This is a genomic window from Ruegeria sp. CDSA236, assembly GCF_059611285.1.
Genome location: NZ_JBXWPG010000008.1, coordinates 1 through 189,228 on the forward strand (window position 1 = coordinate 1; position 189,228 = coordinate 189,228).

Genomic DNA, 189,228 nt, shown 5'->3' on the forward strand with positions numbered 1-189,228 from the left:
ACAATCGCATGCCTGCTGGCCAACACCCTGACCGCCGCATGCCGCGCAAACAAACTCCCCGAACCAGAAGGCCTGACGGCTTAAAACGAGGCCGCCGCTGTTCAAACTGCGGCTGTTCTTTTTTCCGTTCTGATTTAGGTAGGTATTGGCGACCTTTTAGGTCGTAACTTGTGCATGGTGATCGTATCCATTGGCGTGTCGCCTCCCAATTCCCTCCGATCCCCCTACTACGAGCGTTGTGTGAATCCGGACCGCCACGCTCAGGCGAGATTGAGTGCCTGCGAAACAGCCCGGCTGCAGCCCATCAGGCACGTCAATTCGCAAGGCCGTCCTCAGAGCGCGAGATAGCCGATTCCGGCAAACGCGACGACACAACCAAGCCACTGGCTTGGTGACATACGCTCTTTCAAGATTGCCCAGGCAAGGACAACGGTCAGTAGTCCAAAAACCGAAGCCGCGACGGATGCATATTGGGCATTGGGCAACCTACCAGCCGCGACCACACTGAGAATTGCGACGGCGTCCAGTAAACCCATTAAGCACAATAGGGGCAGAGCTTTTGTGCCGGGCCAAATCGACTTGCGAGACGCAAAAGCTATCGCTGCCAGAACCAGAATTGCCGTGAGTCGACCGATTAGAGACACGGTGTATTCGTTGCTGATCTCTGCCGCGTATTGCCCCAGGGCAAATGCTGCGGCGAACCCGGTTGCGGCGAGCAAAGACAAGACAATGGTTAGGCCACGGGCAGGGTAGGTTGTCTCGGTTTTGTCTGAGCGGGCTGCGACGATGGATACTCCGAGGCCGATCGCAATTACGGCCAACCAGTGCCATGCACTGACAGTCGAGCCGCGCCAAATTGCGACGGTGACGGACAAGACTGGATAGCTGGCAACTAGCGGCGCAACCAATCGCACGGGCCCTCGATGAAAAGCCTCGTACATGCTGAGCCCGGCCAAGAGGTAAAAAAAACCTGCTGCAATCGCATAAGCCATCGCGTTGCCCGATATGGAGTTGATGTCGCCCCAGGCTGCAACCATCCCGATCTGCAGGATGGCACCAAAGAGCAAAACAAACATAAGCGAGGCGACCACGCTGACGGACTGGCTGATATAGCGGACCGAGAGATCATGAATGCCCCAGCACAACGCAGCTAGCAACCCGAGTGCAAGGGCGCTCATGTAAGGGAAGATTGTTGTAGTGTCGACCATATTGGCATGTGTTCGGTCCCAGATATCAACAGCGCCAAGATGTCACTGTTGATAAACTAATATTCCTGTTATGCAATAAATTAGGCAATGGAGGCCCGGAGAATCCACTATGTCCTCGGCTTTGGATCAACTTGGAGGCGAAGAGAGCCTGCGCGCGCTTGTCGAACAATTTTATGATCGAATGGAGGCCGATCCGGCTGTGTATTCCTTGCACCGGCTGCATTTTCGGGGTCACGGATTGAACCATACAAGACAAGCGCAGTTCGAGTTCCTCAGCGGTTTTTTGGGCGGGCGAGCTTATTACCGGGAACGATTTGGCCACATGGATTTACGGGAAATACATGCCCATGTGCCTATTCGCGAGGCCGATGCAGAGCTTTGGCTGGAAACCTTTGATGCCGCTTTGGAAGATTGTAAACTGCGTGGCCCGACGGTGGAAAAGATGCGAACCTCCCTGCGACGTGCGGCATTGATGCTTGTTAACGACGTTCCCGACTGGCGCATCGAGGTGGATAGGGAAAAAGAACAAGAAGTCCCAGAATAGGCTATTTGCAGGGTCTCGAAATCAGTCGTCAAACAACCGACCGTTCAGATTAGATGAAGCTGGTCTAAAGTGTTGAACGTCATAAAGATTTGCTCGATCGCGATATCGTCGATTAGGTGTCATCTTTTGCACAGCACCCTTAGCCCATGCCCTGATTGACTGCTTTTCGGCCGCAAGCCAGGGATGGTTCCGATTTCCCAGACAACCAAGGGGCTGCCCAAAGCAGCTGTGCAATGCGGGGATTGGGTTCCCGCCTTAAAGGCGCACAATTTCAACGGAATCCCCGTTTGACGATATGTGTGCAAAAGACGCGCCTCGATCTTCGCCCGGCGCGTGTTGACTGAAAAGAACATCCCGGCGTGATCGTTGTTGGTGAATGAACAACAAGGCCGCGGCACAGGCCGCAACCTCGATGTCTTCCAGTTTTACCGGATCAGATATCCAGCGTGTTTTCCTTTTCCCAGCGCGAGAAATGCGACACGAAGGAATTCCACTCCTGATGCTTCATCTTCAGGAAAGCAGACGAGAATTCGGCGCCCATCATGCCCTTCAGGTCTTTGTCTTTGTCGTATTCGCGCAGTGCATCAAGCATGTTCAACGGCAGCTTTGGTGCTCCGCGCACTTTATGGCCTTCGGCATACATATCGATATCCCAGCGCTTGCCAGGGTCTGCTTTGGATCGGATACCTGACAGTCCAGCCGCAATGATCACGGCCTGAAGCAGGTAGGGGTTGGTTGCTCCGTCCGGCAGACGCAATTCAAACCGCCCGGGGCCGGGCACACGCACCATGTGAGTCCGGTTGTTCCCCGTCCATGTCACGGTGTTGGGAGCCCATGTTGCACCCGACATCGTCCGCGGCGCGTTGATGCGTTTGTAGCTGTTCACTGTGGGGTTGGTGATCGCGGCCAGTGCTGACGCGTGCTTCATGATGCCACCGAGGAAGTGCTTGCCACGCTCTCCCAGACCAACCTCACCGGTCGGGCCGTCGCCCTCGCCTGCAAACACGTTGGTCTTGGCCGCATCGCCTGGCGCATCCCAGACCGAGATATGCGCATGACAGCCATTACCGGTCAGGCCTTCCACCGGTTTCGGCATGAATGTCGCACGCAGCCCATGTTTTTCAGCAACCGATTTGGTCATGAACTTGAAGAAAGAGTGTTTGTCAGCAGTGCGCAGAACGTCGTCAAATTCCCAATTCATCTCGAACTGGCCGTTGGCGTCCTCGTGGTCGTTCTGATAAGGTCCCCAGCCCAGTTCCAGCATGTAGTCACAGATTTCGCGCACGACATCATACCGGCGCATCACGGCCTGTTGGTCATAGCAAGGCTTTTCAGCTGTATCGAAAGGATCGCTAATCTGTTCTCCGTCCGGCGTCATCAGGAAGAACTCGGCTTCGATACCGGTTTTGACATGCATGCCTTCGTTTGCAGCTTCGTCGATCAGGCGGCGCAATACGTTACGAGGGGCTTGCGCGACATCGCTGCCTTCCATAACGCAGTTGCCAGCAACCCAAGCCACTTCGGGCTTCCAGGGCAGCTGAATGACCGATGAAGGGTCTGGAACTGCCAGCATGTCAGGATGAGCCGGTGTCATATCCAGCCAGGTGGCGAACCCGGCAAAGCCCGCACCATCTTGCTGCATGTCGGCAATCGCCTGCGCCGGCACAAGCTTGGCCCGTTGTCCACCGAACAGGTCGGTGAACGAGATCATGAAGTATTTGACGCCTTTTTCTTTTGCGAAAGCTGCGAGATCTGTCGTCACGATTGCTTTCCTTTCCCTGTTGAATTCTAGTTTTTCAAAGCAAAAACGCGGCCCCCATCAGGGAGCCGCGCAGCATCGGTTCAGAACCCTTCCTTGCCCGGGTACCAACTGGTGCCCGCCAAGGGGACTCGCGCCATGGCGGCCGCCTCCATTGTCAGGGCACACAGGTCTTCAGGTTCCAGATTGTGCAGGTGATTGTGGCCACATGCACGCGCGATGGTTTGGGCCTCAAGCGCCATCACCTTCAAATAGTTGCGCAGCCTGCGACCCGCAGCAACCGGGTCAAGACGCGAAGCCAGGTCGGGGTCTTGCGTGGTGATCCCTGCCGGGTCCTGACCTTCGTGCCAATCGTCATAAGCGCCAGTGGTTGTGCCCAGCTTCTGGTATTCGGATTCCCATTTGGGATCGTTGTCCCCAAGGGCCACCAGAGCAGCCGTGCCAATGGCAACTGCATCTGCACCCAGTGCCAATGCCTTGGCCACATCGGCCCCGGTGCGAATGCCGCCCGAGATGACCAACTGAACCTCACGATGTACGCCCAGATCCTGCAATGCCTGAACGGCAGGGCGGATGCATGACAGTGTTGGCAACCCGACATGCTCAATGAATACGTCCTGCGTCGCAGCGGTGCCGCCCTGCATGCCATCCATGACGACAACGTCCGCCCCGGCTTTCACTGCCAATGCAGTGTCGTAGTAGGGGCGCGTGGCGCCAACTTTCACATAGATAGGCACTTGCCAATCAGTGATTTCCCGAAGTTCGAGGATCTTGATCTCAAGGTCGTCCGGCCCTGTCCAGTCTGGATGGCGGCAAGCGGACCGTTGGTCAATGCCTTTGGGCAGGGTCCGCATCTCGGCCACACGGTCACTGATCTTTTGACCCAACAACATACCGCCCCCGCCGGGTTTGGCGCCTTGGCCAACCACAATCTCAATCGCATCAGCCTTACGCAGATCGTTGGGATTCATGCCATAGCGTGAGGGCAGGTATTGATACACCAGCTTGGTTGAGTGGCCACGTTCCTCGGGCGTCATGCCACCATCACCGGTGGTGGTTGACGTGCCCGCTGCGGATGCGCCGCGGCCCAAAGCTTCTTTCGCTGGCCCGGACAGAGCCCCAAAGCTCATACCCGCAATGGTGATCGGAATGTCCAGTTCGATCGGTTTCTTGGCAAAGCGTGTGCCCAGCGTAACTGAGGTATCACAGCGTTCCCGATAGCCTTCCAACGGATAGCGCGACACCGACGCACCCAGAAAGAGTAGATCGTCGAAATGAGGAACTTTCCGTTTGGCGCCACCGCCACGAATGTCATAGATACCTGTCGCAGCGGCGCGACGGATCTCAGCATTGATCGGATTGGTAAATGTCGCCGACTGAATCGGCAGGGTGCGGGGGATCTGATCGTCCATATCTTTCATACCCTTCTTCCTCAGTAAGCTGCGGAATTGTCGATGTCGAAATTGTAAAGCTGACGAGCCGAACCATAGCGTTTGAACTCTTCCGGCTTGGCGTCGCTGCCAGCGCGGTCCAGCAGATCCCTCAGAATATCCAGATGCTCAGGGCGCATTTCTTTCTCGATGCAATCAGCACCGAGGCTTTTGACCGAACCACGCACGAACAGCCGTGCCTCGTAGAGTGAATCCCCCAGCGCATCGCCCGCATCTCCGCAGACGACCAGATTTCCTGCCTGTGCCATGAAGGCGGACATGTGGCCGATATTGCCATGCACCACGATGTCGATACCTTTCATCGAAATACCGCAGCGCGAGCTTGCGTTGCCCTTGATGACCAGCAACCCACCATGGCCTGTGGCCCCGGCATACTGGCTGGCGTCGCCATCGACGATGACCTGGCCGGACATCATATTCTCAGCCACACCCGGACCAACTGAGCCTTGAACCTTGATGGTCGCCTGTTGGTTCATGCCGGCACAATAGTACCCGGTAGACCCCTTGACCGTCACTTCGATCGGCGCGTCCAGTCCGACAGCAATCGCATGGCTGCCTTTTGGATTTACAATTTCCCAGCTGGTTTGGTTGGTCTCGGCGTTTTGCGCCTGCAGGGACGAGTTCAATCCACGCAGTCCGTCTGCCTCTAAATCATAGGTCTGCATTTCAGGCGGCCTTTTCGTGGGTTGTGGGACTGTCGTTGTGCGACCAGAAATATACGGTGGCCGGTTCAGGTTCCCAAACTCGGGCGTCTTCGATTCCTGGCAGGTTCACCAAGGCGCGGTATTCGCTGCCAAAGGCAACATATTGATCCGTTTCTGCCATCACTGCAGGCTTGCAAGCGATTGGGTCACGTACGACGCCAAACCCGTCTTTGGTCCCTACTACAAAGGTGAAAAACCCGTCCAGATCATCAATGCTGGATTCCAGAGCTTCACCTAAAGTGGCGCCATTCATCATTTTCCAGGTCAGGTATGCGGCACCAACTTCGGTGTCGTTCTCTGTCTGGATGGTAACGCCTTCGCGGCGCAACTTGCGGCGCAACGAGTTGTGGTTGGACAGCGACCCGTTGTGAACCAGACATTGATCGGACCCCGTGTTGAACGGATGTGCGCCCATTGTTGTCACGGCGGATTCCGTCGCCATGCGTGTGTGTCCAATGCCATGAGTGCCGCTCATGCCGCTGAGGCTGAAGCGGTCTGCAACATCCTTGGGCAGGCCAACTTCCTTGTAGATTTCGAGGCTTTCGCCACGACTCATGATACGAACCGTCGGCCGGATTTCAGCCAGCGCGGCGCGCGCGGCTTCGAACTGACGGGCGGGAATTTCCAAGACGGCATGTGTATCATTGTCTGCCTGACCAACCGTCACGCCAAGACTTTTGCCTAGCTCATCAGCCAAGTCGACAAAGTCCGTTTCGGGGTTGGGGGACTGAACTGTAATCTTGGTTTTGCCATCGGACTCAGAGCCGTAGATTGCAATACCGGCACTATCGGGGCCACGATCTGTCATCGTGATCAGCATGTCTGTCAGCATATTGCCCAGTTGGGGCGCAAGAGACTGGTCTTTGAGGAATAATCCAACAATTCCGCACATGGCTGGCAGATCTCCTTATGTGTTTCATTATGATTCGACGGTACCAACAAATCAGTGGGACATCAATAATCATAGGAAAGTTTTTTTCCTAAGAGGCAATGGGCGCGACCTGTGTTTTTCGCGCCCATTGCAAGCATTCAAGGCTGGATCAATATCGCTCCAACTGTGCTTTCACCTTTTCTTCGTCACCGGTGTGGCGCGCCTTTTCCAGGTGCTCAGCTTCGCGGACGAATTGGATGCGATGCCAGCCAACCCAGAAGACGACACCAATGATGACCATTAGAACTTCGTAACCTTGGAAGGGATAGACCGGCCCGACTTCGGCCAGATCCACGGCCCAGTTTGTATAACCATTCGTAGACATATCTTACTCCCTCATTTCGCTGCTACGCCACGGGCGGCCAGTTCTTCTTTATCGGCTTCGATAATGGCAGCTTTGGCGTCCTCATAGGCATGGTGTTCAGCGTAATCGAGACCCTGAAGTTCAACTTCTTCCGGGATGCGCAGTACGCCGGCAGCGGATTGCATTTTCGCCAGAGCCCAGCCTGGCAGGAACCCAAGGACAAAGAACATGATGACGGCACCCGTGATCTGACCGATTGGGTTGATGGTTGCATAACCTTCATATGGTGACGAAGGCACGCCCCACAGGACAAAGCCCGCGATGACCAGCCCGACGACACCTGCATAGCCATGCACGGCTACAGCACCGACAGCATCATCCAGCTTGAACCGACGCTCTACCCAGTAGTGCAGATTATAGACGATCACGACGCCGATTGCGGCAATGATCATCGCTTGGATCGGGTGATACAAATCGTTTCCAGCAGACGCGGTGATGATACCGGCCAGACCGCCCGAGAAGGTCCAGAAGGCATCTCCCTTCGAGACGACATAGGCTGCCATCAACCCACCCGACAGCGACATCAGGAAGTTAAAGGTAATCGCCGACAGCGTGGTCGGGGCCAGATAGATGTTGGTTGCAGTCCAGGTGGCGCCAACGATCTGACCGTCGATAACCTCGGGCGAGATTACAGGCACGTTGCATGCCGCATAGAAACCCCAGAACCCGGTATAGATCAGGAAAATACCGATGGTCAGCAACCATGGATTATGCGGAGGAATATCCCGCGGCGTTCCATCCTTGGCAAACTTGCCAAGTCGCGGACCCAGCACCATGATCACACCAAGTGCGTAACCACCTGCGATTGCATGGATAACGCCTGATGCATAAGCATCGTGATACCCCAAGATGCGCACCATCCAGCCACCATAGTGCCAGCCCCAAGCAGCGTCGATGATCCACCAGACGGACCCGATCATGACTGCATGGACCCACAAAGCCGATGACCTGATCCGTTCGATCACTGAACCAGAAACAATCGAGGCAGCTGTCCACGAGAACAGAAGGAACGCGGCCCAGAAGACCCCTGTGATTCTGTCGTCCAAATTGGTTGCCATTGTGTTCGCCCACGGTAGATTTGCGGCACCTGCTTCGGTGTCGAGACCGCCCCAGAACGGAAAGTTCGGGAACGCCCAGTAGATCCACCATCCAAAGAAGAAGAACGTGACCGTCACCAGCGGGATGATCATGATGTTTTTCATCAATGTGTGCATATGGTTACGGGCCCGGCTGGCGCCGACTTCGTACATGCAAAAGCCCACATGGATGAGGAACATGAAGACGACCGTTACCCAGTAATAAAACTCGGTAAAGACCGTCGTAAGTGCATTTAGATTGCCATCCACTTCGTAGTCTCCCTGTTGTTGCAGCAGGAGGTCTTTCTGCGAAGCATTTCCTGCTGGGAATAATTGTATACTAAGGGGACAATCTCATTGGCGACCTGTCAATAGATATGTGGGGCAAACATCTTTAAGGTCTGTGCTTGAGGTATGTCCTCTCACGTCCAAAAACGCACTAAGCCACAGATAAAGAAAAGAAATATCAATACTCCCGGATGTTTTTAGGGTGCAAAAATTGCAGGCAAATATTCCCAACAGGAAAAAATTCTGCACACAAGTGTTGATTTTCAACCCAACATCGGCCTCAATATGGGCAACAAAAACGATCAACGGGAGAACCGAACCATGGCCATTCTTTGGAGGACGTCGGCCCTTGCGCAGCGCCACGCCGAGATCGGCGGCGAGCTTGAAGACTGGAACGGGATGGGGACTGCTTGGTTCTATGACCAAAGCCCTGAACGCGCCAAAGCTGACTACGAAGCAATTCGGACCAAAGCTGGTCTTATGGATGTTTCCGGTTTGAAAAAGGTTCACGTGGTTGGTGAGGATGCCGCCTATGTCATTGATCGTGTCACCACGCGGAACGTCGAAAAGATCATGCCGGGGCGGTCGACCTATGCCTCGATCCTGAATGCCGAAGGCAAGTTTGTTGATGATTGCATCATCTATCGCCTGTCGGTGAACACGTGGCTGGTGGTGCATGGCACAGGCACCGGAATGGAGCAGCTGACATCCGTGGCGGCGGGTAAGAATTGTTCGGTCATCTTTGATGATGACATGCATGACATGTCGCTGCAGGGTCCGGTGGCTGTAGACTTCCTGGCTAAGCACATCCCCGGAATTCGCGATCTGGCCTATTTCGGCATCATGCAGACCAAGCTATATGGCTGCCCGGTGATGATTTCGCGGACCGGCTATACCGGTGAGCGCGGGTATGAGATCTTCTGTCAGGCCAAGCACGCCGTTCACTTGTGGGACAGCATTCTGGTTGATGGCAAGGATATGGGCATCGTCCCGGTCCAGTTTTCGACGCTCGACCTGTTGCGCACCGAAAGCTACCTGCTGTTTTACCCCGGCGACAATTCCGAAACCTATCCGTTCGATGGCGATACCTGTGGTGATACACTGTGGGAACTGGGCCTGGATTTCACTGTCTCACCTGGAAAAACCGGCTTTATCGGCGCCGAGAACCACTATGCATCGCAAGGCAAAGAGCGGTTTAAGATCTATGGCGTCAAACTGAACGGCACGACGCCGGCGGATGAAGGCGCGGATCTGCTGCAAAACGGCGAGAAAGTCGGCGTTGTCACCTTCGGCATGTATTCTGATATCAATGGTCACAATGTGGGTATCGCGCGGATGCCGGTCGCATGTGCATCACCCGGCACCAAGCTGACGGTGCGCAACGGCGATGGGACAGAAATAACGGCAACTGCGGAAGAGATGCCGTTCTACGATCAGGACAAATCGATCAGAACCGCAAAGGGCTGAATTTCAGGGGGCGCGACGGACACACCGTGGCGCCCTTTTCCTATTGAGGGCACAATGTCAAAGTTCGAATTTCCCAAGTCAATCGCAAGCCGCCCGGTCTGGGGCGCGCTAGAGGTTCGCCAGGGCGAACATCATCTCATGATAGCCGAGGCCGAAGGGGCCGAAGCCATTCTCGATATCGCAACACCTGACCTGATGGCCAAAACCCATCTGATCTATATCCCGAAAGGCACGGATTTCGCAGAAAAGCTAAGGGCATTGAACCCTGCTCAGTTCTATGAAGGCCCGTCTTTCGAGGCGTCTCTGACGCGCATTCGCCGGGTTCTGGAGGACGCGCATATGGGATTGCAGGTCTACCTGACCGGCACCGAAGGCATGATGGGGCAGGCCATGAATGAAGTGATGGCTGTGGGTCTGCCACACACGGCGATTCAGACCGAACATCGCGGATCGGTCGCCCGTCGGATGCAATGCGTGCATTGCAAGGGCATCACCGAAGACGTCGAGATTGACCCGTTTGTCTGTTCACATTGCGGCCTAAACCTGTTTGTGCGCGATCACTACTCACGCCGTCTTGCCGCCTATCAGGGCGTCCGTATCGACGCCGAGGATCATGGTAATGTGCCCGAGTCGAAGGGGATTTACGAATGAGCGGTGCTGAGAAAATTCAGGTCAAGGTGACCGAGATCACTCCGCTGAACGAATTGGTGACGCGGTTCAGGTTCGAACGTATCGACGGCGCGCCATTACCAACCTTTTCGGGCGGGGCACATACTGTGGTCGAAATGCAGGATGGTGCCATTACACGGCTTAACCCCTATTCGTTGATGTCGGATCCGTTTGATCAGTCATCTTATACAATTTCGGTTCGACGCGATGATGAGGGCAGGGGGGGGTCGCTGTTCATGCACCGCCAGGTCAAGCTGGGCGACGAGATGACCATCAGCTATCCGGTCAACTTGTTTTCACTGGACTTGCGCGCCCGCAAGCATCTGTTTCTGGCCGGTGGCATCGGGATCACCCCGTTTCTGGCGCAGATCAAACAGTTGGAATTGCTGCACGGGCATTGGGAGTTGCATTACGCGTGCCGAAACACTGCCTTGGCATCTTATGCTGAGCAACTGACAGACAGGCATCCGAACGAAACCCATCTGTACTATGACGATCAGAGCCAGGCGATCGATCTGAAAAATCTGCTCAGCGGGCAACCCTTGGGAACGCATGTGTATGTGTGTGGTCCAAAGGGCATGATCGACTGGGTCCGAAACACGGCTGCCGCCGAAGGCTGGCCCGAAGATTGCGTGCACTACGAAGAGTTCCTGGCGCCTCAGCCCGGCAAACCGTTCGAGGTGCGCTTGGCGGCATCGGATAAGGTCATTCATGTGGGTGAAAACGAAAGCCTGTTGGAGGCCATCGAACGTGAAGGCGTGGACGCACCGTATCTGTGCCGCGGTGGGGCCTGCGGTCAGTGCGAAACCGTTGTGCTCGACCATGAAGGTAATTTCGTTCACCGCGATCACTGGCTGACCGGCGAAGAAAAGTCCGCGGGCAAGAAAATCATGCCCTGTGTATCGCGCTTCGAGGGCAAGTCCCTCGTGCTGGACCGTTGAGAGGAGGCCCAACATGACCATTCAATTCAACGACGAATCCTTCCGCGATGACTATACGTTTCACAACTCGGACTGGGCGATCAAACGCTTTCCGTTTCCGTTTCACGAAGACAGCTATATGTATTCGGTCAACATGGAACAGCATCGCGGCGGGCCCAAAGGATCGGTCTACGAGATGCGATTCGACGTCGACGAACACTATGTGTCCGAGATGAAAGACCGCGCCATGGTATTGGATCAGGATCCGCTGCGCTGCCAGTCACTGCCGCATATGACTTTGGCCGGTTGGGACTTGCTGGAGCTGATCATGGTCAGCAAATCCGAAGACTATCCCGATCTGTTCGAACTGCATCGCAATGGCAACCAGTGGCGCTGGGTCAACAAACCGATGGGCATTGATCACAGCTTTACCTTCATGGACGAAACCACGCTTCCGTACGGACCGATGGAATACATCACCCGTCAGGCACAGGGTGATTTCGCCGTGCTGGATCAGCGTGATGAGATGCTGTGGATGGACGCGGGAATGGTGACGACCCAAGCGGATTGGAGTCTGGATTTTGACATCGGAATGAACTTTTTCGAATGGCACGCGCCGGTTCCCAAAGCCCATGAAATGGGCATTTTCCAACGCGCCCTGAAATTCCTGCTGAACATTCAACAGGGTGCCCCGGCACGGCGTCTGAATTGGACTATGACAGTGAATCCGCTGCTGGATACCAGCCCGGAGAACTATCACAAATGGGGTATCCAGAAGACGACGCTGACACCTGAAAACATAGCGCACAAACAGTATCTGCGGGTCGAGTTGCAAACCTTTTTCCGCCTGCCGCGATCCAACGCCCTGGTATTCCCGATCCGCTGCTACCTGTGTAGTTTTCAGGACCTGATGACCGTTCCCAAATGGGGCCGCCGTCTGCATCGGGTCATCCGGGACCTGCCGGTCGAGCTGGCAACCTATAAAGGGTTCATCGATAACCGCCCCATGATGTTGGACTATCTCAGCCAGTTTGACGACGGGTTGCCCACGTCTCCGGGGATCTGGCCGGATTTGGAAACGGAACCACCTTTGTCTAAGTAAGCGAGACTTGCGAAATTTCTCAACTCATATGATTGATCCGGGCGAAGCGCCTTGGCTCATCTCGAGTAACGATTTTGCATTGTATGACGTGCTTGCGCTGCTTCGCGGGTCATTTCAGTACATGGATGCCCGGATCGACCCTCCGTCTTCTATCCATAGTCTGAACGTGGAAGGAATGCAGGTGCATTGTCAGGGTGGCGGCGAAATCTGGGCTGTTGGGCGACCACTTTTCGCGTGTATGTTTCTGACGCCCAAGCCCGACAGTTTGTACCTTGGAAAGCTTGCGGTGAAGGATGGATTGCGGGGTCAGGGTATCGGCCGCAGGTTGGTGGATCATGCTGCACGCCGTGCAGTAGAGCTTGGCTTACCTGCGCTGGAACTGGAAACACGCGTGGAACTTACTGAAAACCATCGCGTATTTTCGAGGCTGGGGTTCACGATCGTAAGCACGGGCAGTCGCGAAGGTTATGACAGACCCACAGATTTCTTATTGCGCAAACCGATCAGTTTGTCTGCGGATAGCTGATCACTGATATATACCGCGCCGGCAGGCTGACAAGCCGTTCGGGCCCATGCGGAGCATCTGCATCAAAGAACAGGGTATCGCCGGGTTTTAGCGGGTAAATCTGGTCCCCGTGGCGGTAATCCACCTCACCGTCCAGCATGTAAATCGTCTCGATCCCGCCATGTTGGAAAGTTGGGAACACATCTGATTCAGCGGTCAGGGTAATCAGATACGGTTCGACGATCACGCCGGATCCGTTGGCACCAATATGTCCCAACAGGTTATACTGATGGTTCGCACGTGTTCCTTCACGCTCCAGTTCGACGCCTTCTCCTGCTTTTGTATGAACCGCCTCGCGGCGTTCTTCAAACTGTCGAAAAAAGCTTGTCAAAGGAACCGAAAGCGCATCCGCCAGCGATTGCAGAGTCGTCAAGGACGGTGACGTATTTCCGTTTTCGATCTTGGACAGCATGCCAATCGAGAGGCCGGTCAACTGGGCCAGCTCTGCGACCGTTATGTTCTGCTGTTTGCGAAAGGCACGAACCTCGCGGCCGATGGCAACTTCAAGAACTTTCTCTCTGTCACCCGAACGAACGGAATGTGGGTCCTGCGTCAGGTTTGTTGCCATTTCTTTGTCGCGTTTTTTCAATTTCATTCTTTCAACGTCTTGCTACACGTGTCCAAACCGGTTCTGCAAGCAGGCGCGGCGCAATACCCAATTCAATTCGGATTACCATAGCATCAGTTTTTCCTGATAGTAATATAATCATGCTGGCAGAAAACAGAATAGAGATCGGATTCTCACTGTTTGACGGCTTTCACGGCTCTGACGCCGATGTCCTAAATCAAGGTTCGGCAGCTGTGGCAAGGATGCTTGGTACACCAGAACGTCTTAGGTTTTGACCCTTTCATCGGGCACTTCCACAAGAGACCTCAACCAGCGACGCGGATTGACGCCGATCACCCTTAAGAACTCGCGGTTGAAGTTCGACTTGGTGTTAAACCCGCTGGCCAGCATCGCCTCGGTCACCGATTTTCCAGTCTTCATTACGGCGCAAGCGTGAGATATCCGATGCCTATTGATGTAGCGAGACACATTCTCGCTTTTGCCTTTGTTGATTGCGCTTGAAAGCTGCTTTTCTGGAACCTGCAACTTTCGGGCCAACCGGGCCAGTGTGAGATCGGGATCGAGATATGGCTTATGTGTTTCCATATAAGCGTCGAGCTTTTCGACAATAGCGGTGTCACGGGTTTTATCTTGCTTGGAATACGCATCGCGCGTGTCAGAACCAATGCTCTGGCTTTCGATTGCATGCGATAGGCTGAGCGCCCCTAATATGAGCAATGTGATTGCGGAAAACAGGCTTGGCAGCCAGAGCAAGACCTCGGTGTCTCCTGATGCAAGGCGGGCTGCAATGAATATGTCGCTGCCTGCTGAGGCGATCAAAGCGATTGCCAGAACACGCCAAACCCAAACAATCATGCGCCCGTTTTCTAAGCGGCTATGGGGCAAACTATCTTCGCCGCGCAAGAGCATAAACGCGATGGCGATACCGTATGCCGCAAAGAGAAAGGGGATCAACACGTCCAGCGCTTCGGGTTGGGTTGCCAGAAAACTTATCGCAAGGGTCGGACCTACCGCATGCAAATACAAGTCCTGTCTGCGCAGATAACCCACCGAGGCCTGACGAAAGGACAGCCACGCGGATGCGGCAATTACAGTCGCAAGAATGGGCTGAACGACCCTGAGACCCGTAAAGCCATAATATTGCACAAGTGCGATAACCGCACTTTGTGCTGCGCAGCATCCGATGAGGACCAAAAGCGTGGGATGGGTTTTGCGGGTCAGAAAGCGATGTAAAAGAAAGCCCGAAAGCAGCAGGGCAGTAATCATTGGTATCGGTAGAACTGGCATCAGGGGGGTCCGTTTTCGTCTGTCATAGGACCTAAATCCTGATCTGCGCGACCTTAAACCGGATTCAGGTCGTATGAAATCCCGACAGCGTCTGAATGTAGGCCGACACTGATGCCACCCTACAAAAAAGGCGCGCCATGAAACTTCCTCTTCTTACCCTCGTCATGACCTTTTCGGCGGGCACGGAAATTGCTGCACAAGATGTCGGCCTCGTCGAATTGACGATTGCCGCACCTCATCATGATCAGGACATGCAAATGGCTGTCATGTTCCCTGCGGCAGGTCAGCGCCAGACTATGTTTGCAGAAAATGCAGTGTTCTATGGAACAGCAGTAGTTGAAAACGCCAAGCCGGTGCCAGGGCAATATCCGGTTGTTCTTCTCTCACACGGATGGGGCGGCAATTATGCACGAATGGTGTGGCTTAGTGCGGGGTTGGTCTCGCAAGGTGCAATCGTAGTGGCAGTAAACCATCCAGGCAGCACGACCTTAGATTTGGATTTCGATACCGCATTTAAACATTGGATCCGCGCCCAGGATATGTCCACCGCGTTGGATCACGCGCTGCAAGACCCGGTTTTCGCCCCCCTCATCGACACTTCACGGATCTACGCCACGGGTTTCTCTTATGGTGGCTGGACAGCCCTTTCGCTTGCGGGCGTCCAGGGCAATCGTGACGGATTTTTCGATTATTGCGAGGCCGCAGGGGCAGGGTCACAATTTTGCGCAAAGTTGACGGCAGAGGGCGTCGATGTAACCGCAATCGACCAGGAAAAATATGAGGCATCTTACAAGGATCCACGGGTCAGTGCCGTCGCAGCCATTGATCCGGGACTAACTTGGGATCTTGCGCATAAGGATGTGCGGGACGTGACAGCCTCGCTTTTTCTGATTGGATTGGGTGACGGGGCCGACAGGCTGAATGCAACAGACACGAGCGCCCTGGGAAGCAATTTTGAGGCGCTGGTTCCTCAGGCCGCGGTGATGACGATCGCGCCCGCAACGCATTTCACCGCGCTTGGATTATGTAAGCCCGCCGGTGAAGCGATTTTGATCGAAGAGCAGGACGATCCTGTTTGCACTGATCCCGTGGGAACGGACCGCGCCCAAGTTCTTGACATGATAATTGACAGTTTGGCCGCTCACTTCGATCTGAATTAGTGTATTTCGGACACTTACATATCGGCATTGCATCCAATGGTGCGGGCCGACCATACCCCTCAGCGGTATACCAAAAATTCGTAGTTGGCTTGCCGCTACCTGCCACTGGCTTTCTTCGTGCCCCGGTGATGGGCGAGATCGATGAGCCGCCTGAATGTTGGGCATTCCAAATGCGATGGCGCCGGGCAATCCGCCACATGTCGCAGGGTATCGCGCAGCGCCGTCAGCTCGCGGATTTGCCGATCCAGCGCATCCGCACGAATGTGAAACTCTTGCCGGGGGATATTCGGAGTTCCATCAAGGCCGAACATCCCCGAGATTTCCTCAAGTGAAAACCCCGCAGATTTGCCCATCGTGATCAGGGCTAGTTGCAATAAGACATCCGGCGTGAACTGCCGACGCAGCCCGTGCCGCGCAACAGACGAGATCAGGCCAAGCTCATCATAGTAACGCAGCGTTGAAGTTGGGGTGCCGGTCTTTTTCGACACCTCGCCTATATCCAAAAGTTTCATGCTTGACCTCAAGTCGACTTGAATTCGTAACGTCGCCTTCTGTAGCGATTCCGACAAGAGGAAAATAGTGGTGCACATCAAATCAAATGCATTGAAGACAACGAGACCCGGCGCTTTGTTGTGTTTCTCCCTGTCCATGCTGCTGGCCTCATTGGGCACCAGCATTGCCAATATCGCCTTGCCTGCAATCGCCCAGGACCTGAAGGCGCCGGTACATCAAGTGCAATGGGTGGTGATCGCATATCTCGCGACACTGACGCTGTTCTCTGTGCTGGCTGGACGACTTGGGGACCGCTTTGGACGACAGCAGATGCTGATCTTCGGGCTTATACTTTTCGCGCTGGCCTCTGCGTTTTGCGGCTTGGCGCCCAATCTCAAGGTGTTGAGTGCCGCGCGGTCTCTTCAGGGAATTGGTGCTGCATTCCTCATGGTGCTGACCGTCGCACTCGTTCGCGATATTTTTGAAACAGAGCGTGTCGGGCAAGCCATGGGCCTGTTGGGCACGATGTCGGCGGTCGGAACTGCACTGGGACCTTCGTTGGGTGGGGTGCTGATTGGAAAACTCGGGTGGCAAGGAGTGTTCTTTGTCCTGGTGCCGATGAGCCTGACTACGGCCGTTTTGGCCGTTCGGCTTTTGCCCGCAAGTGTTGCCTCTGGGATAACACCTCTGGTCGGACTAACTGCACTGCGAAAGAGCGGCGCAATCCCCGGCCTTGCGGCAAATTTTCTGGTGGCAAATGTGATGTTGACCACTTTGCTGATAGGCCCCTTCTTTCTGGGGCAGTCTCTTGGGCTGAGCGCGGCGAAAGTGGGGCTTGTCATGTCGGTCGGACCAATCATATCGATCTTCCTCGGCGTCCCATCGGGTCGGCTTGTGGATGCATGGGGGGCGGCGCGTGTTCTGTCGCTTGGGCTCATTGCTCTGACCACCGGGACCTTTGCGCTTGCGGTCCTGCCAGTCGCATTCGGTGTCATTGGTTACATTGGCGCAATCAGCATCCTGACACCGGGATACCAGTTGTTTCAGGCGGCCAACAACACCATGATCATGGTAGGGGTTCGGGCAGATCAGCGGGGGACAGTTTCAGGGCTGCTTGGCTTGTCGCGCAATTTGGGCCTTATTTTCGGCGCCTCTGTCATGGGGACGGTCTTTTCCTTTGGGATCGGCGCCCGCACCGTCGAGGCAGCATCTGCTGAAGCGATTGCCAACGGGATGCAGCTCACCTTTGTAATCTGCGGGGTATTGGCCATCGCGGCGTATTGGCTTTCGCGTCGAACTTCGTTGAAGAGCATCACCAGTAAGACAGTCGCGAGATAATGATAAAGGAGGTCGCAGCCCTACCGATGAACACTTTTAAACCTGTCCCAATAGACGGCTTGAATGTACAGATTTGGGGGTATGGCGATACGCCCGCGCTCATTTTCCATGGGGGGCCAGGGTCGGGTCTCAACCCGCAGCACACAGCCTATTTCGACGCCGACCGTCATCGGGTGGTTCTTTTTGACCAACGCGGAACGGGGTTGTCGGGCAGAGCTGGTCGGGTCACAGCAAACACGACCCAGCACACCCTACGCGATGCCGAGGCCATCCGGATGGCCCTGGGATATGAAGATTGGATTGTGTTGGGTGGTTCATGGGGTGGCGCACTGGCATTGGCCTACGCATCCGCTCATCCTGATCGGGTACGCGCATTGATCGTGCGCAGCACGCATATCTGCCGTCCTTCAATGGACCAGTGGATGTTGCGCGATAGGGCAAAGCGTTTCGAAGCCGGGCAGCGTGCGCGCGGCCTGTTTCTCGATCCTCTCGACGCGACTGAACAGCTCCATCCTGCCATAGCATGGTTTGCCCGTATGGAAGACAATGACGCGCAAGCACGTGAGGCAGCCCGCCGTGTGATGGCCCTTGAAGATGCGTTTCATGGACCGCAACCCGGCACTGTGCGGCTTCCGGCAGCCGTCACCCAAAGCGACATAAATCGCACCCGCGTGTACCTTTGGTACTGGCTTAATAATTTCTTCCTACCTGCTACGGGCCCCGGAGATCCAAATACAATCGCCGTACTCCCACATCGTTTGATCCATGGAGAGGATGACCTAATATGCCCGATTGAACCTGCCCGTGCCTTTGCCCAAGCTGGAAAGCTTCAATTTGAGGAGATTGAGAGACTGGGTCACAACGGTTTGGCGCCGCAGATGATCGCTGCTGTGCGCCAAGCCGTCGAAGACTTGAGCGGTTGAGTATCGAGCAGAAGCGCGTTCTCAAATCGGACAATCGCGGCAATTCCGAGTGCGCGGAATTTGGGTTCAGGGCATCGTCATTTTTTTGGTTGTGTGAGTTGGCTGAGCAAAGCGCGATGCCTGACCGCCTTCGATTCCGTATGCGAGAGACGGGGGACAATTCTGGCTGGTCATTTCGCTTCGCGCGTCGATGTTGCTCAACAGTTTATATCGTTTGCCCGGTAATCTTTTAGTCGATTTTTGTGCCAAGGCGACCCATCTCACCCGATTTAAAAAGCTGTTTGTTCTTGCTCGGCATTCACGTTGGCTGTGGCACCTAACAGCCCAATGGCAGGAATAGTTAAGCTATCTATGAGGCGCATGTTTAACCTCGCCCGGTGCCAGCTTCGTATGAGGCAGATGATTACAAATCGAAATATTTTTCGAAGCTATTTTTCTGCATATGTGCAATCGAAATAGAAAACTCCGACCACGGGCAATACTGCATCGTACCATCGAGGCAGGATCACTTTAGTCAGCCACAACTTCAAAGGTGACAACGATGGCGGTGTTTTCGCTGCCTTTGGTGTATACGCGCCCCTGATATTGGCCGGGTTCTGCCAGATCATGAATGGTGAGGCTTACGGCAACGTCGACGGCCTGTCCCGGGGGAATACGGACTGCGGAAGGTTGGATGCTCATCTTGTCGGTTGGCAACACGTTGCCGTCGCGGCTGATCATGTCGCCCGGTTCGAACTGCAAGTCGACAACGTCTGCTCCGGCAGGTGCAGCAAAGGACAACAGAATGGTTCCTGTCTCACCGGGCCTGCAGGGCTTGCGGCAGTGAAAGGGTCCGTCCAGCTGTTGTGTGGTGCTATTTTCCGCATTCAGAATGCCCCGTGCGATCTGAGATATCGGAAGTGTATCCTGCTCCGGAACGGCCTTGGTGGCCGTGCGGAGAGCGCTGACAAATGGTTTTCGCTCGAAATAAGGCATAGCTTAATGTGCACAGCCTACAGCGTTTAGTAAATGACAAACTTGAAAGGAATGCGTATTGGATTCGGTGGTGGATTCACGGAATTTCGAAATTTAAGATATTGAATGTCTACAAAAAAATAGGGCGAGTGTTAGACTTGGCGCGCCACCAGATAATCCATGAACTGACCAAGAAACGCGCGCGGCGCCGCGTTGGTATTTGCAAATACAACATCGAATTCTCGACGAGCCGCCGCAAGCAGGTCATTTGCTGCGGCCTGAGCATATTCAATGCAAGAATAGTGGTTCATCCGCGCCAATACCCATTCGACCTCTTGCTCCGAACGGGCCGTTCTTGGCTTTTCTAGAAACTCTGACAGTCGTGACTGTTCCTGCCGATCCGCCTGCGCCCCAAGACGTCCCAGCATCAGCGTGCGTTTGCCTTCGTAGATATCCCCACCGATCTCTTTGCCGTATTTACCCTGGCTTCCCACAAGATTCAGAACGTCATCCTGGATCTGAAAGGCGGCCCCCAGAAAAAAGCCGAATGCGTTGAAGTCATCCAGATTCAGCGCTCCGGAGGCGACATCGTCCGGGCGCGCGATCAGGGCACCTATACGCATCGGGTGAATGAAGCTGTACCAGCAGGTTTTCTTCAGACACATGGTCAGGTAGTCGGACGGGCTAAGGTCAAGGCGATTGTCTTTTATCCATCCCAATTCAAGAGCTTGGCCCTCGATCGACTCTTTCAGCAGGTGATCAAACTCGTCCACCACGCGCGCGCCGGTCATCGGGCCCAGAGGGCCGAGGTTCTGGCGCAGCAGGCTCAGCGCCAGAGATTGCATGCCGTCGCCGATATTGATCGCCAAAGGCACACCAAGACGTTTGTGCATACATTCCCGACCCCTTCGGAAATCGCTGAGGTCTTCGATATCGTCATGAACCAGAAATGCATTGTGCAGCAATTCGATGACCGCAGCAGCAATTTCGGCATCCTCGGCCTTTCCGCCGAATGCTTCACACGTGGCCAGAAGAAGGGCAGGTCTAAGCCCTTTGCCCGAGGTTTCGATATAGTCTCGCATAGGCCCATAGAGATAGGCTTGCGGCTCACCCGTTGGCATTTTGTCCAACAGTACCTTGCGCGCCTGATCGCCATAACGCGTCAGTTGCTCAAGGAAACCTTGCGTGGCCGCGGATGCCGGCTGCGCCTCGGGAACAGTCACCTGTCAGCCCTTCTGTGTAATGATGACTTTGCGACCGGACGTGTCGGTTGGCGGTGAGGTCGCCTCAACAATGCCGATCGCCAGATCTTCGGCAAAGTCCGCGCCGGGGATCGGTGTGTCCCGGCCCGGCAGATGCGCGGCCATCAGATTATAGAGCTCTGGAGGTGCCGCGACCATGCGCAACGCGTCCGAGATCGCAGGGTCTTCGACAATTCCGCCGGGCTTGGAGTATTCGGCCGTCAGCGGACCAATCGCGGCCAGCGGTCCTTGCCCACCACGTTTGGTGCCGGTGGCGTCTTGTCCCATGCGCAAAGCGGCCTCGACAGCGATGGCAAAGCGTTCATCCCAGGGCTCACCCGCCTGATATCGGGCATAGTCATAGGCCCGCAGGGGTTGCAGGATGTCGGGCTCATGCAGATCCCAGATTTCACAGGGCTGCGCCTCAGAACCACTGCGCCGTAGGATGGCATTGACGGCTCTTCGGGCAGCCTCATTTGCGCCTTCCATGGTGGCCAGGTCGGTGTTGGTCCGGACGTAGTCGGACGCAAGCATAAAGTTCGGAATCAGCGTCGCCGCTTCGGGCCGCAGCCGCCAGCTGTTAATGCGGTTTACCAACAGCGGTTCGACATTGCTTTCTCGGGCAGGATGATCTGGGTCCTCGACGATGTCGGGATCCAGGAACCAATAGTGCAGTTCTTCATCCCTGAGGACGATGTTGCCATCAACGTTCAGGCTGCGTTTGAGCTGTTCCCAGACTTCTTTGGCGATTTCTTCACGAGAGCTGTCGCGCGCGGTTTTTCCGTTTGTGCCCGGCTTGTCCCATTCGGAAATATCGACCGAGAGCAATCCCTTGGTCTTACCGTCGGCCCAGTTTTCAAAATCTATCTGGGACCAGAATTGTTTTTGCGAAACAGCCGTCAGCGCCCAAGGGCTGTCGATAAAGATCACATGGCCATGGGCCAGTTCAACATCCTTGGTCAGGTAAAACTGTATGCCATTCATCCATTGCACGTCTTCGGCAAGCAATGGCAGCTTGGCCAGACCCGGATCTACCTTTGTCATGGCCGGCGTCACCAAAGGTGCAATGCGTTCAATGGGCAAGGCGCTGATGAACCAATCACCGGTGACCTGCTTTTGCGTGCCGTCCTGTTCAACCGTGGCGCTGGCAATTCGGCCGTTTCGGCATTCAATCCCGGTCACCTTGGAATCGAAATGGTACACTACACCCCGGCTTTTCAGATATTCCAGCCAAGGCTGAATCCAGACCAGATTGGTCGGCCCGTTCAGCAGCCTGTTGCTGGTCGCCTCGGGTGTTGCGATCCCAAGCTGCAGTTGAATGGCGACATCGCCAACGGTCTTGGTGCTTGCGGTTGTCGCTTTGGCCGCCACCAGTGACCGGGTCAGGCCGATTGCCAGAAACTTCTGATAGGCTTCGGACCGCTCCGCGGCGCCGATGAATTCCCACCAGCCGATACGTTCATACTCATCGAACCGGCGCTCTTTGCACGAGGTCGCAATGCGCCACATGCAACCAAGGAAATGTTCGATATCCTCAAAGTCGATTTCGTTGCGCGGCGAGATTGTATAGGCAAAGGTCTTGAGCGCATTGGCGACCTCTTTTAGCGATTGTGGAAACCGCTCGGGTACGATGATACCGGGGTGGTCGAACTGGCTGACCAATACCTGGGTTGTCGGAACCAGATTGTCGTAGCAGGTGCCCTTGTCATAATAGGGCGTGCGCGACATCGTATTGGTGATGTGCCGGTAGAAGTTAGGGAAGAACCGGAACCCATGTTCACCGGGCAACCAGGGGCGTTTGACACCGGGTGGCAGGTCATAGCCGTGCATCCCGATCCAGTCTTTCAGCGCTCTGATATGTTCCTCTTTCGAACCGTGATCGTCTTCACCTTCAAGCACGGGAATGCTGCGTGCCTTGCCGCCAGCGATAAGCTGACGCTCATACACTTCGACTTCGAAACCCCGTTCGATCAGCTCATGCGCGGCGCTCATCCCGCCGACGCCTCCGCCTAATATGACCACCTTTTCAGCCATCGGATGTTCCTTTCGCGGAATAGACGTCAAATCGCAGGGTGATGTCGGACAGGCTGGCCTCTCCGATTCCGAAACCCTGCAGACGGTTGATCCACATATAACGCGGATTCGAGGTCAGATACCGGGGTGCCAGCCGAACCGGGGCACTGGGTGGCAGCTTGCCCTTGGCAAGGGCGGCATAGCCATCCGTACCGAAATCGCAGATCCCGGTATCGTCGAACATGACCGGGGCACCGCCGGTTGTCGGATTGATCAGCGCCTTGGCATGCAGAATACCCACGCCATCAGGGCGCACGCGCATCCAGTCTCCGCCCACGGGCTCGATCGTTCCGTTCAGGTTCGGGCCGGTCACGGTACCGCCTTCTTTGATCGCAAAATGCAGCCATATGCCATCGGGAGTTTCACCCGATGGGTTGAAGTTGCCCGAAAACGGCACCTCAAAATGGGCGATATGATCCAGCACCGGACTGGATGTCTCGTGTTTTGGCGCGCGATCTTCTGGTTTCGGCGCGACCGCGTTTCCGGGGTCATAATCGCGCCCGCCCGAGGTCAGAACCGGCCGCCAGGTCATCTGTTTTCCCACAGCGGGAACGGGCAGGGCCGCTGCAAATTGTTGCAACCCCGTTTGTGGATCCTGACCCAGTGGCCACCCACGGACAGCCCGTTCAGGTCCGCCGCCTTCGCGATAGAACAGGCGCAGCGTGTCATGCGGAGATATCGCAGGCCCGGCCTCAACCAGAACCCGCTGTACCCCGGTGGCTGCTTGAAAGGCGGCCTCGGACCAGCGCAGGGTGACCCCGCCGTCGCTGAATTCCCGCATACCCATCGCGCCGGTCAGCACGTGATGGTCGAGATAGCCTGAGCTTCTTTGATCCTAAGGCGGAATTTCTGCTGAACGCGGAAGATATGATCGCCATCTGCCGAGGTCTGCAGATATTTGACAGCAATGTCAGAAGGCACAACAATCTCAACCGGTGCGCCCTGCAAAGACACCAGCACGGCCTTGTTCACCGGAAATGCGCCAGACCGCAGCAGCGGCCCGTCCAGAAATGGCAGAATGCTGTCGCGGGGCAGGACCATCGAGTTTTCCATCGGTGTCGTGACCGCCTGGAACAGGCCGTTACCCATCACACAGGCATAGGGTCCAAGATGACCCAGGGATTCCAGTTGACTGATACCCGCAACCACGGCCTCGAATACCTCGGGGCCGGTAGGCTTTTTCTTGGAACCGCTGGAAATGGGTTGTGCCTCCCCCGCTTCCAGCAGGCCTTCGTATTTTCCACCACCGCTTACGGTATAAACTGGGGGCAGCGTGACGGGTGCGCCGGGCGCGGGTTGGGGGCCTTCACCGGTGCCGGCCTGACCGTTAAAAATGATCTCATCCTCGACCCGTGCGACAATGGCAGCCGCCCGGCGGAACATGATCAGCGCGGCGGCCAGTTCGGGATCTGCAAGCTGTGCGCCTTTGACATGGACGTTCACGGACACTGTCGACAGCCGCGTCGTATCAAAATCATTCACGCCAAAGCGCATCTTTGGACCGGTCGCTTCGGGAACCAGTTCAAGCTTGTTCAGAGGAACCGATTGGGTATCAGCCGGTAGCGGGCCGTAGAGCGGCAGAAAACTGGCAGCAATACGCGCGCGCAACGCTTCATCGTGGACGGCCTTGTTCACAGCGTCCCACTGCTGCTGGTCCAATTCAAGTGCTTCGGTCATCGTCTCCCCCTTCTGGATGGCACTGCGCGGTTAAATCTGGCAGCTATCTAATTTCATAACGTTTTAGCAAATTTGTTCAGGCAATCCAGAGCGCGTTTCTCTTGAACAACTGCCCCGATGTCATGTGCAAGCTGCAGGGCTTGATTTGCCTCGGTGACAGCTTGGTCAAGGTCGCCACGGGCGGCCAATGCTTTAGCGCGCACACGGTGATATTCCGGCTTGTTCAACATCTCTCCACGCTCCCACCCGGGCGTGCAAACATGTTCAAGCCGGTTCAGGGCATCCTCGATATGACCCTGATCGATCAACAGCTCCGACAGGACAATCTGGTTTTGCGGGAAGGTAAAGTTGCCGCCAGCCTGGGACACAAGGTCCATATAGGTCCCGACACGAGCAGCCCCCCCGATCACGTCACCTTTGCCCGCCTGAGCCAGACCCAGATAGATATCCTGCATTGCGTGAAGATACAGGAACCCTTCTTCGTCCGCGATCCGACGCGCTTCGTTCATCGTATCGTCCAGCAAGTCCCATTCGCCCGCATACGGAAGGAACATCGACGACGCGCCCATAATGTAGACAAGGTTGGGGGCGTGTTCGAACGGCTTGCTGATTTCGATCGACTTCAGGCGGGCCTCTTCGGCCTCGTCGAATTTGCCAAGCTGCCACAGAAGACAGCCCTGAATGGCAAAGAACGACGCGCTGGTCGAGGACTGGGTCATCGGCATCATGGCCATGTCAAGCTCGGGCGTGATCAGGGCAAGGCCCCGTTCAAGCTGTCTTTCGCAATCGGCAAACTCACCGCGGAAATAATGAGTATAGCTGAGCGCCCGAGCAGCAAGGACGTTTGTAACCGGATCCGGTGCAAGGCTGGCCATGCCGTCAAGGGCCTGCGCCATCTCAAGTGCGCGGTTCATCTGGCCCGACACAAAGAAATGCGTCCATCGGCAGAAGGTTGCGGCAAACAGGGTTTCGCCCGCACCCAGCGCCTGTGCAAGATGCATCGCACGGGCTGCGGTCTGCCCAACCTGTGTGGATGACCAACCGTGTATCGCCATGAACGCAGGCAATACATTCATCTGAACGCCAAGCTCTACCCCATCTCGTTCGGGACCGCCGGGCATCGTTTCGATATTGCGCAATGCGGCCTGAAAAGCGGCAATCGCCGGTAGGTTCGCAAGGCGGCTGAGGGCCTGTTCACCCGCCAGAACCCAGTGGGTAACAGCCTCGCCCTTAAGACCGCCTAGATCGCAGTGATGCGCCACGGTATCCGGTGTAGGGTTACCAAAAGCCTTGTGACCGGTCAGCAATTCTTTGGCGATTTTCAGGTGAATCTGTTCCCGGTCTTCAAGTAAAAGCGACTGGTACGCTGTGTCCTGCACCAGCGCATGGTGGAACGTGTAAGTCGGCGCCCCGGCTTCGCTGGTGATGGATACCAGACCTGCACCGATCAGTTGGATCAATGCTGATTCCACATCCGTGTCCTTGGGTGCTACCGCATGGATCATCGCCGACGTGAAGCTGCGGCCAATCACGGATCCCAACTGCGCTACAGGTCGCGCATTTTCCATCCGGTCCAGCCGCGACATCAGCGAGTCATGAAGAGTTGCGGGGATACTGAGGGTTCCCATTACCCCGGCGTCGATGGGCACGTCCTGCGGCAGCTGATCCAGAACCGCCTTGGTCATTTCCTCGATATAAAGCGGCACACCATCGGCTTTTTCGACAATCTGTCTGACCAAAGTGACCGGCAGGCTGCGCGGTACGGCAACACGGCGCACCAGTTCAGACGCTTCGAGAACCGAAAGAGGTGTCAATTCGACGATTGACGTGCGGCCTTCAAAATGTTCCGGAGGCTCGTATTCAGGGCGGTGCGTCAGAACCACAAGGATGGGCAATTGGTCCAAGGCGTCGATCAGCGCGTCCAAGGCATCCAGCGTGGTTGCGTCCGCCCAGTGCACATCTTCGAATACCAACAGCAATGACCCGCGTTCATCGCAGATGCTCCCGGCACAGCGGATCAGCAAATCCAAAGATTTTCGTGCTTTCTTGATCGGATCGGGTTCGACCGGAGCGTCAGTTTCAAACCCGGCCAAATCCAATAGCAGCGCAGCATCTTCTTCGGTCAAACGAGAGGCGTTTTTCGCGTATTCCCTGATCGACTCGGTTACCTTGTCGGTATCAGTCTCATCCCCTGCAAACCGCCGAAGCTCGGCACGCAGCGGGTGCAGGGGCAAACTGGCAAGATGCGGGACACATTGCAGGGTCATAGGCCTTTGTCCCAGCGTTTTGCTGAGGGAATTGATCAGGCGCGATTTCCCGATACCGGCCGGGCCACCAACCAGCGCAACCTGACCCGATCCGCGCAGCACATGATCCCAAAGCCCTGTCAGGCCGGTCAGGTCGTCTTCGCGGGCAACCAATTTGACCGTGGACTTGCCGGTGCGCGCGTCGAACCGGCTGGCGGCGATCTTTTCGTCAATAACGCGGAAGACCGAGCGCTCACCATCAAATCCCTTCAATTCGTGATTGCCGCGCGGTTCAAAGTTAAAGGCCCCTTTTGTCAGGCGCCATGTCTCGGACGAGACGACAACTTCACCGGGATTGGCCAACCCCTGAAGGCGCGAGGCAAGGTTGGCCGTTTCGCCAACAATGAAATCCTGTGTTCCCAGGCTGGCAGAGGAAACAACCCCGACAACGACAACTCCGGTTGCGATTCCCGCGCGCAGGTCCAGGTTTTCACCGAACTTGTTTTCCAGATTCTGAACCGCTTCGATGGTTTCCAAAACCGCACGCACCGCGCGCTCGGTATCATCTTCAGTGGCTTTCGGATATCCGAAATACATCATGATGCCATCGCCCTGCTTATAAGCCAGGTGGCATCCGTGTTGTTTCATCGTGCCGATGGCGGTGTCCAGATACAGATTCATGATCTGCATCAGCTCTTCCGGATCATGCCGCTGTGCTAATTGCGTGGACCCGACCAGATCGCAGAATACAAGCGTCAGCTGTCGCCGTTCGGCCACGCGGGACATTGCGGGTCTGTCGGACGCTTCCTGAAGCTTCAGTTGTGCCTGTGTTTGCCGAAAACGTTTCCTTTGACCGACAGTCAAACCCAGATCTCGAAGTTCCGGGTCTGTCAATTCGTCCAATATTACGTCGTCTATCCCTTCTTCGAGAAACCGCGCGCTGAAGTCATGTAGATCGGCGTTTTGCAGAATAGTTGAAAGGCGTGTGGATTTCCCGATGACAGTCGTCATTGATCAGCGCTTGCCCCCTGGTACTTCTTCGGCACATCGTTGCATGCCTCTTTCGCGTCAATATCGCGCCGAATCCAAAAGATTGACGTGGTATCAGACCAATTTGGTAACAAGTGTGGCAGATGTCAGGCCGAATTGCTATGATATTGCGGTCAAGCCTCCCAAATGAATGGTTTTGTTGTCAAATCGGAACCAGCCCGGTGTGGTCACACCACTCAGACGCAATTTCGGTCGGTCCGAGGTTAATTGGCACCAGGTACAAGGCCTCAGGGGTTCAGCTTAATCCGGCCGGAAACCAGTGGCCTGACCGGATGGCCGTAAATATGCCGGTTGGTCACAAATGCGTCGCGAGCCCTTTCGCGGGCCATAGCTCTTGGATAAAAGAATAACGCGCCAGCACCGAAACGCCGGCCTTCGATGTCTTCATTGAATTACCGGGAGAATACCTGTGACGTCTTTCCGCCTGGCGAAACTCGCGATCCTTTGTCTTGGCATTCCAACCATGTCCCCTGCGCAATCCGCCGAGGACCCAAGCGCTGGGCTGTTGATGGAACTGAACAATCTGCAACAGGTCGAAGGCAACTGCCGACTGTCATTTCTGTTGCAAAATCAGACCGGTGCCGAGATTGAGGCCGCCAATTTTGAAACCGTTATCTTTAACGCGGAGGGCAATGTTGTCAGCCTGTCGCTGTATAATTTCCGCGATATTCCTGCGGGACGTCTGCGGGTGCGGCAGTTCAGCATCGCGGACATGATCTGCGGCGATGTTGGCCGGATTCTGATCAACGGATCCAATACATGTACGGTCGAAGGCGCCGAAAGCGATCTTTGCGACGAAGCCCTTACGCTAAACAACCGAACAGATGTGGAGTTTCTCAGATGAGCCCGCTTGATGCTTTGCGTGAAATTGTTGCCCTTGGCGGGCCGGTGGTTGCGGTCCTGATCGCCATGTCGATCGTGACGCTGGCCGTCACGCTGTACAAGCTTTGGCAATTCACGGTTTCCGGTGTCGGTCGGCACAAGATCCTGTCCCAGGCGCTTGCGGCCTGGGATGCCGGTGACACGCAGGCCGCAAGGGCCAAGCTGGCGGAAAGCCGCAGCTATCTTGCGCCGCTGGTCAACTCTGCCATGGATGCGCCCATCGTGCCGGGGCTGGACCAAAGGCTGGATGCCGAGGCCGGGTTGGCCCTGGCGGGCCTTGAGCGCGGCTTTCGTCTGTTGGACACCGTGGCACAGCTGGCACCGCTGCTGGGCCTGTTCGGCACCGTACTTGGCATGATCGAAGCGTTCCAGAGCCTGCAGACTGCCGGATCATCCGTTGATCCCTCGCTGCTTGCGGGCGGTATCTGGGTAGCGCTGGTCACCACAGCGGTTGGTCTGGCCGTGGCGATGCCGACCTCGATGGTTCTGTCCTGGTTCGAAAGTCGCACTGCGCGCGAACGGGTTTTTGCCGACAAGGCCTTGAGGACCGTTCTTGTTCCGGGGCGGGGATCGTCAGACTCTGCCCAGGTGGCCGCTGTCCCAACGACAGCAGATCATGCGTAATTCTGCACCATTTGTGCGACGGCCAATGTCGATGACGCCGCTCATCGACATCATATTTCTCTTGTTGCTCTTTTTCATGCTAACCTCGACATTCTCGAAATATGCCGAGATCGAATTAAGCAGCGCCACCGATGGCGCCTCTGTCGACGAAGTTACGGGTCAGCGGGTGTTTCTGCAGCTGGGATCAGAGCGCCTGATCCTGAACGGCGTTCCGGTCACATTGGACGAGGTGGTCGAGCAGGTGAACACAGGGCAGGTCCTGGTCAGCCTTGACCCCGATACAACCTCACAAAGGCTGGTCAATCTGCTGGTGCGGCTGCGTGGCCGTGACGGGTTGAGCGTTCTGGTGCTGGAGTGAGGCGATGATCCGCAATATTCGACCCCGCCGCAAACGCGATTCGACCATTGCTTTGATCAATGTCGTGTTTCTGATGCTGATCTTCTTTTTGATCACCGGAACCATCGCGCCGCCGCTGGATCCGGATCTGCAACTTGTGGATACGTCGGAACTGGAGGGCAGTGAGCCCCCCGACGCATTGGTTCTGCACAAGAACGGATTGCTCAGCTTTCGGGGCCAGCCGATGACACCCGAAGCCTATATGACCGGCCGTGACCCCGCGCCGGTGCGGATCGTGCCCGACCGGGATGCACCCGGCCACCGGCTGATCGAGGTGACAGGTACTCTGCGGCGGTTGGGGGCGACGTCGGTCTTTGTCGTGACCGAAAAGGCGCTGGAATGATCAGACGCTCGGTTGTCATTGCGACTATTGCGGTGCTGGTGTCGCTGTTGATTCACTTAGGCGGGTTGAGCGTGACAGCGCCCCATCTGACGGAAACCGCAGAACCCGCAGGCCCGGCCGATGCCATCGCGCTGGGCAATGAGTTCGAAGAGATTGCCGATGTCGTTGCGGACCCGGTTGAGCCCGAGCCCGCCCCCGAATCCGAACCGGAACCGGAAGAGCCGCTGGAGCCCGAACCGGCACCCGAACCCGAAGAAGTGCCGGTTAGCGAAGCATTGGTCGCCTCTGATAACCCTCAGCAGGTCCCTTCACCCGATCTGGGCAAGTCCGAAATCGTGCGCCCGGTTGTGACGGAAACGGTTGAGCCGTCGGAAACCACGTCTGAGACACCTTCGGACGCAAATGAAGCCGCCAGCCAGGACGAAGATTCCACGCCTCAGGCCGAACCCAGTGAGCAGGCCGAAACACCCGAAGGAGTGCCCGAGGCCAGCCCGGTGCAAGCCGAAGAACAGGCAGCGGTTGACCCGGCCCCGGCTGAAGTTCCCACGCCCGAGCCATCGCCGGTTCCCGACATACCGCTGATAGCTGACATTCCCGACGTCGACATCCCACTTGTCGAGCCCGAACCCGAACCTGAGGCGGAGGAAGAGACAGAGACGGCACTGACCTCTTCGGTGCGTCCGAAGCTACCGGATCAACGGCCTAGTTCCAAACCGCAGGGCGTCTTGCCGGGCTCCAACGATTTCAGTGATCTGCGGTTCCCTGAGAAAGAGGTCGAATCCCCGCTGTCGCAGTACAAACGCGCGGGAATTGACCCGTTCACACGCGGCAACACCAGTGCCGGTTCAGGGGGAAGGGGGCCAGGCAATTCCACCAAAACCAATTATGCTGGCCGTGTGCTCATGCATCTGAACCGGGCGCCTTTGGTCTATGTTTCGGCGCGCGGTTTCGCTCAGGTCTTTTTTCAGATCAACCCGGATGGAACCTTGGCCTTTGTCGATGTGGTCGACAGCTCTGGATCCCCCGAAGTCGACCGTGCTGCCAAGGCGCAGGTTCGCGCGGCGTCGCCTTTCCCGTTGCCCCCTGGCGGTGTCAGCCGCAGCCTGTCATTTTTCTATAGCAGCAACTAGCATATGGTGCCGTAGCAGGATCGCATCCGACCCGAGGCGCGGCTGGGCATTATGCCGTCTGAATGGGCGTGGTCTTGGACGAGGCAATACTCGGAACGCGGAATCTCAGATTGCGACTCACCTGAAATTGGGCTGCAGTCACAACAGGGCTAGGGACCGAGAATCCCTGAATCATGCGACCTGTCAATAATTCCCGGTTTAAAGAGGTGGTCTGGCTTTTTTGCGTTCAAATTTTTGTAACGTTTCCAATGGGCGAACAAAGTGCTCGAAAAGCTTGAATATCTGCGCCCTGCGGCCTTTTTGCCCGGTGCAAAGTGGCAACACCGTTGCAGGCAGAGGGCGTGGAAAATCCCGTCTCGCTATTGTGCCCATGTTGAAATTATTCGACGAATTTAGCCGCCGCTTCGGTGGCACTACTCCTCTCAAAACTTATGGATTAACCATGAAAAACGTACTCATCGCATCGACCGCGCTGATTGCAACCGCCAGTGTTGCTGCCGCGGAAGTCAAATTCAGCGGCTATGGCCGCTTTGGTCTGGGCTATGAAGAAGACCGTTCAGCAACCACCACCACAACGACCGCGTCTGGTGCGGTCAATTCAAACAACGCCTCGACCGACGATACCATTTTGGTGTCGCGTTTTCGTCTGAACATCGACGCCAGTGCCGAAACAGATGGCGGCGTTGAATTCCAGGGCCGTGTTCGTCTGCAGGCGGATGACGATTCAAGCACCGGCGAGCAGAACGAAGCTGGCCTGAATGGCGCCCGTTTCTCGGTTATCTATGGCGGCCTGCGTGTTGACGCCGGTAACGTTTCGGGTTCGTTCGACAACCTGGATGACTACTTCGGTACCGAGCCGGGCCTGGAAGAATTCCTGGGTCAGTATTCGGGCGTGAACTATTCCTTCCTGGAATACAGCTCAACCGGCACGGGCGCGAATGCTGTGTTCTTCCGCTACACCGTTGGCGATCTGGCATTCTCGGCATCCTATGACCAGGACACGAAATTCCTGGGCGCAGGCATCACTGACGACCGTGATCGCTGGGACGTAAGCGCATCTTACACCTTCAACAACTTCACAGCCTCGCTGGCATATGGTGAAACTGATGAAGGCGCAGGCGTTGACAAGGAAAGCCTGACTGTTCTGACCCTTGGTGCAGAACTGGGCGATTTCTACGGCACCCTGTTCGTGGCTGACGATGACGTCAACAACGACGCCGAAGATGGCACCGCTTATGGTTTCTCGGTCGCCTATGATCTGGGTGCGGCAACCACGCTGCAGCTGGTTTACGGTGACGGTTCGGCTGACGACGACACCCGCAATATCGGTGTTGGCGCCATCTATGACCTGGGCGGCGGTGTATCGCTGCGTGGTGCAGTTGGCGAGATCAAAGACGGCGACGACGACGGCAAGATCCGTGCCGACTTTGGTGCTCAGTTCAACTTCTAAGCTGATCTGAACCAGATTGATCTAAGGGCGGGCCTTCGGGTTCGCCCTTTTTCTGTCTGACTATTTCTTTTCAAAGAACAAAATGACCTCACCCAGCCGGATGCCATAGCGCGAGACATAGGCCCGGTTTAGCAGCCGGTCATCGCTCAGCAGCCACATCCAGTCATCGAAATCGACCCGCATGGTCCCATCCTTGACGGGCAGGTCGATCTTGTAGGTCCAGTTGAACGTGTCACCACGCTCGATCCCGCTGGCGGTGCCCAGCACGCCGGGGGCTGTGCCGGTCCAGGTATCCTCGCCGGTTTTGGTCAGGGTCCAGGCGCGCTGCTCGGTTGCGCCGTCGTCATAGACGAAATCCTCGATCAGGGTCAGCGTCTCGCCATCCCATGTACCATTGATATCAACAGTGAACCGGCGTGGCACATTGCCCAGAACATCCTGAAATTGACCATAGGCCACAGTCTGACCCTCAAAGAACTCTTCCAGGTTCAACTGCCGATCGGACAAAAAGGTCTTGGGGGTTCGGGGTTTCGCGGAGCAGGCAGCCAGAACGGTCAGCCCCAGAACAGCAAGGCCAGCGATGACAAGACGACGTGGTTTCATTGCAGCACCCGTGTTTCAGCGGCGGTGTCATGGCCATTCGCCCGGTCCAGATAGGCCGATTTGGTGGAGGGCGCCGGGCGCATGGTGGCTATCAGCTCGGCGACTTTGATGCCGAACTTTCGCATCTCGGATCGGTTCATGATCACGCCACTTTCCGTCAGGTACATCCAGTCGGTCACGTCCAGCGTGTGCCCCCCTGCGTCCTCGGGCAGGATGATCTTGTAGGTCAGCTTTACGGTCGAGCCCGAGACCGTGCCGCGCCCTTCGCCCACGATGTCATCTGCTGTCGCAATGAATGTGTTTCCTGTGCCCAGAGTCAGATACCATTTGCGGGCCATCTTCTTGCCGTTGGAATAGGTGAAATTCTCAGTCAGGGTGCCTGTGTTGCCGTCCCATTCCCCGACCATACGGGCGACAAAGCTGTTCGACATCTTGCCGTCGGGGCCATAGATCAGCCCTTCGGACAGGATCTCCCCGTTCAGGTTTTCCTTCATTTCAAAGGCGGGGCCGGTACCGCTGTAATCCTCAGGCGATTGGGCCCGAAAGCTAAGATAGCGCCCCTTTGCAATGGACAGGGCGAAGATGATGAGCAGGGCTATAGCAAGTAGTTTCATTTGGCTGAGACCTCAGTTGGCAGCGTCAGGACCATTCCAAACGCGCCGAGTTTCAGGATGCAGGGCAAAATGGCATAGGCGAGGTTGAGCGTTTGCAGCGCCTCGGCTGAATTTGCCTGTCCCGGGGTGAATCCGCTGCGTTCCAGCAATGGAAGGGTGAAAAAGGCCGCCAGAGCCAGCCCCAGCTTGCCCGCGAATGACCAGATGCCGAATGCGGCGGATGCGTTCAGACCTGCGCGTGTCAGAGCGACCGAGAACATGGCCGGCAGCACCACCATATCCGCCCCAAGTGCGGCGCCCGATGCAATACAGATCAGGGCGAACCCGGCAAGGCTGCCGGTTGACAGCGTCGCGGCGCTGACAAAGGCCGCAATCGACAGCGGCATGGCGATCATTAGGGTCTGTTTCGGGCCAATCCGATTGCTGAGCCGTGCCCAAAGGGGCACGCTTGCCCCCGCGCTGAGGAAGAACAAGATCAACAGCGGTCCTGCCATGCCTGGCAGTTGCAGCCGGTCTTCGACAAAAAACAGAAACAGGGTAGAGGTGATGGCGACCGGCAAGCTGTTGATCAGCGCAAGAACCAGCAGGCGCAACGCACCGGCATCGCCGAGCCCGGAAAAGGTCAGGGCTTGTCCGGTTATCGGCGCGCGTCGCCAGATCGGGGCCGTCAGGACAAATGTCAGAATGGCGATGAGGCCCAAAAACAGCCCGAACGCAGGATAGCCCTGCGCCTGCGCGCCAAAGGCGACAAACAGCGCGGGGGCACTTGCGGCAAGTATCACGCCGGTTAGCTGCCCGCCCTCGCGATAGGCGGCGAGTGTCATCAGCTCGGACGGGGTGGGCGTTTTGGCCAACGTGGCGCTGCGGCCATAGAGCAGGATGGTTCCCAGGCTGTAGGCTGAAAACAGCAGGATAAGGATGGCCACCAAACTGGCAACGGACGCGCCCTCAGACAGAGTGAACAGCAGCGGGAAGCCAACGGCCAGCCCAAGTGCGGCGAGGGCAGCAAACAAGAGCTGGCCACCAGGCCACCGGTCAATCGCCCAGCCAATCAGGGGATCCTGCACAAGGTCAACCAAACGGATCAGCAACAGGACGGCGCCGATCACCCCAAGGCCAATGCCCAGATTGACCGCCGCAAAACGCGGCAGGTGAATGTAAAGCGGGATGCCTGCGGCGGCGAGCATCAACGCATAGAGACTGACCCGGGGATACAGCATCACTGACCCTTCAACTGCCGGGTAAAGTTGGCCGATCTAGTGTTGCTGCCAAGAAAGATCGACATGAATGCGCGCGTGATGCCCGGCCTCGACAAGGTGCAGGTTCTGCTGCCATTGCGCCAGAACCCGATCTTGTCCGGCCCCTCCGGGATTGCTAGATAGCTGTCGCCTTTGCTGACGGCCTGAAAACAGGCCTGCAACTGATCGGCGGTTGGAGTCGGGTTGCCCTGTCGCACCATTTCGTCAAGCGTCGACTTGATCAGAGCCTTCTGCGCGATGGATTTGCGGTATGTCAGTTTCAGTCCGAACTCTTGATTCCAGTTAAACGGTGCGCCGCCGGGCGTATAAAGCCTGGCATCGTAAACCGGCAAACCCAGGAACCGGAACGTAGAGCTGCCAAGAACCTGTGGATCGCCCAGCCGGTCAGCCAAAGGCGACGCCGCCAAGCCGCAGGGCAGCATCATCGCCAGCGCCAGAATGGCCGGGCACATCAGCTTAGAGAGCGGCCGCAACAGGGATGGCCGCGATCTGTTCGGGGGTGCCATTGTCTGCTCCGATGGTTTGCGGGGTGCCGGTGATCCGCTCGACGACATGCATCGCGCTGGCAATCCCGTCTTCGTGAAACCCGTGCCGGTTATAGGCGCCCGCAAACCAGGTGCGGTTCTGTCCTTGCATCTCGCGGATTTGCCCCTGTGCCCAAAGTGCGGCCTTGTCAAAAACCGGATGGGCGAATTCGACCTTATCATAGATCTTGTCGGCGGCGATCTCGGATGAGGCGTTCAGCGTCACAAACAGCGGGTCACTGTCGGGAATCTTCTGCAGCCTGTTCATCCAATAGGTCACCCCGACATTCCCGGCCTGCGAGCGATAGGTCCAGCTGGACCAGCAGGCCCGGCGTTTGGGCATCTGCGACGGATCGCAATGCAGGATGGCCGTGTTGGGCTGATACTGGATCGCGCCAAGCGCGGCTGCTTCGGCTGGGGTGGCATCCTGGCCCAGAATGGCAAGGGATTGATCCGAGTGGGTGGCCAGAATGATCTCATCATACTGATCCGACTGGCCTTGGCTGTGAACGGTCACGCCTATCTCATTGCGCTGAACCCTCTGAACGGGGCTGGCCAGACGTATTTCGGCCCCGCGGGCACGCAGGGTGGCGTCAATCCGGCGGACATATTCAATGCTGCCACCCTTTACCGTGTACCATTGGTGCTGATTGGCGCGGCCATTGGCCAGCAGAGCGTGATTGCGAAAGAACTGCACGAGCGACCGCGCTGGGAATTGATCCACAAATTCAACTGGGGTCGACCAGATCGCACCGCACATGGGCATCAGATAATTGTGCCGAAACCAGTGCCCCAACCGCAGCTGATCAACCAGCTCTCCGATCGTTGTGTCATCGTCCTTGGCTGCGTCCGGGGCCTCTCTGCCAAAACGCAGGATGTCGGCGATCATCTTGTAATAGGCCGGCCGCGCAAGGTTGCGTTTCTGCGCCGTAAGAGTGCGCAGGTTGTTCAGCCCGTATTCGATGCGCCCGTTGTCGATGGTCGCACCAAAGCTCATCTCGGATTTTTCGACAGGCACGTTCAGCGTATCGAACAACCGTGTCAGGTAAGGGTAGGTGGCATAGTTGAAGACGATAAAACCGGTATCGACGGGTTGATCGCCATTTTTGCCCGCCGTGACCGTGCGGGCATGCCCGCCAAGCCTGGGTTCAGCCTCAAAGAGTGTCACGTCATTGTTTTCGGAAAGATAATAAGCCGCTGAAAGGCCTGAAATGCCTGCGCCAACTATGGCGATTTTTTTCCTGCCCCTTTGGGTTTCGTCGAACATGATAGCCTCGTTACGTGACATTTTGATAATGAATACGCAGTAGGAGCAGGATTGGATCATTCAAGACAGGGGTTTTTCAGGTGCGGCTGCAATTTAGCGGCCTCACCGCGAGCAACCGAAGGTGATCCAAACTGGCCGTGTAACCGTATTGAAATAACACAATTCAGAAATGGTCGGCATGAACAGCTTTGACGGGAAAACTTATTGGATAGTTGGCGCAAGCGAAGGTCTGGGTCGTGCATTGGCGCAAGCTCTGAGCAATCGCGGCGCCCGGGTGATCCTGTCGGCGCGAAACGCGAAACGCCTGGATGAAATCTGCAGCATTCTGCCAAATTCAAAAGCCATTCGTTGCGATGTCGCTGATTTAGACTCTGTTCGACGTGCCGCTTCCGCTGCCGGAAAAGTGGATGGCCTTATCTATAATGCCGGGGCTTATGACCCGATGCGCAGCACTGAGTGGAACACCGAGGCCGCTCTTCGGATGTCCGATGTGAATTTTCAGGGCGCTTTGCGGGTTCTGGGCGAAATACTTCCTGGGTTTGTTAAGGCCGGGCAGGGGGAGATAACGCTGATCGGGTCGCTGTCCGGCTATCATGGCCTGCCATCTGCAGTCGGGTATGGTGCCAGCAAGGCGGCTTTGATTTCACTGGCAGAAACCATGCGGCATGATCTGGCGGGTTCGGGCGTCACGGTTCGGATCGTAAATCCCGGCTTCATCAAGACTCGCCTGACCGAAAAGAACAGTTTCAGGATGCCGATGCTGATGACGCCTCAGGGCGCGGCCCAGCATGTGGTTCGGGCAATGTCCCGCCACAGATTCCGCACAGACTTCCCAGCGCCGTTTTCATGGCTGATCCGCCTTGTGGGCTATTTGCCGGATTGGGTGATATATCGCGGAAGATAGGCCCTAACATTGGGGTTTTGAGCTTCTGCCAGGCTTAACCGCAGGTCAGGCTCTGTATGATCCCCGAGCCGTCCACAAAGACGTTCAGCCGGTCGATGCGATAATCCTGTGTGGCGATGTCATCGGGGCCTAAAACGCGCGACCGTTCGGGTAATTGCGACTGAATGGTCGATACAGGCTTGCCAATCGCATCGGCAACTGGCTCTCCTTTGCAAAAAGCCAAATCCACCGGGGCGGGTTCAAGTGGCGGTGGCGCGTCCTCAGGAGCGGGCGACTCCGTACATGCGACCAGCAAAATCAAAACAGGGGTCAAACGGCGCATTGGCGCTCCTCTTTCTGGCAATGTCGTTTCTGTAATATCAAATATTTAGCATTGCTGCCATCAAAGCGCAGTTGAAAAAACCCTGCATTTAACGCAGGGTCAGGCCAAATTTGACTGGGAGAAGTACATCATGCGCACCCGTGCCGCCGTTGCCGTTCAGGCCGGCAAACCTTTGGAAGTGATGGATGTGAACCTCGAAGGCCCCAAGGCGGGCGAGGTTCTGGTCGAGATCAAGGCGACCGGCATTTGCCACACCGACGAATTCACCCTGTCGGGTGCAGACCCCGAAGGCCTGTTCCCCGCCATTCTGGGCCATGAAGGCGCAGGTGTGGTGGTCGATGTCGGCCCGGGCGTGACCAGCCTGAAGCCGGGCGATCACGTGATCCCGCTTTACACCCCCGAGTGTCGCGAATGTGAATACTGCCTGCATCCCAAAACCAACCTGTGTCAGGCGATCCGTTCGACGCAGGGCCAAGGGTTGATGCCCGATGGCACCTCTCGGTTCTCGACGCTGGATGGTGATCCGATCCTGCATTACATGGGCTGCTCGACCTTTGCCAACCACACGGTCCTGCCGGAAATCGCGCTTGCCAAAGTGCGCCCGGACGCGCCTTTCGACAAGATCTGCTATATCGGTTGCGGCGTGACCACCGGCATCGGCGCGGTGATCAACACCGCCAAGGTCGAGATCGGCAGCCGCGCCATTGTCTTTGGTCTGGGTGGCATCGGCCTGAACGTCATTCAAGGTCTACGATTGGCAGGCGCCGACCAGATCGTCGGCGTCGACCTGAACCCCTCCAAGGTGGAAATGGCCACCCGGTTCGGTATGACCGACTTCGTCAACCCGGCTGAGGTTGAAGGCGATCTGGTGCCTTATCTGGTCAATCTGACCAAGGGCGGCGCAGATTACACCTTTGACGCAACGGGCAATGTCGGCGTGATGCGCACGGCGCTGGAATCGGCGCATAAGGGCTGGGGCGAGTCGATCATAATCGGCGTGGCACCTGCAGGGGCCGAGATCTCGACCCGCCCGTTCCAGTTGGTCACCGGTCGGTCCTGGCGCGGTACGGCCTTTGGCGGCGCCCGTGGCCGCACGGATGTGCCCAAGATCGTCGATTGGTACATGGAAGGTAAGATCGAGATCGACCCGATGATCACCCACACCATGGGCCTGGACGACATCAACCATGGGTTCGACCTGATGCATAAGGGCGAAAGCATCCGCTCGGTTGTGGTATACTGAGAAAACCGAAATAGTTTCCGAGGGCGGGCTTTTGCTCGCCCTTTTTGGGTCTTACATTCCTCACTATGAATTAAATTTAAGGTTGAGGATTTCAGGTGACGACAGGAAAGACAGACCGTCTGGCGGTTCTGATCGATGCGGACAATGTCTCTGCAAAACATGCAGCAGAGATTTTCGAAGAAATTGCCACGCTCGGTGAGGCTGGTTTAAGGCGGATATACGGGGATTTCTCGAACGGATCACCGCAGGGATGGGAGGCCAAATCTCTGGCCGAATACGCCATCGTTCCGCATCAGCAATTCGCCAACACATCCGGCAAGAACTCCAGCGACATTGCCTTGGTCATTGATGCCATGGATATTCTACATTCGGGTCGGTTCAGCGGCTTTGTGTTGGTCTCGTCAGACAGCGACTTCACGCGCCTTGCCAGTCGGATACGCGAGCAGGGGTTGGATGTGTTCGGAATAGGAGAACGCAAAGCCCCCAAGGCCTTTGTGGCAGCGTGCAATCGGTTCATCTATATTGATAATATTGAGAAGCCAGCGGCACATAACCCACAGGCCAAAAAGTCCGAAAGCCCAAAGCCAAAGCAAGAGCTGAACCATGCCTATCAGCTTATTCGCAATGTCGTTCAGAATACCAATGAGCCGGACGGCTGGACCAGCCTTGGGATTGTCGGAAGTCAGCTGGGTAAGATGTATCCGGATTTTGATTCCCGCTCTTATGGCCACAAAAGGCTGAGCGATCTGGTGCGTGCCATAGACCGGTTTGAAAAGAGCGGCGAAAATGGTGGTCTCAGGATCAGATGCAAAGAGCCGTAAAGGCAGGGGTCATTCTCCTGGTCGCGTCGCCCCTGTATCCGAACGCGGTGAGCGAACCCGCAGAACCGGGGTGTTGGCTGAGGTGGTGTTCGACCGGCTCTCGCGCCAGACGACGAAGACACCAGATGCGATGATGATGCTGGCGCCGACGGCAACCCAGCCGTCTGGCTTTTCGCCGAAAAACGCCATGCCAAAGATCGTGGCCCAGATGATCTGGCTGTATTGGCTGGGGGCGATGACCCCCGCTGGCGCGGCACGATAAGCCAGAATAATCAGGTGTTGGGCAATGACAGAAAATACTCCGACCAGTGCCATCATGGCCAGATGCAACAAGGACGGAGGCTGATAAACGGCCGGTTGCGCGATGCTCATGACCACTATGGCCAGCAGCATCGGATAAAGGATCAGAACGGCCGAGCGTTCCTCATTGCCGATCTTACGGACCAAAACTGACGCGAAAGCGCTGCAGAACGCGGCCGTCAGCGCCGCCAGATGGCCTAGCGTGATGTCCGTGGTACCCGGGCGCAGAACGATCAACACGCCGATCAGGCCCACGCCAACCGCGGCCCAACGCTGGGCGCGGACCACCTCGCCCAATATGGGGATCGACAGGACCGTGACGATCAGCGGGAAAGAGAACAGGAGTGAATATACCTCGGCCAAAGGCAGGACCGAAAAGGAATAAAATGCGCAGGACATGCCTGTGACCATCAACCCCGACCGCAGCAGGACCAGCCAGGGATGGTGCGGAAGGAAGTTGCCGGTAGAGCGGTCTGTCAGGATTGTCACGGCCATCGGCACAAAGGAAAACAGCGTGGCGAAAAAGATGATTTGCATCACCGAATAGGTTCCGCCCAGCACCTTGATCAGCGCATCGTGGCTGGCAAAGACAGCAAAGCCCAGAAACGCATAGCCAAGGCCCCTGAGGGTGGTGTTTTGAGTGCTCATCGGTCTGGCCTTGGGCAGCGGAATGGTGGGTTCATCCGTTGCATAAACCCATTTTTCAGAGTCTGATAGCCCTTATTTTACCGCTAACATGGCAACCGGCCATGATCTGAGATCATCGCAGGATCGGTGGCGCGTCCTTTGGCTGGCGCGCGGATTGTACACCCACTTTCATCCCTACGCCGATGCGCCGGGCCAGCGCCACCCAGGGCAGCGCGGTTTCTGCGGGCAGGGTGCTATGGGCCACCTCCTCGAACAGGTCCAGCCAATGATCGAACAATTCGGGCCTGATATCAGGCCTTTCGATGTGAATACGCTGCGGATTTCCGTCATAACAACGCTCATGCAGAATGGCGTTGCGCCAGAACGCGGCGATCTTGTTCTCGTGCGGGGGCCAGTCGCTGACATGGTTTGCAAAGACCGGCGCCAGTGCCTCGTCCTGCCGGACGCGGGCGTAGAATGCGCTCACCTGCGACATGATCTGTTCAGCGGTGGCGGGAAACCTCGGAGGAATTCCTGGGCGGGCAGGAGAGGTAGGTTTGGACATGGGCGTTCCGAAACTGAATTGCGTCCCGTTCAGATCGGATTGTAGCCCGTGCTGTCAAGCCACGGCGCGTATATGTCGCGCTGTCTCAAAGAAGCGTTTGCGCAGGAAACGGGTCGGTTCCCCTCGCCGGGTCAGGCATCTTTTGTACAAAGAAGGAGACCTAACATGCACAAAATATCTGCCCTCCCCACCGCGCAGGTTCAGGCCTATCGCCAAGGTGCGCCTGATGGTTATGGTAACCCGCCCGAACGGGCGATATCGAACGGGGAAGGAAACCCCTGCCGTCATTGCCTGACCTATATTCCCAAGGGAAAGGAAATGCTGGTGCTGGCCCACCGGCCCTTTCCAGCGACACAACCTTTTGCTGAAACCGGGCCGATTTACCTTTGTGTAGAGCATTGTCAGCGCTATGAGGATCTCACCAACCTGCCCGAGGCGCTGACCGCCTCACCCAATTATCTGATTAAAGGGTACGGATCGGACGACAGGATTGTTTACGGCACCGGGATCATTACGCCGCAGGCGGAATTGCAAAACGCTGCCGGGGATATCTTTGCCCGCGCGGATGTCGCCTATATCCACATCAGATCCGCGTCGAATAACTGCTATCACGCGCGGATCGACCGCGCCTAAAGCTTAACCCGGTGCAATCCCCGGCGCGGCTGATCAAGATCAGCTGCCGGGACTTCGCCCGCCCGGGTCGAGGTCAGGGCCAGGAACACATCCTCAAGATCTGCTTCTTCGGTGCGAACGTCCCGGATACGCATGCCCACGGCCCTGACGGATTCCAGAACCTGTTCGGCACTGGTCTGGGCACTGCGATAGCGCAGCACCAGGCTGCCATCGTCGCGCAGTGTGGCCTCGACTCCCTCGGTCGCAGGCAGTTCAGTGACGGGGCCATCCGGAATAATTACCATCGTCCGACCATCCATGCGGCCCAGCAGGTCTGCCGTGCTGTCCTGTGCGATCTTTTCGCCATGATTGATGATGGCGATCTGGTCGCACATCTCCTGTGCTTCTTCCAGGTAATGCGTCGTCAGGATGATGGTCATGCCCTGCTGGTTCAGCTTGCGCACGTTGGCCCAGAGCATTTGGCGCAGCTCGATATCCACGCCCGCTGTGGGTTCGTCCAGAACCAGCACTTTGGGGTTATGCACCAAAGCCTTGGCCAACAGCAACCGGCGCCGCATACCGCCGGACAGGGTGCGGGCATAGGCCTCGGCCTTGTCGCTGAGGCCAACCAGTTCGAGGATTTCATCACTGCGCCGCTGCGCCTTTGGTACACCATATAGGCCAGCCTGAACCTCCAAAGCACCGCGCGGAGTAAAGAAAGGGTCCAGGTTCAGCTCTTGCGGCATAACGCCGATGGCAGCGCGAGATTGGCGCGGGTTGCGGTCTTGGTCATGACCCCAGATCGACACATGGCCTGCAGATTTAACCACCAGCCCGGCCAGAATGTTGATCAGGGTCGATTTCCCGGCCCCGTTCGGCCCGAGCAATCCAAAGACTGAACCACGCGGGATTGTCAGGTCGATACCCTTCAGCGCCTGCTTTTCAGGCTGGCCCTTGCTGCCGCGATAGGTCTTGCGCAGCCCTTCGATCCTGATTGCCGCATTGTCCATGTGGCTCTTGCCCCCGGTTTGCTCATCGCTCATAAACGCACCTAATGCATGCCCGCGAGGCCGACAACCAGTGAAGGATCGCCAGCCGTGACAATCGAAGCGCCGGAAACCAAGATCGTCGAAACCTCTCGTGTCGCCTGTGATGGCGGCGAAGGTGCATTGGGCCACCCACGTGTTTGGTTACAGATCCCCGAAGACACCGGCTGGGTCGAGTGCCCCTATTGCGACTGCAAATTTGTCTTAAAAGGGCACGAGGCCAGCGCCTGAATGTGCAAAGCCGCGGGCAGGTTTTACCTCTGCCTAATCATTGGAGCTGTTGGCTATTTTCTGGCCGCCGCTATCGGAATGCTTCTAACCGGATCGGGAAATCGGGCGCAGGGCGATGATACGATCGAAATCGCCTGGTCAGCGGGCCGATCTACAGGCCTCCTGGCTGCCGGGTTTTTCCAACCACAATCAGTTTTAAGGCCAGAGGGCGTTTCAACGCGCTGCGAACCTGCCATGTCTGGGCCGGTGAGGTGCTGTGGGCTGCGAATGAAGACTTCGGCACTTGGGTTCCATTGCCTTACTCGATCACTTTGTCCCGCTTGATAAACCAATCAGGCAAGGTCTAACCTGCCCAACTAATGTCGTGTTCTGACGATAGCTTTGCGCCGGCTCAATGGAGGAAGTGTGTTGATGGACGCCAGTATCCAAAATACCAACCAACCGGTCTTCGGATGGATTGGTTTTAGTGTTTCCGCGATGGCCCTGTTGGGCGCCCTGTTCCTGTTCTGGGCCGGGCCATTCGCACCGCAACAATCGACTGGCGTGTCTTTGGGAGAGCTTGCAGCCGAGCTTGGAAAATCCACCCTGCGCTCGGCCGCCGGGCTGGACCAACCCGAGCCGGTGGCCCGGGTCCGTGATCTGGACGACTTTCTGCAGATCGGCGTAGCCCTTTTGGGAGGATTGGCCGTCATCCTGTCGGCCATAGGCATTCTGCGCCACGAAAAACTGCGCCCGGCCATTGCGGGTATCGCAATCGGCATCGGCGCAATCCTGTTTCAGTTCTTTGCTTTTGCGTTTTTCGCTTTCCTCGGTGTGCTGGTCATCATGGCGCTGCTCAACAGCTTTTCGGATGTATTTGGCGGCCTGTTCGGCGGATAGTTCACCTTCTGTACTGGTCACCCGTGCGCCCCTGTGGCAGAACCATCCCTGACCGACAGGGAGCGCGCGCATGAGCAATTTCGGAAAAGGGTGTCACCTTCATCTTATTGACGGATCGGCCTTTATCTTCAGGGCCTATCACGCGCTGCCGCCGCTGACGCGGAAGTCCGATGGGTTGCCGATTGGGGCCGTGTCTGGGTTCTGTAACATGCTGCAGAAATATGTCGAGGGGAACACTGGGCCAGACGCGCCGACCCATGTGGCGGTGATCTTTGACAAGGGCTCTCATACGTTCCGCAACGATATGTATGACCTTTACAAGGCCAATCGCGAGGCCATGCCCGAGGATCTGCGCCCTCAGATGCCGCTGACCCGCGAGGCGACCCGCGCCTTCAATATCGCCTGCAAAGAGCTTGAGGGCTATGAGGCCGACGACATCATTGCCACCCTTGCCATACAGGCGCGTGAGGCCGGTGGTCGCGTCACGATCGTCAGTTCCGACAAGGACCTGATGCAGCTGGTCGGCGATGGGGTCGAAATGCTGGATGCGATGAAGAACAAGCGCATCGACCGCGATGGTGTGTTCGAGAAATTCGGCGTCGGGCCGGAACGTGTGGTGGACGTGCAGGCGCTGGCCGGGGACAGCGTGGACAATGTGCCGGGGGCCCCGGGCATTGGGATCAAGACGGCGGCGCTTTTGATCAATGAATTTGGTGATCTGGAAACCCTGCTGGACCGCGCCGAAGAGATCAAACAACCCAAACGCCGCCAAACCCTGATCGACAAACGCGACCAGATTGAGCTGTCGAAAAGACTGGTGCAGTTGGATGAGAACACGCCGCTGGATTTCACCTTAGACGATCTTGAGGTGCAAGACCCTGAACCGGACACTCTGCTGGGCTTTCTGGCTGAGATGGAGTTCCGCACCCTCACCAAGCGCATAGCGGACAAGCTGGGGGCCGAGGCACCGGTGATTGCAGACGCGCCTGCGCCCGTTGCAGATGTGGCCGATGCTGAAGACATTCCATTCGACGCGTCGAAGTATGAATGCGTCCGCGACGCGGGGGCTTTGCAGAAATGGATAGACCAGGCCTACGAGCGTGGGTGGGTTGCAGTGGACACCGAGACCACCGGGCTGAACGAGATGATCGCAGATCTGGTTGGCATTTCGCTCTGCATCGAGGCGGGCGAGGCCTGCTATATCCCATTGATCCATCGTCAAAGCGCCACCGACGATCTGTTCGGCTCGGACGCGCTGGCCGAGGGGCAAATGCCGATTGAACAGGCTCTAACACTGATAAAACCGATGTTAGAGGACCCGTCGATCCTCAAGATCGGGCAAAACATGAAATACGATGCCAAGATTTTTGCCCGCTATGGCGTGGATGTGGCGCCGATTGATGACACGATGTTGATGTCCTATGCGATGCATGGCGGCGAGCATGGGCATGGCATGGACACCCTGTCCGAGCGTTATCTGAACCACACGCCGATTCCGATCAAACCGCTGCTGGGATCCGGCAAATCCGCGATCACCTTCGACAAGGTTCCGATTGACGAGGCCACGGCATATGCCGCCGAGGACGCCGATATCACCCAGCGGCTGTGGAAACTGTTCAAACCTCAGCTGCATCAGGTTCAGGTAACGACCGTCTATGAAACGCTGGAGCGCCCTCTGGTGCCGGTTCTGGCCGAAATGGAGATGCATGGTATCAAGGTTGACCGCGATGTCCTCAGCCGCATGTCCAACGCGTTTGCCCAGAAAATGGCCGGGTTAGAGGCTGAAATCCACGAGTTGGCTGGTGAAAGCTTCAATGTCGGCTCCCCCGCTCAGCTGGGCGAGATTCTGTTCGACAAGATGAGTCTGGAAGGCGGCAAAAAGGGCAAAACGGGTAAGTACTCGACCGGGGCCGATATCCTTGAAGATCTGGCAACCGAGCATGAATTGCCGCGTCGGGTGCTGGATTGGCGGCAGCTATCAAAACTGAAATCGACCTATACGGACGCGCTGCAGACCCATATCAACCCCGATACGGGCCGGGTGCATACATCCTATTCGATCACCGGGGCGAACACGGGTCGTTTGGCCTCGACCGATCCGAACCTGCAGAACATCCCCGTGCGCACCGAGGAAGGTCGTCGCATCCGCGAGGCGTTCATTGCCGAACCGGGAAATGTGTTGGTCAGCCTGGATTATAGCCAGATCGAGCTGCGGATTCTGGCGCATATTGCCGATATTCCGGCCTTGAAGCAGGCGTTTACCGATGGGCTGGACATTCACGCCATGACTGCGTCGGAAATGTTCGACGTGCCGCTGGATGAGATGACGCCGGATATTCGCCGTCAGGCCAAGGCGATCAACTTCGGTGTGATCTATGGCATCTCGGGTTTTGGTCTGGCGCGCAACCTGCGCATTCCACGGGCCGAGGCGCAGGGCTTCATCGACCGCTATTTCGAACGCTTCCCCGGCATTCGGACCTATATGGACGACACCGTCGCCTTTGCCAAAGAGAATGGCTATGTGCAGACCCTATTCGGGCGCAAAATCCATACGCCCGAAATCAATGCCAAGGGGCCGCATGCGGGATTTTCGCGTCGGGCGGCGATCAACGCTCCGATTCAAGGCACCGCGGCCGACGTGATCCGACGCGCCATGGTGCGGATGCCGGATGCGATCCATGGGTTGCCCGCGAAAATGTTGCTGCAAGTGCATGACGAATTGCTGTTCGAAGTATCCGAGGACGCCGTTGACCCGCTGATCGACGCGGCGCGCGACGTGATGGAGGGGGCCTCGGACCCAGCGGTGAAACTGGATGTGAAACTCAGCGTTGATGCGGGACAGGGCGCGAATTGGGCCGAGGCGCACTAGCGCCGCCGTTCATCAAGCCCTGCGGGCCCTCTTCGCGGCGGGTCAGCCCTGTGGTCTGACCATGCGGTTGACCATCCGTTGCACGCTGGGGCCCAGCAGTAGGATAACTGTGAACGCGATGGGCCAGGAGAAAACCCATGAGCCCATCCAGTCGCCCAGCGTCGCGGGACCGAAGCCGACGGCCTTGGCCGTGGCGATACCGGTGACGATGCAGGACATCATGCCTGACATGATCAGGCTGAACAGGGCGCGGGCATAGCGGGCAGGGATCATCCGGACATCCTTGGTCTGTGGTTGCCCTGATCTGCGCCATTTTACCGGGTAATACCAGTGTCAGTGGACAATCAAAGGTGCATCCAGCCGAGCGTCTCGGCGGTACGTTGGATCGAGGGTTGATATTCGGCACTGACCCAGCCGGTGTAGCCGCTGTCATCAATCGCTCGGAACAACTCCGCAAAATTTATCTTACCTCGACCGGGCTCTGAGCGATCCGGTGCCGCTCCGATCTGAGCATGCACGATGCGGGTTTGGAACTGCTGCCAGACCTGCAACGCGTTGCCATGGATCATCTGGGCGTGAAAACTGTCATATTGCAGGCCAACATTGGGCCGGTTCACGCTATCCAAAACCTCGGCGGCCAGATCGTAAGAGTTCAGGAAATATTCAGGCTGTGACACCGGGTTGAGCGGTTCGATCGTGAACGGCTGTTGGGGAGCGTGGTCTGCTGCCCATTGCAGGTTTTGAACAAAGCAATCCATCGCATCCGCGCCCGTGGAATATCCCGACATGATGTGGATTTTCTCGGGCCGTAACACCCCGGCATAGCGCAGGACGCGGCGGATGTCGGACTGAAACCGCGCCTCACCGCCGGGAATGGCGGCATATCCGGGGGTGCCACCGGTATAGTTGGGCGGTGGGGCGTTGATCAGCACCAACTCGAGCCCATTGGCCAACAGGGCGCGGCGGGTTTCCTTGGCGGCCAGATCATAGGGAAACAGAATCTCAACCGCTTTGAACCCGGCCTGCGCGGCGGCCTGAAACCGGTCGAGATAGGGCAATTCGGCAAAGAGCAGTGAGATATTTGCAGCGAATTTGGGCATGGATGGCCTTTGCGTGTCTGTTCGCCGGACCATATCGGTCGGGAGATTTCAGCGAAAGGGACTGAAAACGACAGATTGTCGAAAATCGGCCAGATCACCCGGTTTAATTCAGTGACGTTCGGGACAATGCGGCGAATCATTTCTGGCGCCGCTTTGACCAGAGGTATGACCCATGGCAATGAGCCCTGACCCCGTGCGCGGGACCGCTATTTCTATGTCTGCCGACCGCAACTCCGCGTTGTCTGGCAACGGGTTGGCGGTTGCCTCGATGCTTGCATGGGCCGCAGGCTTTCCGGCGGCGGAGGTCTTGTTGCAAAGCTGGTCGCCAGTGGGCTTGCTGGCGGCACGTCTGGGTCTGGCGGTTTTGGTGCTGCTGCCGATCTGGCTGATGCTGGACGGTCCCAGTCGTATTCTAAGGGCCAGATGGGGATGGGCCATGATCGTCGGAGCTTTTGGCTTTGGCTGCCCGATGTTCCTGCTGATCCTGGCGCAAAAGCTGACCGATCCGGTAACCGTCGTCATCATCGCCTCTTGCGCGCCACTAATCGCAACCCTGCTGGAGCTTAAGGCGGGCACACGTCGGCTGAGCTGGAATTTTGGCCTGGGCGTTCTGGTTTCAATTATCGGCGGGCTGATCGCCACCAGCGCCGTCGCCCCGGCGCAGCTGGGCCTTGGGGCCTTATGCGCGGTCGTGTCGGTCGTCTTTTTCAGCTGGGGCAGCATGACCACAGCGCGCGATTTCCCCGAACTCAGCCAGACCGGGCGCGCGACGATCACGTTGATCGGGGGCTTTGCCATGGCCGTGATCTTGTGCTTTGCCGCTGGGTTGCTGGGCATGGAGGTGATGCCTGAGGTTGCCATCGACGCGCAGCAGATCGGGATGCTGGGGATTTACGCGCTGATTTCGCTGGGGCTGAGCCAGATCCTGTTCGTTGCTTCGGTTGGAAAGCTGGGCGTGGCGCTGGCCTCGTTCCATATGAACATCGCGCCATTTTACGTGATGCTGATCATGATTGTGCTGGGGGATGAGTGGAATTCAACCCGCGCGCTGGGCGCGGGCATCGTGGCGGTCGCCGTTATTCTGGCGCAGGATCGCAGGCCGCGCTCAGCCCAGATCGGCTGAGCGGATCAGCGGAAAGAACTGACCGCCCGACCACACCCCGAACCAGTCTTCATGATCGGTGCCGATCTCGACCAGTCGGTAAAAGCTTTTGCGGTCAATGCGCGCCTCTAGATTTGCGCGGATCAGGATATAGGGCGAGGGTTCCTGGGTCTTCGGATCAAACTCAACACGGATCGGGTGATCCGGACCGGCCTTGGCCGTGTCACCCACATGGGTGCTGAAAGTCAAAATCTGCGCCGCGCCTGAGCCTGCGGCATCAAAGTCGACAGCGACGAACGGGACATCCTCAACCGTGATTCCCACCTTTTCGACCGGGGTCACCAGGTAATATTTGCCTTCTTCTTTCTTAAGAATTGAGGAAAAAAGCTTCACAAGCTCGAACCTGTTGATGGGCGAGCCTAAATAACTCCAAGAACCATCTTTTGCGATCCTGATGTCCAGATCGCCACAAAACGGGGGATTCCACAGGTGAACAGGGGGTAAATCCCGTGTTTTCGCGGCTTTGACTGATGCCGCAATGCCATCAGGAGAAGGTGTCACAGGGATTTGTCCGTTCATTACTTTTGCCATTTCCTTTTCGCGCGATACACTTCAACCATACTCGTCCACGGAAGGGAAAGTCATGAGCGAACCTGCCGACCTCGTATCCGAGATCGAAGCGCTGGAAACTAAACTGCAAGAGGCCAAGGCCTCGATCACCCGACGCTTTATCGGGCAAGAGCGGGTCGTGGATCTGACGCTGGCCGCGCTGTTATGCGGCGGGCACGCATTGCTGATCGGATTGCCAGGGCTGGGCAAGACCCGGCTGGTTGAGACTTTGTCGACCGTGATGGGCCTGCATGGCAACCGTATCCAGTTCACGCCGGATCTGATGCCGGCTGATATTCTGGGGTCCGAGGTTCTGGATACGGCCGAGGATGGCAGTCGCCACTTCCGGTTCATTCCCGGACCGATCTTCTGCGAATTGCTGATGGCGGATGAGATCAACCGCGCCAGCCCGCGCACACAGTCGGCCTTGCTGCAAGCGATGCAGGAACGCACCGTCACCGTTGCGGGCGAGGATCGTGCGCTGGATGAGCCGTTTCACGTGCTGGCCACGCAGAACCCGATTGAACAAGAAGGCACCTATCCGCTGCCCGAGGCGCAGTTGGACCGCTTTTTGGTGCAGATTGACGTCGAATACCCGGATCGTCAGACCGAGCGGGATATCCTTCTGGCCACGACCGGTGTCGAAGAAGACGACGCCCATCAGATTTTCACCAAAGAGGAATTGCTGGCGGCGCAGCTTCTGTTGCGCCGGATGCCGGTCGGCGAGTCTGTGGTCGAACTGATTCTGGATCTGGTCCGCGCGTTCCGCCCTGGCGAAGCAGGCGTGTCCGATCGTGTGGCCGAAACCGTGGCCTGGGGCCCTGGCCCCCGCGCGGCGCAGGCGTTGATGATGACGGTGCGTGCCAACGCCATGTTGCAGGGGCGACTGGCCCCCAACGCCGAAGATGTTCTTGAGATGGCCCGCCCGGTCCTCAGCCATCGTATGGCGCTGAACTTTGCGGCACGGGCGCGCGGTGACAGTCTGGCTGATCTGATTGACTCGACCGCGCTTGGGCTGATCCGAACCGAGGCTGCGGCGTGAATGCCGGGCTGACCCTTCGTGAAAGATCCGAGGCCGAGGCATCTCGGTTGCCGCCCCTGTTGGCGCGGGCGGAACATCTGGCCGGAACCGTCCTGCTGGGTGACCATGGGCGTCGCCGTTCCGGGATGGGCGATGATTTCTGGCAATACCGCCCGGCACAGGTTGGCGACAGCCGCCGGATGATCGACCACCGCCGCTCGGCCCGTGGCGATCAACAATTTGTGCGCGAACGCGAATGGCAGATTGCCCAATCGGTGATGCTGTGGGTGGATCAGGGCGCGTCTATGCGCTTTGCCTCGGACGCTGCGCTGCCGACCAAGGCGGATCGGGCGCGGTTGCTGGGCCTGGCAACTTCGATCCTGCTGGCGCGCGGTGGTGAGCGTGTGGGCCTGACGGGCACAACTCTGCCGCCCCGGCGCGGCAACGCACAGATCATCCGGCTTGCGCAGGCCTGGTCCGAGGATGATCAAGCCGACTATGCGCCACCCGAGCACCGCGCCATGATCCCCCATGCGCGGGCGGTGTTCATCTCTGATTTTCTTGGCCCGATGGAAGAGGTTGAACTGGCACTGTCCAAAGCTGCGGATCGTGGCGTGCGCGGGGTGGTCCTGCAGGTGCTGGATCCCGGTGAAGAGAATTTCCCCTATCGCGGGCGTACCATTTTCGAAAGCGTGGGCGGCTCGGCCCGGCATGAAACGCTCAAGGCTTCTGATCTTCGCGACCGGTATCTTGCGCGCCTTGCCGAACGAAAGGATGCCTTGATGCGCTTGTGTCGGGTGACGGGATGGCAACTGGGGCTGCACCACACTGGCGACAGCGCACAGGCGGCTCTGTTATGGCTGTATCGCGCTTTGGACGGGGGCAGAGTATGACGGTTTTGGCTGGGATAGGCTTTACCGCGCCCTGGGTGTTGCTGGGATTGTTGACCCTGCCCATCCTGTGGCTGGTCCTGCGCGCTGTGCCGCCTGCGCCGATCCGGCGAATGTTTCCGGCCGTAACGCTGCTGCTGGGGCTGAAGGACGACGAGAGTGTTTCGGATCGGACACCATGGTGGCTGCTGCTGTTGCGAATGCTGGCGGCGGCGGCGATCATTATCGGTCTGGCCGGGCCGGTTTTGAATCCCTCGCGGGATCAGGTGGGTTCGGGGCCGCTGTTGTTGGTGCTGGATGCCAGCTGGGCAGGTGCAAGCGGCTGGCCATCGCTTCAGGACCAGCTTGATACGCAGCTGACCGAGGCCGGACGCGCCGGACGCACGGTGGCCTTGCTCAACTTGACGGAGCCAGAAGCCCCAGTCTTTCAGGCCGCCGAAGCGTGGCGGGGTCGGCTTCCGGGGGTGACTCCGATGCCCTGGCAACCAACTCAGCTGCAGATGGATCAGGTGCTCGATGTGCTGGATCAGCTTGATGGTGGTTTTGATACATATTGGTTCAGCGACGGTCTGGGATTTGCGGGTCGGGAAACGGTTCTGGCTGCGTTGCAATCGCGCGGGGAAGTGACCGTGTACCAGTCAGGCTCGCCTGTTTATGCGATTCTGCCCGCCGCCTATCAGGATGGTGTCATTCAACTGACGGCCCAACGCGCCACTGCTGGTCCGGAAAACATCCTGACCATTTTGGCACAGGGGCGCGATCCGGCGGGCGCAATGCGGGTTCTGCAATCCGCCAATGTCGTCTTTGCTGAAGGTGAAACGCTTGCTCAGGTGGAGCTGGCGCTGCCCTCGGAACTACGGGCCAGAATCACCCGGTTCGAGATTCAGGGCCAGCGGTCGGCGGGTGCCGTAACGCTGACCGATGACAGCCTGCGCAGGCGTGAGGTGGCCCTGCTTGCGGGCAGTTTGAACCGTGAAGGGTTGGAGCTGTTGTCGCCGCTTCATTATCTGACGCAGGTTCTGGTGCCGACCGCGGATTTTGTCGAGGGCGGGTTAATGGATGTGTTGCCCGCCAATCCGGATGTGATTGTTCTGGCGGATGTGGCGAAATTGGCCGAAGCGGAACAACTGGCGGTGACCGAATGGGTCGAACAGGGCGGGCTGCTATTGCGCTTTGCCGGGCCGCGCATGGCCGCCAGCGATCTGGGGCGGGATGTCGAGGATACTTTGCTGCCGGTGCGCCTGCGCAGCGGTGGCCGTTCGGTCGGCGGCGCGATGAGCTGGGGTGAGGCCAAAGGTCTGGCTCCGTTCCCCGAAACGTCTCCTTTCTACGGGCTGCGCGTGCCACCGGATGTTTCCGTGACCACACAGGTCATGGCGCAACCAGACCCTAATTTGGCTGATCGGGTGATTGCATCGCTGACGGATGGCACGCCTCTGGTCACGCGCAAGGCGTTGGGGTTGGGGCAGGTGGTGCTGTTCCATGTCACCGCTGATGCCGAATGGTCGAGCCTTCCCCTCTCGGGCCTGTTTGTCGAGATGCTGGACCGGCTCGCCGTTGCCTCGGCTGCGAAATCCCGGGAAGAATCGCAACTACAGGGCACGACCTGGGAACCGCTGCAGGTCATGGATGGGTTCGGAGGTTTGTCGGATGCGGATAACCTGGCCGGTGTCGATGGGGTTGATCTGGCCTCGGGCGCAATCGGGCCGGACCTGCGGCCGGGCCTGTATGAAAGCGGCAAGCAAAAACTGGCGCTGAATGTACTGGATGCGGATACGGTGCTGACGCCAGCCATCTGGCCATCTGATGTGCCGATCAAAGGGCAGGAAATCAGCGCCGAAACGCCGGTCGGGGGCATTTTGCTTAGCCTCGCGCTGATCTTGCTGACGGTGGACGTCATTGCGTCACTTCTGTTGTCGGGGCGACTTGGGCTGGCCCGGGCCGCGGCGATGGCGCTGGGTGCGTTGCTGATTGCACCTGACCTTCAGGCTCAGACGCCCGAGGAAACCGATTTTGCCCTGATGGCAACGCAAGAGCTGGTACTGGCTCATGTCATGACCGGAAACGCGCAGGTTGACGATATCGCGGGCGCCGGGATGCGTGGCTTGGCGCAAACTTTGTTCTTCCGCACTTCGGTCGAGCCGGCAGAGCCCATCGGCGTTGATCTGGAACGGGACGAGCTGGCGTTTTTCCCGCTGCTGTACTGGCCGATCACGCCGGAACAGCCGCAACCCTCGGACGAAGCCTATGCCAAGCTGAATGCCTATCTCCGCTCGGGCGGCATGATCCTGTTCGACACGCGCGACGCGGATGTGGCGCGTTTCGGTGCAGCCAGCCCCAACGGCCGCAAGCTGCAACAACTGGCCGCCCCGCTGAATATCCCTTCGTTAGAGCCTGTTCCGGATGACCATGTTCTGACGCGGGCCTTCTATTTGCTGCAGGATTTCCCGGGCCGATATGCCGGTACCGAGATTTGGGTCGAAGCCGCCCCGCCGGATGCGGAACAAATCGACGGCATGCCGTTCCGCAACCTCAACGACAATGTGACCCCGGTAGTGATCGGCGGGAATGACTGGGCCGGAGCCTGGGCCGTCGACCGAAACGGGCAGGCCTTGTTGCCGGTCGGGCGCGGATATGCCGGTGAGCGGCAGCGGGAATTGGCCAATCGGTTTGGCGTCAATCTGGTGATGCATGTGCTGACCGGGAATTACAAATCGGATCAGGTCCATGTGCCTGCGCTGCTGGACAGGTTGGGACAATGACCGGAACCGTTATCTTTGACCCTCTGATTCCGTGGCCCGTTCTGATGGTCGTTGCCGCGATTGCCATATCAGGCGTTGTTCTAGCCCTGTGGCGGGGCCTGTCTGGCTGGGCTTTGCGCGGGTTGGCCGCCCTGGTCGTGATCGCGGCCATGGCGGGGCCTGTTTATCAGGTCGAAGATCGCACTCCGCTGACCGACATCGTGGTGATGATCGAGGATGAAAGCGCCAGCCAGACCCTGTCCGATCGCCCGGAACAGACAGCACAGGCCGCTGCCGAACTGGCGGCCGAGATCGACACGCGCGACAATACCGAGCTGCGCCGGATCCGGGTGGCTGACAGCGATGGGGATGAGGGCACACAGGTCATGGCTGCGCTGAACAAAGTCCTGGCCGAGGAACCCCGTGCGCGCATTGCGGGGATCCTCGTGGTTTCGGATGGGATCGTGCATGACGTTGATCAGGCCCCTGACCTGCCTGCACCGATGCACCTGTTGCAGACTGGGCGGGCCAGCGACTGGGACCGCCGTCTGATCGTCCGCAATGCACCGGCTTTTGCCATTATCGGAGAGCCGGTCACGCTGACGTTGCGGGTTGAGGATAGCGGCGCAGTTCCTGTTGCGGCTGCGAATGCGCCTTTGGAAATTTCGGTTGATGGCAATGCGCCAGAGCATTTCACCATTCCAATCGGTGTCGATGTCGAGCTACCGGTCAAGCTGTCCCATGGCGGGCGGAATGTCATCCAGTTTACCGTACCCGGCGTCGAAGGAGAGTTGACCGACCGAAACAACACCGCACTGATTCAGATGAACGGTGTGCGCGACCGTCTGCGGGTGCTGCTGGTTTCGGGTGAACCGCATCCAGGTGGACGGACCTGGCGGAACCTTCTGAAATCCGACAGCTCGGTTGATCTGGTGCATTTCACGATCCTGCGACCGCCTGAAAAGCAGGATGGTGTGCCTGTGGACGAGTTGTCTTTGATCGCTTTTCCGACTCGAGAACTGTTTCTGGAAAAGATCAACGATTTCGATCTGATCATCTTTGATCGCTATAAGCGGCGCGGTATTCTGCCTGCGGTCTATCTGGAGAATGTCACCAATTACATCAATGATGGTGGTGCGGTTCTGATTGCGGCTGGCCCAGATTTTGCCAGTGCCGACAGTATCTTCCGCTCGCCGCTGGCGCCGATTCTTCCGGCCCAACCCACCGCGCGGGTCATCGAAGAACGCTTTGTCCCCACAGTTACAGATATGGGGCACCGGCACCCGGTGACCACGGATCTGGGCGATTCCGAGCATTGGGGTGCATGGTTGCGCCAGGTTGATGTCCTGTTCCGATCAGGTGAAACGCTGATGACCGGCGTCGATGACCGGCCGCTGCTGGTGCTGGACCGGGTCGGAGAGGGGCGCGTGGCAATGCTCGCCTCTGACCACGCTTGGCTCTGGAGCCGTGGCTTCGACGGCGGTGGTCCGCAGCTTGAACTGCTGCGGCGATTGGCACATTGGATGATGAAAGAACCCGAGCTTGAGGAAGAGGCTCTGTGGGCCGAAGCAAATGGTCAAATCATGCGCGTCATCCGTCAAACCCTGGGGGATGACGTCGGAACAGTTACCATCACCCAGCCCAATGGCGAGACACTTGAGGTGACGCTGAACGAAGTTTCTCCGGGGCGGTTCGAAGCTCAGATCTTCGGCCCCGAGATTGGCCTCTATCGTCTGCAAGAGGGTGAACATTCGGCGGTGATTGGGTTGGGCCCTGCGGCCCCCAAAGAATTTGAGCGTACGATTGCTACCGATCAGATCCTTGAGCCGGTTCTGGCCGAATTGCGCGGCGGTGTGATCCGGGTCGAGGACGGTTTGCCTTCGATCCGCACTGTCCGCGCTGGGCGGCCAGCATCGGGGCGCGGTTGGATCGGGCTGACCCCGCGCGATGCCTACCAGACCAGCTCTGTAACACAGGCTGGTGTTCTGCCGCCCTGGCTGGTGCTTTTGCTGGCCGGTGGGTTCCTCCTGGCGGGTTGGCTGCGCGAAGGTCGGCGTTAGGTCATTCGACCACAATGCTGATTGTGGCCCCAATCACCAGCATCATGTCATGGTAAAGCACCGTTTGAACCGGCTTTGCTGCGTCAGGTTTGTCGTGTAATCCCACACAATTTTTTTGATCTGAGCGCCTTTCGCGCATTCAGATACCGCAGATTTTGCGTTGAGTAGGAAAAGGCAGGTACCGGCGAGGCAGGCAGTTTTGGACGTTTGCGGCCTCTGAGCCTGCCATTGATCTGTGGCAACAGGCACGGCTTAAACACTTTTTCACGCTCTGTCAGGATGCTGTGGGCAGATTGTACCGGGATCACCTTTGATGAGTCTTGCAACCAAACTGGCACAGGAAAGACGCGCACGGCTTGCCGCTGAACGTCTGCTGGAGATGAAACAAGCCGAGCTATCAGCGGCCAACCGGAAATTGGGCCTGCACGCGATGGCTCTGACTAAACGCATTGGTGAAACGCGGGCCGAGGTTGAGACGGTGCGCGATGAAAATGAAAAAGTTAAATCGGACCTGACTTTGGCCAATGCCAAGATCGAAGTGGCCGAACGGCGGCTATGGCATTCGATCCAGACCTTCCCAGACGGGTTTGCATTCTTCGACGAAGAGAGCCGGTTGATCGGGGCAAATGCCTCATATTTCAGCCTGTTTGAGGGGCTGGATGAAGTAGCGCCCGGTATCAGCTATGGCAGAATTCTGGAAACCCTTACGCAGGAGGGTCTGATTGATACCGTCGACGAGGCACAGGATGATTGGCGCGCCAGGATGCTGGCCCGTTGGAAGTTGTCCAACCCGCCGTCAGAAATCGTCAAACTGTGGAACGGGCTCTATATCAAGCTGATTGATCAACGCGGTGGCGGTGGCGATGTGGTCAGCCTTGCGCTTGATATAACCGCCTCGGTCCGGCATCAGGCCGAACTGACCGCTGCGCGCGAACGGGCCGAGGCCGCAAACCGCGCGAAATCTGCATTCCTGGCCAATATGAGCCATGAAATCCGCACGCCCATGAACGGTATTGTTGGCATGACCGAGTTGATGACCGAAACCGCGCTGGATGAAGAACAACGGCTCTATCTCAACACGATCCGCAATTCCGGTGAAGCCTTGCTGGTGATCATCAACGATGTTCTGGATTACTCGAAGATTGAGGCGGATAAGCTGGTCCTGCACCCCGAACAGTTCGATTTCGAACGCTGTATCCTTGAGGTGGCGATGCTGCTGCAGCCCAGTGTTCGTGACAAGGGTTTAAGCCTTTTAGTCGACTATGACCTGTTTTTGCCAACCCTGTTCGTGGGCGATCCGGGCCGGGTGCGTCAGGTCTTGACCAATCTGGTTGGAAACGCGGTCAAGTTCACGGCGGAAGGGCATGTCTTGATCCGCGTCACGGGGGTCCCCCGCGCGGAGGCCCAGGCCTGTGATATTCATGTTGCCATAGAAGATACCGGTATCGGTATTGCCGAGGATAAAGCGGCGCATATCTTTGGTGAATTCAATCAGGTCGAGGATGAACAAAACCGACAGTTTGAAGGGACCGGGTTGGGTCTGGCCATCACCAAACGACTGATCAAATTGATGGACGGTGCCATTTGGGTCGAAAGCGAGCCGGGCCAGGGGTCCTGTTTTGGATTTCGGATAACGCTGCCGACGGTCGAGGGTCCGCAACCCGCCCCACCGAATATGGAAGGATGTCTGCGCCATGTGGTTGTGGTTGAAGGTCTGGCTGTCAATCGAGCGATCCTGTCAAAGCAACTTGGTCGCCTAGGTGCCAAGGTTACCGAATGTACAACCGGAACCGAGGCGCTGGCTAAGCTTGATGACACGGTAGATCTGGTGCTGTGCGATCACGATCTGCCGGACATGGACGGGCTGGATTTGGCGGCCACGATAAAGGGCCGGGGGTGGACGGATACCTCTGTCGTGGTCATGTCGGCCAATCCCGGCGTGATTCATGCTCATCCGGCCTGCGAGCTTATTGACGGAGTGTTGCAAAAGCCGATCCCTCGTTCAGAATTATATGCACGTCTGACCGCTCTGGGACGATCAGCGGATTCGATATCGAATGGTTCCGACACGCAAAACCCAACGGTTGCGCAGGTCAGACCGATTGCCGGGGATCAAAGGCTCATGCGGGTTCTGGCTGCTGAGGACAACAAGACCAACCAGCTGATCCTGCGCAAAATGGTCAAGGATCTGAACATTGATCTTCGCTTTGCGGGCAACGGGCTTGAGGCGGTCGCCGCCCATCTGGAATTCGACCCGGATTTGATATTCATGGATATCTCGATGCCCGGAATGGATGGTAAACAGGCCACAGGTGAAATCCGCCGCCGCGAGGTTGAAACCAATCAGCACGTCCCGATCGTAGCCCTGACCGCACATGCAATGAGCGGAGATGATCAGGGTATTTTATCGGCTGGATTGGACTACTACCTGACCAAACCGCTGCAAAAACAGAAAATCCACCAGATGATCCTTGACCATCGGCCAGACGGAACGCAACCGGTTCTTGATGACGAAACCCGAGCGTTCTAGGCTGCCGACATGACTGATGACCGTGGATTTCACCCCCGCGCGCTGGGCGAGATTGCCATTCGCTGCGCAGATATGGCCGCTATGGTGCAGTTCTATGAACAGGTGATCGGCCTGCAGCGTCTGAGCGGTGACCATGACAGCGCTATAACCTTCTTCCGGATAGCCGAGGGGTTTGGCGGCCATACGCAAGTTCTGGCCCTGTTTCACCACAGCACCGCGCCACGACCGGGGCAACATCGGGCCGGTGCCGAAGATCCCGTAACAGGAGCGGGATCGTCGCTGCATCATATCGCATTGTCGCTGCCCTTCGACGAGCAGGCGGCGGTCATGAGTTGGTATGACAAGATCGGCCAACCCTATCGCGTCGAGCAGTTCGGATGGGTTGGTTGGCGCGGAATTTTCACCGAAGACCCAGAAGGCAACACAGTTGAACTGGTCTCTTACGACCCGTCGATGCTGGCTGAGGCCTGATAGGGCCGGATAAAGACCGGCTTGTCGTTCTCTGACAGGTCGGGGCGGTATTCATAGCCGCCCGAGTCGAACTCTGTCAGGCTGGTGGGATCGGACAGACGGTGTTGAATGACATAGCGTGCCATCGCCCCGCGTGCCTTTTTGGCAAAGAAGCTGACGATCTTTGGCGTGCCGCCCTTGTCTTCCATGAAGACCGGCGTGATGACCCGTAATTTCAGCGCTTTGGGGTCTACTGCACCGAAATATTCCTGACTGGCGCAATTCAACAGCACATCGCTACCGATCCCGGCTGCCTGAGCGTTCAGCGCCTTGCTTAGTTGGTCGCGCCAATAATCGTACAGGTTCTTGCCGCGCCGGGTCTTCAGCCTACTGCCCATCTCAAGCCGATAGGGTTGAATGGCGTCCAGCGGACGCAATATGCCATACAGTCCGGACAGGATACGCAGGTGGTCCTGGGCCCAGGCCATCTCTTCCGCATCCAGCGAAGTCGCTTCGAGCCCCTGATAGGTGTCTCCGGCAAAGGCCAGTGCGGCCGGGCGTGTCGCCACAGCATCGGGGGCGTCCGAAAAGGCGCGATAACGGTCGCGGTTCAGGCGGGCCAGATCATCGCTCAGATCCATCAGCTTTTTCAGGTCGCCCAGCGTCAGATTGCGGGCGGTTTTCGACAGGCGGATCGCGTCATCCTGAAAGTCGGGTTGCGTGACCTCAACATTCCGTTCTGCCCAATCCAGCCGTTTGGCCGGGGAAATCACTACCAGCATAGTCGCCCTCGTTTCTTGCCTGTTGGTGGGTATCTAGCTTGCCATACGCAGCACGTCCAGAAAGGCGGCTCCAAACCTTTCGTGACGGCGGTCACCCAGAACCTGTTCGATGGCGCGTGGGTCGTCTGATCGCAACTGCGCCACCTTTGCCAGTTGCGAGGCGGTACAGGTCAGCGGCTTGTCGATTCCATCAGGGCCGCGCGACAGTTGCGACTGAACTTCGAGCAGGCGGTCGTAAATCTCACCCTGATCGCGCCCGGCCAGTTTGCGGCGGGCCGGGTGCAGTTCTTCGACCGCGCCGGTCAGAACCTCCAGAAACGTGGCCCCGTAGCGTTCCAGCTTTTTAGCACCGATCCCGCTGATCCGGGCCATATCGTCCAGCGTTGCAGGGCGGGTTTCCGCCATTTCGATCAGGGTGCGATCGGGAAAAATAACATAGGCCGGGACCCGCGCGGATTCGGCCAGCGCACGGCGTTTCGCCTTCAGTGCGCTCAGCAGCGGTGCGTCTTCTTCGGATACCATCTCTTTGACTGCAGGCCGACGGGTTGCTTTGCGGATCGTGTCCTTACGCAGGTTGATCTGCGCCTCGCCTTTCAGGATCGGCTTGGCGGCCTCAGTCATGCGCAGCGCACCGTGGCGGTCGGGATCAGGGCGGACCAGATCATGGCCCATCATCTGCCGGAAAATCGCTTGCCACTGGGGCCGCGACCAGTCCTTGCCAATGCCATAGGTCGACAGATTGTCATGTCGGCGGGCGCGGATCTTGTCGGTTTCGTTGCCCAACAGGATGTCGATCAGATGGCCTGCGCCGAACCATTCCTCGGTGCGCAGGATCGCGGACAGGGCCATACGAACCGGGGTGGTGCCATCGAACACTTCCGGCGGGCTGTCACACAGATCGCATTTGCCACAGGGTTCGGTCTGTTCACCGAAATAACCCAGCAAAGTCTGACGGCGGCAGGCCAGCGCCTCGGCCAGGCCAAGTAGGGCGTTCAAACGGGCGTGATCGGCCATCCGCCGGTCAGAGGGAGCAAGCCCCTCGTCTATCTGTGACCGGCGCAGGCGAATGTCATCTGCCCCAAACAGGGTCAGGGTTTCTGCCGGGGCGCCATCACGCCCGGCGCGGCCGATTTCCTGATAATAAGCTTCGATGGATTTGGGCAGGTCCGCATGGGCGACCCAGCGGATATCGGGCTTGTCTATGCCCATGCCAAAGGCAACCGTGGCCACCACGATCAGACCATCCTCGCGCGCAAAGCGGGTCTCGACGATGCGGCGATCCTCGGGATCCATGCCGCCGTGATAGTGACAGGCGGTGTGGCCTTCGGCACGCAGGGCCTGTGCCAGAACCTCGGTCTTGTTACGAGTGCCGCAATAGACAATGCCGGATTGGGTTTTGCGCGCGGCGGCAAAATCCAGGATCTGTTTGCGGGGCCCATCCTTGGCGGCAAAGGCCAGGTGGATGTTGGGCCGGTCGAACCCGCGCAGAAATTTGCGCGGGGCCGTGCCGTCAAACAGCTTTTCGACAATCTCGTCCTGCGTTTCCGCATCTGCTGTGGCGGTGAAAGCGGCCAAAGGCACATCCAGCGCACGCCGCAGCTCTCCGATCCGAAGGTAGTCGGGGCGGAAATCATGGCCCCATTGACTGACGCAATGCGCCTCGTCCACCGCAATCAGGCTGACATTGATCCGCCGCAACATGCCCAGCGCCGATCCGGCGGCCAGACGTTCGGGAGCCATGTACAGCAGCTTGAGCCGTCCGGCCTCCAACGCTTCCCACACGGCATCGGTTTCTTCGGGGGTATTGCCGGATGTTAGCGCGCCGGCCTCGACGCCTGCTTCCTGCAAGCCGCGCACCTGATCGCGCATCAGGGCAATCAGCGGAGAGATCACCACCGTGACCCCATCGCGCATCAGCGCAGGCAGTTGGAAACACAGGGATTTGCCACCGCCCGTGGGCATGATGGCCAGCACGTTTTCGCCCAGCGTGACGGCATCGACGATCTCTTCCTGACCGGGACGGAAGTCGTCGAATCCAAAGACATCTCGCAGCAAAGGCGCGGCGTCAAACATGTGCGGGGGTGCCCTGTTTTAAGGTTTATCTGCTCTTAAGACAGGACAATCACATACTAAGATTCACTGAACAAGAGGTCAGACAAAATAGACCATATTGTTGATCAGGATAATACGCAGCGCATAGACACCGATCAGAACCACCAGGGGCGTCAGGTCAAGTCCGCCCATTGCAGGCAGAACGCGTCGGATCGGGCCGTAAATCGGCTCTAACAGGCGGTTCAGCCCGTACCAGATCTGCGCAACCAACTGTTGATGCAGGTTCAGCACCTGGAAATTGATCAGCCAGCTCATGATGACATGGGCCAGAATGATGAACCAGACAATGTCCAGAATCAGCAGCAGAATTTGGATCAACGACAGCATGGGGCCTCCGGATTTCACATCTGCTGAGACCTAAGCGCCCCTGCACAAAAGAGCAAGTCCGCGCCAACAGAACGCTTGCGAATTGAGCCAAAGCCCCGTCTTATGACGCCAACAATAAAAACGGGGCAGGTATGGCAGAGATTTCCAAGCGCAAACGCATCTGGGGCTGGTGGTTCTTCGACTGGGCAAGTCAGCCCTATCACACGCTGTTGGTGACCTTTGTTTTTGGGCCCTATTTTGCCGGAGTAGCTGCCGAGTATTATCTGAACGCCGGTCTGGGCGCCGATGCCGCAGACGCACGGGCGCAGACGGTGTGGGCGAACTGCATGACCATCGTGGGGCTGATCATCGCCTTTGGTGCCCCGCTGATGGGGGCGATGGCGGATGTTTCGGGCCGTCGTATACCATGGATATTCGGCTTTTCCATCATGTACGCGGTGGGCTCTGCTGCGCTGTGGTACACGTTGCCGGACGGGTCAAACATGTGGCTGATGCTGTCGGCCTTTGGCCTGGGTTTTGTCGGGGCGGAATACGCGCTGATCTTCGCCAATTCTCAGCTGCCCGATCTGGGTGATGACAGTGAGGTGGGCGAGATATCGGGTTCGGGTTTTGCCTTTGGCTATTTCGGCGGGCTTATCTCGCTGGCAATCATGCTGGCCCTGTTTGTTGAGCAGGGTAATGGCAAGACCCTGATCGGCATGGACCCTGTTTTTGGTCTGGACGCCGCAGCACGCGAAGGCACGCGATTTGTCGGGCCGTTCACCGCCGTGTGGTTCATTCTGTTCATGATCCCCTATTTCCTGTGGGTGCGCGACGATCCAGATGTCGAAAAGAAAGGCAGCGTCAAAGAGGCGCTGCAGCTGCTGGTCAAATCAGTCTCTAACCTGCGCAATCGCGTCAGTCTGGCCAGCTATCTGGGCTCGTCCATGTTCTATCGCGATGCGCTGAACGGTCTGTATACCTTTGGCGGCGTTTATGCGCGGCTGGTGCTGGAATGGGATCTGATCAAGATCGGCGTATTCGGGATTGTCAGCGTTCTGGCTGCGGCAGCCTTTGCCTGGCTTGGCGGCAAGCTGGACAAGAAATACGGCCCCAAACCTGTCATTCTGGTTGCGATCTGGGTACTGATCTTTGTCTGTATCACCGTCGTGATGATGGACCGGACCCAGATCTACGGCATCACCCTGCCCGAAGGGTCGGGCCTGCCGGATCTGGTGTTCTTTGGTTGCGGTGTTCTGATCGGCGGCATGGGGGGTATCCTACAATCGGCCAGCCGTTCTCTGATGGTGCGCCACACCGATCCCGTTGCCCCGGTCGAGAGCTTTGGCCTGTATGGCTTGTCCGGCCGCGCCACCGCATTTGCGGCCCCGTTGTTGATCGGGATTGCCACAACCCTGACCGGTAGTGCGCGACTGGGGGTGTCACCCATAGTTCTGTTGTTTATTCTGGGACTGTTCCTAATGCGCTGGGTGAAACCGGAAGGGGATCAGAGCAGATGATTTTACTACGTTTTTTCGCGGTCATTGCCGCAATCACATTCGCCGGTACCGCAGGTTCAGAGCCGCTGGCCAAGCAGTTATTCGGAGGCCAAAAGCAAAGTTCACAACAAAAACCGGCCGCTTTCGGCAGTTATTCGCGCGGCTGTGCGGCGGGGGCGGTACAACTGCCCGAAACCGGACCCACATGGCAGGCTATGCGCCTGTCACGCAACCGCAACTGGGGCCATCCGCAGGCGATCGACTATGTCCAGGATCTGAGCCGGTTTGCGGCCAAGCAGTCAGGATGGAATGGTCTCTATATAGGCGATATCAGCCAGCCGCGCGGCGGGCCGATGACATCGGGCCACCGCAGCCACCAGCTGGGTCTGGACATCGATATCTGGATGCTGCCCGGTGACAACATGCGTCTTTCCCGCAAGGCGCGCGAGAATATCTCTTCGATTTCCCTGCGCCGCTCGAACGGTGCCTTCGTCAACGGCAGCTGGACCAAACAGCATCACGCAGTGCTGCGTGCAGCGGCAAAAGACAAGCGCGTGGCGCGGATATTCGTCTTTCCCGGTGCCAAGGTGCAGATGTGCAATGACGAAAAGGGAAACCGAGCTTACCTGCGTAAAATCCGGCCGTGGTGGGGCCATCACTATCATTTCCACGTGCGGTTGGCCTGCCCCAGAGGATCAAGCGGCTGCGTGAACCAGGATCCGCCGCCCAAGGGTGATGGTTGCGCCGAAGCACAGCAATGGGTGAACAACATCCTCAACCCGCCACCGCCCGATCCAAACGCGCCAGCACCCAAGAAGCGACGCGAATACCGGATGGCCGATCTGCCCAAGCAATGCACAAACGTCTTGCAATCCAACTGATCGCGGCGCTGCTGCTGACAGGTATGGTCTGGGCGGAGGGGGTAAAGCCTGCCGCTTTGCTGAACAATTTTGTCTGGCGACATCAGGCGGATTGGTTCGGCGGATATTCGGGCATTCACATCTTTGACGGTGGGACCCGTATGATCGCGCTGAGTGATCGCGCAACGATGTTGGACGCTCGTATTGATCGAAACGAGGATGAGATTACTGGCATCGAGATCCAGCGGCACTGGCCCATCCTGTCCAGCACCGGCAAGGTTCTGGTGGGCACTGCTGGCGATTCCGAAGGCTTGGCAATCGCCCCTGACGGTGGGGTCTATATCTCATTCGAGGGGGTGCACCGGGTGGCTTATTATTCCGATCCGACCGGCCCGGCGCAGGTTCTGCCACGCCCCAAAGCCTTTGAGGTTCTTGACCATAACGGCTCGTTCGAGGGGCTGGCCATTGACGGGCTTGGGCGGCTGTACACCCTGACCGAGAAAAGCCGTACCGTATCGGGGGACATACCGGTGTATCGTTGGGATGGTCAGGCCTGGTCGACACCTTTTGTCCTGCCGCAACGGGGCAAGTTCCTGCCAGTGGCGGCGGATTTTGGCCCCGACGGGCGGTTCTATGTGCTGGAACGATCGGTGTCCCTGACAGGCTTTCGGTCGCAGCTCAGGCGTTGGGAACTGAATGGTGACACACCGCAATCCGAAGAGATCTTGCTGCAAACCGCGCGTGGGACGCATGACAACCTCGAAGGCCTGTCGGTCTGGCGTGACGATCAGGGAAGGTTGCGGGTTACGATGATTTCGGATGACAATTTTCTGGCCCTTCAGCGGACGGAACTGGTGGAATATCTGCTGCCCGATTGACAGGCCTGAAACAAAGGTCTAAACGCACGGCTTGCCTTGGGACAGTCCCTTGGCCAAGTCGCCGCTACCTTGTCAAAACGGGCATCAAAATATGCAACGCGCTTTTATTCCCGGCATCCTTGCCATGGCCACCATCGTTGTGGCTTCGAACATTCTGGTCCAGTTCCTGATCCTTGACGGGCTGTTGACCTGGGGTGCTTTCACCTATCCGCTGGCCTTTCTGGTCACCGACATCATGAACCGCGTCTATGGCGTGGCAACCGCCCGCAAGGTCGTGTTTGCCGGGTTCGTCACCGGCATCGTCTGCTCGCTGATCGGCAGCCAGATCATGCTGCAGGGCGACGGGTTCACCTATGCCGCTGTGCCGCTGCGGATCGCTGTTGCCTCTGGCACTGCTTTCCTGATCGCCCAGCTGACCGATGTCACCGTGTTCAATGCAATGCGCGGGGGTCGCTGGTGGCGCGCACCGCTGGTCTCGACCCTAGTGGGTTCGGCGCTGGATACAGCATTGTTCTTCACTATCGCCTTTTCTGCCTCGATCGCGATCTTCGGCGCCAATGCAGACGCCGCGATCAACTGGGCGTGGGAGCCTGTTCCCTTCATGCTGTCTGGCCCGATGGCACCCCTATGGGTCACGCTGGCCTTTGCGGACTGGCTGGTAAAGTTGTCGCTGGCGCTTGTGGCGCTGATCCCCTTCAAAGTGATCGTTGCGCGCCTGACCGCGCAGCCCGTGTAAAAAACGCTTTGAGAATGGCACAGCTTGTGTCACCATCCTAGTTAACCGCAACAGATAGAAAAGGAGGTGATCCAGTGTCGAGAAAGAGATTGGAGAGAGGTGTTGGAACAACCGGGGGGATCGCCCGTTAGGGCAGCCCTTGGCGGAGCGCTCGCTCCGGCTGGTCGATTGATCTAACCGACCCAACCTCCTGAACTTTCGAAGGGCCGTCCTGCTAGGGCGGCCCTTTTTGTTTCCGCGCAGCACTTGTAAGGTCCGCCCCATGTTGCGGATCAATGACGATATCACCCTGCAAGACTGGGAAATGACCGAAAGCTTTGTGCGCTCTTCCGGCCCTGGCGGGCAGAACGTGAACAAGGTTTCGACCGCAGTCGAGTTGCGGTTCGAAGCGGCGCGCTCGCCCTCACTGCCTGATCCGGTCAAGGCGCGGCTGAAACGGTTGGCTGGGCGGCGCTGGACCAAAGAGGGCGCGATCATCATCCAGTGCGAGGAAACGCGTAGCCAGGCTCGCAACCGCGAGATTGCGCGGGTGCGATTGGCCGAACTGATCACCCGCGCGCTGGTCAAACCCAAACGGCGTATCGCCACCAAGCCCACCTATGGCTCGGTCAAACGTCGATTGGCCGCCAAAAAGGCCCGTTCGGATGTCAAATCTCTGCGCGGCAGGGTCGACGAAGATTGATCTGGTAACTTCTTTGCGCCTTGCTACTCTGCCTTGACTGGCGACAAGGAGGCAAAGCTATGAGGTTGGAGGGAAAAACCGCAATCGTAACAGGCGGCGCGTCCGGGTTCGGGGCCGGTATCGCGCAGAAGTTCAATGCAGAGGGCGCACGCGTTATGATCGCGGATATCAACGGCGCTGCGGCCCGCGAAATGGCAGAAACGCTGGGCGCGCAGGCCATCGCGCAGCAGGTTGATGTGGCCAGCACGGCATCGGTTCAGGAAATGGCGGACACCGCCCACGACGCCTTTGGCAGGCTCGACATCCTGGTCAACAATGCCGGAGTGACCCATCTGCCTACACCGCTAGAAGACGTCTCCGAAGAGGATTTCGACCGTGTCTTCAACGTGAACATGAAATCCGTCTATCTGACCGCCCGCGCCTTTGTGCCGATGATGAAGGCACGCGGAACCGGGGCGATCCTGAACATCGCCTCAACCGCCGGGCTGTCCCCGCGCCCCAACCTGAACTGGTATAACGCGTCCAAGGGTTGGATGATCACCGCAACCAAAACCATGGCGGTGGAACTCGCCCCGTCCGGCGTGCGTGTCAACGCGATCTGCCCCGTTGCGGGCGAAACCCCATTGCTGAAATCCTTCATGGGCGAAGACACCCCCGAGATTCGCGCCAAATTCCTGTCGACCATCCCATTGGGTCGCTTCTCGACTCCCGAAGACATGGCCAACGCCGCCTGCTTTCTGTGCTCGGATGAAGCCACTATGATTACGGGCACCACGCTCGAAGTGGACGGGGGCCGATGCATTTGATCCGGACTTCATTTGGCTCAAAATATCTCCGCCAGAGGCAGCGCGCCGAGGCGCGCTTCCCTGCCCAACGTCAGAGGTTTCGATGACTCCCGGATCCAAAAACCTGATCACCGATGTCCCAGGGCTGAAGGTCGGCAACGCGCAGGACGAGGCGTTGAAATCGGGCACAACTGTTCTGACAGCGGACAAACCCTTTGTTGCTTCTGTCCATGTAATGGGGGGCGCGCCGGGCACGCGTGAAACTGACTTGTTGGCACCGGACAAAACCGTTGATCAAATCGATGCGATCGTGCTGTCTGGTGGCTCGGCTTTCGGGTTGGACGCCTGCTCAGGGGTTACGGATGGTTTGCGGGCCGACGGGCGCGGCTTTGCTGTCGGGAATGCGATTGTGCCCATCGTGCCGGGAGCAATTCTGTTCGATTTACTCAATGGCGGCGATAAAACTTGGTCCGAGAATCCATACCGCGCTCTCGGAAAGGCAGCCTACCACGCTGCCGCAGAACGTTTTGCGCTCGGTTCAGTCGGGGCAGGAACCGGCGCATTGGCGGCTATGCAAAAAGGTGGCCTGGGTTCTGCATCGTTGGTTCTGGACGACGGCATCACTGTAGGCGCGCTTGTGGCAGCCAATCCGGTCGGCAGCGTCACGACACCTGGGGATCGCCACTTTTGGGCGGCGCCATTCGAGATCGACAACGAATTTGGCGGCCTGGGGCCAGACCTCTCATCGGGTCAAGCACAGATTCAGCAAAGCCGCAAAGCTCTAGCTATGGGGCAGGTTGACCCGGACCGGGCCAACACGGCCATTGCAATTGTCGCAACTGATGCAGCGTTAACCAAGACACAGTGCCACCGCCTGGCGGTGACAGCTCATGATGGCATCGCTCGCGCGATTGTGCCTGCGCATACTTCACAAGATGGTGATCTGGTTTTCGGCATCAGCACCTCCGGTCAAGCTGTTGACCCAAGCGTGCTGCCTATGATCGCGCATGCAGCCTCGGTTTGCCTGTCGCGGGCGATCGCCCGTGCGATTTATCTGGCGTCACCCAGTGCAGGCGATCTTCTGCCCTGTTGGGCAGACGTACATGACTTAAGTTAAGGACGACCCGATCCCGGCTGTGACACAGTGCCATCGCGCGGCAATCTGCGCGTTGACTCTCTGCTGCGCCAGAGGTCCTTTCTGTGCAGCCAATTCGTATCGGAGCAAAAGTTATGAATCGTATCCTCGCGACCGCAATTGCCGGCCTACTGGCCCTTCCAGTCTATGCTGAAGGTGACACCGAAGCTGGCAAGAAAGCCTTCAACAAATGCAAATCCTGCCATCTGATTGCTGATCCCGATGGCGAGGTGATCGTAAAGGGCGGAAAAACCGGCCCGAACCTCTATGGGGTTGCAGGCCGTACTGCTGGGACGGTCGAAGGGTTTAAATACGGTGACAGCATTGTCGAAGCCGGTGAAAACGGCTTGGTCTGGGACGAGGCAACCTTTGTCGAATATGCCCAGGACCCCAAAGCCTTCCTGCAATCCTATCTGGATCAGACCTCGGCCAAGTCCAAAATGACCTTCAAGCTGAAAAAGGGCGCTGAGGACGTTTACGCCTATATCGTCAGTGTTTCGGGCGAATAACCTGGGAAACCACGCAATCGGTAAGACCAGAAAAGGCCGCAGCCCCTGCGGCCTTTCGTGCGGTTGATAACCGGATCAATAGACGCCAGTTTGGAATCGCGTGGTGCATTGCCCGCTTTGCACCACAGCCAAGCCTATCAGGCCAAAGCTATTCCGGAATTCCCGGTCGCACAGGCGGATCGGCAGCAGGAGACGACAAATGGGAATCATGATCCCGGCCTGGGTTGATGGTGAATTGACCCCCGTTGAAAAGCTTGAAGCCCATGAAAAGGGTCTGCGGCACAAGGCGGTGTCGGTCTTTGTTGTGCGCGGCACCGAGATTTTGCTGCAGCGCCGGGCGATGGGCAAATACCACACGCCGGGTCTTTGGGCGAATACCTGCTGCACCCATCCTGACTGGGGTGAGATGCCCTCGGTCTGTGCAGTGCGTCGCCTGCATGAGGAACTGGGGATCACTGGGCTGTATCCCGAATATCGTCACCGGCTGGAATATCATGCCGATGTCGGCAATTCCCTGATCGAGCATGAGGTGGTGGATGTTTTCCTCGCTCATGTCCGCGGGCCATTGAAGATCGAGCCGAACCCCGAGGAAGTGATGGATATCCGCTGGATCGACTACCACGATCTGCTGGCCGAAGTGCAGCGCCATCCCGACCGGTTTACACCCTGGCTGAAGATCTACCTGCACAACCACGCCGACACAATTTTCGGCCCCGATCTGATTATCTCGGCCAAATCCTGATGCACCTCGGCGCTTTGCGTTTCCTGATAGAAGGCTATCGAGCTGCGCGTTCGATCAAAGGGAGAGGCAGCGCAATTCGATTCAATTCGAACGCAAAGCGCTCTGGGCTTGCAAGGCCCGCCCAAGGGGCCTAAATCAACCCGTCATGGCCAAGCAGAAGACAGACCCGAATTACAAAGTCATCGCCGAAAACCGGCGTGCCCGCTTCGATTACGCGATCGAAGAGGATATCGAGTGCGGCATCATGCTGCACGGGTCCGAGGTCAAATCCCTGCGGGCAGGCGGTTCTAACATCGCCGAAAGCTATGCCACGGTTGACGACGGAGAGCTGTGGTTGGTCAACAGCTATGTCGCCCCTTACGACCAGGCCAAGGTCTTCAAACACGAAGAACGTCGTCGCCGTAAGCTATTGGTGTCGCGCAAAGAGCTGTCTAATCTGTGGAACGCGACCCAACGCAAAGGCATGACGCTTGTGCCGCTGGTCCTGTATTTCAACCACAAGGGCCTGGCCAAGATTAAGATCGGCATCGCCAAGGGTAAGAAAAACCACGACAAGCGCGAAACCCAGGCCAAGCGCGACTGGTCACGGCAAAAGCAACGCTTGCTGAAAGATCACAGCTAAAGGCGCTCGACTATCGGTTGTCAGATGGATTTGATCCTCGCGTTCTCAATCAGGCTACCGGGGCTACAGATACGGCAGATGTCAGGTTTGAGCCCAAAACAACGAATGCTGCAACCTGCACCAATGGCTGCTTCGAGATTATCTGAAAAAGCGGCCAACGAGCCTCCGCTATGTTGGCTGGGCGACGTCTATCACCCAACCAACCTGTCGAGGTCCGCGGATCAGAAGGGCGCAAACCCGTCCGATGGATCGGTCGGGACCGTCCAGCGCGCGCGCGGATCGATTGTGGGCGCGAACGCACCAGGATGCGGGATCTGGCCGTTTTGACCGTAGAGCCACAGCACGAAATTGGAGCGTTGACCTTCGGTGATCGGTTCAGACGCATGGGGGACGCTGCCGTGGTGGATCAAGGCCGTGCCGGGCTCAAAGTGCAGTTTTTCGACCCGTCGCGACGCGGGATCAATGAAGCTGACAGCGGAGCCAGAAAAGGCCTCGTCCGGTAGATTTAGATTGATATTCAGCGTGACCGATGATGCGTCTGAGTGAGGCCGGAGCGACGTGTCCTTATCTGCTTGCCACTGGATGGAAAACCCGAAGGTCTGCGTGTCGTATCCTATCACATCCGGGAACAAGAGCCGTGAGATGGGCCGCATATAGGTGTTCATGAGGTCGCGGTAGAACGTCTGGAAGGCTGAGGCCCCTAGATGCCCTTCCGAGCGCGGGTCAAGCATTGCACCGCCCCGGTTGAGGGAAATGCCATAGGGTGGGCGCAGCGGAATGCCTGCATCGGCGACGCTGTCCAGATAGCTGCGCAAAACGAACAGCCGTTCGGGGTCAAAGAACTGGGTTTTGTAGACACCGGGGAAGACCTCTTCCCATAGTTTTTTCACTTCGCCTTCGGTTGCCGGGTCTTTCCAGGCCCCCTCGACCGCTGCGCGGAGACGGTCGTCATGAACAGATGCATCCAAGGCGGTTTGATTGGTCTGCTCCCATTCCTTCCATGCGTGTTTGAACAGCTCCTGGTTGTCATTCCAGAATTGCGCGACTTGCGGGGCGCGTTGCAGCATTGCTTCGCGTGTGGGGCGTTCCACGGCGCGTGCGCGCTCTAATGCAGATTGTGTCATGTCCTGTCTCAACTTTCTGATGGTCAAGCCTGTTGCTTCCGAGACATCAGATATTACGCTTAGATTGCGTATGAATGGACATATTTTTGATAACAGAATTCGTTTTCTCTACATAATAGAGGTGTGGCGCCTAGGACCCGGCCCAAGCCGCTGACCGTCCGATCTGTTGGATCAGATAGTCCATGAAGACGCGGACCTTTGCGGAGACTACGTTGCTTTTGGGGTAGATCAGCCAAAGCGCCGGATTGTCCGCCAGTGTGTACCCGGGCAGCACCTGCACAAGGGACCCATCATTCAGCTCGCTGTGGACTGCCCAGAGGGAGTTAATCGAAATGCCGGCACCCTTGAGCGTGACACGCACTTGTGTCAGCCCGTCGTTCACGATCAGCCTGTGGGAGGCTTTGTGGAGGTCGAATGTTGCTTTGGCTCCGTCATCTGACACCAAGGCGCGCGGCTCCAGATCCCTGAAGGCGACCAGACGGTGCGCCGCGAGGTCATCCGGTGTGCCGGGCACCCCATGTGTTTCCAGATAGTCTGGTGCTGCACAAAGAATACGTGTGTCGTTTGCCAGTTTGCGCGCCGTCAGACTGCTGTCCTCCAGAATAGAATTGCGGAGGGCCAGATCATAGCTGCCCTCAATCAGGTTGAACTGGGTATCTGATAAATGCAAATCGAGCGTCAGGTCTGGATAGGCATCCATAAAAGCGGGCAACAGGGGCGCGATATAGAGCTGGGCAAAGGTGCTTGGAGCGGCAAAGCGCAATGTCCCGCTCACCTCGGCCTTGCCTTTGCCGAATGCGGCGAGGGCCGCTTCTTCCTGTTCGATCATCTCTCGGGCGTACGGCAAGAAGTCCTGCCCCTCTAGGGACACCGAGACTTTCCGCGTGGATCGATGCAACAATTCGGCGCCCAGCAGTTTTTCAAGCTTTGCGAGCCGCGCGCTGGCTACCGCCGGTGCCATCCCTAGCGTTCGGCCCGCCGCGCTGATGTTCAGCGTTTCAGTAGCAAGGACGAAGAGGCGGAGGCTTTGCGTATCCATATTGTATATTTTTCCAGAAAACTGAATTCGATTATCTACCGTTTATATATCTGCGCAGCGGTATAGGTCAAAGCTCAAGACAGAGCGGAGAGCGGAATGACTCAGACAGCGACAGTGAATTATCACGTCCACAAACCGGAGCGTCAGGCGTTCGAGCTTGATGCCGGTGGCATCGTTGGCAATCTGATCGCGCCAGAACTCGCCCCAACCGAAGTGAAAGTGCGCGACGCGCGCAGGTCAGCCACAGACCCATCATTCGAGGATGACGCTGTCGCGTTTTCTTTCGTCCCCACAGCGGTCTCGTTCGCGCAAGACGATGATGCCTGGCAAGCGGAGTACGACGCAGAGCTGACGTCGCTTCTGACGACCAAGCTGGACGCGCAGGAGGTGATCATCTTTGATCACACGATCCGGGTGGATGACCCTGACGCCGCGCGCAAGCCCGCGCGAAACGTCCACAGCGACTACAGCCCTGACGGCGCAGAACAGCGACTGATCGACATTCTTGGTGCTGATACAGCGGCAAAATGGAGCGCGGGGCACTACGCCTTCATTAACATCTGGCGACCGATCGAGGCGGCGATCAACTCAGCCCCGCTCGGGTTTATCCTGCCGTCGAGCGTCGCCCCGGAAGACTGGATCCTGCTTGATCTGATCTATCCCGACCGCAAAGGACAGATCATGGGGTTGGCGGCAAACCCGAATCATCAGTGGATCTACATTTCGAAGATGACCCCGGATGAGGTCGCCTACTTCAACATCTTCGACAATCAGGGACGGCCCTCCATCGGGCACTCCGCGTTGGACATGGTCGAAGACCCAAACGTCATGACCATCCGCAAAAGCATTGAGAGCCGCACCCTAGTGCGTTTTGCCTGATCCCATCATCGGACCCACGAAACACGAGCAAACGGAGAGAGACAATCATGACCAAGACAATTCTTATCACCGGATCAACAGACGGCATCGGTCTTTTGACGGCGCAGACCCTCGCAAAAGAGGGGCACAAAATTCTGCTTCATGGACGCGGTGCAGCCAAACTGGAAGCCGCCGTCAACGAGGTCGGCGGCGACGTCGAAACCTATGCCGCTGACCTGTCGCGTATGGCCGATATCCAAACCTTCGCGGCAGAGGTGCGCGAGAAACACGACCGCCTTGATGTGCTGATCAATAACGCGGGCGTGCTGAAAGTCGCGGAGACCCAGACCGAGGCCGGCCATGATGTGCGGTTCATGGTCAACACCTTGGCGCCCTATGCGCTGACCCGCGCGCTTCTGCCGATCATTCCGAAAGACGGGCGGATCGTGAATCTATCCTCTGCCGCGCAAGCGCCGATTGATTTGGCTGCCATGCGCGGGGAAAAACAGCTTGGCCACAATGACGCCTACGCGCAAAGCAAGCTCGGCATCACGATCTGGACCCGCGAATTGGCGAAGGAGTTGACCGACGGACCCGTCGTCGTCGCCGTCAATCCCGGATCGTTGTTGGCTTCGAAGATGGTCAAGGAAGGCTACGGCATCGCGGGCAACGATCTGTCCATCGGCGCGAACATCCTGCGTGAAGCGGCGCTCGGGTCGTCGTTCGCGGATGTTTCGGGCAAGTATTTTGACAATGACAGCGGCCAGTTCGCGCAGCCACATGCGGCTGCACTGGACGCAACTCATTCGGCGCAGGTGATGCAAGGCATCGAAGATGCTTTGAAATCTCTCAGCTGATCCCACTGACGCCAGTCTGACGTCGGGCGTCTTTTACACCACCTGAAGCTGCAACCCTCCGGCGACATGCGTTGTCCGGACCCAAGAAAGGACTGACTGATGAAATACGAGAATTTTCAAACCTTTGACGTGAAGGTCCAAGACGCCATCGCAACGGTGGCATTCGATTTTGGAACAGTGAATGTGCAAGGCCAGGAAATGCTGGCCGACCTCAACAGCCTTGCCATGCGGCTGGAGCGGGACCGCGATACCAAGGTGGTCATCTTCCAATCCGCGAACCCCGAGGTTTGGGTCTGCCACTACGACACCGAGCTGCTCAAGGACATGTCGACCGAAGCTGTCTCCCGCGATGAAGCCCAGCTGCTCGATTTGCAAGCGGTCTGCGAACGCATTAGCAAGGTGCCTCAGGCCACGATCGCGAAGCTGGAAGGCTTCGCACGCGGTGGTGGCCACGAGTTGGCCCTGGCGCTGGACATGCGCTTTGCGGCGCGTGGCAAATTCAAGTTCATGCAGATGGAAGTCGGCATGGGTATCCTGCCCTGCGGCGGCGGTGCGTCCCGCATGGCCCGTCAGACCGGTCTGGGCCGCGCGCTGGAAATCATCCTGAGTGCCCGAGACTTTGACGCCGATGAAGCCGAGGCAATGGGCACGATCAATAAAGCGTTGGATGCTGATGAGATCGACGACTACGTAAACACCTTGGCGCAGCGGATTTCCAAGTTCCCGGCAGAGTCCATCAATGCCTGCAAGCAGATGGTCTACGAGTCGATCGACAAGCCTATCGATGAGGCCCTGAAGGCCGAGGCCTATTGGCTCTACCAGGCAACGAGCAAAACATCAGCCGTTAAACGCTTCACGATCGCAGACGAGCAGGGCCTAGAGCACGACATGGAAAACCAGCGGAACTGGGAAAACCTGGTCATGGATGTTCAGGATATCAACTGAGATTGATTGGATTAAGCGGACATTCGGCCTTGTGCGTCGGATGTCCGTTTTGTCCCGCGGTCCCGACATTGACCAACAGCCTTACTCGCAGCACTGACTTGCCGTAGAAATTCACCGTTCGCACGGGTGGCCCCATAAGAACCCAAGTTTGAACAAAGCAGAGCCCAAATGCGGCTGCGATCAGAACGCCATGGCCGCCTGAACAGCGCGTTGCCAGCGGTCATAGGCGGCGTCGCGTTCCTCTGTGGAGAGTTTGGGTTCGAACCGGCGATCCAGCGCCCAGGTTTCCGCGAACTCCTGTTGATCAGGGTAGATGCCTGCGCGCATACCCGCCAGCCAGGCCGCGCCCAGTGCGGTGGTTTCCTGCATCACGGGTCGGTCGACCTCGGCGCCGAGGTAATCCGACAGGCCTTGCATCGCCCAATCAGATGCGCTGGCACCGCCGTCGACGCGTAAGATGACATCGGTATCTGCGCCCCAGTCGCCCTGCATGGCATGCCAAAGGTCTCGGGTCTGATAGGCGATGCTTTCCAGTGTTGCCTTGGCAAATTCTGCCCGCCCGGAATTGCGGGTCAGGCCAAAGACCGCGCCCCGACAATCTGGTTTCCAATAGGGCGCGCCCAATCCGGTAAACGCGGGCACCAGCACAACATGCTGGTTGGAGTCGGCCTGCTGCGCCAGCTCACCACTTTCCGGGGCGGTTTCGATGATCTGCAGCGCATCGCGCAGCCATTGGACTGCTGCGCCTGCGACAAAGATCGAACCCTCAAGGGCATAGGTTTTTTGCCCGTCCAACTGATAGGCGATCGTCGTCAGTAGGCGGTTCTTCGAGGCGACCGGCTGAGGCCCGGTATTCAACAGCGCAAAACACCCCGTCCCATAGGTCGATTTCATCATGCCGGGCTGGAAACAGGCCTGCCCGATGGTCGCGGCCTGCTGATCGCCCGCAACACCCAGAATCGGGATATTTCCCCCAATCAGAGTCGTTTCTCCGAAGTCCGAGGCGCAATCCTGTACCTCGGGCAGCATGGACACGGGCACATCCAACAGATCGCAGATCTCGGTGCTCCAACAGCCTTTGTGGATGTCGAACAGCAGTGTGCGGGCAGCGTTGGTGGCGTCTGTCACATGGTTGCGGCCTTCGGTCAGGCGCCAGATCAGGAAACTGTCGATGGTACCGAACAGTAGCTCGCCTGCCTCGGCGCGGTCGCGGGCGCCGGGGACATTATCCAGTAGCCATTTGACTTTGGTGCCCGAAAAATACGGGTCCAGCAAAAGCCCGGTCTGCTGGGTTACGTCATCCTCGCAACCGGCCTGCTTGTAGCGGGCGCAGATATCGGCGGTGCGGCGATCCTGCCAGACGATAGCATTGTAAATCGGCTTGCCGGTCTGCTTGTCCCAGACCACGGTTGTTTCACGCTGGTTGGTGATGCCGATACTGGCAATCTGATCGGGGGTTGCGCCAACGCTCTGCATCACCTCGCGGCAGACACGTAGGACGCTGTCCCAGATTTCCTCGGGATCGTGTTCGACCCAGCCTTCTTGTGGGAAATGCTGCGTGAATTCATGCTGCGCGGTGCCTGCCCGTTGCATGTCCGCGTCGAACAGAATGGCCCGTGATGATGTGGTGCCCTGATCAATGGCAAGAATATAGGTCACGCCTGCGCCCCCCTTCGCATTTGGTTTTGCGAGACTTTAGCGCAAACAGTCGGTTGCGTACCAGAGTGTTCAGACGGGAATATTGTCGATTAGACGCACTCCATCCGCCCAGGCCGCTGCAAACAGGCGGGCGGGTCGGTCGGCATGTGTCAGCGGGTTCAGAGATTCCGCACAGCGCAGTTGGATATATTCCACTTGTGTAAAACCTGCGGCCAAAAGATCGGTACTGGCCTGTGCTGCCAGTGTGTCGAACGGGGCGCCGTTCTTTAGCGCGTTGGCAAGATCCAGCATGATGCGGTGTTTGTGCGCTGCAATCTCCATTCCCTCGGGCGAGAGGCGCTGATTGCGTGAGGACATGGCCAGACCCGAAGGTTCACGCACCGTGGGGCAGCCGATCACCTCGATCGGGATATCCAGATCACGCGCCATGCGGTGCACGACAAGCAGCTGTTGATAGTCTTTTTCCCCAAAATAGGCTCTGTCTGCCTGGGTTTGCAGGAACAGTTTGGCGACCACAGTGGCGACGCCATCGAAATGACCGGGGCGGAATTCGCCCTCCATCACATTTGTCAGGCCAGTTACAGATACGGTGGTGGCAAAGCCTTGCGGGTAGATCTCGTCCGGGTCCGGCACATAAATCGCATCAACGCCATAGGGCGCCAGTTTCTGAGCATCTTCGATTTCGGTGCGCGGATAATTGGCCAGATCCTCGGGGTTGTTAAACTGCTTTGGGTTCACGAAAATCGTCACGATAACTCTGTCGGTGCCATTTTTGGCCGCCTCAACCAGAGACAGATGCCCCGGATGCAACGCGCCCATAGTTGGGACGACGCCGATTGCCTCACCTTTCTTGCGCCAGTTGGCGGTCAAGGCGTGCAGATCGGAGAGGCGACGCAGGATCGGAGCGGTCATTTAGCTGAGCCCTGTGACGGAGCCTGATCGGCAAAGACATGTTCATCGGCGGGGAAAGCGCGTGCGCGCACTTCGGCGGCGTACTCGGCGATGGCGGCCTCGGCCAGTGGCCCCAGCTCGGCATATCGTTTGACGAATTTCGGTTTGAAAGCGGTGAAAAAGCCGACCATGTCGTCCACCACAAGTATTTGCCCGTCACATTCGGCGGACGCGCCAATGCCGATAGTAGGGATGGCGACCTCGGCAGTGATTTGGTTGGCTAGACCCTGCGGGACCTTCTCTAACACAAGGGAAAAGGCGCCTGCATCAGCCACGGCATGGGCATCGGCCAGTACCGTCTGTGCCTGATCATCACGGCCCTGCACCTTGTATCCACCCAGCGTGTTGATCGACTGTGGGGTCAGGCCGATATGCGCCATCACCGGGATGCCGCGCTTGACCAGAAAGCGGATGGTCTCGGCCATTTCGACACCGCCCTCAAGCTTGACGGCACCGGCACCGGTTTCGGCCATCAGGCGGGCAGCATTGCGGAACGCCTGTGCGGGGCTTTCCTCGTAACTGGCAAAGGGCATGTCGATGACCATCATCGCCTTGTCCAGCCCGCGAGCAACAGCCTGACCATGCAGGATCATCATCTCCATCGTCACGCCAAGGGTGGATTCCAACCCGTGTAGCACCATGCCGACACTGTCACCGACCAGAACAAAGTCGCAATGATCATCCATCAGTCGGGCCATCGGAGTTGTATATGCGGTCAGACTGACCAGTGGCTCGCCACCTTTTCGGGCGCGAATATCCACGGCATTCGGGGCTCTTTTGCGGGCGGTGGCGCTCATGCTCGCTCCTCGCGGTTCATGTTGCAGTGCGGCATAGCAGATTGGGCCGGGCCAAAGATAGCCCGGTTGCGCGAACATTTCCTTGATTGACCTAAGGTTTAAAGGGACATTGGTCCGCAGACCGGTCCGCGACATGCAGGACCACGCAGTTTCAGTGGGGAGACAACGATATGACAAAGCAGATGTTTCGGTCTTTTGCATCGGCGCTGGCGATTGGAGCCAGTTTGATAGCCACCCAAGCCCTGGCCAAATCCGACATCACCATCGCAATGCAGCTTGAGCCGCCGCATCTGGACCCGACCAGCGCTGCGGCACAGGCCATCGATTCGGTTGTCTATACCAATATCTTCGAAGGTCTGACCCGGTTCATGGGCGACGGATCGGTCGTGCCCGGGCTGGCGGAAAGCTGGGAGATATCAGACGACGGCACCGTCTATACCTTTAAGCTGCGCGATGGTGTGACCTTCCACGATGGCACCACCATGGATGCCGAGGACGTCAAATTCAGCCTCGACCGGGCCCGCGCTGAAGACAGCGCCAATGCACAAAAGGCCCTGTTTGCCGGGATCGAAAGCGTTGAGGTCGTGGATCCGCTGACCGTCAAGGTCACCCTGTCAGGGCCAAACGGGAATTTCCTGTTCAATATGGCCTGGGGGGATGCGGTGATTGTCGCCCCCGAAAGCATAGAGGCGATCAAGACCAACCCGGTCGGCACCGGCGCGTTTGCCTTTGGGGACTGGGTGCAGGGGGACAGCATCACGCTGACGCGAAACCCCGACTATTGGGGTGATCAGCCCGCGTTAGAGTCTGCTACATTCAAGTTCATCTCGGACCCGACCGCCGCCTTTGCCGCCATGATGGCCGAGGATGTGGATGTGTTCGACATTTTCCCGGCGCCTGAGAACATGCCGCAGTTCGAGGCTGATCCGCGCTTTCAGGTGCTTGTCGGCTCGACCGAGGGTGAGACGATTCTGTCCACCAACAACAAACAGCCGCCCTTTGACGACACCCGGGTGCGGCAGGCGCTGGCCCATGCCATCGACCGTCAGGCAATTATTGACGGCGCGATGTTCGGCTATGGCACGCCCATCGGAACGCATTTTGCCCCGCACAACCCGGCCTATGTCGATCTGACCGGCAATTCGGCGTATGACCCCAAGAAGGCCGCGCAGTTGCTGGCCGATGCGGGCTATGCCGAAGGGTTCAAGACCACTCTGCACCTGCCGCCGCCTTCTTATGCTCGCCGCGGAGGCGAGATCATCGCCGCGCAACTGGCCGAGGTCGGGATCGAGGCTGAAATCATCAATGTCGAATGGGCGCAGTGGCTGGAATCGGTGTTCAAGGGCAAGGATTTTGGTCTGACTATCGTCAGCCATACCGAGCCGATGGATATCGGCATCTATGCGCGGCCCGACTATTATTTCCAGTATGACAGCATCGACTTTCAGACGCTGATGGAGACGTTGAACGCCACCACCGACCCTGATGAGCGTACCCGCCTGTTGGGCGAAGCGCAGCGTCTGATCGCAAATGATTACGTCAACGGGTATCTGTTCCAGCTGGCCAAGCTTGGCGTTGCCAAGGCTGGCGTTCAGGGCCTTTGGGAAAACGCACCCACAGCGGCCATCGACCTGACCGCCATCAGTTGGGCGGAATAAGACCAGTTCCAGAGAGGAGACCGGCGCATGAGAAGATCAACCCTCGTTGCGTTGATGATCGCGGTTTTAGCCGTGATTGCGCCGGTCGCCAAAGGGGATACGCCGCTTGAACAGGCGGTGACACTGTGGCTGGAGGGCGATGATGAACGCGCTCTGCCTCTGCTGGCAGAACTGGCGGCTGATGGTGACGCGCAGGCACGTCTGCTGTTGGGGCGAATTGAAACCGCCGATCTTGGACCATCTCCGTTCCGCCAATCGCTGGGCCGAAAGGGTTCGCGCAAGCTGTTTCGTCAAAAAGACCTGACGGCCTTTGGCCGATCCTGGCTGTTGGTTGAGGCGAAAGGTGGAAATGAGCTTGCCCAAGCGCTGTTGGATGCCAAACGCCCCACACCAGACCCGAAGCTGATTGCACAGCTCAATGCGTTGGGAGAACATCAAGCTACGGACTACCCGACGCGAATTGTGGCGCTCTATGGCGATCCAGAAATGCGCGGCGATCTGTTGGCGGATGGGCAGCTGATGCAGGACCTCAAACCTTACCTGAGCTATCTGACGGTCGATCCCGAGCCGCGCGGCGACGGTCTCGCCGCGCTGCGCCACATTCAGCCTGATCCAGTTGACATGAATTCCGATCAGGCGCTGGGCATGGCGGGATTGCTGGCCCTGGGGCTGGGATATGGCGATCTGTCAGTGGACAATAGCTGGCGCCCGGCGGTGGAAAACTGGTTGATGACATCCCAGTCGACCCGCCCCATCGCGCAGCTCTGTTCTGACCGATGCGGGGCCGAGGCACCAAACTGCGCCTTTGCCTTCCTTGCCCTGTTTGGCGGCTATTTCGAGGTCATCCGCATCGACAGCCCGCTGGAAACGCTCATCCCGCAGGAGCAGTTTCTGGACAGTCCTCGCGCGCGCCTGATGGTCCTTCGTCGGGCGGCACTGGCCCGGACCGAGACAAATCTGGAAACGCTGGTGGACAGCGCACCCGCGGCGAAGCTTTCGACCTGCGCGACTGATTTGGTCCGGCAAGAGCAGCAGTCCTACAAGTAGCTGTTGCGTATGCGCGGCTCGCACCCGTAACCTGTTTGTAATGCTACGCTATGCCCTCAAACGTCTGATTTCACTGGTGATCAGCCTGGCTATCGCCTCGGTGGTCATTTTTGCAGTGATCGAGGTCGCGCCGGGCGATCCGGCATCCTTCATGCTTGGCGTCAACGTGCAGGCTGACACGCTGGCCGCGCTGCGGGTCGAGCTGGGGTTGGATGTGTCCAAACCGCAGCGATATTTCAACTGGGTCAGCGGAATGCTGGTCGGGGATTTCGGCACTTCATACACCTATCGCACGCCGGTGTCTCAGATGATTGCGGACCGACTTTGGGTGTCGCTGCCGCTGGCGCTTTATGCACTGACCCTATCGACCCTGATCGCCTTTCCCGCAGGGATTTACGCTGCTGCGCGCCGGGGGCGGCCCGGCGATGTGGCGGTCATGGGGGCCACACAGCTCGGCATCGCCGTGCCCAATTTCTGGTTCGCCATGATGCTGGTGCTGGTCTTTGCCATCAATCTGCGCTGGTTCAACGCTGGAGGGTTCGCAGGCTGGGACGGCGGGTTTTGGACCGGTCTGCACTCGCTGACCCTGCCAGCCATAGCGCTGGCTCTGCCACAGGCGGCGATTCTTGCAAGGGTCATGCGGTCGGCCCTGCTGGATATTCTGGGTGAGGATTTCATGCGCACCGCACAGGCCAAGGGCCTGTCCCGCCGACAGGCGCTGTGGCGTCACGGGGTGCGCAATGCGCTGATCCCGGTGCTGACTATCATCGGGCTGCAGTTTTCCTTTCTTCTGGCCGGGTCCATCATTATCGAACAGGTGTTTTACCTGCCCGGCCTCGGGCGGCTGGTGTTTCAAGCGATTTCTGCCCGCGATCTGATCGTGGTGGAATCGGTGGTCATGCTGCTGGTTTTTGCAGTGATCACGGTGAATTTTCTAGTTGACCTCGCCTATGCCGCCGTTGACCCCCGTCTGAGGAGCAGGACATGAGCCGTAACCTCATCCTTGGTGCAGTACTCTCCTCGCTGGTGGTCTTGGCGGCTGCACTTTCCTTTGTCTGGACGCCCTACGCGCACGCCGCGCTGAATATTCCCGCCAAGCTGCAACCACCCAACGCGCAGCACTGGTTTGGCACCGATCATTTTGGGCGGGACATGTTCTCAATGATCATGGTGGGTGCGCGCACTTCAATCGCTGTGGCCTTGGTGGCGGTGGGGATCGGCATGACATTGGGCGTGCCACTTGGTCTGGCGGCAGCGGCGCGCAAAGGCACGTGGCTGGATGAGGTGATCATGCGCGGCAACGATCTGGTTTTTGCTTTCCCGTCGTTGGTCATCGCCATCCTGATCACTGCCGTTTTCGGTGCCGGGGCGGTCAACGCCATCATTGCCATCGGTATCTTCAACATTCCGGTCTTTGCCCGTATCACCCGTGGCGCTGCGCTGTCCCTGTGGGAGCGAGAGTTCATCCTGGCCGCCCGGGTCTCGGGCAAGGGCGCGGCGCGGATATCGGCGGAACATATCCTGCCGAATGTGGCGAACTTGCTGATCGTACAGGGCACCATCCAGTTCAGCCTTGGCATTCTTGCCGAGGCAGGCCTGTCCTATGTCGGGTTGGGTGCGCAACCGCCTACGCCCAGTTGGGGCCGGATGTTGGCAGATGCGCAGACGATGGTCAGTTTTGCCCCGCATTTGGCTCTGATTCCGGGGCTCGCAATCATTGTCACTGTTTTGGGGCTGAACCTGCTGGGCGACGGTTTGCGGGATTGGCTGGACCCCCGAATACGGGTGGCGCGTGCATGAGCTTGCTGGAAATCGAAAATCTCAACCTGTCGATTCATGGCATGGACATCCTCAAACAGGTCAGCCTGTCTGTTGCGTCGGGTGAGATCGTCGCCGTCACCGGTGAAAGCGGTTCGGGCAAGTCCATGACGGCGTTGGCGGTGATGCAACTGCTGCCAAACGGTGCGGATGCCGCGGGCGCGATCCGGTTGGACGGGCTGGACCTGCTGAACTGTTCCGAGGATGAGATGTGCGCCCTGCGTGGCGCCTCGGTCGGGATGGTGTTTCAGGAACCCATGACCGCGCTCAACCCAGTCAAAACCATCGGGGATCAGGTGATGGAGACAATCCTGATCCACAAAGCCATGCCTACTGCACAGGCCGGGTCCCGTGCCGAAGAAGTGCTGACGCGCGTCGGCCTTCCGCCCGAAAGGTTCCCTCTGTCCAGGTATCCGCATGAGCTGTCCGGTGGTCAGCGTCAGCGCGTGGTGATCGCCATGGCCATCGCGTTGCGCCCAAGGTTGTTGATCGCGGACGAACCTACGACGGCGCTGGACGTCACTACGCAGGCGCAGATTCTAGACCTGCTCACGGGGTTGGTGCGCGAATACGACATGGGATTGCTAATGATCACCCATGATCTGGCGGTTGTGGCCGATATGGCCGACCGGATCATCGTCATGCGCTATGGCGAAGTCGTCGAGGCCGGCGCCACCGAACCCTTGCTGCGGAACATGCAGCACCCTTATACACGCATGCTGTTCCGGGCTTCGGGCCATCAGGTCGACCTGCCGGAACCCAAGCCGGCACAGCCTTTGCTTGAGGTTGCACAGGTGGTCCGGGATTACCGTTTGCCCCGAAAGGGCTTGTTTGATGCGCCGCGACACCACAGGGCTGTGGCTGGGGTCAGCTTTACACTGAACAAAGGCGAGCGCTTAGGCCTGGTCGGAGAGTCTGGGTGCGGAAAATCGACCCTAACACGGGCTATCCTGGGGCTGGAAGAGGTGCAGAGCGGCCAGATTCTGCTGGACGGGCAGCCAGTATTCACCGGGCACAAACCCAATCTGGCCGTCCGGCGTAAGATGCAGGTTGTGTTCCAGGACCCCTATGGCAGCTTCAACCCCCGACACCGGGTCACGCGCCTGGTCACCGAGCCGTTTCACCTGCTCGAACATCCCCCAACCGGGTCCGAGCGGCAGGATCGGATCGCCGAGATTCTGACGGCCGTAGGTCTCAGCCCCGATGACGCGGGTCGGTACATTCACGAATTCTCGGGCGGGCAGAGGCAGCGTATCGCCATCGCCCGTGCCCTGATCATCCGGCCCGAACTGATCTTGTTTGATGAGGCGGTCTCGGCCCTTGATGTTTCTGTCCGAGCGCAGATCCTTGATCTGCTGGCCGAGCTCTGCGGCGCCTATGACCTGACTTATCTGTTCATCAGCCACGACCTAAGCGTCGTGCGCACCATTACCGACCGGGTTTTGGTGATGCAGGCGGGGCAGATTGTCGAACAGGGTGAGACCGAACAGGTCTTTTCCAACCCGCAGCACCCCTATACCCAAACCCTGATCGCCGCCGCACCGACCCTGCCGGATATCAGTCAAAATGTGGCGTAAACTACAATGTTAGAGACGAAATGGAGCCTGACATGACCAATCCCCTGTGGTTCGATCCCAGCTTGTGCCTGATTGGCGGCGCGTGGCAGCGGCCTGCGTCTCAGGCCGATTTGCCGCTGATCAACCCGTCGGACGGGTCCGAGCTATGTCGGATCGCGCGCGGGGATGCTGATGACATCGATGCTGCGGTGAACGCGGCGCAAAAGGCGCTGGATGGGGACTGGGGCCGCAAAACCGCACTGGAGAGGGGCCGCATTCTGACCCGATTGGGCCAGATGGTGCTGGAACGTGTCGATGATCTGGCTGCGTTGGAGGCGATGGATGTCGGCAAACCCCTGACACAGGCGCGCGCCGATGCGGTGGCACTGGCGCGGTATTGTGAGTTTTACGGAGGCGCGGCGGATAAGGTGATGGGCGAAACGATCCCTTATCTGGATGGCTATACCGTCTATACCCTGCGTGAACCGCATGGTGTGACGGGCCACATTGTGCCGTGGAATTATCCTATGCAGATCATCGGCCGCTCTGTCGGGGCGGCTTTGGCGATGGGCAATGCCTGTGTGCTGAAGCCAGCGGAAGAGGCCTGTTTGACCGCGCTTGCCTTTGCCCATCTGGCGCAGCAGGCCGGGTTGCCGGCGGGCGCTTTGAACGTGGTTCCGGGGCTGGGGGCCGAGGCCGGGGCGGCGCTGTCGGCGCATCCGGGGATTCAGCATGTATCCTTCACCGGCTCCGTTGCCACCGGCGCGTTGGTGCAACAGGCCGCTGGGCATAACGTGGTGCCAGTGACGCTGGAGCTGGGCGGGAAATCCCCGCAGCTGGTGTTCGACGATGCAGATCTGGATGCGGCCCTGCCGTTTCTGGTGAATGCGGGCGTTCAGAACGCAGGGCAGACCTGTTCGGCCTCCTCCCGCGTTCTGGTGCAACGCGCAGTGTATGAGCAGGTCAAATCCCGCATGGCCTCGGCCTATTCCGAGTTGACCGTTGGGCCCGCGTCCGAAGATTTGCGCCTGGGGCCCCTGATTTCAGCACGTCAGAAGGACATCGTGACCGGATTTATCGACAAAGGCGCAGATCTGAATATCGTGGGCCAGGGGCCGATTGTTGGTCACGCACCCGAGACTGGCGCCTATGTGCAACCGACCCTGTTTGCCGACGTACCCGCTGATCATGTTTTGGCACAGGATGAGATTTTCGGCCCAGTCCAAGTGCTGATCCCCTTTGAGACCGAGGAAGAGGCCCTGCAGATCGCCAACTCCACCGATTACGGGCTGGTTGCCAGCATTTGGACACGCGATGGCGCGCGGCAGATGCGGCTGGCGAAGAAGTTGCGGTCGGGGCAGGTGTTTATCAACAATTACGGCGCTGGCGGCGGTGTGGAGCTGCCCTTTGGCGGTGTCGGGAAATCCGGCCATGGTCGCGAAAAAGGGTTCGAAGCGCTGTACGGGTTCTCACAGGTGAAAACGGTAGCTGCGTTCCATGGTTAGGGCCTAAACGATGACCTCGATTGGCTGTTGCACGCCGACGCCGAAGACACGTTTGTAGCGCTCGATCTGATCTGCCGGACCCATCGCTTTTTCCGGGTTGTCCGACAGTTTGACCGTCGGGCGACCATTGGCCGAAACCGCCTTGCAGACCAACGAGAAGGGTGCCAGCGCGTCATCGGGAACCAGCCCTCTGAAATCATTGGTCAGCAGCGTGCCCCAGCCGAAGGATACTTTGGTGCGGCCCGCAAACTGACTATGCAGTTCGCGGATTTTGTCGACATCCAGACCGTCAGAAAAGATCACGCGTTTCTGTTTGGGATCCTCACCGCGCGATTGCCACCATTTGATCGCAGTTTCTGCACCGGTTGCCGGATCACCGCTGTCGATTCTGATGCCGGTCCATCCCGCCAACCAATCTGGCGCGTCGTCCAGAAAACCCTTGGTGCCATAGGTGTCAGGCAGGATGATCCGTAGGTTGCCGTCATGTTCCTCGTGCCAATCGCTAAGCACGTCATAGGGTGCCTGCGCCAGTTTCTCATCAGTATCAGCCAGCGCAGAGTAAACCATGGGCAACTCGTGGGCATTGGTGCCGATGGCCTCGACCTCGCGCCGCATGGCGATCAGGCAGTTCGAGGTGCCGGTAAATGCAGGGCCCAGACCTTCGATCATGGCTTGGACGCACCAGTCCTGCCATAGAAAGGAATGCCGCCGTCTGGTGCCGAAATCGGCGATGCCCAGCCCCTGAATCCCTCGTAGATGTTCGATTTTCTCCCATACACGGGTCATCGCACGAGCATAGAGAATTTGTAGCTCGAACCGCCGCATCGCATTCAGCACCGAGCGGGATCGCAGCTCCATCAGGACTGCCAATGCGGGAATTTCCCACAGCATGACCTCGTGCCATTTGCCTTCAAAGGTCAATTCGTACTGATCACCTTTGCGTTCAAGGTGATAGGGCGGCAGTCGCAGGTTCTCGAACCACCCCATGAAATCCGAACGGAACATCTGACGTTTGCCATAAAAGGTATTGCCGCGCAGCCAAGTGCTTTCCCCCCGGCTCAGGCTGAGTGACCGAATGTGGTCCAGCTGTTCGCGCAGCTCCCCCTCATCAATCAATTCAGCCAATGGAATGTGATTCGACCGGTTAATTAGTGAAAACACCACATCCGTTTGGGGCTTATTTCGAAACACTGACTGGCACATCAGCAGTTTGTAGAAGTCTGTGTCGATTAAAGACCGGACAATCGGGTCAATCTTCCATTTGTGATTGTATACTCGCGTCGCAATATCGACCATTGGGAACTCCTGCGATTTCCGTTGTTAGATCAATAGGTGCGTGGAATGGCAAGAGTCGCTAAATTGATGACAATGACAAGGTCAAGTCACAATGCGAGCATATTGTGGGGTCTTTTCACCGGTTAGTGGAAAGAGGGGGATGGATAGTCGAGGTTTAGTTAGTGAATGGTTCTCGAGTACGACTTTGATATTGTAACGATCGCTTCGGGGGAAAACGATCCGGAGGCGACCCCGTCAGGGGCGCAAAACGGACGCAAAGTGCGTGCACTGTTTCGGAATGTGAAAACAGCCGATGCATTGCGGGCAGCGTCACCCAAAATACGCAAAATTTTTCATGATGCCGGTTTTGGTCTGGATTCGACGCGCAGCGAGATTACCCATGGATATTACCGTCCACAGGATACGGCGGACAGGGATCGCATTCTGCGAGCCTTGTTTCACAATATCCGGACGACGGGGGTCAAAGGCGAATATTGCGGCGAGTTTGATTTCCTGAAGTTCATGAACGATGTAAAAGCCGCCAAGCCGCGCGCCGGGTTGCCCAAAGAGGTTCCGATGTGGAAACCCAGGCCACAGCAGGCGGAATCGGCCGGACCAAATCGCCGAACTGTACCAGGCCGGGTTGGGTTTGCTTTGGGGTTGGCGGTGATTATCTTTGCGCTGCTCAAGTATCTGGCGGCTGCGGGGGCAACCCCTTAAATCAGCCGAACGCCTGCGTCTTTCATCGCGGTCTCTGCAGAGGCCAATGACCCATCCAGGTTAATTGCCCTGCAGGCTCTCATCTGAACTGACACGTCGAAACCCAGCCGCGCTGCGTCAACCGCAGAGTAGTAGACGCAGAAATCCGTGGCCAGCCCGACGAGTGTCAGTCTCTCGATTTCACGGGTGCGCAGATACCCTTCCAACCCGGTGGGCGTGGTCTGGTCGTTCTCAAAGAACGCCGAATAGCTATCGATGTTGCTGCGGAACCCTTTGCGCAGGATCAGATCGCCATCCGTACGCAGGTTCGCATGAAATGCTGCCCCATTTGTTCCCTGCACGCAGTGATCTGGCCACAAAACCTGAGGCCCATAAGGCATCTCGGTCATGTCATAGGGATTTTTGCCCGCATGGCTGCTGGCAAAGGACGAATGCCCCGCAGGGTGCCAGTCTTGAGTCAGGATCACCGTGTCAAAATCTGGCATCATCGCGTTGATCGGAGCCACGATCTCATCCCCGCCGGGAACCGCCAACGCACCGCCGGGACAGAAATCGTTCTGAACATCGATCACAATAAGGGCATGGGTCATGGGGACCTCCTTGGGTTGCGTTATCGGTAGTGGGCGCGACAAGGGGCGTCAATCCGGTCTCTTGCGACTCTGTCCGCGCGGGTTTAGACCGCGCGCATGTATACGATCGCTGCTCTCTATCATTTCACCCGGTTCGCCAACCACGAAGCCCTTCGTGCGCCCTTGCTTGAGCTGTGCCGCGCGCAATCGGTCAAGGGGACGCTCTTGCTGGCACAGGAAGGGATCAATGGCACTATTGCCGGACCCCGCGCTGGCATTGACGCGGTTCTGGCCCATATCCGTGCGCTGCCCGGCTGTGCTGATCTGGAGTGGAAAGAGGCCACGTCTGACCAACCGCCATTTGGCAAGATCAAGGTACGCCTGAAAAAAGAGATCGTGACCATGGGCCAACCGGATATCGATCCGCGCGCCCGTGTCGGCAATTATGTCGAGCCCGAAGACTGGAATGATCTGATCCGCTCGGATGATGTGGTGGTGATCGACACCCGAAATGATTACGAGGTGGCAATCGGTACGTTTGAGGGCGCGTTAGACCCTGAAACAAGCAGTTTTCGTGAATTCCCCACCTGGTGGGAAGAAAACAAGGACCGGTTCCACAATAAGCGTGTGGCGATGTTTTGCACGGGTGGCATCCGGTGTGAGAAATCCACCAATTACCTGTTGGGTCAGGGGGTCGAGGATGTCTATCACCTGAAAGGTGGCATCTTGCGATACCTCGAGGAAATGCCCGTCGAGAACAGCACCTGGCAGGGCGAATGCTTTGTGTTCGACAACCGCGTATCTGTTGGGCATGGGCTGGTCGAAGGGCCGCACAACCTGTGCCATGGCTGCCGTCGCCCGATCCTGCCAGAGGATGTGAAACGTGCCGAATACGAACACGGCGTGTCCTGCCATCAATGCATAGAGGAAACCTCTGAGGTCGACAAAACCCGGTTCCGGGAACGTCAAAAACAGATCCTGCTGGCACGTCAGCGGGGACAGGAGCATCTGGGCGCAGACTGATTTGCTGAAATCTGGTTGCCACGCAGGACAGTCCACCGGATAATCCCGGAGATTTCAGCGCGCTGGAGGTTCCATGTCCCGAAAACCCACGACTTTGGAAGAATGGAAATCAACGCTGCTGGCGGCAGCCGCAATGGTGGTTGCCAGTTTCCTCGCATGGTTCGGTCTGTCCCGTCTGAGCGAGGGCACCGCAGGTGACACGATCGGTACGATCGCCTCTGTGGGGCTGGTTGTGTGGATGGTGTCTCAATCCTGGTTCTATATGACTCAGGTGAAATCACCGCGCCGCATTCTGTTTTTGATGGGTGTGTCCTTTATTCAGGTCGTTCCGTTCCTGTTCGCCGCTGCCTATGGCGCATTCGGGTACCAGGATAACTGCGTCATCGGGGCGCAAGGGCCCGCTGATATCCTGTATTTTTCTTATGTTACATTCACCACCGTTGGGTACGGCGATATGTCCCCAACCGGGCTGTGCCGCGCCCTGGCCGTGGCCGAGGCGGTGACCGGCTATATCCTACTGGGCCTGTTCGTCGCGGCGGCGGTGGCGTTGTATGCCCGCAATCATAGTCCGGATTAGGCTCTGATTTCGTCTATTTGTTTTGATCTATCCAACGCGACATCTTCTGTTTGTCGCGAAAGCACTCCGACGGGATTGGGCGGCGTTTGCTGCGCGAGATACGTTCGGCAAAGGTAACCTGCTTGCCGGTCGGGTAATTTGCAAATGGCGAGGGATCATCAGGTTTGTGTTTGGAAATCCAGGCAGACATGGACTGACGGTCGCGCTGCGCCTCGACCGGAATCTCAAGAGCAGTTTGCTCCGCGATGGCGCGGGCATAGCGTATCTGCCGATCGGTGGCGGGCAGCAGGTGATAGTCGTTTGTCGGGCCGTGCGGGGCGGTGTTTCGCAATGAATGGGCCATCGGTTGATCCTCTGACTATGTAGAACATAAATAGAACATTAACCGAAAATTTCAAGCCGTGGCCTGTTGGAATTGGCAGGAAATCGCTCTGGATCAGTTTTATTGACTGCTGAGTCAATAAAATATAAACGCGGAGGAAACAGCTTCTGATCAGGGAATCCCCACAATGAGATTTCAGCCCAAGGCGAGCCATTTCATCAACGGTGAATATGTCGACGACACGACCGGAGCACCCATAGACGTGATCTACCCCGCAACAGGGGAAGTGATCGCACGGCTGCATTCTGCTACTCCGCAGATCATAGATCAGGCTCTAAACAGTGCAAAATCGGCACAGGCAGACTGGGCCGCGATGTCTGGGACCGAAAGGGGCCGTGTTCTGCGCCGCGCCGCGGACATCATGCGCGAACGCAATCGTGATCTGTCGATCATCGAAACCCACGATACTGGAAAACCGCTGCAGGAAACGTTGGTTGCCGACGCTACTAGCGGAGCCGATGCGTTGGAGTATTTCGGAGGTCTGGCGGCCTCGCTGACCGGCGAACATATCCCGCTGGGTGGTGGGGATTTCGTCTATACGATCCGTGAGGCGCTTGGGGTTTGCGTCGGAATCGGCGCGTGGAACTATCCAACCCAGATTGCCTGCTGGAAAGGCGCGCCGGCTTTGGCCTGCGGCAACACGATGGTATTCAAGCCTTCCGAGACCACGCCCTTGTCTGCTCTGCAAGTGGCCGAAATCCTGGTCGAGGCCGGGGCACCAAAGGGTGTCTATAACGTAATTCAGGGTTATGGCGATGTGGGCGCATCACTTGTGACGGACCCCCGTGTTGCCAAGGTCTCGCTGACCGGATCGGTACCGACAGGGCGCAAGGTTTATGCCGCAGCAGCCGATGGCATGAAGCATGTCACGATGGAACTAGGCGGCAAGTCCCCCATGATCGTGTTCGACGATGCAGATATCGAAAACGCCGTGTCTGGCGCCATTTTGGGGAATTTCTACTCCTCGGGTCAGGTCTGTTCCAACGGCACCCGCGTTTTTGTACACAAAGGCATCAAAGAAGCCTTCCTCGATCGCCTGTCCCAGCGTCTGGCGAATGTGAAAATCGGCGACCCGATGGATGAAGAGGTTAATTTCGGTCCGATGGTTAGCGAAAACCAGATGAATATCGCTCTGGGTTATGTTGAAAAAGGCAAGGCAGAAGGTGCGCGTTTGGTCTATGGCGGTGCGCGTATCGAAGGCGACGGGTTCTACATTCAGCCCGCCGTCTTTGCCGATGTGACCGATGACATGGCCATCGCGCGCGAGGAAATCTTCGGCCCGGTTATGTCAGTGTTGGATTTCGAAACCGAGGAAGAGGTGATGGCCCGCGCCAATAACACCGAATTCGGTCTGGCAGCCGGTGTGTTCACCAAAGATCTGACCCGAGCCCATCGTATCGTGGCCGCGTTCGAGGCGGGCACCTGCTATATCAACACCTACAACCTCGCACCGGTTGAAGCCCCGTTTGGCGGGTCAAAAATGTCTGGGGTCGGGCGGGAAAACTCGAAATTGGCAATCAATCATTTCAGCGAGATGAAAACGGTCTATGTCTCGATGAATGACGTCGAGGCGCCTTACTGACTAAATCCACCAATTCAGGCTCTGTTCATGGGGTTTTCCCTCGGGAACAGGGCATTGGATGCCGCGGTTCGTCAGGAGATCAGCCCTGACTAAGTGGCCACCCTGAGTTTTTCCCAGACGTTTCAGTCCGCCCTCACAAGTGCGAGAAGCTGAGCGATGTTCTCTCGGGCGTTGGCCGTGTTTTCAAGCAGGGCAGTTGCATCCGCCAATGGTCGTTCTTCAATCCTGGTTACAGGTTCTGCCAATGCCAGAGTCGCCCGCCTGACCTGTCCGAATTTTTGGTCGACCTCAGGCTGCGGGACGTCTTCCATATCAGAAAGCCAGAACAATCTTTCTGCTTCGTTCACCCTGTCAAACTGCAACAATACCCGCCCTGCATTTTCAAACTCACCTATATCCAGATCCGCCTGCGCCCGCAGTGACATGGCCTTGTCCGAGGGGTCATCCCCTAACTCCAGCAAGGCTTTGTGTGGCTGGCCGGACAACAATGCCGCCTGCGCGCGCAAAAGGGCTCGGTCCTTTCGCCTGATAGTGTCCTGAGGTCGGTTGGACCAAAATAGCGTTGGACGGGCAAACCCCAGCGATGCCAACCTTTCGGCAATGGAGATTGCGGTTTCGGTTTTCAGCGATTGTGCCATCGGTTCGGGCAGGTTGAAGATGCGCCGCAAAAAAGTATCGTCGTCGGCGCGCGCAGTCAGTACTTGAACGGCCCGGTCCAGCGTTTCAGCTGAATTCGGAATATCTTCTAACAGATCAAAAGACTGGTCGAACTCTTGGCCCAAACTCAGCGCCAGCGCATATGTCCGTTGCATAAGTGGGCCGATCTCAGATCGGCGCAATTCGACCGTGTAAGATGCGGCAAGTTCGAGCTCCCGGGCGGAGGCTGACCCGCGTTCCGCCCACCGCTGTTCAATCAGTCGCGCCAGCGCCAGAGGCGCTTCGAGCCCCGCTTCCGAGCTGCCCACCACGTCTTTCAGCAAGGTTTCGGATTTTTCCTGATTACCTTCGGCCTTTGCAACACCGGCCTCGGCCTGAATCGCGCCGGGGCTGGGTTTGGTTTCGATGCGATCAACAGCCCGCAAGACGCGCCGCGCGGCTTCAAGTTTTTGGGCTGCAACGAAAATGTCGGACAGCATAGGTCCGACTTGCCGACGCAGATGATCCGGTAGTCGCGCAAAGGATTGTTCCATAACCCTTATCTGGGCATCCTCCGCAAGCTTACCCTCGGTCAGAGCGGCCCAGATTGCGGCGTCACTTTCGCAACACTGTAGGTCGCGGAATGGATTTGACCCTTTCAGTGGCCGGTCGTCCAGAACAGCGGCAATCGCAGAAATCCGGTTCGTTTCCGGCGTCTCTTCACCCATCCAGCCAAGGCTGCGAACCGCCTCGGCACCGAAGCCGAAATACGCATAGAGCTTGGCAAGCTTCATGGCCCGTTCTTTGTCAACGCGATCGAACTCCTGAAACAGGCCAGTGCGCAGCTCTGCCACTTGTTCGGGGAACAGGCGCCCATCGGACCAGCTGTCAAAGCCTAGCTCGGCGTTGGAAATGCAGGCTGGTTTCTTTTCCAGTTGTGGAATGGATGGTCCCAGCAAGCCATCCAGATCGTCCAGTACCGACGTAACTGCGATGTTCAGGTCCATACGCGGTTGCATGTCGAGCGATTGATTGCCATTCGAGTTCCTGGGCCCAATCTGAGATAGTTCAAGATCAACCAGATCTCGGTCAGCGCCCTGCAACAATCGCGTCGATAGCTGGTCCTCAAATACCTGCGCATTGAGATTCAAAAGCGGCAATACCAGAGGATCAAGCGCCTGTGGCCCGGGCAGCGGGGCGTTTACCACAGCGGCTTTGGGCAGCGTTGGGGGTGGAATGTCGCTGCTGATCGGTGGAAGGGCTGCCCCCGGCGCAATATCCACAACGATCATCGTGTTTTGATGCAGAAATGCGGTGGCAAAGCAGTCGCAGCCGAATTCCATCTCTAACGCATCACCCGGGTTGGTCTGTGAGATCGCAGACAGACGGTTCTGCGACAGCCGCTGAAACACTGCCCCGGTCTGAAATTCGGCATCAAAAAGCGCTATGTCGAGTCTTGCGCCATTCTTCGTTTGCTTCAGACCCCATTCCGTACCCGGGGGCACCTGCACAACAAGACGCGTATATCCGTCATGCTCGCCCGATCGCACAGAAATGTCGCGCGCGCCAGCCTGTCCAGCGGCCGTAAGCGCCGCTGAAACCATTAGGGCGTATCGGATCATGCCGCTGCCTGCTTTAGCTCTTTCAAGGCCTCTTCAAGTTCTGAGAAACCCGGCCTGTTATGGGTGGGAGTGTTCTGCCGTCCGACTTCGATGCACATGGCAGGGTTGTGGTTGTGCAGGTTGGCAACCAGAACCTCTTTGATCAACTGATAGAAATGATTGTCTTCTTCCACCACGGATTTGAGTTTTCCTGCAAATGGGCCGACCAGCCCATAAGCCAGAAAGACCCCCAGGAACGTCCCGACCAAAGCGCCACCGATCAGCTTTCCCAACACTTCTGGGGGTTGATCAATCGATCCCATCGTTTTGATAACGCCCAGAACTGCCGCAACAATTCCAAGTGCGGGCAGGCCGTCAGCAACAGTCTGTAGCGCGTGGCTAGAGTGCATGGCGTGGTGAAAATTCGCCTCCATCCGCTTTTCCAGCACCTCTTCGACCTGGTGGGGATCGTCATAATTCAAAGAGGCAGCCCGCATTGTGTCGCAGATCAAGTCGACGGCTTCTTTGTCGGCCTGAATTTTCGGATAAGTCGAAAACAGAGGCGAGTTTTCGGGGTCTTCAATATGTTGTTCAACCTCGACCGGGTTGGCCTTGGCGATACGGATCAGCGAAAACAACAGGCACAGCAGGTCACGGTAGTCATCTGGTTTCCATTTAGGACCTTTGAATACTTTTGCCATATCCTTGATCGTGTGCTTCACGGCGCTCAGGTCATTGCTGATCATAAATGCGCCGACCGCGGCGCCACCGATCATCATCATCTCGAACGGCAGGGATTTCATGATGATGGTCATTTTCCCGCCAGCCGCCAAATAGCCGCCGAACACCATGACGAAAATAACGACAATTCCGACAATTCCGATCATAAGAGGTCTCCGGCGAATTCCGATGCAGGGTTGAAAATCATGGGGGCTACTCCTGCGGAGCCGAAGCGTTTCGCCCGGCCATAATCACGCTGATTGTATAGGCAGCCTCGGGGTTCAGGCCTGCCAAAACACCGGCTGCGGCATCGGGCGGCATCCGTGACAGGAATCCGGCGGCAAAGGTCGGGTCCATCGTTTCAAACAGGGCGGCCGCATCTTTCGGCTTCATGTTCTGATAGACATCCGTCAGGCGCGTAAGGTCTGTCTCAGCCGCTTTTTCTGCAATGGCCAGCGTCTCACGCAGCGCCTCTTCTGCCTGCTGCAGGGCGGCCAGGCGGGTCTCGATGGCCTCATCGGCAATGGCCAGCGCCTTTTCCCGATCAATGGCTGTGGCTTCGCGTTTTTTCAACGCTTCTTCGCGCCGCAGCAATTCGGTCAGCAGTATCCGGGCTCCGGGCAGCTCTGCTGGGGTCTCTTTCGGTTTTGCTTCTGCCTGCTCGGCCCCTTTTGCCAGGGCTGGTGCAGCCTCAAACCCCAGCCGAATCGCGGCTGACCCAAGCATCAACAGTGAAATAACTGTCAGGACACCGCTTCTTGGTCGTTTCTCTTCAATGTGTCCGCTCATGTCGCGGCCTCTCCGCTATTGCGGTCGTGGCGGAAAAACATCAGCCCGCCCGGGCGTTTTTCCTGAGTGTCCTCAAATTTGGACGCCGTAGGATCCTCTGGCTTTTCCACCGCCTCGATTGGAACCTCTTCAGGCACAGGATCCGTCGTTGGTTCCTCGGCCTTGGGTTCTTGCGGCTTGGGATCTTCAACCTTGATGTCATTGGCGGGTTCTTCGGCCGGAATGACATCATGCATCGAAGCCATCATCAGTTCGAGCCGCTGAGCAACCGATTCCGCCCTTTGGGTCAGTGCCTCAAGTACAAGGCCCGACTGGTCCGAAGCAGTTCGTGCCGAATCAAGCGATTTCTTCAACTCATCCGCCTGAGATGACAGGACAGCGACCGCGCCACCGACACCTTGTTCCAGATTAGTGAACCGCTTTAACCGACGGGACAGCACGAAACAGTAAAGACCCGCACCCAGCGCACCTGCGACCAGCAAAATATCTGCAATCAGCTCCATCTCGGCCTCCTAATTCAATACGAATTCCATCACGAGGACATCGCGCACGCGCCCTTCCCCGACGACGATTTCAATGCGGCGCAAAAGGTGACCGCGGATGCGCATCAGTGCGAGCGAATCCTCCAGATCCGACACTTCGACCGCCCGCAGATACCCGTTCAGAACATCCATGATTCGCGGCTTCATCTTCTCGACATCCGAGGCGTAGCTGCTGTTCACCTCAAGCTGGGCATGGAATTTCAGGTGCCGCGAATCGCCGGCATTGACCGAGACGATCACCGCCGGCAGGTCGATAAAACCAACCTCAGGCAGGGCTTTAACCTCGGTCCCTTTGTCTTTTTCCTTGGCGTCTTCCGCGGCTGGTTGCCCGCCAAATGGCAGTAGCCCCGAAGTGGTCAGGAAATACCCGCCCGCAGCCCCGGCAACGGCCAGAATCACCCCAATGACCAATCCTTTTTTCCCCGATTTTTCCGGGGCTTCTGCCTGTTCTGCAGTCGCGTCAGTCATGACGTCCTCATTCATTCAGTCTGGGGATGTCATAACCCGGCAGGGACTAACCGATTGTTAAGGGCAATCGTCCAAACAGGGGGTGCGCCGGGCAGAATGTCGGTGAGTCGGAGGTGAGCGTGCAGCAGATCGGAACTGTCTGGGCAAGTTTGGACAGGCGAAAGCAAATCATTGTCGCCGGTGCAGTCGTGCTGGTGTTTTTGGGGGTCCTAGCGATGTCGCGGTTGGCGACGGCGCCGTCGATGACCCTACTCTATGCCGGGCTGGAAAGCGGCGCGGCGGGGGATATCGTTCGATCACTGGATCAGCGCGGCGTACAGTATGAGATTCGGGGCGGTTCGATTTACGTGCCCGGCTCGCAGCGGGACGAATTGCGCATGACTCTGGCCAGCGAAGGCCTGCCTGCGAACGGAAACCGCGGGTATGAGCTTTTGGATTCACTCAGCGGGTTTGGCACCACCTCGCAAATGTTCGATGCGGCCTATTGGCGTGCGAAAGAGGGTGAGCTTGCGCGCACGATTGTCGGCAGCCCTCATATAAGCCAGGCGCGCGTGCATATTGCCAACGGGTCGACGAATCCGTTTCAGCGCAGCGTCGCGCCGACGGCGTCGGTCTATCTGGTGTCCTCGGGTGCGGATATCACTTCGGATCAGGCCAAGGCGATCCGGTTTCTGGTCTCTTCCGCCGTCAGTGGCCTCGCACCCGAGAATGTGGCGGTGATTGATTCCAATGGTGCGGTCATTGGCGCAAAAGAGACTGCGGTGGCAGCAGATACCGCGGATGACAAGTCGCGCCAGCTGCGCGAACGGGTCCTGCGTCTGATTGAGGCCCGAGTGGGGGCCGGAAATGCAGTCGTTGAGGTCAGTGTTGATACGGTCACCAAAACCGAATCCATCCGCGAAAGGCGCTTTGATCCTAAGGGACGCGTGGCCATCAGCACCGATGTCGAGGAACGGTCTGACAGCGCCCGGAACCAATCGTCCGACGTCACGGTGGCGTCGAACCTGCCCGATGGGGATGGCGCGGGCGGGGACGCAACCAATTCAAATGCCACACAGACGCGGGAGCGGGTCAACTATGAAGTATCCGAGACTGAGTTAGAGGTTCATACCGCACCCGGGGCGATCAAGCGTCTGACCGTTGCGGTTCTGGTAAATGGAACGCGCTCGGTTGATGCCTCGGGTGCAGAAAGCTTTGCGCCATTGCCCCAGACCGAGCTTGACGCATTGGGAGAGCTTGTGGCCTCGGCCGTTGGGTTCGATGCCGAACGTGGCGACGTCATCACCCTGAAATCGCTGGATCTGCCCGCAGTAGAGCCTGGCGGAACTGTGGTTTCGTCTTCGATCTGGCAGCAGGTTCATTTTGACGCGATGTCACTGGTCCAAATGGCCGTTCTGGCGATCGTGATGCTGGTTCTGGGATTGTTCGTGATCCGCCCGATCCTGATGAAACCGGCCCTTGCCCCCGCCCTTTTGCCGGCGGGAACACCGCCAGAGCCCGAGGCGGTTCTGACCGGTGAGATCGCGACCGAAGAGGGCGGGCAATTCGCCGCCATTCCGGGATACGCCCCAGCAGACGTGCCGGTATTGGCGGCAAATCCAGGCGCTGATCCGGTTGATCGGCTGCGTGCCATGATCGGCGACAAGCAGGAGGAAACCGTGGAAATTCTGCGCAGCTGGCTTGAAGAAAGTGAGGAGCGTGCGTGATGTCGATAGCTCATCTTCTTGAGGATTTCACTGTACAGGCAGGCGGCGGCAAAGTTCATTTACTGGACGAAGAGGCGCTGGAGGAACAGCGGCTTGGTGCCTTCGAACACGGCTATAGCGCCGGATGGGACGATGCCCTTCAGGCCCAGGAACAGGGTCGTGGAAAGGTATCAGACAACCTTGCCCGCGCGCTCGAGGATATGTCCTTTACTTATCATGAGGCAACGAGCCGGATGACAATGTCGTTGGAGCCCATGTTCCAAAGCCTGGTCAATCTGGTGTTGCCGGACACCCTGGATCGGGGGCAGGCCCCGCGGCTGGTCGAACAGCTTACCGAAATGGCCCGGGAACAGATTGGTCAGCCGATGCAGGTCTTTGTGCCTTCGGGTTTCGCGGATGCGGTCGAGGGGCTGTTGCCCCCTGAATTGGCCACCCCGACACGGGTTGTCGAGGACCCGTCTCTGGTGCCTGGTCAGGCGCGTCTGCAGGTTGGTACCTCGCAGCGAGAGGTGGATAGCAGCGCCTTGCTAGAGACAATCCGTTCAGCATTTGACGCTTACGTGTATGAGGCAAAAGAGGCATTGAACAATGAGTGACCCGCAATCCCCCAAACCCGAAAAAGCCAGCCCGTTTGATACCGTTCCGATCGAGGTAACCGTGTCAGTCGGCCGCGCCCGCCCGCTCATCCGCGATCTGCTGAGTATGGGTGAAAACGCTGTTCTTACCCTGGACAAGCGGATCGAAGACCCTGTGGACCTCTATGTTGGCGACCAACTCGTGGCGCGTGGTCTGCTGGAAGAGATGGAGGGTGATCAGGCCGGGCAACTGGCCGTGCGCCTAACCGAAATCGCGGATCTGCAGAACGGGATCGGGTAATGCGTTTCCTGTTTTGGGTGGCGGTGCTGCTGACGCTGACGCCGTCTCTGGCCGCCGCGCAAGAGGTGTCGCTGTCACTGGGCGAAGGCGGGTCGATTTCCGCGCGCACCATTCAGTTGATTTTGCTTATTACCGTGCTCAGCCTCGCGCCTGGGCTGGCGATCATGATCACCTGTTTCCCGTTACTGATCACCGTTCTGGCCATCTTGCGGCAAGGGATCGGATTGCAGCAATCCCCCCCCAACATGCTGATCGTCAGCCTCGCACTGTTTCTGACCTATTTCATCATGGAGCCTGTCTTTTCGGAGGCCTGGACCACAGGTATTCGCCCCATGGTCGAAGAAACGATGGAGGTCGAACCAGCGTTGGAGCGCGCGTTGCAGCCGTTTCGTGCCTTTATGGCAGGGCGAGTTGATCCCGATACCTTCCATGCCATGGCGGCCCTACGCCCTGGGGGTGATACGGTGTCCCTGTCGGCGGAGGCTCCTTTGTCGATCCTGATGCCGTCTTTCATGCTATCTGAGATCGCGCGGGCCTTTCAGATCGGGTTTCTGATCTTCCTGCCGTTTCTGATCATTGATCTTGTGGTGGCCGCTGTGCTGATGTCGATGGGGATGATGATGGTTCCGCCTGCAACAGTGTCGCTGCCGTTCAAACTAGCCTTCTTTGTCATTGCCGACGGCTGGTCGCTGATCGCAAGCGCGCTGGTGCGTAGCTATATGACATGAATCGTCACTGCCTGGTGATCTGCAGACGTGCGCGCAGGCCTTGCTCTCCGGCTTCGAAGCTGAGGGTGCCGCCATGCTGTTCCGCGATTGTCGCCGCGATTGTCAGACCCAGACCAAACCCATCCGAAGACCCGGTGTTTGACCCGCGCCGGAACGGGGCCATCAGGGCTTCGATATCCGAGACGGACAGATCGGCCCCTTTGTCCTCGACGGTGATGGTTGCAATTTTGGCATCGGTTTCCAGCTGAACCTCGGCATGGCGACCATATTTCAGCGCATTGTCGATCAGGTTGGTCAGGGCGCGCTTCAGCGAAATTGGCCTGCCGACGACCAGCATTCTCCGGGTCTCGGGCAGGGATCCATGCCCTCGGCGCGACATGAAAACGGAGGTGCCCCCCTGAACCGCCACCGGGGTCAGCTTTTTCAGGGTCACCGGCAGATCCATATCCTGATAATCCGCCACCAAGGCTTCGACCAGCGATGTCAGTGAAATCTGGCGCGGTTCTTCGATGCTCAGCTCGGACCTTGTGTAGGTCAGAACGCTTTCGATCATGCCGGTCATCTGATCGACATCGGCCTCAAGCTTTTCGCGCAGCTCTACATCCGGGATCAAAGCGGCACGCAACCGGACGCGGGTGGCCGGGGTGCCCAGATCGTGGCTGACACCCGACAAGACAGTGGCGCGCTTTTCCAGCTGCATGCGCTCGGCGTCCAGATGCTCGTTCACGGCCGAGACGATGTCGCGCAACTCGGCCGGGCCATCGGCCTCATAGCTGTTCGGCCCGCCCCGTCTTTTGCGGTCGCGCAAGGCAGTAGAGAAGCGGGTGAAACTGTCCGATACATTGCCGACCGAGGTAAGGATCACCGCCAGCGCGACAATGGCGACCAGAATCGTGGGCAGACGCAAGTCGGTTGGGGCTGCACGGCATCCCCAGATATCTGTCCCGTCCACCTGTTGCCATGCGCCGCGCCCATAGCGGGCGATCAGTATGGGTTCGCTGCAATAGGTCGCCAAAAGCCGGGTCAGGTTGCCCATTTTCTCTGGGCCGGTCTGGTCGATGCCGGAGAGGATGTCGGACACTGGGTAAACCAGCCGGTCTGACATCACAGCCAGCGTCAGCTCTCGGCCCGAAACCGGTGCCGAGCTGTCGGTCAGGATCGACAGGTTGGTGACAAAGCTGCGATCCGAAAACCCGGGGAGTTGTTCGAACTGCCCGGCGTCCGCCAGGCTGGCGGATTTGGGTGGCAATGGAGTAATGGTGATGCCCGGCGGTGGGGATTTACCGATGCGCAAATCCTCATAGACCGCGAACCCGGCAACATAGGCGCGTGTCTGGAATTCCTGCCATGCGCGGGCCGAGGCGAACCAAAGGCCTGCTGCCAGCAACCCCGAGGTAAAAGCGGCGCAGGTCCAGATCCAGCCCAGGCTGCGCAGGCGAGTGGCGCGGACGGTCATGCGGTTTCGTCCACAGAGACCTCTGCGGCAAAGATATAGCCCACACCGCGTTCGGTCTTCAGCATTTGCGGGTCTTTGGGGTTGGCCTCGATCTTGGATCGCAGCCGCCCGACCAGCATGTCGATGGCGCGCCCCTGGCCTTCGCTCTTGTCAGTAGCGCCTGTTACATCCAGGGCCGCGGCGATTTCATCCCGGGTCAGGGGAATATGCGGGTTGGCCAGAAAAACCTTTAGCATTGCTGTTTCTCGCTGGGACAGGGATACCAGATATCCGTCCGGCGAATGCACTTCGTCGCGCTTGCCGTCATAGAGCCAGCCGTCAAACCTAAAGGAGCGGGTGCGGCGGCGATAGGCAAGCGAAGGTGTACGACGCGCCCGTTGCATGACGGCGCGAACGCGAGCCAGCATCAGTTGCGGATTAAAAGGCTTGGCGATGTAATCGTCGGCGCCTACCTCATACCCGGCCATGCGTTGATGATCGGCGGACAAGGCCGAGACCAGAATGATCGGCACGTCCTGTTCGGCCCGCAGCCGGGCACAGATATCAACGCCGTTTTCATCCCCCAGCATCACATCCAATAGAATCAGGTCGATCCGACCCGACTTGAGATGGGCGCGGATTTCGCTTTCGGAACTGGCGGGCAGCGCAATGAAGCCATTCTGTTGCAGGAACTGGGTCATCATCGACCGCATTTCAGGGTCGTCATCCACCACCAACAGCCGCGGAATGCTCACAGTGTTCTTCCTCCTGTTCTCTGGCCCCAAACTTCGTCCATTGTAACGAACGGAAACAGATTCAATGCTAACGTAACACGCTGTAACAAAAGCGGTGAAAATTTGCGCCTTTCCCGGGTATTGGCCCGGATTAAGCGTTGTCAGACTCAGATAGGGGCACAGTATTGCGGCATTGCCATTTTGACTGGCACCGAATTCTCAGGGAGGAGAAAACATGAAACGATTTTCTTTTGCGACTGTGTCCGCATTGGCCGTCGCAGCCGGATCATCTGTGGTGGCCGAACCACAGGCCGAGGTCTTGCATTGGTGGACATCCGGTGGCGAGGCCAAATCGGTGGCCGTGCTTCAGGAAGAGTTTGCCTCGAACGGGGGCACATGGACTGATATGCCGGTCGCAGGTGGCGGCGGTGATGCGGCCATGACGGCGCTGCGGGCGCGGGTTCTGGCAGGCAACGCGCCGACAGCGGTTCAGCTGAAAGGCCCGGCGATTCAGGAATGGTATGAAGAGGGCGTTCTGGCCGATATCTCGAACGTGGCCGCCGCCGAAGGCTGGGCCGACGTTCTGCCCGCGTCGATCGCTGGTCACATGATGTGCGAAGGCACTTGGTGCGCGGCGCCTGTGAACGTTCACCGCATCGACTGGATCTGGGCCAATGCCGATGTGCTGGCTGCGAATGGCATCGAAATGCCCACCACATGGGATGAGTTCAACGCCGCTGCCGAGAAACTGCAGGCCGCCGGTGTGATCCCACTGGCCCATGGCGGTCAGGCCTGGCAGGACGCCACGGTTTTCGAAGCCGTTGCACTGGGTCTTGGCGGACCCGAGTTCTATCAGAAAGCCCTGGTCGATCTGGACCCCGAAGCACTGACCTCGGACACGATGATCCAGGTCTTTGACCAGATGCGCACCCTGCGTGGCTATGTGGACGAGAACTTCTCGGGCCGTGACTGGAACCTGGCCACCGCGATGGTGATGAACGGCGAAGCGGCCTTTCAGATCATGGGTGACTGGGCCAAGGGCGAATTCCTGGCAGCGGGCAAGAAGCCTGGTGAGGATTTCCTGTGCGCCTCGACCCCCGGCGATGGATATCTGTACAATGTCGACAGCTTTGCCATGTTCGAGGTTGAGGGCGACGACAATCGCGCCGGTCAGGAATTGCTGGCCAAGCTGATTGTTGCACCGAACTTTCAGGAAGTGTTCAACCTGAACAAGGGTTCGATCCCGGCCCGGACCGATGTGTCGCTGGATGCCTTTGACATCTGCGCGCAAATCTCGGCCGAAGACATGGGCTCGACCTCGGCAGGTGGTTCACTGCTGCCGTCTTATGCCCATGGCATGGCGCTGCGCGGGTCGCAGGCTGGGGCGATCACAGATGTTGTGACCGCGCATTTCAACTCGGATATGTCCTCGGCTGACGCGGTTCAGCAACTGGCGGACGCGGTGGCCAACAGCTACTGATCCAAAACGCTCTGCCCCCCAAGGTGTGGGGCAGAGCATCTTTCCCCGGAGGAAAACATGTCCGAATGGCTGGAAAACCACCTGCCCAAGGTGGTGCTGGCACCGTCGTTCATCGCCGTATTGATCTTTGTCTACGGATTTATCGGATGGACCGCATGGGTGTCGCTTACACGCTCAAAACTGCTGCCGAAATACGAGATCCATGGCTTCATCCAATATGAGCGCCTGTTCGACTCTCCGCGCTGGGATACGGCGATTGGCAACCTGTATATCTTTGGTACTCTGTTCATCGTGATCGCGATGCTGCTGGGCCTGTTGCTGGCCATCCTGCTGGATCAGAAAATCCGCGTCGAAGGAGCGATCCGAACAATCTATCTCTACCCCATGGCGCTGTCGATGATCGTCACGGGCACGGCGTGGAAGTGGATCCTGAACCCCGGTCTGGGGATTGAGTCCATGGTGCAGGGTTGGGGCTTTCCCAACTTCGAATTCGATTGGCTTGTGAATCCCGATTACGCGATCTACACCATCGTCATTGCCGCACTCTGGCAAAGCTCGGGCTTTGTGATGGCGTTGTTTCTGGCCGGTCTGCGCTCGGTCGATGGCGAGATCATCAAGGCCGCACAGGTCGATGGTATTCCAACATGGCGTATCTATACCGCGATCATCATCCCGTCGATGGCCCCGATTTTCCTGTCCGCTTTCATCGTGTTGGCGCATCTGGCAATCAAGAGCTTTGACCTTGTCATCGCCCTGACCGGAGGCGGTCCGGGCTATGCGACCGATCTGCCCGCCACCTACATGTATGCGATGGCCTTTTCGCGCGGCGATATCGGTCAGGCGGCGTCTTCTGCAATGATCATGATGCTGGTCGTCTTTGCCATCGTGGTTCCTTATCTCTACTCAGAATTGAGGGCTAAAAATGACTGATCTGTCGATGCCCCACACCCAAACCCGCAGCCAAAGTAACATGAGCAAAATCGCCCTGCGCTGGCTGCTTTACGTGGTGCTGTGTCTGTTCGCGCTGTATTACCTGATGCCATTATTTGTGATGTTGACGACATCGCTCAAAAGTCTTGAGGAAATCCGTACCGGTAGTCTGATATCGTTACCGCGTGAGGTGAGTTTCGAGGCCTGGAAAACCGCTTGGTCGGGCGCCTGCACGGGTATCCAATGCGAAGGTCTGCGGCCTTACTTCTGGAACTCGGTCCTGATTGCGGTGCCTGCGGTGGCTATCTCGACCCTGCTGGGCGCTCTGAATGGTTACGTTGTCGCGCAGTGGCGGTTCAAAGGGGCTAACATCATCTTCTCGCTGATGCTGTTTGGTTGCTTCATTCCGTTTCAGGTCGTCCTGCTGCCGATGGCGCGCCTTCTGGGCATGATGGGTATTGCCGGAACCATTCCGGGCCTGATCTTTGTCCACGTAATCTATGGTCTTGGCTTCACCACGCTGTTTTTCCGCAACTATTATGTCTCTATCCCGGCCGAGCTAACCAAGGCCGCCCGCGTCGATGGGGCCGGGTTCCTGCGGATTTTCTGGTCGATCTTCCTGCCACTGTCACTGCCGATCATCGTGGTAACCGTGATCTGGCAATTCACGCAGATCTGGAATGATTTCTTGTTCGGCGTGTCGTTCAGCCAGGCGGGCACACAGCCTGTGACCGTGGCGCTTAACAACATCGTAAACTCCACCACCGGTGTCAAAGAATACAATGTCGACATGGCCGCCGCGATCATCGCGGGTCTGCCGACGCTGCTCGTCTATGTCGTTGCCGGTAAGTATTTCATCCGCGGCCTGACCGCTGGCTCTGTGAAGGGATAGAATGATGGCTCCCATCCTTGATATCAACAAGCTGTACAAGAATTACGGCGCAACCGAGATCCTGAAAGATATCAATATCTCGATCGAACCGGGCGACTTTCTGGTGCTGGTTGGCCCCTCGGGTTGTGGCAAATCCACCTTGCTGAACTGTATTGCCGGGCTTGAACCGATCACCGGCGGCACGCTGGCCATTGGCGGCAAGGACATGACCCATGTCAGCCCCAAGGATCGCGACATTGCCATGGTGTTCCAGTCCTATGCTCTGTACCCGACCATGTCGGTGGCCAAGAACATCACCTTTGGCATGAAGGTGCGCGGGGTTGATCAGCCCACGCAGGACGCCAAGCTGAAAGAGGTCGCGTCCCTGCTGCAGATTGAACCCTTGCTGAACCGTCGTCCCAGCCAGCTGTCCGGTGGTCAGCGTCAGCGGGTGGCGATGGGACGGGCGCTGGTGCGCGACCCCAAACTGTTCCTGTTTGACGAGCCGCTGTCGAATCTCGACGCCAAGCTGCGGGTCGAGATGCGGACAGAAATCAAGAAGCTGCACCAGACTCTGGATGCCTCTATCGTTTATGTGACCCACGACCAGATCGAGGCGATGACGCTGGCCACCAAGATTGTGGTTCTGAAAGGCGGGATCGTGCAACAGATCGGCAGCCCGGCCGAGATCTATAACAACCCCGCCAACCTGTTCGTGGCTGATTTCATGGGCTCACCTGCGATGAACCTGATCCCTGCAAAGGCCACCAAGAACGGCACGGGCACCGAAATCGCCATTGAGCGGTCATCCGGTGAAACGCTAGTCCTGAAGGATGCCCGTGATCTGTCACTGCCGCAGGATGTCATTCTGGGCCTGCGCCCCGAGGATATCGCCGAAGCCGGTTTCCGCGCCGGGGACGGCGTGCAGGAAGCGGTTTGCATGGTCGACATGGTCGAACCTGCCGGAGCTGACACCTATGTAGTGTCCGAACTGGGCGGCAAACAGGTCACTGCGCGCCTGCACGCGGAAACCAGCGCCCAGGCCGGGCAAGAGCTGAACCTGGCCTTTGACATGAGCAAAGTGTCCTATTTTGCCAAGGAAACCGGCGAGCGGTTGAACTAGCGCACTGCGCAGGACTTGTTCTTGCTAAACTCGGGCAATTTCGCCAAGTACTGACGCCATGTCAGGCCAACGAGATTGCCCGGGGAATATCGATGATACTGGAAATTCGACATTACACACTAAAACCGGGCCGCCGAGAAGCGTTCATAGAATTCTTTGAGAAACACAATCGCGCTGCGTTGCGGGATGCAGGAATGCTTGTGTTTGGGCCGCTCAGAGATCTGGAAAATCCTGACAAAGTGCATTGGATGCGCGCGTTCTCTTCGTTGGAAGAACGCGACAGGATAAAGGACAGCTTCTATGGTGAGGCGGTCTGGAATGACCAGATCGAACCCATTGCAATGCCAATGATCGCACACTATGAGGCCGAACTGGTCGAAACTACGTGCGGATTTGAAAGTTTTGACTGCAGCAAATCGCTGTGAATTCACCCGGTTCGCTTCATATCTTTGATCAGACGGTTCAGATCACCGCCGCGCGCGTCCAGCATGGCGCCAATCTCGGTACGTTCGGTCAGCAGCATGTTCACGCCTTCGATAAACATGTTGAAGAATTTGTCGCGGCCGGATTTATCGGACACCAGGAAGGTCACCTCGAAGGGCGAGGAGCCTTGCAGCTTGACCGAGGTACGCACCTCGTATCCGGCTTTGATCTTGCGCGCATTTCGAACGGTCACCTCGCCGCCAATGAACTCGCGAAAGCGACGTCCGTATTTGTTCGAGATATAGCCCTGAAACGCGTCGGTGAACTGCTTTATCTGTGACGCACTGGCCGAGCGGCCATCGGCCCCCAGCACATAGCGGGCCATGATCGGAACGTCAGCATATTGCACGAAGATCTTTTCAAAATCGCGGATCATGCTCTTTTCGGATTTTCCTGAACTGATGACGCGGTTGATGTCATCCACAACGCTAACGACCAACGCTTTTGCACTGGCCTCTGTCTGGGCAAAGCCTGGCAAGGGGAGGGTGGCTAGCGCCAGGCCGGCGATGCCAGATGCAATAAACTCTCTTCTCTTCAAATAATTACTCGGCATATGGATCCTCGTAGGGGTCAAGGTAGGGGTCTCTGACAGGGTCGGTCCCGATATCTGCATAGGGATCGTCATACAATCCCAGATAGGCGTCCTCATCATCGCGTGCCAGTTCGAAACGTCGATTTTGCAGGTAAATTGTTTGTGCCTGCTTATAGCTGTCAGCACTTTCATAGAGGATGGAATCGACTGTGTCCGAGAACCGTCCACGGTCGCCCATCCGCCTTACGATTTCGGCGTAGACGCCGATATTCTCGACCGGGCGCACCGGTGTGAAGTTGATCGGGTTCGAAAACAGGTTGACGACGACGCCGACCGCATCCCTGGATGTTGAGGGGCCATAGAAAGGCAATTCCACATAGGCGCCTTCGCCAAAACCCCAGACGTGCAGGGTTTCACCGAAATCGGTATCCACGGGCGGCAGGTTCAATTCGCTGGCCGGGTCAGACAGACCCGCGCCACCAACGGTCGTATTGATGAGGAACCGCAGCAGGGCATTGCCCGACTGCTTCAGATTGCCCTGCAGCAGATAATCCAGAGCCTGACCCGGCATAGTCAGGTTTTCGGCAAAATGGTTGAAACTGGTCACCATCGGATCGGGCACGATCTTCACATAGCCCTTCGAGGCCGGACGGAACAGGAACCGGTCGACGCCCAGATTGAACTTGTGAATGCCGCGGTTTGTATTCTCGTAGGGATCGAAAGTATCGCCGCGCGCGGCCTGATCGGCGGGTTGGGACGCACAAGCGCCAAGAACGGTCATCAGGGTCACGACAATCAGGGGCTTGAATCTGATCTTGCTCAACACGGTATTTCAACTCCAAACGCGCCAGCCGTTTTGTGAGTGGGGCTGGACGCTCAATCAATAATGCCTGCGGCCATTTTGCGGCTCAATCTGTCGTCACATAAAGGTTTTGGGCCCATTTTGAAACAGTTCGCGTTTAACCCGGCCGACTGCATCTGGTAAAGTGACACAAGTTCAACACCTCGGGATAAGAGAAGTTACGCTTAATACGCCACTGACCGCAGTTTTACTGGTTTCACACTTTTCCAGCCGAACGATCCCGGATAGCGTCCCGCCGAGTCTATATCAGGTGAGGATCAACAGATGAGTATCGCAGCAAAACTGGAAAGCTTGGGAATCAGTCTGCCGGACGGGCCGGCGCCCGCCGCCAACTATGTGCCTTTCGTGCGGGTCGGCAATATCGTCTACGTTTCAGGACAGATTTCCAAGGATGCGGAACTGATCACCGGCAAGCTGGGTGAAAACATGGATGTTGCAGCGGGTGCTGCGGCTGCCAAGGTCTGCGCGATCAATCTTCTGGCGCAGGTCAAGGCTGCTTGCGGTGGCGATATAGAAAAGCTGGTGCGTGTGATCAAACTGACAGGGTTCGTGAATTCAACCGCCGATTTCACCGACCAGCCGCAGGTGATCAATGGTGCGTCGGACTTTCTGGTCGAGGCGCTGGGCGAGGCTGGTCGCCATTCGCGCTCGGCCGTGAGTGCAGCGTCGTTGCCGTTGGGCGTCGCGGTTGAGATCGAAGGCATCTTCGAGATCGCATGACCCCGGTACTGCCCGCTACGTTCCTACAGGCCCCGATCACGCATCGGGCCCTGCACGACAAATTGGACAACCGCCCGGAAAACAGCCGGGCGGCGGTTCGTGCCGCTGTTAAGGCCGGTTACGGGATTGAGATTGATCTGCAGTTGAGCGCCGACAACCGGGCTTTGGTCTTCCACGACTATGACCTGGGGCGACTGACCGGGCGACCGGGGCCAGTTCGGCAGATTTCGGCGCAGGTAGCGTCCGAGACACAGCTGTTGCACGCTGATGACGGTATTCCGACACTGGATGATGTGCTGGAAATCGTGGCGGGCAAGGTGCCCCTGCTGATCGAGCTTAAGGATCAGGACGGTGTGATGGGCCCGAATGTGGGCCCGCTCGAGCGCGATACTGTACGAGCCCTTGAGGGTTATGAAGGTCCGGTGGCGCTGATGTCGTTCAACCCCAATTCGGTGGCTGAACTGGCGCGGTTGGCGCCGCATTTGCCCAGGGGGATCACGACCTGTTCGTATCAGCCCAAAGTCGAACTTTTGCCTGCGGCGGTGTGCGATTACCTGCGGGACATCCCGGATTTCGCAAGGGTCGGGGCCAGTTTCATCAGCCACGAAGCCGAAGACCTGTCCCGCCCAAGGGTTGCCGAGCTGAAGGCGCAGGGTGTTCCGGTCCTGTGCTGGACCGTTCGCTCGGCTGCGCAAGAGGCCGAGGCCCGTAAGATTGCCGATAATGTGACTTTCGAAGGGTACTTAGCCGCGCATCCGGGTTGAACCGCGCCCCTTCCGTCACAGATAAAGATGAAATGCAGAGGGCACATGGATCAGGCACAAATCGAGGTTCGGGTACTTGGATCGCTCTCGCAGATTATTGCGGCAGAGTGGGACAGCTGTGCCTGCCCCGAGGCTGCGGACGGGGGCCGTCCGCTTGATCCCTTTACCACTCATCGCTTTCTTTTGGCTTTGGAGGAAAGCGGGTCGGTCGGGCCGGGTACCGGCTGGCAGCCGCAATACCTGACGGTTTACCTGGACGGAATGTTGATCGGGGCCGCCCCGATGTACGCAAAATCGCATAGTCAGGGCGAATATATCTTCGACCACAACTGGGCGCATGCCTATGAAAACGCTGGCGGGCGGTATTATCCCAAACTGCAGATTGCGGTGCCGTTCACCCCGGCCACCGGGCGTCGCTTTCTGCTGCGGCCGGGATATCAGGCGGTGGGCATGTCCGCCTTGGTGCAGGGGGCGGTGCAGCTGGCGGCGGATAATCAGGTATCGTCAGTCCATGCGACCTTTTGCACTGAAGATGAGGCGTTGGCGGGCGCGCAGATGGGCCTGATGCTGCGCCATTCCCAGCAATTTCACTGGCTGAACGACGGGTATGCGAATTTCGATGGATTTCTGGCCGCTTTATCCTCGCGCAAACGCAAGAACATTCGCAAGGAACGCGCGCAGGCCTGCGCCTTTGGCGGCGAAATCCGCGCGTTGACCGGCGATGACCTGCGCCCCGAACATTGGGACGCGTTCTGGGAGTTCTATCAGGATACCGGCGCGCGGAAATGGGGCGTGCCCTATCTGACGCGGCAATTCTTTGATATCGCTCAGGAAACCATGGCGGATGACATGGCATTGGTTCTGGCCGAGCGCGGCGGGTATCCGATTGCGGGCGCGCTGAACTTTATCGGGCGCGAGACGCTTTATGGCCGTTACTGGGGCTGCGTCGAACATCATGCCTGCCTTCATTTCGAACTGTGCTATTATAGGGCAATCGACTTTGCCATTGCCCAAGGCCTGGCTCGGGTCGAGGCAGGGGCGCAGGGCGAACACAAGCTGGCGCGCGGCTATCTTCCCACGCGCACGCACAGCCTGCACTGGGTCAATGACCCCAGCTTTGCCGATGCGATCAAAAAATATCTGGACGCCGAGGCCCAAGCAGTGGGAGAAGAAATCGAGATTCTGACTGATTATGGCCCGTTCAGAAAGTCGAACCCGGAGGAACACCAATGACTGAACTTCTGTCGACCGAGACCCGTGGCCCCTTGCTGGACCCGCTGTTCAAAAGCGGCTGGACCATGGTCAAGGACCGGGATGCGATTACCAAGACCTTTATGTTCGAGGACTTCGTCCACGCCTTTGGTTGGATGACCCAAGTGTCTATGTTTGCCGAGAAATGGAACCATCATCCCGAATGGTTCAATGTCTACCGCACGGTCGAGGTGACGCTGTCCACCCATGATGTCGGTGGGCTTTCGGCGCTGGACGCCAAACTGGCCCGCAAGATGGACAGCCTGGTCTAACCGCTGTCACCGCGTGATCCGACACCGCCGGCAAGGCTGGCAACCTGACCCAGCCGCCTGAACTCGGCTGGGGTGACCAGGTTGTCACTAACGTCGATTTCGGCAGGTATCCGGGTAGTTCTGTTGCCGATCATGCGCACGGACCGTGCTGCGGGGTTGATGTCGAGACAACGCCGGTCATAGCAGGTCAGGCCATTGGTACTGATCTCTATCCTCGGTTGGCCATCAGGGCCGGTCACAATAGGGGCCTGCGGCACATCACATGCAGCAAGCAACCCCAACGCAAAAAGAGCGCTCCATTTGGTCATTGCATACTCCTGTCTGGCCCAAGGCCGCAGAGCCTAATCCAGTTGACCGTTGCTGTTCTGATCAGCAGAAATAAAATCTTCGGTCATATGCTGATCGTATTCCGTTCTTGAAATATTATTATCCCGGTCCCGGTCAACCTTTTGGAATTGCTTTATATCCAGAAACGGCTTGGCTTCATCCAGGCCCAATGTGCCGTTCTTGTCCTCATCCATCGTCTGGAACGCATAGTCGGAAAAGGCGTCGAACTCATCTTTCGACAGGAAGCCGTCATTATTGGTGTCGATGGCCTTAAGCTCATTCTCATGCAGCTCTGCCACGGTTTCGGCCGTTGCGGCACCCGCCAGGGACAACATCGACAGGACGATTGCGGTTTTCATCTTCATCCCTCTCAACATGCGAACCTCTGACCTTCAACGCCGCCGACCGCAGCACCCGCTGCCGTCAGGATGGTTTTCCCGGAACCGCCGCCAAACTGATTGCCGATGACGCCGCCCAGCAAGGCACCACCCACTGTGCCGCTCAGGCAGGCGATCTCATGCTGTCGTGCGGCCTGTTGCTGCGGGGTAGGGGCCGGTCCACAAGCGCCAAGTGCGCCGGTCAGACCTAAAAGAAAGGTAAATGTCTTTAGGTTCATAAACAAACTCCCTGATGAATATGTACCAAGTATTCGCCCATCATGAGAGTGCCGCAAGTTAAATTGCGAAAATGGCCCCAGCAGCACTGGGGCCAGATCAAGTCAGATAACCTCTAACAGCCCTTCACCTGCGGAAATCTCGCAGACGCCGGGATTTTCCTCCAGGTTCATGGCGACCACTTTGCCGTCTTCGACCAGCATCGCATAGCGCTTGGACCTGCCGATCAGACCAACGGGCGGGGCGTCGAAATCCATCCCGATGGCTTTGGTGAATTCTGACGCCGCATCGGCCAACATGGTTAGGCCAGTCGCAGTTGCGCCGGTGGACTCACCCCAGGCGCTCATGACAAAGGGATCGTTGACCGAGATGCAGATGATTTCTTCCACGCCTTTTGCATCGAACTGGTCTTTGGTACGCATAAAGCTTGGAACATGCGCCGTTGTGCACGTGCCGGTATAGGCGCCGGGCACGGCGAAAATGACAACCTTGCGCCCTTTGGTCTTGTCCGAAACGCGGACCTCTTCAGGGCCATTTGCCCCCATTTGGGTCAATGTGGCGTCGGGCAGAGTGTCACCTGTTGAAATCATTTTTTCGCTCCTGTCATTTGGATTTGCAGAGTCGGGCCTAGCCGCAATATAGGTGAGCTAACAAAAGTGACCACGGGAATTCGACAGGGTGAGGGGAATATGAGCCATATTGTCGTGATTGGCGCTGGCCAGGCAGGTGCTTCGCTTGTCGCCCGGCTGCGCAAAGATGGGTTCGACGGCGAGATTACTCTGATCGGCGCAGAGCCGCATTTGCCCTATCAGAGACCGCCTTTGTCCAAGGCCTATCTTTTGGGTGAGATGGGGCTAGAGCGCCTCTTCCTGCGCCCCGAGAATTTCTATGCCGAAAACAACATCACCCTGCGCCTTGGTCAGCGTGTGACCGGTATTGACCCGCAGGCCAAGACGGTGACGCTGGGTGATGAGGTTGTTTCTTATGATGAGCTGGCCCTGACCACTGGATCGGACCCGCGCCGCCTTCCTGCTGCTATCGGTGGCGATCTGGACGGGGTGCATGTGGTGCGTGATCTGGCCCATGTGGACGAAATGGAACCCTATGTGTCCGAAGGCGCGCGTGCGCTGATCGTGGGCGGAGGATACATCGGGCTTGAGGCCGCAGCCGTTTGCGCCAAGCGCGGGGTCAAGGTGACCCTGGTTGAAATGGCCAACCGCATTCTGCAACGGGTCGCCGCCCCTGAAACCAGTGACTATTTCAGAACGCTGCATTCCGAATATGGCGCCGATATCCGCGAAGGTGTCGGGTTGGACCGACTGCTGGGTGAAAACGGCAAGGTCACCGGCGCGGTGCTGACCGATGGAACAGAACTGGCGGTCGATTTCGTTGTTGTCGGCGTTGGCATCGCTCCTGCAACCCAACTGGCCGAGATGGCCGGGCTTGAGCTGGACAATGGCATCAAGACCGATGCGCATGGGCGCACCTCTGATCCGTCGATCTGGGCGGCGGGCGATTGCGCCTCATTCCCGCATGCTGGCGGGCGTATCCGTCTGGAAAGCGTGCCAAACGCGATTGATCAGGCCGAGATTGTTGCCCAGAACATGTTGGGCGCGGCAAAGGATTATACCGCGACCCCGTGGTTCTGGTCGGATCAGTATGACGTCAAACTGCAGATCGCGGGCTTGAACACCGGGTATGACCGGGTGGTGACCCGCAATGGTGACGGGCAGACCGTGTCCTTCTGGTACTATAAGGGCGATCAGCTGATCGCGGTCGACGCGATGAACGATCCGCGTGCCTATATGGTTGGTAAGCGTCTGATTGAAAGCGGAAAAACAGCTGATCCTGCTATTGTGGCCGACCCGGATGCGGACCTGAAACCGCTGCTCAGAGCGTGAGGATCATCGCCGGAGCCTTCCGAGGTCGGGCTTTGGCCTCGGTCGGCAAGGGGGACGCCGGCGCGCATCTGCGCCCGACCACAGACCGGGTACGCGAAAGCCTGTTCAACGTACTGGCCCATCAGATTGATTTTGACGGGCTGCGCGTGTTGGACCTGTTCGCAGGCACCGGTGCGCTGGGGCTTGAGGCCTTGTCGCGCGGTGCGGCACATGTGAGCTTTGTCGATGATGGCCGCGTGTCACAGGGCCTGATCCGCAAGAATATCGACCTGACCCGCAGCTCTGACTGTACCGAGCTGATCCGTCGCGACGCAACGCGGCTGGGGGCCAATCCCGACGCGCCTTATGACCTGATCTTCCTGGACCCGCCCTATTGCAAATCCCTTGGGCAAAAGGCGATTGCGGCTCTTTCTGACGGCTGGTTCGCACAAGGCGCCCTTGTCGTCTGGGAGGAAAACGCGCCCATGCAGCCGCCCGACGGGTTCGTGTTGCATAACAGCCGCAAATATGGCGACACGCATATCACCCTGATGTGGAATGGCGATCCGGATGCATGATCTGGTGATCTTTGATTGCGACGGAGTCCTGGTCGACAGTGAGCCGCTGTCCAATCAGGTACTGGTCGACAATCTTGCCCGTTATGGCCTGAACCTGACAATCGAAGACAGTATGAAGCTGTTCGTTGGGGGCACCATGACCGGGGTGCGGGACAAAGCCCGGGCGCTGGGCGCGGAGCTGCCCACAGGCTGGGTTGATGAGGTCTATGCGGAAACCTATGACCGGCTCCGACTTGGCGTGCAGCTGATGCCCGGCGTGGCGGACCTGCTGGCGGTTCTCGAGGCAAACGGGCTGCCCTTCTGTGTCGCCTCGAACGGCAGCCCGGACAAGATGCAGATCACTTTGGGTCAGAACGGGTTATGGGATCGGTTTCGCGATGTCGCCTTTTCGGCCCATGTCCTGAGAACGGCCAAGCCGGACCCGACATTGTTTCTGACTGCGGCTGAACGCTTCAACGCGTCAAACCCTCTGGTGATCGAGGACAGCCTCAGCGGCGTGACCGCAGCAAGCAGGGCACATATGCGCTGTTTGGCCTATGCACCGCATGGTGGCGGTAAAAAACTGGCCGCTGCGGGGGGCGAAGTCTTCTCTGACATGGCGCAGGTTCCGGCGCTTTTGGGGATTTGACCCGGTCATGTTACCCTGCGGGGCATGGACCGTGCACTGACCCCGTCGAATTGGTCACTTCCGCAAGAGGCTGACACCGCAACCGATCCCCAGCGCACGCCTCTGCGCGCGCCGGTTTTCATCCATGATGCGGTCACGCCATGGGGGCAGGAAACCCTGCTGCTAAAGCTGCTACGGGATCAGGCGGCGGATCAGGAAGAATAGGTCGGGTGGTACTTGCCGCCTGGCGACAGGGTAAAGATCTCGACCCCATCTGCCGTTACACCGACCGAGTGCTCAAACTGTGCCGACAGTGACTTGTCGCGCGTCACGGCGGTCCAGTCATCGGCCAACGTCTTGGTCTCGGGGCGGCCCAGATTGACCATCGGCTCGATGGTAAAGAACATGCCCTCTTCCAGAACCGCACCAGTGCCCGGACGGCCATAGTGCAGAACGTTTGGCGGTGCATGGAAGACCCGGCCCAGCCCGTGGCCGCAAAAATCGCGGACTACGCTCATCCGGTGTGCCTCGACAAATGATTGAATCGCGTGGCCGATATCGCCGAACGTGTTGCCGGGTTTGACCATCTCGATGCCCTTGAACAGGGCATCATGAGTGATCTGGATCAACCGTTCGGCTTTGCGCGGCAGCTTTCCCGCTACATACATGCGCGAGGTATCCCCGAACCAGCCGTCGACAATAACGGTCACGTCGATATTCAGGATATCGCCATCCTTCAGCTTTTTGTCGCCGGGAATGCCGTGGCAGACCACATGATTGACGCTGATACAGCTGGCATGCTGATAGCCCTTATATCCAATCGTGGCCGAAGTTGCGCCCGCATCCTCGACCATCTGCGTGATGAGCCCGTCAATCGCGCCAGTGGTCTGGCCGACGAACACATGATCGGCAATATCATCCAATATCCGCGCAGCCAAAGCCCCTGCCGCCTGCATGCCGGCAAAGTCACCCTGTTCATAGATACGGATACCGTCCTTGGTCAGACGGCCACGATGTTCTTTCATCGATGCGAGGCTCCAAATATTTCGCGCAGCACCCTTTTTACGTTGCTTGTGCAGAAAGTACCAGAGGGCGCACGGTCGCGGGTTAAGATGGGGATCAATGCCGTGGCTTCAAGGATTGGTCGGATCGCCTTTGTTTGGGCGGATCCTTTTTCTGAGCTCTATGCCCAGCCAGAGAGGTTCCGCCAATGTCGGCTTGGCAGACATCTTGCGGGTCATCCTCCCTTGGTGAGCGGCTGGTGGTTGCTTTCTGTGCCCATCTCGAAAAAGACCCGATGCAACGAACTATGGATTGCTGCGGATGCGAAAGGACACATAGGGCAGATCCGAGAGCGGTCGTTCAAACTCACATTTTCAAACTTACTGCGCCGGGTGGCCCCGTTTTTGACTAATCCCGCAAAAAGCACAACCGTCTGCTAGCCTGACTAAAGCGACAACCGAAGCTTCTTGCAAGGTGTTCGACCCAGTTAATCGGGAGTGCAAAACCGCCCTCATTCGCGGTCTCTTCAATAGGCGAAACAAAGTTATTGCTTTCTCTCTATCAACGATCTTGCTAGAAAACGCGGCGCTATCGACACGGGAGGGAAGCCCATATGTTACTTAGCTTTTTTACGGCAAGACGCATCAAATGCGACTGTCCGACGTGCGGCTGCCCAGGTTCCGGAGGACGAGGAAACTATACTTTTCGGTATGTAAACGCACCTTTGGTCTATTTTGACGTCCCCAAGAGTGCTTCTAGTTCTATCCGCAGATCTTTCTTTGGAGAAGATGAAAGCAAAAGCCTTCGTCATCTGCCCCTTTTTTCAAAGAACCTTTTTCGATTTTCTTTTGTCCGGAACCCTTGGTCCAGAGCTGTGTCGAATTGGAAGATGTTTACGACGCAGCCTTTTCGCGTGAATCAACTGCGTTCTATGGGTGGGCGAGAAGACATGGACTTTCTGCAGTTCCTTCAATTCTCGAAAGAGAAGGTCAATCATCATTGGCTTCCTCAATCTCTTTACGTACCTTTGGAGTTGGATTTCTTAGGGAAACTGGAGAACTTCGCATCCGACTTCGAGGTCGTTGAACAAGTTGCGCTCGAATATGGTCTTTTCGATGTGAGAAGCACACCACCGCACCTTAATAAGAGCAGCACTGAGAAAGTTCACTATTCAAGCTACTACGGCCCCCGTGAAAGAGAGATAGTCGACCAAGTTTATAAACTCGACATTGAACGATTTGAGTACGAGTTTGAAACACGCGCCGTTGACTAAGCCGCCCAGAGACTCAGCTCAGTCCACGACCGAGTCATTACCGACGCAATATTACAGGAGATGGGACGAACGGCAGGAATGCGAAAGCTGCATCGCGGCGAAAATAGCAGATCTGTGCGTTTGGATTGGACCGTACTAATGAAACGAGGAGGCGGCCTTCCGCGCATTGCGCCAGTCCGTTCGTCATGCAAAATTGGTCACCCAGGGCTCAAACTACCCCTTCAACGCTTCTGCATGAACGATAGTTTTTCGGCTAAGTTCACCCAAATCGCCCTCAGGCGATATCCGCGTGCCGTAGACCAGTTTCTCGACACCCCTAGCTGCGCCGCCTCGAACGCCGCTGCATAGGTCGGGTCGATATCTGCGGCCATGGCAATTCGTCCACAATCGCCGTTTTGCCATTCCACAACCTGAGCGATGATCCAGAACAGTTTTTTCAGTGATGGTATTACAGAAGACATCATCACAGGATTGTCGCGCTTTTGCACGCTTCAGTTGGTCTCAAGGAACGCCTCTTTTCGCTTCCGAGGCAAGGAAGCCGATCCAGCTGAAATTGCAGCGACTTTGGGCGCGGATTATCTTGTCGAAGGTAGTGTGCGAAAAGCAGGGAGCCGGGTCAGAGTTTCGGTGCAGCTCTCCGACTCAATTTCGGGATCGCAGTTGTGGTCGGATCGAAATGATCGTGAATTAGAGGATATTTTGGAGGTTCAAGACGATGTGACACGAAGCATCGTGGCGGTCCTCCCCGGGCGGGTTCAGCACGATGTTGACGATCGTTCGACCCGAAAGCCAGAAAATGAAATGAAGGCTTACGAGCTAATGCTAAAGGGCAAAGCCCTTCGCGAGGGCCTGAATGCCCGAGATACGACAAAGGCACGGGCCCTGCTAGAACGGGCGGTAGCCCTCGACCCGACAATCGCGCGATCGTTCATGTACCTTTCAGATACCTATGCCATTGATATTTGGCTAGGGTTAGCGGGTACCGAAGCGACCAACCATGTATTGCACATTTCTCGAAAGAGGGCGGCACTGGACAACCGGGATGTCTACATCCAGGACCAACTCTGTTTCGCCTATTAGTGCGCAGGCCTTTGGCAAGAGGCTGAGACCCAGTTTGAAAAAACGCTGTCTTTGATCGAAAACGAGGCAGAGTCCATGGCTTGGTGTGGATACGCCTTTCTTTTGCTCGAGAGGCATGAGAAGGCGCGTGAGGTCGTATCTGAGGCAATGCAGTTGGATCCTTTGCACCCCCCGGCCATCGATTGGATTATAGGAGAGGCTTGGCTCAATTCCTTGTGACAGCATTCGTGGCGGCCTTCTATGCAAAGCTTGATCGTCAGGCAGAGGCCGAAGCAGCCCTCGTTGATTTTACAGCCGAGCGTCGCGACGAACTCATGAGCCGAGGTATCCGAGTGAATGAAGAAACCGTTTCCACTCTCGCTCATGGGTTTCAGACGATGTGGCGGCAACCAGATGATTTCGAACACCTTGCTGCTGGCCTAGGCGCAGCCGGTTTGCCCAGTTGAACTTAAGTATAGAAATTGCTTTCGACTTTGTAGGGCTGGACCAGACCTCGGAGGCAGAAGGAAATTCGGGGTTCAGACACATTTACTTGGATGAGGACAGCCTAGAGCAGCCACTCGATCCGGCCCTGTCATGCTGCGTCGCAGCCCGCCATTGCCACCGTTGATACATGGCGCAGCATTCACAAAGGATCAGTTTTGTTGTTGGGGCAAATCAATCCCTGATGCGTTTCTACTTAAGGGTACGATCGGATTGATTTGATTCCAGTTGCCTAACATCATGTCCAAGCCTGAACTCGGTGGTATCAATCCGGTTGCAAACCTAATATGCCTGCCTGCAACCAAGAGAGGACACCCAATGCCTAAATCCAAAAAGCCCAAGGCGAGGCGCCCGGGTGCAAACCCTGTCAAGAAGCCTGCTTGGCATCAAGCGCTCAACGGTACTGCCGGACAACATGGGGAGCGGCCTACCAAAACAGGCAAAAAGGCACAGAACAAATCGGCTTAGGCAAATAGCCAATTTCGCCAGATCCATCCTTCGCAATGCTAGCGGCGTTAGCTTCTTTTTCTTACTATCAAATATGTAGTGGATTGCTTTCGACCGTGAAGTATCACGCAGAGCGCGTGTTCCCTAGAAGTCGTCGTATCGAGCCGCACCGACAGCTCAACACACTTCTAAAGGAACAACACAATGACCACGCAACCCCAAGACAAGCCCGTTTCAAATGGCGTAAATACCGAGGCCCTGATCGGGGCACGGGGCGCATTTGCCGAGATGCCAAAAGCTGCGTCCTTCACATTCCGCAGCACTTGCGACTGGGTCGACGGCAGTGAAAGCCGCAACACCATCAATGGCTATTTTGGCCTGGGTGAAGAACACACACGCAAAGAAACTTTTTCAATTTGCTCGGACCATCCAGAAGTTTTCGCTGCTCGTGACAGCGCGCCGACCCCCCCGGAAATCGCATTGTCCGCATTGGCGAGCTGCCTAACCGGTGGCATCGCTGCAGTTGCGCAACATCGGGGCATCCAACTGCATGACGTACAATGCGTTGTCGAGGGTGATATGGATATGCGCGGGATATTGGGCATGGACCCCGACATTCGCAACGGCTTCAGTGCAGTCCGTGTGACCTTTGATATCGATGCTGACGCAAGCGACGATGACATTCGCGCTTTGGTCGCACAGTCACAAAAACGATCCACTGTTTTTGATCTTATGACCAATCCGACCAACGTACATGTGGTCGTCGCCTAGGCCGCGATTGCTACAGGAGCGAGCGTCATGCGACATATTTCGACTGTCATCATTGGCGCCGGGCAAGCCGGGCTCGCAATGAGCAAGTGTCTTTCGGACCGTTCCGTTGCGCATGTTGTGGTGGAGCGGGGCGAGGTGGCGCAGTCCTGGATGAAAGACAGGTGGGACAGCCTGCGGCTGCTTACTCCAAATTGGCAGTCAAGGTTGCCGGGGTATGGGTATAAAGGACCTGATCTGGACGGGTATATGAACATGCCCCAGATCACTGGTTATCTGCGTGACTATGCCCATGCGATCGATGCCCCGGTCGAAGAGCACACAGCTGTTCATTCTGTGACCTCTCACGGGAACAACTATCTGGTTCGCACCAACAAGGGCGATTGGATCTGCGACCATGTCGTTGTCGCCAGTGGGGCTTGCGCACGGCCTAAACTGCCTCAGTTGGCGGGCGCTGTTCCGGAAGGCGTCACGCAGCTGTCGCTCGGAACGTATAAATCGCCTGATCAAGTTGCAAAGGGCGGTGTGCTGGTGGTTGGAGGGTCAGCCAGCGGCGTGCAGGTTGCCGCTGAACTCTGCAAAGCGGGGCATGCTGTGACCCTTGCCGTTGGGGAGCATATCCGTGCGCCGCGGCGTTATCGTGGGCGGGATATTCAATGGTGGATGGATCGTAGCGGCATTCTGGACGTCCGCGTCAAGGATGTGGACGATATCGAACGCGCCCGCCGCGTGCCCTCGTTCCAACTGATGGGTGATTCTGGAATAGGCTCCATTGACCTGAATACGCTTCAGGCGATGGGGGTTGCAGTAACGGGTCGACTGGTCGGCATTCAAAACGGTATGGCGCAGTTTTCCGGCTCAGTTGCCAATCACTGTGCCATGTCGGACTTGAAGATCGGCCGCCTTCTTAAGCATTTCGACGACTGGGCCGAACGCGTGAACATTACAGGCCTTCCCGAGGCGCAGCTGTTGCCCCCGACGTTATTGTCCAACCCGCCACACCTCATGTCCAATCTGAGAAACGGAGCGATCTGCACCATCATCTGGGCAACGGGTTATTCCCCCGAATTCAGTTGGCTGAAGCTTCCTGTGTTCGACCGGAAAAGCATTTTGGTCCACGATCAGGGCATCGTTGCACCCGGTCTATACGTCCTGGGATTGCCCTTCATGCGGCGTCGGAAGTCGGCGCTGATTGATGGCGTGGGCGGTGATGCGCAGGCCCTTTCCGATCACCTTATTGCCAATCGAAACCGCCACGCGGCTTGAAGGAGTTCAATCATGAACAAGGCGATCAAAACCCGCGCAATTTCGACGGCGTTTACAGATCTGGTTGCGGTTGATCACCCTATCGCGCTGGCCCCCATGGCCGGCGCCGTGGAAAGCGACTTGGCTGCTGCTGTTGGCAATGCAGGCGGCTATCCGATCATGCCCTTCTCGTGGAGCAGCAGAGAGACTATTGAGGCTGAACTTACAAACCTGCGGGCAAAGACCGGCGCGCCATTTGCCGTAAACCTTTGCCTCGACATGCCGCAAGAAGCCCGATTAGAGCTTTGCCTATCGCATCGCCCTCATGCTGTGCATTTCTTCTGGGGGGATGCAGCGCCCTTCGTAAAACAAGTGCATGCCAGCGGGGCATTGGTAATCCAAACCGTCTCGTCTGCGAATGAGGCAAAACGCGCCGTTGATGCGGGCGTTGATGTATTGGTCGCGCAGGGTTGGGAAGCAGGAGGGCATGTTCGTGGGACCGTTGCGACCCTGCCACTGATCCCGGCCGTCGTGGATGTGGCAGGATCGGTGCCAGTTCTGGCGGCGGGAGGTATCTCGGACGGGCGCGGGTTGGCTGCGGTCCTCTGTTTGGGGGCCAGCGGCGTTGTCATGGGAACTCGTTTTCTGGCAACCCCAGAAAGCGCGGCGCATTCCGAATACATCGCACAGCTTTTAGCGGCCCAGCATTCAGACACAGTCCATGAGACCGATCTTTATAATGTTGGATGGTCAAATGCTGCACATCGCGTGCTGCGTAACGCCGTAGCGGATCGTTGGCTAGCAGAGGGCCGCCCCGGCAATCGGGCACGCCACCGGTCCGGTGAAACGGTTGCAATGCGAGGCATCGCCTCAATCAAGGCCTATCAATCCACGACACCCCATCATTCGATGACAGGTGAGATTGAAGCGTTATCGATGTGGGCAGGTCAAAGCGTTGGCCTGGTGAACAGCACTGAACCCGCTGGAACGATTATCGACAGTATTATGGCACAGGCCGGCGCTGCGCTAAGATTGTCCTAACGTGTTGCCAAAATCTCTTCGGCATTCGGCAAGCTTGCAAAAATGCAATCGGAAAGCCAGCTTGATATATTACGTGTCAGAGCCGCCGGTCCGATGATCTCCATCGCGCCAGAGGCTTTGGCCGCCTTATAGGTCATGTGACCCAACCAGGCATCCGCCATCGCGCGCACCTTGGTTGTGATGAATACGTCCACGTCCAGACCGGGGTCGGTTGTGCAGACATCAACATTGCCACCTTCAACCGTGATCCACCATTTCGGTTGCTCAGCGAAATCCGTAAACTGGAACAACACGATCGTTCTGCTGCCGGGCAGGTTCTCGGGAACAATACTTCGTTGAAGATAAAGCATCAAAAGCTCGACGTCGTAATCCGCGTCGCTCATAAACGCCTTTGACCATTCCATGCCCCAACTTCCAAGTGCCAGTAGGATTGGCTGCAGCTGCCGGCAGCTTGCGGTTGGTAGGTATTCGTGCCCCCGACCGCCTTGAATACGACGCTTATAGACAAGGTCATACTCCTCGAGCGTGACCAATCTGCGCGTCAAAAGCGTGGGAGAGATCGCGCCCAACCCACGCTGGAGCTCTGAAAAACGTGTGCTGCCCATCAACAGTTCGCGTACAATCAGCATGGTCCATTTTTCGCCCAAGATTTCAGTTGATTTGGCGATGGGGCACCATTGGCCATAGCTGTGCGACATCAAAGTTACTCCAGAAAGTGTAGTAAGGCACTCCAATCGGTATAGTGCTTTGCTCCAATCTGTAAAGCATCGCGTAGGGACGCCGTCAGATAGATCTCATGACATCAAGCAGCCCAACTGCGGATCTGCAAAACAGAGAGTGCTTATGACCCTATCCATACACACGCCCCAGACAGCGGCCCCACAATCACGTCCGATATTCAACGCGATCACGCAGGCACGTGGCTTTGTTCCTAACGTTTATGCCGTCTATGGCGGTCTTCCTGATGCGATGACCGGGTTTGCCGGGCTGACCGGCGCCTTTGGGAACAGCAGCCTGTCGCCCGCCGAACGCGAGGTGATCCAACTTGCGGTTAGCGTGGCCAACAAGTGCCGCTACTGCGTCGCAGGTCACACAGCTTTTGCTGCTGATGCCGAACTGAGTGACAGCCATGTTCAAGCGATGCGTGCGGGGCGCGACCCTGAAGACGATCGTCTTGGTGCTCTGGCACGGTTTGCCCGGAAACTCACAATAGACCGTGGTCGTGACTGCACCGAAGAATACGCGGAATTTTTGGCGGCAGGTTATCACCCAGAGCAGGCGCTGGAGGTAATCATAGGCGTTGCAAACAAGACGCTAAGCAACATGACCGCCAACTTACTGGACCTGCCGCTAGACGCGGAATTTGCGCCCTATGCATGGACTCCTAAGGCAGACGCAGCATGAGCCCCGAAAGCCGCGCGAAGGGATTAAAGATCGCCTTGGCCCTGTTTGGGACCATCTGTTTTCTGATCTATCCACTGGCCGTTATCTGGCCTTCGGGGTGGGTCTGGCATGGTGGCGGAGGTCAGCACTATTTCCAGATGATCTGCGGTATTTACGCGGTTCTGGGATGGTTCCTGATCCGGGCATCCTCAGCCCCGCAAAACCATATGAGTCTGATCAGTTTTGCCATCTGGTCCAGTATCGTCCACGCAGCGATTATGGCCGCTCAAGTCAGCCGGGACCATATGGAGATCGGTCATTTGGTGGGCGATATCCCAGCCCTGATCATTATGGCTGCGGTGCTTTGGTATCTGTCGCCACGCCGATCAGAGACACCCAGAACCAGCGAAGGAACACCCAAATGAAAACCGCAGCTCTGCAGCGCGTGGCCGTCAAGACCGCCCAGACACCCGCTGAAATCGCCGCCATACAAAACATGATGCGCGCCTTGGTTGATTGGTTGTTCGTGCGCCATCACGCCTATCGCGATCTCGTCGCCCGCTATTTCGACCCGGTTGAATTTGAACGAGAGCTCTCAGACCTGCATCGCATATATGGAGCGCCCACAGGAACGCTGTTAATCGCAACCATTGATAAGGAATTCGTTGGGTGTGTCGGACTGCGCGCACTCGATTCAGAAAATTGCGAAATGAAGCGCATGTTCGTCGTTCCGAAATTTCACGGGCAAGGCGTGGGTCAGGCTCTTGCAACGCATCTTACCCACCGAGCCCGCGAATTTGGGTACTCAAGAATGTATCTTGATACCGGCCCAGAACAAATCGAGGCACGAGGATTGTATCAAAAGCTCGGTTTTAAGCCGATCAAACCCTATTATGATGTCAGCGAGGAAATGGCGGATTGGCTAACCTTCATGGTCCTGCAACTCGACCCACAATGACTGGATCAAGGTTGGGGACTGATTATAAAAGCACTGCGTGTAATGAAGCATTCCTCAGATACTCATGGAAGATATCTGCCTGGTCGTGACTGCTGACCCAATGATCGTACATTGTTGTCATTGCCGGATGTGCCAGCGGCAAACAGGCAGCGCATTCGCCGCAATCCCACTTATTACGGCAGACAATGGGTGTTCAGATCAGGGAGGGCCAGCGCCCCGGTTTTCTTGCTCACGCAGAGAATCCCACGTTGCTAGAAGGTCGAATTCACAGGATGGGATCAAAGGGCCTTTTCAACGCTTCTGCATCAACGATTGGCTTTCGGTCACGTTTACCCAAACCCCTTCAGGCGATATCCGTGTGCCATAGACCAATTTCTCGACACCCCTAGCTTGGGCCGCCTCGAACGCCGCTGCATAGGTCGGGTCGATATCTGCGGCCAATGCAATTCGCTCACAATCGGTGCGCTGGACCAGATACAGCAGGATTGCGCGATGCCCCTCGTCCACCATAGCTGTCAGTTCCCCTAGATGTTTGGTTCCGCGCGCTGTGACGCTGTCGGGGAATTCGGCCAGACCGGGTTCGCGAGACAGGGTCACGCATTTGACCTCGACATAAGCGTCCTGAAGGCCCGGCTGGGTCAGCAGGAAATCAACGCGGCTGTTCTCGCCGTATTTCACCTCGGGGCGCACAGTTTCATAGATTGCCAGTTCAGGGATCTCCCGCGCGATCAATGCCGCGCGCAACGCCCGGTTCGGGACGGATGTATCCACGCCGGTGAAATGCCCGTTTTCGTGATCGACCAGCCGCCATCCGTATTTCAGCTTTTTCTTCGGGTCGTCATTGGGCTCCAACCATATTTTCTCGCCCGGTTCGGCCAGTCCCATCATCGAGCCGGGATTGGCGCAATGCGCTGTCACCTCGCGCCCGTCCTCAAGCCTGCAATCGGCTAGAAAGCGTTTATAGCGGCGGATCAGGTGGGCGGGGACAAGAGGGGTTTCAAATCGCATGCTTCAGGGCCTATACCTGCGGAAAGGGTCGATCAAGGGGGCGCAGGCCATGCAAAATCCAACCGCAGCCATGCTGGTGATCGGGGATGAAATCCTGTCGGGTCGCACCCGCGACGCAAACATGCATTATCTCGCGCAGGAGCTGACCAAGCAGGGGATCGACCTGAAAGAGGTCCGTGTGGTCAGCGATGACGCCGCTGCAATCGAAGCCGCCGTTCAGGCGTTGTCGGCAAATTTTGATCATGTCTTCACCAGCGGTGGGATTGGACCGACCCATGATGATATCACCGCCGATTGCATCGCCCGTGCCTTTGGCGCGCATATCGACATCCGCGACGATGCTCGCGCTTTGCTTGAAGCGCATTACGAGAAATCCGGGCTGGAACTGAACGCTGCCCGTTTGCGCATGGCGCGCATCCCCGATGGTGCCACGCTGATCGACAATCCGGTGTCGACTGCGCCAGGCTTTACCATCGGCAATGTTCATGTGATGGCTGGGGTGCCCTCGGTCTTTCAGGCGATGGTGGCGAGTGTATTGCCGGGTCTGACCGGCGGTGTTCCTCTGCTGTCCCAAACCTTGCGGGTGGATCGCGGCGAAGGCGATATCGCAGCCCCCCTTGCGGCACTCGCAGCGGATTTTCAGGATCTGTCCATCGGGTGTTATCCGTTTCAGATCAATGGTGTGTTCGGTGCCAACGTTGTCATCCGCGGAACCGAGGGCGCCCAGATTGATGCAGCCTCAACCCGGTTGGCGAAAGAGCTTGGTCTGTGAGCGTTGTCTGGCCTGATGTCGTCGATGGCACTTGGCCATCTGCGCATCGCGACAGGAAGGGGCCGTTTTGGGTGCGTCAGGGTCTGGGCGGCGGATCGCGGGTGAGTGCAGCCAATGCGCTGGGGCCGGTCTTGGATGACGATATCGCGGCGGCCGAGGTCGCGATGCAGGCACTGGGGCAAAAGCGCATCTTTTGCCTGTGGCCAGGGGACGAGGCGCTGGATGCGCAGCTTGAAGGCCGGGGCTATTCCGTGTTGGATCCGGTCAATATTTACACCTGCCCGGTTGAGCATCTGACTGATCTTCCGCTCCCCCGCGTAACGGTGTTCTCGATATGGGAGCCGCTGGCAATCATGCGTGAGATCTGGGCCGAGGGCGGGATTGGACCAGAGCGGCTGGCCGTGATGGAGCGAGCCCCGGGTCCAAAGACCGGCCTGCTGCTTCGCCATAGTGACCAACCTGCTGGTACCGGGTTTGTTGCGATGCACGGGGACGTGGCCATGGTCCACGCACTTGAGATTTTGCCCGCTCATCGCCGTCAGGGCCTGGGCCAATGGGCGATGCGCGCGGCTGCGCTCTGGGCACAGGATCAGGGCGCCGGGACGCTCAGCGTGATTTGCACCAAGGCGAATGCGGGCGCCAATGGCCTTTATCGCGCGCTTGGGATGGAGCTTGCCGGAGAATACCATTACCGTCAGCTGGCTGAAGGAGAGAACCCAAAGTGACCGATCTTACACCACCCACCGCGCTGAACCTTCCGATGGTGGATCCGCTGCCGCCGGAGACGCAGAAATATTTCGACATTTGCGTCGAAAAGCTGGGTTTTGTGCCCAACGTTCTGCGGGCCTATGCCTTTGACATCGACAAGCTGAACGCGTTCACCGCGATGTATAATGATCTGATGCTAGCGGATAGTGGGTTGTCCAAGCTTGAACGCGAGATGATCGCGGTGGTCGTGTCGGCAATAAACAAGTGTTTCTATTGCCTTGTCGCACATGGGGCGGCTGTCAGGCAGTTGTCGGGTGATCCGCAACTGGGCGAAATGCTGGTCATGAACTACCGGGTTGCGCCTTTGGATCAGCGGCAGCGTGCCATGCTGGATTTCGCGGCCAAAATGACCACCGAAAGCACCAAGATCGAAGAGCCCGACCGACAGGTCCTGCGGGATGCCGGGTTTAGCGACCGCGATATCTGGGACATTGCCAACGTGACCGGCTTTTTCAACATGTCGAACCGTGTTGCAAGCGCGACCGCGATGTCCCCCAACCCCGAGTATCACGCCCAATCAAGATGATCCGCCGTCTCGTTATATTCCTGTTGCTCATGGCATCGCCTGTTGTCGGGCAGGAGCTGACGCTTCCTTCGGGTACGCGATTGGTCAGCGACCGCACGAGCCCGTTGGACAGCTATGACCTGCCCACTGGCCCCTATACCGACGGAGCAGTCCCGGCGCGCCGGGTCGAAGGGCGGGTCGAGCGCTATACCTGGCGGCTGCAGGCCGGGTCCAGCACCACTTTGCAGCTGCTAGCCCCGTTGCGGGAACAGATCAAAGCCCAGGGGTATGAGGTTCTCTTTGACTGCGACGCCCGCAGTTGCGGCGGCTTCGATTTTCGCTTTGGAACCGAAGTTGTCCCCACGCCTGACATGTATGTGGCCATCCAGGACTATCGCTTTTTGTCCGCTGCCAAGGGCGACGAAGTTCTGAGCCTGTTGGTCAGCCGAAACCCGCCCGATGGCTATGTGCAGATGATCCGCGTGTCACCTGAAGGGGCCGAAGCCGCGCCTCCGTTGGTGATCGAAGAAGAGGTCGATCAGGCACAGGGGCTGTTGGCAGAGCTTGCACAGGAGGGCCATGTGATTCTGGGTGATCTGCATTTTCGCACGGGCGAGATAACCCTGGGTGACGGGCCTTTCGGCTCTCTGAATGAGATTGCGCAGTATCTGTCGGACAATCCCGGAACGCGGCTGGCTCTGGTCGGGCACACGGATGATACTGGCGCACTCGAGGCCAACATATCGGTCAGCACCGGCCGGGCGCAGACCGTGCGCGCCCGGTTGATCGAGAAATACGGCGTGGCCTCCGACCGGGTCGAGGCGCGGGGGATCGGCTATCTGGCTCCGATCACCTCGAATGCAACGGCCGAAGGTCGCGATTTGAACCGCCGGGTCGAGGCGGTTCTGCTGATCAACTGATCCCTACATCACCCACCACAGGTACAGCGGCAGCCCGATCGTGATGTTGAACGGGAAGGACACACCCAGCGACAGGGTCAGATAGATCCCGGCCTCGGCCTTTGGCAGCGCGATCTTCATCGCCGCGGGCACAGCGATATACGAGGCGGATGCAGACAGGACCATGAACAGGAACAGGCTGCCTTCGGGCAGGCCGATCACCGCCCCGACCACCCAGGCCATCGCAGCGCCGATCAGGGGCATCAGCATTCCAAAGGCAAACAGACCCAGCGAGAGCTTGTCGCGGTTCTTGATCAGGCTGCGCCCCGCGGAAATGCCCATATCCAGCAGGAAAAGGCACAGGATGCCGGTGAAGGGTGTGACGATGAAGGGCGCAATCATCTGCATCCCTTCGCCACCCGTGACCGCGCCGATCAGGAAAGCCCCGGTCAGCAGGACAATCGACCCGTTTGCCAAAAGATCACGCCACAGCCCCTTGTCCTTGACGCCATTACTGCTGGTTTTATGCGCCAACCACAGGGCCGACAGGATGGCCGGAACCTCCATTGCGGCGGCAACAGCGACCATGAACCCATCATGGCTGAGCCCTACCAGATCCAGCAGGCTGATGGCAGTGACGAAAGTCACGATTGAGATTGACCCATAATGCCCGGCAACAGCCGCCGCATTCAACGCGTCCAACCGTGTCATGACCCGGAGCAGGCCGAATGCCACAAAGGGGATGACAAAAGACAACCCCACACCGCCTAGCAAAGTCAGGAACAGATCCATGTGGATGCCATGCTCGGCCAGGCTGCTGCCGCCTTTGAAGCCGATGGCCAGCAGCAGATACAGCGACATGAACTTGGCTGCCCCACCGGGGATCGACAGATCGCTGCGGGCAAAAGCCGCTAGCAGCCCGAGGACGAAGAAAAGGATGGTTGGGACCAGCAAGTTGCTGGAAAGGGTTTCGATTACGCTGGGCATTTTGGCTCCTGTCCCGATTTCACGGGCTAAGTGCCTTGCCTATATTTGTTATCCAAATATTATCTTTCTAAATTTTGGATAGTTTAAAGCTATGAAATGCGCCCAACACTAAGGCAACTGGAATATATCGTTACGGTCAGCCGACTGGGTCGATTTGGATTGGCAGCTGAGGTTCTGAATGTCAGCCAGCCCAGCCTCTCGGCGCAAATTGCCTCTGTAGAACAAGAACTTGGCCTGCGCATCTTTGATCGTAACCGGGGTGGTGTTCAGGTGACTGCCAAAGGCCAAGAGTTCATCGAGCGCGCCCAGAAGATCCTTGCCGATGTCCGGGATCTGCGCCACGCGATGAGCAGCGAGACACCGGTCTCAGGACGGCTAAGGCTGGGCGTGTTGCCCTCAATCGGGCCCTACCTGCTGCCTCAGGTCATCAAAAAGGTCCATCAGGACCGCCCCGGTCTGCGCATTGTCGTGCGCGAGGAAAACACCCGTGATCTGGAACAAGGGCTGAAATCCGGTCGGTTCGATCTGATCCTGTCCACGCCCGAGGACCATCCGAACACAATCCAGCAGCGCCTGTTCAACGAATCCCTGTGGATCGGGGTCGCTGTGGATGATGTGCTGGCGGGTGATACCCAGGGTGTCACCGCCCAGGATTTGCGCGACCGGCTGATCCTGACCCTAGACCAAAGCCACCGTCTGTCCCGGATCGTCTATGCGCTTGCGGCGGAATGCGGCGGGGTGGTGTCGGATGAATACGAGGGCACCACGCTTGATTCCATCGTGCTGATGGCAGCCTCGGGGGTTGGGGTTGCGGTGTTGCCGGACCTGTATGCAAGACGTCAGGGGATTTACCGCGATGAAGTCCATTTGCGCCCGTTGACCATAACAAATGCCAACCGCGATATCGCGCTTCTTTCCCGCAGAAAAGAAGCTGATCTGCCCGGACAGAATATCCTGATCCAATCCTTGCGTACGGTCGCGCAGAGTATGGGGCTGGCCGTGTTAAGCGACTAAAAAAATGGCCCACACAACATGTGCGGGCCGTTCAGTTTCCACCGGGAGAAATTAGAATTACCAGTCCATCGGGCCTTTTTCGTTGAAGGCATCGACGAGGAAATCAATGAATGCCCGCACCTTGGGCTGCGTAAAGCGGCCGGGCGGGTAGACGGCATAAACGCCTTGCACTTCATCGGGCAGCGACGGCATTGCGTCGACAACTTCGCCCGACTTCAGCGCCTCGGCATAGAGATAGCTGGGCAGATGCGCGATCCCAAGCCCCGAGACCGCAGCGTTCAACAAGGATTGCCCATCATTCACGCTGAGCCACCCGGCGGTGCGGACCTGACGTTTTTCACCCGAAGGTGCGGTCAGTTTCCACACATTGCCCGAAGACTGGCTGGAATAATGTAACAGCTTGTGTTCGTTCAGGTCGTCGATCTTTTGCGGACGCCCGAATTTCTCGATATAGGTGGGCGCGGCGACCATCCGCTTGACGGTTTCGGTCAGCTTGCGGGCGCGCAATGTACTGTCTTCCAGCTCACCAATCCGCACAGCAACGTCGAACCCTTCCGAGATCAGCTCAACATAGCGATTGTTCAGCACCATATTCACCGTGATGTCGGGATAGGCAGCTAGAAATCCTGACAGAACCGGAGAAAGGTGATTCACGCCGAAATCTGTCGCCACACTGATCCGCAGCAGACCAGAGGGGGCAGATTGCATCGAGGTGACCAGCGCATCAGCCTCGCCCGCGTCATTCAGAACGCGGCGGGCCCGGTCATAATAGGCCAGCCCGATTTCGGTTGGTGACACGCGGCGCGTCGTGCGGTTCAGCAGTCTTGCGCCCAGGCGTGCTTCCAGGCTGGAAACGTGCTTGGACACAGCCGATTTTGAGATGCCCATTTTCTTGGCCGCGTCGGTGAAACCGCCTTGGTCCACCACGTTGGCGAAGGCTTCCATTTCGGTCAGTCGGTCCATTCTTGTTCCCCAGGTGTAGGTTCTTTAACTGATCTTTACGTCAAATCTGGGCGGAAACAGGGCGGACATGGGATAATATCAGGGATTTGAATCGGATCGTTTGCGCTTGGGAAACTCTGAAACAGTGGTTTCCATATGGGCCACAAGCCTTTTGACAACGGGTATCCTCGATTTCGGGCCGAAACATGCTACCATGAGGATGGCAAATTTGTGACAACGGAGAAGATTATGAAAGCTGTTTTAGCTATTGCCGCAACCTGCCTGTCGGCGACATTTGCTCTGGCCGGGGGTGAAACACCATCAAACCCCGAAGCGCAGGTCTATTTTGTGAAATTGTCTGACGGCGACGTTGTCCAATCTCCGGTCACCGTGGTCTTTGGCCTCAGCGGCATGGGGGTCGCGCCGGCGGGTACTGAAAAGGAAAACACCGGGCATCATCATCTGCTGATCGACCGACCGCCTTTGGGGCAGGGAGAGGACGGTGCGGATGAGTTGTCTTATGGTCTGCCCGCGGATGACAATCATATCCATTTTGGCGGCGGTCAGACCGAGGTGACGCTGGAAATGGCTGCAGGCGAACATACGCTTCAGCTAGTGCTCGGCGATGCAGGTCATGTACCGCATTCCACGCCCATCGTGTCTGAGGTGATTACGATAACCGTTGAATAAGCGATAAGGGACTTCTGCTGTTGGTATCCGGCGGGCTTTCAGGAATGTCGCCGGGCCACAGTGATGTATGGCGTTTACTTTTCCTTTCGAACCGGAAATTCTGCGTGCTAGGAAAGGGAGGGCTGGGATGTCGACAGAGTTCCTACTGACGTCTCTGATCGTTGTGCTTTTACCGGGCACCGGCGTGATCTATACGCTTGCGGTTGGGTTGGGGCGTGGCTTTTGGGCCAGTTTTGCGGCGGCGATTGGCTGTACCATAGGGATCGTACCTGCTGCGCTGGCCAGTATCGTCGGTCTTGCGGCCCTGCTGCATACCAGCGCGCTGGCCTTTCTGGTGCTAAAATACCTTGGGGTGCTGTATCTGTTTTACATGGCCTGGGGGATCGTCCGGCAAGGCGGAGCATTGGATGTACAGAGCCAGAAACCCGCAAAAGGGTATGTGAAGATTGCAATCACGGGCACCTTGATCAATGTGTTGAACCCCAAGCTATCTTTGTTCTTTCTGGCCTTTCTGCCGCAATTCATTCCCGCCGGTACAGGTGCCGCCGAAGCAGAGCTGATCAAGTTGGCCTTGTCCTTCATGGCCATGACCTTTGTCGTCTTTGTTGGTTATGGCGCTTTCGCTGCGGTGGCACGCGACTATGTGATCCAGCGGCCCACTGTCATGGCTTGGGTCAGGCGCTGTTTCGCCGGGGCCTTTGGGGCATTGGGTGCAAAGCTGGCGCTGGCCGACTGACCCCAATACCAGCAGAGCGATTGGCCCGGTTCTGGACCGGGCCAAGGCATATCAGAAACTGGTTGCCAGCCGCGTGCCCTGATTGATGGCCCGTTTGGCGTCCAATTCGGCTGCAACATCCGCGCCGCCGATCACATGTGGGGTGATGCCACGTTCGATCAACGTATCGGCCAGGCTGCGGTCCGAGATCTGGCCCGAGCACAGAACAATCGTATCCACCGCAATTACTGTCGGGTTCTCGCGTGCTTCGCCGAAACTCACATGCAGCCCGTCATCGTCGATTCGCTCATAATTCACGCCACCGACGAAATTGACGTTTTTCATCTTCAGCGTTGCGCGATGAATCCAGCCGGTGGTCTTGCCCAACCCTTTGCCATGGGCTTGCGCCTTGCGCTGCAGCAAAGTCACCTGACGCGCGGGGGCGGTAGGTTGTGGCCCTTCAGGTGCCAGCCCCGAGCGATGCTCGGCCGGGTCGGTAACGCCCCATTCCTTCATCCAGGCAGGCAAGTCGGTGGTGATGCTGTTGCCTTCTTCCAGCAGGAATTCGGACACGTCAAAGCCAATCCCACCTGCTCCGATCACGGCCACTGATTTGCCAACCGGGGTCTTGTGGCGCAGGACGTCGATATAATCGACGACATTGTCTCGGTCCTGACCAGGGATTTTCGGATCACGCGGAACGACACCGGTGGCAATTACCACCTCGTCATAACCAGTCAGATCGTCGGCGCCCACTTCGCGCTCAAGCACTACCTTAATGCCCAAATCGGCAATCATGGTGCGGTACCATTCGACCAGACCCCAGAATTCCTCTTTGCCCGGAACCTGCTTGGCCATGTTCAACTGGCCGCCGATCTCACGGGCACGGTCAAAAATGGTCACGTCATGGCCACGCTGCGCGGCGGTCATTGCGGTGGACAGGCCTGCCGGGCCCGCCCCTACGATGGCGATTTTCTTCACGCTGTCGGCCTGTGTGATCACCAGTTCGGTTTCGTGACAAGCGCGCGGGTTTACTAGGCACGAGGTCAGTTTGCCCTGGAATGTGTGATCCAGACAGGCCTGGTTGCAAGCGATGCAGGGTGCAATCGTCGCCGCCTCAGCAGCGATGGCTTTGTTAACGAAATCCGCATCTGCCAGCATCGGGCGGGCCAGCGAGACCATGTCGGCGCACCCCGTGGCAAGAACTTCTTCGGCGACCTCCGGCGTGTTAATCCGGTTTGACGTAATGACTGGGATCGAGACCTTGCCCATCAGCTTTTTGGTCACCCAAGCAAAGGCCGCGCGCGGAACGCTGGTGGCAATGGTGGGAATCCGCGCCTCGTGCCAGCCGATGCCGGTGTTGATGATCGTGGCGCCGGCCTGTTCGATCCGCTGCGCCAGTTCCACAACCTCATCATGAGTAGATCCGTTGGGAACCAGGTCAATCATCGACAAGCGGTAGATGATGATGAATTCCGTGCCGACGGCCTCGCGCGTGCGGCGGACAACTTCGATCGGCAGGCGCATCCGGTTCTCATAAGAGCCGCCCCAACGGTCCTCGCGCTTGTTGGTGTGAGTCACCAGAAATTGGTTGAGGAAATACCCTTCGGATCCCATGATCTCGACCCCGTCATAGCCCGCTTTCTGGGCCAGGACCGCGGCGTTCACGATATCGCTGATCTGTTTCTCGATACCCTCTTCGTCCAACTCGGTCGGCGGGAAAGGAGAGATCGGAGATTTCACCGGGCTGGGTGCGACACATTTCGGCCCGTAGGCATAGCGCCCCGCATGCAGGATCTGCATCGCGATCTTGCCACCGGCCTCATGCACCCGCTGGGTGACGATGGAATGGTTTGCCACTTCTTTGTCGTTGGTCATCATTGATGCCCCCGGCAGTACCGAACCTTCAAGATTTGGTCCGATCCCACCAGTCACCATCAGCGCCACGCCACCGCGCGCGCGGTCGGCATAGAACTCGGCCACCCGATTCCAATCGCCAGTCTCCTCAAGCCCGGTATGCATCGAGCCCATCAGCACGCGGTTCTTCAGCGTGGTAAAGCCCAGATCCAGCGGGGCCAGCATGTTTGGGTATGCAGTCATCCAGAACTCTCCCTTATAGAATTTGGCTGCCAGATTGACCTTCGCGTCATCTTTGTCACGCAAAACCTAACGTCATACCCTTTGCCTTGGGCCCGCTGCTTGTTACAGACGCTCCAAAGCATGTTCACGAGGCCGCGTATGACCCCCGAAGAGATTGCCAAACTGCCCTACCGCCCCTGCGTCGGGCTGATGTTGATGAATGCCGAGGGTAAGATATTCGTCGGCCAGCGCAACGACCGCCACAAGGACGCCTGGCAGATGCCTCAGGGTGGTGTGGACCAGGGTGAAGACCCGCGCGATGCGGCGCTGCGCGAGCTGTGGGAAGAAACCGGCGTCACGGCAGATCTGGTCGAGATCATCGCCGAGACCGAGGGGTGGTTGCCCTATGATCTGCCGCATGACATCGTGCCGAAGATCTGGAAAGGTCGGTATCGGGGTCAAGAGCAGAAATGGTATCTGATGCGGTTCTCTGGCCGCGACGATCAGATCAACATTCAGACTGAGCATCCCGAATTCACCCGCTGGAAATGGCAGGAACCGGAACAGCTGGTTGCCGAAATCGTGCCGTTCAAACGCGACGTGTATGAACACGTGGTTGCAGCGTTTTCGGATCACCTGAACTGACATGATCCCACAGACCTATCCCAGTCCGGACCCTTGCCACCGCCGCGCCGATCTGGTCGTGCATCTTATCGGTCTGGCGTTGATTTTGACCGCTGGCGGAGCGCTGATCCGCAAATCGTACCTGATGCTCGACAGCGGGCTTATTCTTGCGGTTCTGGTTTATGTAGCCTGTGCGTTGGGCTCTAATCTGGCCTCGTGTTTTTATCACTTTTCCCGCTGGCACCAGCGTCGGCAGCTGCTACGACGCATAGACCATGCCGCAATCTATTCCAGTATCTGCGGCACCTTCACACCCTTTTTCCTGCTGGCCGGTACCGGCTGGACCATGACTTTGCTCTGGTTGTGCTGGGGGCTGACTGTGGTGGCCATCTGGAACAAGATCGCCAACAAGACGGTCAAGTCCCGATGGTCAACAGCATCCTATCTGGGTCTGGGCGCGCTGGGGCTGTGCGCCATACCCGATCTGAAAGATGTCCCCGTTTCAGTCCTGTGGTGCATTCTGGCCGGGGCGGCAAGCTACGTGATCGGCACAGTCTTTTATGCCCGCAAGACACTGCCTTTCCGCTATGCGATTTGGCACGCTTGGGTCAATCTTGGCGGCATATTCATGTTCGTAGGCATCTGGATCGCCCTATTCGTGCAGGGATAACCGTGAGGGGAGGGGCTCTGCCCCTCCCACAAATTATAGGCCAGTCCTGATCCGATTAAAGCAAGCCGCCCTGCTTGAGCAAATCGATCATATCCGCCTTGGGGCGCGGGCCGATATGGCTGATCACCTCACGGGCGCAGACATTGCCCATCTTGGCGCAAGTCTCATAGTCCCGCCCAGTGGCCATGCCAAACAGGAACCCGGCTGCGAATTGGTCGCCTGCGCCGGTGGCGTCGACGGGAACGATTTTTTCCACCGGAATGTCAAAGCGCTGACCTTCATTCAGCACAGTTACCCCGTCGCCTGACCGGGTGCAGACCACCAGAGGGCAGATATCGGCGGTTTTCGCCAGTGCATCCTCAAGATCGTCGGTTTCGAACAGGGATTTGATCTCGGCCTCGTTGCCGATCACAAAATCCAGTTCATTTTCGATCAGCAGTAGGAAATCGACCCGGTGCCGTTCAACACAGAACGGGTCAGAAATGGCGATCCCGGCCTTGCCGCCGCCCTTGTGGCAATCCCGTGCGGCCTGAAGGAACGCAGCTTTGCCTTTTTCCTTGTCGAACAAATAGCCTTCAAGGAACATGATCTGGCTGTTACCCGCGACCTCGGCTGATACATCCGCCGAGGAAAGCTCCGAGGAAATCCCCAGATAGGTGTTCATCGACCGTTCACCGTCGGGTGAGACAAAAATCATCGAGCGCGAAGTCGGAAGCTCTCCACCCGGTACGGGCGGGTTCACGAAATCCACACCGTCCTCGTGCATCGCCTCTGCGTAGAATCGTCCCAACGCATCATCATGTACGCGTCCGATAAAGGCTGCGCTCAGTCCCAGTGCGCCGGCACCGGCAATCGTGTTCGCAACGGATCCGCCCGGCGTTTGCACGCGGCCTTCCATAGCGGCGTAAAGAAGTTCACCCCGCTCCTGTTCTATCAGCTGCATGATGCCCTTCTCGATGCCCATCAGTTCCAGAAAACTGTCATCGGCCTGAGAGATCACGTCCACAACGGCGTTTCCAATACCGGTGAGCTGGTAGGTTTTCATAGGTTCTTGTCCTCGAATTGGCAGAGATCGCGGATGATACAGGATCCGCACATAGGTTTGCGTGCTTTGCAGTGATACCGGCCATGCAAGATAAGCCAGTGATGTGCGTGCAGTTGGAAGTCGGTCGGGATGTTATCTTCGATTGCGCGTTCAACCGCATCCACATGTTTTCCCGGACAGATGCCTGTTCGGTTTCCGACACGGAAAATATGCGTATCCACGGCCTGCGCCGGATAGCGCCACCACATGTTCAACACCACATTGGCGGTCTTACGCCCGACGCCCGGCAGCGATTGCAACGCGGCGCGGGAATTGGGAACTTCGCCGTCATACTCTTCGACCAGAATATGGCTGAGCTTGATGACGTTCTTTGCCTTTTGGCGGAATAGACCGATGGTTTTGATATGCTCGATCAGGCCATCTTCGCCCAGGTCCAGCATCTTTTGCGGTGTGTCGGCGGTTTTGAAAAGGGCGCGCGTAGCCTTGTTGACGCCGACATCGGTGGCCTGTGCAGACAGCGCCACCGCTACGACCAGAGTATAGACATTCACATGCTCTAGCTCACCCTCAGGTTCCGGGTCAGCCTGCTGAAAGCGGGTAAAAATCTCTCGGATAGTGTGGTAATCAAGTTGCTTGGCCATGCGGCGACGTATGCACGTATTGCGGCGCAGGGCAAGCCGATGGCTCGGGTAACCACACAAGCAAGAATCTGCTTAGCGGATAGCTGTGGGTTTTGGATTACGTAGGGTAAGCCTGATTCGTGTTATTCTCGCGATGCGCAGCCAATTCTTATTTCAGCGCATTTTTCCCGCATTGGCGGATATTTTATTTAATTATTGAAAGGTTGATCCATGGCGAACCCAGATCTTGCCGCAAAACTGCAGTCCCGTTATCGGTCTGTTGAGCTGGCCCATCAAGGTGACGAAGACCTCGGCCCCCTGAAATTACTGCCCGGAGTTTGGAAGAACGGCGACAGCACGCGCGGACGTGGCTGGAACATGATCGCGCTTCCGTTTGCGACCGAGCCTGGCAGCCGTCTCAACTACCGTCTGCTGGTTAATCAATTCGAGGAAACGCTTCAATTCACGACCGTTGACAAAGCGGTTCCAAACCGCGGGATTGAGCGTCCGAACCCGGCCTCAGGAGACCCGACCATTAACACCGATCAGTTTGTCGTCACGCTGGACTATCAGCAGTCCATCGCGCAGCTCTCGGCTGAAGATCGCCCCGACAGCGGACTGGCGGGACCTGCCGATCTGGCCATCCATCACGAGCCCGGTCTGTTCCTGCATATGACCAATCTGACCACAAACAATCTGAACGTTGCACGTTTGGGAACGGTGCCACATGGCGACTCGCTGTTAGGTCTTGGAGAAGCGAGCGAGATCGATGGACCGCCAACGATTCCGGTGGTGGACGGGCTGCCCGAAGGGGCCACAAAGGACCTGAACAGCGGATATCTTTCGCCCTACAAACATTATCACGATAATCCGTTCAACGGCGTTGTGACCGCCCCGGGGTTCCCAGGCTTCGATCCTGTGCACCCGCATCTGTTGCTGGCAGCTGGAATACCGAACAATGTGAAAAAAACCACGATATTGCCGTTCAACACCGCGCTTGAGGATGCCGGGATCGTCAACATTCCGTTTGTTGTCAAACAAGCCAACGCGGCGGTTATGGATTCGATCTTTTGGATCATGGAGCTGGACGAGCCGGGAATTGGCGGTGAACCCAAGCTGCTGATGATGTATCTGCAGAATGTCGGTCTGGATTTCTTCCCACGCTTTGACGGGAAGCCCGGTCTGATCCGCTGGCCGCATGTCAGCATCAACGTCATGGAAAAGGTTGCACCCCCGGAAGAGGCGGCACCCTATACCGTTATCCCGCAGGTCTGAGGGGCAGATAGCGCAAGAATCGGGTCGCACTCTGGTCGGTAACAGGCCATCTTCTGTCTATCGAAGGAGTGCGACCATGAATGTCCAGACCCCAGAAAGCGGCTATCATTATAATGTCATGCGCCGGGCGATTGACCTGATTGATCAGGGTGGAGAGGCCCTGAGTCTTGAGGAACTGGCACAGCAGATGGATATGAGCCCCGCGCATTTCCAGCGCCTGTTCTCACGTTGGACCGGGGTATCGCCCAAGCGGTATCAGCAATATCTGACGCTAGGCCATGCCAAGGCGTTGCTGCGCGAGCGGTTCACGACACTGGAAACCGCTCTGAATGTTGGCCTGTCCGGCAGCGGTCGCCTGCATGATCTGTTCCTGAAATGGGAATCCATGAGCCCCGGCGAATATGCCCGTAGGGGTGCCGGTTTGACCATCTATTGGGGATGGTTTGAATGTCCTTTTGGTCCTGCTTTGGTGATGGGCACCGACAAGGGCATCTGCGGAATGGCCTTTGGGGCCGAAACCGGCGAAGAAAATGCCATGGCGGATATGTTGTCGCGTTGGCCCAATGCCAATTTCGTCGAGGACCCGATGCGCCTGCGGCCCTGGGCGCTCAGTGCATTTGGCGCGGTGAGCGACCGATTGGAACCAACGCCTCTGTATCTGATAGGCTCGCCCCTGCAGATCAAAGTGTGGGAAGCGCTGATGCATATCCCTTCGGGCCAGGTCACAACCTATTCCGAGATCGCGCAACGGGTGGGATCACCGCAAGCTGTGCGCGCCGTCGGGACGGCCGTGGGTCGAAACCCGGTCAGTTGGCTGATCCCTTGCCACCGCGCGCTGCGAAAATCCGGGGGGCTGGGTGGGTATCATTGGGGCCTGCCGGTGAAACGCGCCATGCTGGCCTATGAGGCGGCACAAGCAGACGCTTGATTTCTGATCAGAAAAAGCCATAGGGATCATCGAACAAAGTGATAGACCTGTCCCAAGGTTGCAGGACACCAATGCGATGATCCAGAAATTTGCCCTGTGGTCGATCCCGATTTCCATCGCGGTTCTGGCCTTGAAACTCTTGGCCTGGTGGTTGACGGGATCAGTCGCCTTGTTGTCCGATGCGATGGAATCCGTGGTCAATGTGGTCGCGGCCTTGCTGGCGTTCTTTGCGGTTTCGATCGGCGGCAAACCTCCTGACGATAATCACCCCTTTGGGCACAAGAAAGCCGAATACCTGTCTGCTGTTGTCGAAGGTGTGCTGATCGTGCTGGCGGCACTTCTAATCCTGCGAGAGGCCGTTGCCGCGCTGTCATCGTCGCATCTGGACCAGGCCCCGCTGACCGGGGTGGCAATCAATGTGCTGGCAACCGCTCTGAACGGTGCCTGGGCCTATATGTTGCTGCGGGTCGGGCGGCAGTACGCCTCTCCGGCGCTTGAGGCCAGCGCAAAGCATATCTTTACCGATGTGTTCACCTCGGTGGGCGTTGTCATCGGATTGGTGTTGGCCCTTGCCACCGGCTGGCTGATCCTGGACCCGATCCTGGCCATTCTGGTCGCCCTGAACATTCTGTGGGAGGGATGGAAGGTCATTCGCAAGTCGATTGACGGTCTGATGGACGTGTCCCTTACTGATCCCGAACTGGATGAGGTGCGGAGCATCATCGATGCAAATCTGGGCCGGGCGCTGGAATATCACGACCTGCGGGGCCGTCGATCCGCCAGCATGATCTTTGTCGAGTTCCATCTGGTCGTTGACGGTGGCATGAGCGTGGCGACGGCCCATGATATCTGTGACGATATCGAAGACGCTTTGACCGATCAGTTCCCCGGATCGGTTTTTGTGATTCATCTCGAGCCGGATTCAGAGTCTAAAGGGCCCGGCGCAGATAGCGCACGGGCCCCGAAAACAGGTTAGACGGCAGGTGGGTTACTCGGCAGCCCAGCCGCCGACGGCCTTAACCTCAAGGAAATCCTCCAGCCCCCAGACGCCGCCTTCGCGCCCGTTGCCGGATTGTTTCATGCCGCCGAACGGGGAACCCGCGCTGCGGGATTTGCCATTCATCTCGACCATACCCGACCGCAGAGCGCGGGCCATGCGGTTGGCACGGACGTTATCCTGTGTCTGGACATAGTTGGTCAGCCCATAAGGTGTGTCATTGGCGATTTCGATGGCCTCTTCCTCAGTATCGAAGGGGATCATGGTCAGAACCGGTCCAAAGATCTCTTCGCGGGCGACGGTCATCTGGTTGTTGACGTCGGCAAAGACAGTGGGCCGCACGTAATAGCCCTTGTTCAGCCCTTCGGGCCTGCCAGTGCCACCAGCGACAAGGCGCGCGCCTTCGTCGATACCCTTTTGGATCAGGTCCTGAATCTTGCCCCATTGCAGCTCATTCACAACCGGGCCGATATGGCGGCCTTCTTCCATCGCCGGGCCAACGGTGACACCTTTGGCAACCTCAGCTGCGGTTTCCACCGCCGCGTCATAGATGGGACGCTGAACCAGCATCCGGCTAGGGGCGTTACAGCTTTGACCGGTGTTGTTCATCATGTGCAGCACGCCACGTTTGACGGCCTTTTCATCCGCATCGGCAAAGACCACGTTTGCACCCTTGCCACCCAGTTCCAAATGCACCTTCTTCAGCGTATCGGCGGCGGCCTTGGAAATCGCCGTGCCCGCGCGGGTGGAACCGGTAAAGCTGACCATATCCACATCGGGATGCGAAGACAGCTGAGACCCGACGCCAACCCCGTCACCGTTGACAAGGTTGAAGACACCGGGCGGGAATCCGGCCTCATCCATCAGCTCAGCAAAGATCATCGCGTTCAGCGGGCTTTGCTCCGAGGGTTTCAGAACCATTGTGCAGCCCGCAATCGCAGCCGCACCGACCTTCAGCGTGACCTGGTTCATTGGCCAATTCCACGGTGTGATCAGGGCGGCGACACCGACGGCCTCATAGATGATCTGGTCGTTGGGAGCGTGATCGCCCAGCGGCCGCTCGAAAGGAAACGCTTTGGCAGCGCGGATGAAATTTGCCAGGTGCCAACTTCCTGCTCCGACTTGCTGGCTACGCGCCATGTCGATCGGGGCGCCCATCTCCAACGACATTGCCTGGGCCAGATCCTCGGACCGTTCGGCATAAAGCGCGATCAGCTTTTCGACCATCGCGATGCGGGTTTCCGCCGGGGTTTCCATCCAGCCGGGCAACGCCGCCTTGGCCGCTGCAACAGCCGCGTCCGTATCGGCCTGATCGCCCAGCGAAATCACGGCACATGGTTCTTCGGTCGAGGGGTTGATGACCTGAAAATCATGCGTAACCGATGGGGCAACCCACTGACCGTTGATGTAAAAATTGCGTTTCTCGATCATGGTGCATCCTCCTGACCATGCGACGGGGATTCTTGGTTCGGCGCCACTGTGTCAGGCCTTCAGGAAACCGGCAAGCGCGATTTGATCAAATGGAATTTTGAGGTCTGGCCTAGGGCTAAAGTGACTTGCTGACTGTTTAACATCGGCGCAAAGTGATTAGGTTCTGGACAACCGACTCGGTTTTGTAATTAGCAAAGGAGATGCTTCATGGGTTTGCGCATCAACGACACAGTCCCCAATTTCACTGCAGAAACGGATCAGGGCACCATTCAGTTCCACGACTGGATTGGGGATAGCTGGGCCATTCTGTTCTCGCACCCCAAGGATTTCACTCCTGTCTGCACCACCGAGTTTTCGGCCGTCGCGCAGCTAAGCGATGAGTGGGCCGCGCGCAACACCAAGGTCCTGGGCGTTTCGGTTGACGGCGTCGAAGACCACAAGAAGTGGAAAAAGGATATCGAGGCCTATGGCAACGCGCATCCCGGTTTTCCAATCATTGCCGATGATGGTCTGGCCGTTTCAAAGGCCTTCGACATGCTGCCCGCCGAGGCCTATTTGCCGGACGGGCGTACCCCGGCCGACAGCGCGACCGTGCGGTCGGTCTTTATCATCGGGCCGGATAAGCAACTGAAGCTGTCGATGACCTATCCTATGACTGTGGGACGTAACTTTGCCGAGATTCTGCGTGCACTGGACGGGTTGCAGATGTCGTCGAAAGGCGTGGCTACCCCGGCGAACTGGGTGCCTGGCGAAGACGTAATCATTCCGCCTGCTGTCTCAAACGACGACGCCAAAGCAAAGTTTGGCGAGTTCGAGACCATCTTCCCCTATCTGCGCAAGACCAAGGCGCCGTCGTAAGACGGCCCAGGTCAGGGGGGCTGTCTGCCCCCCATCGCGCCTCGTGGCGCGATTCCCCCCGGAAGGTATTTTCAGCCAGATGAAGCAGGCGGGCGCTGCGGGTGCAGGTGCAGCTTGGCGCGGTAGGCTGCGCGCTTGAACTCTCGGGTTAATTTGTCTGACAGGGGCGGTTTTGTCTGAATGGTCGAGCCGCCGATTTCCTGTGCCACTTCCTGATTTCCGCTGCCTTGCAAGGCGTGAACCGGCTGGTCTGTCAGCCAGTGCATCTGCAAGAAGGTATCGACAGGGCGGTCGATTTGGTCGGTGGTCGCCAAAAGGCGTTCGGCGGCGTTTTTCCCCACCATCTGACATACGCATTGCAGGCCGATCACCTTGGGTAGGATCAGCCGCAGGCCATCTTGTTCTGCCAGGACCTGTGCCGGTACTTCGCGCTGTTTTACGGGGATGCGGATATAGTGATCGGGGGTGGCGATTGAGGCCAGCAACCCAAGCGCCTGCTCCATTCGCGCCCGATCTATGCGCAGGTCATCCTCGGTGATGATGGCCAGGTCGATATCGTCCTCGACCAGCTTGCGCCAGATGCGTCGATGGCTTTCGAACACGCCGATTTCTGCGGGTCGCAAGGGGAATGGGTAATGCGGGCGGTGCAGATTTCCGGAATGCAGTTCGACACCGGAAATCTGGTCAGGGTCGCGGCCATTTACGGCCTCAAACAGTTCAGCATTGGGCAGGGCCGCGCAGAGCTGATCAGCATTGGGACGGCGCGCGGTGCTCGAGGACATATGGATGACAAAGGATCGCATGCCCCGTGCATAGAACACCGCGTCAGGCGGGGAAAGAGCAACCGTGGATTAAGCCTGGCTCTGGTCGGCGGGTTCTGACGATGAGGACGTGTTGACTAGGGGTTCGGACAAAAGCTCTTCGACAAAAAAGCTGAGCAGTTGAAGCCGTCCCGAGACACCCGCCTTGCGGTAAATCGCAGCGCTTTGTGCCTTGATAGTCCCTTCTTTCGTCTGTCTCAGCTCGGCGATTTCTGCGATCGACAGACCTTTGATAGACAAGATTGCGACATCGCGTTCCGCATTGCTGAGCTGCCATTGCGTGAACTGGTTTTCGATGACCTGCGAGAATGCGCCCTGCGCCACGCCCAATTGACGCTGCATGTCCTGTACGCGCAGGCCTTGCGCCCGGATCAGCGTGATTGTTGCAATCAGACCACCAATCAGAGCCAGGGACAGGAACAGTTCGAACTCGTGCAGATGCCGGAACCCGGCAGTTTCGCCACCAAACCAGTCAAGCGCCGCATCGGTCAGGAAAAAGGTGGCGCAGACAGCCTGCACCACCAGAAGGAGCCAGAGTAAAGACGTCTGTGAAATCTTCATAGCGCTCCTTTAAAGTTTTCTGGTCAGTCGTCGTCATCTTCAAGCTCGATCGCGGTGACAACGCCATCGGTCTTGTTCAGGACCAGTTCAGTTTCCACGCCATCTTTGACGAGTTCAACCTCGATCTCGCCATCTTCGAATTCGATCTCTTCGATCTGGTATCCCTGCGCCTCGAGAGTGGTACGGATATCGGTCTCGGTGGTGCCCAGCTTGTCCCCGACTGTCACGTTGGCAAAAGCCAGCACCGGGGCGGTCGCGATCAGTCCGACCAGAGTCAGCATTTTGAAAGTCTCCATTTCGCATCTCCTAGATTTGTTGCGTCGATGTAGGAGACGTGGGTTCACCTGGCCGGTGGTGCGATTGGATTTCGGTTGAATTGGGCGGAATTGGTCCAAGGTTTATGCTGACTGAACAAAAAAAAAGACCCCGGACAAAGCCGGGGTCTTTCGAGAAATCAGAGGGGCGAGCAGATTATTCTGCGCCTTCCTCTTTCTTTTCTTTCTTCTCAGGTGCGATCTCTTCGCCGGTTTCCTGATCGACGATTTTCATCGACAGGCGCACCTTGCCGCGGTCGTCAAAGCCCAGCAGCTTGACCTTCACTTCCTGGCCTTCCTTCAGAACATCCGACGGATGGTTCAGGCGACGGTTTTCGATCTGGGACACATGGACCAGACCGTCGCGCTTGCCAAAGAAGTTCACGAAAGCACCAAAGTCGACGATCTTGACCACTTTACCGGTGTAGATCTGGCCTTCTTCGGGTTCGGCAACGATCGAATGGATCATCTCATAGGCCTTCTTGATCGATTCCCCATCGGGCGAGGCGATCTTGATCACGCCATCGTCGTTGATGTCGACCTTGGCACCCGAGACTTCGACGATTTCGCGGATGACTTTGCCGCCGGAACCGATCACTTCACGGATCTTGTCGGTGGGGATGTTCATGGTCTCGATGCGCGGTGCGTGGACCGAGAAATCATTGGTCTCGGACAGGGCTTTGCCCATCTCGCCCAGGATGTGCATCCGGCCGTCCTTGGCTTGCGCCAGGGCTTTCTCCATGATCTCGGGCGTGATGCCCGCAACCTTGATGTCCATCTGCAGAGAGGTGATGCCGTTTTCGGTACCCGCAACCTTGAAGTCCATGTCGCCCAGGTGGTCTTCGTCACCCAGAATGTCCGACAGGATCGCGTAATCGCCGTCATCTTCCAGGATCAGACCCATGGCAACACCGGCAACCGGTGCTTTCAGCGGAACGCCCGCATCCATCATCGACAGCGAACCGCCGCAGACCGACGCCATCGAGCTGGAGCCGTTGGATTCGGTGATCTCGGACACGATGCGGATCGTGTAGGGGAAGTCGGTTGCCGCAGGCAGAACCGCCTGCAACGCGCGCCATGCCAGTTTGCCGTGACCGATCTCACGACGACCCGGAGGGCCCACGCGACCCGCTTCACCAACCGAATACGGAGGGAAGTTATAATGCAGCAGGAAGTTCGATTTGAAGTTGCCGTGCAGGGCGTCGATGAACTGTTCATCATCACCGGTGCCCAGCGTGGTCACTGCCAGCGCCTGTGTTTCACCACGGGTGAACAGGGCCGAGCCGTGTGTCCGCGGCAGCATCGAGGTTTCTGCAACGATCGAGCGGATATCGGTGGTCGAGCGACCGTCGATCCGCTTACCGCCTTTGACGACGTCGCCGCGCAGGATGCCTGCTTCCAGCTTTTTCATCGCCGAGCCAAGGTTCGCGTCTTCCAGCTGTTCCTCGGTCAGGGCTTCCTTGATCGCGTCACGGGCAGCGGAAACAGCGGCGGTGCGCTCTTGCTTGTCGGTGATCGCGAAGGCGGCGCGCATCTGCTCTTCACCGGCGGCCTTAACGGCAGCGGACAGCTCAGAATAATCGGGCGCCTGGAAATCAAACGGCTCTTTTGCCGCGTCTTCGGCCAGCGAAATGATCAGGTCGATCACCGGCTGGATCTGTTCATGTGCGAATTTGACCGCACCCAGCATCTCGGCCTCGGACAGCTCGTAAGCTTCGGATTCAACCATCATCACGGCGTCTTTGGTACCGGCAACAACCAGATCTAGACGCTGTTCAGGGTTCAGGCGCAGGTCCTGCATGTCGTCTACGGTCGGGTTCAGGATGTAATCGCCATCCTCGAAACCAACGCGGCACCCAGCAATCGGGCCTCTGAACGGTGCGCCGGAAATGGTCAGCGCGGCAGAGGCTGCGATCATCGCAACCATGTCGGGGTCGTTGACCAGATCGTGGCTGAGGACGGTGCACATCACCAGAACTTCGTTTTTGAAGCCGTCAACAAACAGCGGGCGGATCGGCCGGTCGATCAGACGCGCGGTCAGCGTCTCTTTTTCAGTCGGGCGCGCCTCGCGCTTGAAAAAGCCACCCGGAACTTTACCGGCGGCATAATATTTCTCTTGGTAGTGGACGGTCAGCGGGAAAAAGTCCTGACCGGGTTTTTGCTTCCGCGCAAAGGTCACGTTTGCCATCACGCTGGTCTCGCCCAGCGTGGCAATCACACTGCCGTCCGCCTGACGGGCAACCTTGCCGGTTTCCAGTGTCAGCGTCTCTTCGCCCCACTGAATTGATTTCTTTGTTACATCAAACATTTGCGTATCCTAGAAGGGAGCACTCCCGCCCCTGCGGGTCTCCCGTTTGCGTGGCGGCCCCATTGCCGCCGACCCCACTTTATCTTCCATTCGAGTGCCGGAGTCAGAGCACAACGTCTCAGATGGACCGCCCATACAGCAGTTTGGGGGCTTTGGAAAGGCAGGAGTTCCGAGGAAGAGTAAGGGTATAAAGGGCGCATGCCCGATCCATCGAGGATCGGGCATGCGCTGCGATCCTACAGGATCGCGTGGGCCAGGATCATGACGATACCACAGCCCAGCGCATAGCCGGTGTCGACCGCAATGGCGAAGCCGCTTTTCTGCGCCCATGTCCCGACACATGCCGCTTGCGCCGCGACGGCCAGGATCGCAAGCAGGGCGACGCCCAGGCTATTGGTAGTCTCGGTCACCGCGATTACCGCAGCCAGCAGGATCAGGAACACGATCTGTGTGGCCATCGCGCCCAGTGGCGGGGTTTCGGGCGGCGTCGGGTCGATGCGGGTGCCTTCGGCCCAGCGTTTCTGAAAGCCCATAGGGCCGTAGACCAGCCAGCCCAACAAAAAGGCAGCGACCACCCCTGCACCGAGGGCCAGCCAGTTGATCATAGTGCCGTCTCCAGCGCCGCAAGGATAGCGGACCAGCCGCCCTCGTGATTGTCCCGGCTTTCCTGCGAGGGAAAGCGGATGTGGTGCAGCCGCAGCTCGGTACCCTTTTCGGTGGGTGTGAAATCCAGTGTGACCGTGGAATCGTCTTGGCTGTAGGGCGAATTCCAGGTGAATTGCAGCCGGTTGGGGCGGTCGATGATCTTGTATTCGCCCTCATGCGGCAAATCGCCAGCCTCGGGCGCGCGCATGATGATTTTGAACCGGCCGCCGACCTTGGCGTCGGAATGCGCTTCGGGCACGGTCATGCCCGGTGCCGGCAGCATGAATTTTGCCAGCATCTCGGGGTTGAGCCAGGCATCAAACACCTTTTCGGGTGGATGTGGAATGGCGCGCGTTATTTCAAGTGACAGGTCCGTCATCTTCTGGGTCCTCCAAAGCAGTTTCCAAGGCGTCCAGCCGAAGCGCCCAAATCGAACGCAACCCGGCAAACCAAGAATCAACGGCTGATAAAGGAGCCATCTGAACCTCGATCAGATGTTCGCGCCATTCGGTCCGGCGCTGCACCAGCTCGGCGTTTTCCAGCACCTTGATGTGCTTGGAGACCGAGTTGAGGCTCATATCGAATTGCCGCGCAATGTCCGTCACCCGCAATGGTCCCTGCTGCGCAAGCATCGTCAGAATAGCGCGGCGGGTCGGGTCGGACGCGGCCTTCAATATTGCATTGAGGTCATATCGACTCTCTCGTTCAACCATTTGGATGAATTACAACCTTATTCTGCTTCAGTCAACCATTTGGGTGAATAACATGTTGAAACCCTGATTGACCAGTCGCCAAATGCACCCTGTTGGATAAGGGTTTGGCCCTGATCGGTGCAGATGTGGCCGAATACAGTCTGAGTCAGGTAAAATTTGGGGAGGACTTGTGTGGCTAACGATGTTGGTGGAGCCACTGATTACAGGTGAGATCGGACCGTATTGGCCCCGTCTCCAGTTTAAAGAAGATGATCCATTCTAATATGATCGTGCAGAAAGCGGTTTTCATATATCCGGGATCAAAGCGGGTCTGGGCCTATTGCAACGAATCTTCTTTGCTACGCGGTTGGGGAGACCCCAGTTCTTCTTCTTTCAGTATGCCGCGGAGGATTGCGGCAGTTTCCACCTCGGACATTCTTTTTACGATGCCATCTGTGCCAGAGACCATTGTTGACTTTTTTTCTGATTTAGGAGCCTGGGAAAGGTTAGCTGCAAAAACGCGGTTCAAAACTGATTTTAGAGGCATTGTTAAACTCCAGTAAAATAGTCGTCAGACACTGTCGCTGCGGGCCAGTCCGAACCACGAGGGTGGGAGGGCTCAAAGACCGTTTGCCGTGAGTGTGTACCCGCAGCGACAGGCGGCATTTAGGAACCGACCGATCCTGTGCAAAGGGGGAAGATATTGGCCTTTCGCGTCATTTTTTGACTCTCTGATAAAAAAACACGACGTTGCTTACGTTTACGTCAACTTTCTAAACCAGCGCTGAGATTCTGCGACGCAACGTCACAATTTGACACCTGTTCATCACGGGCAAATTCAACGGTCCTGAAGGCAAAAAAGCGGCCGCCTTTAGGGGCGATTCTATCGTGTAAGCAGGCGGAACCGTGGCTCCCAATAAAAACGGGCGCGCCCATTGTGGGCGCGCCCTGAAAAGGGAGGACTATGAAAAACCTAACGCTCGAAAAAAAATAAGCGCCTACTCACTACAGTTCCTAGACTGCAGCGATTTGAGCAGCTTGTCGGTGAAGTGGATCACACGGCGCGAAAAAAGTTTCCATCGTCCGAGATGTTGTCGTGATCGGTCATCGAGAAGGCAGCGAAAGGCTTTGCTTCAAGGTCGTAGAGAACCCCAAAACCAAATACGCCCGCCGAATGGCGAGCGTATCATGATCTATTGGCTTTTCAGCGTCTGTATCAAAAACAGCAGCGCGCGCTTAGCGGCGGATGCCCAGCTTTTTGATCAGGTCCTGGTACCGTGCTTCTTCTTTGCCTTTCAGATAGTCCAGCAGCTTACGGCGCTGGGCAACCATCTTCAGAAGACCACGGCGACCGTGGTTGTCTTTCTTGTGGGTCTTGAAGTGCTCGGTCAGGGTGGTGATGCGCGAGGTCAGGATGGCAACCTGGACTTCTGGCGAACCGGTGTCGCCGTCCTTGGTTGCGAATTCTTTCATGACGCGATCTTTTTCAGCGGCAGTAATCGACATCGGGGTCTCCTTTGAAAAGGTTAGGGTTGATGGCACAGGCCGGGATGTCGTCCAGCGCAGGCCCATGGAGAAAACCGCATCGATTCCGACACGGATGCGCGCATATAGGCGCATTTGCGGTCAATGGCAAAGGGATTCTGGAAATTCAGCCCAGCGCGCTGAGCTGCGCCAGATCGCCTGAGGATATCAGTTGAATGTCATCGGCGCTGACTCCGTCTGCCCCGATCAGTTGCACCACGTTCTGCCCGTCGACAATAACATGGGTCAGGTTCTCGTCTTCGGTGTCTGTCTTGATCTGAATGTCCGGGTTTTCCTGACCTTCCCATGAGATCAGCAGCTTGTCTTGACCGGGCTGAAAATCCATGACGGTTACGGCGTCGTCATCCGGTTCGGGCGAAACAGCGATGTCATCATCGCCTTCGCCTCCGGTTACGATATCCCCGCTTTCAGCAATGATCGTATCATCCCCGGCGCCACCGTTCAGGAAATCCACCGCGTCGGGGTGCCCTCCATCCTGACCGTCCAGAATATCGTCGCCATCACCGCCGAACAGCACGTCCTCGCCTTCGCCACCGCTCAACCGGTCATCACCAAACCCGCCATGCAGTGCGTCATCGCCTTCACCGCCGGTCAGAATGTCGTCATCTTGCCCGCCATACAGCTCATCCTCGCCCATCCCACCCTCCAGGTGATCTGCGCCGAAATGCCCGAAAAGAGCATCATCCCCCTCACCGCCCGAGATTTGATCATCGCCCGCTTCGCCGTGAATGACATCCTGGCCAGTGCCGCCAAAGATCGAATCTGCACCTGTTCCCCCATGCAGGGTGTCATCGCCTTCGCCACCATAAATCGTGTCATCCCCCGCATATCCATTGATCTGATCGTCGCCGTCCTGGCCGGTCAGGATGTCCAGATCCTCGGTACCCGCGATGATCATGTCGCCCTCGATTTCGGATATGATCGTCCCGGTCGAAATCTCGGGCGCTTCGGGTTCCTCGACATTCTCACCGACGTCAAGGAATTCGCCGGTTTCGACCGCAGGAGGCTGGTCGTCGGCGACATCGTCCTCACCGGGATCTTCATCTATGTCAAAGACATCGCCGATGGCATAGGCGGCCCCGCCGACAGCTGCCAGACTCAGCAATCCGATCAGAAACATGACAACCTCCTTGAACGCATTGCTTCGAGGGTGAAATGTCTCATGCAATCAGGGCTTTGGTCAAAGCCTAGCTGAGCTTGTGGTTAACCCTTTGTCACCAGGGTTCGGGGTTTTGGGTGTAAGCGATATAGAGCGGATGCTTGGGGTGGCCGTCCTTGGTAAGCCCAAGGTGGTACACCGGCTGACCGGTGCCGCGCAGCAGGGTTTCGACGGCGGTGCCTCGATCCAAATGCGCGCCATGGGTGCCCCAGGCAGCGATGACGTGATCGGCCCAGACCACGCCATTCAGAATGGCCATGTCATTCTCTGGCCCCACTGGATCGGCGGCGGCCCGCATCTTGCGTGGATCAGTATCGCGCCATGCAAAGATATTGGTGACCTGAAACGCGCCGAACCCCAGCGCGCGCGCCCGGCGTTCGCAGCGTTCAACCGTGGGATCGTTCTGCACCTCGGTCGCGGTGGAGGGATTCAGCATCACAAACAGCGCCTTGCGCCCGGCCGGATCCCAAATGCGCGTCAGGCTATAGCGGTATCTTTCGCAATCCGAATAAACAGCGGTCGAGGGCGCGTCGCCCTTGGTATGTGTGCGCGTGATCATGGGTTTCGACTAGCACGCAGATTACGTGACGAACACCCGGCTGGGATGCAATTCGCCGGATTTATAGATGCCGACCGCCACCGCCTGACCATCCAGCGAGGCCCAGGCCTCATCCCCGTATTCCACATCGGACGCCAGAACCATACCAGGGTTGCCGTTACGCAGACGGGTCGCACCTTCGGGGGTGCATTTCAGTTCGGGCAGGTCCGATAGGCCAGTTTCCAGCGGGTGCAGGTAATCATCCAGCGCGGTGGTTTTGGCCATCTCGTCGATCTGTTCAATGCTCAGTCCGTCTTTGGTCTCGAACGGGCCGGACCAGATACGGCGCAGCTCGCGGACATGGCCGTAGCATCCCAGCGCCGCGCCCAGATCACGCGCGATCGATCGGACATAACCACCCTTGCCGCAGGTCATTTCCAGCATGACGTGGTCGGCATCTGGGCGATCAACCAGAACCAGTTCCTCGACCCACAGAGGGCGCGCAGCGAGTTCCACATCCTCGCCATCGCGAGCCAGCTTATAGGCACGTTGCCCGTCGATCTTCACCGCCGAGAATTTCGGCGGGACTTGCATGATTTCACCGATAAAGGGCGCGAGGGCCTCTTTGATGTCATCATCCGAAGGGCGCGCATCGCTGCCTGCGATTACCTCGCCCTCGGCGTCATCGGTATTGGTGGCCTGACCCAGTCGCACGGTGAAGGTATAGGCCTTGAGTGCGTCGGTGATATAGGGAACGGTCTTGGTCGCCTCACCCAACGCCACGGCCAGAACTCCGGTAGCCTCGGGGTCCAGCGTGCCCGCATGGCCCGCTTTTTTCGCGTCCATCGCCCAACGCACCTTGTTGACCACGGCGGTCGAGGTCATGCCTGCGGGCTTGTCCACCACCAGCCAACCGGAAATGTCGCGACCCTTGCGTTTGCGTCCCATTGTGCACCTTGTTCTTTGCTGAGGCGCGCGAGTTAGCGGATCGGTCGGGCCCTGTCAATTTCAGGGCGTGTCTTCGACCACACCAACAATCGGCCCCAGTGAAAACCCGACATCGGATCGATTATTCGCCCGGTCATACATACGTGAGATATTGCCATCAAAGAACAGCGCATTCGGGGTTTCCAGTACGTCGCGGAACAGGCTGCCGAATTGGTGGAAGGTGACGTAATCTTCGGAAATGGCAAACACTGCGCGGGCGCCATCATCGCTGGTACCCACACCATTGCGAACATAAACCGACGTCGAATCAGACAGGAATCGAGGGTGCAGCTCTCCGTCGATTACCAGCATCGGGCCGGATTGGCTGGCAAAGCGGCAATCCGGGGCTTGATCTATAAAGTCCAGCGTCTCGAACACGTCGGCGCCGCCCTCGCGGATGCAGAACACCCCGTTGGGCAGAAGGCCGAAGTTTCCGGGACCGGGGTTCGGGATCACACGCATCTGCTCCTGCCCGTCCTCGACATAATGGCCGACGGGCGAGCGGTCGTCGTGATACATGCCTGCGTTCATCGCAAAGGCCAGACGCTTGCCAACGGGCTCCAGCGCCTCATTCACCGCCGAGAAATGCCCTAGCAGGTCGCCATTCTCGTCATTGAGGAACAAGCGCATGTCCTCATTCGCGGCATCCACCTCGCAGACAGTGTAGCGTTTGTCACTATGCGTGACCTTTTCGCATGTCACTGCCCCGGCTTGCGCCGCCCACAGGAAAGCGACCAAAGTGACAAATGCCCGGATCACTCGTCGAGATCGCGGCGCACCGCGTCCTGATCGAACATGCGGCGGGTGTCATCCAAACGGTCGAATGTGTCATCCAGCCGGAATCGCAGATCGGGGGAGAATTTCAGCCCGACCTTTTTACCAACCATGCGCCGCAGCTCGTGTTTGTTGCGGGCCAGCAGTTCGATTACATCCTCCTGCCCTTTGCCGCCCAGGGGCAGCACAAAGGCGGTGGCGATCTTCAGATCGGGTGAGGTGCGCACCTCACCCACGGTGATTGACATGCGATTCAGGTCGGGATCGTGGACATCTCCGCGCGCCAGAACCTCGGACAGGGTGCGGCGGATCAGTTCGCCGACACGCAGCTGTCGTTGGGACGGGCCGGGGCCATCGTGGAATTTGTTCTTAGCCATATCCCCGATCTAAGCGCAAAGCGGGGCTTTGCCAAGCGGGTGCGAACCGGGTAGGAGGCTTTGAGCCAATCAATGTGAAAGGACCAGCGCAATGACCCATATTCCGGGGATCGTCATCACAGGGGCTTCGGGCCGTATGGGCCAGATGTTGATCAGGACCGTGACCGACAGTGATCAGGCCCGCCTGGTCGGCGTGGTCGAGCGCACGGGTCATGATTGGGTTGGGCAGGATGTGGGCGTGGCCATGGGCGGTGCAGCGCTGGGCGTCACGGTGACCGACGATCCGCTGGAGGCCTTTGCCCAGGCGCAGGCCGTGATTGATTTCACCGCACCCGAGGCGACGCTGGAATTCGCCGCGTTGGCGGCGCAGGCGCGCTGTGTGCATGTGATCGGCACTACCGGGATGAGTGACGAGCAGATTGCCGCTCTGGAGCCGGCCTCACGTCATGCGGTGATCGTGCGGGCGGGAAATATGAGCCTGGGTGTGAACCTGCTGGTACAGCTGACCAAAAAGGTCGCTGCCGCGTTGGATGAAGATTTCGATATCGAGGTGATCGAAGGGCATCACCACCACAAGGTCGATGCGCCCTCGGGCACCGCGCTGATGCTGGGCGAGGCCGCTGCCGAAGGGCGTGGTGTAGATCTGGCTGAGGTGTCCGATCGGGGCCGCGATGGTATGACCGGCGCGCGCAAGCGGGGCGATATCGGGTTCCATGCCATTAGGGGTGGTGACATTGTGGGCGAACACGACGTGCTATTCGCAGCACCGGGCGAACGCATCGTGCTGCGCCATCTGGCCACCGACCGGGCGATCTTTGCCCGTGGGGCGCTGAAGGCGGCACTGTGGGGGCAGGGCAAATCCCCCGGCCAATATGACATGGTGGATGTTCTGGGGCTTTGACACCACCCGGGAGCCGACAGACCGACTACAACTCTCGGATCTTATCTGCGCGCAAAGGGCAGGCGAGATAGACGCCGAATTCTTTGCCGATATCCGCACTGACCCGCGCGTGAACCTTGCCCTGCCGATCCAGAAAACGCTGATTGTCCTCGACCGGGAATATCCCCTCGTGCCAGATGCCAGGATGGATATACAGCCCGCGTGACCCATCACACCAAAAGGCCACCACCTTATCCGGTGTCAGATTGTCGCCCGGCAATGCGGCAGGGATGATGAAAGGCTTGTTGTCGATCGGCCAGAACATCTGTCCGCCATCGGGGTGATAGTTCATGTGCCAAAGCAGAACCTGATCGCGCGGAGCAGTTTGCCGGTTGGCGTTGGCCTGTTGCGGATCAGTGGACCAGCCGAGGACATAGTGGCCGTTGACCGCTTCGTTCTCGCCGTAAAGGACGTCCCCTTTCCACTCACCATGAAATGTGCCTTCGACCCAACCGGCCTCATCGCCGGTACCTTCGTCGATGGACCGCCAACCCTGTTGCGGCCAACGGACGATTTCAATTTCGAATTCTTCGGGGTCGTCGACCAGACAGCCATAGTCCTTGACCGACTGGTCTGTAGCACGGATCAAGGGGACCTCGTGCCAAGGCAGGGAGGGTTTGGTGTTGGCCTCAAAAATGTATTCTGGGGCGTTCATGTGAACTCCTGATATTTTTCGACCATTCGCTGCACCATCGGCGCAAAATGGTTGAAATCGGGGGTTTCCATGTCTGCACGTTTACCTGCTTCGTCCAGATAACGCACCTGAATGATCTCTTTCAGGTTCGGGTTCTGCTCGAATTCGGCAACTTCTCTGGCACTCATCGGCCCGCCTTGCAGTTCCAGTGTATGAACCGAAGCCGTGGACAGGCGGTTGAAATATTCGGGCTTGGTAGCGCAAAGATACCGTTTGGCCGCCACGTGATAGCGGCAGCAATCGGTGATAACTGACGGAAAGAACTGTTCCAGCACCTCGGCGCCTGCATCTTCGTGATGGCGGTCTTCGGTGTCGTCGGGGTGGTACGTGCCGAATTCGGATGTGAAATGACCGATATCATGCAGCAATGCCCCTACGATGATCTCTTCGGGCATGCCGTTCTGTTCGGCAATGGTCGCGCCCTGCAGCATGTGTTCTGCCATGGTGACGGGTTCGCCCAGATATTCCTCGCCGCCGCGGCGGTCAAAGATATCCCCGATGAAGGCCACGATATTGTCGGGGGTCAGGGTCGAGAAATCAGGTTTCATTCCGCCGCCTCCAGTGTCGCCAGTTCCATCGCCGCCAGGGTTGACAGTAAGCCGTCCTTGTCGGCGTAGCAGCCTTGCAACCACCGCGATCCGGCGCCGGAATAGCCCAGACGCGCGTGCAGGACGCGGGTGTTGTCAACGATGAAGCTTTCACCCGGCTCCAGCTTGAACGACACGCCCATGGCCGGATCGTCGATTATCTCACCCAACTGGCGATAGGCGGCGTAATAGGCCTCCATCAGATCGAAAGGGATGTCCACAAACGGAGCCGACGAGCGGTTGTTAAAGCGGATACCGATCAACTCGCCATCGGGCGATAGCTCAATCATTGGGCGGCGCGACCGCAGGCAGACCCCGTCCGAGCCCTTGTATTCGAACCGCGCCGGGAAACCTGCCAACAGCGCAAATCCATCGGGGTTCTGATCGCGCAGTTTTTCCGCCGCCCGGAACCCGTCCACAACAATGGAATCGCCACCCTCGGCGCTGTTCTCCAGGCAGTACAGGATCTGCAATGTCGGTACCGGGTCGCGATAAGGGTTGTCCGTGTGCGCCTGCAGGCCAAGCCCTGTAAAGGCCAGGTTGGTCGGGTTCACCTCGGTTCGAACCTCGAAATAGGGGCCATAGTTGGTCTGACGGACGTATCCGAACAGATCAGCCACCTTCAACAGGGATTCCGGTTCGGTCGGGCCACTGGTCAGTTTGGCAAACCCGTATTCGGCGACCATTGCCAGCCAGCCGCGCTTGGCTGCGGGGTTGGCGTGGACGTCGCTCCAGTCGGCGCTGGGCGCGTCGAGCCCTTGCTCCCAGGTGGTGATCCCGGGCGCGGTGCGGCCAAAGGTGCGGCTGTCCTCTTGGTCATAGCTATGCGCAGCCAGCCAATCGGCGGGGAAAGTGACAGTCTTGTTTTCGGGTTGAAATGTGACAGTGAGGTCGCCGTTGGCCACTGAGGCAGCGCTGACCATGGTATCGGCGGGGATATCGCCAATGGTGATCAGGCGCTGTCCGTTGCCCGGTGCCCGTGTGTCAGGATCAAGCGCGTTGTCGCGTAGCCAGATGGCGTGAAAGCGGGCACTTGGGCCTGTATCGAATTCCACGGTGACGATTGACGGAGTATGGGTGGCAGAGCGCAGCATGGGGTTTCTCCTGTTCGCGCGGGCTTTGCTTGAGGATATACGCCCCCTGTGGCATTACGACAATTAATCCTTGTTACTGCTGAGGCCTGGAAAAACTTATGGATAAAAAGAAGATCGGCTTGCCCCCTCTGGACTGGTTGCGCGTATTCGAAGCGGCGGGGCGGTTGGGTGGATTCTCGGCAGCGGCGCGCGAGTTCGGTCTAACGCAGGCTGCCGTCAGTCAGCGCATCGGCAACCTTGAGGCCTGGTTGGGCCGCACGCTGTTTGTGCGCGAGGCGCGCGGTGTATCGCTGACAGTCGAGGGCGAAAGCTATCTGCCGCTGGTTCAGGACAGCTTGCAGGCGCTCGAGCGCAATACCGAAGACCTTTTCGGAAAATCCCCGCGCGAATTGCGGGTGGCTGGCCTGTCGTCCCATATTAAAGCCCTCGTCATACCCGCTCTTGCACGTTTTCACGACCTGCGCCCCAAAGTTCGGGTGCTGACAGATTCTGTGGCGCGACGGTCTTCGTTGGATGAAGAAAGGACTTGGCTTCAAATCCGCTATGGGCGTGGGGCGTGGCCCGGGCGAGATGCCGAACTGATTGCGGCCGAAGTGCTAGTGCCGATGGCAGCGCCGGGTGTGGATTGGTCCGCGCCCTTGATTGATCTGCGCGGTGAAAGGCCCGGCTGGCGTGATTGGGCGAAAAACACCACTCAGACCGACCTGCCGCCCTCGAAAATGAGCTTCGATTCGATGGAACATGCGATTTCGGCGGCTCGGCAGGGTTTGGGCGTTGTGTTGGGATCCATGCCCTTGGCGCAATCGGACTTGCGAGCGGGGCGGTTGCGTCGACTGGATTTGCCCGAATTGAACGCAAAAGATGGCTATTGGCTGACCTGGCCCGAAGAGCGTGCGAAATCCAATAAGCAACGGGCGCTCATCGCGGATTTTCTGCAGGCACTGCGCGGGGATTGATCAGAAATCTATCGCGATGCCTTTCTTTTCCCAATCGCCATAACGTGCAGGATCGGGGCCGTCGCGTCCGCCCAGCTCTTTGGGTTGCGCTTTTGCGTCGGCTTCGGCCTTGCGGCGGCGGTCCTCCGCCTCGGCCAGCGCGCGTTGGGCGGCAGGCGGCAGGTCTTTGGGCTCGTCATTCATGACATCGGGTTCCTTTCAGTGCATTGGCTTGATATACGCCCCCGTCCGCCCTTGGCAATGCGGACGAGGGTCACATCAAAGGCGATTCAATGTCCGATAACGCAACGGCCGCGCGACGCAGCGCAATCTACCTTCTGGATCAGATCTTGGGTGAGGGGCGGCTGATGTCAGAATGTCTGGCTGCAGGTGCGCTGGAGCGATTGGCACCAGAAGACCGGGCGCGGGCACAGCGGCTGGCGTTGCAAACGCTGCGTGGGCTCGAACGCGCCGACCGTCTGTTGGACAATCACCTGAACCGCACCCCCGCCCTGACCGTGCATAATGCCCTGCGTCTGGGAGCGGTTGAGCTGTGCCATGGCGAGGCAGCGCATGGCGTCGTAAATTCCATGGTTGAGATTGTCGGTCGCTCGCGCAAGCATGGGCGGCTCAAGGGGTTGGTGAACGCGGTTCTGCGCAAGGTCGCGGCGGAAGGGCCAGAGGCTTGGCCGAAAATGCGCGTGCCTCGCCTACCCGAGTGGCTGCGCGATCCGTTGATCATGGCCTGGGGTGCCGAGGCCGTGACCGGCATGGAGCTGGCGCATTTCGAGGGCGCGCCGCTGGATCTTTCGGTCAAGCCAGGGGCAACTGCGCCGGGTGAGGAACTGCCGACCGGATCAATGCGGATAAAGGATGCCGGGCAGGTTTCGGCCCTGCCGGGATATGATCGCGGCGATTGGTGGGTTCAGGATGCCGCCGCCGCGCTGCCCGCCCGTGTTCTGGCACCCAAGGCCGGAGAGAAAATTCTGGACCTATGCGCCGCGCCCGGCGGCAAGACGCTGCAGCTGGCGGCTGCGGGGGCGGATGTAACCGCACTCGATATCTCGGAATCGCGGCTGGAACGGGTGCGCGAGAACCTGACGCGCACCGGGCTGAAGGGCGAAGTCATCGCAGGCGACGCGCTGGAACACCAGGGCCAGTATGACGCCATCCTGCTGGACGCGCCCTGTTCTGCAACCGGCACGATCCGCCGCCATTCCGATCTGCCCTTTGCCAAGGATGGTTCGGAATTCGGCGCACTGATCGAGCTGCAAACGCAGATGCTTGCCCATGCCTGGACCTTGCTGAAACCCGGCGGGCGGCTGGTATACTGCACCTGTTCCCTGCTGCCGGATGAGGGCGAGGTGCAGGTCGAAGAGGCGCTGCAGATGTATCCGGACATGCAGGTGGACCGGGCCGCTTTGCAGGTCGCAGGGATCGAAACCAGCTGGATCACGGAAGAGGGCGGTTTGCGTCTGCGGCCTGACTATTGGCCGGGCACGGGCGGCATGGACGGGTTCTATATCGCCTGTCTGACGAAATCGACCTAAAGGCACGCTTTTCGATGACTTGACGATTGCTCCGGTCTATCGTTGGGTCTCAGGCGCCAGCAGAGCGCAAGGGGCAGAGTAACGAGCGTCATGTCAAATTCGGACACCATGGCAAACCGATGGTCGCGGTTTCAGAACCGGCTTTATGCGCGGCTCAGTCAGCGGCGCAAGGCCGTTACCGGATTTGTGGGCGATCCGGAACCACGCACGGTTGGATCATTTGCGCGCGGGCGTCAGTTGGTGGCTGGGAACCTGCTGTTCTCGGGCTATCTGGTTGAGGCGCAGGATACAGGCTTATGGGATGTCACCGCGCCCAGCACCGGATTCGATGATGAACGCCACGGTTTTGCCTGGCTGGATGATCTGGCGGCTGTTGGCGACATCCGGGCGCGCGAAAAGGCGCAACGCTGGGTCTGGGGCTGGATCGAAGCACATGGGCGCGGGCACGGGCCCGGTTGGGCACCTGATCTGACAGGCCGGCGAGTGATGCGTTGGATCAATCACGCGATCTTTTTGCTGCGCGGTGTGGATGAGCAACAAAGCAAGGTCTTTTTCAGTTCGCTATCTCAGCAGGCCTGGTTCCTGTCGAAACGCTGGCATGCTGCGACGCCTGGCCTGCCCCGGTTCGAGGCGCTAGCCGGTCTGGTGCAGGCTGGTTTGGCTTTGGAAGGGCTTGAGCAGATGGCAGAGCCCGCCCTGCGCGCTCTGGCGCGGGAATGTGACAGTCAGATAGATCAAAAAGGTGGTATCTCCACGCGCAACCCCGAGGAGCTGCTGGAAGTCTTCACGCTGCTCGCCTGGACATCGGCAGCACTTAGCGATTTGGGGCGGGGTACACCTGGGGCGCAGGCGAATGCGATTAAACGGATGGCCCCGACCATGCGTAATCTGCGTCATTCGGATGGTGCACTGGCCCGTTTCCACGGGGGCGGGCGCGGGGTCGAGGGTCGTCTGGATCAGGCTCTGGCGCAAAGCGGCGTCAGACCGCAGAGCGAGAACGGCCTGTCCATGGGATTTGCCCGTCTCTATGCGGCACGGACCAGTGTGATAATTGACGCCAGTTCGCCGCCCAAAGGGGATGCGTCATATAACGCACATGCGTCGACCTTGGCGTTCGAGCTGACCTCGGGCCGCCGACCTCTGATTGTGAATTGTGGGTCTGGGGAAACCTTTGGGCTGGAATGGCGTCGGGCCGGGCGCGCCACGCCGTCGCATTCGACACTTTGTCTTGACGGCTTTTCAAGTGCGCGTCTGACCTCAGCTGTTCCTGGTACGGAACGTGAAGGGCTGGTCGACGCGCCAAAGGATGTTCCGGTCGAGTTCGAAGACGCGTTCGAGGGAACCCGGTTCATGGCCGGGCACGATGGCTATACCAAAGTGTTCGGCCTGACCCACGCCCGAACGTTCGAGCTGCGCTTTGACGGGCGGGAGCTGACCGGCGAAGATATTCTGCTTACCACAAGTGACAGGGCCAAGCGGCAATTTGACAAGGCGCTGGATGCGTCGAACCTGACTGGTATCGGCTTTGACATACGGTTCCATCTGCATCCGGACGTGGATGCGGCGATAGATTTGGGCGGTGCGGCGGTGTCCATGGCGCTCAAAAGCGGTGAGATTTGGGTGTTCCGCCATGATGGTGTGGGGAAATTGTCAATCGAGCCAAGTGTTTATCTTGAAAAGGGCCGTTTGAAGCCACGCGCGACAAAACAGATCGTTCTATCTGGCCGCGCAATGGAGTATGCGACGCGCATCCGGTGGACGTTGAGCAAGGCGCAGGATACAGCCTTTGCCGTGCGCGACTTGCATCGGGACGAGCCCGAGTTTGACTGACGCCAAAAGGACCTTTGGACCCATGACCGATCTTCACCCCGTGCGCCGCGCGTTGCTTTCCGTATCCGACAAGACCGGGCTGATCGAGCTGGGTAAGGCGCTGGCCGACCGCGGGGTCGAGCTGTTGTCGACCGGCGGCACAGCAAAAGCGTTGCGCGATGCGGGGTTGGAGGTGAAGGATGTCAGCGAGATCACCGGTTTCCCCGAGATGATGGATGGCCGGGTCAAAACGCTGCACCCGATGGTGCATGGCGGCTTGCTGGCCTTGCGTGACAATGACACCCATATCGCCGCGATGAACGAACACGGCATCGACGCGATCGACCTGCTGGTAGTGAACCTCTATCCGTTCGAGGCGACCGTGGCTAAAGGCGCTGGCTATGACGAATGTATCGAGAATATCGACATCGGCGGCCCAGCGATGATCCGTGCCGCGTCCAAGAACCACGCGTTCGTCAATGTCGTGGTCGATGTCGAGGATTACTCGTCGCTGTTGGATCAGCTGGACGAGAATTATGGCAAGACCTCATATGGTTTCCGTCAATGGCTGGCCCAAAAGGCGTATGCGCGCACCGCTGCTTACGACACCGCCGTGTCGAACTGGATGGCCGATGCGCTGCTGCTTGAGGCCCCCAAACGCCGCGCTTTTGCGGGCGAGTTGAAACAGACACTGCGCTATGGCGAGAACAGCCATCAGACCGCTGCATTCTATACCGACGGTACCAACCGACCCGGTGTGGCGACCGCCCTTCAGCATCAGGGCAAGGAACTGAGCTATAACAACATCAACGACACTGATGCGGCGTTTGAGCTTGTTGCGGAATTCGATCCCGTCAAGAGTGCGGCCTGTGCCATCATCAAACATGCCAACCCGTGCGGCGTTGCGACAGGCGGCACGCTGCTGGACGCCTATAAGGCCGCGTTCGACTGTGACCGTACCTCGGCCTTTGGCGGGATCGTGGCCCTGAATCAGCCGCTGGACGCTGAAACCGCGCAGGAGATCACAGGGATTTTCACCGAGGTTGTGATCGCACCTGGCGCCTCGGATGAGGCCAAGGCGATCTTTGCCGCCAAGAAAAACCTGCGCCTTCTGACGACCGAAGGCCTGCCGGATGTGACCGCTGGTGGCAAAACCGTGCGTCAGGTCGCGGGCGGTCTGTTGGTGCAAGACAAGGATAACGGATTCGTCGGCATGGATGACCTGACGGTTGTCACCAAGAAGGCCCCGACGGATGAACAGATGCGCGACCTTCTGTTTGCGTGGAAGGTGGCAAAGCACGTGAAATCCAACGCCATCGTCTATGTTAAGGACGGCGCGACCGTGGGTGTCGGCGCTGGCCAGATGAGCCGCGTGGATTCGGCCCTGATCGCGGCCAAAAAGGCCGAGCGCATGGCCGATGTTCTGGGCCTGCCACAGCCGCTGACCATCGGCTCAGCGGTGGCTTCGGACGCGTTCTTCCCCTTTCCCGACGGTTTGATGGAGGCCGCAGAGGCCGGGGCCACCTGCGTGATTCAGCCTGGCGGCTCGATGCGGGATGACGACGTGATCGCCGCCGCAAATGAGGCCGGTCTGGCCATGGTCTTTACCGGCATGCGGCATTTCCGTCACTGATGCGTGCCCGATTGCTCCTCTGGGCGGCGCTGACCGCGTTTCTGATCGACCAGATCAGCAAGTACCTGGTCGTTCATGTGATGCGCGTGGCCGAAGGGCCGATCAGCGTTCTACCGCCCTTTCTGGTGTTCAGATATGGCGAGAATCGCGGCATCAATTTCGGCCTGTTTCAGGGCAATGGCGACGCCGCGCGCTGGGCTCTGATCGGAGTTTCACTGGTGATTTCAGTGGGCGTGTTGATTTGGTTGATGCGCTCGGCCCCCTCAAAGCTCATGTTGGTCTGTGGCGGCCTGCTGATCGGCGGTGCGCTTGGCAATGTGGTGGACCGCGTGTTGTACGGATATGTGCTGGATTTTCTGAACATGTCCTGCTGTGGTTTCGACAACCCCTATGTGTTCAATCTGGCCGATGTATTCATATTCGCAGGTGCGTTCGGGTTGGTGCTGTTTGATAGGAAAAAGCCCTCGTGACGCGGGTTTGGAAATACGATAAAAGCGCCTGAAACAGGCTGGAGACTTTCATGCGGTTGCCGCGTTCCATATTTGTTGTGACTTTGAGTCTTGCGGTTGCGGGATGTTCGGATATCGGTCTGCGCCACCTCGAGCCGCCGGGCCCGGGCCCGGACGAGTTTGCGATTTTGCCGGTCAAACCTCTGACCCAGCCCGAGAACTACAACTCCTTGCCCGCACCGACACCGGGTGGCACAAACCTGACCGATGCCAATCCCACAGGGGATGCTATTGCCGCGCTGGGCGGGAATCCGGCTGCTTCGAATCCAAATACCGCTGTGCCTGCCTCTGATGGCGCGCTTGTCACGGCCTCCAGCCGATATGGCGTTCCGTCAAACACACGGCAGGTCGTCAACCAAGAAGATGCGGATTTCCGCAAGCGTCAGGGGCGCTGGACCCGTTTGCGGCTGTTCAACGTAGACCGATATTCGCAGGTTTACCGTCGCTGGGCTATCGACCCGAACAAGCAAACCCAGGCTGCGCGGAACGCTGGGATCGAAACGCCATCGGCGCCGCCGGTCAATGAATAATTCTTAACTTTCCGTCATCGGGGTTGAACCCGCGCGGCACCACCGTAGTTTGAACACCAGAAACGAAACGGAGGATGCCCCATGGTTCGGGCTCTGGCACTGTCGGCTGCTCTGATCGCCGCCACCCCGGTTTTTGCCGAAGATGGGCACGAGGCGGTCACCACCTTTACGCTGGATAACGGTATGGACGTTGTCGTGATCGAGGATCACCGCGCCCCAGTCGTGCAGCACATGGTCTGGTATCGCGCCGGATCGGCGGATGAGCCGGTTGGTTCGTCCGGTGTGGCGCATTTTCTGGAACACCTGTTGTTCAAGGCCACCGACACGCTGGAGGCGGGCGAGTTTTCTGCCACCGTCGCGGCCAATGGCGGCAATGACAACGCGTTCACCTCGTATGATTACACCGCCTATTTTCAGCGTGTTGCTGCCGACCGGCTTGAGTTGATGATGCGGATGGAGTCAGACAGGATGCGCAATATCCGCCTGTCCGATGACGACATCGCCACCGAGCGCGACGTGATCCTGGAAGAGCGTAACCAGCGTACCGAAAACAACCCGCGCGCCCTGTTCGGTGAACAGGTCAGCGCGGCGCAATACCTCAACCACCGCTATGGTGTCCCCGTTATCGGTTGGAAACATGAGATGGAAACGCTGGACCTGGACGATGCACTGTCCTTCTATCAGATCCACTATTCGCCAAATAACGCCATCCTGGTGGTGACCGGCGATGTTGAGCCAGACGAGGTCAAATCCCTGGCCGAGCAATATTACGGGGTAATCCCGGCAAACCCGGACCTGCCCGAACGGGTGCGATCACAGGAGCCGCCACAAACCGCTGAACGCCGTCTGACCTTTAAGGATGCGCGCGTATCGCAGCCCTATGTTCAGCGCAGCTATCTTGCACCCGAACGGGACGCAGGTGCGCAGGAAAAAGCCGCCGCCCTGTTCCTTCTGGCTGAATTACTGGGAGGCAGCACGACGTCGTACCTGAATGAAAAACTGCAGTTCGAGCAGCAAAAGGTCGTCTATACCGGTGCGTTCTACCGAGGCGTGTCGCTTGACGATACCACATTTGATCTGCTGGTTGTTCCGGCCGAAGGCGTGTCGCTGCAAGAGGCCGAGGATGCGATGGATCAGGCCGTGACCGATTTCATCGCCGAAGGTGTGAACGAAGAGGATCTGGATCGGATCAAGATGCAGCTGCGCGCCGCGCAGACCTATGCGCGTGACAATGTGGACGGGATCGGCAATCGCTATGGCCGTGCCCTGACCAGCGGGCTGACGGTCGAAGATGTACAGGCTTGGCCTGATGTCCTGCAGGCGGTGACCGGTGATCAGATCATCGCCGCCGCGCGCGAGGTGCTGCAGCCTGAAACCTCGGTCACGGGCTGGCTGATGCGAGACGATGAGGTAACGCAATGAAGCGGATATTTGTAACTCTGATTGCTTTGGTCATCGCAGTTCCTGCATGGGCCGAGATCGAGATTGAAGAAGTCACCTCGCCGGGTGGCATCACCGCATGGTTGGTCGAGGATCACTCGATCCCCTTCACCGCCCTGGAGCTGCGGTTCCGCGGTGGCACGTCGCTGGACGACCCGACAAAGCGCGGCGCGGTGTATCTGATGAGCGGCCTGATCGAAGAAGGCGCTGGCGAAATGGATGCCCGTACCTATGCGCGCGAGCTGGAATCTCTGGCCGCGTCGTTCGGGTATAGCGCCTCAGACGATTCAGTGTCGATCTCGGCACAGTTTCTGACCGAAAACAGGGATGAGGTGATTGACCTGCTGCGGACCACGATTCACGAACCGCGTTTCGATCAGGATGCAGTAGACCGTGTTCGCGCTCAGGTTCTGTCGGGTCTGCGGTCAGATCAGACCAGCCCCAGTGACATTGCCGGGCGCAGCTTTGCGGAAATGGCCTATGGCGATCATCCCTACGGCTCCGAAGGCAAGGGCACGATCGAGAGTGTCAGCGCCTTGACCCGCGATGATGTGGTCACGGCATATGAGAACGTGTTTACCAAGGATCGTCTGTATGTAGGCGCGGTCGGCGATATCACCCCAGAGGAACTGGGCGCGGTGCTGGACGAGCTCTTGCTTGATCTGCCGGATACCGGCAAACCGATCCCTAAGCGGGCCAATGTGACGATCACTGGCGGAGTGAGCGTGATCGAGTTCGATACGCCGCAATCGGTGGCTCTGTTCGGCCATGCCGGGATCGACCGCGACGACCCGGATTTCTTTTCCGCCTATCTGTTGAACCATATTCTTGGCGGCGGGGGTTTCGAAAGCCGCCTGATGCAGGAAGTGCGCGAAAAACGCGGTCTGACCTATGGCGTGGCGACCTATCTGGTGCCAAAGGATCTGGCCTCTGTGTATCTTGGGTCGGTGTCCTCGGCCAATGACCGTATCGCCGAAGCCGTTGATGTGATCCGCAACGAATGGGCGCGCGCCGCATCCGAAGGGGTCACTCAGAAGGAGTTGGACGACGCCAAGACCTATCTGACCGGTGCCTATCCGCTGCGCTTTGATGGCAACAGCCAGATCGCTGGGATCATGGTGGGTATGCAGATGGAGGATTTGTCTATCGACTATATCGCCACACGCAATGACAAGGTGAATGCAGTGACGCTTGAGGATGTGAACCGGGTGGCCTCCGAACTGCTGGACCCAGATGGTTTACACTTTACCATCGTTGGCAAACCCGAAGGTCTGGACGGCTGACCCTTAGGCCGCTGCAGGTCTTCTCTGGGCCTGCAGCGTGTGCTTGTTGCTGTTCAACAGCTTTTGCCGTGTATGTCGGAAATGCGCTGCTTTCAATGCATCGTCGATATGGCGGCTCCGCCGCAGCAAGCGCATCAGGCTGATATTGTCGAAGACCAGGCATTTGGTGGGTTCGGTGGCTATTACCGTGGCTGTGGCAGGCAGCCCAAGGCCAAAGGTCAGCTCTCCCAAAATCTCATCTTCTCCACATTGGTTGATGACCCGGCCGTTTTTCAGGATCGTGGTCCGCCCCTTTAAGACAAAGCCCAAAAAGTCGGTTGTCTTGCCTTCTTCGATCAGGATGTCACCGTTTTCATAGGTCTTGACGGCGGCGGTGTTCAACAGTTTCCGGGCTTGGTGGGGTTTCAGCGATTCAAGGTGCAGGGCAATGAACTGACGTTCGTCATCTGAAAACCGAAGCAGATGCCGGGACAGAAACCCGCGCAGCAGGCCCAGGATCGAGATCGAGATATAGGCCAGCTGAATGATCGAGCCCGCGAGGTTGAATTCTTCCGACATGCTGAACAGAACACATCCGGCTGCGGCGATCACAAGCAGGGGGTAGAGGCTACCGTTGCCCCGGATGATCCCCATCTGCAGCAGAAAATAGCTGGTGATGTAGAGGCCCGCGCCAAAGACGCCGATCATCGTGGCGACCTGTACCAGTTCAGGAAACTCGTATGGAAAACTCAGCATGGACCGATCCAACCTTGTTAAGACTGGGTCCAAGCTGAGGGATAGTGGCGGCGCTGTATATGAACAATGTCACATGTTAATCATCGTTATGTTCATTCAATGATCACTCTATGCAGCAGCGCGCCATCTGTACCCGGACAAACTGTTTGAACCCCTGGGTTTTCCGGGGCTGGGGCCCTACTCGCCGTAGGGCACCCAGATGTTTTTAACCTCGGTCGCAGCCTGCAGGAAGCGGCGAGTCTGATCCTCGTGCCAGTCGGTTGCCATGGCGTTATTAACCCAACTCCGTTTCAGGTTCCCGGCCGAAGCCCGCTCGATCTCGGCCGACAGATCGGTAGACGAGAATGACCAGATCGCATCCACATTCAGATGCGAAGCCAGCGGCTTCGCCAGTTCCGTGTGGCTGCCAGTCAGGATGTTGACCACGCCAGCGGGCACGTCCGAGGTTTCGAGGATTTGGTAGAAATCCGTCGCCGCCAGCGGGTAAGGCTCGCTTGCCGCAAGAACCACCCGGTTGCCCATCGCAACCGCAGGCGCCATGGCCGAGACCAGACCCAGCAGCGGCGCCTCGTCAGCACAGAGCGCGCCGATCACGCCGACAGGTTCTTTCATGGCAATGGCCACGCCCCGGATCGGAACGCCGTGCACCTGGCCGTCATACTTGTCGGCCCAGGCAGCGGCGGTGAACAGGCGCTGGATCGCGGCTTCGACCTCTTTCGCACCGTCTTTCCTGCCGGTCATGGCATCAAGGCGCGCAGCGAATTCACCCGCGCGGGCCGAGAGGTTTTCGCCGATGTAATACAGAATCTGTGCCCGCAGATGGCCGGTGGTCTTGGACCAACCCTTGGCCCCCGCTGCGGCCTCGACCGCGTTGCGGACGTCTTTGCGGTTGGCCAGACCCACATGGCCCAGCAGTCCAGACTTGCCCCAGACGGGTTTCGAATATCCGCTGTCAGGACGGGCCTGTTTGCCGCCGACATACATTTTGGCAGTACGGTCAATCGGATCGACCGGGGCACCTTCGCCCATCGCTGCCTCGGCCTTGGCCAATGGCTTGCCTTTGCCTTTATGCTTGGTGTAAGCGGTCAGACCTTCCCAGCCACCTTCGCGGCCAAAGCCGCTTTCGCGCACACCGCCGAACCCGGCTGCGGCATCGAACAGATTGGTGGCATTCACCCAGACAACGCCCGCGACCAGCTTCGGTGCGATATCCAGTGCAAGGTTCACGTTCTCGGTCCATACCGTCGCCGCCAGCCCGTAACGGGTGTTGTTGGCCAGCTCAACCGCCTCTTCCGGCGTACGGAAGGTCGAAGACACCAGCACCGGGCCAAAAATTTCCTCCTGCATCAGCTGATCGGAGGTTTCGAGGCCCGAGATCAGCGTTGGCGGGTAGAAACAGCCATTTTCGGGCAGCGCGCCGGCCGCCTGATAAACGTGACCCGCGGTGTTGCTGTCGACCATGCTCTTGATGGTCTGCAACTGGACCGGGTCGACCACAGCACCCACGTCGATGCATTTGTCCAATGGATCACCGATGCGCAGAGTGTCCATTCGGGTACGCAGTTTCTCGTGGAACCGATCGGCGATGCCTTCCTGAACCAACAGACGCGAACCCGCGCAACAAACCTGACCCTGATTGAACCAGATCGCGTCGACCAGCCCTTCGATGGCGGAATCGATATCGGCGTCGTCAAAGACGATATAGGCGGACTTGCCGCCCAGCTCCAAAGTCAGCGCCTTACCCGAACCGGCGGTCGCCTCACGGATGCGCCGCCCCACTGCGGTTGAGCCGGTAAAGGCGATCTTGTCCACGTCCGAGGCCACGATCATCTCACCCACCGCGCCATCGCCCGTGACGATGTTGACCACACCCTTGGGCAGCCCGGCCTGTGAGCAGATATCGGCAAACAGCAGCGCGGTCAGAGAGGTATATTCGGCAGGTTTCAGAACGACCGTGTTACCCATGGCCAGCGCCGGAGCAATCTTCCAAGCCAGCATCAGCAGCGGGAAGTTCCAAGGAACGATTTGTCCACACACTCCCAGCGCTTCGGCGTTGGGTAGTTCGCTTTCCATCAACTGCGCCATGCCGGCGTGGTAGTAAAAGTGGCGCTGTACCAGAGGGATGTCGATGTCGCGCGATTCACGGATCGGCTTGCCGTTATCCAAGCTTTCCAGCACTGCAAACAGGCGCGAGTGCTTTTGCAGCAGGCGCGCGATGGCATAGAGGTAGCGCGCACGACCCGCACCGCCCATCTTCTCCCATTTTGGCTGCGCCTTGCGGGCGGCGGATACGGCGGCGTCGACATCGGCTTGCTTGGCTTGGGTCAGCTTGGCCAAAACCTCTCCGGTCGCCGGGTTGCGGCTGTCGAACCCCTTGCCCGGTTTGGTGAAGGCCCCGTCGATATAGTGACCAAATTTGTCACCCTGATCGACCAGCCAGGCCAGCGCTTCGGCTGAGCTTTCGGGGGCAGGGCCGTAATCCATGGTCTCGAAAATCTCTTTGACTGTCATTGTTTTCGTCCTCAGCCCATCGAGTGCCTGTAACCGGCGGAATAAGCACCCGTTAAGAAATGTTCTAGCTGCCGTTCGATATCGCCCAACAGCGACGACGCGCCAAAGCGAAACAGGTCCGGCTCCAGCCAACGGTCGCCCAACTCATCCTTGATCAGCGACAGGTAAACTAGTGCGTCCTTGGCTTTGGAAATCCCGCCTGCGGGTTTATATCCGACACGATACCCGGTGCGGTCATAGTAATCGCGGATCGCCCGGATCATCACCAGCGACACGGGCAGCGTGGCGTTGACGCTTTCCTTACCGGTCGAAGTCTTGATGAAATCCGCCCCCGCCATCATGCAGACCAGCGAGGCGCGCGCCACGTTGCGTAGGCTGCCCAGTTCGCCGGTTGCAAGGATGGCTTTGACATGCGCGTCGCCACAAGCCACGCGGAACGCTTTCATCTCGTCATACAAGGCCTGCCAGTCGCCCGACAGCACATGACGCCGAGAGATTACGATGTCGATTTCCTCGGCTCCGGCTTTGACGCTTTCTTCGATCTCGGCCACGCGCAGGTGGAACGGGGACAAGCCTGCAGGGAATCCGGTCGATACGGCGGCCACCGGAATCCCGGTGCCCTTCAGCGCATCCACAGCGGTTTCGATCATGTCGTGATAGACACAGACCGCGCCGGTGGTGATCGGTGGCATGTCCAACGCCTGAAGTGTTGCAGAAGCAACGGGTTGCCGCGCTTTGGCGCACAGGCGCCGGACACGGCCGACGGTATCGTCTCCCGATAGGGTGGTCAGGTCGATCATGGTGATCGCCTTGAGCAGCCACGCCGCCTGGTAGTCCTTTTTCACCGAGCGCCGACCCGGCAGGGTGGCGGCGCGGCGCTCAACGGCCGAGGTATTGACCTGTACGGCCCGCACCCAATCCAGATCAAGCTCCATTCCAGGGTTCCGGGGCTCGGTCACTTGCGGCAGATGCGCGGTGCGCACGGGGCTTTCTGAGCTCTGCGTTTCCATTTTCACATCCTTTGGGAGGTTTGTACCAAATTCGCACGGGTAAGATGCAAATGGAAGGCCATCCGGCATTGGAAGGGTAAATTTTTTGACCAAATGGACAAAATAGGCGTTTTCTTGCGAATAATTCTCAATAGCATTGACTTAGTTGCGAGCGGTTCTCATATTCATCTTAGCAAGATACCAATTCTGGGGCCTGACATGATTCGTCGTAGTTTCCTTGCAGCGCTGGCATTCGCCGCTGTATTCCCATTCTCGGCCTGGGCCGATGCGCCGCTGAAAGTGGTGGCCACGACCGGTATGATTGCCGATGCCGCCCGTCAGGTCGGAGGTGATCAGGTCGAGGTGAAGGGCCTTATGGGCCCCGGCGTCGACCCGCATGCCTATCGTCAGACCCGCAGTGATATCGTCGCTATGACCAGGTCCGATCTGATCCTGTGGCATGGTCTGTATCTTGAGGCGCAGATGGAAGAGTTCTTCCATGACCTAGGGCGTAAACGCATGGTCGTTGCGGTAGCCGAAGGCGTTGATAAGTCAAAGCTGCACGCGCATGACAATTATGCTGACAAATACGATCCCCATCTTTGGATGAGCCCGGCCCTGTGGCGCGATGTCGTGGTCGAGGTGCAAAAAGCCCTGACACAAGCGCGCCCCGAGGCCGCGGACACCTTTGCGGCAAACGCAGAGGCCTTTCTTGCGCAGATCGCGGAACTGGAGGCTTATGGCAAGCAAGTGCTTGCAGCGGTCCCGGAAAACAACCGTGTTCTGGTGACGGCACATGATGCCTTTGGGTATTTCGGTGCTGAATACGGGTACGATGTGCTTGGAATTCAGGGCATTTCAACCCAATCCGAGGCGGGATTGAACCGGATTAGCGAATTGGTCGATACGCTGGTTGACCGGCAACTGACGGCAGTTTTCGTGGAAAGCTCGGTCTCGGATCGGTCGATGCGTGCACTGATCGAGGGCGCAGCGGCCAGGGGACATCAGGTCGAAGTCGGTGGACAGCTTTATTCGGACGCGATGGGCGAGCCCGGCACCTATGAGGGTACCTACATCGGGATGCTGGATCACAATATCACTGTAATTGCAGGCGCTCTGGGGGCTGATATTCCCAAAACCGGCATGAGCGGCAATCTGTCGGCGGGGTTTTAAGAGATGCTGGAACTGGCGGCACATCAGGGCATCCCCCTTTCGGAAAACGACATTGGAGAAAGTCCGCTGGCCATTCGTGGCCTGACCGTCTCGTACGGGCAGAAGCCGGCGGTTTTCTCGGTTGATATGACCGTGCAACCGGGTGCCATGACAGCGATCATCGGGCCAAACGGTGCAGGTAAATCGACCCTGTTGAAGGCGGCTTTGGGGATTGTCTCACCCCTGTCCGGTCAGGTGACGGTGTTTGGCGATCGGCTGGATCGACAGCGGTCCCGGATCGCATATGTGCCGCAGCGGGCCAGCGTGGACTGGGACTTCCCGACGCGCGTGATTGACGTGGTTCTGATGGGCTTGTCGCGCGAACTGGGGCTGTTGGGACGGGTGCGCGCCCGGCATAAGGCGCAGGCGATGGATTGTCTGCACCGTGTAGGGATGCGTGACTTTGCCGACCGGCAGATCGGCCAGTTGTCAGGCGGCCAGCAGCAGAGGGTCTTTCTGGCGCGCGCCTTGGCGCAGGCCGCCGATCTGTATCTGCTGGACGAACCTTTTGCCGGGGTTGATGCGGCAACGGAAAAGGCCATCATTTCCGTCCTGAAATCGCTGAAAGAGGCGGGCAAGACCGTGGTTGCGGTGCATCATGACCTGGCGACCGTCACCGACTATTTCGACCATGTTTTCCTGATCAACACGCGCAAAGTCGCCGAGGGGCCCGTGGCCGAGGCTTTTACGGCCAAGACATTGCAATCTGCCTATGGCGGCCGTCTGGCTACGGCGCAGATCGACCAGATCTCACGCGCGCTGGGGTGAGTCATGCATTGGGATGCTCTGACCCTTCAGCTTGGCTATAACGCCACGCTGGTCGCAATCGGCGCCAGCCTGCTGGGCATTTCCGCCGGGGTAACCGGCACATTTCTGTTCTTGCGCAAACGTGCACTGGTCAGCGATGCGATCAGCCATGCGACATTGCCGGGTGTGTGTCTGGCCTTTATGGTACTTGTGGCCCTCGGTGGGGACGGCAGAAACCTGATCGGCCTGCTCGTCGGGTCGGCAATATCCGCTTGGATCGGCCTTTTGTGTATGAACTGGCTGACGCGGCACACGCGGCTGGCCGAGGATGCCGCGATCGGAGCGGTCCTATCTGTATTCTTTGGTTTCGGCATTGTGCTGCTGACGGTGATCCAGACCATGGGTGTGGGCCGACAGGCGGGGCTCGAAGGGTTTCTGCTGGGCTCGACCGCAGGAATGCTTTGGACAGATGCGATGATCATTGCGATCGGAGGCGCGGCAACGCTGGCGCTTGTCATGATTATCCGCCGTCCAATGACGATCGTGGCCTTTGACCCTGAATTTGCAGCAGCCAGGGGCCTGCCGGTGCATCGCATCGACCTTGCAATGATGGGTCTGGTTATGGCCGTCACAGTGGTTGGCCTGAAAGTTGTCGGGTTGATCCTGATCGTTGCGCTTTTGATCATTCCGCCGGTGACAGCCCGGTTTTGGACTGAGCGGTCCGAAAGAGTAGTGTTGCTGGCGGGTCTGATCGGGGGCGTCTCGGGTTATATCGGTGCGGCACTGTCGGCGGCGGCTCCCAATCTGCCGACGGGTCCGCTTATCGTTCTTGTCAGTTTTGCCGTGTTTGTCCTGTCGTTGCTGTTGGCGCCGGTTCGCGGTGTTCTGGCGGCGGTGTTGCGGCACCTGCAATTCCAGCGTCGGGTTCATATCCGGCAGGGCTTGCTTGCGTTGGCACAAGGGCAGAAAATCTATGAGCCGCTGACCCTGCGTTTGTTGCGCCGGGCCGGGTTGGCACGCCCCGACGGCGTGGCAACCGAGGCTGGCAAGGCCCGCGCCGCCAAAGCCCTGCGCGACGAAAAGCGGTGGGAGGTCGTTCGCACGGACCAGGCCCACGAAGCAACGGCGGCGCTTTATGACGGGCTGCGCGATATCGAAACCGTGCTGACCCGCGACCAGATTACCGAGATCGACCGCCAGATCGGCGGCCCGCAGGGGATAGCACCATGAGCGGCGAAGAATTCGTTCCCCTGTCACTGACACCGCTGCTGATCGGGACATTTGCCGCCATCGCCTGCGCCCTTCCGGGGAACTTTCTGGTTCTGCGCAAACAGGCGCTGATCGGGGATGCCATCAGCCATGTAGTGTTGCCGGGCATCGTGGTGGCCTTTCTGCTGACCGGCGCGATCTCGACCTGGCCGATGATGCTGGGCGCGGCGGGTGCTGCCGTGGTTGCCGTTGTGATGATCGAAGCGATCCGCAGGCTGGGTCAGATCGAACCCGGTGCGGCAATGGGCGTGGTCTTTACTACCCTATTTGCGGCGGGTGTTCTTTTGTTGGAGCAGACGGACACCTCGACCGTGCATCTGGATGTGGAACACGCGCTGTATGGCAATCTCGAAAGTCTGATCTGGCTGGACGCAACGGGATGGGTCTCGCTGTGGAACCCGGCCGCGCTTGCGGGGTTGCCCCCGGAATTGCCGCGTATCGCGCTGACGCTTGCGGGGGTTTCCCTGTTTACCTGGATATTCTGGCGACCATTGAAGATTTCGACCTTTGACGAAGGTTTTGCCAGCACGGTTGGTATTCGGACCGGTCCTTTGGGGTTTGCGCTGGTGATCACAGCGGCGATAGCTGCCGTCGCATCCTTCGACGCGGTTGGCTCGATCATCGTGATTGCCATGTTCATCTGCCCCCCCGCTGCGGCGCGGTTGATGACCAACCGATTGGAATCTCAAATCGCATGGAGCGTTGTATTTGCCGTGGTTTCGGCGGTGATGGGCTATGTTCTGGCGGGTTATGGCCCATTATGGCTGGGTGCCCGCGATGCCGTGAGTGCCGCCGGAATGATCGCAACGGTATCTGGTGTGATTCTGGCGCTTGCGGCTGTTTTCGGCCCCTGCCGGACCCGCGCGGGTGCTCCAGGCACTGTTTGATCCGGCATATTCCTGCTGTTGGCTGATGCCGTATTTCGGCTGAACTTTGCCAACGCGAACAGCACGACCAGAGTTAATGAGCCTTAATCTGCAGATCGTGCTAAGGTTGTTGTATTGTTAAGCAACTGACCACCACTCACCCCGGCTTGTTCGGGCAATCGTGATCAAGGTCGTCGCCTTGCGGGCCGACACGGCGCGATTGTCCGAACGCCCCCCTCTTGCACAAAATCTGAATACCATAGCAGTGGCAGAATCGTGTGCGCATGTGCTAGGTCTAGGGGTATGGAGCAGGCAAACCCCAATATCAACGAGTTTCGACCGGTAATTCGGCAGTTGGACGATGCTGCAATCAACCGGATCGCAGCCGGCGAAGTGGTCGAGCGACCGGCCTCTGCGGTCAAGGAATTGATCGAGAACGCCATTGATGCAGGTGCCACGCGGGTTGCGATAGAGATCGCCGATGGGGGCAAGACGCTGATTCGCGTCACCGATGACGGCTGTGGTATTGCGGCGGCGGACTTGCCGTTGGCTTTGTCCCGCCACGCAACCTCGAAAATCGACGGGTCGGATCTGCTGAACATTCATACTTTCGGCTTTCGCGGTGAGGCGTTGCCGTCGCTGGGCGCGGTCGGGCGTTTGACCATAACCAGTCGTGTTCCGGGGGCGGATGCGGCGCAGATTCAGGTCGCTGGTGGCACAATGTCCGCGGTGAAACCCGCGGCTCTGCGCGCGGGTACCGTGGTCGAGTTGCGCGATCTGTTCTTTGCCACGCCTGCGCGTCTGAAATTCATGCGTACCGACCGCGCCGAGACACAGGCCATCGCCGATACGGTCAAACGTCTGGCCATGGCCGAGCCCTCGGTCACCTTTTCCCTGCGCGATGTCTCGGGCGGCGGCGAGGGGCGCGTAACCTTCCGTGCTGACCGCGAGAATGGTGATCTGTTTAACGCGTTGCATGCCCGACTGGCCCGCGTGATCGGGCGCGAGTTTGCCGAGAACGCGTTGCAAATTGACGCCACGCGTGAGGGTATCCGGCTGTATGGCTATGCCGCTCTGCCGACCTATTCTCGGGGCGCAGCGGTGGCGCAGTACCTGTTCGTCAATGGACGGCCTGTGCGTGACAAGATGCTGACCGGTGCATTGCGGGCGGCCTATTTCGACTTTCTCAGCCGTGATCGGCATCCGGCGGCGGCTCTGTTCATCGACTGTGATCCGACGCTGGTGGATGTGAACGTGCACCCCGCGAAATCCGAGGTCCGGTTCTGCGATCCCGGCGTCGCACGCGGGCTGATCGTCTCGGCCCTGCGGCACGCACTGGCCGAAGCGGGGCACCGGGCGTCCTCGACCGTCGCAAACGCGACGCTTGGCGCGATGCGACCCGAGCCGTCTCACTCCACCCCGGCGCGGGTGTATCAGATGGATCGCCCCTCACCCGCCGCGCGCCAGATGGCTTATCAGGCGCAGGCGCCGGGCTTTGCTGAACTGACCCGCGATTACAGCGGCAGCGTGGTCGAGCCGGTCGCGGAGCCCGCTTCCGAGGCGCCGACCGAAGACCTGCCTTTGGGAGCCGCGCGCGGGCAGGTGCATGAAAACTACATCATCGCCCAGACCGCTGATGGCATGGTGATCGTCGATCAGCACGCCGCGCATGAGCGGTTGGTCTATGAAAAGCTGAAAGCCCAGATGGCGGCGAACGGCGTGGCGGCGCAGGCGCTGCTGATCCCCGAGATCGTAGAGTTGTCTGAAGGCGACTGCACGCGACTTATGGCGGTGGCAGATGACCTTTCGCGCCTTGGCCTGACGCTCGAGCCCTTCGGCGGAGGTGCGGTTGCCGTGCGTGAAACCCCGGCCATTCTGGGTGAGGTCAACGCCCGCGCAATGATTCTGGATATTCTGGATGAGCTGTCCGATCAGGGTGAAAGCCAGATGGTGCAGGCGCGGATTGAGGCGATCCTCAGCCGTGTCGCCTGTCACGGTTCGATCCGCTCGGGCCGCCGAATGCGGGCCGAGGAAATGAATGCCCTGCTGCGCGAGATGGAGGCAACGCCTCATTCCGGCCAATGCAACCACGGGCGGCCAACCTACGTGGAACTGAAACTGGCCGATATCGAACGATTGTTCGGACGCAGTTGATCCCGCGGGGTGCGCGGGCTATGAAGAATAAAACAAGAACACCCGAGGCGATATGATCGAGATTGCAGGAACCCAATTTGCATTGAACGACCCCGTGATTCTGATCGTTGGCGGGGTGGTGGCATTGATCCTGTTGCTGCTGTTCCTGTCTTTGCGAGCGGCCAACCGGTCAGCCAGGATGGCCGAGCCACTGTCGCGGCAAATGGCGCATCTGGGTCAGCATGTTCAGCAGTTGGGACAAGGACAAGAGCAGCTGCGCGGTGGACTGCAGCATGTCTCGGACACGCAGGCCAATGCGCAGCTGCAGGTGATCCAGACGGTTGAATCCCGCCTGTCTTCGGTGCAGCAGCAGATGAACGATCGGCTGGCAGATAACGCGATGAAATCCGCACGTGCGCTGGCCGAGATGCAGGAGCGGATGAAGGAATCGCTGCACGGCTCGTCGAAACAGACGGCGACGTCACTGACCCAGCTGCAGGAGCGTCTGGCGGCCATCGACAAGGCGCAGGATAACATCACCAAACTGTCGGGCGATGTGCTGTCGCTTCAGGATATTCTGTCGAACAAACAGACGCGCGGTGCGTTCGGAGAGATTCAGTTGAACGATATCGTCTCCAAGGCGTTGCCCTCGGACAGTTTCAAGCTGCAGGCAACCTTGTCGAACGGGCGTCGGGCGGATTGCCTGATCCACCTGCCCAACCCACCCGGCCCCATTGTGATCGACAGCAAATTCCCGTTGGAGGCCTATGAGGCGCTGATCGGATCGACCAATGATACGGAGCTGAAAGCGGCGGTGCAGATGTTCCGAACAACTGTGCGCAAGCATATCAACGACATCTCCGAGAAATACATTCTGGACGGGGAAACCGCCGATGGCGCGTTGATGTTCCTACCTTCCGAAGCGGTTTATGCCGAGTTGCACGCCAAGTTTCCCGAATTGGTGCAGGAGAGCTTTACCAAACGCGTTTGGATCGTCTCGCCCACCACCTGCATGGCAACGCTGAACACGATGCGCGCGATCCTGAAGGACGCAAGGATGCGGGAACAGGCGGGTGCTATCCGCAAAGAGCTGGGTCTGCTGCACAAGGATGTAGATCGCCTGGGCGATCGGGTTTCCAATCTGGACCGTCATTTCGGGCAGGCGGCCAAGGATATCTCGGAAATCAAGATCAGCGCTGAAAAGGCAGGGCGCCGGGCGCAGCGACTGGACAATTTCGATTTCGAAGAGATCGCACCTGACGACACGCCGGGCGTTGTACCGCTGGCGCGGCACGAAATCTGACAAGCCGTTCGATGCGACATTGGCCGGAATTGGCCAGCACACCGCGTCAGGTCCCAGAGATCAGATACGCAGGAAGGGCTGGAACAAGCGGGGCATGAGCTTGGTGAATTTTAGCGGCGCGTCGGTAACGGCCAGACAGATGCAATCTGCGGTAATGTCTGCGGTCGGGGTGTGATGCAGATCTTCATCGGCAATCTCGACATCGCCGCGTGCAAAGTGATCAACCTCATCCGAGAAAGCACCCTGCAGAACCATGGTCAATTCCATACCGTTATGGCTGTGATCCGGAACTGCGGTTCCGGCCGGAATGAACAGCAGACGTGCCGAAGCGTCGCCGCTCGTCGGCAAGATAGCTTGTCTGACGCCCATTCCGATGGGCCGCCATCGGATGTCATTGACAGTGCCGCCGACGTAGTCCTGCAGGGGGGCAGGTAGGACGGCGCAGCCCTTGTTCACGGGCTTGGGGGTCGGTGCGCCTTGGGCGATCAGCGCCATCGTCGCAGCCAGCGCGCTGTCGCGCATTTGGGCAGGATAGGGCAGCTCGTCCAGTATCTGTCCGCCCACCGCATCAAAGCTTTCAGCCTGCGCGCGGCAATGGTCACACAGCGACAGATGGGTCGCGACCATCAGATCGAACGCTTCGGGCAGGCTGCCGGCGGCATATGCCATCAGCAGATCTTCCGTCAGGTGATGCTTAATCTGTTTGCTCATCGTCTCTGTCTCAGTTCATTGCGTGGCGCAGGCGATCCAGCGCCAGCCTAATTCTTGATTTGATCGTTCCCAGAGGCAACCCAGTCTGAGATGCAATTTCCCGGTGACTCAGGTCTCCGAAATAGGCCTTTTCGATCAAGTCTCTTTGCGCGTCAGGCAACGCCTTCAAGGCAGTGCGCAGCTGCGCGGTTTCTTGTTGCAAGACGATCACGTCGTCCTGATCAGGTTCGGACTCGGGGCCCCAGCCCAGTTCTTCCGGTTCGGGGCGCCGTTGCTTGCGCAGGGCGTCGATGCGTTTGTTCCGTGCGATGGTGAACACCCATGTGGCCACCGTTGCCCGGGTCGGATCGAACAGATGGGCCTTGTGCCACAAGGTCGCCATCACCTCTTGCGCACATTCCTCGGACATGGTCGCGTCCGAGCCCGACTTCATCAGGAACGCCTTGATCCGCGGCGCAAAATGCTGGAACAGCTCGGCAAAAGCCGCCTGATCCTGCGCATCCCGAATGCGCCTGACATGGTCCACCCACTCAATCCTGGTGTCGCAACTGCTTTGTGTTCCGTTCACCTGTCTACCCTTGATGCGTTTTCTTGTGCGCCAAGGCTTGAGGACGGCGGGTGTAGCCGCCGGCTCGTCCAAGGTCACGGTGTCTATCTCGGTAAACATAACCACAATACGGTTGGTGTCCCAAGCCGGATCACTCTGAAGCGATATTTTTGATCCAATCCTGGCTGGATGCCGTATTCTAAGTAACAGAAACCTTCAGAAAACCACGCCCCTCCGGGCGGTTACAAGCGGGTCGGACCATATCGAATGACACAGACCGTTGATCATGTTGCGGGCCATACCTTTCACGGGCGCAAGGGGGCGATCGAAAACGCCTTCCGCTATTCGGTCGACTACATTCTTCTGAACCCTGAACGCGATCTGACCACTCCGGCGCTATTTTCGGTGAACCGGGCCAATCTTGCCAACTGGCGGTCGCAGGATCACGGGGGTGAGCCGGGCCAGGGCGACGGTGCCGCCTGGCTGCGCGCGCGGTTTGATCAGTTGCAGGTGGCGCAACCGGCGCGCCTGATGTTGCTGACCCAGCCTCGGGTTCTGGGGCATGTGTTCAACCCGGTCAGCTTCTGGTTCTGTTTTGATGGACAGGATGTGCTTAATGCGGTGGTGGCCGAGGTGACCAACACCTTTGGCACGCGCCACAGCTATCTGTGCCACAATCCCGGCTTTTCACCCATCAAGGCAACCGACAGGATGGTGGCTGACAAGCTGCTGCATGTCTCGCCCTTCCAGAAAATCGAAGGAAGTTACACCTTCCGTTTTGACTATCGCCCCGAACGTGTTGGCGTGTGGATCGACTATGCCCGCCCCGAGGGCGGTTTGATCGCGACGTTAACCGGGACACGCCGTCCGCTGACCAACCGGGTGATCCTGTGGTCGCTGCTGCGCCGCCCATTTGGTGCGCGGCGGACCTTTGCGCTGATCATCTGGCAGGCACTTAAACTTTGGGTGAAAAAAGCCACCTTTCGCCCGTTCAGAACCGCACCGGTGCCGGATCAGCCGGTTTCGCGTGTGCGCCTGCGCTAACGCGTTTGTTCAAGATCAAAGACTCGGGCTCTGCCTAGTGGTTGTTTCATTCGAAAGCCGCGAACACAGGAGTCGGGTCATGTTGGAAATTTCAGCAAGAAAAGTTGCTCAGGTTGCGCTGATGGGGCGCGAGCTGAATCGGGCCGAGGGCGAGTTGCGCGCGTTCATTGATCACATGAGCGAGGACGAACAGGCCGAACTGGTGGCTATCATGTGGATCGGGCGTGAAAGCTTCTTCGCCGAGGATCTGGTCGAAGCCATCGCCACCGCAAGGGCCGAAGCCTCAACCCCCTGCGCTGATTACCTGATCGGCACGCCGCACATGTCAGATCATCTGGAAAATGGTTTGGATGCGCTGGGGGTATCGGCGGAAGATGTGGAAAACGATCTGATGTAGGCGATTGCGCAACGGATCGAGGACAGAGTTTTCCACACCTTCTTGTCTGGCGGTTTAATCGGATAAAGGGATGGTCGTGGACAATTTCAGCCAGGTTTGATTTAGGTTCGGGTGAACTACTTTTGGTTGAATGAATGACATCCGATACCCCAGCTTCTTTGCGACACAGAAAATCGAAGCTCGCCCGTGTTCTAACGGGTATTGTCTTGATCGCAATCGCTGGGGTTTTGGTGCTAGGCCAAGAACGTAAAAAGCTGATGGCTACCTGCAACTTTAGTAAGGCTGACTTGGAAGACAAGTTGGCCGCCTGTGATACGTTGTTGATATGGGCGGCATATAACCCGTCAACCCGGTCGCTGATCCATCGACACAAGATGCGGGCACATATGTGGAATAGAGACTGGGAGGCTGCCCAAAGCGAGGCTGATCTGGCTATTGCAGAAGACCCTGAAAGCCGCGTGCCGTGGCAGTGGAAGGCGCTGGCCCACGCCCGCGCCGAAGAATACCCAGCGGCGATGGAGGCAATTGAGGCCGCGCTGGAGATTGCCCCGGGTAATGACTATTCGCTAGAGACAAAAGCCAAACTCTTGCGCCGGATGGATCGGTTGTCAGAGGTTGAGCCTCTGGTTGAAGACGCCATAGCCAACCATAAAGTGGGCCCGTGGGCCTGGAGCTATGCTGGCTATTTCAGATTGCGGGCAAAGGAGTATAGACCCTCGGCTTTGGCCTTTTCCGAAGCGTTACATGCCGATCCACACAATGCATATGATCGCCGCAAGTTCCTTGAGGCCTGCCGACTTGCTGGCCCAGATTGCCCGCCTCTGTTTCCTGAAAAACGCGCGAGCTATGCTGAGCTTAGCTGCGAAGACATTGCATTGCAGTTTGCAGAGCAATATCCAGGTTTTGACAGCGGAGCTGGTTTTGATACGCCGTATGACCTGATCGACCAAGGTGATTGGCGTGCAAAGGTCCTGGTGCAGGTTGTTTACCTCGGCACAGCAATCGGATTCGAACAGACTGCGTCAAAAGAATATGCAAATAGGTTGATAGTAGACAGCGCCATGTTTGAGTGTGTTTCGGGTGGCGAATATTACTTTTCGGGCTCGGATAAGGGCTCCGAAGAACACCGCTATGCAGCTGAACACTTGTTTGGACCGGAATTGCGTAGAAACCTTGTCGATCTCGCGTATACGCATCTGAATTGATGTACCAACCCGGCCAATCCAGGTTGGTGCGGGCTTAGTTTTCAGCCCGCATGATCCACCACCTGCAGATGCTGCGCCAGCCGGTCAATTTCAGCCATCCAACTCTGCACCAGCTTTGGATCATTGGGGGCCGCATGAACGCCTGCCGGGATAGCGCGGTTCAAGACGGCTTCGACAGCCAGTGAAACCGGGACCGAGACCAGCCGCGCCATCGCCGTGCCGCGGTCGTCACCCCAGGCATCCATCACATAGGTTTTGTGCCAGACCGGAACGCCGTCTTTTTCCGCCTTCAGGCCCACACACAGAACCACACGGTCCGGCTCACCCTCGTCATAGGCGTTTTCGGCCCAGAACTGGTCCGACATCTCCTTCAGGCGTGCATCGCCTTCGGGCCCGGACAGGGTTTCGATTTCGGAAAACACACCCGACCAGGCGCCGGCCCAACCGTTCAGGCGCAGGGTACCGCGGACGAATTCCTTGACCGGCCAGTGATCCTCGAAATGGTACTGCGCCATGAACGGGATCGAGTCGCGGTTCGGGTAGACCTCAAAGCTTTCGGGTGTGGGCAGGGGTGCGATATAGCTGGTAATCGCATCCCATGGGCGCGCCACGTCCAGCGGAGCATAATTGCGAATTGATTTCGATGGTGAACGCAACGCCTTGAGCACACCCAGCGGTGACCAGCTGAACTTGTACCGGAACGGGTTCGGATGCTTGGGGATACCACCGCAATAAGAGATGAAACTCAGGTGGTTCTGCGGGTCGAAGGCGTCCGAAGCGCGATAGTCGTCGATCAGTGCATGAGCCATCAGGTGATCGATGCCCGGGTCCAGCCCGACCTCGTTGACCAGCGCCACCCCGGCTTCGCGGGCCGCGCCGTCCAACGCGCGCATCTCGGGGGCGATATAGGAGGATGAGACGAAATTCGCCTGTTTCGCGATTGCAAGCTCGGCCAAGGGCACGTGCCAATCGCCGGGCAACATCGAAACGATGACATCGCCCTGTTCCAGCACCGCCGCCAAGGCGTCGATATCAAAAACGCGGATATCGCTGGTCAGATCACCAACTTCGGCCTTGGCCTTTTCGATTGTCCGGTTCCAGACTGTGACCTTTTGCCCGCCTTCGATCAGGCGGCGTAAGCCGGGAATGGCCGACAGGCCGGTGCCACACCAGTGAATCGTCATGTGAAAACTCCTTTACGGCTGTTCAGCCAAACCTCAGTTTTGCAATCACGATCGCGCTGACAAGCAGGATCGAGATCACATTACCCAATATCAGCGGCCATGCCGCAATCATCACTCCGTAAATCAGCCACATGCTCAACGTGGCCAGAATCAACAGGTTCGCCGGCATAGACAGATCCTTGGTCTCGCGGGAGCGCCAGGTCTTTAGGGTTTGAGGAAGCCAACATACAGTGCCTAGAACTGCTGCCGCGCCTCCGATCAGGTGTTCCATGCGTGGCTACTCCTAGACATGGTTGTCGAACGTCTCGCGGGCCCGGCCCCAGACGCCGCTGTCCAGATCGGTCAAGGTCAGCAGAGAAGGCAAAAGCTGTGCTGCATAATCTTCCGAGCTTTCGACCGGTAGCATCGACGGCAGATTGTCGATTGCAACTACATCAAGAACCGGATTGGTCGCCACGCGCAGGGCAGGTGCGTCCCAAGTGGTTGCTCGGTCATAAACCGGAACAGGGTTATAATCGCTGTCAGGGTCACAGGCGACATCGCCGATGGCGGTCAGCTTGCGGTCAGCGGCCAGTGCCTTTTGCGGGACAAAAATCGGCGTACCTGGGCGCGCGAAGATACAGTTCAGGAACAGGTCGTGGTCGAGGATTTCAGGGAACGGCCCGCCGCTGGCGGTTTCGGCCATGTCCCACTTGGTGACACTGACACCCATCGCCGTGCAAAGGTCGCTGGCGCCGGTACCCACGCGGCCAAGAGCACCGATGACGATGGCCCTTGGTCTATTGGCCACGATGGCATCTAGTTCAGCCAGAAGCTCGGAATTCAACGCGTCCTTGCTGGGATAGACACCAACCGGAGGGCATTCCGCGCCCCGCTGCTGCGCGGCCCAAGTCTTGAGTGTCACCGCAGCCCCGGCATAGCCGGCCCAATAGCCAAAGGCGGCGACTCGGCGGTCGTTTTCGTCGACTAGATATTCCAGATCATACAGCGTTCCGCCCCCGGCCTTGAACCGTTCTAGCAGCGCCCGGCCGGAATGCTGACCCTTATAGGCATGGCCGAACATGATGTGGCGGTGAGGCAGGGGCGTGCCATCCTCGGGCAGTTCCTTGAGGCCAAAGATGATCGCGTCCTTAGGTGCATCTGGCCAGGAATTCTCGGGCGCGATCTCGCAGCCAGCAGCCTTGTAACCGTCGATGGGGATGGCGCGAACATGGCTTACCTCGACCGTTACGCGGATGCCAGCAGCGATCAACGCCAAAGCGCCTTCAGGGGTCAGCCCGACCCGTTCTTCGTTCGGGCGCTGTTCGGCCCGGACCCATAGATGCGTCATATTTTGTCCCCTTTATCAGAGCATTCCGGCGGCACGCACGGCTTTCAGTGAAGCGCGCGCCTCTGCCGCCTCACGAAAGGCGACGATCTTGGGGTAGGTTGCAACGTCGACGCCGTCGCCTTCCAACCAACTGCAAACCACATACAAATAGGCATCGGCCAGCGAGAACGCCTCGCCCAGCACAAACGGTCCACGCAGACCGTTCGAACAGATATAGTCGCAGGACGCTGCCATGGTCTGCGCGACTTTTGCCGTCATATCCTTCCAGCTGGATTTCTTGTCGGCCCACCGCGCGCCGCGCAGCTTATGGGCGTGGTTCACATGCATGGTCGAGGCAAGGTAATACATCACCTCGCGCATCCGGGCGGCCATGATCGGGTCCGCAGGCACCAGCCCGGCCTTCGGAGCCATTGCTGCGATGAACTCCAAAAGTGCCCCGGTTTCGGTCAAAATCCCACCGTCTACCACCAGCGCCGGAACCCGGCCTTTTGGGTTGATCTGCTTGTAGGCGGATTTGGTTTGCTCTCCACCGGCAAAGTCCAGTTGGATCGCTTCATAGTCCAGCCCGGCCTCTTCCAGTGCAATCGCAACGGCGACCGAAATCGTGCGAGGGGCATAGTAAAGTTGCATCACAAAGCCTCTGGTTTGGGGTTACAAGTGGGTCTGTGCAAACTGCCGGTCTGGTGCTTCCAGATGCGGAACGGCATTGAACAGAACCGGGCTGAGCTGTGTACCTATCGGGTATAAACGGTGCATTGACGTGTTCATGATGGCAAGAGCCACCCGCGCCATGGCCGGGATATCCAGCCCCATCGCCTGCCGGACAACCATCGAAATCAACCCGCCCGAGGTCACAACGATGGCAGGGCCGCCTTCGGTTCCGATATCGGTCAGCGCGTCGCGCACCCGGGTTTCGAATTCCTCGAAGGTTTCCGGTGTGTTTTTGATGGCGCCATCGGCCCAGGCGGCAAAGGTGCGGGGCAGATGCTCGACAAAACCTTCGCGATCAGTGGGCACTTTCACGCCGTGCTGTTCCTCGAACAGCTGCGCGATGGTGAAATACTCGATCTCGTTCAGCCGCGGATCGCGGATCGGATCAGTCAGCCCCATGCTGGCGGTGGTCTCGGCGTGGCGGATCAGGGTGCCGCAATAGACCCGGGGAAAATGGCTGCGTGTGTCCTGCAAATGCGCCCCCAGCCAGCGGGCCTGCTGATGTCCCAAATCGCTGAGCTTGTCATAGTTCTTTTCGTCGCGCGCGGTGGTGTTGGCCTGCCCGTGACGCACCAGTGTGATATGTGACATGTCGGTCCCTCTTGCGTGGCAAGTCTTAGGACAGGTCTAGGTCCGGGGCCAGAGCCGTTCGTTGCGGTTTGGAAATTATTCTCGCTCACCCCCGAATCTGGCCGGGCGGTATTGTTGTTGACTCGCAAGACCGTCCACAGGAACCTTGGTGATATCAGACTGTCCTGCAAATTCATCGTTGCAAGCTATTCGATGACCTCGGAAAACTGGCTTGGGAAAGGATTTATTTATGACGGATATTAGGCGCACGCCTTTGTATGGTTTGCATGTTGAGTTGGGTGGGAAGTTGGTTGATTTTGCGGGCTGGGAGATGCCTGTTC

Annotated in this window: 200 protein-coding genes; 110 read left to right on the top strand and 90 right to left on the bottom strand. The window is 58.0% G+C overall.

The annotated features are described in order from the left end of the window. Positions 1-332 precede the first annotated feature (332 nt). Positions 333-1,208, bottom strand: a complete 876-nt coding sequence (locus tag AC2FLB_RS13400) for an EamA family transporter (protein WP_496703394.1) — start codon at positions 1,206-1,208, stop codon at positions 333-335. A 109-nt stretch (positions 1,209-1,317) separates the two neighbouring features. On the opposite strand from AC2FLB_RS13400, the gene AC2FLB_RS13405 reads away from it, so the two are divergent. After that, complete coding sequence (locus AC2FLB_RS13405; RefSeq protein WP_496709420.1) at positions 1,318-1,752, top strand: group II truncated hemoglobin; 435 nt, start codon at positions 1,318-1,320, stop codon at positions 1,750-1,752. Between the two features lie 433 nt (positions 1,753-2,185). Here the strand turns inward: AC2FLB_RS13405 and glnT are convergent, their stop codons facing one another. The 6 genes from glnT to AC2FLB_RS13435 form a co-directional block, all read right to left on the bottom strand. Continuing rightward, positions 2,186-3,514 (bottom strand): type III glutamate--ammonia ligase, encoded by a 1,329-nt coding sequence (glnT, locus tag AC2FLB_RS13410; protein ID WP_496678514.1) that lies wholly within the window; start codon positions 3,512-3,514, stop codon positions 2,186-2,188. Between the two features lie 80 nt (positions 3,515-3,594). Continuing rightward, positions 3,595-4,923: an FMN-binding glutamate synthase family protein gene (locus AC2FLB_RS13415; protein ID WP_496678521.1), complete on the bottom strand. Its 1,329-nt coding sequence runs from the start codon at positions 4,921-4,923 to the stop codon at positions 3,595-3,597. Between the two features lie 20 nt (positions 4,924-4,943). Continuing rightward, the gene (locus AC2FLB_RS13420) at positions 4,944-5,627 is read right to left on the bottom strand and encodes a GltB/FmdC/FwdC-like GXGXG domain-containing protein (RefSeq protein ID WP_142638476.1); all 684 of its coding nucleotides are present in this window, start codon (positions 5,625-5,627) and stop codon (positions 4,944-4,946) included. Position 5,628: 1 nt separating this feature from the next. After that, positions 5,629-6,558, bottom strand: a complete 930-nt coding sequence (locus tag AC2FLB_RS13425; protein WP_142638478.1) for a class II glutamine amidotransferase — start codon at positions 6,556-6,558, stop codon at positions 5,629-5,631. 148 nt (positions 6,559-6,706) lie between these two features. Beyond that, entirely contained in the window at positions 6,707-6,922 is a 216-nt protein-coding gene (locus AC2FLB_RS13430; RefSeq protein ID WP_142638480.1) for a hypothetical protein, read from the bottom strand. Between the two features lie 11 nt (positions 6,923-6,933). Further along, a complete protein-coding gene (locus AC2FLB_RS13435; RefSeq protein ID WP_271951763.1) occupies positions 6,934-8,307 on the bottom strand; it encodes an ammonium transporter in 1,374 nt (457 codons plus the stop codon). A 339-nt stretch (positions 8,308-8,646) separates the two neighbouring features. On the opposite strand from AC2FLB_RS13435, the gene AC2FLB_RS13440 reads away from it, so the two are divergent. From AC2FLB_RS13440 to AC2FLB_RS13460, 5 genes are read left to right on the top strand one after another with little or no spacing between them, the layout of a single operon-like run. Beyond that, a complete protein-coding gene (locus AC2FLB_RS13440; protein ID WP_496703398.1) occupies positions 8,647-9,792 on the top strand; it encodes an aminomethyl transferase family protein in 1,146 nt (381 codons plus the stop codon). Between the two features lie 54 nt (positions 9,793-9,846). After that, on the top strand, positions 9,847-10,443 hold the full coding sequence (locus AC2FLB_RS13445) for a dimethylamine monooxygenase subunit DmmA family protein (RefSeq protein ID WP_496692834.1): 597 nt from the start codon (positions 9,847-9,849) through the stop codon (positions 10,441-10,443). Further along, positions 10,440-11,402 carry a PDR/VanB family oxidoreductase gene (locus AC2FLB_RS13450; RefSeq protein ID WP_496692833.1) on the top strand — a complete coding sequence of 321 codons (963 nt, stop codon included), beginning with the start codon at positions 10,440-10,442 and terminating at the stop codon, positions 11,400-11,402. The genes AC2FLB_RS13445 and AC2FLB_RS13450 overlap by 4 nt, the downstream gene beginning before the upstream one ends. A gap of 13 nt (positions 11,403-11,415) precedes the next feature. Next, on the top strand, positions 11,416-12,483 hold the full coding sequence (locus AC2FLB_RS13455; protein ID WP_142638490.1) for a heme-dependent oxidative N-demethylase family protein: 1,068 nt from the start codon (positions 11,416-11,418) through the stop codon (positions 12,481-12,483). A 28-nt stretch (positions 12,484-12,511) separates the two neighbouring features. Beyond that, positions 12,512-13,009, top strand: a complete 498-nt coding sequence (locus tag AC2FLB_RS13460; RefSeq protein ID WP_496692832.1) for a GNAT family N-acetyltransferase — start codon at positions 12,512-12,514, stop codon at positions 13,007-13,009. Here AC2FLB_RS13460 and AC2FLB_RS13465 read toward each other — a convergent pair. Beyond that, entirely contained in the window at positions 12,987-13,643 is a 657-nt protein-coding gene (locus AC2FLB_RS13465; protein WP_496692831.1) for a helix-turn-helix domain-containing protein, read from the bottom strand. The genes AC2FLB_RS13460 and AC2FLB_RS13465 overlap by 23 nt on opposite strands. Positions 13,644-13,880: 237 nt before the next feature. Further along, on the bottom strand, positions 13,881-14,903 hold the full coding sequence (locus AC2FLB_RS13470; RefSeq protein ID WP_496709421.1) for a helix-turn-helix domain-containing protein: 1,023 nt from the start codon (positions 14,901-14,903) through the stop codon (positions 13,881-13,883). A gap of 137 nt (positions 14,904-15,040) precedes the next feature. Between AC2FLB_RS13470 and AC2FLB_RS13475 the strand changes: the two genes are divergently transcribed. After that, positions 15,041-16,063, top strand: a complete 1,023-nt coding sequence (locus AC2FLB_RS13475; protein WP_496709422.1) for an alpha/beta hydrolase family protein — start codon at positions 15,041-15,043, stop codon at positions 16,061-16,063. Between the two features lie 95 nt (positions 16,064-16,158). Here the strand turns inward: AC2FLB_RS13475 and AC2FLB_RS13480 are convergent, their stop codons facing one another. After that, positions 16,159-16,575: a helix-turn-helix domain-containing protein gene (locus AC2FLB_RS13480; protein ID WP_142638500.1), complete on the bottom strand. Its 417-nt coding sequence runs from the start codon at positions 16,573-16,575 to the stop codon at positions 16,159-16,161. A 70-nt stretch (positions 16,576-16,645) separates the two neighbouring features. Between AC2FLB_RS13480 and AC2FLB_RS13485 the strand changes: the two genes are divergently transcribed. Beyond that, on the top strand, positions 16,646-17,893 hold the full coding sequence (locus AC2FLB_RS13485; protein ID WP_496709423.1) for an MFS transporter: 1,248 nt from the start codon (positions 16,646-16,648) through the stop codon (positions 17,891-17,893). Further along, entirely contained in the window at positions 17,893-18,816 is a 924-nt protein-coding gene (locus AC2FLB_RS13490) for an alpha/beta fold hydrolase (protein ID WP_496709424.1), read from the top strand. The genes AC2FLB_RS13485 and AC2FLB_RS13490 overlap by 1 nt, the downstream gene beginning before the upstream one ends. Before the next feature lie 510 nt (positions 18,817-19,326). On the opposite strand, the gene AC2FLB_RS13495 is transcribed toward AC2FLB_RS13490, so the two are convergent. The 6 genes from AC2FLB_RS13495 to AC2FLB_RS13520 all read right to left on the bottom strand — a co-directional run bounded on the left by AC2FLB_RS13495 (position 19,327) and on the right by AC2FLB_RS13520 (position 28,018). Beyond that, a complete protein-coding gene (locus AC2FLB_RS13495) occupies positions 19,327-19,791 on the bottom strand; it encodes a hypothetical protein (protein WP_142638504.1) in 465 nt (154 codons plus the stop codon). Positions 19,792-19,922: 131 nt separating this feature from the next. After that, positions 19,923-20,993 (bottom strand): polyprenyl synthetase family protein, encoded by a 1,071-nt coding sequence (locus AC2FLB_RS13500; RefSeq protein ID WP_496709425.1) that lies wholly within the window; start codon positions 20,991-20,993, stop codon positions 19,923-19,925. Positions 20,994-20,996: 3 nt separating this feature from the next. Beyond that, positions 20,997-23,045 carry a hydroxysqualene dehydroxylase gene (locus AC2FLB_RS13505; RefSeq protein WP_142638506.1) on the bottom strand — a complete coding sequence of 683 codons (2,049 nt, stop codon included), beginning with the start codon at positions 23,043-23,045 and terminating at the stop codon, positions 20,997-20,999. Next, positions 23,038-23,865 (bottom strand): DUF3237 domain-containing protein, encoded by an 828-nt coding sequence (locus AC2FLB_RS13510; protein ID WP_496692824.1) that lies wholly within the window; start codon positions 23,863-23,865, stop codon positions 23,038-23,040. Before AC2FLB_RS13510 ends, AC2FLB_RS13505 begins: the two co-directional genes overlap by 8 nt. 14 nt (positions 23,866-23,879) lie before the next feature. Continuing rightward, positions 23,880-24,761, bottom strand: coding sequence for an encapsulin (locus AC2FLB_RS13515; RefSeq protein ID WP_271951782.1), 882 nt, complete (start codon positions 24,759-24,761; stop codon positions 23,880-23,882). Between the two features lie 53 nt (positions 24,762-24,814). Beyond that, positions 24,815-28,018: an adenylate/guanylate cyclase domain-containing protein gene (locus tag AC2FLB_RS13520; protein ID WP_496709426.1), complete on the bottom strand. Its 3,204-nt coding sequence runs from the start codon at positions 28,016-28,018 to the stop codon at positions 24,815-24,817. A gap of 448 nt (positions 28,019-28,466) precedes the next feature. Here AC2FLB_RS13520 and AC2FLB_RS13525 point away from each other — a divergent pair, with 448 nt between their 5' ends. From AC2FLB_RS13525 to AC2FLB_RS13550, 6 genes are all read left to right on the top strand, one after another. Then, positions 28,467-28,901, top strand: a complete 435-nt coding sequence (locus AC2FLB_RS13525) for a hypothetical protein (protein WP_496692822.1) — start codon at positions 28,467-28,469, stop codon at positions 28,899-28,901. Then, positions 28,898-29,563, top strand: a complete 666-nt coding sequence (locus AC2FLB_RS13530; RefSeq protein WP_496692821.1) for a MotA/TolQ/ExbB proton channel family protein — start codon at positions 28,898-28,900, stop codon at positions 29,561-29,563. The genes AC2FLB_RS13525 and AC2FLB_RS13530 overlap by 4 nt, the downstream gene beginning before the upstream one ends. After that, entirely contained in the window at positions 29,556-29,921 is a 366-nt protein-coding gene (locus AC2FLB_RS13535) for a biopolymer transporter ExbD (RefSeq protein WP_496692820.1), read from the top strand. The genes AC2FLB_RS13530 and AC2FLB_RS13535 overlap by 8 nt, the downstream gene beginning before the upstream one ends. 4 nt (positions 29,922-29,925) lie before the next feature. After that, on the top strand, positions 29,926-30,303 hold the full coding sequence (locus tag AC2FLB_RS13540; RefSeq protein WP_271951792.1) for an ExbD/TolR family protein: 378 nt from the start codon (positions 29,926-29,928) through the stop codon (positions 30,301-30,303). After that, on the top strand, positions 30,300-31,433 hold the full coding sequence (locus AC2FLB_RS13545) for an energy transducer TonB family protein (RefSeq protein WP_496706922.1): 1,134 nt from the start codon (positions 30,300-30,302) through the stop codon (positions 31,431-31,433). Before AC2FLB_RS13540 ends, AC2FLB_RS13545 begins: the two co-directional genes overlap by 4 nt. Before the next feature lie 442 nt (positions 31,434-31,875). After that, on the top strand, positions 31,876-32,883 hold the full coding sequence (locus AC2FLB_RS13550) for a porin (protein WP_496678480.1): 1,008 nt from the start codon (positions 31,876-31,878) through the stop codon (positions 32,881-32,883). Between the two features lie 60 nt (positions 32,884-32,943). Here the strand turns inward: AC2FLB_RS13550 and AC2FLB_RS13555 are convergent, their stop codons facing one another. The 5 genes from AC2FLB_RS13555 to AC2FLB_RS13575 are packed head-to-tail and all read right to left on the bottom strand — an operon-like array spanning position 32,944 to position 37,150. Next, a complete protein-coding gene (locus AC2FLB_RS13555) occupies positions 32,944-33,486 on the bottom strand; it encodes a DUF3833 domain-containing protein (RefSeq protein ID WP_496706924.1) in 543 nt (180 codons plus the stop codon). Beyond that, the gene (locus AC2FLB_RS13560) at positions 33,483-34,100 is read right to left on the bottom strand and encodes a DUF3833 domain-containing protein (protein ID WP_496692817.1); all 618 of its coding nucleotides are present in this window, start codon (positions 34,098-34,100) and stop codon (positions 33,483-33,485) included. The genes AC2FLB_RS13555 and AC2FLB_RS13560 overlap by 4 nt, the downstream gene beginning before the upstream one ends. Then, positions 34,097-35,320 (bottom strand): MFS transporter, encoded by a 1,224-nt coding sequence (locus AC2FLB_RS13565; RefSeq protein WP_496690287.1) that lies wholly within the window; start codon positions 35,318-35,320, stop codon positions 34,097-34,099. Before AC2FLB_RS13565 ends, AC2FLB_RS13560 begins: the two co-directional genes overlap by 4 nt. Then, complete coding sequence (locus AC2FLB_RS13570) at positions 35,320-35,832, bottom strand: hypothetical protein (protein WP_496709427.1); 513 nt, start codon at positions 35,830-35,832, stop codon at positions 35,320-35,322. Before AC2FLB_RS13570 ends, AC2FLB_RS13565 begins: the two co-directional genes overlap by 1 nt. After that, positions 35,816-37,150: an NAD(P)/FAD-dependent oxidoreductase gene (locus AC2FLB_RS13575; RefSeq protein ID WP_496709485.1), complete on the bottom strand. Its 1,335-nt coding sequence runs from the start codon at positions 37,148-37,150 to the stop codon at positions 35,816-35,818. Before AC2FLB_RS13575 ends, AC2FLB_RS13570 begins: the two co-directional genes overlap by 17 nt. Before the next feature lie 178 nt (positions 37,151-37,328). On the opposite strand from AC2FLB_RS13575, the gene AC2FLB_RS13580 reads away from it, so the two are divergent. Then, complete coding sequence (locus tag AC2FLB_RS13580) at positions 37,329-38,054, top strand: SDR family NAD(P)-dependent oxidoreductase (RefSeq protein ID WP_142638532.1); 726 nt, start codon at positions 37,329-37,331, stop codon at positions 38,052-38,054. Between the two features lie 34 nt (positions 38,055-38,088). Here AC2FLB_RS13580 and AC2FLB_RS13585 read toward each other — a convergent pair whose 3' ends face one another. Continuing rightward, positions 38,089-38,376: an I78 family peptidase inhibitor gene (locus AC2FLB_RS13585; RefSeq protein WP_496709428.1), complete on the bottom strand. Its 288-nt coding sequence runs from the start codon at positions 38,374-38,376 to the stop codon at positions 38,089-38,091. A gap of 130 nt (positions 38,377-38,506) precedes the next feature. Between AC2FLB_RS13585 and AC2FLB_RS13590 the strand changes: the two genes are divergently transcribed. Further along, the gene (locus AC2FLB_RS13590; protein WP_496697919.1) at positions 38,507-39,619 is read left to right on the top strand and encodes an S-(hydroxymethyl)glutathione dehydrogenase/class III alcohol dehydrogenase; all 1,113 of its coding nucleotides are present in this window, start codon (positions 38,507-38,509) and stop codon (positions 39,617-39,619) included. Between the two features lie 95 nt (positions 39,620-39,714). Beyond that, positions 39,715-40,440 (top strand): NYN domain-containing protein, encoded by a 726-nt coding sequence (locus AC2FLB_RS13595; RefSeq protein ID WP_496692811.1) that lies wholly within the window; start codon positions 39,715-39,717, stop codon positions 40,438-40,440. A gap of 9 nt (positions 40,441-40,449) precedes the next feature. On the opposite strand, the gene AC2FLB_RS13600 is transcribed toward AC2FLB_RS13595, so the two are convergent. Both AC2FLB_RS13600 and AC2FLB_RS13605 read right to left on the bottom strand, forming a co-directional pair. Further along, on the bottom strand, positions 40,450-41,388 hold the full coding sequence (locus AC2FLB_RS13600; RefSeq protein WP_496690284.1) for a DMT family transporter: 939 nt from the start codon (positions 41,386-41,388) through the stop codon (positions 40,450-40,452). 112 nt (positions 41,389-41,500) lie between these two features. Continuing rightward, positions 41,501-41,932: a group III truncated hemoglobin gene (locus tag AC2FLB_RS13605; RefSeq protein WP_142638539.1), complete on the bottom strand. Its 432-nt coding sequence runs from the start codon at positions 41,930-41,932 to the stop codon at positions 41,501-41,503. A 165-nt stretch (positions 41,933-42,097) separates the two neighbouring features. On the opposite strand from AC2FLB_RS13605, the gene AC2FLB_RS13610 reads away from it, so the two are divergent. Further along, positions 42,098-42,565 carry a DUF1203 domain-containing protein gene (locus tag AC2FLB_RS13610; RefSeq protein ID WP_142638541.1) on the top strand — a complete coding sequence of 156 codons (468 nt, stop codon included), beginning with the start codon at positions 42,098-42,100 and terminating at the stop codon, positions 42,563-42,565. Here AC2FLB_RS13610 and AC2FLB_RS13615 read toward each other — a convergent pair. Next, on the bottom strand, positions 42,562-43,554 hold the full coding sequence (locus AC2FLB_RS13615; RefSeq protein ID WP_496709486.1) for an ABC transporter ATP-binding protein: 993 nt from the start codon (positions 43,552-43,554) through the stop codon (positions 42,562-42,564). The two genes, AC2FLB_RS13610 and AC2FLB_RS13615, sit on opposite strands and share 4 nt — an antisense overlap. Positions 43,555-43,641: 87 nt before the next feature. On the opposite strand from AC2FLB_RS13615, the gene AC2FLB_RS13620 reads away from it, so the two are divergent. From AC2FLB_RS13620 to polA, 3 genes are all read left to right on the top strand, one after another. Next, positions 43,642-43,821: a zinc-finger domain-containing protein gene (locus tag AC2FLB_RS13620; protein ID WP_142638543.1), complete on the top strand. Its 180-nt coding sequence runs from the start codon at positions 43,642-43,644 to the stop codon at positions 43,819-43,821. 411 nt (positions 43,822-44,232) lie between these two features. Beyond that, entirely contained in the window at positions 44,233-44,700 is a 468-nt protein-coding gene (locus tag AC2FLB_RS13625) for a hypothetical protein (protein WP_281973333.1), read from the top strand. A 70-nt stretch (positions 44,701-44,770) separates the two neighbouring features. After that, positions 44,771-47,569 (top strand): DNA polymerase I, encoded by a 2,799-nt coding sequence (polA, locus tag AC2FLB_RS13630; protein WP_496709429.1) that lies wholly within the window; start codon positions 44,771-44,773, stop codon positions 47,567-47,569. A gap of 42 nt (positions 47,570-47,611) precedes the next feature. Here polA and AC2FLB_RS13635 read toward each other — a convergent pair whose 3' ends face one another. After that, positions 47,612-47,842, bottom strand: a complete 231-nt coding sequence (locus tag AC2FLB_RS13635) for a DUF2798 domain-containing protein (RefSeq protein ID WP_142638700.1) — start codon at positions 47,840-47,842, stop codon at positions 47,612-47,614. Positions 47,843-47,913: 71 nt separating this feature from the next. Next, on the bottom strand, positions 47,914-48,669 hold the full coding sequence (locus AC2FLB_RS13640; RefSeq protein WP_496692806.1) for a hydroxypyruvate isomerase family protein: 756 nt from the start codon (positions 48,667-48,669) through the stop codon (positions 47,914-47,916). Positions 48,670-48,847: 178 nt separating this feature from the next. On the opposite strand from AC2FLB_RS13640, the gene AC2FLB_RS13645 reads away from it, so the two are divergent. Then, on the top strand, positions 48,848-49,792 hold the full coding sequence (locus AC2FLB_RS13645) for a DMT family transporter (protein WP_496709430.1): 945 nt from the start codon (positions 48,848-48,850) through the stop codon (positions 49,790-49,792). Here the strand turns inward: AC2FLB_RS13645 and AC2FLB_RS13650 are convergent. Continuing rightward, complete coding sequence (locus tag AC2FLB_RS13650) at positions 49,775-50,350, bottom strand: DUF1285 domain-containing protein (RefSeq protein WP_496709431.1); 576 nt, start codon at positions 50,348-50,350, stop codon at positions 49,775-49,777. The two genes, AC2FLB_RS13645 and AC2FLB_RS13650, sit on opposite strands and share 18 nt — an antisense overlap. Positions 50,351-50,414: 64 nt before the next feature. On the opposite strand from AC2FLB_RS13650, the gene AC2FLB_RS13655 reads away from it, so the two are divergent. The 6 genes from AC2FLB_RS13655 (at position 50,415) to AC2FLB_RS13680 (ending at position 60,093) form a co-directional block, all read left to right on the top strand. After that, positions 50,415-51,422, top strand: a complete 1,008-nt coding sequence (locus AC2FLB_RS13655) for an AAA family ATPase (RefSeq protein ID WP_271951824.1) — start codon at positions 50,415-50,417, stop codon at positions 51,420-51,422. Then, positions 51,419-52,294: a DUF58 domain-containing protein gene (locus AC2FLB_RS13660; protein WP_496697902.1), complete on the top strand. Its 876-nt coding sequence runs from the start codon at positions 51,419-51,421 to the stop codon at positions 52,292-52,294. Before AC2FLB_RS13655 ends, AC2FLB_RS13660 begins: the two co-directional genes overlap by 4 nt. Beyond that, positions 52,291-55,053 carry a DUF4159 domain-containing protein gene (locus AC2FLB_RS13665; RefSeq protein WP_496702475.1) on the top strand — a complete coding sequence of 921 codons (2,763 nt, stop codon included), beginning with the start codon at positions 52,291-52,293 and terminating at the stop codon, positions 55,051-55,053. The genes AC2FLB_RS13660 and AC2FLB_RS13665 overlap by 4 nt, the downstream gene beginning before the upstream one ends. Beyond that, positions 55,050-57,092, top strand: a complete 2,043-nt coding sequence (locus AC2FLB_RS13670; protein ID WP_496709432.1) for a hypothetical protein — start codon at positions 55,050-55,052, stop codon at positions 57,090-57,092. Before AC2FLB_RS13665 ends, AC2FLB_RS13670 begins: the two co-directional genes overlap by 4 nt. Before the next feature lie 313 nt (positions 57,093-57,405). Further along, positions 57,406-59,622: a response regulator gene (locus AC2FLB_RS13675; protein WP_496709433.1), complete on the top strand. Its 2,217-nt coding sequence runs from the start codon at positions 57,406-57,408 to the stop codon at positions 59,620-59,622. Positions 59,623-59,631: 9 nt separating this feature from the next. After that, the gene (locus AC2FLB_RS13680; RefSeq protein WP_496709434.1) at positions 59,632-60,093 is read left to right on the top strand and encodes a VOC family protein; all 462 of its coding nucleotides are present in this window, start codon (positions 59,632-59,634) and stop codon (positions 60,091-60,093) included. On the opposite strand, the gene yaaA is transcribed toward AC2FLB_RS13680, so the two are convergent. The 3 genes from yaaA to AC2FLB_RS13695 all read right to left on the bottom strand — a co-directional run bounded on the left by yaaA (position 60,063) and on the right by AC2FLB_RS13695 (position 63,293). Continuing rightward, positions 60,063-60,854, bottom strand: coding sequence for a peroxide stress protein YaaA (yaaA, locus tag AC2FLB_RS13685; protein ID WP_496709435.1), 792 nt, complete (start codon positions 60,852-60,854; stop codon positions 60,063-60,065). The genes AC2FLB_RS13680 and yaaA overlap by 31 nt on opposite strands. Before the next feature lie 33 nt (positions 60,855-60,887). Beyond that, the gene (gene recQ, locus AC2FLB_RS13690) at positions 60,888-62,927 is read right to left on the bottom strand and encodes a DNA helicase RecQ (RefSeq protein WP_496692798.1); all 2,040 of its coding nucleotides are present in this window, start codon (positions 62,925-62,927) and stop codon (positions 60,888-60,890) included. Positions 62,928-63,005: 78 nt separating this feature from the next. Further along, a complete protein-coding gene (locus AC2FLB_RS13695) occupies positions 63,006-63,293 on the bottom strand; it encodes a YggT family protein (RefSeq protein WP_271951835.1) in 288 nt (95 codons plus the stop codon). A gap of 131 nt (positions 63,294-63,424) precedes the next feature. Between AC2FLB_RS13695 and AC2FLB_RS13700 the strand changes: the two genes are divergently transcribed. The 10 genes from AC2FLB_RS13700 to smpB all read left to right on the top strand — a co-directional run bounded on the left by AC2FLB_RS13700 (position 63,425) and on the right by smpB (position 71,720). Further along, a complete protein-coding gene (locus tag AC2FLB_RS13700; protein WP_496709436.1) occupies positions 63,425-64,792 on the top strand; it encodes an MFS transporter in 1,368 nt (455 codons plus the stop codon). Beyond that, a complete protein-coding gene (mepA, locus tag AC2FLB_RS13705) occupies positions 64,789-65,652 on the top strand; it encodes a penicillin-insensitive murein endopeptidase (RefSeq protein WP_496702485.1) in 864 nt (287 codons plus the stop codon). The genes AC2FLB_RS13700 and mepA overlap by 4 nt, the downstream gene beginning before the upstream one ends. Continuing rightward, entirely contained in the window at positions 65,625-66,509 is an 885-nt protein-coding gene (locus AC2FLB_RS13710) for an esterase-like activity of phytase family protein (RefSeq protein ID WP_496709437.1), read from the top strand. The genes mepA and AC2FLB_RS13710 overlap by 28 nt, the downstream gene beginning before the upstream one ends. 91 nt (positions 66,510-66,600) lie before the next feature. Then, a complete protein-coding gene (locus AC2FLB_RS13715) occupies positions 66,601-67,245 on the top strand; it encodes a queuosine precursor transporter (RefSeq protein WP_496709438.1) in 645 nt (214 codons plus the stop codon). A 262-nt stretch (positions 67,246-67,507) separates the two neighbouring features. After that, complete coding sequence (gene arfB, locus AC2FLB_RS13720; protein WP_142638575.1) at positions 67,508-67,927, top strand: alternative ribosome rescue aminoacyl-tRNA hydrolase ArfB; 420 nt, start codon at positions 67,508-67,510, stop codon at positions 67,925-67,927. 59 nt (positions 67,928-67,986) lie between these two features. Continuing rightward, entirely contained in the window at positions 67,987-68,733 is a 747-nt protein-coding gene (locus AC2FLB_RS13725; protein ID WP_496692794.1) for an SDR family oxidoreductase, read from the top strand. Between the two features lie 82 nt (positions 68,734-68,815). After that, the gene (locus tag AC2FLB_RS13730) at positions 68,816-69,829 is read left to right on the top strand and encodes a P1 family peptidase (RefSeq protein WP_496692793.1); all 1,014 of its coding nucleotides are present in this window, start codon (positions 68,816-68,818) and stop codon (positions 69,827-69,829) included. A gap of 113 nt (positions 69,830-69,942) precedes the next feature. Beyond that, on the top strand, positions 69,943-70,356 hold the full coding sequence (locus tag AC2FLB_RS13735) for a c-type cytochrome (RefSeq protein WP_142638581.1): 414 nt from the start codon (positions 69,943-69,945) through the stop codon (positions 70,354-70,356). Between the two features lie 199 nt (positions 70,357-70,555). Then, positions 70,556-71,098: an isopentenyl-diphosphate Delta-isomerase gene (gene idi / locus AC2FLB_RS13740; protein WP_142638583.1), complete on the top strand. Its 543-nt coding sequence runs from the start codon at positions 70,556-70,558 to the stop codon at positions 71,096-71,098. 145 nt (positions 71,099-71,243) lie between these two features. Then, the gene (smpB, locus tag AC2FLB_RS13745; protein WP_496692792.1) at positions 71,244-71,720 is read left to right on the top strand and encodes an SsrA-binding protein SmpB; all 477 of its coding nucleotides are present in this window, start codon (positions 71,244-71,246) and stop codon (positions 71,718-71,720) included. Between the two features lie 221 nt (positions 71,721-71,941). On the opposite strand, the gene AC2FLB_RS13750 is transcribed toward smpB, so the two are convergent. After that, positions 71,942-72,844, bottom strand: coding sequence for a 2OG-Fe(II) oxygenase family protein (locus tag AC2FLB_RS13750; RefSeq protein WP_496692791.1), 903 nt, complete (start codon positions 72,842-72,844; stop codon positions 71,942-71,944). 130 nt (positions 72,845-72,974) lie between these two features. Then, positions 72,975-73,883, bottom strand: coding sequence for a LysR family transcriptional regulator (locus AC2FLB_RS13755; RefSeq protein ID WP_496709439.1), 909 nt, complete (start codon positions 73,881-73,883; stop codon positions 72,975-72,977). Between the two features lie 96 nt (positions 73,884-73,979). On the opposite strand from AC2FLB_RS13755, the gene AC2FLB_RS13760 reads away from it, so the two are divergent. The 3 genes from AC2FLB_RS13760 (at position 73,980) to AC2FLB_RS13770 (ending at position 76,543) form a co-directional block, all read left to right on the top strand. Beyond that, positions 73,980-74,762, top strand: coding sequence for a CmcJ/NvfI family oxidoreductase (locus tag AC2FLB_RS13760; protein ID WP_496709440.1), 783 nt, complete (start codon positions 73,980-73,982; stop codon positions 74,760-74,762). Between the two features lie 47 nt (positions 74,763-74,809). Then, positions 74,810-75,598 carry an SDR family NAD(P)-dependent oxidoreductase gene (locus AC2FLB_RS13765; protein ID WP_142640333.1) on the top strand — a complete coding sequence of 263 codons (789 nt, stop codon included), beginning with the start codon at positions 74,810-74,812 and terminating at the stop codon, positions 75,596-75,598. 99 nt (positions 75,599-75,697) lie between these two features. After that, entirely contained in the window at positions 75,698-76,543 is an 846-nt protein-coding gene (locus tag AC2FLB_RS13770; protein WP_142640334.1) for an enoyl-CoA hydratase/isomerase family protein, read from the top strand. Positions 76,544-76,723: 180 nt separating this feature from the next. Here the strand turns inward: AC2FLB_RS13770 and glpK are convergent, their stop codons facing one another. The 3 genes from glpK to panB form a co-directional block, all read right to left on the bottom strand. After that, on the bottom strand, positions 76,724-78,202 hold the full coding sequence (gene glpK, locus AC2FLB_RS13775) for a glycerol kinase GlpK (protein WP_496709441.1): 1,479 nt from the start codon (positions 78,200-78,202) through the stop codon (positions 76,724-76,726). A 69-nt stretch (positions 78,203-78,271) separates the two neighbouring features. Further along, positions 78,272-79,114 (bottom strand): pantoate--beta-alanine ligase, encoded by an 843-nt coding sequence (gene panC, locus AC2FLB_RS13780; RefSeq protein WP_496702499.1) that lies wholly within the window; start codon positions 79,112-79,114, stop codon positions 78,272-78,274. Then, positions 79,111-79,950: a 3-methyl-2-oxobutanoate hydroxymethyltransferase gene (gene panB / locus AC2FLB_RS13785; RefSeq protein WP_496702501.1), complete on the bottom strand. Its 840-nt coding sequence runs from the start codon at positions 79,948-79,950 to the stop codon at positions 79,111-79,113. Before panB ends, panC begins: the two co-directional genes overlap by 4 nt. Before the next feature lie 170 nt (positions 79,951-80,120). On the opposite strand from panB, the gene AC2FLB_RS13790 reads away from it, so the two are divergent. The 6 genes from AC2FLB_RS13790 to AC2FLB_RS13815 are packed head-to-tail and all read left to right on the top strand — an operon-like array spanning position 80,121 to position 87,534. After that, positions 80,121-81,608, top strand: a complete 1,488-nt coding sequence (locus tag AC2FLB_RS13790; RefSeq protein ID WP_496709442.1) for an ABC transporter substrate-binding protein — start codon at positions 80,121-80,123, stop codon at positions 81,606-81,608. A 27-nt stretch (positions 81,609-81,635) separates the two neighbouring features. Then, positions 81,636-82,655, top strand: coding sequence for a hypothetical protein (locus tag AC2FLB_RS13795; RefSeq protein WP_496703478.1), 1,020 nt, complete (start codon positions 81,636-81,638; stop codon positions 82,653-82,655). A 40-nt stretch (positions 82,656-82,695) separates the two neighbouring features. After that, complete coding sequence (locus AC2FLB_RS13800) at positions 82,696-83,643, top strand: ABC transporter permease (protein ID WP_496709443.1); 948 nt, start codon at positions 82,696-82,698, stop codon at positions 83,641-83,643. After that, positions 83,640-84,455, top strand: a complete 816-nt coding sequence (locus AC2FLB_RS13805; RefSeq protein ID WP_496690260.1) for an ABC transporter permease — start codon at positions 83,640-83,642, stop codon at positions 84,453-84,455. Before AC2FLB_RS13800 ends, AC2FLB_RS13805 begins: the two co-directional genes overlap by 4 nt. Further along, positions 84,452-86,050: an ABC transporter ATP-binding protein gene (locus AC2FLB_RS13810; RefSeq protein WP_496709444.1), complete on the top strand. Its 1,599-nt coding sequence runs from the start codon at positions 84,452-84,454 to the stop codon at positions 86,048-86,050. The genes AC2FLB_RS13805 and AC2FLB_RS13810 overlap by 4 nt, the downstream gene beginning before the upstream one ends. A gap of 32 nt (positions 86,051-86,082) precedes the next feature. Continuing rightward, positions 86,083-87,534, top strand: a complete 1,452-nt coding sequence (locus AC2FLB_RS13815; RefSeq protein WP_496709445.1) for an aldehyde dehydrogenase family protein — start codon at positions 86,083-86,085, stop codon at positions 87,532-87,534. Positions 87,535-87,537: 3 nt separating this feature from the next. Here AC2FLB_RS13815 and pncB read toward each other — a convergent pair whose 3' ends face one another. Next, on the bottom strand, positions 87,538-88,830 hold the full coding sequence (gene pncB, locus AC2FLB_RS13820; protein WP_282022090.1) for a nicotinate phosphoribosyltransferase: 1,293 nt from the start codon (positions 88,828-88,830) through the stop codon (positions 87,538-87,540). A 165-nt stretch (positions 88,831-88,995) separates the two neighbouring features. Between pncB and AC2FLB_RS13825 the strand changes: the two genes are divergently transcribed. Continuing rightward, positions 88,996-89,529 (top strand): hypothetical protein, encoded by a 534-nt coding sequence (locus AC2FLB_RS13825; RefSeq protein WP_281973310.1) that lies wholly within the window; start codon positions 88,996-88,998, stop codon positions 89,527-89,529. On the opposite strand, the gene pncA is transcribed toward AC2FLB_RS13825, so the two are convergent. Beyond that, positions 89,526-90,119, bottom strand: a complete 594-nt coding sequence (gene pncA / locus AC2FLB_RS13830) for a bifunctional nicotinamidase/pyrazinamidase (protein ID WP_496692778.1) — start codon at positions 90,117-90,119, stop codon at positions 89,526-89,528. The two genes, AC2FLB_RS13825 and pncA, sit on opposite strands and share 4 nt — an antisense overlap. Before the next feature lie 96 nt (positions 90,120-90,215). Here pncA and trhO point away from each other — a divergent pair, with 96 nt between their 5' ends. After that, entirely contained in the window at positions 90,216-91,121 is a 906-nt protein-coding gene (trhO, locus tag AC2FLB_RS13835; RefSeq protein WP_271952363.1) for an oxygen-dependent tRNA uridine(34) hydroxylase TrhO, read from the top strand. 73 nt (positions 91,122-91,194) lie between these two features. Then, positions 91,195-91,698, top strand: a complete 504-nt coding sequence (locus tag AC2FLB_RS13840) for a potassium channel family protein (protein WP_281973307.1) — start codon at positions 91,195-91,197, stop codon at positions 91,696-91,698. A gap of 13 nt (positions 91,699-91,711) precedes the next feature. Here the strand turns inward: AC2FLB_RS13840 and AC2FLB_RS13845 are convergent, their stop codons facing one another. Continuing rightward, the gene (locus AC2FLB_RS13845) at positions 91,712-92,041 is read right to left on the bottom strand and encodes a hypothetical protein (protein ID WP_496709446.1); all 330 of its coding nucleotides are present in this window, start codon (positions 92,039-92,041) and stop codon (positions 91,712-91,714) included. Between the two features lie 166 nt (positions 92,042-92,207). On the opposite strand from AC2FLB_RS13845, the gene betB reads away from it, so the two are divergent. Next, positions 92,208-93,662 carry a betaine-aldehyde dehydrogenase gene (gene betB / locus AC2FLB_RS13850; RefSeq protein ID WP_281995702.1) on the top strand — a complete coding sequence of 485 codons (1,455 nt, stop codon included), beginning with the start codon at positions 92,208-92,210 and terminating at the stop codon, positions 93,660-93,662. A gap of 122 nt (positions 93,663-93,784) precedes the next feature. Here the strand turns inward: betB and AC2FLB_RS13855 are convergent, their stop codons facing one another. Genes AC2FLB_RS13855 through AC2FLB_RS13875 form a run of 5 tightly spaced genes read right to left on the bottom strand, consistent with a single transcriptional unit; the run spans position 93,785 to position 98,418 of the window. After that, positions 93,785-95,920, bottom strand: a complete 2,136-nt coding sequence (locus AC2FLB_RS13855; protein WP_496709447.1) for a hypothetical protein — start codon at positions 95,918-95,920, stop codon at positions 93,785-93,787. Next, complete coding sequence (gene motA, locus AC2FLB_RS13860) at positions 95,917-96,786, bottom strand: flagellar motor stator protein MotA (protein WP_496678419.1); 870 nt, start codon at positions 96,784-96,786, stop codon at positions 95,917-95,919. The genes AC2FLB_RS13855 and motA overlap by 4 nt, the downstream gene beginning before the upstream one ends. Positions 96,787-96,832: 46 nt before the next feature. Further along, the gene (locus tag AC2FLB_RS13865; RefSeq protein WP_496692775.1) at positions 96,833-97,408 is read right to left on the bottom strand and encodes a MotE family protein; all 576 of its coding nucleotides are present in this window, start codon (positions 97,406-97,408) and stop codon (positions 96,833-96,835) included. Then, positions 97,405-97,911: a hypothetical protein gene (locus AC2FLB_RS13870; protein ID WP_496692774.1), complete on the bottom strand. Its 507-nt coding sequence runs from the start codon at positions 97,909-97,911 to the stop codon at positions 97,405-97,407. The genes AC2FLB_RS13865 and AC2FLB_RS13870 overlap by 4 nt, the downstream gene beginning before the upstream one ends. A 9-nt stretch (positions 97,912-97,920) precedes the next feature. Beyond that, positions 97,921-98,418 carry a flagellar basal body-associated FliL family protein gene (locus AC2FLB_RS13875; RefSeq protein WP_496692773.1) on the bottom strand — a complete coding sequence of 166 codons (498 nt, stop codon included), beginning with the start codon at positions 98,416-98,418 and terminating at the stop codon, positions 97,921-97,923. Between the two features lie 119 nt (positions 98,419-98,537). On the opposite strand from AC2FLB_RS13875, the gene fliF reads away from it, so the two are divergent. Genes fliF through fliP form a run of 4 tightly spaced genes read left to right on the top strand, consistent with a single transcriptional unit; the run spans position 98,538 to position 101,728 of the window. Continuing rightward, positions 98,538-100,124: a flagellar basal-body MS-ring/collar protein FliF gene (fliF, locus tag AC2FLB_RS13880; protein ID WP_496709448.1), complete on the top strand. Its 1,587-nt coding sequence runs from the start codon at positions 98,538-98,540 to the stop codon at positions 100,122-100,124. Further along, positions 100,124-100,720 (top strand): FliH/SctL family protein, encoded by a 597-nt coding sequence (locus tag AC2FLB_RS13885; RefSeq protein WP_496709449.1) that lies wholly within the window; start codon positions 100,124-100,126, stop codon positions 100,718-100,720. The genes fliF and AC2FLB_RS13885 overlap by 1 nt, the downstream gene beginning before the upstream one ends. Further along, complete coding sequence (locus tag AC2FLB_RS13890; RefSeq protein ID WP_142638642.1) at positions 100,713-101,000, top strand: FliM/FliN family flagellar motor switch protein; 288 nt, start codon at positions 100,713-100,715, stop codon at positions 100,998-101,000. The genes AC2FLB_RS13885 and AC2FLB_RS13890 overlap by 8 nt, the downstream gene beginning before the upstream one ends. Beyond that, a complete protein-coding gene (gene fliP, locus AC2FLB_RS13895; RefSeq protein WP_496709450.1) occupies positions 101,000-101,728 on the top strand; it encodes a flagellar type III secretion system pore protein FliP in 729 nt (242 codons plus the stop codon). The genes AC2FLB_RS13890 and fliP overlap by 1 nt, the downstream gene beginning before the upstream one ends. Before the next feature lie 4 nt (positions 101,729-101,732). Here the strand turns inward: fliP and AC2FLB_RS13900 are convergent, their stop codons facing one another. Continuing rightward, the gene (locus AC2FLB_RS13900) at positions 101,733-103,184 is read right to left on the bottom strand and encodes a sensor histidine kinase (RefSeq protein ID WP_496692769.1); all 1,452 of its coding nucleotides are present in this window, start codon (positions 103,182-103,184) and stop codon (positions 101,733-101,735) included. After that, a complete protein-coding gene (locus AC2FLB_RS13905; protein ID WP_282022099.1) occupies positions 103,181-103,918 on the bottom strand; it encodes a response regulator transcription factor in 738 nt (245 codons plus the stop codon). The genes AC2FLB_RS13900 and AC2FLB_RS13905 overlap by 4 nt, the downstream gene beginning before the upstream one ends. 214 nt (positions 103,919-104,132) lie before the next feature. Between AC2FLB_RS13905 and AC2FLB_RS13910 the strand changes: the two genes are divergently transcribed. The 5 genes from AC2FLB_RS13910 (at position 104,133) to AC2FLB_RS13930 (ending at position 108,726) form a co-directional block, all read left to right on the top strand. After that, a complete protein-coding gene (locus tag AC2FLB_RS13910) occupies positions 104,133-105,377 on the top strand; it encodes an ABC transporter substrate-binding protein (RefSeq protein WP_496703494.1) in 1,245 nt (414 codons plus the stop codon). A gap of 57 nt (positions 105,378-105,434) precedes the next feature. Next, a complete protein-coding gene (locus AC2FLB_RS13915; protein ID WP_142638652.1) occupies positions 105,435-106,307 on the top strand; it encodes a carbohydrate ABC transporter permease in 873 nt (290 codons plus the stop codon). Then, positions 106,300-107,199 carry a carbohydrate ABC transporter permease gene (locus AC2FLB_RS13920; RefSeq protein ID WP_271952391.1) on the top strand — a complete coding sequence of 300 codons (900 nt, stop codon included), beginning with the start codon at positions 106,300-106,302 and terminating at the stop codon, positions 107,197-107,199. The genes AC2FLB_RS13915 and AC2FLB_RS13920 overlap by 8 nt, the downstream gene beginning before the upstream one ends. 4 nt (positions 107,200-107,203) lie before the next feature. Continuing rightward, positions 107,204-108,301, top strand: coding sequence for an ABC transporter ATP-binding protein (locus AC2FLB_RS13925; RefSeq protein WP_496703496.1), 1,098 nt, complete (start codon positions 107,204-107,206; stop codon positions 108,299-108,301). 92 nt (positions 108,302-108,393) lie between these two features. Further along, on the top strand, positions 108,394-108,726 hold the full coding sequence (locus tag AC2FLB_RS13930) for a putative quinol monooxygenase (RefSeq protein ID WP_496706999.1): 333 nt from the start codon (positions 108,394-108,396) through the stop codon (positions 108,724-108,726). Positions 108,727-108,728: 2 nt separating this feature from the next. Here AC2FLB_RS13930 and AC2FLB_RS13935 read toward each other — a convergent pair whose 3' ends face one another. Further along, positions 108,729-109,337 carry an MlaC/ttg2D family ABC transporter substrate-binding protein gene (locus tag AC2FLB_RS13935; RefSeq protein WP_271952395.1) on the bottom strand — a complete coding sequence of 203 codons (609 nt, stop codon included), beginning with the start codon at positions 109,335-109,337 and terminating at the stop codon, positions 108,729-108,731. Continuing rightward, positions 109,327-110,097 carry an MlaA family lipoprotein gene (locus AC2FLB_RS13940; RefSeq protein WP_142638706.1) on the bottom strand — a complete coding sequence of 257 codons (771 nt, stop codon included), beginning with the start codon at positions 110,095-110,097 and terminating at the stop codon, positions 109,327-109,329. The genes AC2FLB_RS13935 and AC2FLB_RS13940 overlap by 11 nt, the downstream gene beginning before the upstream one ends. 345 nt (positions 110,098-110,442) lie before the next feature. Between AC2FLB_RS13940 and AC2FLB_RS13945 the strand changes: the two genes are divergently transcribed. From AC2FLB_RS13945 to AC2FLB_RS13960, 4 genes are read left to right on the top strand one after another with little or no spacing between them, the layout of a single operon-like run. After that, positions 110,443-110,898, top strand: coding sequence for a RidA family protein (locus AC2FLB_RS13945; protein ID WP_496709451.1), 456 nt, complete (start codon positions 110,443-110,445; stop codon positions 110,896-110,898). After that, entirely contained in the window at positions 110,895-111,662 is a 768-nt protein-coding gene (locus AC2FLB_RS13950; protein ID WP_142638663.1) for a glycerophosphodiester phosphodiesterase family protein, read from the top strand. The genes AC2FLB_RS13945 and AC2FLB_RS13950 overlap by 4 nt, the downstream gene beginning before the upstream one ends. Before the next feature lie 45 nt (positions 111,663-111,707). Next, positions 111,708-112,895: a GNAT family N-acetyltransferase gene (locus AC2FLB_RS13955; RefSeq protein ID WP_496702529.1), complete on the top strand. Its 1,188-nt coding sequence runs from the start codon at positions 111,708-111,710 to the stop codon at positions 112,893-112,895. Then, entirely contained in the window at positions 112,892-113,185 is a 294-nt protein-coding gene (locus tag AC2FLB_RS13960) for a 4a-hydroxytetrahydrobiopterin dehydratase (RefSeq protein ID WP_142638667.1), read from the top strand. The genes AC2FLB_RS13955 and AC2FLB_RS13960 overlap by 4 nt, the downstream gene beginning before the upstream one ends. Here AC2FLB_RS13960 and AC2FLB_RS13965 read toward each other — a convergent pair. The 4 genes from AC2FLB_RS13965 to AC2FLB_RS13980 form a co-directional block, all read right to left on the bottom strand. After that, entirely contained in the window at positions 113,182-113,493 is a 312-nt protein-coding gene (locus tag AC2FLB_RS13965; protein WP_281973287.1) for a hypothetical protein, read from the bottom strand. The two genes, AC2FLB_RS13960 and AC2FLB_RS13965, sit on opposite strands and share 4 nt — an antisense overlap. A gap of 33 nt (positions 113,494-113,526) precedes the next feature. Beyond that, positions 113,527-113,871, bottom strand: a complete 345-nt coding sequence (locus tag AC2FLB_RS13970; RefSeq protein WP_496678396.1) for an EF-hand domain-containing protein — start codon at positions 113,869-113,871, stop codon at positions 113,527-113,529. Positions 113,872-113,882: 11 nt separating this feature from the next. After that, positions 113,883-114,128 carry a glycine zipper 2TM domain-containing protein gene (locus tag AC2FLB_RS13975; RefSeq protein ID WP_271952399.1) on the bottom strand — a complete coding sequence of 82 codons (246 nt, stop codon included), beginning with the start codon at positions 114,126-114,128 and terminating at the stop codon, positions 113,883-113,885. Positions 114,129-114,230: 102 nt separating this feature from the next. Next, entirely contained in the window at positions 114,231-114,716 is a 486-nt protein-coding gene (locus AC2FLB_RS13980) for a peroxiredoxin (protein ID WP_142638675.1), read from the bottom strand. Positions 114,717-114,815: 99 nt separating this feature from the next. Between AC2FLB_RS13980 and AC2FLB_RS13985 the strand changes: the two genes are divergently transcribed. From AC2FLB_RS13985 to AC2FLB_RS14000, 4 genes are read left to right on the top strand one after another with little or no spacing between them, the layout of a single operon-like run. Further along, positions 114,816-116,027 (top strand): NAD(P)/FAD-dependent oxidoreductase, encoded by a 1,212-nt coding sequence (locus tag AC2FLB_RS13985; RefSeq protein WP_496692763.1) that lies wholly within the window; start codon positions 114,816-114,818, stop codon positions 116,025-116,027. Beyond that, positions 116,024-116,584, top strand: a complete 561-nt coding sequence (gene rsmD / locus AC2FLB_RS13990) for a 16S rRNA (guanine(966)-N(2))-methyltransferase RsmD (RefSeq protein ID WP_496709452.1) — start codon at positions 116,024-116,026, stop codon at positions 116,582-116,584. Before AC2FLB_RS13985 ends, rsmD begins: the two co-directional genes overlap by 4 nt. Next, the gene (locus AC2FLB_RS13995; RefSeq protein ID WP_496678389.1) at positions 116,565-117,212 is read left to right on the top strand and encodes an HAD family hydrolase; all 648 of its coding nucleotides are present in this window, start codon (positions 116,565-116,567) and stop codon (positions 117,210-117,212) included. Before rsmD ends, AC2FLB_RS13995 begins: the two co-directional genes overlap by 20 nt. Positions 117,213-117,236: 24 nt before the next feature. Beyond that, positions 117,237-117,416 carry a hypothetical protein gene (locus tag AC2FLB_RS14000; protein ID WP_496678387.1) on the top strand — a complete coding sequence of 60 codons (180 nt, stop codon included), beginning with the start codon at positions 117,237-117,239 and terminating at the stop codon, positions 117,414-117,416. Here AC2FLB_RS14000 and map read toward each other — a convergent pair. Beyond that, on the bottom strand, positions 117,404-118,216 hold the full coding sequence (gene map / locus AC2FLB_RS14005) for a type I methionyl aminopeptidase (protein ID WP_271952408.1): 813 nt from the start codon (positions 118,214-118,216) through the stop codon (positions 117,404-117,406). The genes AC2FLB_RS14000 and map overlap by 13 nt on opposite strands. Before the next feature lie 590 nt (positions 118,217-118,806). Here map and AC2FLB_RS14010 point away from each other — a divergent pair. Continuing rightward, entirely contained in the window at positions 118,807-119,466 is a 660-nt protein-coding gene (locus AC2FLB_RS14010) for a sulfotransferase family 2 domain-containing protein (RefSeq protein ID WP_496692761.1), read from the top strand. A gap of 221 nt (positions 119,467-119,687) precedes the next feature. Here the strand turns inward: AC2FLB_RS14010 and AC2FLB_RS14015 are convergent, their stop codons facing one another. After that, positions 119,688-119,837 carry a hypothetical protein gene (locus tag AC2FLB_RS14015; protein ID WP_496692760.1) on the bottom strand — a complete coding sequence of 50 codons (150 nt, stop codon included), beginning with the start codon at positions 119,835-119,837 and terminating at the stop codon, positions 119,688-119,690. 46 nt (positions 119,838-119,883) lie between these two features. Between AC2FLB_RS14015 and AC2FLB_RS14020 the strand changes: the two genes are divergently transcribed. The 5 genes from AC2FLB_RS14020 to AC2FLB_RS14040 all read left to right on the top strand — a co-directional run bounded on the left by AC2FLB_RS14020 (position 119,884) and on the right by AC2FLB_RS14040 (position 124,530). After that, the gene (locus AC2FLB_RS14020; RefSeq protein ID WP_496692759.1) at positions 119,884-120,546 is read left to right on the top strand and encodes a hypothetical protein; all 663 of its coding nucleotides are present in this window, start codon (positions 119,884-119,886) and stop codon (positions 120,544-120,546) included. Between the two features lie 200 nt (positions 120,547-120,746). Continuing rightward, entirely contained in the window at positions 120,747-120,992 is a 246-nt protein-coding gene (locus AC2FLB_RS14025; RefSeq protein WP_496709453.1) for a hypothetical protein, read from the top strand. Between the two features lie 688 nt (positions 120,993-121,680). Next, complete coding sequence (locus AC2FLB_RS14030; protein WP_496692757.1) at positions 121,681-122,247, top strand: OsmC family protein; 567 nt, start codon at positions 121,681-121,683, stop codon at positions 122,245-122,247. Positions 122,248-122,274: 27 nt separating this feature from the next. Beyond that, positions 122,275-123,510: an NAD(P)-binding domain-containing protein gene (locus AC2FLB_RS14035; RefSeq protein ID WP_496709454.1), complete on the top strand. Its 1,236-nt coding sequence runs from the start codon at positions 122,275-122,277 to the stop codon at positions 123,508-123,510. 12 nt (positions 123,511-123,522) lie between these two features. Further along, entirely contained in the window at positions 123,523-124,530 is a 1,008-nt protein-coding gene (locus AC2FLB_RS14040; protein WP_496709455.1) for an NAD(P)H-dependent flavin oxidoreductase, read from the top strand. Here the strand turns inward: AC2FLB_RS14040 and AC2FLB_RS14045 are convergent. After that, entirely contained in the window at positions 124,527-125,228 is a 702-nt protein-coding gene (locus AC2FLB_RS14045) for a winged helix-turn-helix transcriptional regulator (RefSeq protein WP_496709456.1), read from the bottom strand. The two genes, AC2FLB_RS14040 and AC2FLB_RS14045, sit on opposite strands and share 4 nt — an antisense overlap. Before the next feature lie 145 nt (positions 125,229-125,373). Here AC2FLB_RS14045 and AC2FLB_RS14050 point away from each other — a divergent pair, with 145 nt between their 5' ends. From AC2FLB_RS14050 to AC2FLB_RS14065, 4 genes are all read left to right on the top strand, one after another. Then, the gene (locus AC2FLB_RS14050; RefSeq protein ID WP_496692753.1) at positions 125,374-125,934 is read left to right on the top strand and encodes a carboxymuconolactone decarboxylase family protein; all 561 of its coding nucleotides are present in this window, start codon (positions 125,374-125,376) and stop codon (positions 125,932-125,934) included. Further along, complete coding sequence (locus AC2FLB_RS14055) at positions 125,931-126,338, top strand: DUF6632 domain-containing protein (protein WP_496692752.1); 408 nt, start codon at positions 125,931-125,933, stop codon at positions 126,336-126,338. The genes AC2FLB_RS14050 and AC2FLB_RS14055 overlap by 4 nt, the downstream gene beginning before the upstream one ends. Further along, positions 126,335-126,871, top strand: coding sequence for a GNAT family N-acetyltransferase (locus tag AC2FLB_RS14060; RefSeq protein ID WP_496709457.1), 537 nt, complete (start codon positions 126,335-126,337; stop codon positions 126,869-126,871). The genes AC2FLB_RS14055 and AC2FLB_RS14060 overlap by 4 nt, the downstream gene beginning before the upstream one ends. 64 nt (positions 126,872-126,935) lie before the next feature. After that, complete coding sequence (locus tag AC2FLB_RS14065; RefSeq protein ID WP_496709458.1) at positions 126,936-127,238, top strand: GFA family protein; 303 nt, start codon at positions 126,936-126,938, stop codon at positions 127,236-127,238. On the opposite strand, the gene sfsA is transcribed toward AC2FLB_RS14065, so the two are convergent. After that, entirely contained in the window at positions 127,163-127,879 is a 717-nt protein-coding gene (sfsA, locus tag AC2FLB_RS14070) for a DNA/RNA nuclease SfsA (RefSeq protein ID WP_496709459.1), read from the bottom strand. The two genes, AC2FLB_RS14065 and sfsA, sit on opposite strands and share 76 nt — an antisense overlap. Positions 127,880-127,928: 49 nt before the next feature. On the opposite strand from sfsA, the gene AC2FLB_RS14075 reads away from it, so the two are divergent. The 4 genes from AC2FLB_RS14075 to AC2FLB_RS14090 are packed head-to-tail and all read left to right on the top strand — an operon-like array spanning position 127,929 to position 130,844. Next, positions 127,929-128,651 (top strand): competence/damage-inducible protein A, encoded by a 723-nt coding sequence (locus tag AC2FLB_RS14075; RefSeq protein WP_496709460.1) that lies wholly within the window; start codon positions 127,929-127,931, stop codon positions 128,649-128,651. Then, entirely contained in the window at positions 128,648-129,376 is a 729-nt protein-coding gene (locus AC2FLB_RS14080) for a GNAT family N-acetyltransferase (RefSeq protein ID WP_496709461.1), read from the top strand. The genes AC2FLB_RS14075 and AC2FLB_RS14080 overlap by 4 nt, the downstream gene beginning before the upstream one ends. Then, positions 129,373-129,945 (top strand): peroxidase-related enzyme, encoded by a 573-nt coding sequence (locus AC2FLB_RS14085; protein ID WP_496709462.1) that lies wholly within the window; start codon positions 129,373-129,375, stop codon positions 129,943-129,945. The genes AC2FLB_RS14080 and AC2FLB_RS14085 overlap by 4 nt, the downstream gene beginning before the upstream one ends. Further along, positions 129,942-130,844, top strand: coding sequence for an OmpA family protein (locus tag AC2FLB_RS14090; protein WP_496692745.1), 903 nt, complete (start codon positions 129,942-129,944; stop codon positions 130,842-130,844). Before AC2FLB_RS14085 ends, AC2FLB_RS14090 begins: the two co-directional genes overlap by 4 nt. A gap of 3 nt (positions 130,845-130,847) precedes the next feature. On the opposite strand, the gene AC2FLB_RS14095 is transcribed toward AC2FLB_RS14090, so the two are convergent. Further along, positions 130,848-131,810, bottom strand: a complete 963-nt coding sequence (locus AC2FLB_RS14095) for a sodium-dependent bicarbonate transport family permease (RefSeq protein ID WP_271952066.1) — start codon at positions 131,808-131,810, stop codon at positions 130,848-130,850. A 96-nt stretch (positions 131,811-131,906) separates the two neighbouring features. On the opposite strand from AC2FLB_RS14095, the gene AC2FLB_RS14100 reads away from it, so the two are divergent. Then, positions 131,907-132,824 (top strand): hydrogen peroxide-inducible genes activator, encoded by a 918-nt coding sequence (locus AC2FLB_RS14100; RefSeq protein ID WP_496679081.1) that lies wholly within the window; start codon positions 131,907-131,909, stop codon positions 132,822-132,824. Positions 132,825-132,881: 57 nt separating this feature from the next. Here the strand turns inward: AC2FLB_RS14100 and AC2FLB_RS14105 are convergent, their stop codons facing one another. Then, entirely contained in the window at positions 132,882-133,787 is a 906-nt protein-coding gene (locus AC2FLB_RS14105) for a LysR family transcriptional regulator (protein WP_271952071.1), read from the bottom strand. 228 nt (positions 133,788-134,015) lie between these two features. On the opposite strand from AC2FLB_RS14105, the gene AC2FLB_RS14110 reads away from it, so the two are divergent. Together AC2FLB_RS14110 and AC2FLB_RS14115 are read left to right on the top strand one after the other, a co-directional pair. Continuing rightward, positions 134,016-134,456: a DUF4399 domain-containing protein gene (locus AC2FLB_RS14110; RefSeq protein ID WP_281973795.1), complete on the top strand. Its 441-nt coding sequence runs from the start codon at positions 134,016-134,018 to the stop codon at positions 134,454-134,456. 127 nt (positions 134,457-134,583) lie between these two features. Then, entirely contained in the window at positions 134,584-135,192 is a 609-nt protein-coding gene (locus tag AC2FLB_RS14115; protein WP_142639979.1) for a LysE family translocator, read from the top strand. Positions 135,193-135,243: 51 nt separating this feature from the next. Here the strand turns inward: AC2FLB_RS14115 and AC2FLB_RS14120 are convergent, their stop codons facing one another. Further along, entirely contained in the window at positions 135,244-137,271 is a 2,028-nt protein-coding gene (locus AC2FLB_RS14120; protein ID WP_496709463.1) for an FAD-dependent oxidoreductase, read from the bottom strand. 138 nt (positions 137,272-137,409) lie between these two features. Between AC2FLB_RS14120 and AC2FLB_RS14125 the strand changes: the two genes are divergently transcribed. Next, entirely contained in the window at positions 137,410-137,895 is a 486-nt protein-coding gene (locus AC2FLB_RS14125) for an RNA pyrophosphohydrolase (RefSeq protein WP_496709464.1), read from the top strand. 1 nt (position 137,896) lies between these two features. Beyond that, positions 137,897-138,544: a PAQR family membrane homeostasis protein TrhA gene (gene trhA / locus AC2FLB_RS14130; RefSeq protein WP_496697780.1), complete on the top strand. Its 648-nt coding sequence runs from the start codon at positions 137,897-137,899 to the stop codon at positions 138,542-138,544. A gap of 55 nt (positions 138,545-138,599) precedes the next feature. Here the strand turns inward: trhA and AC2FLB_RS14135 are convergent, their stop codons facing one another. Both AC2FLB_RS14135 and nth read right to left on the bottom strand, forming a co-directional pair. Further along, entirely contained in the window at positions 138,600-139,589 is a 990-nt protein-coding gene (locus AC2FLB_RS14135; RefSeq protein ID WP_496709465.1) for an adenosine kinase, read from the bottom strand. Further along, positions 139,586-140,230 (bottom strand): endonuclease III, encoded by a 645-nt coding sequence (gene nth, locus AC2FLB_RS14140; protein WP_496709466.1) that lies wholly within the window; start codon positions 140,228-140,230, stop codon positions 139,586-139,588. Before nth ends, AC2FLB_RS14135 begins: the two co-directional genes overlap by 4 nt. A 210-nt stretch (positions 140,231-140,440) precedes the next feature. Here nth and AC2FLB_RS14145 point away from each other — a divergent pair, with 210 nt between their 5' ends. The 3 genes from AC2FLB_RS14145 to AC2FLB_RS14155 all read left to right on the top strand — a co-directional run bounded on the left by AC2FLB_RS14145 (position 140,441) and on the right by AC2FLB_RS14155 (position 143,388). Next, entirely contained in the window at positions 140,441-141,484 is a 1,044-nt protein-coding gene (locus tag AC2FLB_RS14145) for a heme-binding protein (RefSeq protein ID WP_142639991.1), read from the top strand. Positions 141,485-141,560: 76 nt separating this feature from the next. Next, complete coding sequence (locus AC2FLB_RS14150) at positions 141,561-142,412, top strand: bifunctional helix-turn-helix domain-containing protein/methylated-DNA--[protein]-cysteine S-methyltransferase (protein ID WP_281973788.1); 852 nt, start codon at positions 141,561-141,563, stop codon at positions 142,410-142,412. Positions 142,413-142,488: 76 nt separating this feature from the next. After that, entirely contained in the window at positions 142,489-143,388 is a 900-nt protein-coding gene (locus AC2FLB_RS14155) for a cation diffusion facilitator family transporter (protein ID WP_142639994.1), read from the top strand. A gap of 12 nt (positions 143,389-143,400) precedes the next feature. Here the strand turns inward: AC2FLB_RS14155 and AC2FLB_RS14160 are convergent, their stop codons facing one another. Next, positions 143,401-144,840, bottom strand: coding sequence for an aldehyde dehydrogenase family protein (locus tag AC2FLB_RS14160; RefSeq protein ID WP_496709467.1), 1,440 nt, complete (start codon positions 144,838-144,840; stop codon positions 143,401-143,403). Between the two features lie 207 nt (positions 144,841-145,047). Here AC2FLB_RS14160 and AC2FLB_RS14165 point away from each other — a divergent pair, with 207 nt between their 5' ends. Next, entirely contained in the window at positions 145,048-145,698 is a 651-nt protein-coding gene (locus AC2FLB_RS14165) for a peroxiredoxin (RefSeq protein WP_142639998.1), read from the top strand. 71 nt (positions 145,699-145,769) lie between these two features. Here the strand turns inward: AC2FLB_RS14165 and AC2FLB_RS14170 are convergent, their stop codons facing one another. From AC2FLB_RS14170 to rbfA, 14 genes are all read right to left on the bottom strand, one after another. Continuing rightward, entirely contained in the window at positions 145,770-146,501 is a 732-nt protein-coding gene (locus AC2FLB_RS14170) for a glycosyltransferase family 25 protein (RefSeq protein WP_142640000.1), read from the bottom strand. Between the two features lie 48 nt (positions 146,502-146,549). Continuing rightward, positions 146,550-147,080, bottom strand: a complete 531-nt coding sequence (locus AC2FLB_RS14175) for a helix-turn-helix transcriptional regulator (protein WP_282027883.1) — start codon at positions 147,078-147,080, stop codon at positions 146,550-146,552. Positions 147,081-147,103: 23 nt separating this feature from the next. Further along, the gene (locus AC2FLB_RS14180) at positions 147,104-147,376 is read right to left on the bottom strand and encodes a PepSY domain-containing protein (protein WP_496709468.1); all 273 of its coding nucleotides are present in this window, start codon (positions 147,374-147,376) and stop codon (positions 147,104-147,106) included. Positions 147,377-147,551: 175 nt separating this feature from the next. Continuing rightward, complete coding sequence (gene pnp / locus AC2FLB_RS14185; RefSeq protein ID WP_496697763.1) at positions 147,552-149,702, bottom strand: polyribonucleotide nucleotidyltransferase; 2,151 nt, start codon at positions 149,700-149,702, stop codon at positions 147,552-147,554. A gap of 236 nt (positions 149,703-149,938) precedes the next feature. Next, positions 149,939-150,307: a DUF1761 family protein gene (locus AC2FLB_RS14190; RefSeq protein ID WP_496709469.1), complete on the bottom strand. Its 369-nt coding sequence runs from the start codon at positions 150,305-150,307 to the stop codon at positions 149,939-149,941. Further along, positions 150,304-150,726, bottom strand: a complete 423-nt coding sequence (locus tag AC2FLB_RS14195) for an SRPBCC family protein (RefSeq protein ID WP_271952105.1) — start codon at positions 150,724-150,726, stop codon at positions 150,304-150,306. Before AC2FLB_RS14195 ends, AC2FLB_RS14190 begins: the two co-directional genes overlap by 4 nt. After that, a complete protein-coding gene (locus AC2FLB_RS14200) occupies positions 150,707-151,060 on the bottom strand; it encodes an ArsR/SmtB family transcription factor (protein ID WP_142640011.1) in 354 nt (117 codons plus the stop codon). The genes AC2FLB_RS14195 and AC2FLB_RS14200 overlap by 20 nt, the downstream gene beginning before the upstream one ends. Before the next feature lie 316 nt (positions 151,061-151,376). Then, positions 151,377-151,586, bottom strand: coding sequence for a hypothetical protein (locus tag AC2FLB_RS14205; protein WP_142640013.1), 210 nt, complete (start codon positions 151,584-151,586; stop codon positions 151,377-151,379). Positions 151,587-152,275: 689 nt separating this feature from the next. Beyond that, the gene (gene rpsO, locus AC2FLB_RS14210) at positions 152,276-152,545 is read right to left on the bottom strand and encodes a 30S ribosomal protein S15 (protein ID WP_142640015.1); all 270 of its coding nucleotides are present in this window, start codon (positions 152,543-152,545) and stop codon (positions 152,276-152,278) included. A 145-nt stretch (positions 152,546-152,690) separates the two neighbouring features. Further along, on the bottom strand, positions 152,691-153,704 hold the full coding sequence (locus AC2FLB_RS14215) for a calcium-binding protein (protein WP_496693051.1): 1,014 nt from the start codon (positions 153,702-153,704) through the stop codon (positions 152,691-152,693). A gap of 94 nt (positions 153,705-153,798) precedes the next feature. After that, complete coding sequence (locus AC2FLB_RS14220; protein WP_496709470.1) at positions 153,799-154,302, bottom strand: DUF1643 domain-containing protein; 504 nt, start codon at positions 154,300-154,302, stop codon at positions 153,799-153,801. A gap of 21 nt (positions 154,303-154,323) precedes the next feature. After that, positions 154,324-155,229, bottom strand: coding sequence for a tRNA pseudouridine(55) synthase TruB (gene truB / locus AC2FLB_RS14225; protein WP_496709471.1), 906 nt, complete (start codon positions 155,227-155,229; stop codon positions 154,324-154,326). 60 nt (positions 155,230-155,289) lie between these two features. Then, the gene (locus AC2FLB_RS14230; RefSeq protein ID WP_496693048.1) at positions 155,290-156,027 is read right to left on the bottom strand and encodes a phosphodiester glycosidase family protein; all 738 of its coding nucleotides are present in this window, start codon (positions 156,025-156,027) and stop codon (positions 155,290-155,292) included. Beyond that, positions 156,024-156,419, bottom strand: coding sequence for a 30S ribosome-binding factor RbfA (rbfA, locus tag AC2FLB_RS14235; RefSeq protein ID WP_142640024.1), 396 nt, complete (start codon positions 156,417-156,419; stop codon positions 156,024-156,026). Before rbfA ends, AC2FLB_RS14230 begins: the two co-directional genes overlap by 4 nt. A gap of 91 nt (positions 156,420-156,510) precedes the next feature. On the opposite strand from rbfA, the gene dapB reads away from it, so the two are divergent. Beyond that, positions 156,511-157,320, top strand: coding sequence for a 4-hydroxy-tetrahydrodipicolinate reductase (gene dapB, locus AC2FLB_RS14240; protein ID WP_496693047.1), 810 nt, complete (start codon positions 156,511-156,513; stop codon positions 157,318-157,320). 25 nt (positions 157,321-157,345) lie between these two features. Here the strand turns inward: dapB and AC2FLB_RS14245 are convergent, their stop codons facing one another. Genes AC2FLB_RS14245 through tmpA form a run of 3 tightly spaced genes read right to left on the bottom strand, consistent with a single transcriptional unit; the run spans position 157,346 to position 159,734 of the window. Next, positions 157,346-158,014, bottom strand: a complete 669-nt coding sequence (locus AC2FLB_RS14245) for an ureidoglycolate lyase (RefSeq protein WP_496709472.1) — start codon at positions 158,012-158,014, stop codon at positions 157,346-157,348. Further along, positions 158,011-158,601: a (R)-1-hydroxy-2-trimethylaminoethylphosphonate oxygenase gene (gene tmpB, locus AC2FLB_RS14250; protein ID WP_496709473.1), complete on the bottom strand. Its 591-nt coding sequence runs from the start codon at positions 158,599-158,601 to the stop codon at positions 158,011-158,013. The genes AC2FLB_RS14245 and tmpB overlap by 4 nt, the downstream gene beginning before the upstream one ends. Then, positions 158,598-159,734, bottom strand: a complete 1,137-nt coding sequence (tmpA, locus tag AC2FLB_RS14255; protein ID WP_282022384.1) for a 2-trimethylaminoethylphosphonate dioxygenase — start codon at positions 159,732-159,734, stop codon at positions 158,598-158,600. The genes tmpB and tmpA overlap by 4 nt, the downstream gene beginning before the upstream one ends. A gap of 98 nt (positions 159,735-159,832) precedes the next feature. On the opposite strand from tmpA, the gene AC2FLB_RS14260 reads away from it, so the two are divergent. Further along, positions 159,833-160,690 carry a LysR family transcriptional regulator gene (locus AC2FLB_RS14260; protein ID WP_496702583.1) on the top strand — a complete coding sequence of 286 codons (858 nt, stop codon included), beginning with the start codon at positions 159,833-159,835 and terminating at the stop codon, positions 160,688-160,690. Here AC2FLB_RS14260 and AC2FLB_RS14265 read toward each other — a convergent pair whose 3' ends face one another. After that, positions 160,691-160,873: a DUF1674 domain-containing protein gene (locus tag AC2FLB_RS14265; RefSeq protein WP_271952127.1), complete on the bottom strand. Its 183-nt coding sequence runs from the start codon at positions 160,871-160,873 to the stop codon at positions 160,691-160,693. A gap of 89 nt (positions 160,874-160,962) precedes the next feature. On the opposite strand from AC2FLB_RS14265, the gene AC2FLB_RS14270 reads away from it, so the two are divergent. From AC2FLB_RS14270 to AC2FLB_RS14300, 7 genes are all read left to right on the top strand, one after another. Then, positions 160,963-162,219, top strand: coding sequence for an RsmB/NOP family class I SAM-dependent RNA methyltransferase (locus tag AC2FLB_RS14270; RefSeq protein ID WP_271952129.1), 1,257 nt, complete (start codon positions 160,963-160,965; stop codon positions 162,217-162,219). 90 nt (positions 162,220-162,309) lie between these two features. Beyond that, a complete protein-coding gene (locus AC2FLB_RS14275) occupies positions 162,310-164,049 on the top strand; it encodes a heparinase II/III family protein (RefSeq protein WP_496693042.1) in 1,740 nt (579 codons plus the stop codon). A 22-nt stretch (positions 164,050-164,071) separates the two neighbouring features. Continuing rightward, positions 164,072-165,661, top strand: a complete 1,590-nt coding sequence (gene purH / locus AC2FLB_RS14280; protein WP_496709474.1) for a bifunctional phosphoribosylaminoimidazolecarboxamide formyltransferase/IMP cyclohydrolase — start codon at positions 164,072-164,074, stop codon at positions 165,659-165,661. Next, a complete protein-coding gene (gene lspA / locus AC2FLB_RS14285; RefSeq protein WP_496709475.1) occupies positions 165,661-166,131 on the top strand; it encodes a signal peptidase II in 471 nt (156 codons plus the stop codon). Before purH ends, lspA begins: the two co-directional genes overlap by 1 nt. A 50-nt stretch (positions 166,132-166,181) precedes the next feature. Continuing rightward, positions 166,182-166,700 carry a DUF3035 domain-containing protein gene (locus tag AC2FLB_RS14290; RefSeq protein WP_496709476.1) on the top strand — a complete coding sequence of 173 codons (519 nt, stop codon included), beginning with the start codon at positions 166,182-166,184 and terminating at the stop codon, positions 166,698-166,700. Between the two features lie 81 nt (positions 166,701-166,781). Beyond that, entirely contained in the window at positions 166,782-168,122 is a 1,341-nt protein-coding gene (locus AC2FLB_RS14295; RefSeq protein WP_142640049.1) for a M16 family metallopeptidase, read from the top strand. Then, positions 168,119-169,423, top strand: a complete 1,305-nt coding sequence (locus AC2FLB_RS14300; RefSeq protein WP_496709477.1) for a M16 family metallopeptidase — start codon at positions 168,119-168,121, stop codon at positions 169,421-169,423. Before AC2FLB_RS14295 ends, AC2FLB_RS14300 begins: the two co-directional genes overlap by 4 nt. A 3-nt stretch (positions 169,424-169,426) precedes the next feature. Here the strand turns inward: AC2FLB_RS14300 and AC2FLB_RS14305 are convergent, their stop codons facing one another. The 3 genes from AC2FLB_RS14305 to deoC all read right to left on the bottom strand — a co-directional run bounded on the left by AC2FLB_RS14305 (position 169,427) and on the right by deoC (position 173,679). Then, on the bottom strand, positions 169,427-170,158 hold the full coding sequence (locus tag AC2FLB_RS14305) for a Crp/Fnr family transcriptional regulator (RefSeq protein WP_281996041.1): 732 nt from the start codon (positions 170,156-170,158) through the stop codon (positions 169,427-169,429). A 177-nt stretch (positions 170,159-170,335) separates the two neighbouring features. After that, positions 170,336-172,669 (bottom strand): aldehyde dehydrogenase family protein, encoded by a 2,334-nt coding sequence (locus AC2FLB_RS14310; RefSeq protein ID WP_496709478.1) that lies wholly within the window; start codon positions 172,667-172,669, stop codon positions 170,336-170,338. An 11-nt stretch (positions 172,670-172,680) separates the two neighbouring features. Continuing rightward, positions 172,681-173,679, bottom strand: coding sequence for a deoxyribose-phosphate aldolase (gene deoC, locus AC2FLB_RS14315; RefSeq protein ID WP_496693037.1), 999 nt, complete (start codon positions 173,677-173,679; stop codon positions 172,681-172,683). Between the two features lie 198 nt (positions 173,680-173,877). Here deoC and AC2FLB_RS14320 point away from each other — a divergent pair, with 198 nt between their 5' ends. The 6 genes from AC2FLB_RS14320 to AC2FLB_RS14345 all read left to right on the top strand — a co-directional run bounded on the left by AC2FLB_RS14320 (position 173,878) and on the right by AC2FLB_RS14345 (position 181,188). Then, positions 173,878-174,831 (top strand): metal ABC transporter solute-binding protein, Zn/Mn family, encoded by a 954-nt coding sequence (locus AC2FLB_RS14320; protein ID WP_496693036.1) that lies wholly within the window; start codon positions 173,878-173,880, stop codon positions 174,829-174,831. Positions 174,832-174,834: 3 nt separating this feature from the next. Next, entirely contained in the window at positions 174,835-175,638 is an 804-nt protein-coding gene (locus tag AC2FLB_RS14325) for a metal ABC transporter ATP-binding protein (protein WP_282022375.1), read from the top strand. A gap of 3 nt (positions 175,639-175,641) precedes the next feature. Next, positions 175,642-176,847: a metal ABC transporter permease gene (locus AC2FLB_RS14330; RefSeq protein WP_281973767.1), complete on the top strand. Its 1,206-nt coding sequence runs from the start codon at positions 175,642-175,644 to the stop codon at positions 176,845-176,847. Further along, on the top strand, positions 176,844-177,773 hold the full coding sequence (locus AC2FLB_RS14335) for a metal ABC transporter permease (protein WP_496709479.1): 930 nt from the start codon (positions 176,844-176,846) through the stop codon (positions 177,771-177,773). Before AC2FLB_RS14330 ends, AC2FLB_RS14335 begins: the two co-directional genes overlap by 4 nt. A 282-nt stretch (positions 177,774-178,055) precedes the next feature. After that, positions 178,056-179,906: a DNA mismatch repair endonuclease MutL gene (mutL, locus tag AC2FLB_RS14340; protein WP_496709480.1), complete on the top strand. Its 1,851-nt coding sequence runs from the start codon at positions 178,056-178,058 to the stop codon at positions 179,904-179,906. A 52-nt stretch (positions 179,907-179,958) separates the two neighbouring features. Then, positions 179,959-181,188, top strand: coding sequence for a DNA recombination protein RmuC (locus AC2FLB_RS14345; protein WP_142640068.1), 1,230 nt, complete (start codon positions 179,959-179,961; stop codon positions 181,186-181,188). 60 nt (positions 181,189-181,248) lie between these two features. Here AC2FLB_RS14345 and AC2FLB_RS14350 read toward each other — a convergent pair whose 3' ends face one another. Together AC2FLB_RS14350 and AC2FLB_RS14355 are read right to left on the bottom strand one after the other, a co-directional pair. Next, the gene (locus AC2FLB_RS14350) at positions 181,249-181,899 is read right to left on the bottom strand and encodes a ChrR family anti-sigma-E factor (RefSeq protein WP_496708337.1); all 651 of its coding nucleotides are present in this window, start codon (positions 181,897-181,899) and stop codon (positions 181,249-181,251) included. A 10-nt stretch (positions 181,900-181,909) separates the two neighbouring features. Further along, the gene (locus AC2FLB_RS14355; RefSeq protein WP_142640072.1) at positions 181,910-182,566 is read right to left on the bottom strand and encodes a sigma-70 family RNA polymerase sigma factor; all 657 of its coding nucleotides are present in this window, start codon (positions 182,564-182,566) and stop codon (positions 181,910-181,912) included. Between the two features lie 147 nt (positions 182,567-182,713). On the opposite strand from AC2FLB_RS14355, the gene AC2FLB_RS14360 reads away from it, so the two are divergent. The 3 genes from AC2FLB_RS14360 to AC2FLB_RS14370 all read left to right on the top strand — a co-directional run bounded on the left by AC2FLB_RS14360 (position 182,714) and on the right by AC2FLB_RS14370 (position 185,092). Next, entirely contained in the window at positions 182,714-183,490 is a 777-nt protein-coding gene (locus AC2FLB_RS14360; protein WP_496709481.1) for a DUF1365 domain-containing protein, read from the top strand. A 79-nt stretch (positions 183,491-183,569) separates the two neighbouring features. Further along, positions 183,570-183,887, top strand: coding sequence for a DUF3775 domain-containing protein (locus AC2FLB_RS14365; protein WP_142640076.1), 318 nt, complete (start codon positions 183,570-183,572; stop codon positions 183,885-183,887). 287 nt (positions 183,888-184,174) lie between these two features. After that, positions 184,175-185,092, top strand: coding sequence for a tetratricopeptide repeat protein (locus AC2FLB_RS14370; RefSeq protein ID WP_496709482.1), 918 nt, complete (start codon positions 184,175-184,177; stop codon positions 185,090-185,092). 41 nt (positions 185,093-185,133) lie between these two features. On the opposite strand, the gene AC2FLB_RS14375 is transcribed toward AC2FLB_RS14370, so the two are convergent. The 5 genes from AC2FLB_RS14375 to AC2FLB_RS14395 are packed head-to-tail and all read right to left on the bottom strand — an operon-like array spanning position 185,134 to position 188,908. After that, the gene (locus AC2FLB_RS14375) at positions 185,134-186,276 is read right to left on the bottom strand and encodes a saccharopine dehydrogenase family protein (RefSeq protein WP_496693138.1); all 1,143 of its coding nucleotides are present in this window, start codon (positions 186,274-186,276) and stop codon (positions 185,134-185,136) included. Between the two features lie 22 nt (positions 186,277-186,298). Beyond that, positions 186,299-186,547 (bottom strand): SemiSWEET family sugar transporter, encoded by a 249-nt coding sequence (locus tag AC2FLB_RS14380; RefSeq protein WP_496709483.1) that lies wholly within the window; start codon positions 186,545-186,547, stop codon positions 186,299-186,301. A gap of 12 nt (positions 186,548-186,559) precedes the next feature. Continuing rightward, on the bottom strand, positions 186,560-187,606 hold the full coding sequence (locus tag AC2FLB_RS14385) for a saccharopine dehydrogenase (RefSeq protein WP_496709484.1): 1,047 nt from the start codon (positions 187,604-187,606) through the stop codon (positions 186,560-186,562). Between the two features lie 15 nt (positions 187,607-187,621). Next, on the bottom strand, positions 187,622-188,236 hold the full coding sequence (locus AC2FLB_RS14390; RefSeq protein WP_271952162.1) for a glutathione S-transferase family protein: 615 nt from the start codon (positions 188,234-188,236) through the stop codon (positions 187,622-187,624). Between the two features lie 21 nt (positions 188,237-188,257). Beyond that, positions 188,258-188,908: a histidine phosphatase family protein gene (locus AC2FLB_RS14395; protein WP_142640087.1), complete on the bottom strand. Its 651-nt coding sequence runs from the start codon at positions 188,906-188,908 to the stop codon at positions 188,258-188,260. Positions 188,909-189,228: the final 320 nt, after the last annotated feature.

Excerpts from the sequence above, each read along its gene's own strand:
- panB (WP_496702501.1), bottom strand. The coding sequence starts at position 79,950 with ATGAGCGCCACCGCCCGCAAAAGAGCCCCGAATGCCGTGGATATTCGC.
- AC2FLB_RS13800 (WP_496709443.1), top strand. The coding sequence starts at position 82,696 with ATGCTACGCTATGCCCTCAAACGTCTGATTTCACTGGTGATCAGCCTG.
- idi (WP_142638583.1), top strand. The coding sequence starts at position 70,556 with ATGGGAATCATGATCCCGGCCTGGGTTGATGGTGAATTGACCCCCGTT.
- AC2FLB_RS13790 (WP_496709442.1), top strand. The coding sequence starts at position 80,121 with ATGACAAAGCAGATGTTTCGGTCTTTTGCATCGGCGCTGGCGATTGGA.
- AC2FLB_RS13965 (WP_281973287.1), bottom strand. The coding sequence starts at position 113,493 with ATGACCAAATGGAGCGCTCTTTTTGCGTTGGGGTTGCTTGCTGCATGT.
- AC2FLB_RS14165 (WP_142639998.1), top strand. The coding sequence starts at position 145,048 with ATGGGTTTGCGCATCAACGACACAGTCCCCAATTTCACTGCAGAAACG.
- tmpA (WP_282022384.1), bottom strand. The coding sequence starts at position 159,734 with ATGCTGCGCTCTGCCACCCATACTCCGTCAATCGTCACCGTGGAATTC.
- AC2FLB_RS13670 (WP_496709432.1), top strand. The coding sequence starts at position 55,050 with ATGACCGGAACCGTTATCTTTGACCCTCTGATTCCGTGGCCCGTTCTG.
- AC2FLB_RS14330 (WP_281973767.1), top strand. The coding sequence starts at position 175,642 with ATGCATTGGGATGCTCTGACCCTTCAGCTTGGCTATAACGCCACGCTG.
- tmpB (WP_496709473.1), bottom strand. The coding sequence starts at position 158,601 with ATGAAACCTGATTTCTCGACCCTGACCCCCGACAATATCGTGGCCTTC.
- AC2FLB_RS13450 (WP_496692833.1), top strand. The coding sequence starts at position 10,440 with ATGAGCGGTGCTGAGAAAATTCAGGTCAAGGTGACCGAGATCACTCCG.
- AC2FLB_RS13975 (WP_271952399.1), bottom strand. The coding sequence starts at position 114,128 with ATGAACCTAAAGACATTTACCTTTCTTTTAGGTCTGACCGGCGCACTT.
- AC2FLB_RS13825 (WP_281973310.1), top strand. The coding sequence starts at position 88,996 with ATGGTTCTCGAGTACGACTTTGATATTGTAACGATCGCTTCGGGGGAA.
- AC2FLB_RS14265 (WP_271952127.1), bottom strand. The coding sequence starts at position 160,873 with ATGAATGACGAGCCCAAAGACCTGCCGCCTGCCGCCCAACGCGCGCTG.
- AC2FLB_RS13715 (WP_496709438.1), top strand. The coding sequence starts at position 66,601 with ATGCAACGCGCTTTTATTCCCGGCATCCTTGCCATGGCCACCATCGTT.
- trhA (WP_496697780.1), top strand. The coding sequence starts at position 137,897 with ATGATCCCACAGACCTATCCCAGTCCGGACCCTTGCCACCGCCGCGCC.
- AC2FLB_RS13550 (WP_496678480.1), top strand. The coding sequence starts at position 31,876 with ATGAAAAACGTACTCATCGCATCGACCGCGCTGATTGCAACCGCCAGT.
- AC2FLB_RS14125 (WP_496709464.1), top strand. The coding sequence starts at position 137,410 with ATGACCCCCGAAGAGATTGCCAAACTGCCCTACCGCCCCTGCGTCGGG.
- AC2FLB_RS14270 (WP_271952129.1), top strand. The coding sequence starts at position 160,963 with ATGTCCGATAACGCAACGGCCGCGCGACGCAGCGCAATCTACCTTCTG.
- AC2FLB_RS13925 (WP_496703496.1), top strand. The coding sequence starts at position 107,204 with ATGGCTCCCATCCTTGATATCAACAAGCTGTACAAGAATTACGGCGCA.
- AC2FLB_RS14300 (WP_496709477.1), top strand. The coding sequence starts at position 168,119 with ATGAAGCGGATATTTGTAACTCTGATTGCTTTGGTCATCGCAGTTCCT.
- AC2FLB_RS13640 (WP_496692806.1), bottom strand. The coding sequence starts at position 48,669 with ATGCCCAAATTCGCTGCAAATATCTCACTGCTCTTTGCCGAATTGCCC.
- AC2FLB_RS14245 (WP_496709472.1), bottom strand. The coding sequence starts at position 158,014 with ATGAACGCCCCAGAATACATTTTTGAGGCCAACACCAAACCCTCCCTG.
- AC2FLB_RS13565 (WP_496690287.1), bottom strand. The coding sequence starts at position 35,320 with ATGCTGTATCCCCGGGTCAGTCTCTATGCGTTGATGCTCGCCGCCGCA.
- deoC (WP_496693037.1), bottom strand. The coding sequence starts at position 173,679 with ATGGAAACGCAGAGCTCAGAAAGCCCCGTGCGCACCGCGCATCTGCCG.
- polA (WP_496709429.1), top strand. The coding sequence starts at position 44,771 with ATGAGCAATTTCGGAAAAGGGTGTCACCTTCATCTTATTGACGGATCG.
- AC2FLB_RS13845 (WP_496709446.1), bottom strand. The coding sequence starts at position 92,041 with ATGGCCCATTCATTGCGAAACACCGCCCCGCACGGCCCGACAAACGAC.
- AC2FLB_RS13960 (WP_142638667.1), top strand. The coding sequence starts at position 112,892 with ATGACTGAACTTCTGTCGACCGAGACCCGTGGCCCCTTGCTGGACCCG.
- truB (WP_496709471.1), bottom strand. The coding sequence starts at position 155,229 with ATGGGACGCAAACGCAAGGGTCGCGACATTTCCGGTTGGCTGGTGGTG.
- AC2FLB_RS14390 (WP_271952162.1), bottom strand. The coding sequence starts at position 188,236 with ATGCAACTTTACTATGCCCCTCGCACGATTTCGGTCGCCGTTGCGATT.
- AC2FLB_RS13675 (WP_496709433.1), top strand. The coding sequence starts at position 57,406 with ATGAGTCTTGCAACCAAACTGGCACAGGAAAGACGCGCACGGCTTGCC.
- nth (WP_496709466.1), bottom strand. The coding sequence starts at position 140,230 with ATGGCCAAGCAACTTGATTACCACACTATCCGAGAGATTTTTACCCGC.
- AC2FLB_RS14195 (WP_271952105.1), bottom strand. The coding sequence starts at position 150,726 with ATGACGGACCTGTCACTTGAAATAACGCGCGCCATTCCACATCCACCC.
- AC2FLB_RS14095 (WP_271952066.1), bottom strand. The coding sequence starts at position 131,810 with ATGCCCAGCGTAATCGAAACCCTTTCCAGCAACTTGCTGGTCCCAACC.
- AC2FLB_RS13810 (WP_496709444.1), top strand. The coding sequence starts at position 84,452 with ATGAGCTTGCTGGAAATCGAAAATCTCAACCTGTCGATTCATGGCATG.
- AC2FLB_RS14295 (WP_142640049.1), top strand. The coding sequence starts at position 166,782 with ATGGTTCGGGCTCTGGCACTGTCGGCTGCTCTGATCGCCGCCACCCCG.
- AC2FLB_RS13470 (WP_496709421.1), bottom strand. The coding sequence starts at position 14,903 with ATGCCAGTTCTACCGATACCAATGATTACTGCCCTGCTGCTTTCGGGC.
- AC2FLB_RS13510 (WP_496692824.1), bottom strand. The coding sequence starts at position 23,865 with ATGCGGGAATTCAGCGACGGCGGGGTCACCCTGCGCTGGTCCGAGGCC.
- AC2FLB_RS14355 (WP_142640072.1), bottom strand. The coding sequence starts at position 182,566 with ATGTTTACCGAGATAGACACCGTGACCTTGGACGAGCCGGCGGCTACA.
- AC2FLB_RS13910 (WP_496703494.1), top strand. The coding sequence starts at position 104,133 with ATGAAACGATTTTCTTTTGCGACTGTGTCCGCATTGGCCGTCGCAGCC.
- AC2FLB_RS13985 (WP_496692763.1), top strand. The coding sequence starts at position 114,816 with ATGAGCCATATTGTCGTGATTGGCGCTGGCCAGGCAGGTGCTTCGCTT.
- AC2FLB_RS14010 (WP_496692761.1), top strand. The coding sequence starts at position 118,807 with ATGTTACTTAGCTTTTTTACGGCAAGACGCATCAAATGCGACTGTCCG.
- AC2FLB_RS13600 (WP_496690284.1), bottom strand. The coding sequence starts at position 41,388 with ATGAGCACTCAAAACACCACCCTCAGGGGCCTTGGCTATGCGTTTCTG.
- AC2FLB_RS14060 (WP_496709457.1), top strand. The coding sequence starts at position 126,335 with ATGAAAACCGCAGCTCTGCAGCGCGTGGCCGTCAAGACCGCCCAGACA.
- AC2FLB_RS13635 (WP_142638700.1), bottom strand. The coding sequence starts at position 47,842 with ATGATCCCTGCCCGCTATGCCCGCGCCCTGTTCAGCCTGATCATGTCA.
- AC2FLB_RS14040 (WP_496709455.1), top strand. The coding sequence starts at position 123,523 with ATGAACAAGGCGATCAAAACCCGCGCAATTTCGACGGCGTTTACAGAT.
- AC2FLB_RS14365 (WP_142640076.1), top strand. The coding sequence starts at position 183,570 with ATGTTGGAAATTTCAGCAAGAAAAGTTGCTCAGGTTGCGCTGATGGGG.
- AC2FLB_RS13505 (WP_142638506.1), bottom strand. The coding sequence starts at position 23,045 with ATGGCTGAAAAGGTGGTCATATTAGGCGGAGGCGTCGGCGGGATGAGC.
- AC2FLB_RS13625 (WP_281973333.1), top strand. The coding sequence starts at position 44,233 with ATGGACGCCAGTATCCAAAATACCAACCAACCGGTCTTCGGATGGATT.
- AC2FLB_RS13465 (WP_496692831.1), bottom strand. The coding sequence starts at position 13,643 with ATGAAATTGAAAAAACGCGACAAAGAAATGGCAACAAACCTGACGCAG.
- AC2FLB_RS14030 (WP_496692757.1), top strand. The coding sequence starts at position 121,681 with ATGACCACGCAACCCCAAGACAAGCCCGTTTCAAATGGCGTAAATACC.
- AC2FLB_RS13865 (WP_496692775.1), bottom strand. The coding sequence starts at position 97,408 with ATGAGCGGACACATTGAAGAGAAACGACCAAGAAGCGGTGTCCTGACA.
- rbfA (WP_142640024.1), bottom strand. The coding sequence starts at position 156,419 with ATGGCTAAGAACAAATTCCACGATGGCCCCGGCCCGTCCCAACGACAG.
- AC2FLB_RS14335 (WP_496709479.1), top strand. The coding sequence starts at position 176,844 with ATGAGCGGCGAAGAATTCGTTCCCCTGTCACTGACACCGCTGCTGATC.
- AC2FLB_RS14170 (WP_142640000.1), bottom strand. The coding sequence starts at position 146,501 with ATGCGATCCTTTGTCATCCATATGTCCTCGAGCACCGCGCGCCGTCCC.
- AC2FLB_RS13725 (WP_496692794.1), top strand. The coding sequence starts at position 67,987 with ATGAGGTTGGAGGGAAAAACCGCAATCGTAACAGGCGGCGCGTCCGGG.
- AC2FLB_RS13650 (WP_496709431.1), bottom strand. The coding sequence starts at position 50,350 with ATGAACGGACAAATCCCTGTGACACCTTCTCCTGATGGCATTGCGGCA.
- AC2FLB_RS13870 (WP_496692774.1), bottom strand. The coding sequence starts at position 97,911 with ATGGAGCTGATTGCAGATATTTTGCTGGTCGCAGGTGCGCTGGGTGCG.
- AC2FLB_RS13460 (WP_496692832.1), top strand. The coding sequence starts at position 12,512 with ATGATTGATCCGGGCGAAGCGCCTTGGCTCATCTCGAGTAACGATTTT.
- AC2FLB_RS13520 (WP_496709426.1), bottom strand. The coding sequence starts at position 28,018 with ATGACGACTGTCATCGGGAAATCCACACGCCTTTCAACTATTCTGCAA.
- AC2FLB_RS14345 (WP_142640068.1), top strand. The coding sequence starts at position 179,959 with ATGATCGAGATTGCAGGAACCCAATTTGCATTGAACGACCCCGTGATT.
- AC2FLB_RS13815 (WP_496709445.1), top strand. The coding sequence starts at position 86,083 with ATGACCAATCCCCTGTGGTTCGATCCCAGCTTGTGCCTGATTGGCGGC.
- AC2FLB_RS13425 (WP_142638478.1), bottom strand. The coding sequence starts at position 6,558 with ATGTGCGGAATTGTTGGATTATTCCTCAAAGACCAGTCTCTTGCGCCC.
- AC2FLB_RS14115 (WP_142639979.1), top strand. The coding sequence starts at position 134,584 with ATGTCGACAGAGTTCCTACTGACGTCTCTGATCGTTGTGCTTTTACCG.
- AC2FLB_RS13560 (WP_496692817.1), bottom strand. The coding sequence starts at position 34,100 with ATGAAACTACTTGCTATAGCCCTGCTCATCATCTTCGCCCTGTCCATT.
- AC2FLB_RS14175 (WP_282027883.1), bottom strand. The coding sequence starts at position 147,080 with ATGAAGATTTCACAGACGTCTTTACTCTGGCTCCTTCTGGTGGTGCAG.
- AC2FLB_RS14205 (WP_142640013.1), bottom strand. The coding sequence starts at position 151,586 with ATGCCTCTAAAATCAGTTTTGAACCGCGTTTTTGCAGCTAACCTTTCC.
- AC2FLB_RS14155 (WP_142639994.1), top strand. The coding sequence starts at position 142,489 with ATGATCCAGAAATTTGCCCTGTGGTCGATCCCGATTTCCATCGCGGTT.
- arfB (WP_142638575.1), top strand. The coding sequence starts at position 67,508 with ATGTTGCGGATCAATGACGATATCACCCTGCAAGACTGGGAAATGACC.
- AC2FLB_RS13665 (WP_496702475.1), top strand. The coding sequence starts at position 52,291 with ATGACGGTTTTGGCTGGGATAGGCTTTACCGCGCCCTGGGTGTTGCTG.
- AC2FLB_RS13645 (WP_496709430.1), top strand. The coding sequence starts at position 48,848 with ATGAGCCCTGACCCCGTGCGCGGGACCGCTATTTCTATGTCTGCCGAC.
- mutL (WP_496709480.1), top strand. The coding sequence starts at position 178,056 with ATGGAGCAGGCAAACCCCAATATCAACGAGTTTCGACCGGTAATTCGG.
- AC2FLB_RS14135 (WP_496709465.1), bottom strand. The coding sequence starts at position 139,589 with ATGAAAACCTACCAGCTCACCGGTATTGGAAACGCCGTTGTGGACGTG.
- AC2FLB_RS13610 (WP_142638541.1), top strand. The coding sequence starts at position 42,098 with ATGCACAAAATATCTGCCCTCCCCACCGCGCAGGTTCAGGCCTATCGC.
- AC2FLB_RS13515 (WP_271951782.1), bottom strand. The coding sequence starts at position 24,761 with ATGACCGAAGCACTTGAATTGGACCAGCAGCAGTGGGACGCTGTGAAC.
- AC2FLB_RS14120 (WP_496709463.1), bottom strand. The coding sequence starts at position 137,271 with ATGACTGCATACCCAAACATGCTGGCCCCGCTGGATCTGGGCTTTACC.
- mepA (WP_496702485.1), top strand. The coding sequence starts at position 64,789 with ATGATTTTACTACGTTTTTTCGCGGTCATTGCCGCAATCACATTCGCC.
- AC2FLB_RS14075 (WP_496709460.1), top strand. The coding sequence starts at position 127,929 with ATGCAAAATCCAACCGCAGCCATGCTGGTGATCGGGGATGAAATCCTG.
- AC2FLB_RS13930 (WP_496706999.1), top strand. The coding sequence starts at position 108,394 with ATGATACTGGAAATTCGACATTACACACTAAAACCGGGCCGCCGAGAA.
- trhO (WP_271952363.1), top strand. The coding sequence starts at position 90,216 with ATGTATACGATCGCTGCTCTCTATCATTTCACCCGGTTCGCCAACCAC.
- AC2FLB_RS13495 (WP_142638504.1), bottom strand. The coding sequence starts at position 19,791 with ATGCCTTATTTCGAGCGAAAACCATTTGTCAGCGCTCTCCGCACGGCC.
- AC2FLB_RS13980 (WP_142638675.1), bottom strand. The coding sequence starts at position 114,716 with ATGATTTCAACAGGTGACACTCTGCCCGACGCCACATTGACCCAAATG.
- AC2FLB_RS13445 (WP_496692834.1), top strand. The coding sequence starts at position 9,847 with ATGTCAAAGTTCGAATTTCCCAAGTCAATCGCAAGCCGCCCGGTCTGG.
- AC2FLB_RS14350 (WP_496708337.1), bottom strand. The coding sequence starts at position 181,899 with ATGAGCAAACAGATTAAGCATCACCTGACGGAAGATCTGCTGATGGCA.
- panC (WP_496702499.1), bottom strand. The coding sequence starts at position 79,114 with ATGACCGCTCCGATCCTGCGTCGCCTCTCCGATCTGCACGCCTTGACC.
- AC2FLB_RS13440 (WP_496703398.1), top strand. The coding sequence starts at position 8,647 with ATGGCCATTCTTTGGAGGACGTCGGCCCTTGCGCAGCGCCACGCCGAG.
- AC2FLB_RS14045 (WP_496709456.1), bottom strand. The coding sequence starts at position 125,228 with ATGTCGCACAGCTATGGCCAATGGTGCCCCATCGCCAAATCAACTGAA.
- AC2FLB_RS13920 (WP_271952391.1), top strand. The coding sequence starts at position 106,300 with ATGACTGATCTGTCGATGCCCCACACCCAAACCCGCAGCCAAAGTAAC.
- AC2FLB_RS13420 (WP_142638476.1), bottom strand. The coding sequence starts at position 5,627 with ATGCAGACCTATGATTTAGAGGCAGACGGACTGCGTGGATTGAACTCG.
- map (WP_271952408.1), bottom strand. The coding sequence starts at position 118,216 with ATGAAAGAACATCGTGGCCGTCTGACCAAGGACGGTATCCGTATCTAT.
- AC2FLB_RS13430 (WP_142638480.1), bottom strand. The coding sequence starts at position 6,922 with ATGTCTACGAATGGTTATACAAACTGGGCCGTGGATCTGGCCGAAGTC.
- AC2FLB_RS14000 (WP_496678387.1), top strand. The coding sequence starts at position 117,237 with ATGGACCGTGCACTGACCCCGTCGAATTGGTCACTTCCGCAAGAGGCT.
- AC2FLB_RS14190 (WP_496709469.1), bottom strand. The coding sequence starts at position 150,307 with ATGATCAACTGGCTGGCCCTCGGTGCAGGGGTGGTCGCTGCCTTTTTG.
- pnp (WP_496697763.1), bottom strand. The coding sequence starts at position 149,702 with ATGTTTGATGTAACAAAGAAATCAATTCAGTGGGGCGAAGAGACGCTG.
- AC2FLB_RS13695 (WP_271951835.1), bottom strand. The coding sequence starts at position 63,293 with ATGCTGTCGTTGATCCAAATTCTGCTGCTGATTCTGGACATTGTCTGG.
- smpB (WP_496692792.1), top strand. The coding sequence starts at position 71,244 with ATGGCCAAGCAGAAGACAGACCCGAATTACAAAGTCATCGCCGAAAAC.
- AC2FLB_RS13770 (WP_142640334.1), top strand. The coding sequence starts at position 75,698 with ATGAAATACGAGAATTTTCAAACCTTTGACGTGAAGGTCCAAGACGCC.
- AC2FLB_RS13700 (WP_496709436.1), top strand. The coding sequence starts at position 63,425 with ATGGCAGAGATTTCCAAGCGCAAACGCATCTGGGGCTGGTGGTTCTTC.
- pncA (WP_496692778.1), bottom strand. The coding sequence starts at position 90,119 with ATGACCCATGCCCTTATTGTGATCGATGTTCAGAACGATTTCTGTCCC.
- AC2FLB_RS13405 (WP_496709420.1), top strand. The coding sequence starts at position 1,318 with ATGTCCTCGGCTTTGGATCAACTTGGAGGCGAAGAGAGCCTGCGCGCG.
- AC2FLB_RS14385 (WP_496709484.1), bottom strand. The coding sequence starts at position 187,606 with ATGACGCATCTATGGGTCCGGGCCGAACAGCGCCCGAACGAAGAACGG.
- AC2FLB_RS14290 (WP_496709476.1), top strand. The coding sequence starts at position 166,182 with ATGCGGTTGCCGCGTTCCATATTTGTTGTGACTTTGAGTCTTGCGGTT.
- AC2FLB_RS13950 (WP_142638663.1), top strand. The coding sequence starts at position 110,895 with ATGACCCCGGTACTGCCCGCTACGTTCCTACAGGCCCCGATCACGCAT.
- AC2FLB_RS13530 (WP_496692821.1), top strand. The coding sequence starts at position 28,898 with ATGAGCCCGCTTGATGCTTTGCGTGAAATTGTTGCCCTTGGCGGGCCG.
- AC2FLB_RS13680 (WP_496709434.1), top strand. The coding sequence starts at position 59,632 with ATGACTGATGACCGTGGATTTCACCCCCGCGCGCTGGGCGAGATTGCC.
- AC2FLB_RS13590 (WP_496697919.1), top strand. The coding sequence starts at position 38,507 with ATGCGCACCCGTGCCGCCGTTGCCGTTCAGGCCGGCAAACCTTTGGAA.
- AC2FLB_RS13855 (WP_496709447.1), bottom strand. The coding sequence starts at position 95,920 with ATGATCCGATACGCCCTAATGGTTTCAGCGGCGCTTACGGCCGCTGGA.
- AC2FLB_RS14260 (WP_496702583.1), top strand. The coding sequence starts at position 159,833 with ATGGATAAAAAGAAGATCGGCTTGCCCCCTCTGGACTGGTTGCGCGTA.
- AC2FLB_RS13840 (WP_281973307.1), top strand. The coding sequence starts at position 91,195 with ATGTCCCGAAAACCCACGACTTTGGAAGAATGGAAATCAACGCTGCTG.
- AC2FLB_RS14150 (WP_281973788.1), top strand. The coding sequence starts at position 141,561 with ATGAATGTCCAGACCCCAGAAAGCGGCTATCATTATAATGTCATGCGC.
- AC2FLB_RS14180 (WP_496709468.1), bottom strand. The coding sequence starts at position 147,376 with ATGGAGACTTTCAAAATGCTGACTCTGGTCGGACTGATCGCGACCGCC.
- AC2FLB_RS14220 (WP_496709470.1), bottom strand. The coding sequence starts at position 154,302 with ATGATCACGCGCACACATACCAAGGGCGACGCGCCCTCGACCGCTGTT.
- AC2FLB_RS13795 (WP_496703478.1), top strand. The coding sequence starts at position 81,636 with ATGAGAAGATCAACCCTCGTTGCGTTGATGATCGCGGTTTTAGCCGTG.
- sfsA (WP_496709459.1), bottom strand. The coding sequence starts at position 127,879 with ATGCGATTTGAAACCCCTCTTGTCCCCGCCCACCTGATCCGCCGCTAT.
- AC2FLB_RS14395 (WP_142640087.1), bottom strand. The coding sequence starts at position 188,908 with ATGTCACATATCACACTGGTGCGTCACGGGCAGGCCAACACCACCGCG.
- AC2FLB_RS13585 (WP_496709428.1), bottom strand. The coding sequence starts at position 38,376 with ATGCGCCGTTTGACCCCTGTTTTGATTTTGCTGGTCGCATGTACGGAG.
- recQ (WP_496692798.1), bottom strand. The coding sequence starts at position 62,927 with ATGTTTGACGCCGCGCCTTTGCTGCGAGATGTCTTTGGATTCGACGAC.
- AC2FLB_RS13900 (WP_496692769.1), bottom strand. The coding sequence starts at position 103,184 with ATGACCGTCCGCGCCACTCGCCTGCGCAGCCTGGGCTGGATCTGGACC.
- AC2FLB_RS14145 (WP_142639991.1), top strand. The coding sequence starts at position 140,441 with ATGGCGAACCCAGATCTTGCCGCAAAACTGCAGTCCCGTTATCGGTCT.
- betB (WP_281995702.1), top strand. The coding sequence starts at position 92,208 with ATGAGATTTCAGCCCAAGGCGAGCCATTTCATCAACGGTGAATATGTC.
- AC2FLB_RS14215 (WP_496693051.1), bottom strand. The coding sequence starts at position 153,704 with ATGTTTCTGATCGGATTGCTGAGTCTGGCAGCTGTCGGCGGGGCCGCC.
- AC2FLB_RS13750 (WP_496692791.1), bottom strand. The coding sequence starts at position 72,844 with ATGACACAATCTGCATTAGAGCGCGCACGCGCCGTGGAACGCCCCACA.
- dapB (WP_496693047.1), top strand. The coding sequence starts at position 156,511 with ATGACCCATATTCCGGGGATCGTCATCACAGGGGCTTCGGGCCGTATG.
- AC2FLB_RS14035 (WP_496709454.1), top strand. The coding sequence starts at position 122,275 with ATGCGACATATTTCGACTGTCATCATTGGCGCCGGGCAAGCCGGGCTC.
- AC2FLB_RS13655 (WP_271951824.1), top strand. The coding sequence starts at position 50,415 with ATGAGCGAACCTGCCGACCTCGTATCCGAGATCGAAGCGCTGGAAACT.
- yaaA (WP_496709435.1), bottom strand. The coding sequence starts at position 60,854 with ATGCTGGTAGTGATTTCCCCGGCCAAACGGCTGGATTGGGCAGAACGG.
- AC2FLB_RS13890 (WP_142638642.1), top strand. The coding sequence starts at position 100,713 with ATGAGTGACCCGCAATCCCCCAAACCCGAAAAAGCCAGCCCGTTTGAT.
- purH (WP_496709474.1), top strand. The coding sequence starts at position 164,072 with ATGACCGATCTTCACCCCGTGCGCCGCGCGTTGCTTTCCGTATCCGAC.
- AC2FLB_RS13940 (WP_142638706.1), bottom strand. The coding sequence starts at position 110,097 with ATGACCGTTCTTGGCGCTTGTGCGTCCCAACCCGCCGATCAGGCCGCG.
- AC2FLB_RS13455 (WP_142638490.1), top strand. The coding sequence starts at position 11,416 with ATGACCATTCAATTCAACGACGAATCCTTCCGCGATGACTATACGTTT.
- motA (WP_496678419.1), bottom strand. The coding sequence starts at position 96,786 with ATGATCGGAATTGTCGGAATTGTCGTTATTTTCGTCATGGTGTTCGGC.
- AC2FLB_RS13575 (WP_496709485.1), bottom strand. The coding sequence starts at position 37,150 with ATGTTCGACGAAACCCAAAGGGGCAGGAAAAAAATCGCCATAGTTGGC.
- AC2FLB_RS13490 (WP_496709424.1), top strand. The coding sequence starts at position 17,893 with ATGATAAAGGAGGTCGCAGCCCTACCGATGAACACTTTTAAACCTGTC.
- AC2FLB_RS14310 (WP_496709478.1), bottom strand. The coding sequence starts at position 172,669 with ATGACAGTCAAAGAGATTTTCGAGACCATGGATTACGGCCCTGCCCCC.
- AC2FLB_RS13555 (WP_496706924.1), bottom strand. The coding sequence starts at position 33,486 with ATGAAACCACGTCGTCTTGTCATCGCTGGCCTTGCTGTTCTGGGGCTG.
- AC2FLB_RS13945 (WP_496709451.1), top strand. The coding sequence starts at position 110,443 with ATGAGTATCGCAGCAAAACTGGAAAGCTTGGGAATCAGTCTGCCGGAC.
- AC2FLB_RS13760 (WP_496709440.1), top strand. The coding sequence starts at position 73,980 with ATGACTCAGACAGCGACAGTGAATTATCACGTCCACAAACCGGAGCGT.
- AC2FLB_RS13400 (WP_496703394.1), bottom strand. The coding sequence starts at position 1,208 with ATGGTCGACACTACAACAATCTTCCCTTACATGAGCGCCCTTGCACTC.
- AC2FLB_RS13955 (WP_496702529.1), top strand. The coding sequence starts at position 111,708 with ATGGATCAGGCACAAATCGAGGTTCGGGTACTTGGATCGCTCTCGCAG.
- AC2FLB_RS14200 (WP_142640011.1), bottom strand. The coding sequence starts at position 151,060 with ATGGTTGAACGAGAGAGTCGATATGACCTCAATGCAATATTGAAGGCC.
- AC2FLB_RS13580 (WP_142638532.1), top strand. The coding sequence starts at position 37,329 with ATGAACAGCTTTGACGGGAAAACTTATTGGATAGTTGGCGCAAGCGAA.
- AC2FLB_RS13935 (WP_271952395.1), bottom strand. The coding sequence starts at position 109,337 with ATGCCGAGTAATTATTTGAAGAGAAGAGAGTTTATTGCATCTGGCATC.
- AC2FLB_RS13755 (WP_496709439.1), bottom strand. The coding sequence starts at position 73,883 with ATGGATACGCAAAGCCTCCGCCTCTTCGTCCTTGCTACTGAAACGCTG.
- AC2FLB_RS14065 (WP_496709458.1), top strand. The coding sequence starts at position 126,936 with ATGGAAGATATCTGCCTGGTCGTGACTGCTGACCCAATGATCGTACAT.
- pncB (WP_282022090.1), bottom strand. The coding sequence starts at position 88,830 with ATGGTCGATATTGCGACGCGAGTATACAATCACAAATGGAAGATTGAC.
- fliP (WP_496709450.1), top strand. The coding sequence starts at position 101,000 with ATGCGTTTCCTGTTTTGGGTGGCGGTGCTGCTGACGCTGACGCCGTCT.
- rpsO (WP_142640015.1), bottom strand. The coding sequence starts at position 152,545 with ATGTCGATTACTGCCGCTGAAAAAGATCGCGTCATGAAAGAATTCGCA.
- AC2FLB_RS13615 (WP_496709486.1), bottom strand. The coding sequence starts at position 43,554 with ATGGACAATGCGGCAATCAGGATCGAAGGGCTGCGCAAGACCTATCGC.
- AC2FLB_RS14160 (WP_496709467.1), bottom strand. The coding sequence starts at position 144,840 with ATGATCGAGAAACGCAATTTTTACATCAACGGTCAGTGGGTTGCCCCA.
- lspA (WP_496709475.1), top strand. The coding sequence starts at position 165,661 with ATGCGTGCCCGATTGCTCCTCTGGGCGGCGCTGACCGCGTTTCTGATC.
- AC2FLB_RS13735 (WP_142638581.1), top strand. The coding sequence starts at position 69,943 with ATGAATCGTATCCTCGCGACCGCAATTGCCGGCCTACTGGCCCTTCCA.
- AC2FLB_RS14275 (WP_496693042.1), top strand. The coding sequence starts at position 162,310 with ATGTCAAATTCGGACACCATGGCAAACCGATGGTCGCGGTTTCAGAAC.
- AC2FLB_RS13475 (WP_496709422.1), top strand. The coding sequence starts at position 15,041 with ATGAAACTTCCTCTTCTTACCCTCGTCATGACCTTTTCGGCGGGCACG.
- AC2FLB_RS13415 (WP_496678521.1), bottom strand. The coding sequence starts at position 4,923 with ATGGACGATCAGATCCCCCGCACCCTGCCGATTCAGTCGGCGACATTT.
- AC2FLB_RS13480 (WP_142638500.1), bottom strand. The coding sequence starts at position 16,575 with ATGAAACTTTTGGATATAGGCGAGGTGTCGAAAAAGACCGGCACCCCA.
- AC2FLB_RS14100 (WP_496679081.1), top strand. The coding sequence starts at position 131,907 with ATGCGCCCAACACTAAGGCAACTGGAATATATCGTTACGGTCAGCCGA.
- AC2FLB_RS14020 (WP_496692759.1), top strand. The coding sequence starts at position 119,884 with ATGATCCAGAACAGTTTTTTCAGTGATGGTATTACAGAAGACATCATC.
- AC2FLB_RS14015 (WP_496692760.1), bottom strand. The coding sequence starts at position 119,837 with ATGGCCGCAGATATCGACCCGACCTATGCAGCGGCGTTCGAGGCGGCG.
- AC2FLB_RS13805 (WP_496690260.1), top strand. The coding sequence starts at position 83,640 with ATGAGCCGTAACCTCATCCTTGGTGCAGTACTCTCCTCGCTGGTGGTC.
- AC2FLB_RS13765 (WP_142640333.1), top strand. The coding sequence starts at position 74,810 with ATGACCAAGACAATTCTTATCACCGGATCAACAGACGGCATCGGTCTT.
- AC2FLB_RS13710 (WP_496709437.1), top strand. The coding sequence starts at position 65,625 with ATGCACAAACGTCTTGCAATCCAACTGATCGCGGCGCTGCTGCTGACA.
- AC2FLB_RS13540 (WP_271951792.1), top strand. The coding sequence starts at position 29,926 with ATGATCCGCAATATTCGACCCCGCCGCAAACGCGATTCGACCATTGCT.
- AC2FLB_RS13875 (WP_496692773.1), bottom strand. The coding sequence starts at position 98,418 with ATGACTGACGCGACTGCAGAACAGGCAGAAGCCCCGGAAAAATCGGGG.
- AC2FLB_RS14360 (WP_496709481.1), top strand. The coding sequence starts at position 182,714 with ATGACACAGACCGTTGATCATGTTGCGGGCCATACCTTTCACGGGCGC.
- AC2FLB_RS13545 (WP_496706922.1), top strand. The coding sequence starts at position 30,300 with ATGATCAGACGCTCGGTTGTCATTGCGACTATTGCGGTGCTGGTGTCG.
- AC2FLB_RS13915 (WP_142638652.1), top strand. The coding sequence starts at position 105,435 with ATGTCCGAATGGCTGGAAAACCACCTGCCCAAGGTGGTGCTGGCACCG.
- AC2FLB_RS14055 (WP_496692752.1), top strand. The coding sequence starts at position 125,931 with ATGAGCCCCGAAAGCCGCGCGAAGGGATTAAAGATCGCCTTGGCCCTG.
- AC2FLB_RS14325 (WP_282022375.1), top strand. The coding sequence starts at position 174,835 with ATGCTGGAACTGGCGGCACATCAGGGCATCCCCCTTTCGGAAAACGAC.
- AC2FLB_RS13885 (WP_496709449.1), top strand. The coding sequence starts at position 100,124 with ATGTCGATAGCTCATCTTCTTGAGGATTTCACTGTACAGGCAGGCGGC.
- AC2FLB_RS14090 (WP_496692745.1), top strand. The coding sequence starts at position 129,942 with ATGATCCGCCGTCTCGTTATATTCCTGTTGCTCATGGCATCGCCTGTT.
- AC2FLB_RS14110 (WP_281973795.1), top strand. The coding sequence starts at position 134,016 with ATGAAAGCTGTTTTAGCTATTGCCGCAACCTGCCTGTCGGCGACATTT.
- AC2FLB_RS13730 (WP_496692793.1), top strand. The coding sequence starts at position 68,816 with ATGACTCCCGGATCCAAAAACCTGATCACCGATGTCCCAGGGCTGAAG.
- AC2FLB_RS14320 (WP_496693036.1), top strand. The coding sequence starts at position 173,878 with ATGATTCGTCGTAGTTTCCTTGCAGCGCTGGCATTCGCCGCTGTATTC.
- AC2FLB_RS14305 (WP_281996041.1), bottom strand. The coding sequence starts at position 170,158 with ATGCTGAGTTTTCCATACGAGTTTCCTGAACTGGTACAGGTCGCCACG.
- AC2FLB_RS13995 (WP_496678389.1), top strand. The coding sequence starts at position 116,565 with ATGGCGATCCGGATGCATGATCTGGTGATCTTTGATTGCGACGGAGTC.
- AC2FLB_RS14105 (WP_271952071.1), bottom strand. The coding sequence starts at position 133,787 with ATGGACCGACTGACCGAAATGGAAGCCTTCGCCAACGTGGTGGACCAA.
- AC2FLB_RS14375 (WP_496693138.1), bottom strand. The coding sequence starts at position 186,276 with ATGACGATTCACTGGTGTGGCACCGGCCTGTCGGCCATTCCCGGCTTA.
- AC2FLB_RS14050 (WP_496692753.1), top strand. The coding sequence starts at position 125,374 with ATGACCCTATCCATACACACGCCCCAGACAGCGGCCCCACAATCACGT.
- AC2FLB_RS13605 (WP_142638539.1), bottom strand. The coding sequence starts at position 41,932 with ATGTCCAAACCTACCTCTCCTGCCCGCCCAGGAATTCCTCCGAGGTTT.
- AC2FLB_RS14380 (WP_496709483.1), bottom strand. The coding sequence starts at position 186,547 with ATGGAACACCTGATCGGAGGCGCGGCAGCAGTTCTAGGCACTGTATGT.
- AC2FLB_RS13535 (WP_496692820.1), top strand. The coding sequence starts at position 29,556 with ATGCGTAATTCTGCACCATTTGTGCGACGGCCAATGTCGATGACGCCG.
- AC2FLB_RS13970 (WP_496678396.1), bottom strand. The coding sequence starts at position 113,871 with ATGAAAACCGCAATCGTCCTGTCGATGTTGTCCCTGGCGGGTGCCGCA.